We start from the raw sequence: 226310 nt of genomic DNA on the forward strand, positions 1-226310 counted from the left end.
GGTACCCGATGACCGCCTCGGCGAGGAAGTCGGCGCAGCGGTGCACCTGAAGCCCGGCACCGGCGTCGATGCCGATGCGCTGCGCGCCCACTGCCGGGAGCACATCGCGGCGTTCAAGGTGCCGCGCTACCTCTGGTTCCTCGACGAGCCGCTGCCGCGGAACGCGAACGGCAAGTTCCTGAAGCGCGAGCTGCGCGAGACCCTGAAGGTCGAGGACGCCGCCTGAGGCGACGCCGCCTCAGGTGTCGACGTCGAGGGTGACGCCGCGGGACACCGCGGCGTCGGCCTCTCCGCTGCTGATCGCGACTCGGTCCGCCCCGATACCCTTGCTCGTTACCAGGTAACGCTTCACGGCCGCCGCGCGGTCCGTCGCCAGCCTGTCGAGCGCCGACGGCGGCAATGCCATGGTCTCGACCACGGCCGCGTACTGCGAATCCGGCGGCGGTGCCGGCTGATCCTGGCCCTCGTCAGCGCCGGCCGGCGGCGCCAGCGGCGCGTAGCGCGCCGCCACCGCTTCCGCCCAGGCCTCGTCGCGGGCAGCCAGGCTTTCCGGCGCCAGGCCGTCTGCCAGCAGGGCTTCGTCCAGCGCCTTTGCCTTGAGCACCCGCGCGTCCTCGCTGTCGGTCACGCCGCGGGCGAGGAGTCGCAGCTGCGGCCGCTGCGTGAGGGCGTCGGCCAGGGCGTCCAGCTTGCCGGCCGCCGGCGCGTCGAGGGTGTCCCGGGCGGGCTCGAAAGCCAGCGCCTGCAGGTCCTCGTCGCTGCCGGCGAGGCCCGCCAGCAGCTTGAAAGGCGCCGTGACGATGTTGGTAATCACGTTGGCGATGGCGCGCCCGATCACCTTGCCGAGGCGGAACGAGGGGTCGTCGACGTTGCCCTTTACGGGTACGTCCAGGTCGATGACGCCGCGGGAATCCTCGAGGAGGGCAATCGCCAGCTTCAGGGGCAGGTCCATGGCCCGTTCACTCTCGAAGGGGGCGCCGAGCTCCATCTGCGAGATGATGAGGCGGTTTTCCCCGGCCAGCCGGTCGCCGGCGAGGCGATAGCGCAGGTCGAGGTTCAGCGTGCCGGCGTCGATGGTGTAGCCGGCGTAGGTGCCTGCATAGGGCGTGAGCCGGGCGATGTCGATGCCCTGGAAGCTGACCCCGATATCCACGTCCGGCTCGGGTGCGAACGGCGCAACGTCGCCCTCGATGCGCACCGGGGCATAGCCGTCCACGGAACCGGCGAGTTCCACGGCAACGGGCGCGGTGGAGTCGGTGGCCACGGCGCCGACCTCGCCCTCGAGCCCCTCGACCAGGGTGCGGAAATCCAGCGGCAGGGAGCGGTCCTCGAAATCCACAGCACCGTTGCTCACGACGAGCCCGCCGAAAGCGAGCGCCCAGGGTTCGCCCTCGGCCGCCGGCTCGGGACTTTCCGGTTCCTCGCGCTCGACCAGCGCCGTCTGCGCATTGATGCGGCCGTCCTCGCCGATGTGCAGGCTGCTGCGGTAGCCGTCCAGGGTAATGACGCCGGTCTCCAGCCTCTGCGCCGGCAGGTCCAGCGCGATGCCCGGTATCGCCAGCGAGTCCCAGCCCAGGGCTGTCTGCTCGGCGCCCGCGATCTGCAGGCCGAAGGCCGTGAGGCTCGCATCGGCATGCGCGGTCGCAGGCGCGAAGTCAGCCAGGCCGACCCTGCCGGCCACGGCCAGGCGCCCGCTCTCCAGCTCCGCGTTGATGAACGGCGCCAGCAGCGGGTTGGCCAGGGTGACGGGGAGGGCGTCCAGCTCTAGCTCCAGCTCGCCACTGCCGGCGCCGGCGTCGACGGCGCCGGCCACGGAAAGGGTCGCCTCCTCGTTCAGGGTCAGCGCCAGCGACACGCTGCTGTCACCGTCGGGCGGGTAGGCGAGCTTGCCCAGCTCCAGCGCGAGCGGGTCCACCGTGAGCACGGCTGGCGCCGTGAACTCGGAGCGCCAGCGCAGCCGGGCATCGGGCAGGGAGAAGCGCTCGAGGCGCACCTGCCAGGGCTCGGCCTCTTCCCCGGCCGGGCCGCCGTTCGCGGAATCCGCTGCGGCGGTGTCGCCGGCGGTCGCCTCGCCCGAACCGGGAACGAGCATGTCGAGCAGGCTGACCTGCTCGCCTTGCATAAACCCGCTCACCGCGAGCCCTTCGAGGATTGCCTCGTCGGCATTGACGCGCTGTGAAGCGCTGTCCAGGGCGATGCCGTCCAGCTCGAAACGGTCGAAGGCCAGGGAGGTATCGGGCAGTGCCCCCGGTTCCGCGGGTGCAAGGGCGAAGTCGCGCAGCTGTAGTGTGCCGTCCGTGACGCTGACGCGCGGTTCGCCCTGCCACTCGGCCTCGTAGTGGCCGCTGATCTCCGCAAGCGCGCTGTCCATGGCGAAGGGCAGCTCCGCGGCGAGGTAGCGATGCACGGGGCGTAGGTCGAGGTCGGCGATCTGCAGGTCGCCGCTGCTCCGGGCCCGTGGCAGGGAGAATTCGCCGCGCCAGCGCAGGATGCCGTTGTGCTCGGTGACCACGAGCAGCTCGTAGGGGCTGCCCTCCTCGATGACCGTGGACAGGCCCTTGACCGAGAACCCGAGGTCGCGCAGGAAGGTCTCGTAGCGCGGCGAGCGGGTGCTGTCCTCGAAGCGCAGCTCGCGGGCGTCGAAGTTCAGGTTGCGCACGGTGATGCCGGGCACCGCGGCGTCACCGTCGTCCGCCTCCTCGGGCGCTCCGTCACCCTCGATGAGATCGCTGATATTGAAGCGGCCGTCCTCGAAGCGCCGCAGTGCCAGCTCGAGGCCCTCCACCGCCACGTCGTCCAGCACGAACCCCGGCTGCGTGATGCTGCGCCAGGCGCCGAAGTCGATGTCGAGCCGGTCGAGGGCTGCGAAGGGACCGCCCCCGGGCTCGGCGAGGCGCGCCTTGCGGACCTCGAGCGCCAGGGTGAAGGGGTTGAAGAGGATGAGCTCGCTGTCCAGCCGGCGCCCCAGGTACTGCTCGGCAAGGCGCGGCGCCGCGATGTTCAACGCGGGCAGCAGCACCAGCAGGGCCAGGGCGAGGTAGGCCAGGTAGGCCACGAGGAGAAAGCGCAGCAGGCGTCTTGGCATGGCAGTATCAGCGGTGTCGGGGAATCGGGCGGTTTAGCTTGCAGGCCCCCCGCCGCCTTTACAAGCCCTTGCGGTAGGCGTACGGCGTAACCCCGGTCCAGCCCTTGAAGGCGCGGATGAAGGCGCTCGACTCGGAGAAGCCGGCGCGGTGGGCGATTTCCTCGATGGACAGCCCCTGGCGCCCGAGGTAGTGCAGGGCCACGTCGCGGCGTAGCTGGTTCTTGATGTCCTTGAAGGTCGTGCCCTCCCGCGCGAGGCGGCGGCGCAGGGTCTGCGGGTGCACCTCGAGGGCGGCTGCCACTTCACCGAGCTCGGGCATGGCGAGGAGGTTCTGGCGCACGAGGTCGCGTACCTGGGCGGTCCAGCTCGCCCGCGGGTACTGCTGCGTGAGCATGATCAGCACCGGGTGGCGGAGGAAGCGCTTGAGCGTCGCCTCGTTCTGTACCACGGGGCGCTCCATGAGGCCTGCCGGGAACTCCAGGGCGCAGTGCTCACACTCGAAGTCAACGGGGCTGGCCAGGAACATGCGCCGGTAGTCATCGGGCTGCGCCGCCGGCGGGTAATCGAGCGTGGCCCGGGTCAGCGGCAGGTGCTCCTGCACCAGCCAGCTGCCGAAGCGGTGCGTGTTGAACAGGAACAGCTCCTTGAGGTAGGGGTCGGCGGCGGTGCTTCCCTTTCGCCGGAGGCAGACGGTGGCCCGGTCCCCGTTCACGGCAAACTCTGCGAACAGGCTGTGATCGAAAAGGGCGTAAAAGCGGCAGACGCGGGACAGTGCCTGGCCCAGGGTCGCGCTGCCAATGACCGCGTAGCACATCATGGCCCAGGTCCCCAGCGGCATGGGTCTTTCTCCGTAGCCCAGGGACTCGTCGCCCAGCGCCTGCATGGTGGCGACCTGCAGGTCGGCGAAGCGTTCGATGGCGATGCGGGCGTGGGGTTCGCGGAGGAGCCGGGGGGTAATGCGGTTGCGGCGCAGGAGGGGCAGCGGGTCCACGCCGAGGCGTACCGTGTGGCGCAAAACGGCGCGGGCGAAATGCACCGAGATGGATTGCTTGCGCAAGGGCGGATCCTGTCAGTTTGGGTCAATAATTTTGTCCGTGGCGGTCATTGCCGCCCCCGGCGGCGCTGCACATACTGGCGCGCGCCCCCATCGCCCACCACGGAGATTCGCGATGTTGCCACGCAACTTCACCGAAGAACAAACCATGTTCCGCGATGCTTACCGCAAGTTCCTCGCCAGCGAGATTGTGCCACACATGGAGCGCTGGCGTGAGGCGGGCATCGTCGACCGGGAGGCCTTCCTGCGCGCCGGTGAGCAGGGTTTTCTCATGGTCTGGCCGGACGAGAAGTACGGCGGCATGGGCGACGAGGACTTCCGCTTCGAGCAGGTCATCATCGAGGAAACCGCCTATGCGCGCGTCGGCGACTGGTACGCCACGCTGCACAGCCGCCTGGTCGGACCCTACTTCACCCGCTTCGGCAGCGAGGAGCAGTGCGAACGCTTCCTGCCGAAGTGCGTGCGCGGCGAGTGCATCCTCGCCGTCGCCATGACCGAGCCGGACGCGGGCTCCGATCTCGCGGGGATGCGCTCGACGGCGCGGGAGGACGGCGATCACTGGGTGCTCAACGGCTCCAAGACCTACATCTCCAACGGCATCAACGCCGATGCGGTGATCGTCGCCGCGAAGACGGACCCGGACAACAATCCGCATCACATGACCCTGTTCATCGTCGAACGGGGCATGGAAGGCTTCGAACGCGGCCGCAACCTGAAGAAGATGGGCATGAAGGCGCAGGACACCGCCGAGCTGTTCTTCAACGATGTCCGCGTGCCCAGGGCGAACGTCCTCGGCGAGCCCGGCAAGGGGTTCATCTACCTGATGGAGGGGCTGGCCGAAGAGCGCCTCATCGGCGCCTGCGGTTACCTCGCCGCGGCCCAGCTGTCCTGGGACCTCACCTACGACTACGTGCGCGAGCGCAAGGCATTCGGCAAGCCCCTGGCCGCCTTTCAGAACACCCAGTTCAGGCTGGCGGAGCTGCGCACCGAGCTGGATATCGCCCAGAGCTACGTCGACCAGTGCGTCGCCGCCTTCAATGCCGGCCAGCTCACGGCGGTGGATGCCGCCAAGGCCAAGCTGGTCACCAGCGAGCTGCAGGTCAAGGCCGCCGACATCGGCGTGCAGCTGCACGGCGGTGCCGGTTATATGGACGAATACGCGATCAGCCGGCAGTATACCGACGCGCGGATCGCCACGATCTACGCCGGCAGCTCCGAGGTGATGAAGATCATCATCAGCCGCGACTGCCTGTCGGATGACTACAAGCCGTTCAACACCCGCAACTTCTGAAGCACGCGCTCGACCACACTGAAAAGAGCACACACGGAATCAAGGAGGAAGCACCATGGACCTGTCAGGGAAAGTCGCCATCGTTACCGGCGGGGCCTCCGGCCTCGGCCGTGCCACCGTCGAGGCCTACGTCGCCCGGGGCGTCAAGGTCGCCATCTTCGACCTCAACGAGCAGGCCGCGGACGAGATGATCCAGGCGCTGGGCAGCGACAAGGTCGCTTTCTGGAAGGTAAATGTCGCCGACGAGGATTCCGTGAGCACGGCCGTCGCCGGCGTGGTGGAGAAGTTCGGCGCGCTGCACATCTGCAACAATTTCGCGGGGATCGGCAGCGCCTGCAAGACCCTGAGCAAGAAGGGGGTGTTCCCCCTCGACATGTTCATGGGCGTGATCAACGTCAACCTCGTCGGCACCTTCAACGTCTCCCGCTACGCCGCCGAGCAGATGGCGAAGAACGATCCGGTGTTCGGTGAAGACGGCCGCGGCGTCATCATCAATACCGCGTCCATCGCGGCCTACGAGGGGCAGATCGGCCAGCTCGCCTACAGCGCCTCCAAGGGCGGCGTGGTCGGCATGACCCTGCCCATGGCCAGGGATCTCGCCAGCTACGGCATCCGCGTGAACACCATCGTGCCGGGCCTGATCCACACGCCGCTCTTCGAGTCGCTCCCGGAGCCGGCCTACAAGTCCCTGGAAGCCAGCGTGCTCTACCCGCACCGCCTCGGCAAGCCGGAGGAAATCGCGCACCTGTCGGTGTTCATCGCCGAGAACGACTACGTCAACGGCGAGTGCATCCGCCTCGACGGTGGTATCCGGATGCAGCCCAAGTGATGCGGTTCGAGTAAGGAGAGCACTATGGGGCCCCTCAACGGCTATACGGTCATCGAGCTCGCCGGCATCGGGCCGGCGCCCATGGGTGGCATGCTGCTCGCGGACATGGGAGCAGAGGTCATTCGCGTGGACCGCGCCGGCGGTGCAGACCCGAAGCTCTCGGAGCGCGTCAGCGGTCGTGGCAAGCAGTCCATCGTCATCAACCTGAAGGACCCGGCGGGGGTGGAGACGCTCCTGCGCATGGTCGAGAACGCCGATGTGCTCATCGACCCGTTCCGTCCCGGCGTCTGCGAGAAACTGGGCATCGGCCCCGACGAGTGCCTGGCGCGCAACCCGAAGCTGGTGTTCGCGCGCATGACCGGCTGGGGCCAGACGGGGCCGTTGGCCCTGGCCGCCGGCCACGACATCAACTACATCTCCCTGACCGGCGCCCTCTACGCCGTCGGGCCGAGGGAGGGGCGGCCGGTGCCGCCGCTGAATCTCATCGGCGACATGGGCGGCGGCGGCATGCTGCTGGTGCAGGGGGTGCTCGCCGCGCTGCTGGAGGCCAGCAATTCCGGCCAGGGGCAGGTCATTGACGTGGCCATGGTCGACGGCGCCGCGCAGCTCATGTGGATGTTCCACAACTTCCAGGCCATGGGGGCGTGGAACGCCGACGAGCGCGAGGCCAACCTGCTGGACGGGGGCGCCCACTTCTACGGCACCTACGAGTGCGCGGACGGCGAGTACGTCGCCATCGGCTCCATCGAACCGCAGTTCTACGCACTGCTGCTCGAGAAAGCCGGCCTGTCGGCCGAGGAGTTCGCCGACCAGAACAACCCGGCTCTCTGGCCGGAGCTGCGGGACAAGCTGGCCGACGTCTTCCGCCAGAAGAGCCGCGACGAGTGGTGTGCCCTGATGGAGGGGACCGACGTCTGTTTCGCCCCGGTGCTGCGTTTCACCGAGGCGCCGAAGCATCCGGCAAACGTCGCCCGGGACACCTACATCGAGGTCGAGGGGGTGGTGCAGCCCGCGCCGGCGCCGCGCTTTGCCCGCACGCCCTCTACGGTGCGCCACGGTGTCCACGGCGCCGGTGAGGACACGGACAGCATTCTCACGGCCATGGGCTTCGCCGAGCAGGAAATCCAGCAACTGAAGGCCGGCGGCAGCGTCGCCTGACCGGCCCGGGGGAAACGCCATGAACGATTTCAACACCGTGCGCATCGACCGCGACGGCCCCGTGGCCGTGGTCACGCTCAACCGCCCGGACAGCCTCAACAGCTTCAACGGCGAACTGCGGCGGGAGTTCCTCGCCGCCGCGCAGGCCGTGAACGCCGATCCGGCGATCCGCGTCGTCGTTCTCACCGGTGAGGGCCGCGCCTTCTGCGCCGGTGCCGACCTGTCCGAGGGCCTGTCGCCGGACGACGGCGGCGGCCACGCGACCGAGGCCATGCTCAACGATGAGTACAAGCCCGCGGTGCTGGCGATCACCCAGTCGCGCAAGCCCTGGATCGCCGCCGTGAACGGTGCCGCCGCCGGCATCGGCAGCGCCTATGCACTGGCCTGCGACCTGTCGGTGATGGGCGAGGGCGCCTACCTCTACCAGGCCTTCGTGGCCATCGGCCTCGTGCCCGACGGCGGTGCGACCTGGCACCTCGCCCGCACCCTGGGCCCGCTGCGCGCCTTCGACATGATGACGTCGGGGGAGAAGATTCCCGCGGCGCGCTGCGTCGAGCTGGGCCTCGCCAACCGGGTCGTGGCCGACGACGCTCTCGTCGACAGCGCCGTGACCTGGGCCCGTGAGCTGGCCGGCAAGGCGCCGCTCGCCCTCGAGTACATCAAGAAGTCGCTGGCCTTCGCCATGGAGAACGATCTGCCGTCGGTCATTGCCAACGAGGCGTCCCTGCAGCACAGCTGCGTGGACAGCGACGATGCGAAGGAAGGCGTCATGGCCTTCCTCGAGAAACGCCAGGCCAGCTGGTCCGGCCGCTAGCCGGGGGCCCCCGGGTGGTAGACGGGACTGTCGGCGACGGCGACGAAGGCGACACAGTGCGCCCGGAACTCGCCGCGCTCCGCGACAGGCTGGCACAGACCGGCGACGAGGCCCGCGCGGCCGACCGCGACAAGCGCCACGGCAAGGGCTACCGCACGGCGCGGGAGAACCTGGCGGACCTGGTCGACCCAGGCAGCTTCCAGGAGTACGGCCAGCTGGCGGTCGCCGCCCAGCGCAGCCGCCGCGACTACGGGGAACTGCAGACGCGCACCGCCGCCGACGGCATCATCACCGGCACGGCGCGCATCAACGGCGCCCTGTTCGGGGAGGCGGCCACGCGCGCCGCGGTCATCATCAACGACTACGCCGTGCTCGCCGGTACCCAGGGCTTCTTCCACCACCGCAAGCTGGACCGGCTCTGCGAACTCGCCGCGCGCCTTGCGCTGCCGGTGGTCATGTACACGGAAGGAGGCGGCGGGCGTCCCGGCGATACGGACGTGCTCACGCAGATCGCCGGCCTCAACGTTCCGTCCTTCGCCGCCTGGGCGCGCCTGGCCGGTCGGGTGCCGCGGATCGCCGTGAACAACGGCTACTGTTTCGCCGGCAACGCGGCGCTGTTCGGCTGCGCGGATTTTCGCATCGCCACGCGGCGCTCCTGGATCGGCATGGCGGGCCCGGCCATGATCGAGGGCGGGGGCCTCGGATGCTTCGAGCCGACGGAGATCGGGCCCATCGAGGTGCAGGAACGCAACGGCGTGGTCGACCTGGTGGTCGAAGACGAAGCCGCGGCCACCACCGCCGCGCGGCAGCTGCTGGGCTATTTCCAGGGTGACCTCTCCGAGTGGGACTGCGCCGACCAGGCCGTACTGCGGGACCTCGTTCCCGAGGACCGGCGCTGGGGCTACCCGGTGCGCCGGGTCATCGAGACCCTGGCGGATACGGGCTCCTTCCTTGAGCTCGGCCGCGTCCATGGCCGCAGCGTGATCACCGGCTTCCTGCGCATCGAGGGGCGGCCGATGGCGCTGCTGGCCAATGACTGCCAGCAACTCGGCGGTGCCGTGGATGCCGAGGCGGCGGAAAAGGCCGCGCGCTTCCTCACCACCTGCAACGGCCTCGGCCTGCCGGTGCTGTCGCTCACGGACACGCCCGGCTTCATGGTCGGCCCGGACAGCGAATCCCATGCTGCCGTGCGGCGCATGGCCGGCCTGTTCACCGCCGGCGCGGCGCTGACGGTGCCGGTGATCGCCATCTTCCTGCGCAAGGGCTACGGTCTCGGCGCCATGGCCATGGTCGGCGGTTCCTTCGCCGAGCCGGTCTACGCGGCCTCCTGGCCCACCGGCGAGTTCGGCGGCATGGGCCTGGAGGGCGCCGTGCGCCTCGGCTACAGCAAGGAACTCTCCGCCGAGCCCGACAAAGCCAGCCGTGCGGCGCTGTTCGAGAAACTGGTTGCGAAGCTCTACGAGGTGGGCAAGGCCACGGAGGCCGCCGCCCACCTGGAAATCGACGCGGTCATCGATCCGGCGGACACCCGCGCCGCTGTCCGCGAAGCACTCACCGGCGCCCTCGGCGCTCAACGCAGAAGGTAAGATCCATGGACAAGCTCTTCGACCTCTCCGGCAAGGTGGCCGTGGTGACCGGCGGTTCCCGCGGCATCGGCGCCATGATCGCCCGCGGCCTCGTCGGCGCCGGCGTGCGCACCTACATCACGGCCCGGCGCGAGGAGGAGCTCGCCGCAACGGCCGAGGAGCTCGGCGCGTTCGGCGAGTGCATAGCCATGCCCTCCAACCTCGGCAGCGTGGAGGGGGTGCAGGCCTTCGCCGATGCGCTGCGCGAGCGCGAACCGGCGCTGCATATCCTGTTCAACAACGCCGGTGCCAGCTGGGGCGCCCCGATCGACGAGTTCCCGGAAAACGGCTGGGACAAGGTCATGGACCTCAACGTGAAGTCGCTGTTCTTCCTGACCCAGAAGCTGCTGCCGGCGCTGCGCGCCGCGGGCACGGCGGAGGACCCGGCGCGGGTGGTGAACATCGGCTCCATCAACGGCCTCACCTACGCGCCGTTGCAGAACTACTCCTATACCGCCAGCAAGGCGGCGGTACACCACCTGACCCGGCAGATGGCGACGGACCTTGCCGGTGACTGCATCAACGTCAACGCGATCGCGCCGGGTTTCTTCCCGAGCAAGATGACCGCGCACATGCTCGAGCACGAGGCGGAGATGGTGAAGGCGATTCCCCGCGGCCGCCTGGGCGAGCCGGAGGACGCCGCCGGCACGGCGATCTATCTCTGCGCTCGCGCTTCGGCTTTTGTCACCGGGCACGTGCTGGTGCTTGACGGCGGCCAGGCGGTCAGCGCCTGAGCGGCAGCCGCGCGCACTCAGCCGGCTACGACGACCAGCCGCACGGCCTGCAGGTGCAGGTCGGCCCGGGCGATGGCCGCGAGGCTTTCCTCGCGCTGCCAGCGCAGGTGGTCGATCTCCTCATCGCGCACCTGCGGGTTCACCCGCTGCAGGGATTCCAGCCGCGTGATCTCCTCGCCCAGGTGGTTTTCGGCGCGGCGTGTCGCGTCCTCACGCAGCGTCGCCAGGTGCTTCTCGGCATAGGTCGCGGCCGCGGCCAAACGCTCGTCCACGGCGCCCTGGAGCTGGCGGATGATGCCCACGGCGGTGGCATGGTCGACGCGGCGGACGAGCTGGTTCAGGCGCTCGTGGGAGATGGCACTGGACAGGTCCCGGTCGCGGCTGTCCACGAGCACCCGCTGCGGTGACAGGGACAGGAACCGCTGCAGCTGCAGGCTTTTCGGCGCGCTCACATTGACGGTGTACAGGCACTCGAGAAGCAGGGTGCCCGCGGGCACGCCGCGCAGCTTGAGGGTGCCGAGGGCGGCGTTGCCGAGTTCCGTGGAGAGGATGGCCTCCATCGCCTCGGTGAGCATGGGGTGCTCCCAGGTCAGGAAGGCCATGTCCTCCCGGGCGAGGGCCGTGGCCCGGTCGAAGGTCACCGTGCGCCCGTCCTCCGGCAGCTCGGGGAAATGCGCGGTATCCATGTGCTCCCCGGGCCGCAGTACCAGGCAACCCTCGCTGTGGTACTCGTGCTCCACGCCCAGGTTGTCGCAGAGTGTCTCGAAGTAGGCCTGCAGTTCTCCGCTGCGCTCGCTGTCGCGAATCGCCTCGATGATGCGCTGGGCCTCCGCGGGGCGGCAGGCATTGCGCTCCAGCAGCCGGTCCCGCCCCTCGGCCAGGCGCCGGTTTGCGCTCGCGGTGGCCTCGCGCGTCTCCTCGATCAGTGCGTCGATGTCCGCGCTGCCGTCCAGGGCGTCCTCCAGCCGCTCCCGGCAGGCGTCGAACACCGCGCGGCCCGCGGGGCAGTTCTGCCGGAAGATATCGAGCCCCTCGTGCAGCCAGCGGAACAGCCGCTCCTGCGCTGTGCCCGCGAGGTAGGGTATGTGGATGTGCACGTCGCCGGCCTGACCGATGCGGTCGAGGCGACCGATGCGCTGCTCCAGGAGATCCGGGTTGCGGGGCAGGTCGAACAGCACGAGGTGCTGGGCGAACTGGAAATTGCGCCCCTCGCTGCCGATCTCCGAGCAGATCAGCGCCTGGGCGCCGCTTTCGGCGTCGGCGAACCACGCAGCCGCGCGGTCGCGCTCGATGATCGACAGGCCCTCGTGGAAGGCCGCGCAGCGGATGCCGGCGCGCAGGTGCAGGTAGTGCTCCAGCTGCTCGGCGGTGCCGGCCGTGCTGCAGATGACCAGCGCCTTGTGCGGCCGCAGGGTGCGCAGCGTATCGCGCAGCCAGGTGACCCGGGGCTCCTCGGCGAGCCAGCCCTCGTCCCTGGCGTGGCGCTCCGGGTAGAGGGCGCCGGCCGCCGCGGCCGGTCCGGCGGCGGGGAGGGCGGCCCGGTGCAGGTACCGGGCCGGGAACCCGCCGACGCTGGCCCGGGTATTGCGGTACAGGACCCGCCCGGTGCCGTGCCGGTCGAGGATGCGCTCGATGAGCACGGTGTCGCTGGCGCCCTCGTCGAGGCCCGCGGGCAGGGCGGCGGGCCGCCGGCCGTCCTCGATGGCCTCGAGCAGTTCGCTCCACTCCCGGTAGCGCGCCTCCTCGGCGCGAAAGGCGTCGAGGTCGTGGAAACGCGCCGGGTCGATAAGCGCCAGGCGCGCGAAGTGGCTCTCCACGCCGAGCTGCTCCGGCGTGGCGGTGAGCAGCAGGAGGCCCGGGCTCGCGCTCGCCAGGGCACTGACGAAGCGGTAATCCTGCCCGGGGGCGTCGGGCTGCCAGTGCAGGTGGTGCGCCTCGTCGACCACGACGATATCCCAGGGGGCCGCCAGCGCATCGGCCTGCGCCACCGGGTCCTCGTAGAGGAGGTCCCCCGCGCAGAGGACGAGCTGTTCCGTCTCGAAGGGGTTTTCCCCGTCGCTCGCGGCCAGGCGTTCGCTGTCGAAGAGGGCGAAGTGCAGGTTGAAGCGGCGCAGCATCTCCACCAGCCACTGGTGCAGGAGCGGCTCGGGGACCAGCACCAGCACCCGGCTGGCGCGGCCCGTGAGCAGCTGCTGGTGCAGGATCATGCCGGCCTCGATGGTCTTGCCGAGGCCGACCTCGTCCGCCAGCAGCACGCGCGGCGCGTGCCGGCGCCCGACGCTGGCGGCGATGTAGAGCTGGTGCGGCAGGAGCTGGGTGCGCGGGCCGAGGAGGCCGCGGGCCGGATCCCGCTGCAGGCGGTCCAGCTGCAGGCAGGTCGCGACGCGCAGTGCAAAGGCCTCGTGACGGTCGAAGTGGCCGTTGCGCAGCCGCTGCTGTGGCGTGGTGAGCTGGACGAAGGCGTCGAGCTCGATCTCGGGCACCCGATGTTCTTCGCCGGCGGCGTCCGTGGCGCGGTAGAACAGGAGACCTTCGCGCTCCGTGACCGCTGCCACCTCGAGCTCGCGCCCGTCGGCCGTACGCAGCTGGTCTCCGGCCTTGAAGCGCAGCCGGGTCAGCGGGGCGCGGCCCGCGGCGTAGGTACGCTCCTCGCCGACGGCCGGGAAGCTCAGGGTGACCCGCGGCCCCTCGCTGGCGACCACGATACCGAGGCCGAGCTGCGCATCCGCGTGACTGACCCAGCGCTGGCCGAGGGCGAACTCCATGGCGCCGGCCTCAGGCCGCGAGGGCCGGGGCATCGCCCGGGAAGAAGAGTTCATAGCTCGAGCGGCGCGCGATGGCGAGCAGCTTCTCCACCGGCAGGCCCTTGAGCTCTGCGATCTTCTCGGCGACGAAGGGCAGGTAACAGGGCGCGTTGGTCGTGCCGCGGTAGGGCACCGGCGTCAGGTAGGGGGCGTCGGTTTCCAGCAGCAGCTGCTCGACCGGGGTGAGCTCGACGATGGTGCGGACGTTGTCCGCGTTGCGGAAGGTAGTGATCCCGTTGAAGCCGAGGTAAAAGCCGGCCTCCAGCGCGAACTCCGCCAGGCCCTGACCGGAAGTGAAGCTGTGGATGACGCCCGGGCCAGGCAGGCCGCAGCGCCTGAAGCCCGGCAGGTGGTCGGAGAGGATCGCCTCCGTGTCCTCGTCCGCGTCGCGGCTGTGGATGACGACCGGCAGCGCCAGCTCCGCGGCGAGGGCCAGCTGGCGGGCAAAGGCATCGCGCTGCGCGCCGCGGTCCGCGCGATCGTAGTAGTAGTCCAGGCCGATCTCGCCGATGGCCACCACGCGCGGGTGCGCGGCGCCCTCGCGAATGGCGGCCTCGACGGCCTCGTCGTAGCTGCCGGCCTCGTGCGGGTGAATGCCCTGGGTACACCACACGCGCGCATCGCTCTCGGCGATGCGGCGTACCGTCGCCAGGTTGTCGGGCGCCACGGCGATGGTCACGACGCGCTCGATGCCCACCCCGGCGGCAGCGGCCAGCGTGTCGGCCAGGGCCTCTTCCCCGAGGTAGTCGAGGTGGCAATGAGTCTCTACGATCGGCGTGGCGAAGCGCGGGATCGCGCGCCGCTGTTTCTTGCTCATGACCGGGTTCTCCGCGTGGGTCGGCAGGGCACTGCCCGCGGCTTTCGCAGTGTCTTTTGCTGTGCCTTTCGCTGTGTCTTTCGAAGCGCTGTCTTTTTGCGCATTATAGCGAGTGATGAAGGTCCCGTATGCCCCCCGCTGCCGCCGGTCCCTGGGCGGAGCCCTGCTGCTCGTCCTCCTCCTGCCGGCCTTCGCCGTCCGGGCGGGCGGCGAGCCCTATGGCGAAGCCTTTGCCCGCGAGGGCGCGTCCTGGCCCGAGGGCCGCCCGCCCGCGGCCCTGCTGCCACCGCTCCCGGACGGGTCGGAGGCGCCGGCGGAAGGAGAGCTCGAAGCGCTGCGGGGGCGCCTGGCTGCGCTCGAGGCCGAGGGCGGCCCCTACGCCGGTGGCCTCGAGGAACCGCTGGCCGCTCTGGGTCGCGCGCTCGCCGCGCGCGGCCGTTACGGCGAGGCGGTGGCCCTCTATCGCCGGGCGCTACACGTGCTTCGCGTCAACGACGGCCTTTACGGCGAAGCGCAGAAACCGCTGCTCGCGGCGCTGCTCGGCATCTACCGCGCCGCCGGGGACTTCGCGGCGCTCGACGAGCAGTACCCCTGGTTCTACCGCGTCTACGGCAACGGCCAGCCGCCGCTAACGGGGCTGCGTCTCGACGCGGCGCTGGCCTACCAGCGCTGGCAGCGGGAGGCCCTGCGCCGGGATCTCGGCGACGGCACGCGGCGGCTGCTGGCGCTCCTCGACGACGGGGCGGAACTGCTGGACCGGGCCGCGGCTGACCCCGCGGCCGGCTGGGACGCGCGCCGGGCGCTGGCGCTGTCGCAGCTCAACAATCTCTACCTGCTGGAGGACCGCGTGGCGCCCCCGCCGGAAGACTACCCCGGGCTCCGTGCCCCGGATCCTTTCCAGCGCAACGAGCTGTTTACCGGCGACCCGCAGCAAGACCGGCTGCAGGCCCAGCGGCGAACGGCGCAGGCCGACGGCCGGCGCCTGCTCGAGGAGCTGGCAGCGGAAGCGCCGGACCCTCTGGCCCGGGCCGAGGTGCTCGTCGCGCTCGGCGACTGGCAGCAGTGGCACGGCCGGGAATCGGCGGCAGCGGAGGCCTGGCAGGCGGCGATCGACGGGCTGCTGCGCGCCGGCGAGGCGGTGCAGGTGGCGGCCCTGTTCAGTGAACCCCGGGAACTCCCGGCGAACGGGGTTTTCTGGCAGCCCCCGGCCGCGGGTGCCGAGGCGCCGGGGCCGGTCGTGGCGGCGCGCTTCACGGTGACGGAGCGAGGCCGGGCCCGGGAGGTGGCGGTGGAAACAGTGACCGGTCGCGACAGCGCCCGGATCGGCGTCGCACGGGCGCTCAGGCGCATGCGTTTCCGGCCGGCCTTCGTCGACGGGGCGCCCGTCGTGACCGAGGGGGTCGAGCGCTTTTACGAGGTGTACGACTAGCGGTTGTTGATGTGCAGCAGCGTGCCGCGCGCGGCGAGAGCACCGCGGGTGCGCCATTCCAGCAACTCGCCGCCGTGCCGGTCGATGCAGCGCTCGGCCATGGCGAGGAAGGGGGAGCGCTCCGGGTCGCCGATGAGGATCTCGCCGACACCGGCCTTGATCGCCCGGTTCACGAGGTTGGCGACGGGGCCGGTCAGCTCGTCCCAGAAGCAGATATCGGCCCCGATGAGTAGGTCGTACTCCGCGAGTTCCCGCGTGGTGATGCGCTCGAAGCGGCGCACCAGGTGCTCGGTGCGCACGCCGTTGAGCCCGGCGACCACATCCAGGTAGGGGAACACGTTCGGGTCCGCATCGACAGAGGTCACCGCGGCGCCGAAGCGCTTCGCACACCAGATACCGCCGATCCCCCAGCCGCAGCCTACGTCGAGGACGCGGCGGCAAGCGGCCGGCGGGTGGCGATGCAGGTAGTCGATGACCAGGCAGCTGGACTTCCACAGCTTGTTGCCGTGGATCGCCGGCGCATCGCTGCGCCGGCGTACGGCGCGGATCGCCGGGTGGGCGGCCGTGGGGAAGAGGGCGCCGCGGAAACGGCGCGCGTGGTTGACGGCCATGGGCAATCCTCGGTGCGGCTCAGTCCAGGGGCTCGACGTCTTCGGCCTGCGGGCCTTTTTCGGTGTCGGCGATCACAAAGGTGACGCGCTGGCCATCATTGAGGCTGCGGCGGCCCTCGCCGCGGATGGAGCGGAAGTGCACGAAGATTTCGCGCCCGTCGTCGAGGGTCAGGAAGCCGAAGCCCTTGGCCGCGTTGAACCACTTGACCGTGGCCTCTTCGCGCGGACCCTCGGGCACACTGGCCGCCGGCGCGGGCTTCTTCTTCGCCGCGGGTTTCTCGCGGCGCGGTGCATCCTTCGGTTTCTGCTGCCGCTCCGGGGCGCGGGAGGGGGCGCTGCCGGCGGGCGCGGTGCTCGCCGGTGCAGCGAGCGGGCGGTGCGTGGCGAGGGCCGTACCGGCCGTCGCTGCCACGAAGAGTACGGCGAGCACGGGGTCGAAGGCCCCGCTCCCGGTGAGCAGGGCGGCGATGACGGCCGCGACGAGGCCGATGGCAATGGCGATGACGAGTTTGCCGGGAATGGACATGGTACTTCTCATAGCTTGACACTCACTTGCTGTCGGTGTGTTGACACAAAAAAACGGGTGCCGGTCGACCCGCGACCGGCCGGGAGTGGGGCTGACCGGCGTCGGCGGCCGGCCGCCCCGGGCGGTGCCCCGGGAGGATGTTCCGGGGCGCCCAGGCGTCGCTAGAGCTTCGCGACGTCCTCGGCCTGGAGCCCCTTGGGCCCCTCCACCAGGGTGAATTCTACCGCCTGGCCCTCGTCGAGGGTGCGATAGCCGTCGCCCTGGATGGAGCGAAAGTGCACGAACACGTCACCCTCGCCTTCTTCCCTGGTAATGAATCCGAACCCCTTGGCGTTGTTGAACCACTTCACCGTGCCGCTGACACGCTCGCCCATACCGCTTCCCTCGGTGTTTCCCTTTTTATTGTCTGGCGGCACCCGGTGCCGCCGCCCATGTGCGCTGCGCGCTACATGTTCTTCAGGGTCTCGTGCTGCGCCTCGAGGCGGGCCTGCGCCTGCTCCTGCGCGGCCAGCTTCTCGCGTTCCCGCTCGACGACGTCGGCGGGCGCCTTGGCGACGAAGCCCGGGTTGTCGAGCTTGCCGCGCAGGCGCTTCACTTCGCCCTCAATTCTGCCGAGTTCGCGCGCCAGCCGGGCGAGCTCGGCGTCGCGATCGATGAGTCCGGCCAGCGGCACGAGGATTTCCAGGTCGCCGGCAAGCGCCGTGGCGGCGGCGGGCACGGCCTCGTCTGCTTCCAGGAAGCGGATGCTGCCGAGCTTCGCCAGTTGCATGAGGAATGTCCGATTGTCCTGCAGCCGCTTGTTATCGTTCTCGGTCCCGTTGCGCAGCAGTACGTCAACCGTTTTGCCGGGCGCGACGTTCATCTCTCCACGAATGTTGCGCACGCCGAGCACGATAGCCTTGATCCATTCTAGCTCCGCGCTCGCAGCCGTGTCCACGCGGGCCCGGTCCACCTGCGGGTAGGCCTGCAGCATGATGGTCCGCCCGGAAGCGCCCGCGAGCGGCGCCACGGCCTGCCAGACCTCCTCGGTAATGAAGGGCATGAACGGGTGCAGCAGGCGCAGCACGTTCTCGAGCACCTGCACCAGGGTCTGGCGAGTGCCGCGAAGAGCGGCCTCATCCTCCGCGCCGTCGCGCAGCGCGACCTTCGACAGCTCGAGATACCAGTCGCAATACTCGTTCCAGATGAAGTCGTAGAGCAGCTGCGCGGCGAGATCGAAGCGGTAGTTGCCGAGGGCGCGGTGAACCTCGCCGACGGTGTCCTGCAGGCGCGAGCGGATCCAGCGGTCCACGAGGTGGTAACTGACCGGTGCCGACGCGTCCTGGCCGCAGTCCTCGCCTTCGGTGTTCATCAGCACGTAGCGGGCCGCGTTCCAGATCTTGTTGCAGAAGTTGCGGTAGCCCTCGATCCGGCCGAGGTCGAACTTGATGTCGCGGCCGGTGGAGGCGAGGGAGCAGTAGGTGAAGCGCAGGGCATCGGTGCCGTAGGCACTGATACCCTCCGGGTACTGCTTGCGCGTGGCCTTCTCGATCTTCGCCGCAAGGCGCGGCTGCATCATGCCGGCGGTGCGCTTGCTGACGAGGTCTTCGAGGTCGATGCCGTCGATGAGGTCGACGGGGTCGAGGACGTTGCCCTTGGACTTCGACATCTTCTGCCCCTCGCTGTCGCGCACGAGGCCGGTCACGTAGACCGTGCGGAAGGGCACCTCGCCGCGAAAATGCAGCGTCATCATGATCATCCGGGCGACCCAGAAGAAGATGATGTCGAAACCGGTCACCAGTACCGACGTCGGGTGGTAGCGCGCGAGTTCCGGGGTATCTTCGGGCCAGCCGAGGGTGGAGAAGGTCCACAGGGCCGAGGAGAACCAGGTGTCGAGGACGTCCTCGTCGCGGTGCAGGGGCAGCGTGTCGTCCAGGCCGTGTTCGGCGCGCACGGCCGCTTCGTCGGCGCCGACATAGACGTTGCCCTGGGCGTCGTACCAGGCGGGTATGCGATGCCCCCACCAGAGCTGGCGGCTGATGCACCAGTCCTGGATGTCGCGCATCCAGGCAAAGTAGGTGTTCTCCCACTGCCGGGGCACGAAGCTTATATCGCCGTTTTCCACTGCCGCGATCGCGGGGCCGGCGAGCTTCTTTGCGTCCACGTACCACTGCGGCGTCAGCCAGGGCTCGATGATGACGCCGCTGCGGTCGCCGCGCGGCACCTTCAGCGTGTGGTCCTCGACTTTTTCGAGCAGGCCCAGCTGGTCGAGGTCCTCGACCACGCGCTCGCGGGCAGTGAAGCGGTCGAGACCGCGGTAGAACTCGGGGGCTTCGTCGGAAAGCGTGGCGTCGGCATTGAGGATGTTGATCAGCGGCAGGTCGTGGCGCTGGCCGAGCGCGTAGTCGTTGAAGTCGTGCGCCGGCGTGATCTTGACGCAGCCGGTGCCGAAGTCGCGGTCGACGTAGTCGTCGGCGACGATGGGGATCTGCCTGCCGACCAGGGGCAGCTCTATGGTCCTGCCGACGAGGTGCGCGTAGCGCTCGTCCTCCGGGTGCACGGCTACCGCCGCGTCGCCGAGCATCGTCTCCGGGCGCGTCGTGGCCACGGTGAGGTGGCCGCTGCCGTCGGAGAGCGGGTAGCGGAAATGCCAGAGGTGGCCTTGCTCCTCCTCGGCGATGACCTCGAGGTCGGAAATGGCGGTGTGCAGCTCCGGGTCCCAGTTCACCAGCCGCTGGCCGCGGTAGATGAGGCCTTCCCGGTAGAGGCGGATGAACACCTCCTGCACGGCCCGGGACAGACCGTCGTCCATGGTGAAGCGTTCCCGCGACCAGTCCGGGGAGGTGCCGAGGCGCCTGAGCTGCCGCGTGATGTTACCGCCGGATTCGCTTTTCCACTGCCAGATCCGCTCGATGAAGGCCTGGCGGCCGAGCTCGTGCCGGTCCCTGCCTTCCGCCTCGAGCTGCCGCTCGACCACCATCTGCGTGGCGATGCCGGCGTGGTCCGTACCCACCTGCCACAGCGTGTCGTTGCCCTGCATGCGGTGGTAGCGGATCAGTGCATCCATGAGGGTCTGCTGGAAGCCGTGACCCATGTGCAGGCTGCCGGTCACGTTCGGCGGGGGGATCATGATGCAGTAGGGGTCGCCGCTGCCGCTGGGCGCGAAATACCCGCTTTCCTCCCAGTGCGCGTACCAGCGCTTCTCGATCTCGGCGGGCTTGAAGGTCTTGTCCATCGGGGTGTGGGTTCGCTCAGGGCAGCTCGGGGAAGCCGGCGATTATACGCGTCACAGATCGTGCTTTTCCAACGCGTAGCCGCGCTCCTTGTAGAACTGCCAGGCCGCGCGCAGCGCCTGCAGGCTGGCCTCGTCGCGGGTGACCACCTCGGCAACGCGGTGAAAGCGGGGAAAGAAGGGGGGCGGGGTGAGGTCCAGGTTGATCAGCAGGTCGTCGTGGTTGCCCGGGTCCTGCCCCCAGCCGATGAGGACCGCCTCGCCCGCGGTCTCGCCGACCAGGGCGTGGGGCAGGAAGGCATCGGGGCGGAACTGCCAGAGCAGCTCATCGAGACTGCGCGCCTGGGCCTCGTCGGCGCAGTGCAGGAAAACCCGGTGGCCGCGTGCGGCGGCCTTGTTGGCGAGCCGGCAGGCGACCAGGGGCCGCCCGCCGGCATCGCCGTCGCTGACGACGTAGAAGCCGACCCGGGTCACCGCTTCCCGGCGCGGTCGCGCAGGTAGCGGGTGAGCAGCGCGACGGGGCGCCCCGTCGCGCCCTTCGGCGAGCTGTTCCAGGCCGCCCCGGCGATGTCGAGGTGCGCCCAGCGGTAGTCTTCGGCGTAGCGGGCGAGGAAGCAGGCCGCGGTCACGCTGCCGGCTTCCGGGCCGCCGATATTTGCCATGTCCGCGAAGTTGCTCGCCAGCTGCTTCTGGTAGTCGTCCCAGAGCGGCATGCGCCAGGCGCGGTCGTGTGCCGTGGTGCCCGCGGCCAGGAGCTCATCGGCCAGCTCGTCATTGTTCGCGTAGAGGCCCGCGGCGTGCGAACCCAGGGCCACCACGCAGGCGCCGGTGAGGGTGGCGATGTCGACGACGGCCGCGGGCTTGTAGCGGCCGGCATAGGTGAGCGCGTCGCAGAGCACCAGGCGGCCCTCCGCGTCGGTATTGAGGATCTCGATGGTCTTGCCGGCCATGGACGTGACCACGTCCCCGGGCTTGGTCGCGCTGCCGCTGGGCATGTTCTCGGCCGCGGCGACGATGGCGACCGCATTCACCGGGAGATCGAGCTCGCAGAGGGCATGCACGGTGCCGAACACGCTCGCGGCGCCGCCCATGTCGAACTTCATCTCGTCCATCTTGGCGCCGGGTTTCAGGGAAATGCCGCCGCTGTCGAAGGTGATGCCCTTGCCGACCAGCGCATAGGGCTTCGCGCCCTTGCTGCCGCCCTTGTACTCCATGACGATCAGCTGCGCCGGCTGCTCACTGCCGGCGGAAACGGAGAGCAGGGAGCCCATGCCGAGCTCCTTCATCTGCTTCTCGGAAAGCACCTTGACGGTGAGCTTCGGGTAGCGGCGGCCGAGCTTGCGGGCCTCCTTTGCGAGGTAGCTCGGCGTACAGATATTGCCGGGCAGGTTGGCGAGCTCCCGCGCCGTGTTGACTCCGAGCCCCGTGGCGAGGCCGGCCTCGAGCGCGGCCTTCGCGCGCGCGGTGGACAGGGCCTTGCCGGCGTTGACGGTGAGCCGCTTGAGTGCGGGCTGCGCAGCCGGCTTGCTCAGCGTCTGACGGTAGCGGTACAGGGCCGTGACCACGCTGCGGGCAAGGAACTCGCAGAGCCACTCGCTATCGGCCTCGCCGAGGCCGAGCTCGCCGGCGTAGACGAGTGCATCCGCTGCCTTGCAGTCGCGCAGGCTGCGACCGATGGCCTCGCAGAAGGCGATCTGCACGGGGCGGTCGAACTTGCGGGCTTCGCCGCAGCCGACCAGCAGCACGCGCTTGATGGCGCCGTTGCCGGGCAGGAGCAGCGTCTTGCCTTTCTCGGCGCTGAAGTCGCCGAGGTCCAGGGCGGCCTTGATGCTGCCGCCGAGCACCTTGTCGAGCTCGCGCGCCGTCGCGGTGGGTTGCTTGCCTGCAAAGACCGGCAGCACGGCACATTGCGTGCGCGCGCTGGCCGCGTCGCTGACCTGGCGGGCGGAAACACTCAGGGTGGCCATGACAGTTCCTTTTTCAATGGGGATCAGGGGCGCTAGTGTACGGCGAACGCCGGTGCAACTGAACCGGCGCTACTTCTTGCGTTTCGGTACCAGGACGAGAGCCGTGCCGGAAAGGTAGTCGTGCCAGTAGCGGCCGCGGCGGTCGATCAGGCACCAGAGGTAGCCGAGGCCGAGGCAGGCGGCGGAGAGGAGGGCGCCGAGGCAGCGCAGGGCGCAGCGCGCCAGCGTGAGGCGCTTTCCCGGCAGCGCCACCAGTTTCACGCGCCAGGCCTGCATGCCGAGGGTCTGCCCGCTCTTGGTCCAGAAGGCGGAGAAGAAGCCGACGAGGCAGAGGAGGATGAGTCCCTGGGCGAGCCAGGGGTTCAGCGGCTGTACCGGCTCGCCGCCCTCGACCAGTGCCGCGGTGCCCATGGCGAGCACGAAGGCGAGCATGATCACCGGCAGCACCAGGAACGTGTCGTAGACGAGCGCCATGAGCCGCCGCGGCAGGGCCGGGCTCGGGGCGTTCTCGCTGTCCGGGGTGTGGAGCGTCTCGCTCAGGGCTCGAGCTCCAGGTGGTGCGTGCTCGGCGGCGGCCGGTCATCCTTGCGGCGGTAGCGCTCCTCGAGCACGTCCGCGCCCGCCTCGGCGAGGTCCAGGTCCGGTGCGGCGACGGGCTCGGCGGCCGCACTTTCGGGCAGGGCCGCATCCTGTGCCGCCAGGCTGAACGCGGAAACATCAGGGGGCGGCGGCACGGCGTCCCGGGGGAGGCCGGGAATGTCTTCGCCGACGGGGGCTACGGAGAGGTCGTCGGTGGCCGGCGGCGCAGGGGGCGTCGCGGCCTCCGGCCCGAGGCGCTCGCCGACGGGGGCGATGGACAGGCCCTCGGTGTCGACGGCGACCGCCGTGACCTGCCGCCGCTCCTCCGGCCGGAGCACGTCGCTGCCGGGCGCGGCGAGGCTGAGCCCCGGCTCCTGCGCATCCTTGCTGTTGCGCGAGATGCGAGGACGGGCACCGGCGCGCTCCATGGCGGCCTTGTAGCGCAGGGTCTGCTCGCGGTCGAGGTCGCGGCGTATGAGGTGCGTGGCACCGGAGAAGAGCTTGTCGAGGGTGACGTCGCCGGCATTGAACAGTACCGCGAGGCCCTCGCGCACGCTGGCGGCGTCGTGGCCGTCGAGGAGCTCGCCGGCGTAGTAGATGTTGAAAGTTTCTTCGTCCATGGGGTCCACCTGCTGTGCCCTTCACCCGCTGGCCTCACCAGTATAGGGGGGGCGCCGGGGGCGGCCAAGGAAAACCCCTACGGGGAATGGTATTACTCCCGCGCCGATGCCAGAATTGCCTCCGCGAACCCACCGGGTGTCGCCCCATTAAAATTAGATCCCCAGGGGGAAACCATCATGACCCGCAACCTAGCCCCGGCCCTGACCCTGCCCGCGCTCATCGTCCTGTCCGCCCAGGCTGCCGCCCAGGCGAACATGCTCGAAGAGGTCGTCGTGACCGCGCAGAAGCGCACGGAGAGCCTCACCGACGTACCGATCTCCATCGGCGTGATGAGCGCGGAAGCGCTGCAGAAAACCGGCGTCCGCCAGCTGCGCGAAGTCGCCGAGTTCGTGCCCAACCTCACTATTTCCAACGGCAACGACAGCTCCACCGCCGTGCGCATCCGCGGCGTCGGCACCAACACGCGGAATATCGGCTTCGACACGCGGGTGGGCGTGTATGTCGACGGCGTTTACATGGGCCAGTCCCTGGCGCAGAACCTCGATATCCTCGACCTCGAGCGCGTGGAGGTGGTGCGCGGTCCGCAGGGAACGCAGTTCGGCCGCAACACGGTGGCCGGCGCCATCAACATGATTACCACCCGGCCCACGGACGAGTTCGAGCTCGAACTCCTCGGCGAGGTCGGCAATTACGACTCCTACCGCGTCGGCGCTATCGCCAACCTGCCGATTAGCGACAGCCTCGCCGCGCGCGTGTCGGTGATCGACCATGCCCGCGACGGTTTCGTCGACAACATTACCACCGGCACGGACCACAATGAGCGCGACGGCACGACGCTCCGGGGCCAGCTGGCCTGGCGCGGCGAGCGGGTGGACGTCATCCTGGCCGCGGACTACACGGAGTCGGATCGCGTGTCCTTCTTCGGCGAGGCGGTTTCCGACTGGTCCGGCAGCGTGCCGACGACCGAGGCCCCGGGTCGCTTCGATATCGCCAACAACGTCGACAACTACGAGGAGCGGGAGATCTGGGGTACGTCCCTCAACGTCGATGTCGCCCTGGGTGACTACTCGCTGACCTCGATCACGGCGTTCCGCGACAACAGCATCGACCGGGGCCAGGACACGGACCACAGCTCCCTGTCGCTGCTGCGCGTCGAGTACCCGGACGCCTACGAGCAGCTGACCCAGGAGTTCCAGCTGTTCTCGCCCGATACAGGGCGCCTCAAGTACGTGGCAGGTCTGTACCTGTATCGCGAGGAGGCCACGTCGTCCCGCCGCGCGATCGTCGGCGAGGATATCGGTATCGTCTTCGCCGGCCTGGCGCCGCCGCTGGCGCCCTTCGGGCCGGCCTTCACCGACACCTTCGCCGGCACCTTCGGCGATGTCGACACGGACAGCTGGGCGGTCTACCTGAACGGCACCTACGACCTGACCGATCACTGGACCCTCGGCTTCGGCGCCCGCTACACCGATGAGCAGCGCGAGGTCGACTACGACCTCGTCGGCAGCGTGGTCGACCTCGGTATCCTCACCGTGCCCACGGCAGCGGTCTTCGGCGTGGCCGTCGGCCCCGTGGTGGACGGCCTCACGGTGCTGAACTTCCAGGACAAGCAGAACTACGACGACTTCTCGCCGATGCTGAGCCTGAGCTATGCGCTCACGGAGAATAGCAACGTCTACCTGAAGTACTCGGAGGGCTTCAAGAGCGGCGGCTTCAACGTCGACTTCGTATCCGAGGCGCTGCTCGCCGACGGCATCGACTTCGATCCGGAGACCGTCGAGTCCTGGGAGCTTGGCTTCAAGGGCGAAAGCGACGATCGCTCCCTGCGCTACAGCTTCAGCGCGTTCTACATGGAGTTCCAGGACTACCAGCTCAACCAGTTCATCCAGCTCTCCAACAACACCTCGACGATCACCATCCAGAACGCGGCCGAGGTCGTGTCCGAGGGTATCGAGGCGGAGGTCACCTGGTATCCGACCGCGTCGCTGCTGGTCAACGCATCCATCGGCTACAACAATGCCGAGTTCGACAGCTTCCCGGGTGGCGGCAGCGCCCGCAACCCGGCCGGCGTGGGTGCCGATCTCGACGGCAACAAGCTGCCGCAGGCCCCGGAGTGGTCCTCGGCGCTGGCGGTGCAGTACAACCTGCCGCTCTCCGGCCTGGGTGGTGAACTGGTCACCCGCGTGGACTGGACCTACACGGACGAGTACTACACCACCGAGGACAACGTTGAGTTCGCCAACCCCGGCAGCCCGATCGTCTGGGGCAAGGTCGACAGCTATTCCCTGCTGAACGGCCGCATCGGCTACGAGGCGAGCGACAGCTGGAGCGTCTACCTGTGGGGCCGGAACCTGCTCGACGAGGATTACAGCTTCGCCTGGCCCTCGGACTTCCTCGGCACCGCCGCCAACTTCCCCGGCGACCCCCGCACCTACGGCGTTGAGGTGACCTGGCGCATGTAGCCCCGCGGGCCGACGCCGGGGTTGCCGCGTCGCGTGCGCGCTGCCCCGGCGTTATAATCGCGGCGGGAGGTTGACCTTATGTCTGTTCAGGATCGTATCCACGAGCGGCTTGCCGCTACCTTCGCACCGCTGCACCTCGAGCTCGAGAACGAGAGCCACAGCCACAGCGTGCCGCCGAATTCCGAGACCCACTTCCGGGTGGTGCTGGTGAGCGACGCCTTTTCCGGCAAGCGGCCCGTAGCCCGGCACCAGGCCGTATACGCCGCCCTCGCCGAGGAACTCGCCGGGCCGGTTCACGCCCTGGCACTGCACACCTACGACCCGGCCGAGTGGCGCGACCGCCAGGGCGAGAGCCCCGCGTCCCCGGCGTGCCTGGGTGGCAGCAAGGCGGAGGGGGGTGGCGTGTGAGCGTCGTCGTCGCCGCGCTTTACAAGTTCACGGCCCTGCCGGACTACCGCGAACTGCGCGAGCCGCTGCTCAGCTTCTGTCGCGAACAGGGGGTGCGCGGTACGCTGCTGCTGGCGGAAGAGGGCATCAACGGCACCATCGCCGGCACCCGCGCCGGCATCCACGCGGTGCTGGCACGGCTCAGGGCCGATCCCCGCCTGGCCGACCTCGAGCACAAGGAGAGCCTGCACGACGAGCCGCCGTTCCTGCGCATGAAGGTCAAGCTGAAGCGCGAGATCGTCACCATGGGCGTGCCGCAGATCGACCCGCGGCGCACGGTGGGTACCTATGTCGAACCGGGCGACTGGAACGCCCTGGTCGAGGACCCGGACGTGCTCCTGATCGACACCCGTAACGCCTACGAGATCAGCATCGGCACCTTCCGCGGTGCCGTGGACCCGGGCACGCGCTCTTTCCGCGAGTTCCCGGACTGGGTGAAGGAGAACCTCGATCCCGCAAAGCACCGCAAGGTGGCCATGTTCTGTACCGGCGGAATCCGCTGCGAGAAGGCCACCGGCTACCTGCTCCAGGAGGGCTTCGAGTCTGTCTACCACCTGCGCGGCGGCATCCTGCGCTACCTCGAGGAAGTGCCGGCCGGGGAGAGTACCTGGGAAGGCGAGTGCTTCGTCTTCGACGAACGGGTCGCCGTGAACCACGACCTCGAGCGCGGCAGCTACGAGCAGTGCTTTGCCTGCCGCCGGCCGCTCTCCGCCGAGGATCGCGCCGCGCCGGAGTACGAGCCCGCGGTGTCCTGCCCGCACTGCTTCGACAGCCTCGACGAGGCGCGCCGTGCCCGCTTCGAGGAGCGCCGCCGGCAGGCGTCCCTGGCCCGCGAGCGGGGTGAGCGCCACCTCGGCGCCGCGCCGCGGCGGCGCTCGGCCTGATCGATCGGCCCGGTCCCCGGGCCGGATCCGACAGTTTTTCCCGGGCCCTGCCCGTCTGCCTTTAACGTCAGCGCAGCCGGCGGCTCACCGCCGGCAGGAAGCGCGCCGCAGGCACGTAGATGCTGCGTCCACGGCTATCCCCCCGCGACAGCACCCCGACCAGGCGGCCACCGTGGAAGGCGCCGCCACCGGATGCCCCCTTGTAGGCAAGGCAGTCGGTCAGGCGGTCCGCGCCGCTGGTGCCGGTCACCCGGCAGGCCGGGTCGTAGGTGAGCTGCGCGCCGCCGGCTCCGAGGCCGGGGTCGCCGGAAAAGCCAGCCATGGCGAGGCGGGCTCCCGCTGCCACGGTCCGCCCGTCCAGCTCGGCAGTGCCCCCCAGCCCCGCGGGGATCGGCGGGTTCAGCTCCAGCAGGGCCCAGTCCGCCGCCATACCGCCGCCGCTGGCCACGGCCCGCGCCCGGCTCTCGAGGACCTCCCCGGCGAGACCGGTGAGCTCGAAACGGATGGCCCGGGAGAGGTCGGTGTAGTACTCGAGGCAGTGCCAGGCGCTGAGAACGAACTGCGCATCACCGCCGTCCGGCGGCGCCAGCAGGGTGCCGCTGCAGCGCTCGTCGTAGTGGCGCCGGCGACCGGCCTCGAGGCGGCTCGTGGGGATGGCAAGGCGACCGACGGCGAGCAGCCACGGCGGTGCGTCGTCCGCCACCGGCAGCCGCCGTTCCGCCGCGCCTGCTCCGTGGTCGGCGAGGGCCGGCACCATCGCGACGATGGAGACGAGGGCGAGCAGCAGCCTGCGTGCCAGCCGCTGCACCACTCAGTACTCGGTGAGGCGGTTGATGCCGTTGAGGGCCGCGATGCGGTAGGCCTCGGCCATGGTGGGGTAGTTGAAAGTGGTCGAAATGAAGTAGCGCAGCGTGTTGCCCTCGCCCGGCTGCTTCATGATGGCCTGGCCGATGTGGATGATCTCCGTGGCCTCTGCACCGAAGCAGTGAATGCCGAGGATGCGCAGCGTGGTCGGGTCGAAGAGAAGCTTCAGCATGCCGACGTCCTCGCCGGAGATCTGCCCGCGGGCGGTGTCCTTGAAAAAGGCCCGGCCCACCTCGAAGGGCACGCGCTGCTCCGTGAGCTCGCGCTCCGTCGGCCCCACCGAGCTGATCTCGGGGATCGTGTAGATGCCCGTGGGCACGTCGTCGACGTAGCGGGCGCCTGCCTTCCCGCGGGAGACCGCGGCGGCGGACCGGCCCTGGTCGTAGGCGGCGCTGGCGAGGCTCGGCCAGCCGATCACGTCGCCGACGGCGTAGATGTTCGGCACCTCGGTCTGGTACTGCCGGTTGACGCGCAGCTGGCCGCGGCTGTCGGCCTCCAGGCCGACCTTGTCGAGAGCCAGCCGATCCGTGTTGCCGGTGCGGCCGTTACACCACAGGAGGGCGTCGCCGCGCAGCTTCTTGCCGCTCTGCAGGTGCAGCACGACACCGCCGTCGGTCGCCTCCACGCGCTCGTAGGTCTCGCGGTGGCGGACCATGACGCCGAGGTCGCGCAGGTGATAGCTGAGCGCAATGGAGATCTCGTCGTCGAGGAAGGCGAGCAGGTTGTCGAAGCTGTTGACCAGCTCGACCTTGATGCCGAGGCCGGAAAAGATCGAGGCGTACTCGCAGCCGATCACCCCCGCGCCGTAGATGAGCAGCTTTCGCGGCGTGTGCTGGAGGTCGAGGATGCTGTCGCTGTCGTAGACCCGCGGATGGCTGAAGTCCACGTCCGGCGGATGGTAGGGGCGGGAGCCGGTGGCGATGACCACGTCGCGGGCCGTGAGCGAGTCCAGGCTGCCGTCGCTCTCTTCCACCACCACAGTGTTGGCGTCGCGGAACTGCGCGCGGCCCTTGTACACGGCGATGCCGTTGCGCGCGTAGAACTTGCTGCGCATTTCCACCTGCCGCTCGATCACGCCGGCGGCCACGGAGAGCGCGGTGGGATAGGGAATCTGCCGGCTGTGGCCGATGTCCCGGAACAGCTTGCCCGTATTGAAGCGCATGAGCTGCTTCACCGCGTGCCGCAGCGCCTTGGAGGGAATGGTGCCGCGGTGCGTGCAGCCGCCGCCGACCATGCTGTATTCCTCCACCACGGCAGCGCGCTTGTTGTGCTTGGCGGCGTTGAGGGCGGCGCTCTCGCCGGCCGGACCGCTGCCGATGACCAGGACGTCGTAATCGAATTCCATACGCTGCGTGCGCCCCCGCGGGCGCCTCGACTCCATGACGGGAACGGCCGCTATTGTAGTGCCCGCGGTGGCCCCGGCGAAACCGGGCCGTTGCTTGATCGGTGTCAATGCCCGGGATTCGACGGCTTCCTATGATGCACGGCAAATCGACGGCGCCTGTCGCGCCGGGTCCCGCAAGCAAGGAGTTAACTATGAAAACGAAACTGGCTGTGGCAGTCGCGGCCGCGATCGCGGCTGGCGGCGCACTGACGGCGCAGGCCCACGAGGCCGGCGACATCATCATCCGCGCCGGTATTGTCAACGTCGATCCGTCGGGCGACAGCGATTCCATCGTGCTGCCGACGGAGCCTGCTACAGTGCTGCCGGGCGGCGTCGACGTCGATGACGACACGCAGCTGAGCATCATCGGCACCTGGATGGTCACGGATGTCTGGGGCGTCGAACTGCTTGCGGCCACGCCCTTCGAGCACGACATCACCCAGCCCGACCTCGGCATCGATGCGGGCAGCACCAAGCACCTGCCGCCGACGCTGAGCCTGCAGTACTACCCCCGTGGCGGCAAGGCCGGCTGGCAGCCCTACGTCGGCATCGGCGTGAACTACACCTACTTCTTCGACGAGGAAGTCGACCCCGCGCTCGGCGAAGCTCTCGGTGCCGTCCTCGGCGCCACCAGTGCTCGGCTCGATCTCGATGACTCCATCGGCCTCGCCGGTCAGGCCGGCGTGGATATCCCGCTGAACGACAACTGGATGCTGAACGCCGGCGTCTGGTACATCGATATCGGCACCACCGCAGACGTTGTAACGGACGTCGGCACGGTCAGCTTCGACGTGGATATCGACCCGTGGGTCTACAACATCGGCATCGCCTACAAGTTCTGAGCGACCACTGAAACCGCGGTCCCCGGATCGCGGTCAGGTCCCCTTGCCCCCGCCTTCCCGGCGGTTTTTTTTTGCGCTTTTCACGATGTCGTCGGCGAGCGTGCGACGATTGTCCGCCTCCGCCGGTTGACCTGGATCAGGTCCTTGCAGTGGAGGCCTGCAACGGCCCGGTGCTCAACGGTGGTGCCTGTGGCCCTCCATCGGGCCGCTCTCCATCGGCATCGAGGCAGGTGTTTCGCCGGGGACAGGCAGGCTGCGCTGCAGCAGGTGGCTGCCGTGGCTGGCGACCAGGTAGAGCGTCCAGATCCCGGACGCGATGAGAAGCACGGCGATAAGCACCTTGAGCCCGCGGCGGCGGAGCAGGGTCTGGACGCCGCTGGCGCCGAAGCTGGCCGCCAGCATGGCCGGCAGCGTACCGGCCCCGAAGGCGAGCATCAGGCTGCCGGCGCCCCAGGCGCTCTGCGCGGTGGCCGCCCAGGCCAGGCCGCTGTAGATCAGCCCGCAGGGCATGAGGCCCCAGCCGAGGCCGAGGGCGAAGCCCTGTCCCGGGCTGGTGACCGGCAGGAAACGCGACGAGAAACGCTGCACGGGACGCCAGAGGACGGCACCGGCGCGCTCGATGACCGTGAGGCCGCGCCACCAGTCGGCGATGTACAGGCCCATGAGGATCAGCAGCACGCCCGCCAGGTAGCGCAGGCCCAGGGTCCATGCCGCGAGATTGATGCTGCCGGCAAGGAAGCCGAGCAGGGCACCGAGGGCGCCATAGCTGGTGATGCGGCCGCCGTGGTAGGCGAGGGTAAGCGACGGTCGGGTCTGGCCACCGAGGCTGAGGGCGGCGGCGATGCCGCCGCACATGCCGAGACAGTGCCCGGCGCCGGCCAGGCCGATGCCGAAGGCTGCGGCGTAGTCTGCAGGACTCACGGCCGGTGACCCCCGCCGATGTCGTCGTCGCCCGGGTTGCGGTCGTCGTTCTCGCGCTGCGTGCCGGCGCTGTCGTCCGGCTTGTCGTCGTCGGCGAGGATGCGCCAGCCCTCCTTGTCGAGGTCGTCGTACTGGCCGCTGTCGATGGCCCAGAGCAGCAGCTTCACGGCCACGGCCACGAAAACGAGGGCGACGGGGATGAGCAGGTACAGGCTGTCCATGAACGCTCCTTCAACAGCGCCTCAGGGGCGGCGGCAGCGGGCCAGGCGCAGGGAGTTGCCGACGACGAGCAGGGAGCTCAGGGACATGCCGATCGCCGCGGCCCAGGGCGGCACGTGGCCGAGGGCTGCCAGGGGAATGCCGACGCCATTGTAGCCCAGGGCCCAGGCCAGGTTCTGCCGGGTGACGCTGCGACATTTCGCCGCGTGCGCCAGCAGCAGGCTGACCCGGTCGAGGTCGCCCTCGGTGACCATGAAGTCCGCCTGGGTCCGCGCGAGATCCGTGGCGCCGGCCACGGCCAGGGAGGCATCCGCCGCCTTCAGCACCGGGGCGTCGTTGAGGCCGTCGCCGACCATGATCACCACCGCCCCGGCACGCTGCAGGGCGGCCACGGCGGCGCTCTTGTCCGCGGGTGCGAGGCCGGTGCGGACCTCGTCGAAGGCGAGTTCGGCGCCGAGCCGTGCGCCGTGCCCGGAGGCATCGCCGGTGAGCAGAGTCAGGCGCAGGCCGCGTGCCCGGGCATCCTGGAGAACACCCGCCGCCGCGCTCCGCAGCGGGTCCTCGAGGGCAATGAGGGCCGCGGCCCCGGTCTCGAAACACAGGCCGATCCAGTAGCGGCCGTCCTCCGGGGGCGCGGCCATGGCCGGACAGAGGCGGCGGCAGTGGGCGAGGGAGCCGAGGTGCCAGCGCCGTCCCTGCCAGTCTCCCTCTAGCCCCGCGCCGACGTGATAGCGGACGGCGCTGACCCCGGAAGCCGGCTCGATGCCGGCGAAGGCGTCGGCGAGCGGATGGGTGGACCAGGCCTGCAGCGCGGCGCAGAGGGCGAGCGCGTTCCGCTCGGAAAGGTCGCCCGGCAGGTGGACCTCGTCGATGGCGAGGCGACCCGCCGTGAGCGTGCCGGTCTTGTCGAAGACGAGATCGGTCGCCCGGGCCACCGCCTCCAGCGCGTTTTCCCCGCGCACGATGATCCCGGCGCGGCGCAGGGCGGCGGCGGCGTTCGCCAGCGCCGCGGGTGTGGCCAGCGCGAGGGCGCAGGGGCAGCTGATGACGAGCACCGACAGGGCGACCCAGAAGGCTTTTTCCGGCGCCAGGGTCCACCAGGCGAACGCCGTGGCGACGGTGGCGAGGAGCACGCCGCCGATGAACCAGGCGGCGATCCGGTCCGCGAGCTGCGCGATCCTCGGCTTCTCCGTCGCGGCCGCCTCGATGGAGCGCTGCAGGGCCGCCAGCCTGGAATCGCGGTAGCTCCCGCTGGCGACCAGCTCGATGCCGCTCTCGACGTTCACGGTGCCGGCGTAGACGGTGGCGCCAACGCCGACGCTGCGCGGCAGCGGTTCACCGTTGAAGGTGTCCTCGCGGACGGCGCTGGCGCCCTCGACGATTTCTCCGTCGATGGGAACGGTCTCTCCCGCGGGTACCAGGACCCGGTCGCCGGCGACGAGGCGTTGCCGCGGGCGCTGTTCGACCCGGTCGCCCACGCGCACCCGTACCGCCGCGGGGAGGGCGGCTTCGGCATCGTTCCAGAGAAAGGCGTCGCGGTGGCGCAGGCGCTTCTCCGCAAAGCGCGCGAGGAGCAGGAAGAAGGTGAACATGACCACCGAGTCAAAGTACACCTCGCCGCTGGCGGTAACCGTGGCGTAGACGCTGGCGCCGAAGGCGAGGCCGATGGCGAGGGCCACGGGCAGGTCCATTACCAGTGCGCCCTGGCGCAGGTGCCGCCAGGCGCTCTCGAAGAACGGGCGGGCCGAGAACAGCACGACGAAGCCGGCCACCAGCAGGCTGAACCAGCGCAGCAGGCCGCGGTACTCGGTGGCAATGCCCTGGAGGTCCCCCGCGTGCAGGGCGATGGCGAACATGCCCACCTGCATCATGCCGACCCCGGCCACCGCCAGCCTGCGCAGGTCCGCCCGGTGTTCCCGGCCCAGCTCGCGCTGCTGCGCATCGCTTCGGAACGGCGCCACGCGGTAGCCCATTGCGGCGACGCGGGCGAAAACCTCGGCGAGCGGCAGCTCGGCCGGGTCCAGGGTGACGTCGAGCCGCGCCTGGGCCAGGTTGACGTTGGCCGCCTTAAGGCCGGGCAGGCGGCGCAGCGTGCTCTCCACCAGCCAGGTGCAGGCGGCGCAGGTCATGCCGCCGAGGAGCAGCCTGGCGCGGAGGAGACCGTCCTCACCGCGCTCGCTGAAAGTCGCCGCGAGCTCCGGATCGTCGTAGATGCGCCAGGGGTCGAGATCGCTGGAGGGGACCTCCGCCGGTCGCTCGCTCCACGCCGTGCGCTGCTCGTAGAACCGGCCCAGGCCGCTCTCGGCGATGAGCGAGGCCACGGCGCGGCAGCCCGGGCAGCACATGGGCCGGGCCTCGCCGTTGATGGCAACGGAGAAGTCCTCCCCGGGGGGAACCGCCTCGCCGCAGTGGTAGCAGCGCTCGCCCTCGGCGGCGACTGCTTCAGCCGCCGTCGTCACCGCGGAAGTTTCCCGCCTGCAGGGAGCCGTCGAGGCGCCAGGCCCCGTCCTCTCCCGCGTCGAGGATCCAGTGCCAGTGGCTGGCGACCGGACCCGGCAGCTCCGCGGCGTACTGCGCCGGGCCGGTCCGGGTCAGCTGCACGGTGAAATCCCGGTCCGCCTCCAGCGGGTGGGACAGCTGCAGCCGGAGGTTGGCATGCCCCTCGATACCGTCTGTCTCGACCTCGATGCGTTCGCCGGCCACGGCGAGGCGCGCAGCATAGCCGCGCTGCCGGGCGGTTTCCTGCTTGGCGAGCTGGCGGTTGATGGCCAGGCCGTCCTTGTAGTACTCATCGACCACCAGGTCGTCGGCGTGACGGTTCGCGATGTACAGCGTCGCGAAGGCTGCGATGACCACCGAACCGGGCAGGACGATCAGGAACCAGGGCCAGAACTGCCGGTACCAGGGCGCGCTGTCCTCCCGCGCCGGGGAGCCGGGCCGGCGACTCACAGCGGGCGCATGAAGCGCGACTCGGCCACGGCGCGCAGCGAGGGCATGTCCTCGGCGACCGCGGTGAAGGTCATTTCCGTGCTCGGCGCCGAGAGCGTCTCGGGCCGTGCGCGGACGCGCAGGCTGATGGTCTGGACCTCACCGCCCTCGAGGTTGTAGCGCGAGCTGCCGAGCAGCTCGGCGCCGTCGATGCCGTCGACGCTCAGGGTAAAGGTGTGCGGGTTGCCGTCCATGTTCACCAGGTGCAGCTTGTAGATGTTCTCGACCGCGCCGTCCGCCGCCTCCACGAAGAGCTGGTTGCGATCGCGGATCACGGTCATCTCCAGCGGGATGCGGCTGGCCACGTTATAGCTGAACACCGCGACCATAACGATGAGCATGGTGACGTAACCGATGACCCGGGGCCGGAGCCAGTGCGTGCTGCCGCCCTCGAGTTCGTTCTCGCTGGTGTAGCGGATCAGGCCGCGGGGGTAGCCCATCTTGTCCATGATCGAGTCGCAGGCATCGATGCACAGGGCGCAGCCGATGCACTCGTACTGCAGGCCGTCGCGGATGTCGATGCCCGTGGGGCAGACCTGTACGCAGAGGTCGCAGTCGACGCAGTCGCCGAGGCCGAGGGCGCCGCGGTCCGCATCGCGCTTGCGCGAACCCCGGGGCTCGCCGCGGTTCGGGTCGTAGGAGACGATCAGCGTGTCGCGGTCGAACATCACCGACTGGAAACGGGCGTAGGGGCACATGAACTTGCACACCTGCTCGCGCATCCAGCCGGCGTTGACGTAGGTGGCCAGCGTGAAGAACACGGTCCACAGCGCCTGCCACTTGCCGGTGGAGAAGGTGGCGAGTTCCCAGACCAGCTCGCGGATCGGGTAGAAATAGCCGACGAAGGTCATGCCCGTCATGAAGGCCACGAAGAACCAGCCGGCGTGCTTGGCACCCTTGCGCGCGACCTTTTCCGCGGACCAGGGCGCCGTGTCGAGCTTGATACGCTGGTTGCGGCTGCCCTCGGTCTTCTGCTCGATCCACATGAAGATCGAGGTCCACACGGTCTGCGGGCAGGTGTAGCCGCACCACACGCGGCCCGCGGAGACGGTCACCGCGAACAGCGAGTAGGCGCTGATGATGAGCAGGAAGGCCAGCAGCGGGAAGTCCTGCGGCCAGAAGGTGAGGCCGAAGATGTGGAACTCGCGCTCCGGCAGGTCGAACCACACCGCCTGGCGGCCGTCGATGCTGACCCAGGGCAGCAGGTAGTAGCCGAGGAGCAGGGGCCAGCCGGTGAACAGGCGCAGGCGCTGGTAGAAGCCCTCGATCTTGCGCGTGTAGATCTTCTCGCGCTTCTGGTAGAGGTCCAGCTCGGCCACCTCGGCCGGCGCCGCCTCCTGTACGACTTCGATGACGTCAGGATCTTTCATGGGGGTACCACTGGTTGTGCCGGCGGGTGCCGGGGTTGCCGTGCGCGGGGTTGCCGCGCACGGCGGGGCCGGGACTACTGCTGCTGGCGGCTGGCGCCGTAGATGTAGGCCGTGACGATGTGGATCTTGTCCTCGCTGAGCGTGTTGCCGAAGGCGGGCATCTTGCCGTTGCGGCCGTTGCGCAGCGTCAGCTCGATCTGCTCTTCACTGCCGCCGTAGAGCCAGATGCCGTTGGTCAGGTTCGGCGCGCCCATGGCCGGGTTGCCCTTGCCCTCCGGGCCGTGACAGGCGGCGCAGTAGCTCTGGTAGTGCTGCTTGCCGCGCTCCGCTTTTTCGGCATCCGCGCTGCGGTTGTTCAGCGACAGCACGTACTCGGCGGCCTCGTCGATGCCGTCCTCGCCGAGGATATCCTTCCAGGCCGGCATGGCGGCCTGGCGGCCTTGCACGATCGAGTGCTTGATCGCCTCCGGCGCCTCGCCCCAGAGCCAGTCCCCGTCGATGAGGTTGGGGAACCCGTAGGCGCCGCGGGCGTCCAGGCCGTGGCACTGGGAGCAGTTGTTGCCGTAGATGCGCATGCCCATCTTCATGACCTTCGGGTCCTCGGCGATCTCGGCCACCGGCAGGGCGAGGTAGCGGTCGCGCATGGCGCGGTACTTGGCGTCGGCCTCGGCGACCTCGTCGGCGTGCTGCTCCTCCTGCGTCCAGCCGAGCAGACCTTCGAAGTTGCCCATGCCGGGATACATGGCGAGATAGCCGATGCCCCAGACGATGGTGATCACGAACATGGCGAACCACCAGGCGGGCAGGGGATTGTCGTACTCCTCGATGCCGTCGTACTCGTGGCCCGTGGTCTCGTTCTCGCCCGAGCGCTGGCGGTTGGCGAACAGGATCCAGGTAATACCCACGATGGTTATCACCGTGAGAATGATGACCCAGTTGCTCCAGAAGCTAGTCATTCCGTCCTTCCTCTTCCTTGGTCCGTTGATTCAGCTCCTCGTCCGCGAAGGGCAGGTTGGCAGCCTCGTCAAAGGTCTTCTTGCGTTTCTTGCTCCAGGCCCAGCCGACAACCCCGATGAAGGCGATCATCATGAACAGCGTCGACAGGCCGCGCAGATCGTTGATATCCATGGCTTAGCGGCGCGTCTGAATCAGCGTCCCGAGGCCCTGGAGGTAGGCCACGAGGGCGTCGATTTCCTTCTTGCCCGCGACCGCGGCCTGCGCGCCGGCGATGTCCTGGTCCGTATAGGGCACGCCGAGCCTGCGCAGCACGCTCATCTTCTTGCCCGTGTCCTCGCCGTCGAGGGTGCGCTCGAAGAGCCAGGGATAGCCGGGCATGTTCGACTCCGGCACCACGTCCCGGGGGTTGTACAGGTGCGCCCGGTGCCAGTCGTCGCTGTAGCGCTGGCCGACGCGCGCGAGGTCCGGCCCGGTGCGCTTGGAGCCCCAGAGGAAGGGGTGGTCGTAGACGAACTCCCCGGCGACGGAATAGTGGCCGTAGCGCTCCGTTTCGGCGCGCAGGGGACGGACCATCTGCGAGTGACAGTTGTTGCAGCCCTCGCGGATGTAGATATCGCGGCCCTCCAGCTCGAGCGCCGGGTAGGGCTCCAGGCCCGCAATCGGCTCGTTCGTCTCCTTGGCAAACATCAGCGGGACCAGTTCCACCAGCGTGCCGAAGCTGATCGCCACGATGATGAGGATGATCATCAGGCCGACGTTTTTCTCTACCTTCTCGTGTTTCATGGGTCAGGCTCCTCAGGCTGCACTGGCCGACGGCGCCGGCGCCTGCGCCGGGGCGTCCTTGCGGGTGGTCATGTAGACGTTGTAGGCCATGATCAGCATGCCGGCGAAGAAGACCGCGCCGCCGAGGACGCGAACCACGTAGCCCGGGTAGCTGGCGGCCACGGATTCCACGAAAGCGTAGGTGAGCGTGCCGTCCTGGTTGTAGGCGCGCCACATGAGACCCTGCATGATGCCGTTGACCCACATGGAGGCGATGTAGAGCACCGTGCCGATGGTGGACATCCAGAAGTGCACGTTGATGAGGTTCGTGCTGTACATGCGCTCCCTGTTGAACAGCGGCGGAATCAGGTGGTAGAGCGAGCCGATGGAAATCATGGCCACCCAGCCGAGGGCCCCGGAATGCACGTGGCCGATGGTCCAGTCCGTGTAGTGGGACAGGGAGTTCACGGTCTTGATGGACATCATGGGCCCTTCGAAGGTGGACATGCCGTAGAAGGACAGGCTCACCACCATGAAGCGCAGGATCGGGTCGTCGCGCAGCTTATGCCAGGCGCCGGACAGCGTCATGATACCGTTGATCATGCCGCCCCAGGAGGGGGCCAGGAGGATCAGGCTCATGACCATGCCGAGGCTCTGGGCCCAGTCGGGCAGGGCGGTGTAATGCAGGTGGTGCGGGCCGGCCCAGATGTACACGGCGACCAGGGCCCAGAAGTGCACGATGGACAGGCGGTAGGAGTAGACCGGGCGCTCGGCCTGCTTGGGCACGAAGTAGTACATCATGCCGAGGAAGCCGGCGGTCAGGAAGAAGCCCACGGCGTTGTGGCCGTACCACCACTGCACCATGGCGTCGACGGTACCCGAATAGGCCGAGTAGGACTTGGTCAGGGTGACTGGCAGCGCCGCGCTGTTGATGATGTGCAGGACGGCGACGGTCACGATGAAGGCGCCGAAGAACCAGTTGGCGACGTAGATGTGGCTGGTCCTGCGCTTGGCGATGGTGCCGAAGAACACGACGGCGTAAAGCACCCAGACGATGGTGATCAGGATATCGATGGGCCACTCGAGCTCGGCGTACTCCTTCGACGACGTGAGCCCGAGGGGCAGGGTGACCGCCGCGGCGACGATCACCAGCTGCCAGCCCCAGAAGGTCATCGCGGCGAGCTTGTCGGAGATGAGGCGGGTCTGGCAGGTGCGCTGGACCACGTAGTAGGAGGTCGCGAACAGGGCGCAGCCGCCGAAGGCGAAGATCACCGCATTGGTGTGCAGCGGCCGCAGGCGGCTGAAGGTGGTCCAGGGCAGGTCGAAGTTGAGGGCCGGCCAGGCCAGCTGGGCGGCGATGAGGACGCCGACCAGCATGCCCACGATCCCCCAGACCACGGTCATGATCGCGAATTGGCGCACCACCTTGTAGTTGTACACGGGGTGCTCCAGCGCAGGGTTGAGCTCAGTCATGATGTCTTACCGTCGTTCGCAGGATGAAAATCGTCAGTTGCTGAATTCTAGTGGCTTTGCCGGCTGCTTCCGCAGTCGCCGGGTCAGGCATCGGTGAAGGCCGGCGCGGCGCCGTACTCCCAGGCCAGCACGGACACGACCAGGATGCAGACCAGGATGACCAGCGCGATGGCGAGCACGGCGCTGGAGAACAGGAAACCCCGTTCCTCGGGAATGTTCATGACGATGGGGATGCCGAGGTACATGAGGTAGACGGACCAGCTGACGGCGATCACGCCGATGAGCAGGTCCAGCCACAGGGTCGGGTAGAAGCCCACCAGCCCGGTGACGAAGAGCGGTGTGGCGGTGAGGCCGGCGATCACGATGCCCTTGGCGACGGTGGACTCGGCGCCGTAGGTGTCGGACATCCAGTGGATGAAGTAGCCGATCGCGGCGACGCTGGCCACCATGGCCAGGTAGAAGAGGATGCTGATCTGGAAGGCGCTCGCCGTGGTCAGGCGTATCACCTCGTTGTAGCTGCCCACGGTCCAGCCCACGTGGCTGGTGCCGTAGTACCAGGCGATTGCCGGGAACACGGCCATGATGCAGGGGTAGAGCACGAGCGCGTTGCGCGACTTCTCGGGCATGGCGGCAACGGTCCGCCAGGTCGCGCTGGGCTTGCTGATCATGCCGAACAGGTGCTGGATCATGGGGTGGATTCTCCTCGTCGCTTATGGCGGGAAATTCTAACGGTATACCCACTGGGGGGGTTGATGCAGGTCAAGGTGCGACGCGAAGGCGCCGCTCGAAGACCGCATCGGGGATTGTAATCGGAGAGGCGGGGGCCGTGGCGGAGACGCCGCGCCCCGGCAGGGGTCAGGCGCCTTCGGCGAGTCGCTTGAGGGCGTCGAGATCGAGGACCTCAATCTCCTTGTTGTCGACGCGGAGCACGTCCATCTTCTGCATGCGGCTGAACACGCGGCTCACGGTCTCGACGGTGAGGCCGAGGTAGTTGCCGATATCCACCCGCGACATACTCAGGCGGAACTGCGTGGCGCTCAGCCTGCGCTTGGCGTTGCGCGCGGACACGCTTAGGATAAGGGCCGCGACGCGCTCATCGGCTGAACTCTTGCTGAGCAGGGTGATCAGCTGCTGGTCCTCGGTGATCTCCCGGCTCATGAGCTGGAAGAAATGCCGCTGCAGCTGCGGCATGGTGGCGCTGAGTTTCTCCAGCGAGGAGAAGGGAATCTCGCAGACCGCTGCCGTCTCCAGCGCCTTCGCGGAGGAGGCGTGGACGTTCTTGCTGATGCCGTCCATGCCGACGATCTCCCCGGGAAAGTAGAAGCCGGTGACCTGCTCGCGGCCGTCGTCGGTGGTCTGGTAGGCCTTGAGCGTGCCGGCGCGCACCGCGTAAACCGACTGGAAGGCGTCGCCTTCCCGGTAGAGGTGGTGGCCTTTCTGCAGCGGCTTGCTGCGCTGGATGATGCGGTCCAGCTCGTCGACATCCCGCGCCTCCAGGGAAAAGGGCAGGCAGATGCTGTTCAGGCGGCAGTTGCTGCAGCTGACCTGGAAGTCATGGGAACACGCTTTCTTGGTATCCAGATGCTGCTGCTGGGTGTTCATGGAGAGGTTCCTTCTTGCTTACGGGAAACATAAAACGCAGCCCGGAAGCTGTCAAGGAAACTTTACATTACCCCATGTGCGACAGGGTTATACGGTCGCGGAAAAGCGGCGTCCCTGCTCTCGCTGCTGCACCTCGAGGTACTCGTCAAAGGGCATGCAGATGTTGCGCAGGAAGGGCCGGCCCGCCTCGTGGATGCGGATTTCCTCGGCCCCGAGGGTGAGCAGGCCGTCGGCTTCCAGCGGCGCCAGGGTGGCCAGTTCGTTCGCAAAGTGCTCGCGGAAATCGATGCCGAAGCGGCGTTCGCAGTCAGCGATGTCCAGCGCCAGCTCGCAGATCAGGGTCATGATGACATGGCGGCGCAGCTTGTCCTCGCTGTTAACCATGCAGCCCCGGTTCAGCGGCAGTTCGCCGGCGTCGATGCGGCGGTAGTAATCCTCGAGGTCGCGGGCGTTCTGCAGGTAGAAGTCGCCGATCTGGCTGATGGCAGAGACTCCGAGGCCGAGCAGATCATCGGCGAGCTGCAGGGAATAGCCCTGGAAGTTGCGCTGCAGCCGGCCCTCGCCCTGGGCCAGGGCCAGGTCGTCGTCGGGCAGCACGTAGTGGTCCATGCCGATGTGCCGGTAGCCGGCATCCTGCAGGGTGGCGCTGATCATCTGCGCCAGCACGAGCTTTTCCTCCGGCTCTGGCAGCGTGAGCCGGTCGATGGAGCGCTGCGGCTTGAAGCGCTCGGGCAGGTGCGCATAGTTGTAGCAGGCAATGCGGTCCGGGCGCAGGCCGATGACTTTGCGCAGCGTCTCCGCCATGCTGATGTGGTCCTGGAAGGGCAGGCCGTAGATCAGGTCGAAGGACAGCGAGCGGAAGCCGTGGCTGCGCACGCTCTCCACCAGTCGGGCCACCTGCTCGTAGGGCTGAACCCGGTTCACCGCCTCCTGGACCCGCGGGTCGAAGTCCTGGATGCCGAGGCTCACGCGGTTGAAGCCCACGCCCTTGAGCAGCGCCATGGTGGCGATATCCACGGTGCGCGGGTCGATCTCGATGGAGTACTCGCGGTAGCCGCGGTCGAGGAGCTTGAAGCTGCTCGCCAGCAGGTGCATGAGCTCGGTGATCTCCGCCGGGTCGAGGTAGGTCGGCGTACCGCCGCCCCAGTGCATCTGCGTCACCGGTCGCTCGTGACCCACGAGCTCACCCTGCAGGCTGATTTCCTGGGCGAGGTGATCGAGATATTCCCGGGCGACACCGGCCTTGCGGGTCACGACCTTGTTGCAGGCGCAGTAGTAGCAGATGTCGTGGCAGAAGGGCAGGTGCACGTAGATCGACAGCGGCTCCGTGTGCAGGCCCTGCCGCGACTGCCAGTTCAGGTAGCGCTCGAGGCGGAACGCTTCGGTGAACTGCGGTGCCGTCGGGTAGGACGTGTAACGCGGCCCCTGGCAGGCGTATTTCCGGGCCATGGCGATACCCTCCTGCCAGGCGGCGGGGATATCGTAGGACAGGTCGATGGTCTGGATGTCGTTCATAGCGGGTCGCGCAGGCCTCCTTCAGCGTGAGTAGAGGCTAGCAAGCGGCGCGGCGGGGTGCGTTGATTTGCGTCAACGGCGCCGCGTTCGCTCAGGTTGCGAGGGAGCTGAGCTCCAGGGTGACTTCTTCCAGCGGACGCGGCATGCCCACGCCCCAACCCTGCAGGTAATCGACGCCGATCTCGTGCAGCGGCTCGATGAGTTCCACGGACTCGACGCTCTCGGCGATCGTCTTCTGTCCGAGGAAGTGCGCCAGGTCGTTGATCGAGCGCACCATGGCGAAGTCATTGGGATTGTTGACCATGTCGCGGATGAACATCCCGTCGATCTTGACGTTGTCCACCGGCAGCTCGCGCAGGTACTGATGGCTGGCCATGCCGGTACCGAAGTCATCGAGGGAGAAGGTACAGCCGATGTTGCGCAGCGTGCGGATGAAATCTGCGGCCTTGTTGAGGTTTTCGATCGCGCCGGTCTCGGTGATCTCGAAGCACAGCTTGCTGGTGCCGACACCGAACTCCGAGATCTGCTCGAGCACGTAGTCCATGAAGCGGTCGTCCGTGAGGCTGCTCCCGGACAGGTTGATGGAGACCTGCGGCACCACCTTCTGCTTGTCCATGAGACTGGAAATCCACTCGCAGACGCGGCGGACCACCCAGCGGTCGACGCCGTTGATGAAGCCGAAGCGCTCCGCCGATGCGATGAATTCCGTCGGTGAGAGCAGGCTGCCGTCCTCCTGGCGGATCGACAGCAGCACCTCGTAGTGGTGGGTAGGGGGCTGGGAGCCGTCCAGCGCGCTCTGCACGATCGGCTGGGCGCGGAGCACGAGGCTGTCCGTGGCGATGGCCTCGTCGAGCATTACCCGCGAGCGCTCGCGCTCGCGCCGGGCCGCGGCGATCTGCTCCTCGTCGCGGTCGTAGGCCACGCAGCAGTTGCGCCCCTGCTCCTTGGCCAGCTCCATGGCCCCTTCGGCCTGCTCCAGGACCGTATCGACGCTCGGCGTTTCGGCGGCGATCGGCGCGACACCGATGGAGACGGTGAAGCTCACCGCCTCGCCGCCGAGCGGCAGGTTGCTGCCGGCGATGTCTTCGCGCATGCGCTCGGCGAAGGCGAGCGCCTCGTCGCGATCGCGATAGGCGAGCACGATGCCGAAGCGGTCGTCCGCGAGCCGGGCGGTGGCGGAGCGCCGCTCATTCAGCTGCGCGAGCATCTGCGCAAAGGCATGGATGACCTCGTCGCCCTGTTCCTCGCCATAGAGTTCGTTGACGAGGTGGAAACGGTCGATGTCCAGGAGCAGGAACGCGTGCTGCACGTCGTTGCGCTGGGCATGCTCGACCGTGCGCTTCAACCGCTGGCGGAGGGTTTCGGCGTTGAGCAGCCGCGTCTGCGGGTCGTGGGTACGCTGGAACGACAGTCGCTCCTGGGCGCGCGCCAGCGTGCCGTAGATACCCTGGTCGAGCACGGACATGCGGTCCAGCGGGTCCGGCGGTGCCAGCCCGTGGCTGAGCTTGCGAGCCAGTTGCAGGCGGGTGAGTTCGCCGACCTTCTGGCCCAGGTCGTTGACGAAGGCGAAGCGCTCGCGGTCGTCGCTGATCCAGACCAGGCGCATGCGCTTGCGGTGGCCCTTGCGGTCGCGGTAGCTCATCACCGTGCCGGTACGAAGCTGGTCCACGCGCTTCAGCCAGCGGTGGAGCCGCGGCAGCTGTTCCAGGCGCTCGTCCTCGGGCTCCCCATCGGCATCCAGCGGCGCCTCGACCGGCAGCGTTTCCAGCGGCTCTTCGCCCGAGAGCACGGCCTTCAGGTCGCGCAGCGCCTTGCCGTGGGTCACGTTGTCCGGCTGGGCCTGCCTGATCTCTTCGCGCAGCTGGTCGAGCTGCCGGCGCAGGGCCTCAGGCAGGCGCGAGGGCGCATTGCCCGCCTCGGCGGCTTCGAGCGCCGCGCAGACCGCCTGCAGGGTGGCCACTTGCTCCCGCCAGGGCGCCGAGCCCTCTCCCTCGCGCACGACGGTCTGTCGCAGCAGGTCACGCCAGCCGGCGTCGAGGAGTTCGAGCAGCACCCGGGGTGCGGCCGGGGGCTTGATGTAGGCGGCGAGCAGTCGATCGACGGTGCGCCAGGCGCGGCGGAGCTGCTCCCGCCCCTCCATGCCGCTGACGACGCGATCGATGTTCTTGTTCAGCGTGCGCTCGTGCTGCCGCACCAGCGAGCCGAGGCGGCCGAGCGCGTCGTCGAACACGGCGCTGTCTTCGGCGTAGCCGGAGGCGACCAGGGCGACGATCTCCTCGAGCTTTCTCTCCAGGACCCGGTTGGGGAAATTCTCCGTGGTTGCGAGCCGCGACAGCTTGTCGAGGAACTTGTGCGCCGGGTGGCCCGGGTCGGCGAAGAAGCGCGGCTCGAGCAGGGACAGGCGAGCCAGGGGTATGCGCAGGCGCTCGAGGAGGGGCTTCACGCCCTCGCTGATGTCCAGGTTGCCGCGCATCGTGCTGAACACGTCATCGACGAACTCGAGCCGGTTGCCGGCTTCACCGCCGAGGGCGCTGCGCACCGAGGGGTCGACGCTCTCGCCGGCGAGGAGGTTGCGCAGGGGGCCGACCTCACCGTCGCCGGCGCCCGCGAGCGTCGCGTTCTGCAGGGCGAGGAGGGCGGCGGCCACCGTCTCGGCGGAGGCCGCGGGCGCGGCGGCCCCGACCTCGTCCGCCGGCGGCGCTTCCTGCTGCTCGGCTGCCTGCCGGGTCTTCAGGGCGTTGACGACGGCATCGTAGATGGCCTCGTGCTTCTGCCGCGGCGCGCGCGCGGGCTCGGGCGCCGTCTCCGCGGCTTCCGCTGGCGCCGGCGTCGTGTTTGCGGACGCGTTCGTGCGCTCTGCTGCGACGGCGTCGCCGCCCCGGTCCGGGGCTTCGCGCTCGCGCTCCCCGCGCGGCGACCGGCGTGCCGCGTCGCGCTCGTGCTCGATGATGGAACCGCCGCGGTACAGCTCGTCCTCGAGCCCGGGCCGGAGGCCGGCCTCGGCTAGGTTGCCGTTGACGCGCGCGTAGAAACCTGTGAGCTTGCGCACCCATTCGCGGTGGAAGAAGCGCAGGCTTTGCCGCAGCGCCTCGGGCGAGAAGCCGAGGGCGTGCAGCGCCTCTTCGAGGGCCCGGCACTGGTAGGCCGGGTGAAAGAGCGCCTTTGCCTGCGCCGCGCCGAGCCCGAACAGGTCGCTGATCCTGAGCGTGAGGCTTTCGAGGTCGATGCGGTAACGCGGCAGAGCATCGTTGAGGATGCGCTCGACCTCCAGCCGCTCTTCCATCTCGGAGAAATTGACGAGGTCGAGGTGGCTGGCGTCCGCGTCCTCGAGGGATGCGAAGCGCGTCTCCCGCTCTTTTTGCGGATCCTGAAGCTGCGCGCGCAGGCTGGCCGTGAACAGCTCGCGGAAGCGATCGTTATTGCGCTTCAGGTGGTTCAGGGCGTCGTAGTAGGACTGCCTGGCCTGCGTGTTCTGCCGGGTGGAGGTGGCGAGGTCGAAGAGAAAGTCGGCCAGGCTGTTGACGAAGCCGCGCAGACCCTCGTCGATTTCCGCAAGCCCCAGTTCGACCTGGTCGTGGTAGAGCGAGCGGGCGCTTTCCGGGGTCCAGGGTTCGCCCGCGATAAACATGCCCAGGGCTCGCGCCGCGGCGGCATCGATACCGTCGTGGATACTGAGATCCAGCCACTCGCCGGCATAGCCATTCAGGTAGACGCTCAGGGACAGGCGTCCGCCCGGCCCGGCCAGCTCGAGCCCGGCGGGCTTGTTGCCCGCCCAGGCCAGCGCCTCGCCGTGCTGGCCGGCGAAGAGGAGTGCACCGACACCGCGCACCGCGACGCGGCCGTCGGAGGCCACACCCTGTGGCAGGATCAACCGACCCCGGTAGAACTCCTGTTCCCGCTTGCCCCTGTCCATAGCCTGGCCGCGCTCCCTGATGCCGCTCACGATATATCGCGTGGGCGCACCGCACAAGCAGCGCGGCGCCGGCTCGACCCCCCGCTGCAGCCGGGTTAGCCTGTGCGCCCGCGGGGCGTCGGAGCGAGGGAGAAGGCGTGGACGGAAAGCGCGAAGTGCGGCTGGAGCCGGGGTGGCTGCGCCTGCTCGGGGACGAATTCGAGCAACCCTACATGCGGGCGCTCTCGTCCTTCCTGCGCGAACGCCGCTGCGCCGGCGCCACGGTCTTTCCTCCCGGTCCGGAACTGTTCAATGCCTTCTGGTACACGCCGCCGGAGCGCGTCTCGGTCGTGATCCTCGGCCAGGATCCGTACCACGGCCCGGGACAGGCCCACGGGCTCTGCTTCTCCGTGCGCCCGCAGGTACCGCTGCCGCCCTCGTTGCGCAACATCTACCAGGAGCTGGAGGCCGACCTCGGCATTGCCCCCGCGGTGCACGGCTCGCTGGTCGCCTGGGCCCGCCGCGGCGTACTCCTGCTGAACAGCGTGCTCAGCGTGGAGCAGGGCCGTGCCGGCGCGCACCAGGGGAAGGGCTGGGAGCGCTTCACGGACCGGGTGGTTTCGCTGCTGGACGCCGAGGAACGCGGCCTGGTGTTCATGCTCTGGGGCAGCTACGCCCAGAAGAAAGGGGCGCAGATCGACGGCCGGCGCCACTGCGTGCTGCGCGCACCGCACCCCTCGCCGCTGTCGGCACACCGGGGTTTCATCGGGTGCCGGCATTTCAGCCGGGCCAACGACTGGCTTGCCGCCCGCGGCGCTGCGCCGGTGGACTGGCAGCTGCCCTCGCTGGCGGAAGCCGAGCGCCTCGCCGCTCAACCCCCGTCGCTTCAATCCCCGTTCGAGGGGTAGGGCAGGACGCAGGGCTCCAGCGCCTCCCCGGCTGCGCCCGCGAGCGCGCGGTTGCTGTCCTCGACCCGGGCGAGAGCCGCGATCCAGCTCGTCCCGGTGCTGTCGACGACGCAGCGCAGGACCTCGGCGCAGGGTTTTCCATCCGTGTCGGCGAGCATCCCGCCGGGCGCTGCCGCCGCCGCGAGGCGGCCCTGCCACAGGCCCCAGCGTTTCTTCGCCCGGCCGCGATAGTGCAGCCGGGCCACCACTTCCTGCCCGGTGTAGCACCCCTTGCGGAAACTGACGAGACCGGCCCGGTCGTAGTTCAGGGCCTGCGGCAGCTGGGACTCCGCCTGCCCCTCACCCAGGCGGAGCAGACCGCGGCGCAGCTCGAGCGCGCGCCAGTCCGCCTCGGCAGCGGTGCCGGCCGCTTCGAGGCGCTCGCGAAGGGCGCTGCCGCCGTCACCCGACAGGTACAGTTCGAAGGCCGTGCCGGCCTCGTCGCAGCAGACCGCCAGCCAGCCATCGCCCGCGGCGCAGGCGTTTTCTCCGGCGGGAGCGGTACCGGCGGCGTCGCGCAGCGCAGCCGCCGCGGCGGTGCCCCAGAGGGCGCAGGGCTGCCAGCGGTCGCGGGCGGGCTGCACGGCGATACGCGAGAACATCGCATAGCGGCCGAGCACCGCGGCCGTATGCTCCGCGAGCGCACTGCCGACCCGCAGCAGGCCCTGGTCGGAAGCCGGCAACAGCAGTCGCAGGTCGGCGACGACCCGCCCCTGCGCGTTGCACAGGGCACCGGGCACACTGGTGCCCGGCCCCGCCGCCCGCGTATCGCAGGTGAGCTGCCCCTGCAGGAATGCGGCGATGCCGGCGCCCTCGAGGGCGAGCACGCTGTCTTCGCTGAGTTCCGAGAAATGGCTGTCGGTCATGCGCTGCCTCCGTGTACCGCGGCGGGGCCCGGCGGTGACGGACACGTTATACTGCGCCGCCCTGGCACCCCTGGAGTGATGGCGATGATACGGGAAAACGACCACCAGCGGATGCGCTGGGCGAGCCGCCGCGGCATGCTCGAGCTCGATCTCGTGCTGGCGCCGTTCGTCGAGGCCGTCTACCCGACCCTGGGGGACGCCGACCGGGCCTGCTACCAGCGCCTCATGGAGTGCGAGGACCAGGAGCTCTACGCCTGGTTCCTCGGCCGGGAGGCACCGGAAGACCCGGCCCTGGCCGGGCTCGTTCGCCGCATCGTTGCCCACAAGCGCGGCGAGGGCGCCTGAGCGGGTCAGGACGCTAGGATCGTGTCCCGGGCCTCGGGCAGCAGGTCCGGGTAATCGAGGGTGTAGTGGAGGCCGCGGCTCTCGCGGCGTGAAATCGCGCAACGGATCATGAGCTCGGCCACCATGGCGAGGTTGCGCAGCTCGAGCAGGTCGTTGCTGATCTTGTAATTGCTGTAGTACTCCGCGATCTCCGCCTGCAGCAGTTCCGCGCGGTGCAGCGCCCGCTCCAGGCGCTTGTTGGTGCGCACGATGCCCACGTAGTCCCACATGAAGCGCCTGAGCTCATCCCAGTTGTGCGAGATCACCACGTCCTCGTCGGAGTCCGTCACCTGGCTCTCGTCCCAGGGCGGCAGCGCCGGCGCCGCCGGGGCGAAGTCCCGGTTGGCGGCGATGTGCGCCGCCGCAGCGCGCGCGAAGACGATGCACTCCAGCAGCGAGTTACTGGCCATCCGGTTGGCACCGTGCAGCCCCGTGAAGGAGCATTCGCCGATCGCGTAGAGCCCGGCGAGGTCGCTGCAGCCGTCGCGATCGACCACGATGCCGCCGCAGGTGTAGTGGGCCGCGGGCACCACGGGGATGGGCTCGGAAGCGAGGTCAATGCCGAAGTCGCGGCAGCGCGCCATGATTGTCGGAAAATGGGCTTCCAGGAAATCCCGCGGTTTGTGGCTGATGTCGAGGTAGACACAGTCGACCCCCAGGCGCTTCATCTCGTGATCGATGGCCCGGGCGACCACGTCTCGCGGCGCCAGCTCGGCGCGCTCGTCGAAGCGCGGCATGAAGCGCTCCCCGTCCGGCAGCCGAAGCACGGCCCCCTCACCGCGCAGCGCCTCGGAAACCAGGAAGGATTTTGCCCGCGGGTGGTAGAGGCAGGTCGGGTGGAACTGGTTGAACTCCAGGTTGGCGACGCGGCAGCCGGCCCGCCAGGCCATGGCGATGCCGTCGCCGCTGGCCCCATCGGGGTTGCTCGTGTAAAGGTAGGCCTTGCTGGCACCGCCGGTGGCGAGCACCACCGCGGGCGCCTCGAAGAGATCCACGTGCTCGGTGCCGAGGTCGAGGATGTAGGCGCCGTGGCAGTGTCCGTCACGGACGACGAGGTCGACGGCGATGCGGTCCGTGAACACCTCGATATTGTCCGCTGCCCGGACGCGCTCGCCGAGCACATCGCCGATGGCGCGGCCGGTCTGGTCGGCGGCGTGGATGATGCGGCGGTGGGAGTGGCCGCCCTCCATGGTCAGGTGGAACTCGTGACCCTGCTCCGCCTCGCGGCGGTCGAAGTGCACGCCCTGGTCAACGAGCCAGTCGACACAGGCCCGGCTGTTGGCCACGGTGTACTCGACGATGTCGCGGTGGCAGAGGCCGCCGCCGGCGCGGAGCGTGTCCTCCACGTGGGAGGTCACGCTGTCGCGGTCGTGCAGCACGGCGGCCATACCGCCCTGCGCCCAGTAGGTCGAGCCCTGCTCCAGGTCTCCCTTGGTGAGCACGGCGACCCGCAGCGTCGCCGGCAGGCTGAGGGCGGTCGTCAGCCCCGCGGCGCCGCTGCCGATCACCAGCACGTCGTGCCGCCAGTGATGCCCCATCAGGCGCGGTCCCGGCCGGGCGGAGTGCGGTGCCCTGGCAGGCACGCCGGCTGCTGCCTGTGCTGAAGGTCGCGAAAGTGCAAAAGGGGACGCGCCGTGAGAAGCTTGGCGCGAGTATAAACGAGCACCTCGCGCATCGGTAAATGCATATCGTGGCAGGCATTTCGGGAATTGTTGGCAGCCGGGAATGCCGGTGGACGGAAACCGTTGAACTTCCCCACGGTCCCGTGGTCTATGGGGCCAGCCACAGGGAAGGGCCACGGAACGGCGTCGCCGGCGCCGGGTCGCGACGCAGCAGGGAGAGCCAGCGCCGGTGACGGCCGAAGCGACGGACAAGCAACTGGTGGACCGGGTGCAGCGCGGCGACAACCGCGCCTTCGACCTGCTGGTGCTGAAGTACCAGCACCGCATTCTCGGCCTGGTCAGTCGCTACGTGCAGGACGCGGACGAGGTGCAGGACGTCACCCAGGAGGCTTTCATCAAGGCCTATCGGGCGCTGCCGGGGTTCCGCGGTGACAGCGCGTTTTATACCTGGCTCTACCGCATCGCGATCAATACCGCGAAGAACCACCTGGTGTCGCGGTCGCGGCGGCCCCCGGGGGCGGATATCGAGGTGGAGGATGCCGAGCAGTTCGAGAGCGGCGGCGCCCTGCGCGACCTTGAAAACCCCGAGAATGCCCTGTTCGGCGAGGAATTGAAGGCGGTGGTGGAAGCCGCCATCGAGGAATTGCCGGAAGATTTACGGACCGCGGTAACGTTGCGGGAATTTGATGGTCTCAGTTACGAGGACATCGCCGATGTCATGGAGTGCCCGGTGGGCACCGTGCGATCGCGGATCTTCCGCGCCCGCGAAGCCATCGACATCCGGGTCCGGGCCCAGCTTGCCGGAGAGCCGGCAGCGGACCGGAGGAAACACCAGTGAACGGTTGGAGTGAGGCATGAACGAGGCACTGCGCGAATCCCTGTCGGCGGTCATGGACGGGGAGGGTGACGACCTCGCCCTGCGCCGGCTGCTGGCGCGTTCCGAGGACGCGGAGGTGCGGGCCACCTGGTCCCGCTACCATCTCGCCCGGGATGCGCTCCACGGCCATGCCGCGGCAGCCAGGGTGGATATCTCCGGCGCGGTCCGGCAGGCCATCGATGCCGAGGCCGTGCCGCGGCGCAAGGGCGCAGGGAGCTGGCGCTCCGTCGCCAGTTTCGCCATTGCCGCCTCGGTGACGGCGGTTGTCGTGCTCGGCGGCCGGGAACTCGCCGGCGTCGGCGACCGACCCGGCGCGGGGCCCGTGGCGGCGCCGGTCGGCCTGGTCAACACCATCGGTGCCGCGCCGGTACGCGCGAGCTATGGCGCGCGGGCCGTGCCGGCGCTCCAGCCCGCCGCCGCGGGCGCCTATGACGAGCTCGCCCGGCAGCGCCTGCGCCTCTACAGCCAGGACCACGCCGAGCAGGCCGCACTGAACACGCCCCAGGGGCTGATTCCCTTCGCGCGCGTGCCGGAGATCGATCGCTGATGACAGCCGCTGTCGTGCTGCGCTGGCTGCTCTGGCCGGTGCTCGCCGCGACCGGGAGCGCGGCGCTCGCCCAGGGCTGCCCGGAGACCGACCCGGAGGCGGTGGCGCTCCTCGAGGCACTGGCCGGGCGCGCCGGTGCCGTCAGCTACGAGGGCGTGCTCACGCTACAGCGGGGCAACAGCCTGCGCATGATGGCCTTGCGCCATCGCGTGGACGGCGATCTCGTCTCCGAGGACCTCACCCTGCTTACCGGGCAGGAAGCGCAGGTCGTGCGCGGCGACCACCCCCTCGACTGCGACAGCCCGGGGCAGCAGCTGCTGCGCGCCGCCGCGCTTGCACAGGGCGAATGCGGCCTCGCCGGGCACTACCGGATCAGCACCGGGCCCGGTGAGCGCGTCGCCGGGCGCCGCGCCGTGCGCCTGCTCCTGCAGCCGCGGGACATGTACCGCTACGGCTACGTGTTCGAGCTCGATCGCGAGTCCGCGGTGCTCCTCAAGGGCACGGTCCTCGGTGCCGGCGGCAGGCCCCTGGAGCAGTTCCAGTTCGCCAGCGTCAACATTGGCGGGGATGCGCCTGCGGCGTCCGAGCGGCCGACGGCCGCCGTCGTCCACCGTACCGCACACGCGCACCCGGCCGCGCCGCAGGCGGGCCCGGAAACGGGCCTGGGCTGGACGCCCGGCTGGCTGCCCGCCGGCTTTGTCCCTACCGATGAAACGGCCGCGCAGAGCGTGCGACGCTCCTATACTGACGGCATGGCGACTTTCTCTGTCTTTGTCGAGCGCCTCGGCGAACCGCTCCGTCCCGGTGAGGGCGTGGTCCGCGAGGGCAGCACCGTGTCCTACACCCGGGGCCTCACGCTGGGTCCGGACCCGGTGCTCATCACCGTCCTCGGGGAGATCCCCGTCAACACCGCCCGCATGGTCGCGGACGCGGTGCAGCGGGTGCGCTGAGCATGCTCCGGGAAACGGGCCGGGTCGTCGCGGTGGAGGACGGGAGCGTCTGGGTGGAGACCATCCGCAAGAGCACCTGCGGCGCCTGCGCGGCCAGCAAGGGTTGCGGCCACGGCCTGCTGGAGCGCTATGCCAGCGGTCGGCGCGGCCTCGTCCGCGTGCTGCCCGGGCCTCGCCTGGCGCCCGCCGATTGCCGCATCGACGACCAGGTCATGATCGAGCTGCCCGAGGCCGTCGTGCTGCGCGGTTCCCTCATCGTGTATGCACTGCCGCTCCTCACCCTGCTTGCCGGCGCCGCGCTGCCGGCGCTGGCCGGGCTGCCCGGCGACGGGCCCGCGGCGGTCGGCGCGGTGGCCGGCCTGGCCAGCGGTCTGCTGCTCGTGCGCTGGCACGGCTGGCGCCACCGCTACGACCGGCGCCTGCAGCCGGCGCTGTCAGAAATCGTCGAGCGTGCTGCGGAACCCCTCGCGCTTCGCTAGAGTTCCCCCTCTTTATTCGTCATCTCTGCCAAGGAGTTAGCCATGATTCCACAAGGCATCCTGCACCGGTCGCTGCTGCTGTTCGCCTTTCTTCTCCTGCCCGCGCTGGCCTCGGCCCGCGAGCTCCCGGATTTTCGCAAGATCGTGGCCGAGCAATCCCCCGCGGTTGTAAAGATCCTGGTGGAAAGCCGCAGCGGCGCCCACCCGGGCTTCGACACGGAGGAGATTCCGGAGTATCTGCGCCGCTTCTTCGAGTTCCGCGGCGAGCCGCCGGGCCCGCGCGAACGCATGTCCCTCGGCTCCGGCTTCGTCCTCTCCGAGGACGGCTACATCGTCACCAATAACCACGTGGTCGAAGGCGCCGACAGTGTCGTCGTGCGCTTGATCGATCGCCGCGAGTACGATGCGGAGGTCATCGGCACCGATCCGCGCTCGGACCTCGCGCTGCTGCGCATCGAGGCGGAGGACCTGCCCGTGCTGCGCCTCGACGAGGACGACGACCTCGCCGTGGGCGAATGGGTGCTGGCCATCGGTTCGCCGTTCGGGCTCGATTACTCGGTAACCGCCGGCATCGTCTCGGCCATGGGCCGCAGCCTGCCCACGGAGCGCAACGAGAACTACGTGCCTTTCATCCAGACCGATGTCGCCATCAACCCCGGCAACTCCGGTGGCCCGCTGTTCAACCTCGACGGCGAGGTGGTCGGCGTTAACTCGCAGATCTACACGCGCAGCGGCGGCTCCATCGGTCTGTCCTTCGCCATTCCCGTCAGCGTCGTGCGCAACGTCGTCGAGCAGCTCAAGGCCGAGGGCCGTGTCACCCGGGGCTGGCTCGGGGTTACCATCCAGGACGTGGATCGCAACCTGGCCGAGTCCTTCAACCTAGATCGGCCCATGGGCGCCCTCGTGGCCCAGGTGGCCCCCGGGAGCCCGGCAGAGGCCGCGGGCATCGAGCCCGGTGACGTGATCATCCGCTTCGACGGCGAGACGATCGACACGTCCGCCGACCTGCCGCACGTGGTCGGCCTGCTCCGGCCGGGGGCCGAGGTCGACGCCGTGGTCGTGCGCAACGGCCGGCGCCAGACGCTCGAGGTCGAGGTCGGCGGCCTCGATGCCGACGACGACCCGCGGGCCGCCTCGACCGGCGGCGACGGCGACAGCGCGCGCATCGGCATCACGGCGGAGACCGCGGCACCGGAAACCCTCGAGCGCTGGGGCATCAGTGGCGGCGTGGTCGTGCGCAGTGTCATCCCCGATTCCCCGGCGGACGAGGCGGGTATCCTCGCCGGCGACGTGCTCACGCTCGTGGGCTCTACCCCGGTCAAGGACCTCGACAGCCTGCGCGAGGCGCTGGAGTCGCAGAAGCCCGGCAGTTCCGTGCCCCTGCGGCTCATCCGCCGCGGCGCGCCGCTGTTCATCGGCCTGCGCCTGCCCGAGTAGTGCCCCTGCCGGGGCCTGCGCGCACCGGGCCCTGCCCCGGTGGCTGTGCATAGCAGGCGCCGGCGGGCTGGGGTACAATCCGCGCCCTTAGAACCGGCGGCGCCCTGCGCCGCCACCCATTGCCGGCACGGGGCCCAGGGGGTCGCGGGCCCTTTCATGCGCGTCGGCGCCGGACCCTGCTGAGTGAGCGACCTGGAACACATCCGCAACTTCTCGATCATTGCCCATATCGACCACGGCAAGTCGACGCTCGCGGACCGCTTTATCCAGCACTGTGGTGGCCTCACGGATCGTGAAATGGCCGAGCAGGTGCTCGACTCCATGGACCTCGAGCGCGAGCGCGGTATCACCATCAAGGCGCAGAGCGTCACCCTCGATTACACCGCCCGCGATGGGCAGGTATACCAGCTCAATTTCATCGATACGCCCGGGCACGTGGACTTCTCCTACGAGGTGTCCCGCTCCCTCTACGCCTGCGAGGGCGCGCTGCTGGTGGTGGATGCCGGGCAGGGGGTCGAGGCGCAGTCCGTCGCCAACTGCTACACCGCCATCGAGCAGGGTCTCGAGGTGCTGCCGGTACTCAACAAGATGGATCTGCCGCAGGCGGACCCGGACAAGGTGCGCAAGGAGATCGAGGAGATCATCGGCATCGATGCCAGCGAGGCCTGCCTGGTCAGCGCTAAGACCGGCCTCGGTATCGAGGACGTCCTCGAGTATCTCGTCGCCCACATTCCGCCGCCCGGCGGTGACCGGGAGGCGCCGCTGCAGGCGCTGATCATCGACTCCTGGTTCGACAATTACCTGGGCGTGGTATCGCTGGTGCGGGTGAAGCAGGGCGTGTTGCGCAAGCGCGACCGGATCGTCACCAAGTCCACGGGCAAGATCCACCAGGTGGACGGTGTCGGCATCTTCACCCCGAAGCGCCGGGAGACGGACAGGCTCCAGGCCGGGGAGGTGGGCTACGTCATCGCCGGCATCAAGGACATCGCCGGCGCCCCGGTGGGTGATACGCTGGTTGCCGCGCAGCACGCGGACGTGCCGGCGCTGCCGGGTTTCCAGAAGGTCAAGCCGCAGGTGTACGCGGGAATCTTTACCGTATCCACGGACGACTACGAGGATTTCCGCGACGCCCTCGCCAAGCTAACGCTGAACGACGCCTCGCTCTTCTACGAGCCGGAAACCTCCGACGCTCTCGGCTTCGGTTTCCGCTGCGGCTTCCTCGGTATGCTGCACATGGAGATCGTCCAGGAGCGGCTGGAGCGCGAGTACGACCTGGACCTGATCACCACGGCGCCGACGGTCATCTACGAGGTAGTAAAAAAGAGCGGAGAGGTCATTTACGTCGACAACCCCTCGGCGCTGCCGGACGTCGGCGACATCGAGGAGATGCGCGAGCCCATCGCCCGCTGCAGCATCCTGGTGCCGCAGGAGTACCTGGGCAACGTGATTACCCTGTGCGTCGAGAAGCGCGGTGAGCAGAAGGACATGCAGTTCCTGGGCAGCCAGGTCTCCCTCACCTACGACATCCCCATGGCGGAAGTGGTGCTCGACTTCTTCGACCGGCTGAAGAGCGTGAGCCGCGGCTACGCCTCCCTGGAATACGGCTTCGACCGCTTCGAGGCGGCGAGCCTCGCCCGCCTTGATGTACTCATCAACGGCGAGCGGGTCGACGCACTGGCGATCATCGTGCACCGGGACCAGGTGCAGCACCGCGGGCGGCAGCTCACCGAGAAGATGAAGGAACTGATCCCCCGGCAGATGTTCGACGTGGCGATCCAGGCTGCGGTCGGCAGCAAGATCGTGGCGCGGCAGACCGTGAAGGCCCTGCGCAAGAACGTGACCGCCAAGTGCTACGGGGGTGACGTGACCCGCAAGCGCAAGCTGCTGGAGAAACAGAAAGCCGGTAAGAAGCGCATGAAGCAGGTCGGCCGCGTGGAAATTCCCCAGTCCGCCTTCCTGGCGGTATTGCAGGTGGACAGCTGAGGCCGGCATGAGTATCGATTTCCCCCTGATCCTTCTCCTCGCCGTGGCCTTCACCGGGGGCGCCTGGCTGTTCGACGCTTTGGTGCTCGCGCCGGCGCGGCGCAGGCGGGGAGAGGAGGCCGGCTCCGAGCCGGTGGTGGTGGAGTACTCGAAATCCTTCTTCCCGGTGCTTTTCGTGGTCTTCGTGCTCCGCTCCTTCGTGGTGGAGCCGTTCCAGATACCCTCGTCGTCCATGGTCCCCACGCTGGAGGTGGGCGACTACATCCTGGTCAACAAGTTCACCTACGGCATCCGCCTGCCGGTGCTGCGCACGAAGGTGATCGACCTGGGCGAACCGGAGCGCGGCGACGTGATGGTGTTCTTCCCGCCGCACATGAACAAGACCTACTACATCAAGCGGGTCATCGGCGTCCCCGGCGACCAGGTGACCTACCGCAACAAGCGGCTCTACGTGAATGGGGAGCTCGTGCCCGAGGAGCCCCTGGCGGTCGTGCCCGGCGCCCGCTCCCGGCAGCGTGTCAGCCTCGCCGCCTTCGGCGGCCGCAACCACCTCGTGCAGGCGGATCTCGCGCGGCCGGCGCGGGACTTCTCGATTACCGTTCGCCCGGGGCACTATTTCATGATGGGCGACAACCGGGACAATTCCAGCGACAGCCGCGTTTGGGGGCAGGTGAGTGAACAGGATATAGTCGGCAAGGCGTTCGCGGTCTGGATGCACTGGGACTCGCTGTTCAGTATCCCGAGCTTCAGCCGCGTCGGTGTCATAGAATAACGTACCGGACTAGACGGGCGACGACAGCGGAGCACTGGCATGGCGGCGATCCACAGGCATTACCACAGGCGGTTCCAACGGCAGCGGGGGCTGTCACTCCCGGCCATTCTCATCATCGCGATGATGGTGGGGTTCTTCATCATGGTCGGCCTGCGCATGGCGCCCTCCTATATCGAATACCTGCAGGTCCGGGAGGTGGTGACCAAGGTCGCGGAGGAATACAACCGCGAGGAGGACACCATTGCCGATGTGCGCCGCAAGCTGGCCACGCTGCTCAACACGAACCAGATCTATGGCATCGACTACAAGGACATCGAGGTGTTCCGCGAGGAGGGCCGGACCTGGATCGATGCGCGCTACGAGGCGCGGGTTCCGGTGGCCTGGCGCATCGATGCGGTCATCAAGTTCGACGACCTCAAGTACGAAGCCGGCCGCAGCTACTCGGACTGAGTCCCCGGTGCAGCTTGACCGCCTCGAGGGCGCGATCGACTATCGCTTCGACGACCGCGAACTCCTCGAGCGCGCACTCGCTCACCGCAGCGTCGGGCGCCGGAACAACGAGCGCCTCGAGTTTCTCGGCGACTCGGCACTGAATCACTACGTCGCCGAGCGCCTCTTCCACCAGTTCCAGGATGCCGACGAGGGCGACCTCTCGCGCATGCGCGCCGCCCTGGTGCGCGGCGATACGCTCGCCGCCGTGGCCCGGCGCCTCGGCCTCGGTGACCACCTGCGCCTCGGCCCCGGGGAGCGCAAGAGCGGCGGACGCCGCCGCGGCTCCATCCTGGCCGATGCCCTCGAGGCCGTCGTCGGCGCCGTGCTCATCGACGGCGGCCCGGCGGCCTGCGCCGCGCTCGTCGATCGCCTCCTCGGCGAAGAGCTCGCGGCGCTCGCCGGCGCGGGGGCGAGCAAGGATCCGAAGACACGGCTGCAGGAACACCTGCAGGGCCGCGGCCTGCCCCTGCCGAGCTACGAGCTGGTGTCGGTGGAGGGCAGCGAGCACGCCCGCGAATTCGAGGTGGCCTGCCGCCTCGAAGCCCCGGCCTGCGAGGCGCGGGGCAGCGGCAGCAGCCGGCGGCGGGCTGAGCAGGCGGCGGCGCGGGCGGTGCTGGAGATCCTGGACCATGGCTGAGGAGGCCCGGGCCGGCTACGTCGCCCTGGTGGGACGCCCGAATACGGGCAAGTCCACGCTGCTCAACTACCTCGTCGGGCAGAAGCTCAGTATCACCTCGCGCAAGCCGCAGACGACGCGGCACCAGATCCTCGGTATCCGCAGCGAGGCCGGCTGGCAGGCCGTCTACGTCGATACGCCGGGGATGCACACGGGCGGCGAGCGGGCGATCAACCGGGTCATGAATCGCGCCGCCCGGTCCGTGCTCGCCGACGTGGACGTGGTCATCATGGTGGTGGATCGCACGGCCTGGACCGACGAAGACGAGCGCGTGCTGGAGCAGGTCCGCGCCAGCGGCGCGCCGGTGATCCTGGCCGTCAACAAGGTCGACCTGCTCGCGGACAAGCGCGTGCTGCTGCCCCACCTGGAGGCGCTGAGCCAGCGTGCGGACTTCGCCGCCATCGTGCCGCTCTCTGCGCTGCGCGAGCACAACCTGGACGAACTCGACGCCGAGGTGCTGAAGCTGCTGCCGGCCGGCGATTTCTTTTTCCCGGAAGACCAGGTCACGGACCGGACGGAGCGCTTTCTCGCCGCGGAGATCGTGCGCGAGAAGATCACCCGGCAGCTCGGCGACGAGCTGCCCTATGCCACCGCGGTGGAGATCGAGGAGTTTGCCGAGGACCGGGGCGTGCTGCACATCAGCGCGCTGGTGCTGGTGGAGCGCCGCGGGCAGAAGCGCATCGTCATCGGGGAGGGCGGCTCGCGGCTGCGCGCCATCGGCACGGAGGCACGCAAGGACATGGAGCGCCTCTTCGACCAGAAGGTCATGCTGCGCCTCTGGGTGAAGGTTCGCGCCGGCTGGGCCGACGACGAGCGCGCCCTGAAGAGCCTCGGCTACGACGAGCGGTAGCCCTTGCGGCAGACCCTGCAGCCGGCCTACCTCCTGCACCGGCGCCCGTACCGGGAGAGCAGCCAGCTGCTGGAGCTGCTCACCGCCGAGCACGGGCGCGTGGGTGCGGTGGCCCGCGGCCTGCGCCGGCGCAGCCGGGGCGGCAGCCCCGGGGCCTTGCTGCAGCCCTTCTCGCCGCTCCTCGTGGGCCTCGCGGGCCGCGGGGAACTGAAGACCCTGGCCGGCGTCGAAACGGGGGGCGGCCTTGCACCGCTGCGCGGCGATGCGCTGCTTTCCGGGCTCTACGTGAACGAGCTGCTCGTGCGCCTGCTGCACCGGGACGATCCGCAGCCCGCGGTCTTCGCGAGCTACGCGACGGTGCTCGCTTCGCTGGCCGACGGCGAGCCCATCGAACCGGCGCTGCGGCGCTTCGAGTGCGAACTGCTGGAGGCGCTGGGCTACGCCTTTGCCTTCGACCGCGACGCCCGCGCCGGCGTGGCGGTGGCGGCCTCCGGCCGCTACCTGTTCGAGCCGGGGGTGGGCGTCTGCGCGCAGCGCCCCGGGGCCGGCGGCACGACCTTCGCCGGTGCCGACCTGTTGCGCGCGGCATCCGGCGACTTTACCGGCAGTGCCGGGAAGGCCGCCAAGGGTGTCCTGCGCAGCGCCCTGGGCGAGCTGCTCGGGGAGCGCCCGCTGCGCAGCCGGCAGCTGTTTCTGCGCCGCCGGGAGCGGCAGGACGGCTGATCGCGGGACCCCGCGGCGCCCTCCACCGGTGGGTCGCGGCGGGGGCGTCGCTCCTACTATACTCTGCGGCCTGTCACGGGAAGGGAGTGCCATGCCCGACTACCCCACCATCGAGAGCTGCATCGGCAACACGCCGCTGGTCCGGCTGCAGCGCATGCCGGGCAGGACCAGCAATACGCTGCTGGCCAAGCTCGAGGGCAATAACCCCGCCGGCTCCGTGAAGGACCGGCCGGCGCTGTCCATGATCGTCGAGGCCGAGCGCCGCGGCGATATCCGGCCGGGCGATACGCTGGTAGAGGCGACCAGCGGCAACACGGGGATCGCGCTGGCCATGGCGGCGGCGATCCGCGGCTACCACATGGTGCTGATCATGCCCGAGAGCGCGAGCAGTGAACGCAAGCTCGCGATGCGGGCCTACGGCGCTGAACTGGTGGAGGTGAGTGGCGAGGCCGGCATGGAGGGCGCCCGCGATCTCGCCGAGGCGATGGAGCAGGAGGGCCGCGGCCGCCAGTTGAACCAGTTTTCCAACCCCGACAACCCGCTGGCCCACTACCGGGGCACCGGCCCGGAACTCTGGCAGCAGACGGGCGGCGGGATCACCCACCTGGTGAGCTCCATGGGCACGACCGGCACCATCATGGGCTGCTCGGCTTACCTGAAGGCGCAGAACCCGGATGTCCAGATTGTCGGCCTGCAGCCAACGGAGGGTGCCAGCATTCCCGGGATCCGCCGCTGGCCGGAGGCCTACCTGCCAAGGATCTTCGAGCCCGCCCGGGTCGACCGGGTGATGGACATCTCCCAGGAGGAGTCCGAGGAGACCATGCGCCGCCTCGCCGCCGAGGAGGGCATTTTCTGCGGCGTCTCCGCCGGCGGCTCGGTGGCCGGCGCGCTGCGCCTGTCGGCGGAAGTGGAGAACGCGACCATCGTCGCCATCATCTGCGACCGCGGCGACCGCTACCTGTCCACCGGCGTCTTCGGCGCGGGCGGCTGAGGCGCGGCAGTGGTTCGGGTTCGCGACCAGGCATGGATCGGCGAAGACGGGCATGCGGACGTGCGCGCCTGGCTCGCGCAGCTGCCGCTGGCGCTGGAGACGACCGACGCCGAGCGGGTGGCATCGGCGGCCCACTGCGCCGCCGATGCCGTCGCCCGGCCGGGCCTCGATCTCGGCGATTGGTGCGCCGATTCCGACTGTCTGCTCGCCGGCCTGGAAACGGCCCAGATCCTGGCCGAACTGCAGGTCAGCGCCGACTGCCTCATCGCCGGCCTGCTGTACCGCGCCGTACGCGAGGAGCGCCTGCCCGTGGCGCAGGTCGAGGAGCGTTTCGGCAGCGCCACGGCGCAGCTGCTCGAGGGTGTGCTGCGCATGGCCGCGGTATCGGACCTGCGCAAGACCGGCGACGAACGGGTGCTCGGGCAGGCCGATGCCCAGCGCGACAACCTGCGCAAGATGCTCGTCGCCATCGTCGATGACGTGCGCGTGGCGCTGATCAAGCTCGCCGAGCGCACCTGCGCGATCCGCGCCGTGAAGAACGACCGCGAGCGCCGCGAGCCAATCGCCCGCGAGGTTTTCGATGTCTACGCGCCGCTGGCGCACCGGCTGGGTATCGGTCACCTCAAGTGGGAGCTGGAAGACCTGTCCTTCCGCTACCTGCACCCGGACGCCTACGGCAAGATCGCCCGGCTGCTGGACGGCAAGCGCCGGGAGCGCGACCTGTTCATCCGCCGGGTCTCCGAGCAACTGCAGGTCGTCCTGCACAATGCCGATATCCAGTTCGAGATCTCCGGCCGGGCCAAGCACATCTACAGCATCTGGCGGAAGATGCAGCGCAAGGGCATCGGCTTTTCCCAGGTCTACGATATCCGCGCCGTGCGACTCCTGGTGCCGAGCGTCGCTGACTGCTACGCGACCCTGGGCCTGGTGCACGGGCTCTGGCGCAACATTCCCAACGAGTTCGACGACTACATCGCGAACCCCAAGGAGAACGGTTACCGCTCGCTGCACACGGCGGTGATCGGTCCCGAGGGCAAGATCCTCGAGGTGCAGATCCGCACCTTCCAGATGCACGAGGAGGCGGAGCTCGGCGTCTGCGCGCACTGGCGCTACAAGGGCTCGGACCCGGACGGGCGTCTCGGCAGCAGCTACGACGAGAAGATCGCCTGGCTCCGGCAGGTGCTCGACTGGCACGAGGAGGGGGACGCCGAGAGCATTGCCGAGGAACTGCGCGCCGACATCACCCAGGACCGCGTGTACGTGTTCACGCCCAAGGGCGACGTGGTCAGCCTCGCCGCCGGCGCCACCCCCCTCGACTTTGCCTACCACGTGCACACCGAGGTCGGGCACCGCTGCCGCGGCGCCAAGGTGAATGGCCAGATCGTACCGCTGACCTATGCCCTGCAGACCGGCGAGCGCGTGGAGATTCTCACCGGGCGCCAGGACCAGCCGCGCCGGGACTGGCTGCAGCCGGGGCTCGGATACCTGCGCACCAGCCGGGCGCGGGCGAAGGTGCAGCAGTGGTTCAAGAGCCAGGCGCGGGAGGAGAACATCGACGCCGGCCGCCAGCTGCTGGAGCGGGAGTTCCGCCGCATGGCCCTGACCAGTGTCGACTACAAGCGCATCGCCGCCAAGGTGCAGCAGCCGACCGTGGAGGACATGTACGCCGCCGTCGGTGCCGGCGACCTGTCCTCCTCGACGGTGGTCAACGCCGCGCAGGGCCTCGTCGGCGACCGTCCGCAGCCCAAGCTGCGCGTGGCGACACCACCGGGGCGCCGCCGCGGCCGCGGGGGGAAAGTCGAGGTGCAGGGTGTCGGCAACCTGCTCACGCACATGGCCGGCTGCTGCAAGCCGCTGCCCGGCGACCGTATCGTGGGCTACATCACCCAGGGGCGCGGGGTGAGCGTGCACCGGGCGGATTGCCAGCGGGTGATGCAGTTCCAGGAGGAGGCGCCGCAGCGCATCATCGATGTCGACTGGGGCGCGGCCGAGGGCGAGCGCTTCGAGGTCGACCTGGCGATCGAGGCCTATGACCGCCAGGGCCTGCTCCGCGACGTCACCGCGCTGTTCGCGAACGCGCGTATCAACGTGCTCGCCATCAACACGCTCTCGAACAAGAACACGCATACGGCGACGATGCAGCTGACGGTCGAGATCAGCGACCTCGGCTCCCTCGCCAAGCTGCTCGAGCGCCTGAACCGCCTGAAGAACGTCATTTCCGCCGCCCGCCTGGACCGCTGAAGGAGCGCCCCGTGCCCCAAGACCGCTACGGCCTCGACGACCTGTTGCGCATCATGGAACGGCTCCGGGACCCGGAAACGGGCTGTCCCTGGGACCTGAAACAGGATTTTGCCAGCATCGTCCCCTCCACCATCGAGGAGTGCTACGAGCTCGCCGAGGCCATCGAGCACGGGGACTTCGACCACGTTGCCGAGGAACTGGGCGACGTGCTGTTCCAGGTGGTGTTCTACGGCCAGCTCGGCCGCGAGGCCGGGCTGTTCGACTTTCCGGGCATCGTGCACACGCTGGCGGACAAGCTCGTGCGCCGACACCCGCACGTCTTCGCCGATGGCGACATCGAGGGGGTCGTCCGCGGCGACCTTGATGAACAGCAGGTCAAGGAGCAGTGGGAGGCGATCAAGGCCGTGGAGCGGCTGGCCCGGGACCAGGCTCACGCGCTGGCCGACGTGCCGACGGCGCTGCCGGCGCTGCCGCGGGCGCAGAAACTGCAGAAACGCGCCGCCCGTGTCGGCTTCGACTGGGACGGTCCGGCGGGGGTGTTCGAGAAACTCGACGAGGAGCTCGCCGAGCTGCGCGCGGCGGTCGCGGCCGGGGAGGGCGCCGCGATCAGCGAGGAACTCGGCGACCTGCTGTTCACCTGCGTGAACCTTGCCCGCCAGCTCAAGGTGGACGGCGAGACGGCGCTGCGCGGGGCGAACGCGAAGTTCGAGGCGCGCTTCGGCGCCATGGAGGACGCCGTGCAGGCCGAGGGCCGCCGTCTGGAGGAGCTCGATGCCGAGGCCCTGGAACAGCGCTGGGCGGCGGCCAAGGCCGCCCTCGCTTCGACCAAAGCCGGGTAGGCCCGCTCTTGTGCCTGTCTGAGCCGCTGTGTAAGGTTGTGCCCCTTCCGGGCGGGGTCGGTGTGCGCTGCAGCTACCGCCGCGTCTCCCCAGCGACTGCAACGACGAGGAATGCGTATGCGTTTGATACTTCTGGGTGCTCCCGGCGCCGGCAAGGGAACGCAAGCGAAGTTCATTACCGAGCGACTCGGGATTCCCCAGATCTCCACGGGCGACATGCTGCGCGCGGCGGTCAAGGCCGAGACCGAGCTCGGCCTCGCCGCGAAGGCGGTCATGGACGCCGGAGGCCTGGTATCGGACGACATCATCATCGGCCTGGTCAACGAGCGTATCGCGCAGCCCGACTGTGAGCGCGGTTTCCTCTTCGACGGGTTCCCGCGGACCATTCCCCAGGCGCAGGCCATGGTCGACGCCGGCGTGGACCTCGACCATGTTTTGGAGATCGCCGTGGACGACGAGGAGATCGTCGGCCGCCTGTCCGGGCGCCGTGTACACCCTGCCTCCGGGCGGGTCTACCACGTGGAGCACAACCCGCCGAAGGAGCCCGGCGTCGACGACGCCACCGGCGAGCCGCTGGTGCAGCGCGACGACGACAGGGAAGAAACGGTGCGCAAGCGCCTGGCGGTCTACCACGAGCAGACCAGCCCCCTGGTCGCCTTCTACCGCGAGATGAAGGGCGAGCGCGCCCCGGCCTGCCACCGCGTCGAGGGCGTCGGCTCCGTCGAGGCTATCCGTGACCGGGTCTTCGAGGCCCTGGGCATCAGCTGATCCCGCGTCCCGGGGGGCGGCCCGCGGTCCCCGTGTTGTAGTTCCCGAAGTCGCTGGCCGGGCCCGTGAAATCCACGGCCCCGCCCGCGAGCGTTGCGTACCATCCGCGCACGCTGCGCCCGCCGGCATCCAGGTAGGCGGTCACCCCCTGCGCCGCGCTGCCGGTGAGCAGCGCGCAGAGATAGTGGTCGCGGCCGTGCGCACGCGCCCAGGCGACGGCGCGCTCGCGGTCGGCCAGGGCGGCGCGAAGCCCGCTGACCAGGTCGGCGGGCAGCCGGGGTACGTCGCAGGGAGCCAGCGCGAGGAGCCAGCCCTCGGGCAGAGCCGGCAGGACCGCTTCGACACCGGCCAGCGGGCCCTGGTAGGGCGGCCGCCGGTCGCACACGATGCCGTCGGCGAGGGCGCTGTAGTCCGCATGGTTGCGGTTACAGGCCACCAGCAGCCGGTCTACCTGCGGACGCAGGCGCCCGGCCGCGGCCCCGGCGAGGGTCGTGGTTCCGAAAGGGAGCAGCCCCTTGTCGGCGCCACCGGCGCGACGACCGGCGCCGCCGGCGAGGAGCAGGCCGAGGACCGGTGCGGACGGCGGAGCGGCCGGCGTGCTGGACATGGGGTCTCCCTGGGTGAGCGCCGGCCAAGTATGGGATACTTGCGCCCCGATTCGCGACCCCGGAGCAAGCCATGAGCGACGGCACCGCCGTGCTCGCCGTGGAAACGGCGACCGATGCCTGCAGCGTATCCCTCGCCCTCGGCGGGGAAGTGCGCAGTCGGCACGAGGTGGTGCCGCGGCAGCATCAGCAGCGGCTGTTCGCCTTCCTGCGCGAGCTTGCCGGCGACACGCCCCTGGCGGCTCTCGGTCTCGACCTCATCGCCTACGGGCGGGGTCCCGGTTCCTTCACCGGCCTGCGCATCGCGGCCGCCGCCGCCCAGGGTCTCGCGTTCAGCCTCGGCCTGCCCGTGGCGGGTATACCGACCCTCGCCGCCCAGGCGAGCACGGCGCTGCGGCAGGGTGCAGCGGCGCCGGACGCTGTTGTCCTCAGCACCATCGACGCGCGTATCGGCGAGCTCTACTGGGCGCTCTACGACACCGGCGGCGGCCTGCCGCGGGCGCTCACCGCGCCCGCCGTCTGTCGCCCCGGGGCGCTGCCAGCGGGCGCCATCGCGGCCGCCACCGCCGGGCGTCCGCTCTACCTGGTTGGCTCCGGCGCCGCCCTTGCCGATGCGTTCCCGGCCGGCCTGCCCCCGTTCGCGGGTGCGTCGCCGGCACTGCTGCCCGAGGCCGAAGACCTCGTGCCCCTCGCCCGCGCCAGCTTTGCCGCGGGTGCTATCGGCAGCGCCGACGCCGTCTCGCCCCTCTACGTACAGGGCGGAGACCGCTGGAAGACCCTCGCCGAGCAGGGCCGGGCGCAGTGATCGAACCGTGGCAGGCGGCGTTCCTCGCCCTGGTGCAGGGGCTGACGGAGTTCCTGCCGATCTCCAGCTCGGCGCACCTGGTGATCCCGGGCCTGGTGCTCGGCTGGCCGGACCAGGGGCTGGCCTTCGATGTCGCCGTGCACGTTGGCACGCTGGCCGCGGTCCTTCTCTACTTTCGCCGCGACCTCGCCGCGCTCGCCGCCGGCACCGGCAGCGCGCTGCTGCAGCGCCGCCTGACGGCACCGGCGCGGGAGGTGCTCGCGCTGGCGGTGGCGACGCTGCCGGTGGTGGTCGCAGGGTTCCTGGCGGAGGACTGGATCGAGGCCGAGCTGCGCACCCTCCCGGTGATAGCCAGCACCACGCTGCTGTTCGGGCTGCTGCTGGTGGCCGCGCACCGCGCGAGCCGGCGCGGGGGGGCCGCTGCGGTCACCGTCGCGGTCGCCCTGGCCGTGGGGCTGGCGCAGGTGCTCGCCCTCGTCCCCGGGACCTCCCGCTCGGGGATCACCATGACTGCGGCCATGCTCCTCGGTGTCGAGCGCACGGCGGCGGCGCGCTTTTCTTTTCTCCTGTCCATCCCGGTGATCGCGGGGGCGGGGCTGCTCAAGGGGGCGGAGCTCGCGGCCGCACCGGAGGCGGCGCCGTGGCTGCCGCTGACGCTGGCGGCACTTCTCGCCGGCGCCTGCGCTTACAGCTGCATCGCCCTGTTCCTGCGCTGGGTGGCGCGCCTCGGGCTGTTGCCTTTCGCGGCCTACCGGGTCGGCCTGGCGCTGGTGCTGTACGCGCTGTGGTTGGCATAATGCCCGTCCTTTCCGCACTGGAGTCGCCATGAAACTCGCGTTTATCGGCCTCGGCGTCATGGGCTATCCCATGGCGGGACACCTGGCCGCGGCCGGCTACGGGGTGACCGTCTACAACCGCACGACTGCCCGCGCGGCGGCCTGGTGCGCGGAGCACGGCGGCGCACACGCCGCGACGCCGGCTGAGGCCGCGGCGGGCGCCGACATGGTGTTCGTCTGCGTCGGCAACGACGACGATGTGCGCGAGGTGGTCCTCGGCAAGCACGGCGCGCTCCCGGCCATGGCGGCCGGCGGCCTCCTCGTCGACCACACGACCGCCTCCGCGGCGCTCGCCCGAGAGCTGCAGGCGACCGCTGCGGCCCGGGGCATCGCGTTCCTCGATGCGCCCGTCTCCGGCGGCCAGGCCGGCGCCGAGAACGGCGCGCTCACGATCATGGTCGGTGGCGACGAGGATGCCTTCGCCCACGCCCAGCCCGTGCTCTCCGCCTACGCGCGCTGTGCCCGGCGTCTCGGGCCCGCCGGGAGCGGCCAGCTCGCCAAGATGGTCAACCAGGTCTGCATTGCCGGCGTCGTCCAGGGGCTCGCCGAGGGGCTCGCCTTCGCGGAGCGCGCCGGCCTCGACGCCGCGGCGGTGGTCGAGGTCATCTCCCAGGGCGCGGCGCAGTCGTGGCAGATGGAGAACCGCTACAAGACCATGCTCGCCGGCGAGTACGAGCACGGCTTTGCCGTGGACTGGATGCGCAAGGACCTCGGCCTGGTGCTGGAGGAGGCGGACCGCTACCGGCTCGGCCTGCCGCTGACCAGCCTGGTCGATGCCTTCTACGCCGATGTGCAGCACATGGGCGGCGGACGCTGGGATACGTCCAGCCTCTACGCCCGCATGCGTGCTATCGCCGCCCTCGGCGGGGACGGCGGGGACGGCGGGGACGGCGGAGAGGAGGACTGACATGGCCAGCGCCGCCTTCAACGAGGGTCTGCTCGCGTTTCTCCGCCTCGCCACCACGCCGTTTCATGCCGTGGCCGCGCTCGCCGGGGCGCTAGAGGAAGCGGGTTACAGCGCCCTGCCGGAGGATCGCAGCTGGTCCCTGGAGCCCGGGGGGCGCTACTACGTCACCCGTAACGGCTCGAGCCTGGTCGCCTTCCGCCTCGGCGATGAGCGCACCGCGGGCCTGCGCATGGTCGGGGCCCACACCGACAGCCCCTGCCTGATGGTGAAGCCCAACCCGGACCTGACCCGGCACGGCTGCTACCAGCTCGGCGTCGAGGTCTACGGCGGTGCGCTGCTGAATCCCTGGTTCGACCGGGACCTGTCCCTCGCCGGGCGGGTGAGCTACAGCCGCCGCGACGGCGCCCTGGCGACGGCCCTGGTGGATCTGCGCGAGCCGGTGGCGGTCATTCCGAGCCTGGCGATCCACCTCGACCGGGAGGCGAACAGCAATCGCAGCGTCAACCCGCAGACCGACATCCTGCCGCTCCTGTGCCTTCCCGGTGACGGTGAGGAGCCCGCGCTGCGCACCCTGCTCGCGGAGCACCTGCGCGGTCTCGGCCTCGACCCGGTGGAGGTGCTCGACTACGAGCTCAACCTCTACGATACGCAGCCGCCGGCGCAGGTCGGGCTGCAGGGCGAGTTCATCACCAGTGCGCGCCTGGACAACCTGCTCTCCTGCTACACGGGACTGCGCGCGCTGCTAAAGAGCGACGGCCGCCAGCCGGCGCTGCTCGTCTGCAACGACCACGAGGAAGTCGGCAGCGTTTCCGCCGCCGGCGCCCAGGGCCCGTTCCTGCGCTCCGTGCTTGCGCGCATCGCCGGTGATGCGGAAGCCTGTGCCTGCCTCGTCGACCGCTCGATGCTGATCTCGGCGGACAATGCGCACGCCGTGCACCCGAACTTCGCGGACCGGCACGACGGCAACCACGGCCCGCGGATCGGCGGCGGGCCGGTGATCAAGCTGAACGTGAACCAGCGCTACGCGAGCAACAGCGAGACCTCGGCGCTCTTCCGCCAGCTGGCGGGCCAGGTCGGCGTGCCGGTGCAGAGCTTCGTGACCCGCACGGACATGGCCTGCGGCAGCACCATCGGCCCGCTCACCGCGGCCGAGGTCGGGGTACGCACCCTCGACGTCGGTGTCCCCACCTTTGCCATGCACTCGATCCGAGAGACCGCGGGCAGCGAGGACGCGCTGGCGCTGTGCCGCGTCCTGCGCGCGTTCTACGAGGCCCCGGAACCGCTTTTCCCGCGTTGACGCGGCGCGTCCTGCTGCTGTCCGCCTATGCGGCGGACAGCCACGAGTACTGGCGCCGCCGCCTCGCGGTGCTGCTTCCGGAGCACCGGTTCACAGCGTTGACGCTGCCGCCGCGCCATTTCAGCTGGCGCCTGCGCGGTAACGCGCTGTACTGGGCCGGCGCCGAGCGGGCGACCCTGGAGGCCGGCTACGACGCTCTCCTGGCCACGTCCGTCGTCGACCTGGCGACGCTGCGCGGGCTGGTGCCGGCGCTGGCATCGCTGCCGACGCTGCTCTACTTCCACGAAAACCAGTTCGCCTACCCGCCCGGCGCTCGGCAGCAGGGCCGGCTAGAGGCCCAGGTGACCAGCCTGTACAGCGCGCTGGCGGCTGACCGGCTCGCCTTCAACTCCGCCTGGAACCGTGACAGCTTCCTGGCGGGCGCGGCCGATCTCCTCGGGCGCCTCCCGGACCGGGTGCCGCCGGGCATCGTCGACACCCTGGCGGTGCGGAGCGAGGTCCTTCCCGTTCCCCTCGCCGCCGACGTGGATGTCCCGGGGGCGGGTGCACACCCGTTCAGCGGTGACGGTCCTTACCGGGGCGCCGGCGGGCGTCCGCTGCGACTGGCCTGGCTCGGCCGCTTCGAGTACGACAAGGGACCCGAACGGCTCGCGCGGCTTGCCGGGCACCTCGCCGCCGGCGAGCGTCCGATCGAGCTCGCTCTCGTCGGCCGCCGCTTCCGCCGCGAACCGGGGGCCTTCGCGGCGCTGCCGGCGATCCTCGGCGAGCGCCTCGTGCACTGCGGCTACCTGTCGCAGCGATCGGACTACCTGGCCCTGCTCTCGGCCGCGGACATCGTGCTGTCGACGGCGCTGCACGAGTTCCAGGGTATCGCGGTGCTCGAGGCGGTGGCCCGCGGCTGCGTGCCCTGCGTGCCCGATGCGCTGGCCTACCGGGAGCTTTACCCGGCGCGCTTCCGCTACCCGGTGCAGGGGGAGACGGAAGCCGACAGCCGGGCCGCCGCGGCACGCATCGAAACCCTGTCCGAGGCGCTGGCCGCCGGCGCGGTGCCGGCGCCCCCCGTGGCGCCCTGGCAGGGCCCGGCGCTGGCGCCGCGTTACCTCCGCGCCCTGGCCTTCGAGCCCGCGCCCGCCACGCCCCGGCCCCCTGACCGCGCATAGCATTGACCGGCAAAACCGGTATCATTGGCGCCTTTTCCGAAGGGGCCAGGGGCATGGGCAAGCAGCGGTATCTCACCGGCATCACCACCACCGGGACGCCGCACCTCGGCAATTACGTCGGCGCCATCCGGCCGGCGATCGAGGCGGTCAACGCCGGCGGCGCGGAGTATTTCTTCTTCCTCGCGGACTATCACGCCCTGATCAAGTGCGCCGACCCGGCGCAGGTACGGCGCTCGTCCCGGGAGATCGCCGCGACCTGGCTGGCCCTCGGCCTCGACACCGACAGCGCCGTGTTCTACCGCCAGTCCGACGTGCCCGAGATCCCCGAGCTCACCTGGATCCTCGGCTGCAGTGCGGCCAAGGGCCTGATGAACCGCGCCCACGCCTACAAGGCGGCGGTGCAGGCCAACGAGGAGGCGGGGGAGGACCCGGACTACGGGGTGACCATGGGCCTGTTCAACTACCCGGTGCTCATGGCCGCCGATATTCTCATGTTCAACGCCACCCATGTGCCCGTGGGGCGGGACCAGCTCCAGCACCTGGAGATGGCGCGGGACATCGCCCAGCGCTTCAATCACAAGTTCGCCGAGCTGTTCACGCTCCCGGACGCCGTGGTGGACGACAGCGTCGCCGTGCTCCAGGGCCTGGACGGCCGCAAGATGAGCAAGAGCTACGGCAACACGATCCCGCTCTTCGAGGGGGAGAAGAAGCTGCGCAAGGCCATCAACAAGATCAAGACCAATCTCCTCGAACCGGGGGAGCCGAAGGATCCGGACAGCTCCACGGTGTTCCAGGTCTGGTCGGCGTTCGCGCCGCCGGCCGAGGTGGAGCGCATGCGCGCCGAGTTCGCCGCCGGCATCGCCTGGGGCGAGGCGAAGAAGCAGCTGTTCGAGCTGATCAACGACGAGCTGGCGCCGGCCCGCGAACGCTACGAGGCGCTCATGGCGGACCCGGGGCACATCGAGGCCGTGCTGAAGGCGGGCGCCGAGCGCGCCCGGGCCGAGGCGGTGCCCCTCATGCGGCGCGTGCGCGAGGCGGTGGGGATTGCGCCGATGGACGCCGACTAGCAGCGCCGACTGCTCGCGCCGGGTGGCAGTGCCGGCTGGACGCGCGGTCTAGAACCAGTAGCTGACGCCCACCCCGCCGTAGACGTTGCGCCCGGGTGCCGGCTCGAAGAACCGGTTGAAGTTCTGGTTGACGCGGATGTTGGCGAAGTAGCTCTCGTCGAAGAGGTTGTTGATGCCGAGGTAGGGGCTGACGGCCAGCGCCCCCAACCGGTATTGGCGGCCGAAGCGGAGGTTGCTGACGGTGTAGCCATCCACCCGCGCCGCCGGGCTGTTGGCATCGTTCGCGTAGAGTTCACCCACCCGCAGCAGGTCCCAGGTCGCGTACCAGCCCGCGCTGTGGGTCCAGGCCAGCTCGGCGAAGAGCTGCGATTCCGGCACCCCCGGCAGCGTGTTGCCGTCGAAGGTCTCGCCCCCCGCGCTGTAGCGGTCATAGCGGAAATCGTTGTAGCTCCAGGCGACGGTCAGGCGCAGCCCCTCGGCAAGGCGCGCTTCCGCGGCGACCTCCAGCCCGTCCCGGGTCGAGGAACCGGCATTGCGATAGAACACATCGCCGTTCGCCTCGAAGGGCACCAGCTCGTCCTCGAGGTCGATACGGAAAACGGCAGCCTCGTAGCGCAGCCGGTCGCCGTAAAGTCCCTTCACCCCGACCTCGTAATTGGTCGAGGTCTGCGCCTCCAGGGCTTCCAGGAAGCCCGGGCCCGCCGGGTTCTCGAGCTGGTTCAGGCTGGGTGTCTCGAAGGACGTCGACACGTTGGCATAGAGGTTCGCCCAGGACAGCGGCGACCAGAGCAGTCCCGCCATCGGCGTGAACTCGTCGAAGGTGATGGACCCGGAATCGTCGCCGTCTACCAGGAAGTCGTCGCGCAGCTTGAAGTCCAGCGACTCGTAGCGTCCGCTCAACCGCAGCGCCAGCGCATCGCCCAGCGCCAGCTCGTCCTGCAGGTAGAAAGCCCTACTGTCCACTGACTCCCGCTGCCGCTGGGTCAGCGCCCCCCGGTTGCCCTCGCTGTCGGCGTCGAAGCGCTCGCGGTCATCCTCCTGGGCCGTCAGCTCGAAGCCGGCGATGAAGCGGTTGTCGAGCCCGAACAGGGAGCCGGCCAGCTGGTACTCGGCGCCGCCGCCGAGGTAGCGCCGATCGAAGGTGGTGTGGTCCACGAAAGGGCAGGGCAGCCGGGCGTCGAACTCGCGATCGAGCAGGTAGCCGCGCAGGCGGAGCGACTGTCCCTCGCCCAGCGCCTTGCGCAGGACCACGCCGGTGCGGTACTGGTCCGCGGTCTCGCGCACGTTGCAGTCGATGCTGTTCTGCCGCGCGCGGTCGCGGGGCCCTTCGGCAAGTTCTGCCGGCGTGAGGGCGCCCGGGTCCTGCGCGGTCTTGTCGAGGGCGGCGAAGACCGCGGTCAGCTCCAGGGTCGGATCCAGCTCGTAGCGGACCGTGGAGTTCAGGGTGGTGGTCTCGGCCCGCGCGTGATCACGGAAGCCGTCGAGGTCCTGCCGTCGCACGCTGGCAAGATAGCTGAGCCTGCCGCTGCTGCCGCTGGCCTTCAGCTGCAGTTGCCGCTGGCCGTATTCCCCTACCGTGGCCCGGGTCTCCAGGGTTGGCCGGGCCGCGGGCTTCTCGCTGTAGATATTGATGGCGCCGCCGGCGGCCGTGCCGAAGAGGGCTGCGGAGGGTCCGCGCAGCACCTCGACCCGTCCCATGGAGCCCATGTCGAGATCGTCGACCTGGCTCGTCCCGTCCGGCGTGGTCAGGGGTATATCGTCGACCGCGATGCGGATGCCGCTCTGGCCGAACTGTGCCCGGGCGCCGAAGCCCCGGATGGCAATGCGCAGATCCTGGTTGAGGTTGTACCGGTTCTGGAAGAACACCCCGGGCACCCGGGTCAGGGCCTCGTCGATACCGATCTGCTGACGCCCGAGCTGGATATCCTCGAGGGTGACCGCGGTAATGGCGAAGGGCGAGCGCTCCACCGTGCTGTCGAGGCGCGGAGACACGACGACCACCTCCTCGATCGCCGCGGAGAGCGGTGCCGACAGGGCGGCCAGGGCAGGCAGGAGGAGCGTGGCGGCGCGGCGGCGGGGCATGGCGAATTCTTCAGCGGCAAAGGCCCGGCACTATAACAAAGCGGGGCCGATGCCACGAAAGCGGCGCGCAGGTCGCGTCTGCTATCATGCGCCTCCTTCCGCCGGAGGCGCACCATGGACAGCGCAGCGCAGGTACTTGCGGTCAACGACGACCTTCCCATTCGCACCGGTGCCCCGGTGCACAGCGGCAAGGTGCGGGCGGTCTACTGGCTGACCGAGGCCGATTCGCGGCGCCTCGCGGAGCGCCGCGGCTACCCGGTGCTTCCGGGTGCGGCGCTGGGCATCATGGTGATCTCGGACCGCCTCTCCGCCTTCGACTGCCTCTGGCGGGCCGAGGGAGGCTGGGACGGCGTGCCCGGCAAGGGCGCGGCGCTCAACGCGATCGCCGCACACTGGTTCCGTCGCTTCGCCGCGGAGGGGCTCGCGCCCGCGCACCTGCTGGAGGCGCCGCACCCGCTGCTCTGGGTCGTGCAGCGGGCCAGGCCGCTGGCGATCGAGGCCATCGCCCGGCAGTACATCACCGGCTCGCTCTGGCGTGCCTACGCGCGGGGGGAGCGGCGTTTCTGCGGCATCGACCTGCCGGAGGGCCTCGGCGAGCACAGCCGCCTGCCGGAGCTGCTGATGACGCCCTCCACCAAGGGGGTGCTGCGCGGTATCCCCGGCGTGCCGGAGGCGGACGACGTCAACGTCAGCCGCGAACAGCTGCTCGCCCACAGCGCCAGCTTCGGCTTCGCCCGACCCGCCGATGTCGATCACTACAGCACGCTGCTCGCGGCCGGATTCCGCCTTATCGAGCGAGAGCTGGCGGCGCTGGACCTGGTCTTCGTCGATACGAAGTTCGAGTTCGGCTATGTCCGGTGCCCCGGTGGCAGCGACACCCCGGACGGTGGCGAGCAGCTCATCTACCTCGACGAGGTCGGCACCCCCGATTCCTCGCGGATCTGGGATGGCGCCGCCCACCGCGCCGGCAAGGTGGTGGAGTTCTCCAAGGAGGCCTTCCGCCAGGCGCTGCTGGCCGGTGCGCCGGATCCGCAGGTGCTGCTGGACAAGGACCGCATGGACGCCCGGCGGGCGCTGGCCGGCGACTGGGTCCTGCCCCGGGCGCTCTTCGAGCAGGTGTCGGCCAGCTATCGCGACCTCGCCGAGCGGCTCACCGGCCAGCCTCTGCGGGTGCCCGAGCGGCCGCGGGAGGAACTCACGGGGGTGCTTGCCGACGAGCTCGGGCTGGTGGACTGAGCGGTGCTCGGCGACCCGGCCTTTTACGCGGTGTGCGTACCCGGCGTGCTGCTGTACGGTATCGCCAAGGGCGGCTTCGGCGGCGCCGTCGCCATTCTTGCCGTGCCCCTGATGGCGCTGGTCATGCCGCCGGCGCAGGCCGCGGCGATCCTGCTGCCGATTCTCTGCGTCATGGACGCGGTAGTCGTGCGCACCTACTGGGGGCATTTCGACGGGCGGGCCCTGCGCCTGCTCCTGCCGGGGGCCGTGGTGGGCATCGTGCTCGGCTACCTCACCCTGGACGTGATGAACGAGCACTGGCTGCGCCTGCTGGTCGGGTTCGTCGCCGGCAGCTTCGGTGTGCTGACCCTGCTCGGCCTGCAGGCCATGACCGGCCGCGACCACCACCCCGGTACCGCGGGCTTCTTCGGCGGCCTCGCCGGCTTCACCAGTTTCTCGATCCACGCCGGCGGTCCGCCGCTGACTATGTACCTGCTGCCGAAGGGCCTGCCGCCGCTGGTTTTCGCGGGCACGGCGGGCCTGTTCTTCGCCGTGGTCAATGCCCTGAAGCTCCTGCCCTATTACCTGCTCGGCCAGTTCTCCGCGGAAAACCTGCTGTACTCGCTGGTGCTGGTGCCGCTGGCGCCGGTGGGTGTGCGTATCGGCCACTGGCTGGTGCGCCTGTCCCGCCCCGCGGTGTATTACCGGATCATCTCCGTGTTCCTCGTGGTGGTCGGTATCAAGCTGTGCGTTGACGGGGCCCGCGGGCTCGGCGTCGGCGCGACGCTCGTTCCCTAGAGTCGCGTCCCGTCGCGGGCTATACTGCGGCCCCCGCAAGACGACAGGGCGGCGCCGCGGGCGCGGCCCTCGCCAGCAAGGAGTGCCCATGCAGATCGTCAAGCTCACCGACACGGTAGGCGTTTCCGGGCAGATCAGCCCGGCGGACCTGCCGGCCCTGGCCGAGGCCGGTTACCGGGTCATCATCAACAACCGCCCGGACGGTGAGGCCCTGGACCAACCGAGCTCCGCAGAGTTCGCCGCCGCGGCGGAGGCCGCGGGCCTCGAGTACCACTACTACCCGCTGAATGCCTTCAATTACCCCGGGGATGACCCCGGTGCCATGGCACAGCTCTTCGACGACGGCGAGCGGCCGGTCTTCGCCTTCTGCCGCAGCGGCACGCGCTCCACGAACCTGTGGATCAGCAGCCGAGAAGCCGGGGAGCAGGAGTCGGCGCGGGAGCGCGCCCGCGGTCTCGGCTTCGACGTCTCCATGTCCCAGCGCTGAGCGGGCACCCACGCAACTTCCGGGAGTTTTCATGCGCACGATCCTCCGTACCCTTTGCCTGCCCCTGAGCCTGGCCGTGGCGCCGGTGCTGGCGGATGAGCTTGCCGATGCCGTGCAGCGGGACTACGACACGCACCTCGCCCCGCTCTTCGAGCACTTTCATCGCAATCCCGAGCTCTCCTTCATGGAAACGGAAACCGCCGCGCGCCTCGCCGCCGAACTGCGCGACGCCGGTTTCGAGGTGACCGAGGGCGTCGGGCGCACCGGTATCGTCGCCATCCTGGAGAACGGCGACGGCCCCACGGTGATGATGCGGGCGGACATGGACGGGCTGCCGGTTCCTGAGAAAACGGGGCTGCCTTACGCCTCCGAGGCGACGCAGGTGGACCGCAACGGCAACGAGGTGCCGGTGATGCACGCCTGTGGGCACGACGTGCACATTACGGCGCTCGTGGGTACGGCGCGGCAGATGGCGGCGCGCCGAGACGAGTGGTCCGGCACGCTCATGCTCATCGGCCAGCCGGCCGAAGAGGTGATCGCCGGTGCTCGGGTCATGATGGAGGACGACCTCTGGGCGCGTTTCGGCAAGCCCGACCAGGCCCTGGCCTTTCACGTGGCCTCCAGTATCCCCACCGGCAGGCTCTCGGCGCCCCTCGCGCCGTACTCCGGCTCGGACACGGTGGACATCATCGTGCACGGGATCGGCGCCCACGGCGCCAGCCCGCATGCAGGCATCGACCCGGTACTGGTCGGTTCGCAGATCGTCCTCGGCCTGCAGACCGTGGTCAGCCGCAACCTGGCGCCGCGGGAGCCGGGGGTGATTACGGTCGGTGCCTTCCACGCCGGCACGAAGCACAACATCATTTCCGACCGCGCCCACCTCAAGCTGACGGTGCGCAGTGAAAGCACCGCCGCGCGCAAGCTGCTCCTCGACGGCATCCGCCGCGTCGCCGAGAACACGGGCCGCGCCGCGGGCCTGCCGGAAGACCTCCTGCCCGAGGTAATCGTCTCCGACGAGAGCACGCCGCCGACGCTGAACGACCCGGAGCTCACCGCGCGCCTCACCGCCCGCTGGGGCGAGCGTTTCGGCGAAGACGTGTTCAACACGGCGAAGCGCGAGGGCATGGGTGCGGAGGACTTTCCCTTCTTCGTGACCGACCCGTACATCCCGAGCACCTATTTCGCGGTCGGCGGTACCCCGCAGGCGGCCTTCGATGCCGCCAGCGCGGGTGGCCCGCCGGTGCCGTCGCACCACTCGCCGCTGTTCAAAGTGGCCCCGGAGCCCTCGATCACCCTGGGCGTCGAGGCGACGGTCACCGGGCTCCTGGAACTGCTCGGTCGCTGAGCGTGACCGACGCGGTACCGGTGCGGCCCGCGAGTACCGTCGTGCTCCTGCGCGAGCACGGCGGGCGGCTCGAAACGCTGCTGTTGAAACGCAACAAGGCGCTGATCTTCGCCGGCGGTTTCTGGGTCTTTCCCGGCGGCGCCATCGACGATGCGGACCGGGCAGCGGCCGGGGGTGATCTGGACCGTGCCGCGCGCCTGGCCGCCGCCCGCGAGGCGGCAGAAGAGGCCGGCGTGGTCGCCGACCCGGACGCCATGGTGCCGCTGAGCCACTGGACCACCCCCGCGGTGGAAAAGCGCCGCTTCGCCACCTGGTTCTTCGCTGCGCCGCTGGCGGCCGATGCGGAAGTCACTATCGACAACGGCGAGATCCACGCCGCGCGCTGGCTGGGGCTGGCGGAGGCGCTGGCGGAACACGCGGCCGGGGAACTCAACCTGATGCCGCCGACCTACGTGACCCTGCTCAACCTCGTCGCCTACCCGGACCTCGCGACCATGCTCGCCGTCGAGGCACGCTCGCCGGTCCCCCGGGTGGAGCCGGTGCTCGGCCGCGAAGGTGAGCAACTGGTCACCATCTACCCCGGCGATGCGGCGTACGATGGCGGCGATCCGGGGCTTGCCGGGCCGCGGCACCGCTGCGTCCTCGAGGGGCGGCAGTGGGTTTTCCAGTGCCGGGACCTGCCCACGGGCTGCCAGCCCCTGGTTCCCTCGGAGCGCGGGCGCGATGAGCGGCCCTGAAGTCCGCCACCCGCTGTGGGATCTCCCGGTGCGGATCACGCACTGGGTCATCACCCTGTGCCTGCCCGCCGCCTGGTGGACCGCGGAGGAGGGCATGCTGGAGCTTCACGCCTGGATCGGCTACACGGTGCTCAGCCTGGTGCTCGCGCGCCTCGCCTGGGGCGTCTGCGGCAGTCCCCAGGCGCGGTTCGCTGACTTCCTGCGCGGCCCCCGGGCGATCCTCGCCTACCTGCGCGAGGGCCACCGGGAGACACTGGGGCACAACCCCCTCGGCGGCTGGTCCGCGATGGCGCTCTGGGCCCTGCTGCTGGCGCAGGCCGTGAGCGGCCTCTACAACAGCGACGGCATCCTCTTCGACGGGCCGCTCTACGCGGCAGTGGACGGGGCAGTCGCCGACAAGCTCGGCGCCTTTCACGAAACCGCTTTCAACGTGCTCCTGGCCTTCGTCGGTCTGCACATCGCCACCGTCGCTTTCTACCAGTGGGGCAGGAAGCAGCAGCTGCTCGTGCCCATGTTCCGCGGTTCGGCGGCCGGGCGCGAGGGCACGGGCCCCGCGGTGCCCGTGGCGCGCTGGCTGTTCCTGCTCGACCTGGTTGCGCTGGCGCTGCTGGCCATCCTCGCCGCGGCACCGGAGCCCGTCTCTTCCTGGTGGTGACCCGGCGGGGCCGGGCTCAGAACAGGGCGTGGTCGCCGAGGTCCTGGCCGGCGAGGCCCTGCGTCAGCACCTGCCCGTAGAACCCCTCCAGCGTGTCCTCGCCGAAGGACGGTGTCGCGTCGGCATCGTAGGCGCCGCGCTCTTCATCCCAGAGCAGCATGGACTCGGTGGCGTAGTAGTGGCCGATGCGGGCGAACTCCGCCTTGTCGAGGAGCGGCGGGAACACCCGCCCCAGGGTACCGAGGGCGCCGCCGACGGCGGTGAACAGGCCCGGCGGGACGCTGCGAAAATGCGCCGGCCGGCCACTCAGGCGGAACAGGAGTTCACCCATGGCCCGCGGCGTCAGCGCCGGGCCCGGGCCGCCGATGGGCAGGACGGCGTTTTCCCTTGCCGGGTCGTCGAGGCAGTCGGCGAGGTAGCGGGCGAGGTCGCGCTCGCTGATGGGCTTGCAGGCGGTGAGTTCGCCGTCGCCGAAGAGCAGGTAGGGCTTGCCGGCGAGGACCCGGGGCACCTGCCCGGCAAGGGACTTGAAGAACGCCGTGGGGCGGACGATGGAATACGCGAGGCCGCTGCCAGCGAGGGACTCCTCGAAGGCCAGCTTGGCCTGCTGGAAGGCGAGTTTCGGCCGCTGCACGCAGATCGCTGAGAGCAGCACGAAGCGGGGTACCCCGGCCGCCAGGGCCGCATCCAGCAGCACCCGGTTGGCCTCGAACTCCACGTTCCAGGCATCGCGGATACCGCCGCCGCGGGTGGCGAGGCAGGAGAAGACCGCGTCGAAGGTCTCACCGGCGAAACCGTCCTCACGCAGCCTGCGCGGGTCGGAGACGTCGCCCACGCGCAGCTCCGCGCCGGGAAGGTCGCGGGCGAGGTCCGCCGGGCTTTCCCGGCCGCCGACACCGCTCCGCGGCCGCACCAGGCAGACCACGCGGTGCCCGCGCGCGCACAGCTCGCGGACCAGCGCGCGCCCGATGTAGCCGCTGGCGCCGGCGACGAAGACCGCGGCGCCGCGGCGGGGGGCTGCCTCGGCGCCGGGGATCAGTACAGGTAGTCCTTGGCCTTGTACTCGTCGTGGCAGGCCTTGCAGGCGCCGCCCGTGGCCTTCACGGCCTCGGCGATGGCCGCCCGGTCGCCGCCTTCCGCCGCCTCGTCGAGCGCCTCGGCGGCTTCCCTGAGGTCCGCAAGCTTGGCCTCGAAATCGTCCATGTTCTCCCAGATGGCCGGCTTGGCCCGGGTCATGCCCTTCTCGGAGCCGGGGGCGAAGCCGCGCAGGAGGTCGAGCTCGGTGACCGTCTCGAGGTCATCCGCCCAGCCCTGGAGCATTTCGAGATCCCAGGGGATGTCACCTTTGACCATGTCGGCGATCGGGCCGAAGTTCATCGCCACGATGGCGAAGTAGGACTGCCGGTAGGACTGCAGCGGCTCGTCCGAATCGAGGCGCGCGCTGACCAGCGGCGCGGCGGCGATGGAGGCCGCCACGGCGGCCGCGGCGAGGGTGCGTTTCAGGGGCATCGGCATGGGTGGATTTCTCCTCTGGCCTTTTGGGATATGGCGCGGGCACTGCGCCCGCGCTCCGCTCTATGCTAGCAGATGCCCCGGTGCGTGCCAGCAGCACCCGGGGGATGACGCTGCGGACGGGACTCTCGCCAGCCTCCCGGGTGGCGGGTAAACTGCGCCGCGGATCAACGGGGGGAAGGGGAGACCATGAGGGAGGGAACGCGGCCGCTGGAGGGCCTGCGCGTCGTCGAGCTGGGGCAATTGCTGGCGGGGCCGTTCACGGGAACGATCCTGGCCTATTTCGGCGCCGAGGTGATCAAGGTCGAGCCCCCCGGGGGCGACCCGATCCGCGGCTGGCGCGAGGTGAAAGGCGGCACGTCGCTGTGGTACCGGAGTCTCGGCCGCAACAAGAAGTCGGTGACCCTCGACCTCAAGAGCGAGCGCGGCCGGGCCCTGGCGCTGTCACTCCTCGACGGCGCCGACGTGCTGGTGGAGAACTTCCGGCCCGGCGCGATGGAGCAGTGGGGCCTTGGCCCGGAGGTGGTCAAGGCGCGCAACCCGAAGCTCATCTACGCGCGCATTTCCGGCTACGGGCAGACCGGTCCCTACGCCAACAAGCCCGGCTACGCCTCCGTGACCGAGGGCTTCGGCGGTTTCCGCTACCTGAACGGCGAGCCCGGCAAGGCGCCGGTGCGGCCGAACATCTCTCTCGGCGACACGCTGTCGGCGATCCATGCCGCCCTGGGTATTGCCCTGGCGATCATCCAGCGCCAGCGCAGCGGCGAGGGCCAGACCATCGACGTGGCCCTGTACGAGTCCGTCTTCAACCTGCTCGAGGCGGTCGTGCCCGAGTTCGACGGCGCCGGCCTGGTGCGCGAGCCCGCCGGGACGACGCTCACGGGTATCGTGCCCACCAACACCTACCGCTGCGCCGACGGCCGCTACGTGATCATCGGCGGCAACGGCGACTCGATTTTCAAGCGCCTGATGGTCGTCGCGGGACGGCCGGACATGGCCGAGGACCCGGCGCTCGCGGATAACGCCGGGCGCGTGCGCCAGGAGGCGGCCATCGACGCGGCGCTGGCGGCGTGGTGTGCAGGGCTCCCGGCGGCCGCGGTGATCGAGCAGCTCGAGGCGGCGCGCGTACCGGTGGGGCCAATCTACAGTGTCGCCGACATGGTCGCGGACCCGCACTTCCAGGCCCGGGGCCTGTTCGAGACCGTGGAGGTGGACGGGGAGCCGCTGAAGATTCCGGCGATCCTGCCGCGGCTGGAGACGACGCCGGGCCGCACGGACTGGCCCGGCGGCGCGGTCGGCAGCCACAACGAGGAAATCCTCGGCGGGCTGCTGGGCCTCTCCGGCGAGGAACTGGCGGCGCTGCGCGCCGACGGCGTGATCGCCTGAGGCGCTACCTGCCGAGCAGGGTGCGCGCGACCAGTTCGCGCATGATCTCCGAGGAGCCGCCGTAGATGCGCTGGATCCGCGCGTCGGTATAAAAGCGCGAGATCGGGTACTCGCTGGTGTAGCCATAGCCGCCGAAGAGCTGCAGGCATTCATCGACGGTGCTGCACTGCATCTCGCAGGAGGCGAGCTTGAGCATCGCCGCCTTGTCGGCGGTGAGTTCGCCGCGGGCGTACTCGTCGGCGCACTGCTCGTAGAGCGCCCGGTTGAGGCCGATCTCGGTTTTCACGTCGGCGAGCTTGAAGCGGGTGTTCTGGAAGGCGCCGATGGCCTGGCCGAAGGCCTTGCGCTCCTGCACGTAGTCCACGGTCAGGGCGAGCGCACCCTCGGCGGCAGCCACCGCCTGGGCGGCGATGCCGAGGCGCTCCCGGGGCAGTTCTTCCATCATGATGACGAAACCGCGATTTTCCTCGCCGAGCAGGGCATCTGCGGGCAGGCGCACGTCCTGGAAGAACAGCTGGGCCGTGTCGGAGCTGTGCTGGCCGATCTTCTCGATCTTCTTGCTCTTCTCGAAACCGGGCAGGTGCGCGTCCACCAGGAACAGGCTGGTGCCCTTGGCGCCCTTGCCCGGGTCCGTGATCGCGGCGACGATCACGAGGTCGGCGTGGATGCCGTTGGTGATGAAGATCTTGGAGCCGTTCAGGATCCACCCATCGCCGTCGCGGACCGCGCTGGTGCGGATCGCCTGCACGTCGGAGCCCGCGCCCGGCTCGGTCATGGCCAGGGCGCCCACGGCGTCGCCGGAGACCATGCGCGGCAGCCACTGCTGCTTCTGTGCCTCGGTGCCGTGATGGATGATGTACGGGGCGACGATGTTCGAGTGGATGCCGTAGCCGCTGGCGATCCCGCCGAAGCCCATGGCCGACAGCTCCTCGATGAGGGCGAGGGTCACGTGCGGGGAGGTGCCGGCCCCGCCATAGGCCTCGTCGACATCCGGGCAGAGCAGCCCGGCCTCACCGAGGGTGCGCCAGAGTTCCCGCGGTACGAGGTGCTCTTCCTCCCACTGTTCGAAATGGGGGCTGATCTCCTGCTCGAAGGCCCGCCGGGCCATGTCGCGGAAGAGGGTCATCTCGTCGCTGCCGATGTCCATGTTCATGGGCACACTCCTGCCTGGGCGGATGTTGACGGGGCACATATTGTCGGGGAAGGCGCCCACAGTGGCAACTCCGCCCCCACCGGCTGAAGGGGCCCGGGGGCGGTGCTACACTGGCCGGCGTCAAGCAAGCCAAGGAGCACGGAGACACCCATGCGCGACTACACCCGCTTCTACATCGACGGCCAATGGGTCGAACCGGCCGAGCCACGCCCGCACGACGTGATCAACCCGGCGACGGAGGAGGTCTGCGCCCGCATTTCGCTCGGCGGCGAGGCCGACGTGGACCGCGCCGTAGCCGCGGCCCGGCGCGCTTTCGACAGCTACTCGCAGACCAGCCGCGAAGAGCGCGTGGAGCTCCTCGAGGCGTGCGCGGCGGTCTACGAACGGCGCTTCGCCGATGTCGCCGCCGCCATCAGCGAGGAGATGGGCGCGCCGAAGCGTCTCGCCGGCGGCAGCCAGGCCTTCACCGGGCTCGGCCACCTCAAGGAGGCGGCGAAGATCCTGCGCGACTACCCGTTCGAGGAAGACATCGGTCCGCACCGCGTGGTCAAGGAGCCGATCGGCGTCTGCGGCCTGATCACGCCCTGGAACTGGCCGGTCAACCAGATCGCCTGCAAGGTGGCGCCGGCCCTGGCCGTGGGCTGCACGGTGATCCTGAAGCCCAGCGAGGTCGCGCCGCTGTCGGCCTGGATCTTCACGGAGATCCTCGACGAGGCCGGTGTGCCGGCCGGGGTCTACAACATGGTCAACGGCGACGGCCCGGGCGTCGGCACCTTCCTGTCGAAACACCCGGGCGTCGACATGATGTCCTTCACCGGGTCGACGCGTGCCGGCACGCTGGTGGCACAGAATGCGGCGCCCACGGTGAAGCGCGTCACCCAGGAGCTCGGCGGCAAGTCGCCGAAAATCATCCTCGAGGATGCCGACCTGGAGAAGGCGGTGGCGAGCGGCGTCGAGGGCATGTACGAGAATACCGGCCAATCCTGCAACGCCCCCTCGCGCATGCTGGTACCGCGGTCCCGGCTTGCCGAGGCGGAGGCCATCGCGCTGCGGGTCACCGGGGAAACCGTGGTCGGCGACCCGGCAGACGAGAAGACGCAGGTCGGGCCGGTGGTCTCCGAGGTGCAGTGGCAGAAAATCCAGGGCCTTATCGAGCGCGGCATCGCCGAGGGCGCAAAGCTCGTGTGCGGCGGCCCGGGCAAGCCCGAGGGGCTCGAGCGCGGTTACTACGTGCGCCCCACGGTGTTCTCCGAGGTCAGCAACGACATGACCATCGCCCGCGAGGAGATCTTCGGCCCGGTGCTGGTCATGATCCCCTACGACAGCGAAGAGGAGGCGCTGCGCATTGCCAACGATACGCCTTACGGTCTCGCGGCGTACGTCCAGAGCGAGGACATCGAGCATGCCCGCCGGGTGGCGGCGAAGATCCGCGCCGGCAACATCCACATCAACGACCAGTGGGGCGGTTTCGCGGTGCCCTTCGGCGGCTACAAGCAGTCCGGCAACGGCCGCGAGTGGGGCGCCCACGGTTTCACCGACTTCCTCGAGCTCAAGGCCATCGAAGGTTACGGGACCTAGACACGGGAAAGGACACTGAGCCATGGCTGATTACATCCTCGCCATTGACCAGGGCACCACCGGCACGACCGTCGCCCTCATGGATTCGACGGGGCGGCTTCGTGCCAGCGTGAACAACGAGTTCCCGCAGCACTACCCGAAGCCCGGCTGGGTGGACCACCGCGTCGATGACATCCGTGCGTCCGTCGACAAGGGCATCCGCGGCGTCTTGCGCAAGGGCGTGTGCAAGGCCAGCGAGATCGCGGCGATCGGTATCACCAACCAGCGCGAGACGGCGCTGCTCTGGGACCGGGAGACGGGCGAAGCGCTTAACAACGCCGTGGTCTGGCAGTGCCGCCGGACCACGGACTTCTGCGAGACGCTGAAGTCCCGGGGCTTTGAGAAGACCGTGCGCCGCAAGGCCGGCCTGGTACTGGACCCGTATTTCTCGGCCAGCAAGTTCCGCTGGCTGCTGCATAACACGCCGGGCATCCGGCGCAGGCTCGACGCCGGCCGGGTGGCCGCGGGGACCGTGGACAGCTACCTGGTCTGGCAGCTCACCGGCGGCGAGCGGCACGTGACCGACGTGTCCAACGCGGCCCGCACCAGCCTGATGAACCTGAAGCGGCTGGCCTGGGACAGTGAGCTGGCAGAGCTGTTCGAGGTACCGCTGGCGCTGCTGCCGGAGATCGTGCCCACGAGCGGCACCCTCGGGCACACGCGCGGCGTCCGCGGCCTGCCGGACGGCATTCCCATCGCCGGCATGGCCGGGGACCAGCAGGCGGCGCTGTTCGGCCAGGCCTGCTTCGGCGTCGGCGACGCCAAGTGCACCTTCGGCACCGGCTCCTTCATCGTCATGAACACCGGCGACGAACTGCTCCACTCCCATGCGGGCCTGCTGACCACGGTGGCGTGGCAGCTGGGGGAGGGCGGCAGGCCCGTCTACGCCCTGGAGGGCGGCGCCTTTATCTGCGGCGCCGCGGTGCAGTGGCTGCGCGACGGCCTCAAGCTGATCCGCCGCTCGGCGGACGTGGAGGCCCTGGCGGCGGAAGTCGAGGACCACGGCGGTGTCGAGTTCGTCCCCGCCCTCACCGGCCTCGGCGCCCCGCACTGGGTGCCGGAGGCGCGCGGTCTCATCACCGGCCTCACCCGCGGCAGCACCCGCGGCCACATCGCCCGCGCCACCCTCGATGCCATCGCCCTGCAGAACGCGGACATTCTCGGCGCCATGGAGAAGGACCTCGGCCGGCGCATGCGGCCCCTGCGCGTGGACGGCGGCGCATCGGCCAACAACCTGCTCATGCAGATCCAGGCGGATGTGCTCGGGCGCAAGCTGATCCGGCCACAGGTCATCGAGACCACGGTCGCCGGTGCGAGCTACCTCGCGGGTGTGGGTATCGGCCTGTGGCGGGGGACGTCGGATATCCGCCGCATCTGGCAGGCCGGGGAGGAGTTCCGGGTGCGCCTCTCGGCACCCGCGCGGCGGCGCCGCCGCGACTCCTGGGAAACGGCGCTGGAGCGCACGCTGCGCTGATCAGTCGGCCGGCCGGTCCCGCGGCTCCGCCGCGCCCTCGGGCCACTCGAGGATGCCCCGGGCCCGTGCCCGGGACTCCCAGTTCCGCCGGGCCAGCGCCTGCATGTCAGTGACGGCGTCCGACTCGTCGACGATCTCCAGCCCGAGCAGGGTCTCGATCACGTCCTCCATGGTGACGATGCCGGCCATGCCGCCGTAGTCGTCCATGACCAGGGCGATGTGCTCGCGCTTCTCGAGGAAGCTCGTGAACAGCGCCGGCAGCGGCGAGGCTTCCTGCACCACGGGAATGGGCCGCTGCAGCTCGCCCAGCGCCAGCTCCGCCTGGCCCGCAGCCTGCCTCTCCAGCGCTTCCGTGCGCAGGAAATAGCCGCTGATGTCCTCGCTGCGGCCCTCCCGGGACAGCGGGATACGCGAGAAACGCAGCCCCGGGTTGGCGCCGAGGAAGGCGCCGACGCTGGTGCCGGCGTCCGCCGTGCGCACTACCATGCGCGGGGTCATCACGTCGCGGGCGGTGACGTCCTTGAAGCGCAGCAGGTTGCGGATAATCGCGGTCTCGCCGCGGGCAAAGACGCCCTCCTGCGCACCGAGCTCGGCCAGGGCCAGGAACTCGGAGCGTGTCAGCACCGAGGCGGAGTGGCTGCGGTTGAGGCTGCGGGTGACCAGCTGGCAGGCCCAGACCAGCGGGTAGAGCGCGGCGATGATAAAGGCGAGGGAACGCGCCGTGAAGGGCGCCAGCCGCTGCCAGAAGCTCGCGCCCAGGGTCTTGGGAATGATCTCCGAGAGGATGAGGACGGCGAGGGTCATGGTCGCCGGCACCGCCAGCGAGGTGATAAGCGGGTTGGCGTCCGCCCAGATCAGCGCAGCCTGCTGGCCGACGCCGATGGCGCCGACGGTGTGAGCAATGGTATTCAGCGTAAGAATGGCCGCCAGGGGCCGGTCGATGTTGCGCTTGAAGCGCTCCAGCCGCGCCCCGGTCCGGCCGCCCTGCTCGAGCTGCAGGCGCGCGTAGGCCGGGGTGATGGACAGCAGCACGGCCTCCCAGAGGGAGCAGAGAAACGAGGTGATGATGGCGACGAGGAAGAACGCCACCAGCAGTGACAGCACGGCCGCGCCCCCTCAGCCGCCGAGACCGCCCATGAGCACGTACTTGATCTCCGTGTAGTCGTCGATGCCGTACTTGGAGCCCTCGCGGCCCGCCCCGGACTCCTTGACGCCGCCGAAGGGTGCCATCTCGTTGGAGATCAGCCCCTCGTTGACGCCGACGATGCCGTACTGCAGGCCTTCGGCGACGCGCCAGGCGCGGCCGAGGTCCCGCGTGTAGAAGTAGCTGGCGAGGCCGAAGGGCGTGTCGTTGGCCAGGCGGATGGCCTCGGCCTCGTCCTCGAAGCGGATCACCGGGGACACCGGGCCGAAGATCTCGTTGTCGAACACCGGCATGCCCGCGGTGACGCCGGTGAGCACGGTGGGCTGGTAGAAGCAGGGGCCGAGGTCGTGCGGCGCACCGCCGAGGGCCACGGCGGCGCCCGCGTCGACGCTGCCGCGCACGAGGGCGTCGACATCGTCCACGGCGCGGGTGTTCACCAGCGGTCCGATGGCGACACCGTCGTCGAGGCCGTTGCCGACGGCGAGGTCGGCGGTGGCCGCCACCAGCTTCTCCACGAAGGCATCGTGGATGCCCGCCTGCACGAGGAAGCGGTTCGTGCAGACGCAGGTCTGGCCGCTGTTGCGGTACTTGGAGGCCATGGCCCCGGCCACCGCCGCATCGAGATCGGCATCGTCGAAGACGATGAACGGCGCGTTGCCGCCGAGTTCCATGGAGGTGCGCTTCAGGGTCCTCGCGCACTGCTCGACCAGGGTCTTGCCGACCGGGGTCGAGCCGGTGAAGGTGAGCTTGCGCACGGTCGAGTTAGCGGTGAGTTCCCCGCCGATGGCCGAGGAACTGCCGGCGACCACGTTGATCGCGCCCGCCGGAATACCGGCGCGCAGTGCGAGTTCCGCCATGGCAAGGGCCGACAGCGGTGTCTCGCTGGCGGGCTTGATGACGACGGTGCAGCCGGCGGCGAGGGCCGGGGCCGCCTTGCGCGCGATCATCGCGTTGGGGAAATTCCAGGGCGTGATCGCCGCCACCACGCCGACGGGTTCGCGCAGGCAGAGGATACGCTTGTCCGGCGCGGGCCCGGGCAGGATGTCGCCGTCGATACGCTTGGCCTGCTCGCCGAACCACTCGATGTAGGACGCGCCGTAGGCGATTTCACCGCGGGACTCTGCCAGTACCTTGCCCTGCTCGGCGGTCATGATACGGGCGAGATCCTCCTGGTTCGCCATGAGCACGTCGTACCAGGCCCGGAGCAGCTTCGCGCGCTCCTTCGCGGGCCGCCGGCGCCAGTCGGCCATGGCGCGCTCCGCGGCCTCGATGGCGCGGCGGGTCTCGGCAGCGCCGGCCTTCGCGACCTCGGCGACCGTCTCACCGGTGGCCGGGTTGGCCACGGGCAAGCGCGACCCGTCATCCGCTTCGGTCCAGGTGCCGTCGATGAGCGCGCCGGTCTTGAGCAGGGAGGGGTCGCTGAGGGAAAGGTCCATGGTGGGGCTCCGGGTTCAGTGGCTGGTGGTCAACGGTCAGTGGCAGTGTCGCGCCGCCGGCGCCGGGAACGCAAGCCGTGGCGACGCAGCAGGCCGCGCAGCTGGTCGTAGGAAAGCCCCAGGGCCTCGGCGGTGTGCTTCTGGTGGTGCCCGTGGCGGGCCAGCGCGTCCTCGAGCAATCGGCGCTCGTAGGCGTCCACGCGCTCGCGCAGCGGGGCATCCCCGGCATCCGCCTGCGGCGCGACGGAGAGCGCCTCGGCCGGCGGTGCGGCGTCGGGCGCTATCGGACGGGCTTCGGCGAAAGGGTCGAGTACCACCTCGGCGACCGGCTCGGACGGGTCTCCCCAGCGGTACACGGAGCGCTCCACGGCATTCTTCAGTTCGCGCACGTTGCCGGGCCAGGGGTGCTCGCGGAGCCGCGCCAGCGCCCCGGCGCTGAAGCCGGGGAACAGGTCCCAGCCGAGTTCGGCGCTCATCTGGATGGCGAAATGCTCGGCGAGCTCCTCGATGTCCTCGCGGCGCTCGCGCAGCGGCGGCAGGTACACCACGTCGAAGCCGAGGCGGTCCAGCAGGTCGTGGCGGAATTCGCCGGCGGCCGCGAGGGCGGGGAGGTCGGCGTGGGTGGCGGCCACCACGCGCACGTCCACCTGCAGCGTGCGCTGCCCGCCCAGGCGCTCGAATTCGCCGTACTCGACCAGGCGCAGGAGCTTCTCCTGCAGCCGCGCGGACGTGGTGCCGAGCTCGTCGAGGAACAGGGTGCCGCCGTCGGCCCGCTCGAAGCGCCCGCGGTGCATGGCGGTTGCGCCGGTGAAGGCCCCGGGCTCATGGCCGAAGAGCTCCGACTCGAGCAGGGACTCGGCCATGGCCGCGCAATTCACCTTGATGAAGGGGGCATCCCAGCGCGCCGACAGGAAGTGCAGGCGCTCGGCGGCCAGCTCCTTGCCGGTGCCGCGCTCGCCGAGGACGATGACGGGCCGGTTCACCGGTGCCAGCCGGGACAGGTGGTCCAGGGCGGCGGCCAGGGCCTCGGAGTTGCCGATCATGCTGTCGGGGGCGCGCATGGTGGTTATTTAGACCTAATGCACTGGGATTTCCAGCGCAAAATTAGGTTAAATCCACCATCTTTTCTGATCAATAACTAATAATCTACGCGAAGTAAATAGTTTAATTCTATGTTTTAAATCAAATAAAGGGGATCTGGTCCGGTGCTTGTAACCGCTACTGCGACGCGACCGGATACCCCGGCCCGCACATGAAAAAGGACCCAGGACCTTGCAGGCACGCCCCGATCGACTGCTCATCTACCTGGCGCTGGCGCTCATCGCTGCCGCCATCGCCAGCATCACCGGCCCCTCCGCGGGCCTGCTGACGCTGCTGCAGGTAGTGGTCGTGATCGAGGCGATCAATCTCCTCGGCGCCCCCGGGGATGGCTGCGATGGTAACGGGTCCCGTTCAGGCACAGGAGACTGACCATGGGCATTTTTTCCCGCATGACCGATATCATCAACTCCAACATCAACTCGCTGCTGGACCGGGCGGAAGATCCGGAGAAGATGATCCGGCTCATCATCCAGGAAATGGAGGACACGCTCGTGGAGGTGCGCAGCTCCTCCGCGCGGGTCATCGCCGACCGCAAGCAGGCGGCCCGCCGGCTCGAGCAGCTGCGCGGCGAGGCCGGCGGCTGGGAAGAGAAAGCCAGGCTTGCGATCCGCAAGGGCCGGGAGGATCTCGCCCGGGCGGCGCTGCAGGAAAAGCGCGAGCTCGAAGAGGAGATCGGCGCCGTGGATGCGGAGCTCGCCGCCACGGACGAGCACGTCGCGCACCTCAACGAGGAAATCGGCCAGCTGCAGCAGAAGCTCTCGGACGCCAAGGCGAAGCAGAAAACGCTGGTCATGCGCAATGCGACCGTGGAGTCGCGCATCAAGGTCAAGCGGCAGGTGCATCGCGAGGCCCTGGACGACGCCTTCACCCGCTTCGAGCACTTCGAGCGTCGCATGGACAACCTCGAGAGCCAGCTCGACGTCATGGACATGGGCCGGGACGTCTCCCCCGGTCTCGCCGCGGAGATCGACGCCCTGCAGCAGGACGAGCGCCTGAACGAGGAGCTGGCGCGGCTGCGCCGCGAGGTCCGCGGCGAGGGCCGGGCCGGCGACGGCCAGGAGGGCGGACAGAGCGGGGAGACCGGGGGGAAGGCCTAGGCCGGCTGGTATACCCTTGAAGACACTCACGACCACAGGATCGATCAATGGACTACTGGGAATTCCTATTCGTCCCCACCGTGCTGTTCATGGTGGTGGTGGCGCCGATCTGGATCGTCATGCACTACCGCAGCGTCAACCGCTCCAGCCGCAGCCTCAATGAGGAGGACCGGCAGCGGATCGAGGATATGCTGGTGACCGTGGACCGGCTGACGGAGCGGATCGCTACCCTGGAATCGATCCTGGACGACGAACAACCCGACTGGCGGCAGCAGGACGGCCGCGGTCGCAGAAAGGAGGCCTCATCATGAGCCACAGGGACCCACGGAGCTTCGGCGCGCGCAAGCGTGCAGGCTGGGGCATGGACCTTTACCGCAACACCCGCCGCAGCCGCTTGGCCGGCGTCTGCGCAGGCATTGCCGACTACTGGGATGTCGCCCACTGGGTGGTACGCCTGCTGTTTATCGCCGCGTTCCTGTTCACCGGTACGCTGGCGCTGTGGGCCTACCTGGCCGGCTGGCTGCTGCTGGCGCCGCGGCCGCGCGGCTCGATCCCCGGCGAGGGCGTCGACGAGCCGTCGCCGCAGCGCCCCATGGAGTACGACGAGCGCCGCCACGATTACCGCCCGCAGCACCCGTTCCGCTACAGCGAGAGCGCCAGCGTGCGTCTCGAGCGGGCCCAGGAGCGGCTCGACGCGGCCCTGCGCCGGGTCGAGGACATGGAGCGTCATGTCACTTCGCGACGCTACCAGCTGAACAAGGCGTTTTCCCGCCTCTGAGGCCGCCCCGCGGTGCCGCTGCGGGTCCCCTGCACCGCGCGCGAGGCTACCTTTCCGGGGCAGCCCGCGTGCGCTATGCTCCCTGCTCATAACGATATTCCGCTTCCCGCAAGAAGCGCCCCGCACACCGTGCAGGAGGTCCAGGCTGAACCAGGCGCTTGCCCAGTCCATGCCGACCGGGGGCCGGCCCCGGCCACCGGTCGACAGCAATGTCCCGCCGCCGCATCCGCTGCTGGCGCTGACCGAGGCGCACCGCGTGGTGCTCGAGGTGCTCTCCCTGCGCCTCGCCCGCGGCCTGCTCGCCAGCGCGCCGGCCGGCGACGGACACCCGGTGATGATCCTGCCCGGATTTCTCGGTTCCGACGGCTACAACGCGGCCTTCCGCCGTTATCTCACGCGCCAGGGCTACGCCGTGCACGGCTGGGCGCAGGGCCGCAACCTCGGGCCCCGGGACGGCGTGCTCGAGGCGCTGGTCGAACGGGTCGCGTTCCTCGCCTCGCGCTACGGCGGACCGATCTCTCTCGTCGGCCACAGCCTGGGCGGCATTTTCGCCCGGGAGCTGGCGCGGGAGCTGTCGGCGAGCGTTCGCCAGGTGATCTCCCTCGGCAGCCCCTTCGGTGAGGGGCGCTGGACCGGCTCCTACCCGGCGCGGCTCTTCGCGAGCCTGAACCCGCGGGACGATCTGCCGATCCCGGAAACCGTGCTGCCGACGGCGCCACCGGTACCGACGACGGCGGTCTATTCCAAGGGGGACGGCATCTGCAACTGGCGCACGGCGCGACAGGTGGCGGAGGCGGCGCATGCGCAGACGCAGAGCATCCAGGTGCGCGGCAGTCACTGCGGCATGACCCTGAACCCCGCGATCTGGTTCCTCGTCGCCGAGCGTCTCGCCCAGCCCGCGGACGACTGGCGCCCGTTCCGGCCCCGCGAGTGGGCCTGGCTGCTCTATCCCGCCTGCCGCTAGCCCGGGCGAGCGACGCTCACGCCGCCCGGTCGCTCCCCGCTACACGCTTCGTGAGAGTAGTTTCCCGCGCTCGCCCGTCACGCCTCAGGCTCCGGCGAGCCGCTCCGCGTGGAAGGCGATGTGCTCGCCGACGAAGCTGGCTATGAAGTAGTAGCTGTGGTCGTAGCCCGGCTGGCGGCGCAGGGTCGCCTCGATGCCGGCATCGGCACAGGCCGCCTCGAGGCGCTCGGGCATCAGCTGCTCGGCGAGAAAGCCGTCGGCCTCGCCCTGGTCCACGAGCAGCGGGCGCGCCGTCGCGCCGTCCCGGAGCAGCGCCTCGGCATCCCAGCTGCGCCACAGCGCCGTGTCTTCACCGAGATAGTTGCCGAGGGCTTTCTGGCCCCAGGGGCAACGGGAGGGTGCGCAGATCGGCGCAAAGGCCGAGATGCTCGCGTAGCGCTCCGGGTTTCTCAGCCCCGCCACCAGCGCGCCGTGGCCGCCCATGGAGTGCCCCGCAATCGCTGCCGGGCCATCGCGCAGCGGAAACTCCGCGGCCACCAGCGCGGGGAGCTCGTGCACGACGTAGTCGTACATGTGGTAGTGGTCGCGCCAGGGCGCCTCGGTGGCATTCACGTAGAAGCCCGCGCCGAGGCCGAAGTCCCAGGCGCCCTCCGCGTCGTCGGGCACGCCGTCTCCGCGGGGGCTGGTATCCGGCGCGACCAGGGCGATGCCGGCCTCGGCGGCGTAGCGCTGGGCCCCGGCCTTGGTGACGAAGTTCTCGTCCGTGCAGGTGAGGCCCGATAGCCAGTACAGCACCGGTACCGGCCCCGCGTTTGCCTGCGGCGGCAGGTAGACGGAAAACGTCATGCTGCAGTCGAGGGCGGTGGAGGCGTGGCGCAGGCGCAGCTGCTCTCCGTCGAAACAGCGGCTGGCGGCTAGCGTTTCCAGGGCCATGGGGGTCTCCTTGCGATACGGGCGTGGGATGCGTGGCTGTCGCGGCAGTATACGCAGCCCGGGGTCGATTTCGAGGGCTGCCCGCCCGGCGCGCTTCGAGTACCCTTGCAGCGCACTGCGCGGAGGGGACATGGACGAACGCATCGAGGATTTCGGCGGGGAGGGCACACCGGTGCTCTTCGCCCACGCCAACGGCTATCCGCCCGCCAGCTACCGGCAGTTTCTCGAGCGGCTCACGGGCAGCTGCCGCGTGGTCGCCGTGCGCCACCGGCCGCTCTGGGGCGCGCCCGAGCCGCCGGCGGGGCGGCTGCGCTGGTCGGCGTTTGCCGAGGACCTGCTCGACACGGCCCGGGCGACGGGCCTCGAGCGTCCCTGGCTCCTCGGCCACAGCATGGGCGGGACCATCGGCCTGCTCGCCGCCGGCCGCGAGGCGGAGCGCTTCCGCGGCCTGCTGCTCATGGACCCGGTGTTCCTGCCCACGCGCCTCGTGCTGGCGACCCGCCTGACGCCGCGGCGGCGCCTCGAGCGCATGCCCATGATCCGCCGTACCCTGGGGCGGCCGCAGCACTTCGCCGACGAGGAAGCGGCTTTCGACTTCTACCGGGGCAAGCGGGCCTTTCGCGGCTTCGACGACGAGGCCCTGGCCGACTACGTGGCGGCGAGCTGCAAGCCCGCGGCGGGTGGCGGCGTCGAGCTGGCCTTTCCCGCGGCCTGGGAGGCGGCGATCTACGCCAGCGCGCCGCTGGTCTGGCCGCGGCTGGCACGCCTGCGCCTGCCGACGCTCGGCCTGCGCGGCGAGCACTCGGACACGCTCACGAAGTCGATGTTCCTGCGCTGGAGGCGGCTGCAGCCGACGGCGGCGCTGCACAGCTGCCCGGGCGGCCACCTGTTCCCCCTGGAGCACCCGGCGCAGGCGGCGCAGCGGGTGCTCGACTTTCTCGCCCGCGCCCACCGCTGAGGCTGGCCTCGGCGTTTGCGCCGTCTATAATGGGCGCAAATCCCCCGGACGAGGTCATCATGGGAAAGCTGCTGGTCATTGCCGATCTTGACGACAAGTGCGTCGCTACGCCACGGGGCCTGGAGCTGGCCCACAAGCTGGGCCACAGTGTCGACGTGGTCGCCTTCGCCTATGCCTCCCTGCGCCGGCTCACCGGCGACAAGGCGGAGCAGGAGAAGCTCAAGCGGCAACTCCTCGACCAGCGTGAGCTGGCCCTGCGCGAGCGCATCGACAGCCACGCGCGGCCCGGGCAGGACGTGTCCCTGCGCGTGGTCTGGATGAAGGATATCCACGAGTGGATCAGCAAGCGCTGCGCCGGCGGTAAGTACGACCTCGTGGTCAAGACCGGCAACCGCAGCGGCACCTTCACCTACACCTCGACGGACTGGCACCTGCTCCGGGAATGCCCGGCTCCCGTGCTCATTGCCGCCGAGAAGAAGTGGAGCCGCACCAAGCCGGTGCTGGCGACGCTGGATCTCGGTACCCGCTCGCGCACCAAGCAGGAGCTCAACGACGCGGTGCTCGCGCGGGCGAAGTCCTACGCCGATGCGCTCGGCGTGGAGCTGCGCATCATCGCCGCCATCGAGATCCCGACGCTGCTGGCGGATCTCGACATCGTCGACCCGGACAGCTACGCAAAGGAGCAGCGTGAAGCGATGCAGCCGCGCATCAGCAAGCTCGCCGAAGCCCACGGCATCCCGGAAAAAGCCTTCCGCACCAAGCGCGGCCCTGTGGCCAAGGTGATCACCTCCGAGGCGGCGCGCTCGCGCGCCCAGCTCGTGGTCATGGGCACGGTCGGTCGCACCGGCGTCAAGGCCAAGCTCCTCGGCAACACGGCGGAGGCGGTCCTGCAGACCCTCAACACGGACGTGGTGGCGCTGAAGCCTGGCACCTGAGGTTGGCGTCGGCGGGGCGCGGTGGAAGGGCCCCGCCGTTCCTGTCATATTGACGTGCGAAGCCGGGATTGGCCCGGTGGCAGCAGGACAGGAGCACCATGACCAGCCCCATCCAGCCGCGCCTAGCGGACCTCGACGAGAAACTCTTCATGCCCCGGGAGCTGTCCTGGCTCCGCTTCAATGACCGCGTGCTGCAGGAGGCCGCCGACCCGACGGTGCCCGAGATCCAGCGGCTGCGCTACCTCGGTATCTTCTCCAACAACCTGGACGAATTCTTCCGCGTGCGCGTGGCCGAGGTGCGCCGGCTCATCTCCGTCTCCCGCGGGTCCACGCGGCAGCAGGCCAAGGACCTGCTCGCGGCAATCCAGGACTCGGTGGTCGCGTCCCAGCGCGACTTCGAGCGTGTCTACAACGAGGTCATGAAGGCGCTGCAGCGCCGGCGCATCTACATGATCAACGAGCGCCAGCTGGAGCCCAACCAGGCCGAGTTCGTGCAGAACTACTTCACCATCAAGGTACTGCCGGAGCTGGACCCGATCCTCTTCTACGAGGGCCAGGCGATTCCCGTGCTCAACGACGAGTCGCTCTACCTCGCCATCGACCTCGTTGCCGCGGACCGGCACACCTATGCCGTGGTCGAGGTGCCGACGGACCGGCTCAACCGCTTCGTCGAGATTCCCCGGCGCAAGGGCAAGAGCGGGCGCGTTTTCATCGCTCTCGACAACGTGATTCGCGCCTGCCTGCCGCAGATGTTCCGCGGCATTCTGCCCATCGAGGAGGCCTCCGCCTACTGCTTCAAGTTTTCCCGGGACGCGGAGATCGAGCTCGATGCGGGCATTACCGAGAGCCTCATCGAGAAGATGGCCATGAGCCTCAAGCAGCGCCAGCGCGCCGACCCGGTACGCTTCGTGTACGACGGCGACATGCCCCGGCACCTGCTCGACTTCCTGGTCGCCCGCTTCGATCTCGGCAACTACGACAGCCTGATCCCCGGCGGCCGCTACCACAACTCCAAGGATTTCATGAGCTTTCCCCGGGTGGGGCCGAAGTACCTCGAGCTGAAGCCGCTGCCCGCGGTACGCGTGCCCGAGCTGGACGCCGCCAACAGCATCTTCGAGAACATCCGCGAGCAGGACATCCTGCTCTACTACCCGTATCACCCCTTCGACTACGTCATCGACCTGCTCAAGACGGCGGCCCTGGACCCCGCGGTGGAATCCATCAAGATCTGCCTCTACCGGGTGGCCAGCGAGTCCCGGGTGGTCGACGCGCTGCTCAATGCCGTGGCCAACGGCAAGCGCGTGCGCGCCGTGGTCGAGCTCGCCGCGCGCTTCGACGAGGCGGCGAACATCAACTGGGCCCAGCGCCTCACCGAGGGCGGCATCGAGGTCATCTTCGGCATCCCGGGCCTGAAGGTGCACAGCAAGCTGCTGCTCATCGAGCGCCGTGAGCCGGGCGGGCTGCGCTACTACAGCCACATCGGCACCGGCAATTTCAACGAGAAGACCGCGCGGCTGTACACGGACTTCACGCTGCTCACCTACGACCAGACCATCGGCGAGGATGTCGCCAACGTCTTCGAGTTTCTCAAGTACACCTACAAGCGCCCCGAGTACCGCCTGCTGCTCGTATCGCCGCACACCACCCGGCCGGCGATCATCGACATGATCGAAGCGGAGATCCGTAACGCCCGCAAGGGGCATCGCGCTGCGATCACCGTGAAGTGCAACAATCTCGTCGACAAGCAGCTGTCGCTGAAGCTCTATGAAGCGAGCGAGGCGGGCGTGGAGGTGCGCCTGATCATCCGGGGCATGTGTTCCCTGCTGCCGGGTGTGCCCGGCCGCTCGGACAATATCGAGGGCATCAGCATCGTCGACCGCTACCTCGAGCACCCGCGGGTCTACGTGTTCTACAACCGTGGCAAGCCGCGTTATTACATCGGGTCGGCGGACCTGATGACGCGCAACCTCGATTACCGCGTGGAAGTGCTGGTGCCCATCTTCGATGCCGATGCGCAGCGCGTGCTGCAGGATGTGCTGGACATGCAGTGGCACGACAACCAGAAGGCGCGGATTCTCGATCCGCTGCAGAAAAACCAGTTTGTCGCCCGGCGCAAGAAAGCGGTGGCCCTGCGCTCGCAGGAGGCGATCCAGCGCTACCTCGCGACGGGCAAGCGCCCGCGCTACCCGCGTTCGAACATGCTCCCGGCGCCGCGGCGCGGCTGAGGCGACGCCGTGGCGGGCAGCAGTCTCCTCGTTCTTCTCGACGACATCGCGACGATCCTCGACGACGTCTCGGTCATGTCCAAGGTGGCGGCGAAGAAGACCGCCGGGGTCCTCGGCGACGATCTCGCGGTCAACGCGGAGAAAGTCACCGGTGTGCGGGCGCACCGGGAGCTTCCCGTGGTCTGGGCGGTCGCCGTGGGGTCCCTGCGCAACAAGGTGATCCTGGTGCCCGCGGCGATGGTTCTCGCGACCTTTGCGCCCTGGACGATCGCGCCGCTCCTGGTCTGCGGGGGGCTGTTCCTCTGCTACGAGGGCGGTGAGAAGCTCTGGCACGCCGTCGCGGCCTCGCGGGAAAGCAAGGAGCAGGCGCACCGGGAACTGGTCGAGCGGCTGGCGGACCCGGCGGCGGACCCGCGGCAGGTGGAGCGCGACAAGATCCGCGGCGCCGTGCGCACCGATTTCATCCTCTCCGCGGAGATTATCGTCATCACCCTGGGTATCGTCGCCGACGAGGCCCTGGCGACGCAGGTCGGCGTGCTCTCCGCGATCGCGCTGATCATGACCGTGGGTGTCTACGGGCTGGTCGCGGCGATCGTCAAGCTGGACGATGCGGGCCTCTACCTGGCGGAACGCGGGTCCGCGCCCCTGCAGCTCCTCGGGCGAGGGTTGCTGGCGTTTGCGCCCTGGCTCATGAGGGCCCTGGGCGTCGTCGGTACGGCCGCGATGTTCATGGTCGGCGGGGGCATCCTGCTGCACAGCGCCCCTGCGCTCGAACACGCGGTGGTCGAGGCAGCCGCGCCTTTCGGCCCGGCGGGCGAACTGCTCGGTCCGCTGCTGGCCGGGGCCCTGCTGGGCGTCGTCGCGGGTTTCCTCGTGCTTGCCGTGGTGGCGGCCGGACAGCGGTTCATCGGCAAGAAATTACATTAAACTAATTCTTTAAGCTACTGATTTATTTAAGTAGGGAACCCAGGACGCCGCGGAGCAGCCGCTCGCCGAGGCGCCGGCCGGTCGCCGAACCCAGGCTCCGTGCCACGCTCTTCACGAAAGCCTCCCCGGCGCTCTCCCGGCTGCGCGGCTGGCGTTTGCGCGCCGGTGTCTGTGCCGGGCCCGCCTCGGCATCCCGGCGTGCCTTCTCCATGCGCTCGCGCAGGATCTCGTGGGCCGAACGCGGGTCGACCGCCTGCGCGTAGCGGCGCTGGTTCGGGTCCGCCGCCACCAGCGCCGCGCGTTCCGCGTCGCCGAGCGGGCCCATGCGGGAGTAGGGCGGCCGCAGCAGGACGCGCTCTACGGGCGTCGGTACCGCCTTCGGCCCCAGGGTGGAAACCAGTGCCTCGCCGACGCCGAGTTCGCCGATGACCGCCGCGGTGTCGAGGGCCGGGTTCGGCCGGAATGACTCGGCCGCCACCCGCACGGCGCGTCGCTCCTTCGGCGTGTAGGCACGCAGCGCGTGCTGGACGCGGTTGCCGAGCTGGGCGAGGACCGGGTCGGGAATGTCGGCGGGGCTTTGGGTGACGAACCAGACGCCGACGCCCTTCGAGCGGATCAGGCGCACGACCTGTTCCACTTTTTCCAGCAGCACCGATGGTGCGTCGCGGAAGAGCAGGTGCGCCTCGTCGAAGAAGAAGACCAGGACGGGCCTGTCCGGGTCCCCGACTTCCGGCAGCGTCTCGAACAGTTCGGCAAGGAGCCAGAGCAGGAACATCGCGTAGGCGCGCGGGTTGTCGATGAGTGTTTCCGCAGCAAGGATATTGACCACCCCGCGGCCGTCGCGCGCGCACTGCATGAGGTCATCGAGGGCCAGGGCCGGCTCGCCGAAAAAGCGGTCGCCGCCGGCCCGCTCCAGCACCAGCAGGCGGCGGAGAATCGCATCCACGGAACTGCGCGCGACGCGGACCGTGCCGGAGATTTCGCCGGCGTGCTCGGCGAGGTAGGCGAGACCGGTGCGCAGGTCTGCGAGGTCGACCAGGAGCAGCCCCTCGTCGTCGGCGACCTCGAACAGCAGTGTGAGCACGCCTTCCTGGGTATCGTTGAGTTCCAGCAGGCGCGCCAGGAGCTGCGGGCCCATCTCGGTGACGGTGGTGCGCACGGAAACGCCGCGCTCGCCGAACAGATCCCAGAAGGCGACCGGGTAGGGTCGCGGGTGAAAGCCGTCCATGCCGATGTGCGCCACGCGCTCTTCGACCGCGGTCGAGCTGCTGCCGGCGCTGGCCAGCCCGGAGAGGTCGCCCTTGACGTCCGCGAGGAACACCGGGACGCCGGCATCCGAGAAGCCCTCGGCGAGACACTGCAGCGTGACGGTTTTCCCGGTGCCCGTGGCGCCGGCCACCAGGCCGTGCCGGTTGGCGTAGCGCAGCGCGAGCTTGACCTGGCTGCCGGCCGCGCCGCCGAGCAGCAGGTGGTCGCTCACTGGGCGCTCCCGGCGCGGCGCTTGCCCGCCGCCTTCTTCGGAGTGACGTTCTTCGAGCCGGCCTTCTTCGGGGTGACTTTCTTCGGTGCCGCTTTTTTCTTCGCTGCTGTTTTCGGGGTGGCTTTCTTCGCAGCTGCCTTCTTCGGGGCCGCGCTCCCTGCAGCCGCTTTTTTCGCTGCGGCCTTTTTCGCCGGTGCCTTGCTCGCGGCGGCCCGCTTCGAGGGCGCCTTCTTCGGCGTTGCGCTCTTCTTCGCGGCGGCACGGGACTTCGCGGGGGCCTTGTCGCTGGCAGCGAGCTTCGGCCTGATGCCGGCGCCCTGGCGAGCCGGCCGCCTCGTACCGCGGCCCCGTGCCGGGCGGCTGCGCGCCGGGGCGGCTGCCGTGCCCGCCACCAGCTCGAGCTCGGCGAGCGCGTCCTCGAGGTGGTCGATCATGCGCTGCACCTGCGGCAGGGAGCGGCGGCAGGCCACGATGCCGAAGTCCAGCTTGTCGACGTAGCTGACCATGGTGATGTTCATGGCAAAGCCGTCGAAGACGATGGAGGCCGGGTAGAGGCCGTCCAGGCGGGCGCCGTTCCAGTACAGCCGCTCCCGCGGGCCCGGCACGTTGGATACCACCGTGCTGAAGGCCGGGTAGCGGGACGCCAGGCCGAGGACCGAGGTAAGCAGCGCCGGGACCTGGGTAAGCTGCATGAACAGGGCCGCCTCGCGGGAGGACAGGGAGCGCAGCAGGTCTTTCCCCGCGCGCATCGAATCCTGGATCGTGCGCAGCCGCTTCTCCGGGTCGTAGACGTTGGTCGCGAGGTCCGCGGTAATGAAGCCCACGGCGTTGGTGGAGTCGAGGTCCGTTTCCTCGCGCAGGGAGACCGGTGCCATCGCCTTCAGCGAGTGCCTGGGCAGCTCGTCGCGCGTCAGCAGGTAGCGGCGCAGCGCGCCGGAGCACATGGCCAGCACCACGTCGTTCACCGTTGCGTCCATAGCCTTGCCCACCGCCCGCACGCGCTGGAACTCGAAGGACTGGGCGACAAAGCGGCGGGCGCCGGAGACCCGGGTATTCAGCGTGGTCTTGGGCACGTTGTGCCAGGGTACGGCGAGGTTGCCGCCGCGGCCGACGAAGGCGGCGCCGAAGCGCCGCATCGCGGTGACCAGGTGCATGGAGGAGTCGTACTGGTGCTTGATCGCATCGACCACGTTGCGCAGCTCGTTCTGTCTTGGTGGCTGCGGCTTGCTGCGCGAGCCGAAGCGCAGTTCCTTGTAGATTTCGTAGGCCTCCAGGGAGAAGGGACCGTAGTCGATGCGTTCCGCCGGGTCCTCGGAGCACATGCTCCGTGTCAGGTGCATGGCGCCGACGCCATCGATGGCGGCGTGGTGGATCTTGTTGTACACGGCGAACTGCCGGTTCTGCAGGCCTTCGATGAGATGCAGTTCCCACAGAGGCCGGGTACGATCGAGAAGCGTGGTATGCAGCCGCGAGGCGAGGGCGAAGAGCTCCCGGTAGCGCCCGGGCGCGGGCAGGGCTGAATGGCGCACGTGATAATCGAGATCGATGTGCTCGTCCTTCTCCCAATAGAGACCGGTCTTGCCCGTGACAACGTACTCGCCGAAGGGCCTGCGGAACGCCGTGGTATCACGCAAGAGCTCCCGGAGGTCACCGAGAAACTCGTGCTCCGATGCGCCGTCGGGCAGCGTGAACAGGTTGATGCCGCCCACGTGCATGGGCGTCTCGCGCTTCTCCAGCAGGAGAAAACCGGCACTGGTCAGGTCAATGCGACGCATGGGGGCTCCTTGCCTCGTTACTGTTATGCTTGGCCGCAGTGTACCGGAATGGCCGTCCTGCGCCACAGCATCGCGCACTGCCCCGGCCGGTGGCAGCGGCGCCGGGCACCCCCCCATGGACCCGTCTGGAGACAACGACAATGAAGACCCTGCTCCTCGCGCTCGCGCTCTGCACGGCCGCCGCCGGCGCCGCGGCCGGCGCCGAGACGGTGCCCGGCGAACACGCCCGGCGCACCCTGGAGATCTACCGCCATATCGTCGAGGTGGACACCTCGAAGACAACGGGCAATACGCCCCGGGTGGCGCGCTACCTCGCGGACCTGTTTCTCGAGGCAGGCTTCCCGGCGGAGGATGTCCGCGTGGTGCCGAAGGACAGCTTCGCGAGCCTCATCGTGACCTACCGGGGCGACGGCTCTGCCGGGAAGAAACCGATCCTGTTCCTCGGGCACATGGATGTCGTGGAGGCCTACGCGAAGGACTGGGAGCGGCCGCCCTTCGAACTCACCCGGGACGAGACGAACTTCTATGCCCGCGGCACCATCGACAATAAGTTCGGCGTGGCGCAGCTGACGAGTACCTTCCTTCGCCTCCGCGAGGAAGGCTTCGTACCCGACCGCGATCTCATCCTGGCGTTTTCCGGGGACGAGGAGAGCGGCATGGTGACGACACGCATGATGGCCTACGAGATGCCCGAGCTCGTAGAGGCGGAATTCGCCCTCAACTCCGATGCCGGCGGCGGCGACCTCTCCGCCGACGGGCGCGCCATCAGCTACAACGTGCAGGCCGCGGAGAAGACCTACGCTACCTGGGAGGTCACCGTGCGCAACCCCGGCGGCCACAGCAGCCGGCCCCGGGACGACAACGCGATCTATGAACTGGCGAGCGCGGTGAAGGCGATCGAGGCGCATCGCTTCCCGGTACGCTGGACGGAGATGACCCTGGCCTACTTCCAGAAGGTGGGCGAGAAGCTGGGAGGAGAGCTGGGCGACGCCATGCTGCGCTTCGCCTACGATCCGGGGGACGCAGAAGCCGCCGAGCGGCTGCGCCGGGAGCCGTCCTACGTGGGCACCACGCGCACGACCTGCGTGGTCACGATGCTCGACGCCGGTCACGCCGAGAACGCGCTGCCGCAGTCTGCCACGGCCACGGTGAACTGCCGCATCTTTCCCGGTATCTCCGTCGCGGAGATCGAGGCGGAACTCAAGGCGGCGGTCGCCAACCCGGACGCCGAGTTCAGGCTTCTCGGCGAGCCGACGGAAAGCCCCATCTCGGAGATGCGCGCGGATGTGCTCGCCGCTGTCAGCAAGGCCGTGCACAGCCGCTACCCGGGCCTCGACATGGTCACCTACATGGAATCAGGCGGTACCGACGGCATGCATTTCCGCAACGCCGGCGTTCCCACCTGGGGCGTGAGCGGCATCTTCATGAACCCGGACGAGATGTACGCCCACGGCCTCAACGAGCGCGTGCCGGTCAAGGCGTTCTATGACGCCCTGGACCACTGGTCGATCATCATCCGGGAACTCACCGGGCCCTGAGGCCTCAGGGGCCGGCGTGTTCCGCCGGCGCTATCAGCGTGATGGCGCCGCGGATCTCGCCGAGTTGATAACCGGTGGCGCGGTCGTCCGGGTAGTACGCCCTGATCGCCTCGGCCACGGCCGGCTCGATGCTCTCGCCGTGGCAGACGAGGCAGACACCGCCCACCGGCTGCGCCTGCATGTAGCGGTAGCGGCCGTCGACGACCTCGCCGTGGTTCAGCATCGGCCCGGGCTCGCCGTCGGCGGCGCGGGCGGCAAAGCGTTCCAGCTGCTCCCGTTCCCAGGCGTCCGGCTGCGCGCGCTCCGCGTTGCGCGGCTTCAGGCTGACCCGGCCCACGGACCAGCCGGTCTCCTCACTCAGCTGGTCCGCCAGCGCGGGCGCCTGCTCGGCGCAGATCTCGATGGCCGCAACGGGGCCCCGTTCCTGGATCGTCGAGGCCAGCAGCGGCTTCACGGTGCCGACGAAGCGCTTGACCAGCGTCCTCGCCTCGGCCTGGCGCGGATCGGTGTCCCCGGCCAGGGACGGGGCGGTAGCCGCAAGGCAGGCCGCGAGAGCAGTGACAAGGTGACAGCGTTTCATGAGATGCCTCCATCAAGCATATTAGCTAAAGCTAATACAATGGACGGCAGCTGACCTTGATCCAGCGCAAGGGCGGAGCGCTGTGGCGTCTTCAGGCCTCGCCGGCGAACACGTAGCTGCGCGGCAGGAAGCAGTCGCTGTTCGCCTCCTCGATAAAGGGCGCGTAGGGCCCCTGGGCCGGGTGGCGCAGGAAGTCGCCGACACCGGGGTAGGGGTAGAGCGCGTCGTAGCGGGCAACCCGCTCCGGGTCGACGCGGCGGTAGATGTGCGAGCGATTCAGCTCGCCGGGGGCGCGCAGGCCGGCGGAGGAGACGATGTCGAGCAGGGCGTGTACCGTTTCGTGATGGTAGCGCGCCACGCGCTCGCCCTTGTCTTCCACGTCGAGGCCGCGGGTCAGCCGCGGGTCCTGCGTGGTCACGCCGGTGGGGCAGCGGTTGGTGTTGCACACCAGCGATTGCACGCAGCCGAGCGCCAGCATCATGCCGCGGGCACTGTTGCAGAGATCGGCACCCAGGGCGAGGACCTTGGCCAGGTGAAACGCGGTGATGAGCTTGCCGGAGGCGATGACGCGGATATCGTCGCGCAGGCCGAAGCCGATGAGACAGTCGACCACGAACGCCAGGCCGTCGCGAAGCGGCATGCCGACGGAGTTGCTGTACTCCAGGGGCGCGGCCCCGGTGCCCCCCTCGCCGCCGTCCACGGTGATGAAGTCCGGCTTGATGCCCGTCTCCACCATGGCCTTGCAGATGGCGATGAACTCGCTCTGCCGCCCCACGCACAGCTTGAAACCGACCGGCTTGCCGCCCGCCAGGGTGCGCAGGCGGGCGACGAACTCGAGTAGCCCGCGCGGCGAGTCGAAGGCCGTATGCGCCGAGGGCGATACCACCTCGGTGTGCGGCTCGACGCCGCGGATGCGCGCGATCACCTCGTCGTTCTTGCTCGCCGGCAGGATGCCGCCATGGCCGGGTTTGGCGCCCTGGGACAGCTTTACCTCGATCATGCGCACCGCATCGAGGGCCGCGGTGTCGGCGAACCGCTCCGGCGAGAAGGATCCGTCCGGGTTGCGGCAGCCGAAATAGCCGGTACCGATCTGCCAGGTAAGGTCGCCGCCGTAGGCACGGTGGTAGTCGGAAAGGCCGCCCTCGCCGGTGTTCTGGTAGAAACCACCGATGCTGGCCCCCTTGTTGAGGGCGCGCACCGCATTGGCCGAGAGGGCGCCGAAGCTCATTGCGGAGATGTTGAGGATGGACGCATCGTAGGGGCGGGCGCAGTCGGGCCCGCCGACGCGTACCCGCGGATTGCGATCGAGGTCGTTCATATTGAGCGCGGCGATGGAGTGGCCGATCCACTCGTAGCCCTCGCGGTCGGTATCGACCCGGGTGCCGAAGGGCACGGAGTCTAGGTCCCCCTTGGCGCGCTGGTAGACGATGGAGCGGAACATGCGGTTGAGCGGTGCGCCATCCATGTCGGATTCGAGCAGGTACTGGCGCACGAAGGGGCGCAGGTGTTCGGCGACCCAGCGGGCCCGGGCGAAGAGCGGAAAGTTGCGGCGCAGGCTGTGCTCGGTCTGGGCGAGGTCGGCAAGGCCCAGCGCGAAGGTCCCGAGCAGCGCGAGGAACAGCAGCCAGGTGAAAAGGCTGTCGAGGCCGGCGGCGTAGAGGCCCAGCAGGGCGAGGGCATGCAGCGCGAAGAACAGGGTGCGGGCCATGGGGCCTCCTCGGTGGGGGACGGGTCCGCGCCGTAGTGTACCGGATGGCGCGGCGCCCGCCAGTGGTCTCAGGCGCTTGCCGCGGCCTCTGCCCGGCGGGCGATGACCCGGGTCCAGCCGCGGAACAGGAACAGGTGCGCGGGCACCAGCGAGTACCAGTAGAGCAGGCCCCAGACGCCCCGCGGATGCCAGTAGGCGTTCACCGTGATCCGGGTACGGCCGGCGCCCTCCGGCTTGAGCTCGAATTCGAGCGCGCCTGCGCCCGGCGCTCTCATGCCGAAGTAGAGCGTCAGGTGGCGCGGCGGGTTGATGCCGATCACGGTCCAGTAGTCCACCACGTCGCCCAGGCGCAGGTCGTCCGGGTCGCGCCGGCCGCGGCTGAACCCGGCGCCGCCCACCAGCCAGTCCACCAGCTCGCGCAGGGTCCAGAGCCAGTTCATGTAGTAATAGCGATTGCGCCCGCCGATACGGATAAGCTGGTCCCAGAGTGCCTCCGGTGGCGCGGCGGCGAGCGCGGTGCCGCCGGCGCGCTTGGCGTAGAAAGCGGTGTCGTGGCGGTAGCCGCGCAGGGCGAAGGCGCCCTCGGTCCAGCGCGCCGCGACCGCATGGCGGCGCTCGGCCGCGAAGGCCGCCTCGATCGCCTCGCGCACGCCGAGGAGGCGCTGCGGAACGAGGCGCCGCAGCGCACTGTCGTCGGCGGGAAAGTCGTGCCTGAGCCCGCCGATGAGGGCCCGGGCGATATCCACGGGCACGGCGGTGGTCAGCCCGAGCCAGTAGGAGGAAAGCCCCGGCGTCAGCAGCGGCACGGGAATGATGCGCGGGCGCGGCTTGCCGGCCGCGTCAGCGACCAGGCGCATCATGTCGGTGTAGCTGAGATAGTCGGGACCGGCGGCATCGAGGATCGCCCCGGCGGTTTCCTCGAACTGCGGCACCTTGAGCAGGTACTCGAGGAGGTTGTCCAGTGCGATGGGCGGTGACTTCGCGCGCACCCAGCGGGGGGTGATCATGACCGGCAGGTTCAGGGTGAGGTCGCGCATCACCTCGAAGGCTGCAGAGCCCGGGCCGATGATGATCCCGGCGCGGAGCTCGGTGACCGGGACCGGGCCGCGGCGCAGGACCTCGCCGGTCTCGCGACGGGAGGCCAGGTGCGCGCCGCTCGCGTCCTCGGGCAGCAGCCCGCCGAGGTAGACGATGCGCCGCACGCCGGCGTCGGCCGCGGCTGCCGCGAAGTTGGCCGCCGCTTCGAGATCGAGGCGGGTGAAGGCGTTGCCGGCCGCCATGGAGTGGACGAGGTAGTAGGCGGTGTCGATGCCGGCGACCGCCGTGCGCAGGGTCTGCGGTTGCAGCGCATCCGCCTGCACCAGCTCCACCTTGTCCCAGCCGCGGGCGGCGAGCACTTCGAAGCTGCGCGCCGCCGCGCGCACGGGGACGCCGGCGCGGACGAGAAAAGGCACGAGGTTGCTGCCGATATAGCCGCTGGCGCCGAAGACCAGCGCCCGCGCCGGTGCAGCGGCGACTTCCATGGGTTTCCTCCGGGGTGGCGGGAGCGCGTGATGATAGCGTACTTTATCCGTGTCTCCCGCAAGGCCCGCCGGATCATGGAAGCCTCTGCTTTCTTCCTTCAGCTCGCCCTCATCTTGGTGGCCGCCCGCCTCGCGGCGGAGATCGCCACGCGTTTCGGTGCGCCCGGCGTCATCGGTGAACTGGTGGCCGGCATCGTGCTCGGGCCGAGCGTTCTGGGCTGGATCGAGGCGACGGAGGTCATCCGCCTGCTCGCGGAAATCGGCATCATTCTCCTGCTCTTCGAGGTCGGCCTGGAAACGGACATCAACCGCCTGGCGCGCTCTGGCCGCCAGTCCGTGGTCGCCGCCCTCGGCGGTTTCGTCATGCCCTTCGTCCTCGGCTACGCGCTCTGCCGCTTCCTGTTCGGGCTGGACGTGCTGCTTTCGCTGTTTGTCGGCGGTGCGCTCACCGCGACCAGTATCGGCGTCACGGTGCGCATCCTGCGCGACGTCGGCCGCCAGGACAGCCGCGAGGGGCAGGTTGTCCTCGGCGCCGCTGTCATCGACGACGTGCTCGGCGTGCTCCTGCTGGCGCTGCTCTACGAGTTCTCCCGCTCCGGGGACCTGTCCCTGGCCAACGTGTCCCGGCTCGCGCTGTTTGTGGGGCTGTTCTTCGTGCTCGCGCCCGTGGCGGCCAAGGCGATGTCCGCGGTGATCAGCCGCTACGGCCGCGTTACGGATATGCCGGGGCTCGTGGCCACGGTGATCGTTTCGCTCGTACTGCTCTTCGCCTGGATGGCGCACGCGGTCGGCGCGCCGGAGCTCCTCGGCGGTTTTGCCGCCGGCCTCGCCCTGTCCCGGCGCTTCTTTCTTCCCTTCGGCGCCGCCCTGGCCCGCGACGGCGACTTCGCGGACGAGGTGGAGCGGGACATGAAGCCGATCGTGCAGCTGTTCACGCCGATCTTCTTCGTGACCGTGGGTCTCTCCCTGGACCTGCGCCAGGTCGACTGGGGCTCGGCCTTCGTCTGGCTGTTTTCGCTCTCGCTCGCCGTCGTGGCCATCGCCGGCAAGATCGCCGGCGGCTACCTGCTCTTCCGGGAACACTGGCTGATGAAGAGCGCCATCGGCATGGCAATGGTTCCGAGGGGGGAGGTGGGGCTCATCTTCGCCGAGCTCGGCCGCAGCGCCGGTGTTTTCGACGATGCCAGCTATGCCGCGATGGTCCTCGTGATCGCCTACACCACCCTGTTCTCACCCTTCTGGATCAAGCTGTTCTACCGGCTCTACGGACACCGGGCCGAGCTGGCGGACGAGGCGGACGCGGGCAGTGGAGGCGCAGCAGTGCGCAGGGAATAGGTCCCGCGCGGAAACGAAAAAAGGCGCTACCCAAAGGTGGGTGGTAGCGCCGAGGGGAGGGACTGGTGCGGCCCGCGGGGCGGGCCGGATGCGTTTAGCGGTGCCGCTTGAAGGGCGGGCGACCGCGGAACAGGGGCTCTTCTTCCGCTACTGCGCTTTCCAGCGCGGCGATGTCCGTCACCGGCAGTTCTTCACGGCGGCGATCGTAGGGCGGCTTGCCGCTGCGGTCGACCGTCCACACCGTGACCGTTTCGACGGACTCCTCGGCAACTTCCAGCTGTGCCGTGTCGACGACCGGGATTTCCACGCGCTCGCGCTTGAAGGGCGGACGGCCGCTGTGATCCACGGCCCAGACCGTGACCGTTTCGCCTGTCGAAGGCGCTTCGGCGACGGCGCCGGTGGCGAGGGTGCCGCCGAGGGCGCCGGCGACCAGGGCTGCGAGAATCTTCGTTGTCTTCATCACACACCTCCTTGGCGGTGTTCGCTTGCTACGTTCGATGAAACTATGCCATAGCCGGGAACAATGCCTGACATAAATACTGAGTAATTAATATAGTAATTGGCTATCACCCAGGGCGTGGCTGAAACCCTCGGATGATCGCAAGTTGTGCAGGTTGCATCAGTATTGGGCGTATGCCCGTAAAGAGTGCGTGGCTTTCTCCCGCGGTATGGCCTAACCATATGATTTGATTGGTTATTTTGTGTTGGCTCGGCCCTTGCAAACGTCAGGAAGCAATGTCGACGCAGATTGGCCATGACCCCGTGAAGAAATGCCTGCACCAAGGGCTTGCCCTGATAGTGAGCGCCTTGCTCCCCGCGGCCGTTTTCGCGCAGTCGTCGGCCCCGGACGGGGTCACCGAGGGTACCGCCCGCGACGCCCCGGTACTCGAGAGCCCGCCGCTGGAAGCCGTCCCCCTGGAGCAGGCGCCGGGCGGCAGCCTCTACGTCGACGCCGAAGCCGGGGGCATCAGTGCTTCCTTCCTGGTCGACACCGGCGCCGGCCTGGTGACGGTCAGCGAGGCCTTCTTCGATCAGCTGCAAGCCCGTGGCGCCGTGCGCGAGGTGCGCCGGGTCGCGGCGCGGCTGGCAAACAACCGCCTGCAGCCGCTGACGGTCTACGAGGTGGCCGAGTTCCGTATCGGGGAGCACTGCGATATCGGCCCGGTCGAGGTCGCCGTGATGCCCGGGGGCGGGCGCAACCTCCTGGGCCTCTCGGCGCTCGGGCGGGCCGCACCCTTTACCGTGAGCATGGCGCCGCCGGCGTTGCACCTCTCCGGCTGCAGTCTTCCCGGGGCCATCGCCGCCTTGTAGGGCCCTCGCGCCAGGGCTTCTCCCGGGCGCTAATCCCCAGACAGTACCTGGACCACGTCGCCGACTTCCTCCTGGGTGAGCTCGCGGATATCCGCCGCCAGGCGCCGGTAGAAAGCGCGCGCCGGCGAACCCCCGCGCCAGGCGAGTACCAGGATCCGCGCGATGCCCTCGCCCTCGATGTCGCGCACGGCGAGGCCCGTGTCATCGTCGATCTCCGAGGCGATGTACAGCGCGGGCAGAAACGCCAGCCCCATGCCCATGACCACCATGACCCGGAGTGCATCGAGGCTCGTGCCCTGGTAGTCGCGCAGCAGTTCGGCGCCGAGACGGGCGCAGGCCTGCTCGACGAGCTGCGAGAAGAGGTGTCCCTGCTCGGTAGTCAGGATCTGCTGGCCGGCCAGGTCCGCCCCGGTGAGGCGTGGCTTGCGGGCGAGGGGGTGGTCCACGGGCATGACCAGGCGGATATCCTCCCGCAGCAGTGTCTCCGCGCGGATTTCCCGCGAGTTGATGGGCAGGGCGGTCACGATCATGTCGTACTCCCCGCGCTCCAGGCCCTCTTCCAGCCGGCGCACGGAGTCCTCGCGCACGTAGAGCTTGAGGTCCGTGTAGCGCTCGTGCAGCCGCGGCAGGATGCGCGGCAGCAGGTAGGGGCCCAGCGTGGACTTGACGCCCAGGCGGTAGGTGCCCGCGGCGCCGCCGCGGGAGGCATCGGCAGCGCTGGCAAGCTCCTCGACGGCTTCCAGCACGCGCCGCGCATGGGGCTCCAGGCGCCGGCCGGCGGGGGTCAGGCGGGCGCCGCTGCGCGTGCGCTCGAACAGGGTCACGCCCAGGGTTGCCTCCGCGCGGGCGATCTGTGCCGTCAGCGTCGGCTGGCTGATGGCGAGCTCGTCGGCGGCGCGGCGCAGGCTGCCGCAGCGTGCGACGGCCATGAAGTACTCGAGTTGGCGCAGCGTGGGGCGTTCACTCATGGCCGTCACCCGCGGAAGAGCCAGCGGCTCATCGCATCGGGATTCGCGATCACCACCTGCTGCGCGGCCGGGGCCGCCGGCTCCCGGGCCGGGTCGAGCTGCAGCCGCTGGAGCACGTAGGGCACGAGGCAGCCGCGGGTCTCGATGGCGAGCTCGCCGTCGCTCATGCCGTAGTCTGCCGCCACCACGGCCTGCTGCGCCGGGCTCAGCCGCGGGTCCGGCCGCAGGCGGAGCTGCACGCGCTGCTGCCAGGCCGCGTCGGCGCCGGCGCCGTGCGTGGAGCCGTCCATCATGTCCGGCTCGCCGCGGAAGCGGCTGAGCACGAAATCCCGGTAACCGGCGTTCTTTTCACACCAGGCGCGGACGTGCCAGCGAAGGCCCGTGTAGACGAGTGTGTGCGGCACGATGATGCGCCCCTCACGGTCCGGGTTGTTGACCGACACGTAGTCGACGTCGATGCGCCGCTGCTGGCGCGCGGCCTGCAGGATGGGGCGCAGGGTGGTGGCCTGCACGTCCCGCACCGGGAGCCCCAGCACTTCGATGTTGCCGAGGCCCAGCGCCAGCGACTCGAAGACGTTGGCGAGCTCGTTGTTGCGCGCGGCCAGCTGCAGGTACTCGTCGGCCAGGCCGGCCGTCACCCTGGGCGTAAAGGCGGGGGCGGGCACGTAGCCCTTCAGGTGCTTGTCGTACTCGAGGTTGCCGGGCCCCACCTCGCGGCGGTAGCTGTTGATGTCCTTGCTGGCCTGCTGGCGGCCGATACCGAAGGTCTCGCAGAGGTGGCGCGTGGTGAGCCGCCCCTCCCAGAGGGCGATGATCTCGATATAGCGGTAGCGCAGCAGCAGGTCCCAGCGGAAGGGCCAGGCGCCATCGCGGTGACCGGCCATCGGTGCCCCCAGGCGGTGGATTCCCCGCGAGCATACGGTGCCCGCGGGGGAATGCAAGGGCAGCGCCCGCCGCGCGGGGGGCGCTGCAGAAACCCCGGGCAGAAACCCGGGGCGGAAATCCATTGAAGAAACGCCGGGCAGAAACGCTAGGTGAGCTCGAAGCGGCAGCTCTCGGCCCCCATGGCGCAGCACCGGGTTTCGACGCATTTCATGTGCTTGTCCACGAGCACGTTGAACAGGCGCTGGAACACGGCCGCGTGCCAGTCGCAGAGCGGGCGGTCGGCGTGTTCCCCGCGCACCACGGGGTTGTCCACCAGTTCGAACACCAGCGGCTGGCGCGAGACCACGCGGAAGGTGCCGGAGCCGGCGAAGGTCCAGGCGTGCTTCTCGATGGCGCTGGCCAGCAGCGGCGCACCGAGCCAGGCCGGCATCTTGCGGATCACCCGGCGGGCGACGGTGGGGATGCGGTGGGCGATGATGTAGTCGCCGGTGCGCTCGCCGGCTTCCCGGGCGAGTTCAGCGGCCTCGGCAGGGTACTGGCGCCGGAGTTCCTGGTGCAGGAGCGCCGCCGGCGCCTCGGGCATCAGCCCGTCGTCCGGGGGCAGCTCCTTCAGGCCGGCGCTGGCGAGCAGGCGCTGCCGGGCAAGGGCCCCCAGCTGGGCGTCGAGCACCGGGACTAGCTGGAGGACGCTGTTCGGACCGATACGGGCGCCACCCGCGCCGGCATCGCCGGCGCTCCGGGGAGCGGCCACTTCAAGCGCGCCCTGCCGCATCCATCTCCGCCTCGCTCAGCTGCTGTTCGCCGCCGCCGCAGGCCTTGACGATAGTGTCCGCGGCCATGGCATCGGTCGCCAGCATGTCGTAGGCATCCGGCTGCTCGGCCTGCTTGCGGGCCCGGGCCTGGGCCGCGCGATCCTGCATGGACTGCCAGTCGTCGAGCTGTGCTTTGGCGATCTTCCGCGTCGTGTCGAAGTGGAAGTCCACCTTGTCCTTGGACTGGGGCCCCCAGTAGCCGGCCTTGCCGAGATCGTAGAAGGTGCGGGCGAAGCCGGCCTTGGCGAAGGCCTTGAGGCAGCCGAGAAGATAGCGCCGGCGGAACCCGGTACCGCGCCAGGGATAGTGGAACAGCGCTTTCTTGATGTAGAAGCGTCGGTAGTTGTTCATGACCCGGTCGAGGAGCTCGCCCCGGTCCATGGCTTCTGGCTTCATGATCGGCGTCACGAAGTTGTACTTCGAGAAGTCGAAGACCTCGACCTTGTCGCCGAGGTCCTGGAACAGCGGCGTGAAGGGCCAGGGGGTGTACATGGCCCAGTTGGCGAGGTCCGGCTGCCAGTCCCAGGCCATGCGGTAGGTTTCCTCGAGGGTTTCGGCGGTCTCGTTGTCGAGGCCGACGATGAACTGCGCCTCGATGAAGATGTCGGCGTCGCGCAGGAGCTCGATGGCGCGCCGGTTGTCCTCCACCTTCGTTTCCTTGTTGAACTGGTCGAGCTTCATCTGCGCGGCGGCCTCCGTGCCGAGGCTGACGTGCACCAGCCCGGCCCGGCGGTAGAGCGGCAGGAGCTCCTCGTCGCGGAGGATGTCCGTCACCCGCGTATTGATGCCCCACTTGACCTTGTCCGGGAGGCCCCGGGCAATCAGCTCCTCGCAGAACTGGATGAACTTCTTGCGGTTGATGGTGGGCTCCTCGTCCGCGAGGATGAAGAAGCCGACGCCCTGTTCGTTGACCAGCTTCTCGATCTCGTCCACCACCTTGATCGGATCGCGGACCCGGTAGTCGCGCCAGAACTTCCACTGCGAGCAGAAAGAGCAGGTGAACGGGCAGCCGCGGGCCATGTTCGGAATGGCGACCTTGGTGTTGAGCGGGATGTACTTGTATTCGTCCCACTCGAGGAGGGTCCAGTCGGGGTCGAGGGCGTCGAGGTCCTTGATGGTCGGTGCCGCCGGGGTGGCGACGATCTCTTCGCCGTCGCGATAGGCGATACCGCGGATCTGGTCGCGGGTCTGCAGGTATTCGCCGCGGTTCACCGCTTCCATGAGCTGGGTGAAGATTTCTTCGCCCTCGCCGCGGACGATCACGTCGACCCAGGGCGCCTCGGAGAGCACCTGCTTGAACATGAAGGTCGCGTGGATGCCGCCCAGCACCCGCAGTGCCTGGGGTACGTGTTCCCGCGCAAGCTCGAGGAGGCGCTCGGCCATGTAGATCGATGGCGTGATGGCGGTGGTGCCGATGACGTCGGGCTGCAGCTCCACCAGCCGCCGCACGACCTCCTCTTCCTCGAGGTTATGGGTCATCGCGTCGATGAAGTGGATATCGTTGAAGCCGGCCTTGCGCAGGTGGCCGGCGAGGTAGGCGACCCAGGCTGGGGGCCAGCTACCGGCGATTTCCGCACCGCCGGAGCGGTAGTTGGGATGGACAAAGACGATTCGCATGGGCCCGTACCTCCCTCTGACTGTCAATTAAAGTTAACACATGAAAATGGTAACTTGAATTGACACGGATCAAGGGGAGGGTTGGGGCGGGCGCTCCGGCCCGATGGTCAGATGCAGCATTTCGCCACGGGATCCTGCGAACGGGCAAAAAAAACCGCCGCGGAGCAGGAGCCCGGCGGCGGTTCCGGCGGAGCCGGCGCTCAGTCCATGGCGTCTTCCATGGCACGCTTGGCATCGTTGGCGGCCTCTTCGGCGCCTTCTTCCGCATCCTCGGCCATTTTCTTCATGGCGTCGCCGGCCTCTTCCGCGCCTTCCTCGGCGTCGTTCATCATGTCGCCGGCCATGTCCTCGGCCTTGGCCATGGTTTCCTTGGCGCTCTCGCCGGCCTTGTCCATGGCTTCCTTGGTCTTGTCACCGGCCTCCTTGGCCATGTCGCCGGCCTTGTCCATCGCGTTCTTGGTGGAATCGCCGACCTTGTCCGCGGTTTCCTTGACGCTGTTGGTGGCGCTGTCGACGTCTTCCTTGCTGCACCCGGCCAGGACCAGGGTGGAAACCAGTAGTGCACCCAGTACCGTTTTCGCGTTCATCTCGCTATCCCCTTGCTTGAATATCCGTTTTCATCTGGCTCGTCGACGCTGCTGTCGACGGCGCTGTCGCTTGCGGGCACCGGTCACTACACGCGCCACGCCGGGGCGGTGAACCCGCCGACCGTCACAGGAGGCTATACCGAAAGGCAGGGCGGGTAAAGCGCCCGTGCTCGGCGCAAGAACTGCCTGTGATCCGAACGAGGCCCCGCGCGTAGCTTAAGCATCATCTCACGCGAGGAATCGCCCATGACCGCACGAACCCTGCCCGTCATCGCCTGCCTGCTCCTCCTGGCCCTGCTCAGGCCCGCCGTCGCGAACGCGGAGCTCGCTGTCGGCGACCCGGCGCCGGACTTCGAACTACAGGCCTCGGACGGCAAGACCTATCGCCTGGCGGACTTCCGCGGTGAGCAGCCGGTCGTGCTCGCGTGGTTCCCCCGGGCCTTCACCTCCGGCTGCACCGTGGAGTGCAAGTCGCTGGCGCGCAGCGGCGAGGAACTGCGCCGCTTCGACGTCAGCTACTTCATGGCGAGCACGGACCCGGTAGACAAGAACATGGCCTTTGCCGAGGAAACGGAAGCGGACTTCCCGCTCCTGTCGGATCCCGAGGGAAAAGTCGCCCGTGCCTACGGGGTCTACACCATGGGCTTTGCGAAGCGTCACACCTTCTACATCGACCGCGAGGGCAGAATCGCCTACATCGATCGCTCCGTGCGGCCGAGCACCTCGGCCGAGGACATGATCGCCCGTCTCGAGACGCTCGGCGTCCCCAGACAGTAATTTTCCCGCCGGCGCCGCGGTGGCGCCGGCGCCCAAGCGGCGTAGAATACGCGGCCCCCTCGATCCCGGGAGAGCCCCGTGTACTCGTTCGCCACCCTCAGGGAACTGTTCCGCCTGGCACTGCCGATGGTCGTGTCCCAGGGGGCCTTTGCCCTGATGATGTTCGCGGACCGCTTCTTCCTGTCGCGCATCGATGCGACCCACGTCGCCGCATCCCTCGGCGGCGGGGTGAGCTTCTTCCTGACGGTCTGCTTCTTCAACGGGATCCTCTCCTACGGCAACGCCATCGTGGCCCAGTACTACGGGCAGCGGCGTCTCGAGCGCTGCCCGCAGGTCGTGACCCAAGGCGCGCTGATCGCGCTGGGCAGCCAGCCCCTCATCCTGCTCGCGGCATTCCTGCTCGGTGACATGTTCCTGTGGATGGGCCACGAACCGGCGCTCGCGGCGCTCGAGCGCACCTATTTCCTGACCCTGCTGGGCGGGGCGTTCCTGTTCCTGCTCAAGAATACGCTGGCTTCCTATTTTTCCGGGATCGGGCGCACGCGGGTGGTCATGATCTGCGACGTGATCGGCGTGTGCCTGAACGTCCCCCTGTCCTACGTATTGATCTTCGGCAAGCTGGGGCTGCCGGCCCTGGGCATCGCCGGCGCGGCCCTGGGCACGGTGATTGCCGCCGCGTTCACCATCGGGCTTTATGCGCTGTTCTATTTCAACGCGGTGCACGCGGCGCAGTTCAAGGTGCGCGAGTCCTTCCAGCTCGACCGGGGCATCCTCCGGCGTTTCCTCCGCCTGGGGTTCCCGTCGGGGCTGGAGGTGTTCATCGGCGTCGGCACCTTCAACCTTTTCCTGCTGCTCTACCAGGCCTACGGCGTGGCCGAGGGCACGGCGATGGCCATCGTGTTCAACTGGGACATGCTGTCCTACGTGCCGCTCATGGGACTGAACATCTCCGTCATGAGCCTGATCGGCCGCTACGTGGGCGCCGGTGACCTGTCCCGGGCGACCCAGGTCATCAGCGCCGGTCTGCTCATCGGTCTCGGTTACTCGGGGGTACTGGCGCTGTGCTTCCTTATGTTCCGCGTGCCGCTGCTCGAGGTCTTCGCCACGCCGGGGGCGGATTTCGCACCGATCCTGGCTGTCGGCCAGCCGATGATGGTCGGCATGGCCTGCTACATGATGGCCGACGCGGTGATCCTGGTCTGCGGCGGCACCCTCCGGGGCGCCGGCGACACCCGCTGGATGATGGGCACGTCCATCGCCGTGCACGTCGCCATGCTGCTGCTGCAGGTCTGGCTGATCCTCGGGCTCGCGGTGGGTCCGCTGGTGAGCTGGTGGGGCTTCGTGGCAACGCTCATCGCCAACGCGGTGCTCTACGGCTGGCGGGTGCTCGGCGGCTACTGGCGGCACCCGGACCGGCTGGCCCGGGCCCTGGCGGACTAGACGGTCGTCCGCTAGAGGCTGAGTACGCGCCGCAGCAGGCCTTCCCGGCCGCGGTCCTGTTCCCGGGCCGCGAGGAGGCCTTCCAGCTGCACCTCGATACGGGCGGCGACCTCGTCGCGCAGGGCGGCGAGGCGTTGCCTGCCGACCCGCCGGCCCTTGAACGACGCGAGGTCGACCGCCTCGCCGAAGCCGAGATAGCAGCGCTGCGGCCGGGGCAGCAGGGTGCCGAGGCTGCCCCGGGCAAGCGGCGGCACGAGGTCGCGCCGCAGGTCCTTCGGCAGCAGCCCCCGGGCCATGAGCCAGCGCGCCGGGGGGCTGCCGGCGAGGTCTTCGCCCTCCACGAGGTGCTCGTAGAAGTCGTCCGGGCCGACCAGGCCGAAGGGTACGATGCGATAGCCGTGCTTCGCCGCGAGGCGCACGAAGCCCAGCCGGTCCTTCCACTGCAGCCGGTATTTCTCGGCCTTGCTCTTCACCGCCTCGTGCGCACCGCCCGGGAAGACGAGGATGTCCTGCCGTGCCTCCATCAGGGCACTGCAGACCTCCGGGTGGCCCATGGTCGCGCCGCGGCTGACCAGGAAGTCGGCGAGGCGCGGGTCCGTGAACAGGAACTTGTCGCCCATCGGCCGCAGGAAGCGTCCGTAATCGTGCAGCATCACCGGCAGCATGACGAGGCCGTCCACGGCGAAGAGCCCGTGGTTGCCGACGAACAGGCACGGTTCGTCCGGCAGGCGCTCGGCGCCGACGACAATGGGGCTGAACCACTGCTGCACCAGGCGGTAGCCTAGGGCGAGCTCCCAGCCCCCGGCGGGGCGGACGGCGAGGGCCCGCTCGATGTGCCGGCGGAGGGCGTCGGCGTCGGCGAGGGGGTCGTTGTCGGCGGCCAGTACCTGGTGGGGCAGCATCGGGTGCGCTCCTTGCGTTCTCGCGGCGGAGTATAACGGGGCGTCACGCCGGACGCAGGGGCGGGTTCACGGGCGGAGCCAAGTCCGCTACAGTCCGGCGACCTTCCCCAGCCCGAGAGACGAGACCATGAGTGATACGGCCCTGCAGATCCAGTCCCTGTTGCGCGAGGACCGGGTCCTCGAAGTGCGCCTGGCCGAAGTGCCGGTGCCCGCGCCGGCGGCGGACGAGGTGCTGGTGCGCGTCGAGGCGGCACCGATCAACCCCTCGGACCTGGGCCTGCTCTTCGGCACGGCCGACATGACCACGGCCCGCGCCACGGGCACGCCGGAGCGTCCGGTGATCGAGGCCGACGTTCCCGAGAATGCCATGCGCATGATGACAGGGCGGATCGGCCAGGCGCTGCCCGTGGGCAACGAGGGCGCCGGCACCGTGGTCGCCGCCGGTGACGACCCGTCTGCTCAGGCGCTCATGGGACGCACCGTCGGCGTCTTCGGCGGCGAGCTCTACAGCCAGTACCGCTGCGTCAAGGCGCCCCAGTGCCTGCCCCTGCACGAGGGCACGACGGCGGAGCAGGGGGCTTCCTGCTTCGTGAATCCCATGACCGCGCTGGGCATGGTGGAGACCATGGTCATGGAGGGGCACAAGGCACTGGTGCACACGGCGGCAGCATCGAACCTCGGCCAGATGCTCAACCGCATCTGCATCGCCGACGGCGTGCCACTCGTGAACATCGTGCGCAAGCCGGAGCAGGAAGCGCTGCTGCGCGACCTGGGTGCTGCGCACGTGGTCAACTCCGCGGCCGACAGCTTCGGCGATGACCTCACCGCCGCGCTGCGGGAGACCGGCGCGACCCTGGCCTTCGACGCCATCGGCGGTGGCCGCCTCGCCGGCACGATCCTCGGCTGCATGGAAGCCGTTGCCGTGGAGCAGATGGATGCCTACAGCCGCTACGGTTCCGACGTGTTCAAGCAGGTCTACATCTACGGCGCCCTCGATTACACGCCGACCACCATCAACCGCAACTTCGGCTTCAGCTGGGCCGTGGGGGGCTGGCTGCTGCCGAACTTCCTGCAGCGGGCCGGGGGCGAGCGCATGCAACGCATGCAGCGCCGGGTTGCCGACGAGCTGACCAGCACCTTCGCCAGCCACTACACGGCCAGGGTCTCCCTGGCCGAGGCGCTGACCCTCGAGGCCCTGTCCGTCTACGGCCGCCAGGCCACGGGCCAGAAGTTCCTGGTCACGCCGCAGGCCTGATGCGCCTCGCGGCTGCCCTGGCGCTCGTGCTCGCCCTGGCCGGCGGGCTCGCGGCTGCCGGCTCCTGGCAGGGGGCCACCGTCTTCGGCCTGCCGGTCTTCGCGCTCTGCGCGTCAGCTGCGCTCGCCATCCAGTGGCTGGTGTTCCTGCCCTCCTTCCTGGCCCGCACGGAACACTTCTACGACCTGACCGGGAGCGGCACCTACGTCGTCCTGACCGTCGCCGGCTACCTCGCGGGGCCCGGCGGGCCGGCGCGCCTGCTGCTCGCGGGCATGGTGCTGTTCTGGGCGCTGCGCCTCGGCGCGTTCCTGTTCCGGCGCGTGCGCCAGGACGGTGGTGACGGTCGCTTCGATCCCATCAAGCACGACGGCCCGCGTTTCTTCTTCACCTGGACGCTGCAGGGTCTCTGGGTGCTGGTGACCGCCGGGGCCGCCTGGGCGGCCCTGGGCAGTGCCGCGCCGGGCGGCCTCGGCCCGCTGGGCCTGCTCGGCGCCGCACTCTGGGTGGCGGGGTTCGCGGTGGAAACCGCGGCCGATGCCCAGAAGCGCGCCTTCCGTCGCCGGGCGGGTGCCGGGGCCTTCATCGACGAGGGCCTGTGGCGCTACTCGCGCCACCCCAATTACGCCGGGGAGATTCTGCTGTGGCTGGGGGTGGCGCTGGCGTCCCTGCCGCTCCTGTCCGGCTGGCAGCTGGTCACGCTGGTTTCGCCGCTGTTCGTCTACCTGCTGCTGACCCGGGTGAGCGGGATTCCGCTGCTCGAGCGCCGCGGAAGCGAGCGCTGGGGCGACGACCCGGCCTACCGCGACTACCTCGAGCGCACGCCCGTGCTCTTTCCCTGGTCGCGCCGCGGCCCGTTGTCCGGGACCACCGGCGGCGGTCATTAACGCTTGCGGTAGGGGATGTCGCAGTAGGTGATGCCGCGGCGCGGCCGGGCATCCTGGCCGTCGAGATACAGGCGCAGGGAGTTCATGGACAGGTCGATATTGCCGGTGGGGCCGAGGTAGCAGTGCTCCAGCGGCAGCCGGCCGTGTGCGTCGCTCAGGTCGAAGGGGTAGTAGGGGATGAGCATGGAGCTGCCCTCGCGGAAGGCGACCCGGCCCGACGCAACGTCCGTGATTACCGGTGACACGATGCGCCACTCCTGCTCCTCCTCGAAGGCCGGGTGCTTGAGGACCGCCGCGATACGCAGGAGATCGCCCTCGATGCGCTGGAACAGCGGCAGCCAGCGGTTTTCGCCGCGTTCCCCGCCCTCCACCTCGAATGCGGCGCCCAGCGCTTCCACGGCGTCGATGATGTGCCCGATGAGCCGCTCCTGCTCGCTCGGCGCGTAGATGCAGCGTCCCACCTGGAAGTCCCGGGCCTCGGCACAGGCGAGGATGTGCGCGGGCGCCATACCCAGGCTGACCCCCTTGCCGTGGACGCTGTAGCCGCGCCACTGGCTCAGCAGGTTGCCGTTCGCCCGGAAGGAGGCGCCGAACAGCATCGGGCCACTGACCACCCGGTGTGAGAGCCACTCGAGGAAGGCATTGAGCAGGGCGGGGTTGTCCACGCCGGCGAGTATCCGCCGCGTGACCTGCCGGCCGAGCAGGTCGAGGGTGTGACGCAGCTCCGTGGAGTCGTTCATGTAGCGGATGTCGCTGGCGCGCAGCTCGGCGCTGCCGACGATGCCGAGAACGCCGGTGAGGGAGGTGTAGTGGTAGAGGGTCTCGCGGGGCGGCGTGGCGAACAGCTGGCGGGTCAGGACGTCGAACATGGCCCCATTATCGGTGTCCCGGTACGGCGACGGCAATGCAGCCGCCGGCTCAGCTGCCCAGCTGTTCCCGCTGCCGGGCGGCTTCCGCCTCGCTGTAGATCCATGCCAGCCATTGGGCCGCGTAGCGGGCGGCGTCGCTGTGCTGCGCGGCCTCGGTAAAGTAGTCGCGGGCCGTGCCAAACTGCTCGCGCCGCGCGGCGGCCATGCCGCGCACCAGCCACGCATGGCCCTCTTCGCGCAGTCCGCCGCGCTCGATGGCGAGCCCGGCAGCTTCCTGCGCAGCGGCCCAGGCATTCGCGTCCATGTGCAGCCGCGCCAGGCGGAGATAGAGCTCGCCGTCCTCCGCCAGCGCCGCGGCGGCAGCCAGCGGCTCGATGGCGCGCTCCGTTTCGGCGGCGAGATACCAGGCCTGGGAGAGCGTCTCGAGGTTGCGCCGGTCGGCCGCCACGCGGCCGTCGTCCATGGCCGCCTCGAGCAGTCGCGCCGCCTCCCAGGGCAGGCCCTCGGCGAGGAACAGGTTGGCCAGCATCACCAGGCGCGTTTCCTGGGACAGGCGGCCGTCGTCGCGCAGCGCCTCCACCAGTGCCAGCTGCCGGCCGCTGTCGCCCAGCTGGCCGTGGAGCGCGGCGAGGTTGAGGAGATACTGCTCCCGCGGGTAGAGCGTCGCCAGGCGCGCCATGGTCTCGCGCATGGCGGGATAGTCCTCGCGTTCGTAGTACACGGAAGCCAGCATGGACAGCCACTGCTCCGGCGGGGCGGAGCCGTCCGCGCCGGCTTCGGCGATGGCACTCTTTAGCGGCTCGAGGGCATCGGCGAAGCGCGCCTGCCCGATCAGGGCGGCGGCAAGGAGCACCCGGTGCCGCGGCAGGTCCTGTTCCGGCAGCGCCAGCAGGCGGCGCAGGTAGCCCTCGGCGCCGCGGTGGTCTTCCTGTACCAGGCTCACCTGGCCCAGGGTCACCAGCAGCATCGCCTGCATGGACCCGGGCAGCTCTTCCAGGGCCAGGGCGCGCTCGTAGGTTGCCTGCGCGCCGGGGAGGTCGTTCGCCTCGTAGAGGCAGTAGCCGAGCAGGTTCAGCGTGTGCGCGGTCTCATAGGCGGAAAGCTTGCGCCGCTCGAGGAGCGCTTCGAGGATGCCGCGCGCCGCCGCGCTGTCTTCCGCATCCAGGGCGGCCTGCGCCTCGTTCAGCGCCTCGAAGACCTTCTCGCTCATGCCGACCACCGCCTCGCCGGCGGCCTGCGCCGCGCCGGCCAGCCCCAGCAGCAGCGCCAGCAGCAGTCCGGGCATTGCCGACCACCGTTTCATCGTCCGCCTCCTTCCTGGCCAGGCTGTTTCTCGTAATGGAACATGTTGTAGACATCCGTGACCTCGACCGGTGTGCCGTCGATCACCCGCGGTTTGTACTTGAAGCGCAGCGCCGCCTCGATGGAAGGCCGCCGGAACAGCGGGTCGTCGCAGTACTCCTCGATCACCGAGACGTCCCGCACCGTGCCGCTGGTAGTGACCGTGTAGCTGACCAGGCACTGCCCGGTGATGCCGCGCTCCAGCGCCCGCCGCGGGTAAACGGGTGCGACCTTGACGATCGGCAGGTATTCGCCGTCGCCGCCGAGGCCGAGCCCGCCCCGGCCGATGTCGAGGCCGTCGAGCGGTGCGCTGGGGGCGGAGACCGCGAGGACTTCGCCCCCGGCGTTGCTGCTGGCCTCCATGGGGGGCACCTCCGGCGCTTCCTGCGGCTCCGGCCGGTCCGGGCGCCGGTCCTTGCGCGCGGTCGTCTCGTTACGCTTGAGGCGGACGAAATCCAGCATCTGCACCCGGTCGGAATCGTTCAGGCGCAGCTCGCTCGAGTGGGTGAGAAAATACATGAACCAGGCCAGGAGCAGGGCGACTCCGGCGGCCGCGAGAAGCGCGAGCCCCGGCAAAAGGGGTCGCAGCGCGGCGGAGCGGCGGGGGGCCTCGCCGACGGGGGGTTCAGCCCGCATCGGCGGCGAGGGCGATGTTGTAGACGCCGGCCCGGCGGGAGGCGTCCATGACCCGTACCAGCGTGTCGTTGCGCGATTCCCGGTCCGCCTGGATGACCACCGTTCCCTTGGGATTCTCAGCATGGAGCCGCTCGATGATCGAGCGCACCGAGCGCAGGTCGACGGGGCGGCGGTTGATCCAGACCTGGTCCGTGGCGTCGATGGCGACCAGGATGCTCGCCTTCTCCTGGACGACAGCGGTGGCGGCCTCCGGCTTGTCGACATCGATCCCTGCCTCCTTGATGAAGGTGGCAGTGACGATGAAGAAAATGAGCATGATGAAGACCACGTCGAGCATGGGCGTGATATCGACGCCGCTTTCGTCGCTGTCATCGGTGATGGCTGAGAAGTAGTCACGCATGGTCGCGATCCTCGAACTGGGTGAAGCGGGCCTCGAGGCCCTGGCGCACCGCGGCCGCACGGCGCTCGGAGAGGCTGTGGGCGAGGAGGCCGACGATGGCCACGACCATGCCCGCCAGCGTCGACACCGTGGCCTTGGAGACACCGGCCGCCATGGAGCGGGGGTTGTTCGAGCCGGTAGCGGCGAGCGCGTCGAACACCTCGAGCATGCCGATCACGGTGCCGAGGAGGCCGAGCAGCGGACAGACCTTGATCAGCGTCGCGATCAGCGAGAAGTTCTTACCCAGCCGCGACCCAAGGTAGCCGGTGACCGCCTTGCGGTCCTGCGCGGCGAACCAGCTGGTACGCTCCCGGCGGCTGCGCCAGTGCCGTTCGGCGCGCTCGAGCTCGCGGGGGAACTCCGCGAAAAGGTAGAAAAGGCGCTCGAACAGCAGCACCCACATGGTGAAGGCGATGACCAGGATCAGCCCGAGCACGGGTCCACCGAGCTGGAGCAGGTCGGCGAGCCAGGGCAGCCAGCGCTCGAGGAGCAGGCTCATGCCGGCGCTGTCTCCCGCCGGGCCTCGGCCCGCGCCGCCACCAGGGCGATCGCCCGCTGCTTGAGCAGTTCCGTGAGCCCCTGGGCGCGACCCTGCACGAGGTTGTGCAGCAGCAGCATGGGGATGGCGACGCAAAGGCCCAGCACCGTGGTGATCAGGGCCTGCGAGATACCGCCGGCCATGAGCCGCGGGTCGCCGGCGCCGAACAGCGTGATCGCTTGGAAGGTCACGATCATGCCGGTCACGGTCCCGAGGAGGCCCATGAGCGGTGCCACCGCGGCGATGATCTTGAGCAGCGGCAGGAAGCGGTTCAGACGCGGGACTTCCGCCAGCACCGCCTCACCGAGGCGGAGCTCCAGCGTTTCCACGTCCGGCGCGTCCTCCTCCCGGGCGGCGAGGATGATGCGGCCGACCGGGTTGTCCGGCCGCGGTGTGGCCGTGTCGCGAAGCTGCCGGTGCACGACCCGGGTCTCGTTCCAGAGCAGCAGCAGGCGGACGAGAGCCAGCAACACGCCGGCGCAGCCGAGGGCGATGATCGCGTAACCGATGTAGCCGCCCTGGGCGATGCGCTCGACGAGGTCCGGCGCCTGGGTGAGGATGGCGAGGAGCTGGCCCCGGGTCGGGTCGATTGCCACGGCGACGGGCTCTTCGCCGCCTTTGTCCAGCGCCTTGAGGCCCGCCGTATAACGCTCGGCGGGCTGCCGCGAGAAGGCCACCAGGCGGCCCGTCTCCGGGATGAACTGCAGGTAGTCGCCGCCGGCGACCGCGTTGAACAGCCCGATGCGGGTGACCGGCAGGGTGCGCTCGGCGCCCTCGGCCGTGATCACCGGGTGCTCTGCGGTCAGGACCTTGCCGGAGGCGGTCATCTCGCGCTGCAGCTCGAACCAGAGCCGCTCGATCTCGGCGATGGCGGGCAGGCGGTTCGCCTGGCCCATGCGGCCCGCGAAATCGATCAGGAAGTCGCCCCGGGCCGGGTGTTCGAGGCGGGTCAGGGACACGTGGAACTGTCCCTGCGCGTCGGACGCCACCTGCTGCAGGACGCCGAACAGCTCCTTCAGCGAGCCCATGCGCTCGCGCAGCCGCTCCTCGAGTTCGCCGATCGCCTGGTCGTTTTCCTCGTAACGCGTCTCCATGGCGGCGCTTCGTGCCTCGAGTTCCGCGCGGCGGTCACGGACCTCGGCGAGGAGCCGTTCGCGCTCGGCCTGCTCGGCGCGGAAGCGCGCGATCCGTTCCCGGTCCTCGGCGCGGTCGCCGACACGGCCCTCGCGGACCGCCTCGAGCAGGGACTCGAGCGTGAGGGCGGTGTCGTTCTCCGTGACCTCCGCGCGGACGGCGCCGGCGAGGAGCAGGGTCGGCAGCAGCAGGGCCGCCAGCAGGTACTTCAGGGTGTTCATGGGCGCTCGACCTCGCTCGGTACCAGGGGAATGCTCACCAGCTCGGGGGCGATCTCCTGCCGCGCCACCCGCAGCCCCTGCTCCACGAGGCGCCGGTAGGGCGAGCTCGGCAGCGGCGACCACTGCCCCTGCTCAGCGTTCCAGTAGCCGAGGCGGCCGTCGCCGATGGTGCGGTAGTAGAGGCCCACGCGGCCGACGCGGAGCATGTCCGCGTCGACGCTGCCGCCGCCGGGATCGATCTTCGCCTTGTACGCCTCGATGGTGCGGCCGAAGTCGCTCTCGACCTGGTAGGCCTCGAAGACCCGCCGCGCCTTCTCCGCCGTGGTCACGTCCGAGCGCGCGAGCATGGCCCGCAGGCGCGCCACGCGGGCTTCCCGCTCCGGCAGCAGGAAGGGCACGTCGAGGCGGATGAAACTTTCCAGGCTGTCGAGCATCCTGGCGAGCAGCGGCAGGATCTGCCGCTCGATCACCGCCACGTCGCCGATGGACTGCTCCAGGGCCGTGATTTCCTCGTCCTGGGCCGTCAGCTGCTGGCCGAGCATGGCCACGTAGTCCTCGAGGCCGCGCACGATGCGCAGCTCGCCGCGGTAGTCCTCGAGGAGCCGGCGGTTCTCGGTGTTCAGCGCATCCACGGTCGCCTGGCGCTCGCGGCGCTCCTCGCTGCGGGCGAGCCCTTCACTCTCGATCTGCTCGAGATCCCCCTGGGCCAGCAGGGGCGGCGCGGCGCTGGTGCCCAGGGCGATAAGGAATGGCAGGGCCAGTCGGGTCTTGCGAGTCATGGGTTCTCCCGGTGTAGACGTCGTCTTTCTGGCAGGTGCTTCAAGGAAAAAGCAGTTGTGTGACGGCACCGTGTCAGAAATAAGACAGATGCCGTTCCGGCGCATCGAAGCGGCCCCATCGTTGACCTGCGTCAAGCGCCGCCGGCCACTGTCACGGGCCTGTCACCGCGTTGTCATTAACGACAGCGACACTGCCGGGAATGCTCGTGCCGGGACACTCCCATGCCTGTTGAACCCGTCGCCGCCGTCGCCGAAGAGGCCGGGGTGGTCAAGCATCCCTCTCCTCTCGCGCTCTGGTCCGGCGTGGCTTTCTTCATCTACCTGCTGCTGGTCGGCGTCAGCACGATCGGCACCGGCTTCAAGTGGGCCTCCGGCGGCGCCGACGGCGCCGCCGCCATCTTTGCCTTCGCCAGCAACCCGGTGGTGGGTGTCATTCTCGGCACCCTGGCCACGGCCCTGGTGCAGTCCTCGAGCACGGTCACCTCGGTGATCGTCGGGCTGGTCGCCGGCGGCGTGCCCGTGTCCATCGCCGTGCCCATGATCATGGGCGCGAACATGGGCACGACGATCACCAATACCATCGTCAGCCTCGGCAACCTCCGCCAGCGCGGCGCCTTCCGCGCCTCCTTCGAGGCGGCGACGGTGCACGACTTCTTCAACCTGTACAGCATCGTCGTGTTTCTACCGGTCGAGATCCTGTTCCACCCGCTGGAGCGCATGGGCAAGGTGCTGGCCGCCGCGCTGAGCGGCGGGCCGGAGGCGGCCGTCGGCGGCTTCAACCTCGTCGGCGCGGCCACGGACCCGCTGGGGCACGGCCTGCGCGACCTGCTCGGCGGCCTGCTGCCGCAGACACCGGCGGCCCTGCTGACCATTACCGTTGGCATCGGCTGCATCATCACCGCGGTGCTCTGCCTGGGCGGCCTGCTGCGGGCCGCCATGACCGGGCGGGCGAAGGGGATCATCGACACGGCGATCGGCCGCGGGCCCCTGACCGGGATCGCGTCCGGGACCCTGGTCACGGTCCTGGTGCAGTCGTCGTCCACGACCACGAGCCTGGTGGTGCCGCTGGCGGGCGCGGGGGTGCTCTCGACCCGGCAGATCTACCCGTTCACCCTCGGCGCGAACATCGGTACCTGTGTCACCGCGCTGCTGGCGGCAACGGCGATAACGGGGCCGAACCAGGAGCTGGCGCTGCAGATTGCGCTCGTGCACCTGCTTTACAACGTGTTCGGCGTGCTCGCGTTCACCCTGGTGCCGGTACTGCGCGATTTGCCGATCCATTCCAGCCAGTGGCTCGGCCGCCGCGTCGAGGGGCACCGGGGCTGGGCTCTCGGCTATATCGGCGGCCTGTTCTTCGTGCTCCCCGGCGTGGTGTTCGGGGCGGAATACCTGCTCGAGCGGCGGCAGCCGAACCTGCCGGTCGAGGTCTGTGCGCGGGAGGATATCGCCTGCCTGCAGGCAGAGGTGGAGGCCGTGGACCTGCGCCTCGAGTAGCTGCCCTCAGCGCTTCACGCGGGGCACGGCGGCCAGCAGCTCCCGCGTGTAGGGATGCTCCGGCGCGGTGAATACCCGTTCCGCGCTGCCCGTCTCCAGGAGCAGGCCGGAGCGCATGACGCCGACGCGGTGGGCGAGCCCCGGCACAATCGACAGGTCGTGGGTAATGAACAGCATCGCCACCCCGTCCTCCCGCTGCAGCTCCGCAAGGAGCGTGAGCACGTCGGCGCGGATGGATACGTCGAGGGCGCTGGTCGGTTCGTCGCAGATGATGAGCTCCGGGTCCACGGCGAGGGCGCGGGCGATGGCGACGCGCTGCAGCTGTCCGCCGGAGAGCTCATGCGGGTAGCGACGCGCGCACTCCGCGGGCAGCCGGACCCGCTCGAGCAGGCCCGCCACCCGCGCCTCGCGGCGGTTTTCCGAGGCCTCCACGCCGAGGCTCAGCATGCCCTCGGCGATGATCGCGCCGATCGCCATGCGCGGATTCATGGAGCTGTAGGGGTTCTGGAAGATCACCTGGATGCGGCGGCGGAAGGCCTGCCGTGCGCCGCGGTCCAGGCCGTCGATGCGGGTGCCGTAGAAGTGGATCTCGCCACCGCTCGTGGCCTCGAGGCCGAGGATGGCGCGGCCCAGGGTCGACTTCCCGCTGCCCGACTCGCCGACCAGGGCGAAGGTCTCGCCGCGGGCAAGGGTGAGGGAGACGCCGTCCACCGCGCGGGTGACGTCCTGCACCCGGCGCAGGAGACCGCCGCGCACCGGGAAGTGTACCTTCAGGTCGCGCACCTCGAGGAGCGGCGGTGCCTGCACCGGTGGCAGGAAGGCATCCTGCCCCGGCAGCGCATCGATGAGGCGCTGGCTGTAGGCCTCCTTCGGCGCGTCAAAGAAGCTGGCTACGCTGGCCTCCTCGATGATGCGTCCGCGGTACATGACACCGACCCGGTCGGCGGTCTGCCGCACGACACCCATGTCGTGGGTGATCAGCAGCACCGCGAGGCGCCGCGAGCGGGCGAGCTCGCGGATGAGTTCGAGCACCTGTTTCTGGATGGTCACGTCGAGCGCCGTGGTCGGCTCGTCGGCGATCAGGACTTCCGGTTCGCAGGCCAGCGCCATGGCGATCATGATCCGCTGCTGCTGGCCCCCGGAGAGCTGGTGCGGGTAGAAGCCCATGCGCTGGCGCGGGTCGGGTATGCCCACCTCCTCGAGCAGCGAGGCCACGCGGTCGCGCAGGGCGGCACCGCGCAGGGCCGTGTGCAGGCACAGCGTCTCCGCCACCTGCCGGAACACGGTCTGCACCGGGTTGAGGGCGCTCATGGGGTTCTGGAAGATCATCGCCATGCGCCGGCCGCGGACGGTCTGCATGCGCGCCTCGGGCAGGGCGAAGAGGTCCGTGTCGCCCATGAGCGCGCGGCCGCTGCCGACGCGCAGCGCGTCGGGCAGCAGGCGCATCGCGGCGAGCGACGTGATGGACTTGCCGCTGCCGGATTCCCCCACGAGGGCGAAGATCTCCCCGGCGCGAAGGTGAATGGCGACATCCTTGACCAGCGCCTGGGCCGTCTCCGCCAGTTCGACGGAAAGGCCCTCGAGGGTCAGCGTATCAGCCTGCTGATTCATGCGGCCTCCGGTCCGAGCCGCGTGCGCGGATCGAAGGCGTCGCGCACGAGGTCGGCGAACAGGTTGGCGGACAGCACCAGCAGGAACATGAACAGGAAGGCCCCGCTCAGGGTCCACCAGATCGCCGGCTCCCGGGACAGCTCGGAGCGGGCGCCGTTGATCATGTTGCCCCAGCTGCCCATGCTCGGGTCCACGCCGACACCAATGTAGGACAGCACCGCTTCCGCCAGTACCAGGGCGCTGAAATCGAGCACGAAGGTGATGAGGATGATGTGCATCGTGTTCGGCAGGATGTGCCGGGCGAGGATGCGCCCGTGGCTCACCCCGAAGGCGTGGGCGGCCTGCACGTAGCCGAGCTGGCTGATCTTCAGCGTCTCGGCACGGATCAGCCGGCACAGGGTGGACCAGCTCGTCACCCCGAGGATGAAACACAGGGCGATGAACTTGGCATCGGCCTTCTCGAGCCCGGTGGGAAAGGCGTCGGGATTCAGGTCGATGTAGACCTGGAACAAGAGCACCGCCGCGGCGATGAGCAGGATCCCCGGGATGGAGCTCAGGGTGGTGTAGAGGTACTGCACGACATCGTCCACCCAGCCCTTGAAGTAACCGGCGCTGACGCCCAGGGTCACCGCGATCGGCAGCATCACCAGCGTGGAGAGGGCACCGATGAGCACGCCGGTGCGGATGCCCTTGAGGGACTGGTAGAGCACGTCCGTGCCGCCGAGGTCGGTGCCGAGCACGTGGTAGTGACGGCTGATGCTCACCACCCAGACCGCAAGGCAGGCCAGCACCCCCTGCACCCACCAGGAACTCTCCCAGGGCAGGGCGCTGCGCCGCAGCAGCCACCATTGCGGCAGGATCAGCAGGGCAGCGAGGGCGAGGCCCCAGGCCAGGGCGACGGCACTGCGCCGGGCCACATCGCCCCACTTGTCCGCGGGATCGTCAAGGTTCGCTCCGGCGTGGCGCAGCGGTGGAAAGTCGCGCACGGTGTTGCCGGCGTCGTCCTTCAAGGTCTGCTTCTCGAAAGAGCGCAGAGCGAAAGGCGCCGAGTAGGTCCGCTCGAAGCGCTCGCCCATGCCCGCGGTCAGCGTATCCAGCACGCTGCTGACCTGGTTGTCGTAGAAGACCTCATCGGTGGTGACGCCCTCCGGGGGCGGCAGCGCCCGGCGGAAGTGCAGGGAATCGAGGAGGGCGATGCCGACGTAGGCGACGATCACCGTGAAGGCGGCCATGCCCAGGCGGGAGGCGAAGACCTGGCGCCAGCGCTCCCGGGCCTGCGGGTCGCGGCGCAGCCGCCAGAAGAACAGCACGAGAGCGGCCACCAGCAGGAAGATGAGGGCGTCGGACCAGAGGATGACGGGTTTCATGGGCTTCGCCGGCTCCTAGGACAGGCGGACCCGGGGGTCGGCCCAGGTGTAGGAGATGTCGGTGAGGATCAGGCCGACGATATAGAGAATGGAACCGATGAACACCATGCTGCGGACGATGGCGAAGTCCTGGGAGTTGATGGCGTCGAGCATGTAGGAACCGAGCCCCGGAATGCCGAAGAAGGACTCGATGAGCAGGCTGCCCATGAACAGCATCGGCACCAGCACGACCACCCCGGTGAGGATCGGGATCAGGGCGTTCGGGAGGATGTGCCGGAAGAGTACCGCCAGCTCGCTGCAGCCCTTGGCGCGGGCCGTGCGCACGTAGTCCTGGTTGGCCTCCTCGAGGAACAGCGTGCGGTACCAGCGTGCCCCGGCGCCGATGCCGGCGACCACGCCCACGAGCACGGGCAGCAACAGGAACTTCCACACCTGGCCGTCCACGTGAAAGCCGCTGATGGGCACGAGGCGCCAGGTCTTCGCCACCAGGTACTGCCCGCCGATGATGTAGAAGAGATAGGAGATGGACATCAGCGCCACGAACACGATCACCGCCGCGCGGTCGAGGCGGGTGGCGTGGAACATGACCACCATGAGCGCTACGCAGATGTTCACGCCGATGCCGACGATGAAGGTGGGCAGCGCGACCGCGAGGCTCGGCCCCATGCGCCGGCGCACGTCCGTGCTGATGTCGCGGCCGCTTTCCGAGCGGCCGAAGTCGAAGGCGAAAAGGCGCACGGACTTGGCGAAGAAGATCGTTTCCGTTACCGCGCCGAGGCCCTCGGCCGCCTGGTTGTAGAAAAGGGGCTTGTCGTAGCCGTTCTTCGCCTTCCAGTTCTCGATTGCCTCCGGCGTAACGTACTTGGCGCCGAGCTGGGAGACGGCCATGTCGTCCGGGGAGTTGACCACGAAGAACAGCACGAAGGTGAGCAGGTTGACGCCGATGAGAATGGGGATGGCGTAGAGCAGGCGGCGGACGATGTAGGCAAACACGGGAGGTCCTCTTCTGGCTTCTAGCGCGCCGTTGCCCGCTGCCGCCGCCGGTAGGCGACGACCCCGGGCAGGAGCAGAGCGATGACCGCCGCGGTGCCGGCATAGAGCGGCCAGGTCACGGGCTGGTTCCATTCCCGTCGCTTCGCAGCGCGCAGCCCGGGGTCGATGCGCAGGTACTTCAGGGTGTTCTTGGAAATGCCGTGGCGCTTCGTGTTGTGCACCCAGGCATTGTTCAGGTAGACGTCCTTGGGGTAATACGCATAGAGCCAGACCGCGTCCTCGCGGTACATGTCGACCATCCGTGCCACCATGGCGTCACGGGCCGGGCCCGGCGGTTCCACGCGCATGGCCTCGAACAGTGCGTCGTACTCGGGCCGCTCGTAGCTGGCGTTGTTGGTGCCGTCGCAGTTGCACACCAGCGGGCTCTCCGGGCCGTAGAGCAGGAACAGGAAGTTCTCCGGGTCAGGGTAATCGGCCAGCCAGCCGTGGGAGAAGATCTGCGTGTTGCCCGTGAGCAGCTTCTCCCGGGTGCGGTTCCAGTCCGCGGGGCGGAACTCCACCTGCACGCCGATGCGCGAGAAGGCGCGGTCGATCCAGTTCATGCTCGTCGTGGAGATGGCCTGGCTCTGCACGTCGATGAAGATCTTCAGCGGCTCGCCGGTGCGCGCATCGCGCCCGTTCGGGTAGCCGGCCTCGACCATTAGCCGGCGGGCTTCCTCGATCGGCTTGCGCCGGGCTTCGCCGTCCACCCAGTCGTGGGTGTAAGGGTTGATGCCCTCGGGGCCTTCCCTGTGCCCGGGGATTCCGGGCGGTATCGGCGAGTGGGCGACGATGCCGTTGCCCTTGTAGAAGATGTTCAGGTACTCCTCGACGTCGAAGGCGATCTGCAGGGCCCGGCGCAGCTTGCGCCGTTCCTCCGTGTAGCCGCCGAGCACCGGGTCGCGCATGTTGAAGCCATAGTAGTAGAGCCCGGGCTTCACGTCCGGCGACAGGGTGATACCGTGGTCGGCGAGGTCGTCGGCGAGTTCCAGGCCCTCGGGGCCGACCACGAAGGCGCGGTCGAAGACGCTGTTGGTGTTGCCGTGGACCTCGCCGGAGCGGTCGTAGTAGCCCTGGAGGAACTTGGTCCACAGCGGCAGAACCGCCTTCTCCAGGCGGAACTCGGCGCGGTCGATGAAGGGAATGGCCTTGCCGGCATCCTCGAGGAGGCCCTTTTCCCGATCGCCGGGCGCGCCCTCGCTCGGGTAGACGTCGCCGTGGTAGTTCGGGTTGCGCTCGAGGACGATCTCGCTGTTCGGATCGTTCTTCACCATCATGAAGGGGCCGGAGCCCACGGGCCACCAGTCCAGGGTGAGGTTGCTCTCGCTGAAGCCCGGGTTGTGGAAGAAGGCGTCCACTTCCGCCGGTACCGGCGAGAAGAAATGCATGGCGAGCCAGTAGACGAACTGCGGGTAGCGGCCGTTGATGGTGATCGTATAGTTGCGCTCGTCGAGGACCTCCACGCCCGCAAGGTCGAAGTCGCGCAGGTCCAGCCAGCCGTCTCGCGGCGCGTCCCCGAGCTCGGCCGTCAGCGCCTCCATGCCGACGATGTAGCGCCCCATGAAGCCGATCATCGGCGAACCGGCCTTCGGGTCGGCGAGACGCTTGATGGCGTAGGCGTAGTCCTCGGCCCGCACCGGCCGCGAGCCGGTGTGCGCAAAGTCGCTGATCTGCCGGTAGCGGCGGCCCTCGGCCGGGTCGTCGAAGCGGTAGCGCGGCGCGCCGTCATCCGTGAGCGCAAAGGCGGGGTGCGGCTGGTAACGGGCGTCGGCGCGCACGGTGAGGTGATAGCGGGTGTAGGTGGCTTCATCGGCCCGCTCCCCGGGCAGTGGGTCGCCGCTCGCGTCGAGATAGGTGACCGTCGGCATGGCCGCTACGCCCAGCGGTTCGAGTTCGTAGGGGCGCTTGAGGAAATGGTAGCCCAGCGGCGGCTCGTAGACCTGCATGAGGAAAAGCGCTTCGTCCGTCGCGTAGGAGATCGCCGGGTCGAGGTGCTTGGGCGGTGCCGGCGACATGACCGAGTAATAGGTGAGCTTGTCTTCCTCGGGGGGCGGGTGCGGGTTGTTCCAGGGGCCGTCGCCGCAGCCGGCGAGCAGCAAGCAGGCACAGAGGAAGAGGGTGCGCCGGCCTGGAGCAGGGCGCTGGTCGGGGTTGTCGGGCGCTGGCACGGCGTCCCACTCGCTTCGGAAAGGGCGGAGCATAGCAAAATCCGGGCGCCAGGCTACCCCGCTCGCGCGGGACACTGGCGGCCGTGCGCCGCTATCATGCGGGCCCGGAGCGAAGGAAAGGACCATGCAACGCACCGCCGCGGACGGGCACGAGTCGCTGCCCGTGGACGCGATTCTCGATGAGCTGGCCCGGGCACTTGCCAACGGTGGCGAGGCTCTCCTGCAGGCCGAGCCGGGGGCGGGCAAGACGACCCGTGTTCCCCTGCACCTCCTCGACGCGCCGTGGCTCGAAGGCCGCCGCATCCTCCTGGTCGAGCCGCGGCGCCTGGCGGCGCGCAGCGCGGCGGCGTTTATCGCCGCTAGCCTCGGCGAAGCGCCCGGCGAGCGGGTGGGCTACCGGGTCCGCGGTGACAGTCGCTCCCGGCCGCGGACGCGTCTCGAGGTCGTGACCGACGGCGTTCTCCTGCGCCTCCTGCAGGCGGACCCGGCGCTGGAGGGTGTGGGCCTCGTCATCCTCGACGAATTCCACGAGCGCAGCGTCGGTGCGGATCTCGCGCTGGCGCTGCTTCTGCAGGCGCGCTCGCTGCTGCGTGACGAGGACCCGCTGCGTCTGCTCCTCATGTCCGCCACGCTCGACGGCCTGGACGTTTCCAGGCTGCTGCCCGATGCCCCGCGCCTGTACAGCGCAGGCCGGACCCACCCCGTGGACATCCGCTACGGTGCGTCCGCCGCCGCGGGTGAGCTGCCCCTCAAGGCACTCCTGGAAGCGGTGGGCCAGGCGCAGGCGGACAGCCGCGGGGACACGCTCGTCTTCCTGCCGGGGCAGGCGGAGATCCGCCGGGCCGCGGCGGCACTCGCTCCCGGGACGGGCCCAGTGCTGTCGCTCCACGGCGGCCTCTCGCTGCCCCGGCAGCAGGCGGTGCTGGCACCGCCTGCTGCCGGGGAGCGGCGCATCATCCTCGCCACGGACATCGCCGAGACCAGCCTGACTCTGCCCGCCGTGGACGCGGTGGTCGACAGCGGGCTCTGCCGGGAGCCGCGCTATGACCGCGCCAGCGGCATGGGGCGTTTGCTCACCCGCCGCATCTCCCGGGCCAGTGCGGAGCAGCGCGCCGGCCGTGCCGGACGCGTCCGGCCGGGACGCTGCTACCGGCTCTGGAGCCGGGAGCAGCACGACCGGCTGGAGGCACAGCGGCCGCCGCCGATACGCCACGCCGACCTCGCGACGCTCGCGCTCGAGCTGTTCGGCTGGGGTGCCGGGGGTCCCGGCGAGCTGGACTGGCTCGAGGCACCACCCGAGGCAGCCTTTGCGTCGGCCTGTGACCTCCTCGAACGCTGCGGTGCCCTCGAGGTCGATGCCGGGCGCCGCCGCCTGACCCGCCAGGGCCGGCGCATGCTCGACTTGCCGGTGCATCCGCGCCTGGCTCACATGCTGCTGACGGCGGCGCCGGGGGGCGAGCAGGCACTGGCCTGCGAGCTTGCGGCACTGCTCGAGGAGCGGCCGCCGTCCGATGCTGACGAGGATCTCGGCGCGCTGCTCGAGGCTCTAGCGACGGAGCGCGTCGGTTCGGCGGACCGGGCCTGGCACCACGCCGTGCGCCGCGAGGTGCGACGCCTGAGAGGCATGCTCGGAGTCGACGTTGCCGCCGGCGGCGATCCGGCACCGCTGCTCGCCCGGGCCTATCCCGAGCGCGTGGGCCGCCGCGTCGCGCGCGACCGCCAGGCTGTCTACCAGCTTGCCAACGGACGCCGGGCGGCACTGCCCGGCGCCTCACCCCTGGCCGCAGCGCCCTGGCTGGCGATCGCCGCCGCCAGCGGTGGCGACCGGGAAGCGCCGGATCGTATCCGCCTCGCCGCGCCCCTCGATCCCGCCGCCTTCGACGGCGCGCTCGCCGGCCTGGTCACGGAGCGCGAGGTCGTGCGCTGGGAGCCGGCGCAGGAGCGCGCCGTAGCCCGCCGTGAGCGCCAGCTCGGTGCGCTGCTGCTGGCGAGCGAGACACTGCCGGCGCCGGACCCGGCGCGGGCGCAGCCGCTGCTGCTGGCGCGGCTGCGGGAGCTCGGCATCGAGGCGCTTGGTCTCGACGCCCCCGGCGAGCAGTGGCGGGCGCGCGTTGCCTTCCTGCGCAGCCTGGCGCCCGACGCCTGGCCGGACCTTTCTGATGCGTGGCTGCTGGCGTCCCTGGAGGAATGGCTGGCCCCCTGGCTGGGGACGGCGCGCGGCCTCGACGATCTTCGCAGCCTTGATGTCCGCGCCTGCCTCGCCGGCCTGCTGCCTGGCGACGGAGCGGTGCGGCTGGAACGCGACGCGCCGGCGGCGCTCACCGTGCCCTCCGGGCGGGCCGTGCGGCTCGATTACACGCAGGGGCCGGCACCGGTGCTCGCGGTGAAGCTGCAGGAGCTGTTCGGCTGTGCCGAGACGCCGACCGTGGCCGGGGGGCGTGTTTCGGTGCTCGTTCACCTGCTGTCGCCGGCGGGGCGGCCGCTGCAGGTCACGGCGGACCTCGCATCGTTCTGGCGCGAGGGTTACCCGGCGGTGCGCCGCGAGCAGCGCGGCCGCTACCCGAAGCATCCCTGGCCGGAAGACCCGCTGGCCGCCGAGGCCACGGCCGCCACGCGCCGGCGGCGCTAGCGTCGCGGGCCGGGCGCGGCGGCCAGGGAAGGGCGACGCCAGCCGGGCTCAGCCAAGGGCGAAGCGCTCGCGCAGGAAGCGTGCGATGCCGTCTTCGTCGTGGTGGCCGATGACGGCGCTGGCTGCCGCCAGCACCTCGGGCTTGGCGTTGGCGGGGGCGTAGGCCTCGTCCGCGGTGGCGAACATGCTGAGGTCGTTGTCGCTGTCGCCGAAGCAGATCACCCGCTCGAGACCGAGTTCCTGCTTCAGGCAGCTGACCGCATCGCCCTTGGTACCGGCGTGGTGGTGGATGTCTACCCAGCACAGGTCGCGGTCCTCGATGGCCGTGCCCATGTAGGCCACCAGCCCCGGTTCGTCGGCGACCGCATCGACCACCGCGCGGATACCGCGCTCCGGCCCGAGCGCGCTGACGTTGGCAATATCCGCGTCGGCGGGCAGTTCGCTGAGGGGCAGCACCGGCAGGTCCCGGTCGCCGCGGAACATGTCGGCGAGCCGCTCCTCGGCGCGCGTCTGCAGCGGCGCGTGATACACCGCGTGCCGCTCACCGGGCTCGATGGTGAACAGGAAAGGTGTGATCGACTGGCCGATGAACGCCTCCAGGACCTGCCGGATCTCGTCCTGGGTGAGCAGGTGGCTGTGGCTGTAGCGCCCCAGGTCCGGGTTGTAGATCACCACCCCGTTCTTGAAGGCCTGCGGCAGGAGAAAACCGTGTCCCTCGAGGAGGTCGCGGGCGCCGTGCAGCGTGCGCCCGGTGGCCACCGTATAGGCGATGCCGGCGCGGGACAGCAGCTGCAGCGTCTCCCGCGTGTAGGTGGAGATCGCCGATTCCCGGTTGAGAAGCGTGCCGTCGAGGTCGAAGACAACCAGTTCCATCGCCGGCAGCGCCCTCAGTGGACCTGGGTGTCGGCGAGGTCGTTCACTAGGGAGGCGCGCACCGCGTCGTCGACCGGGCCGCCCTCGATCGCGTAGGCCGGGTGGTCGACGCCGGCGCTGATCGGCTCGCCGCTCTGCGCGGCGGCGATCATGGCCGGCGTCAGTTCGAAGCGCAGGAAGTGCACGGACGAGGTCTTGTCGGCGGTGTCCCGCTCGAGGTCCTCGTCGGCGATGGGGTAGACGCGCTCGCTGTCGCCGACCTGCAGCCAGACCTTGTCCTCGATGCCGATCATCTCACCGAGGCGCAGCGCGCGCTCTGCCGGGTCCTCGTACTCGATCATGAAGGTGGCTTTCCAGTTGTGCCCGTCCGGGATCAGCGGGTTGTAGGCCTCGAGTTCCTCGAGAATGCCCTCGGCCTCGAAGACCTTCTCGATGCGCAGCATTTCCTGGATCTGGTACTTGATGGTCAGCGCGTCCTCGAAGTAGAGCCGCGCGTGCTCGCCGAGGGCGACCTGGCGGGTCTTCTTGTGCGCCATGACCCTGGCGCGAAAGGCCGGGCGTTCCTCCGAGTACTGTTCGAGGGACCAGAGGTCGTCGCGGGTCAGGTGCGTGGTCATTGCAGCCTCCTGCTTTTCATGTGTGCTGAAGCTCATGGGTGCAGCATCCTGGCGTCGGGATCAGAGTCCGTAGGCCATGCGCAGCAGCGTCATGGGATGGGTGGCGCGGTCGACCTTCTCGGACAGGTGAGCCAACTGGGTGCCCGCCATGGGGCAGTCGCTGGTCACGTGGTCCGGCTCCTGCTGGTCGATCTTGCGCACCAGCGGCCTGGCGATCTTCAGGGATTTCGCGCGCGTCTCGCTTTTCACCGCGTAGGTGCCGTCGTGGCCCGAGCAGCGCTCATGGGCGGTGATTTCCGTGCCCGGCACCAGGGCGAGCACGTCGCGGGTCTTGAGCCCGATGTTCTGCACCCGCTGGTGACAGGCCACCTGGTAGGCGACCTGGCCGATGGCGTTGGGAAAGTCCGTTGTCAGGGCGCCGCCCTTGTGGCGCAGCCAGAGATACTCGAAGGGGTCGTAGAACGCGCCCTTCACCTTCTGCACCAGCGGGTCGTCCGGGTACATGAGCGGCAATTCCTGCTTGTACATGAGGACGCAGGAGGGTATCGGGGCCGTGAGGTCATAGCCCTGGTCAACGAGCGCCGCGAGCACGGGGATGTTCGCCTCCTTGAGCTTGTCCACGGCGTCGAGGTCGCCGAGCTCGAGCTTGGGCATGCCGCAGCACTTTTCCCTGGGCACCACGTCGATGGCAATACCGTTGTGCTGGAAAACCTTGATGAAGTCCTCGCCGACCTCCGGCGTATTGGCGTTGCCGTAGCAGGTTGCGTAGAGCGCGACCCTGCCCCGGGTCTCGCCCACCGGCGCCGGGTCGATGTCCCGGTGCAGACCCCTCGCGCGCCTGCGCAGCGTGTCGCGGTGAAAGGGCGGCAGCGGCGCTTCGTGGTGAATGCCCAGGGTAGCGTCGAGGGCCTTGCGGAAGCCGCTGCTGCCATTCAGCGCGTTGACGGTGACATCCACCAGCGGGATCGTGCCGGCGGCAAAAACCCGGTCTGTGCTGGTAAGAACGCGGTCCCGAAGGCGCGCTCCTTCCTCGCGGAATTTCACGGCCTTGGCGCGCAGCATGAGATGCGGGAAATCCACGTTCCACTCGTGCGGCGGCACGTAGGGGCATTTGGTCATGTAGCAGAGGTCGCAGAGGTAGCACTGGTCCACGACCTGGTTGTAATCGGCCTTGTCGACGCCATCGACTTCCATCGTGTCCGACTCGTCGACGAGATCGAAAAGCGTGGGAAAGGCGTCGCAGAGGCTCACGCAGCGACGGCACCCGTGGCAGATGTCGTAGACCCGCTCCAACTCCGCGTTGAGCTGCTCACGGTCCCAGAACGCTTCGGTCTTCCAGGCGACCGGGTGCCGGGTCGGTGCTTCCAGGCTGCCTTCACGCATGGGGCGTTTCCTCCCTTGTGTTCCGTTCCGGGGCGGGCCCAACGACACGGGGCCGCAAAGCGCGGCCCCGCGGGGGTCGGGCCCGCCGGGCGGGCCGCGCTTCGATCAGGCGTCGAGGTTGTCGAGGGCCTTCTGGAAGCGGTTCGCGTGGCTGCGCTCGGCCTTGGCCAGCGTCTCCATCCAGTCGGCGATCTCGTCGAAGCCCTCGTCGCGGGCCGTCTTCGCCATGCCCGGGTACATGTCGGTGTACTCGTGGGTCTCGCCGGCGATGGCAGCTTTCAGGTTCTCGGCCGTGCCGCCGATGGGCAGGCCGGTGGCCGGGTCGCCGACTTCCTCCAGGTATTCGAGGTGGCCGTGGGCATGGCCGGTCTCGCCTTCAGCGGTGGAGCGGAAGACGGCTGCCACGTCGTTGTAGCCCTCGACGTCCGCCTTGGCGGCGAAGTAGAGGTAGCGGCGGTTGGCCTGGGACTCGCCGGCAAAGGCGTCCTTCAGGTTCTGTTCCGTTTTGCTTCCCTTGAGTGACATAGGGCTTCTCCTTGGGTTGACCGGTTCTCGGTTTGTGCGCGGGTGTTGATGCCACCCTCCGGCGGCAGCCTGTCCAAGCTAATGGAGGGCGTGGCTTCTGGCAATTAAAAAAAATTGCTGGGAATATTCGGTGGAATCGATTGCATTTGCGAGTGTTTCCATGAGCCGCCAGCCGACCCTGAAACAGCTCCGCTATCTCTCTGCCGTCGCCGAGCACGGCCACTTCGGCCACGCTGCCCGCGCCTGCCATGTCTCCCAGTCCACGCTGAGTGCCGGCATTGCCGAGCTCGAGGACACGCTGGGTGCGCCGCTGGTGGAGCGCAGCAACCGCCAGGTGCTGCTCACGGTGCTCGGCGAGGACGTGGTCGCGCGGGCCAACAACGTGCTGCTCGCGGTGGAGGACATCGTCGCCTCCTGCCGCGCCGCGGCCGAGCCCTTCGCCGGCGCCATGCGCCTCGGCGTCATCCCGACAATCGCGCCTTTCATCCTGCCCGCGCTGCTCCGGGAACTGCGCGAGACCTACCCGGAATTCCGCCTGTTCATCCGCGAGGACCTGTCCGAGCACCTGGTGGAGGCCCTGAACCGCGGCGAGCTCGACGTGCTGCTCCTGGCGCTGCCGTTCCCGGCGCAGGGGGTCGAGGAACGGGCCCTGCTCGCCGACGAGTTCCTGCTCGCCTGCCCGGCATCGCACCCGCTCGCCCGGGCCAGGCCGCTGAAGACGGCGGCGCTGCGCGGTGCTGACCTGCTACTGCTCGAGGACGGTCACTGCCTCCGCGAGCACGCCCTCGAGGCCTGCAAGCTGCGCGACGCCGAGGTGAGCGTTCCCTACCAGGCGACGAGCCTGAACACGATCGTGCAGATGGTGGCGAACGGTATCGGCGTGACGCTCCTGCCACGCATGGCCCTCGAGGCCAACCTGCTGGCGAGCACGGACATCGTCGTGCGCGCCTTCGACGAAGCGGGCGTGGAGCGGCAGATCGGCCTTCTCTGGCGGCGCAAGTCGCCCCGGCAGGCGGAGTTCCGCCTGCTCGGTGACTTCATCGCCGCAACGCAGGCGCGCTGATCTGAAAGCACCGGAAGGGATCGCTGCCTCAGACCTGCCGCTTCGAAAGCGCAGGCTCAGAATCGATAGCCCAGGGTCATGCCCCAGGTGCGCGGCTCGAGGAGGAACTGGTTGGTCGCCAGGCCGACGTTCTGATCGCCCAGGTACTGGCCGGTGACGAAGTCGTCGTCCTGGAGGTTCCGCCCCCAGAGTTCGGCGAACCAGCTCCCGTCCGCGCCGTGCAGGGTCACCGTCGCGTTCCAGACGTCCCAGGCATCGACGATGTCGTTACCGGTATTGAACACCCGCGTGTAGAACTCGTCCTGCCAGTAGTAGTTCGTTGCCGCGACGAGGTCCATGCCGCCCTTCAGCTGCCAGCTGTAGGCAATACCGAGGTTGACGGAGAACTCGGGCGCGTTCGGCAGGGTGTTGCCGTCGAGGCTCTGCTCGATGCCGGCGCACGGCACCACGCCCCCCGGACAGCCCGGGCCGACGTAGACGTTGGCGTTGGGGGTGGAGACGATGTTCTCCGTGGTGCCCAGGCCGTTGATATCGGCCGGGTCGAGGCTGCTGCCGCCGTCCAGTTCACTGTCGAGCCAGGCCAGGTTCGCGCTGACCTGCCAGTGCTGGTCCGGCACCCAGATGAATTCGCCCTCGAAGCCCTGGATCGTCGCATCGAAGTTCTCGTTCAGGGAGGTCTGGTTGGTGATCTTGGAGATCTGCAGCCCCTCGTAGTCGTAGTAGAACCAGGTCACGTTGGCCTGAAGCGTGTTGTCGAAGAGCCGGGTCTTGGCGCCGAGCTCCAGACTGTTGATGTACTCCGGGTCGAAGGTGGCGAGGGAGGGGTCCAGCGCGAGCAGGGGGGATTCGGCGGCGATGGGGTTGAAGCCGCCGCTTTTGTAACTGCGCGAGAGCGTCGCATAGGTCATCACGTCGTCGCTCAGGTCCCAGGTCACGTTGAGCTTGCCCGTCGGCTCTTCCCAGCTGCCGCCGAAAGCGTCGTAGTCGCCGTCGGGCTGGGTCGGGTCGCTGAGGAAATTGAGGTAGATGGTACGCTGCCGAGAGGATTTCTCTTCCTCCGTGTAGCGCAGCCCCAGAGTCACGAGCAGGTCGTCCCGCGCCTGCCAGTAGAGTTCGCTGAAGGCAGCCCAGGTTTCGAGGCGGTAGTCCTGCGTGTCGTTGTCGAACAGCCGCTGCTGCGGCGCTATGCCGGCGATACTGCCGAACAGTTCGAGGGCCGCCGAGTAGACGTAGTAGTGCACGTCGGACTCGTAATCGAGGTAGAAGCCGCCGACCATGAAGTTCCAGGGGCCGTCGCTGCTGGAAGCGAGGCGCAGCTCCTGGCTCCACTGCGTGGGCTCAGTGGTGGAGCGGTCAGTCGAGTAGGCCCGGTCCACGGTGATCGGGCCATCCGGGCCGCGGTCTACGGTCACCGGCAGCGGCCAGGGTTCCGAGGCGACAGTGAAGTCATAGTCGTTGCGGGCGCTGAAGTCCGACCGGTGGTAGCCGGTCACGGAGCTCAGCGTCAGGCTGCCGATATCGTGGTCGATCTCCAGCGAGATCACCGTGTCCTCGACCTGGTAGACCGGGGTGAAGTCGAGGTACTGCTCCCGCGGGTCCTCCGAGAAGGGTGAATTGACGAAGTCGTCCTCGGGGAAGGGCAGCCCGGTGATCGGCGCCACGAGGCCGTTGATGAGAAAACCCGTGATCGTGGCGCCGCTGTGCGGCCGCTCCTTGGCGAGGCCGGTGGGCAGGCAGCCGAGCACACCCTCCGGGTCCCGGCGGCAGCGCTGGGCGCTGCCGCGCATGCGGTCCGAGTCCTCCTCGAAATACTGGATAGTCAGCGTGGCGTCCGTGCGCTCGCTCTGCCAGCGCGTGGCCGAGCGCAGCGAGTACATGTCGCGGCCATCGATGTCCCCGCCGGTGAAGAGGTTGTCCACGAAGCCGTCGCGCTCCAGGTAGAAGACCGCGAAGCGCTGCGAAAGGTGGTCCGTGAGCGGGATGTTCAGCGCACCCTTCAACTTGCGGTGCGCGTAGTTGCCGGCCTCGACATTGACGAAGCCGCCGAACTCGTCGCCGGGCTTGCGGGTGATCAGGTTCACCACGCCGGCGGTCGTGTTGCGACCGTAAAGCGTTCCCTGCGGGCCGCGCAGCACCTCCACGCGTTTCGCGTCGTAGAACTCGCTCTCGAAGATGCGGCCGTTGTTCAGGTACACGCCGTTGAAGTGCATGCCCGTGCCGCTGTCCGCCGCGGCCCCGATGGCGAGGTTGCCGATGCCGCGGATCGATATCTGGGCGGTGGTGAAGTTGTCCTTGCTCATCAGCATGTTCGGCACGTTGAACTGCATGTCGAGGGGCTTGTTGATGAGCGCCCGGTCGAGCTCCTCTCCGCTGAAGGCGGTGACCGCGATGGGCGTATCCTGCACGGTGGTGGCCCGCTTCTCCGCGGTGACGATCACCTCCTCGAGGCGACGGTCCTGGGCGAGGGCGGGGTGCTGGGCAAGCAGCGCGCTGCCGGCGGCGACGCAAAGGGGCAGGGTGCGGTTTCGCATGGCGATGCTCCTTGTGCCTTATCGTTATGTGAAGCTGCGTTCGAAGCTACCAAAAAGCGCGCGAGGGGGCGAGCCGGCGACGAGGCGCCGGTGGGGCATGATCGGGGCGGCGGTAGCCGGGAGCACTGTCCCGGGGAGGGTCACTCCTTGTCGTCGAAAAGGCCGGCGCCGCAGTACTTGCAGTGGCGCGCATCGGGCTCGTGGCCGGCGCGGGCGCACTGGGGGCAGTTGACAGTCAGCTTGCGGGCCGCGCCGCTCATGAGCTTTGAGGTGAAGATGCCCGTGGGCACGGCGATGATCGCGTAGCCGACGAGCATACCCATGGCCGAGACGAGGCGGCCCAGGGGAGTGACCGGCACCACATCCCCGTAGCCGACGGTGGTGATGGTCACGATAGCCCAGTAGATGCTCACGGGGATGTTGTCGAAACCGTTGTCGGGCCCCTCGATCACGTAGAGCAGGCAGCCGAAGATCACCATGGTGGTGACGACCATGGCGAAGAACACGAAAATCTGCCGCGCCGACTGGCGCAGGGCGCCGGCGACCTGGTTGGCCTCGTTGAGGTAGGCGAACAGGCGCAGGACCCGGAACACACGCAGGACGCGCAGCAGGCGGATGATGAGCAGCGGGGCCGTCTGCGGCATCAGCAGGGCGAGGTAGGTGGGCAGGATCGACAGCAGGTCGATGATGCCGTAGACGCTGAACAGGTAGGCCCGGCGGTTCTGCGCGATCCAGATGCGCAGCAGGTACTCGGCGGTGAACAGCAGCGTGAAGCCCCACTCGATATCGTGGAACAGGTCTCCGTAGCGGGCGTGGTAGTCCGGCATGGAGTCGAGAATGATCACCGTGACGCTGACCAGGATCACCGTGATCAGCGCGATGTCGAACCACTTTCCCCCCGGGGTCTCGGTGCCGAAGATGATCGTGTACAGCCGCTTCTGCAGCGGGCTCTGCTCGCGCGCGCTCACGGGCGCAGCACCGCTTCGAGGGCCGGGAGCAATGTCTCGACGATGCGCGGCTGCGCGGCCGCGGTCGGGTGGATGCCGTCCGGCTGCATCAGGGCCGGGTCCGTCGCTACCGCCTCGAGGGGGAAGGGGCCCAGCCCGGCACCGGTCGCTTCGGCGACCCGTGGAAAGCTGTCGCGGAAGGCGCCCGTGTAGCGCGGCCCGTAGTTCGGGGGAATCTCCATGGGCAGCAGGAGGACGCGGGCGCCGCTCGCCTGTGCGGCCTCGGCCATTGCCGCCAGGTTCTCCCGCAGCTGCGCCACCGGGTAGCCGCGCAGGCCGTCGTTGCCGCCGAGCTCGATGACCACCGCGTCCGGCTCGTGGGTCTCGAGCAGGGCCGGCAGGCGCCGGCGGCCGCCTGCGCTGGTCTCGCCGCTGATGCTCGCGTTGATCACCTTGACGGCCAGGCCCCGGTCCGCGAGCGCGGCCTCGGCGAGGGCGACCCAGCCCTCCTCGAGGGACAGCCCGTAGGCAGCGCTGATACTATCGCCGAGCACGAGCAGTCGCCGCCCGTCGCCACTGCCTGCAGCGCCGTCGACGGCGGCGGCGCCCGACGCACCCGCCAGCAGCAGCAACAATCCGACGGCGGCCAGCCGGCGTAAACGGCGGAACAAGGAGAGATAGATGATCACGGCGCGTGCGCTTCGCAAGCGGGTCCCTGTGGCGGGCGGGGAACTCGAGATACTGAAAGGCATCGACCTCGAAATCAAGTCGGGAGAGACGGTGGCCATCATCGGCGCCTCGGGCTCCGGCAAGTCCACGCTGCTGGGTCTCCTCGCGGGCCTCGACCTGGCCAGCGAGGGCACTATCGAGATCGGCGACGTTTCCCTCGGGCACCTCGACGAAGACGGGCGCGCGCTGCTGCGTGCGCGCGAGATCGGCTTCGTCTTTCAGTCCTTCCAGCTGCTGCCCGCCCTCACGGCGCTGGAAAACGTGATGCTGCCGCTCGAACTGCGCGGCGACGGCGAGGCGGCGGAACGGGCCGGCCGCTACCTGGAGCGCGTGGGTCTCGGCGAACGGGCGGGGCACTATCCCCGGCAGCTGTCCGGTGGCGAACAGCAGCGGGTGGCCATCGCCCGCGCCTTTGCGGCCGAGCCGCGCATCCTTTTCGCCGACGAGCCGACCGGCAACCTGGATACGGTCACCGGCGAGCGGATCGTCGAGTTGCTGTTTGCCCTCAACCGCGAGGAGGGCACGACCCTGGTCCTGGTCACCCACGACGAGGGGTTGGCCGCGCGCTGCGAGCGGCGGCTGCGCATGACCGCCGGGGAGCTGGAGGAGGCGTGAAGCATTCCTTGCTCCCCGGGGGCAGTGCACTGCGGCTCCTCGCTCGCGACTGGCGGGGCGGCGAACTCGGCGTGCTGGTAGCGGCACTGGTGATCGCGGTCGCGGTGGTCACCGGGATCAGCGCGTTCACCGCGCGCCTGCAGGGCGCGCTGGCGCAGGAGAGCCACCGCTTTCTCGCCGCGGACCTCGTGGTGGAGGCCAGCCAGCCGCTGCCCGCGGCCTGGCTCGAGCGCGCGGCGGAGCGCGGCCTGCGCACGGCCCGGGTGCTGACCTTCACCAGCATGGTGAGTACCGGCGACGAGGCGATGGCCCTCGGTGCGGTGAAGGCTGTTTCCGGGGCCTACCCGCTGCGCGGTGAACTCACGGCGAGTAGCGAGCCCTTCGGCACGGCCACCGGACGTGCGGGCGGGCCCGGGCCGGGGACCCTGTGGCTGGATTCGCGACTCTTCGCCCTGCTCGGCATCGAGCCCGGCGCCAGCGTCGAGGTCGGTGAGGCGCGCTTCAGGGTTACCGCGGCGGTGCGCACGGAGCCGGACCGCGGCGCGAGCTTCCTCGGCCTGGGCCCGCGAGTGCTGCTGCACGTCGACGACATTCCTGCCACCGGGGTCGTGCAGCCCGGCAGCCGGGTCCGCTACCGGCAGCTCTACGCCGGTGATCCCGCCGCCGTGGCCGCTTTCCGCGACTGGCTCGACGGGGAGCTGGCGCCCGGGCAGCGCCTGCTCTCGGTGGAGGAGGGGCAGCCCGGGGTCGCTTCCGCCCTGGACCGGGCCGAGCGCTTCCTGCTGCTGGCCGGCAGCCTCGGTGTGCTCCTGGCAGCCGTGGCCATTGCCCTCGCGGCGCGTCGCTTCTGCGCCCGGCACGCGGATTACGTGGCGATCATGAAGAGCCTGGGGGCGACCAGCGGCTACGTGGGTCGGCTCTACGGCGGCAGTTTTGCGCTCCTCGGCCTCGGCGCGACCGCTGCCGGCTGCCTCGCCGGCCTGCTGCTGCAGGGTGCCGCCTTCGACCTGCTGTCGGCACGGCTGCCCTTCGACCCGGGCCCCGCCGGCTGGCGCCCCTGGTTCGTCGGCGGCATCACGGCGCTTGTCTGCCTCGGCTGCTTCGCCTGGCCGCCGCTGTGGCGCCTCGCCGGGGCGAGCCCCCTGCGGGTGCTGCGCCGGGACCTGCCGCTAGACTCGGGGCGCGGCCTGCTCGACTACGGTCTCGGTCTGGCCGCCGTGAGCGGCCTCATGGCCTGGTACTCGCGCGACCTGGCGCTGACCGGCGCCGTCCTCGCGGGGCTTGCGCTTACCGTGGCCGCGGGCGGCGGCGCAGCCGTGCTGCTGCTGCGCGGCGGCCGCCTGGCGGGCATGCGCGCAGGCAGCATCTGGCGGCTGGCGCTCGCCAGCCTGCAGCGCCGGGGGGCCGGCAATGCCCTGCAGGTGGTGATGTTCGCGATAGCCATCATGCTCCTGCTCCTCCTGACCCTGGTGCGCAGCTCGCTCATCGACAGCTGGCGGGCACAGCTTCCACCCGAGGCCCCGGATCACTTCATCCTCAACATCGCCCCGGAAGAGGTGGCCGCCGTGGAGCAGCGGCTGCGCGCCGACGGCATTGCCGCCGAGGGTCTCTACCCGATGATCCGCGGCCGGGTCATGGCGGTGAACGGTGAAGCGCTGCCGACGGACGACGGCGAGGACGGCCCGCGGCAGCGCGAGGCCAATTTCACCTGGTCCGCAACGCCGCCGCCGGGGAACGAACTGCTTGCGGGCAGCTGGTGGGACGCCGACAGCGATGCGGGCGTGGTGTCGCTGGAGGAGGAGTTCGCCGAGCGGCTCGGCGCCGGGACCGGCGACCGCCTAGAGCTGCGCATCGGCGCCCGTGCCCTCACGGTCACCGTCACCAGCCTGCGCGCCGTGGACTGGGAGAGCATGCGGCCGAACTTCTTCATGATCTTCCCGCCGCGGCTGCTGGCCGACTACCCGGCGACGTTCATGACCAGCTTCCACCTCGGCAGCGACAAGGGCTTCCTCAACCGGCTCCTGCGCGAGTTTCCCACGGTCAGCGTGATCGAGATGGACATGGTGCTGTCCCAGCTGCGCAGCATTGTCGGCCAGGTCAGCGCCGCCATCGAGCTGGTGCTCGCCATCATCCTCCTCGCCGGCGCGCTGGTCCTCGTCGCCGGCGTTCAGGCGAGCGTCGACAGCCGCCTGCAGGAGAGCGCGCTGCTGCGCTCCCTTGGCGCACGGCGGGGCCTGGTGCTCGGCGGCCTTGCCATCGAGTTCGCGGCCCTCGGTCTCTTTGCCGGGGTTCTCGCCACGCTCGGTGCGGAACTGTCCGCCTGGGTGCTGCAGACGCGGGTGCTGGAAATGACCTACCGGCCCACCCCCTGGCTCTGGCCCATCGGCCTCGTCGGCTCGGCCGCGCTGATCGCCGCGCTCGGCGTCTGGGGCTGCCGGCGGGTCGTGAATACCCCGCCGCTTGCGGTGCTGCGTGAGGAGGCCGGCTGAAGCGGCTGCACCGGCAGTGTGCGATGAGCCCGCCGGAAAGGGTATTGAGCTAGCGCGCGATGATGCCGTTCAGGAAGCTGTCGACACCGAGGTCGACCTGGCGGTGCAGGTCCACGTGGCGCTCGAAGAGAGCGGGCGCGTCGACGCGGAGCGTGGCCATGCCGTGGATGCTGGCCCAGGCGACATTGGCGAGGTAGCGGACCTCGTCGCTGCCGCGGAAGCGGCCGAGCTCGATGCCGCGCTGCAGGATCTGCTGGACCACGGCGAAGGTTTCCCGGCTGATATCGCGCAGCGCGGGGAACTTTTCCGGCGGCTGCAGCAGCGGGCCGAACATGAGCTTGAACAGCGCCGGGTTGTCGGCCGCGTAGTTGACATAGGCATGGGCGAAGGCCGCGAGCTGCTCCGAGGGTTCCGCGCCGGCGGCTTCGCCGGCCCGGCGCAGCGTGTCGAGGAGATCGCGGTAGCCGCGGACCGCCATGGCGGCGAGCAGCGCCTCCTTGTCGGCAAAGTGGCGGTAGGGCGCGGTCTGGGAGACACCGATGCGGCGGGCGAGGGCGCGCAGGCTCAGGGACTCCGCGTCACCCTCCGCCAGCTCGGCGATGGCCGTGTCGAGCAGTTCGGCGCGCAGGTTACCGTGGTGGTAGCTGCGTGCGCGTGCAGGGTCCCGGTCCCTGGCCATGGCGCTCGTGTCCTCAGGGCAGCAGGTGCTTGACCGCGTCGCGCTCCTCGGTGAGTTCCCGTTCCGTTGCCGCCATCCGGCCCTTGCTGAACTCGCCGATGTCGAGACCCTGGACGATTTCCCACTGGCCGTCCTTGCAGCGGCACGGGAAGGAATAGATCAGGCCCTCGCTGATGCCGTAGGAGCCATCGCTGTGGATGCCCATGGAAACCCAGTCGTCGGCGGGCGTGCCCAGGGCCCAGTCGCGCATGTGGTCGATGGCCGCGTTCGCCGCGGAGGCGGCGGAGGACGCGCCGCGGGCCTTGATGATGGCCGCGCCGCGCTGCTGCACCGTCGGGATGAAGGTCTCCTCGTACCAGCTCTGGTCGACGAGCTCCATGGCCGCTGTGCCGGCAACCTCGGTGTTGAAGAGATCCGGGTACTGGGTGGCGGAGTGGTTGCCCCACACGGTCATGTGGCGCACGTCGGTCACCGCCTTGCCGGTCTTCTGGGCGAGCTGCGTCTTGGCGCGGTTGTGGTCGAGGCGCATCATCGCCGTGAAGTTGCGCGGGTCTAGGTCCGGCGCATTGCGCTGGGCGATGAGCGCGTTGGTGTTCGCCGGGTTGCCCACCACCAGCACCTTCACGTCGCGGCTCGCGTGGTCATTCAGCGCCTTGCCCTGGGTGGAGAAGATCGCGGCGTTGGCCTCGAGGAGGTCCTTGCGCTCCATGCCGGGGCCGCGCGGGCGCGCTCCGACGAGCAGTGCGTAGTCGCAGTCCTTGAAGCCCGTGTCCGGGTCGTCCGTGCAGACGATGCCCGCGAGGAGCGGAAAGGCACAGTCATCGAGTTCCATGCGCACGCCTTCGAGAGCGTCGAGGGCCGGCGTGATATCCAGCAGCTGCAGGATCACGGGCTGGTCGTCGCCGAGCATGGCGCCGGAGGCGATGCGGAACAGCAGGGCGTAGCCGATCTGGCCGGCGGCGCCGGTCACGGTGACTCGAACAGGTGCTTTCATGAGGCTTCCTTTTTTGGCTGCGTGCGTTGACTGCGTGGCGATGGGTGTCCAGCGGGGCCGATATTGTCTGCGCAGCGCCGGGAAAAAAGCAAGTTGCCGGCGCCCGGTCCGGTGGACGCTGCGCCGGCCCCTGCGCTAGCATTGCGCCCCGGCCGCCACCCGACGGACGCCTCCCGTGCCCGAACTGTCCCGCAAGGAAAAAACCGAGTTCAACAAGCTGCAGAAGCGCCTGCGGCGCAACGTTGCCAATGCCATCGTGGACTACAACATGATCGGCGAGGGCGACCGGGTCATGGTGTGCCTGTCCGGTGGCAAGGACTCCTACGGCATGCTGGACATGCTGCTGTCGCTCAAGCAGAGCGCGCCGATCGACTTCGAGCTTGTCGCCGTCAACCTCGACCAGAAACAGCCGGGGTTCCCGGAGCACGTCCTGCCGGCCTATCTCGAGGGTCTCGGTGTCCCCTACCACATCGTCGAGAAGGACACCTACAGCATCGTCAAGGACGTGATCCCGGAGGGCAGGACGACCTGCGGCCTCTGTTCGCGGCTGCGCCGGGGTACGCTCTACGGTTTTGCGGAGGAAATCGGCGCGACCCGCATCGCCCTCGGGCACCATCGCGACGACATCGTCGAAACCCTGTTCCTCAACATGTTCTTCGGCGGCACGCTGAAGGCCATGCCGCCGAAGTTGCTGAGTGACGACGGCCGCCACGTGGTCATCCGGCCGCTGGCCTACTGCAGGGAAAAGGATCTCGCGGCCTACGCGACGGTCAAGGGGTTCCCGATCATCCCCTGTAATCTCTGCGGCTCCCAGGAGAACCTGCAGCGTGTCCAGGTCAAGGCGATGCTCGCCGACTGGGAGAAGCGCTACCCCGGTCGCACGGAAACGATCTTCCGCAGTATCGCGAACGTCGCCCCGTCACAGCTCGCGGACCGCGCGCTGTTCGATTTCGCGGGGCTGAAGCAACAGGCGCCGGAGGCCGGGGGCGAACTGCGCATCCGCGCGGTCAACCTGTAAGTGGCCGACGTGGCGCCGCTCCTGAGTGCGAGCGGGCTGGCCCTGGAGCGGGGCGGCAGGCAGCTTTTCAGCGGCCTCTCGGTCACCGTCAGCCCGGGCCAGCTGGTGCAGGTCGAGGGCGCCAACGGCGCCGGCAAGACCAGTCTCCTGCGCATCCTCGCCGGACTCTCCCGGCACGGTTTCGAGGGGCGCGTCACGCGATCCGCGCCGCTCCTGTTCCTCGGCCATCATCCCGCGGTCAAAGGGCTGCTCACGGCGCGCGAAAACCTGCGCTGGCATCCCGCCGGCGAGGGCAGCCATGACGACGCGGCCATCGAGGCCGCGCTCGCCGCGGTCGGGCTTTACGGCTACGAGGACGTTCCCGCGCACAGCCTCTCCGCCGGCCAGCACCGGCGGGTGAACCTGGCGCGCCTGCACCTGTCCACCAGCCCGCTGTGGCTGCTCGACGAGCCCTTTACCGCCATCGACCGGGATGGCGTGGCCGCGCTGCAGGCGCTCTTCGTCAGTCACGCCGAGCGGGGCGGGGCGGTGCTGTTCACGTCGCACCAGCCGCTCGCCGTCAGCTACCGCGTGGACGCGGTCGTGCTTGGCGCGGGGCTCGCGGCGTGAGCGGTGCGCCCGGCGCCCTGGCCTTCGCGGGGCGGCTGCTGCGGCGGCAGCTCACGCTGGCGCTGCGCCGCCCGGTGGCGGTGTTCAACCCGCTGCTGTTTTTCGCCATGGTCGTCGCGCTGTTTCCCCTCGGCCTCGGGCCGGCGCCGGACCGGCTCGCGGACTTCGCCCCGGGAATCCTCTGGATCATCGCGCTGCTGGCCAACCTGCTCAGCGCCGAGGGCCTGTTCCGCTCGGACTTCGAGGACGGCAGCCTGGAACAGCTGCTTCTGTCGCCGCAGCCGCTTTACCTCTCCGTGCTCGCCTACGTGCTCGCCCACTGGCTGCTCACGGGGGTGCTGCTGGCGGCCATCGCGCCGCTGTTCGCGGTGATGCTGAACCTGCCGGCAGCGGCGCTGCCGGTGCTGGTGGCGAGCCTGCTCCTCGGCAGCGGCGTGTTGAGCTTTGTCGGCAGCATCGGCGCGGCACTCACCGTGGGGCTGCGCCGCGGCGGCATGCTCATCGCGCTGCTGGTGCTGCCGTTCTACATGCCGGTGCTGATCTTCGGCGCCGGTGCGGTGGAGGCCGGTCTCGCGGGGCTGCCCGTGGGGCCGTTCCTGGCCATCCTCGGCGCGCTGTTCAGCCTCGCCGCGGCCCTCGGCCCCTTCGCCATCGGCGCGGGGTTGCGTATCAGCGTCGATGCCTGAGTCTGCGGGCGCGAGGCCCGCGAATTGCTTTGTTGTTGGTAAGTGCACCGCTGTATAATGCGCGCCGCCATGTGGTCCTTCTTCCATAAACTCGGGTCCCCCCCCTGGCTTTACCGCATTGCGGGGAACCTGCTGAACTGGCTCCTGCCCCTGTCCGTGCTGGCCCTCGTCACCGGCCTCGCGTGGGGGCTGCTGTTCACGGCGCCCGATTTCCGCCAGGGCAACAGCTACCGCATCATCTACATTCACGTGCCCGCGGCCGTGGTGGCCCTCGCCGGTTACTACGTCATGGCCCTGGCCGGGGCCATCAGCCTGATCTGGAAGATGAAGATGGCGGACATTGCCATGAAGGCCACGGCCCCCGTGGGGGCGGCGCTCACGTTCATTGCGCTGGTCACCGGTGCAATCTGGGGCAAGCCGACCTGGGGCACCTGGTGGGTGTGGGACGCGCGCATCACTTCCATGCTCATCCTGCTGTTCCTCTACCTGGGTGTCATCGCCCTCTACGAAGCCTACGACAACAAGGCGGCTGCCAGCCGCGCCTGCGCTGTCCTCAGCCTCGTGGGAACGGTGAACATTCCGATCATCTACAAGTCCGTGGACTGGTGGTACAGCCTGCACCAGCCGGCATCGATCAAGTTCACCGGCGACTCCAGCATCGATCCGAGCATGCTCTACCCGCTGCTGCTGTCCATCGTCGCCTTCTACGGGCTCTTTACCTGCGCGCTGCTCGGCAACATGCGCGCCGAGATCCTCGCCCGGGAGACGCGCACGGGCTGGGTGCGTCGGCTCGCCGGCGGTGAGGCCTGATGTACTTCGACAGCCTCGAGGCGCTGCTGGCGATGGAGGGCCACGGCCCCTATGTCTGGGCTGCCTACGGCATCACGCTGCTGGTCCTGGCGCTCCTGCTCAGCGCGCCCGGCCGGCGGCGCCGGCGCCTGCTCCGGGAGGTGCGCGGCGAGCTGCGGCGCGAGGCCGCCCACGGTTCCAAGGAGGCAGTACATGCACCCGGTTCGTAAACAGCGCCTGATCATCGTCCTCTGCGTGGTGGCCTTTTCCTCGCTGGCCATCGGTCTTGCGGTGTACGCTCTCCGCGGCAACATCAACCTGTTCTATCCGCCGGCGGAGGTCGCCGCCGGGCTGGCCCCGCAGGGCACGCCGATCCGCGTTGGCGGCATGGTGGTCGAGGGTTCGGTGCAGCGCAGCGAGGACAGCCTGGCCGTGCGCTTCGCGGTGACCGATTACCAGGCCACGGTCCCCGTCGTCTACGAGGGGATCCTCCCGGACCTGTTCGACGAGGGGCAGGGCGCTGTCGCCGCCGGCGTACTCGGCGCCGACGGGGTGCTGGTCGCCAGCGAGGTCCTCGCCAAGCACGATGAGAACTACATGCCGCCGGAGGTGGCCGATGCCCTCGAGAAAGCCGGCCGCAGCGCAGAGGGGCAGTTGTTATGATCCCTGAGCTCGGACATTTTGCCCTGATCCTGGCGCTGTGCCTCGCGGTGACGCTCGCCGTGGTGCCGCTCTGGGGCGCCTGGCGCCGAAACCTCGGTGCCATGGCCCTCGCGCCCTCCCTGGCGGTCGGGGTACTGGTATTCTGCGCAATCGCCTTCGGCTGCCTGGCGACGGCGTTCCTCCAGGACGACTTCTCCGTGCGCGTGGTGGCGGCCAACAGCAACAGCCTGCTGCCGCGGGTATACAAGTTCTCCGCCCTCTGGGGCAACCACGAGGGCTCGCTGCTGCTCTGGGTGACGATCCTCGCCGGCTGGATGGCCGCCGTGGCTGCCTTCAGCCGGCAGCTGCCCACCGTGGTGCTGGCGCGGGTGCTCGCCGTCATGGGCATCATCGCCGTGGGCTTCCTGTCCTTTTCCCTGTTCACGTCGAACCCCTTTGAGCGGCTGCTGCCGAGCACGCCGGCGGACGGCAATGACCTGAACCCGCTGCTGCAGGACCCGGGCCTGATCATCCATCCGCCGCTCCTGTACATGGGCTACGTCGGCTTCAGTGTCGCCTTCGCCTTCGCCATCGCGGCGCTGCTCGGCGGGCGTCTCGACGCGGCCTGGGCGCGCTGGTCCCGGCCCTGGACGAATGTCGCCTGGGCGTTCCTCTCCGCCGGCATCATGCTCGGCAGCTGGTGGGCCTACTACGAGCTGGGCTGGGGCGGCTGGTGGTTCTGGGACCCGGTGGAGAATGCCTCCTTCATGCCCTGGCTTGCCGGTACGGCGCTGCTGCACTCGCTCGCGGTGACCGAGAAGCGGGGCCTGTTCAAGAGCTGGACCGTGCTGCTCGCCATCTTCGCGTTCTCCCTGAGCCTGCTCGGCACTTTTCTCGTCCGCTCCGGTGTGCTCACCTCCGTGCACGCGTTCGCCACGGATCCCGCACGCGGGCTGTTCATCCTCGCCTTCCTCGCCATCGTGGTCGGCGGCTCTCTCGGCCTCTACGCCATGCGCGCGCCCACGGTGACCAGCCGCATCCGCTTTGCCTGGCTGTCCCGGGAGACGCTGCTCCTGGTCAATAACCTCGTGTTCACGGTGTCCACGCTCACCGTGCTCTTCGGCACCCTGTTCCCGCTGGTGATGGATGCCTTCGAGCTGGGCAAGTACTCCGTGGGCCCGCCGTACTTCAATGCCGTCTTCGTGCCGCTCATGGCCCTGGTCATGCCCGTCATGGGCATCGGCCCGCTGTCGCGCTGGAAGCAGGACAGCGCCGCGCGCTGGAAGCGAGAGCTGCTCCTGCCCGGCCTGGCGGCCGTCGCCTGCGGTCTCCTGCTGCCCCTGTTCGGCGAGGGCTACAACCTCTGGGTCGCGCTGGCCGTGACGCTCGCGGCGTGGCTCGCCCTCGGCCTCGCCCGGGACCTCTCCAACCGGGTGCGCGCTGCGCCGAGCCTGGGCCGCGGGCTGCGCCGCCTGCCGGCGAGCTACTGGGGCATGCAGCTGGCTCACCTCGGCTTCGCCGCTTGCGTCATCGGTGCCGTCGCCGTCAGCCAGTACAGCATCGAGCACGATCTCAAGATGGCCCCGGGGGACAGCGAGACCCTCGCCGGCTATCGCTTCACCTTCACCGAGCTCGCTCGCGTCGAGGGGCCCAACTACCTGGCCGACGAGGCGCGTTTTGCCGTGAGCCGGGACGGCCGTCCGGTTGCCCGGCTGGCGGCGCAGAAGCGCCGCTACCTCGCCAGTGGCTCGGTCATGACCGAGGCCGCCATCGACGCCGGCCTGTTCCGCGATCTCTACGTGGCCATGGGTGAACCGGTGGGCACCAGCGGGGCCTGGGCCATCCGCCTGCACTACAAGCCGATGGTGCGCTGGCTCTGGCTCGGCGCGCTGCTGATGGCCATCGGCGGCCTGACCACCGTCGCCGATCGCCGCTACCGCCGGCACCGCGCCGCGGAGCGCGCGCCGGCAGGCGAGGAGGCGGCCCGTGGCGCCCCGGCTTAAGCTCTTCATACCGCTGGCGCTCTTCGGCGTCCTCGCACTGCTGCTCGCCCGGGGGCTGCAGCTGGACCCGAAAGAGCTGCCCTCGGCACTGATCGACCGGCCCCTGCCGAGCTTTTCCCTGCCTGCCCTCGACGGCGGTGAGACCCTGACCAACGCGGCGGTCACCGGTGAGGTTTCCCTGTTCAACGTCTGGGCGACCTGGTGCATCACCTGCCGGGCGGAGCACGCCTACCTCGAGAAGCTCGCCGATGCCGGCGTGCCGATCTACGGCATCAACTACAAGGACGACAGCGCCGCCGCGCGGCGCTGGCTCGCGGAGCTCGGCAATCCCTACCGAGCGAACATCGTCGACGCGGAAGGGACCCTCGGGCTCGACCTCGGCGTCTATGGCGCGCCGGAGACCTACCTCGTGGACGCCGACGGCGTGGTCCGCTACCGGCACGTGGGCGAAGTCAATGACCGCATCTGGGAAAACACCCTGGGGCCGCTCTTCCGCGAGCTCCGCGGCGCGGGGAGCGGCTCCTGATGCGCCTGGCCGTGGCTTTCCTGCTTGCGCTGTTCACCCTGCCGGCGGCAGCGGTGATCGAGACCTATGACTTCAGCTCGCCGGAGTTGGAAGTGCGCTACCGGCAGCTCAGCCAGGAGCTGCGCTGCCCGAAGTGCCAGAACCAGAACATCGCCGACTCCAACGCGCCGATCTCCGAGGACCTGCGCCTGCTGCTGTACCGGCAGCTCGAAGCAGGGGCCACGGACGAGGAAATCCTCGAGGACATGGTGCGTCGCTACGGCGAGTTCGTGCGCTACCGGCCCGACTTCGACCGCAATACCGCGCTGCTCTGGCTGGCGCCGGTGCTCTTCCTCGCCCTCGGAGCCGGGCTCGCGGCCCTCGTCCTGCGCCGGGCGCGCGGGGACGGGGCGCCGGCACTCGACAGCGAGGAGCAGGCGCGCCTCGAGGCGCTTCTGGCTGCGAGGGACCGCGAAGAATGATCTTCTTTCTCCTCGGCTGCGCGGCGCTGGTCGCGCTGGCGGCCCTGTTCATCCTGCGCCCCGGTGCCCGCGCCCGGGCCCGGGCGGAGGATGCCGCCAACCTCGACTGGTTCCGGCTGCGCCGCGAGGAGCTCGCCGAGAGTGGTGAGGCCGACCTGCTCGACGACGCGCGGCTACGGGTCCTCGAAGACGGCGTCGAGGACCCGGCGCCGGCCTCGGCCATCGCCGAACGGCGTTTCCGGGCAGCCTGGCTGCTGCCGCCGCTGATGCTGGTGGCGGCCGGCTGGTTGTACTGGCAGCTTGGGGCCATGCCCGACGTCACCCTGGCTCAGCGTCTCGACGCGCTGGGGGAGGACACGCCGGCGGCGGACATCGACGCCCTCATGAGCGATATCGGCGCCCGGGTGGGGCAGCGTCCGGGCAATCTCGGCTACCGCGCACTGCTCGGCCGCTACCACATGGCACGCGGCAACTATGCGCTGGCCGCAGACGCCTACACGGATCTTGCCAGCCGCGCACCGGGCGATGCGCAGGCCCTCGCCCTGGCGGCGCAGGCGCGCTTCCTCGCTGCCGGGCGCGAGCTTTCCCCCGAGGCCCAGCGCCTGGCAGAGCAGGCGCTCGCCACGGACCCGCGGCAGCGCACCGCGCTGGGGCTCCTCGGCATGGCGTCCTTCGAGAACGGCCGCTACCGCGCCGCCATCGATTACTGGGAGCGCCTCGCCGCCCAGGAGCCGCCGGGATCGCCCAGCGCGCAGATGCTCGCGGACGTGATCGCCAGCGCCCGCGCCCGCCTCGGCGGTGCCGGCGGTGATGCAGCCGGAGCGGCCCCCGGCGAGACCGAAGCGGCGGGCCCGGGCATCGTGGTCACGGTCAACGCGCCGGCCGAGGGCGCCCTCGACGGCAGCGAGACGGTGTTCGTCCTCGCGCGTCGGGAAGACGCGTCCAGCCGCATGCCGATCGCGGTGCAGCGCTTCCCCGCCGCCCAGTTGCCGCGTACGCTGCGCCTGGATGACCGCAACAGCATGGCCGGCCAGAAGCTGTCCACAGCCGGTGCCGTGCGGGTCTTCGTGCAGGTATCCCCGGGCGGCCAGCCCGGCCTCGCCAATGCGGTCCTCGCGGGCAGCGCCGGCCCGGTCACGGCGGCGGCCGACGACAGTGCCTCGGTGGAGGTATCCCTGGCCCCGACGGCCGGCTGAAGGGCCTTTCGCGCCCCGGCGAGACCGGGCATAATGTTGTCCGCAGAAGGTGGATACACTACATCTTGTGGGGCGCCGGGAGCGCGTGCTGTCCTTTTTTCGCAAAAAATCAAGGGAAATCCTAAGAAAATCATAATGATGCAGAAGAAAGCTCCAGTTGATACTGCCACCAGCCCGTCCCGCGAAGCCGCCATTCCATGCGCCTGAAGTCCATCAAGCTGGCGGGCTTCAAGTCCTTCGTCGACCCGACCACGGTGACCTTTCCCTCCAACATGGCCGCCGTGGTGGGCCCGAACGGCTGCGGCAAGTCGAATATCATCGATGCCGTGCGCTGGGTGATGGGCGAGAGCTCCGCGAAGAACCTGCGCGGCGAGTCCATGGCAGACGTCATCTTCAACGGCTCGGTGAATCGCCAGCCGGTCGGCCAGGCCTCCATCGAGCTCATCTTCGACAACAGTGACGGCAGCGTCGGCGGCGAGTACGCGAGCTACGCCGAGGTCTCCACCCGCCGGCAGGTCACCCGCGAGGGCCAGTCCGAGTATTTCCTGAACGGCACCCGTTGCCGCCGCCGCGACATCACCGACATCTTCCTGGGCACGGGCCTCGGGCCGCGCAGCTACGCCATCATCGAGCAGGGCATGATCTCCCGCCTCATCGAGTCCCGCCCCGAGGAACTGCGCATCTTCATCGAGGAGGCGGCGGGGATCTCCAAATACAAGGAGCGGCGCAAGGAAACGGAATCGCGCATGCGCCGCACCCTCGAGAACCTCGAGCGCCTGACCGACCTGCGCGACGAACTCGAGCGGCAGCTGCAGCACCTGCAGCGACAGGCGCAGGCGGCCGAGAAATACAGCGCCCTCAAGGAAGAGGAACGCACGCTCAAGGCGCAGCTTCTCGCCCTGGAGTGGAAGGAACTCGACAGCGAGACCGCGGCCAGCGCTCACCGGGTGGGCGAACTCGAGGTCTCCCTGGAGGCCGTTCTCGCCGAGCACCAGCAGGTGGACACCCGCATCGAACAGCAGCGCGTCGAGCAGACCGAGCGCAGCGACGTGTTCAACGAGGTGCAGGGCCGCTACTACACGCTCGGCGCCGAGGTCGCGCGCATCGAGCAGAGCATCCAGCACCAGAAGGAGCGCTCGCGGCAACTGCGCGACGACCTCGCGCAGACGCGCAGCAATCTCGAGGAGGCGGAGCGTCACCTGCAGGAGGACCGCGAGCGTCTCGTCGCCTGGGAGGAGGAACTCGCGGGCCTCGCGCCGGAGAGCGAGGTGCTCGACGCCGCCGCCGAGGAGGCCGCGACCGCGCTCGCCGCCGCCGAGGAGGCGATGCAGGGCTGGCAGCAGCGCTGGGACGATTTCAATCACCGCGCCGCCGAGCCGCGCCAGCAGGCCGAGGTGCAGCAGTCGCGGATCCAGCACCTCGAGCACGCGCTGAAGCGCCTGCAGGCGCGCATGGAACAGCTCGCCGGCGAGCAGCGGGAGCTGGCGCCCGCCGAGGGTGAAGAGGACCCGGCCCCCCTGCGCGAGGAACTCGCCGAGGCGGAGCTGGCGATTGCCGGGTACGAAGAGCAGGGCGAGGCCCTGGCAGGCGATCTCGCCGCGAGCCGGGAGCAGGGCACGCGGATCGCGAGTGAGCTCGACGCCGCGCGCTCGGAGCTCGCCCAGCTGCGCGGCCGGCAGGCCTCCCTGGAGGCCCTGCAGCAGGCGGCGGCCGAGGACGCCTCGGGCGGTGCCGATGCCTGGCTGGACGGCAACGGCCTGGCGGCGGCGCCGCGGCTGCTTTCCCAGCTCGACGTCGCCGCGCCCTGGCAGCGCGCGGTGGAAACGGTGCTCGGCGACTACCTGCACGCGGTCTGCGTCGACGATCTTGACAGCCTCGGCCAGCGCCTGGACGGGCTCGCCGCGGGGCACCTGACGCTCGTGGGCCGGGCCTCGATGCCCCCGGCGCGGGCCGGCACCCTGGCGGCCGAGGTGAACTGCGGCGGCCGGGTCGCCGGGCTGCTCTCGGCGGTGCGCACGGCCGCCGACGAAGCCGAGGCGCTGGCGCTGCGCGGCCAGCTCGCCGGCCACGAATCCGTTATCACGCCCGACGGCCTGTGGCTCGGCCCGAACTGGCTGTCACTGCGCCGGGGGGAGGCGGAAGGCGACGGTGTCATCCGGCGCCAGCAGGAGCTCGAGGCCCTGTCTGCGTCGGTGGTCTCGACCGCGGAACGCGTGCGCGAGCTCGAGGCCGCGCAGGCGGCGGAGTCCGGGCGCCTGCGGGACCTGGAGCAAGCGCGCCAGGCGCTGCAGCGCGAGCAGCAGGCGGCCAGCCGCCGCCAGGCCGATGCGGCCGCGCAGCTGAAGGCCCAGGAAGCCCGGGTCGAGCAGCTCGAGGCCCGCCGCGCGGCACTGGCGCGGGACGCGGAGGACGCGCGGGCGCAGTTCGAGGGTGAGCAGGCGTCGATCGCCGAGGCCCGGCAGGTACTGGCGGAGGCGATCGAGCGCATGGAATCCGACGCCGGCGAGCGCGAGACGCTGCTCTCGGAGCGTGACCGGCTGCGGGGCGAGCTGGACGGCTGCCGGCAGGCGGCGCGCCAGGCCCGCGACTCCGCTCACCAGGCGGCCATGCGCCTGCGCTCGCTGCAGACCCAGGTCGAGACGATCCGCAGCTCCATCGCCCGCACCGAGGCGCAGGTCGCCCAGCTCAGCGAGCGCCGGGCGGGCCTGGCCAGTGGCCTCGAGGAGTCGAGCACGCCGGTGGCCGGGCTCGAGACGGAGCTCGAGACCCAGCTCCAGCTGCGCTCCGCGGCGGAGGCCGAGCTGACCGAGGCGCGCCAGCGCGTGGCGGAGGTCGAGCATGCCCTGCGCAGCGATGAGCAGGCCCGCGCCGCCATCGAGCAGCGGGTGGCCACGGCGCGGGCCGAGCTCGAACAGTGCCGCCTGGGGCGGCAGACGCTGCAAGTGCAGCGGGAGAACGTCGGCCGGCAGCTGAAAGAACTGGCGCAGGACCCCGCTGCAGTGCTCGAGGGCCTGCCGGAAGAGGCCACGCGGGAGGGCTGGCAGCAGCAGCTCGAGCGCGTCGCGACCCGCGTCGCCCGGCTGGGCCCGATCAACCTCGCGGCCATCGACGAGTACAGCCAGCAGTCGGAGCGCAAGCAGTACCTCGACGCGCAGAACGAGGATCTCGAGAGTGCCCTGGGCACCCTCGAGTCAGCCATCCGCAAGATCGACCGGGAGACGCGGAGCCGCTTCCAGGCGACCTTCGACAAGGTCAACAGCGGCCTGCAGGAGCTCTTCCCGCGGGTCTTCGGCGGTGGCAATGCCTACCTCGAGATGACCGGCGACGACCTGCTCGACACCGGGATCTCGATCATGGCGCGTCCCCCGGGCAAGAAGAACAGCACGATTCACCTGCTTTCGGGCGGGGAGAAGGCGCTGACGGCGATCGCCCTCGTGTTCTCGATCTTCCAGCTCAACCCGGCACCTTTCTGTATGCTCGACGAGGTGGACGCGCCGCTGGATGATGCCAACGTGGGGCGCTATGCTCGCATGGTGAAGGAGATGTCCGAGAAAGTGCAGTTCATCTTCATCACCCACAACAAGATCACCATGGAATTGGCCGACCAGTTGCTCGGGGTCACCATGCACGAGCCCGGGGTGTCTCGCCTTGTGGCCGTGGATGTGGAGGAAGCGGCGGAACTGGCGGCAAGCTGACGGCGAACTGGGCGCTGGAGCATGGAGCTGACGATACGCGACTGGATGGTCATCATCGGCGTGCTGCTGATCGCGGCGGTGCTGGTCGACGCCTGGCGGCGGGTGCGCGCGGAGCGGCAGGCCGAGGTGCGGGTCAAGCTGCGCCGGGTCGGCGAGGGCGACGATGACGAGCTGCAGGAACACCCGAGCGTGATCCAGGAGCTGCCCAACGGCGGCGCGCGGGTCATTCGTCGCGAGGATCTCGTGCGCGCCGCCCGGGAGCACGACGAGGCCGTGCAGGCTGCGGCCGCCGCCGACGGCGCGGACGGCAGCGGCGCGCGGCGCGGTGGCGCGCAAGACAGCGCTGCGCAGGGCAGCGGGCCGGCTTCCGGCGCAGGCCGTGCAGCCGCGGGCCCGCCGCCGCGGCCCGCGCGCAAGGCCGCCCGCCGCGCGCCGGCCGACGACGGGCTCGTCAACGGGGTGAGCACCAGCGACCGGGAAGAGCCCGGCAACCTCGACTGGCTGGAGGACCTGCCGGCGGATGACGAGCCCGAGCCGAGGCCGGAGGGTAGCGCCGGGCGCCTGCCGCGCGGCGAGGACCCGGAGGTCTTCATCCTGCACGTCATCGCGCAGGACCCGGCCGGCTTTCGCGGCGACGATATCCTGCAGATACTCCTCGCCTGCGACCTGCGCTTCGGCGACATGGACTTCTTCCACCGCCACGAGCAGGCAGCCGGGCGCGGGGCAATCCAGTTCAGCGTTGCCAACATGATGCAGCCCGGCGTGTTCGACATCGATCGCATGAGCGAGCTGGCGACGCCCGGGCTTCTCTTCTTCGTCACGCTCCCGGGCCCGGACGACATGATGAAGGCCTTCGACTACATGCTCGAAACCGCCCAGGCCGTGGCCCGCAACCTCCGCGGTGACGTGCTCGACGAGTCGCGCAGCGCGCTCACCCGCCAGTCCCTCGAGCACAGCCGCCAGAAAATCCGCGATCTCGAGAGGCGTCTCCTCGCCGGAAGCCGCTGATCACCGTGACGGAAGCTGGTCCCGAGGCACGCGCCGCCGAGCTGCGCGACAGGCTGGAGCGCTGGAACTACGAGTACCACGTGCTCGACCAGCCGACCGTTCCCGACGCCGAATACGACCGCGCCCTGCGCGAGCTGCAGGCCCTCGAGGCGGCCCACCCGTTCCTGGCGCGCCCCGACTCACCCACCCGCCGTGTCGGTGGGGCGCCCCTCGATGCCTTCGAAAGCGTCCGCCACGAGCAGCCGATGCTGTCCCTGGACAACGCCTTCAGCGACGAGGAATTCGAGCAGTTCCACCGACGCGTGCTGGACCGTCTCGGGGATCCGGACGCCGCGCTCGAGTTTGCCTGTGAACCGAAACTCGACGGCGTGGCCGTGAGCCTGCTCTACCGCGACGGCGCCCTCGAGCGTGCCGCCACCCGCGGTGACGGCACCACCGGCGAGGACATCACCGAGAACGTGGCCACCATACGCTCCGTGCCCCTGCGCCTGCGCGGCGAGGGCTACCCGGCGACGCTCGAGGTGCGCGGCGAGGTCTACCTGCTGCACGAGGGCTTCGCGCAGCTGAACCGGGAGGCGGCCGAGCGTGGCGAGAAGGGCTTCGTGAATCCGCGCAACGCGGCGGCGGGCAGCCTGCGCCAGCTCGACTCCCGCGTTACCGCCCGCCGGCCGCTGCAGCTCTGCTGCTACGGGGTGGGACAGGTGAGCGGTGGTCCGCTGCCGGCTACGCACTGGGCGATCATGGAGTGCCTGCACGGCTGGGGCCTGCGCATCAACCGCGAGTCGGCGCTGGTGACCGGCATCGACGGCTGCTTCGGCTACTATCGCCGCCTCGAGGCGCGGCGCGCCGAGCTTCCCTACGACATCGATGGCATCGTCTACAAGATCAACGATCTCGCCCTGCGCGAGCGTCTCGGTTTCGTCTCCCGGGCCCCGCGCTGGGCCATCGCCCGCAAGTTTCCCGCCCAGGAGGAGCTCACGCTGCTGCACGCGGTCGAATTCCAGGTCGGCCGCACAGGAGCCATCACGCCGGTGGCGCGGCTCGAACCGGTCTTTGTCGGCGGGGTCACCGTCAGCAACGCCACCCTGCACAACCTCGATGAGATCGAACGCCTCGGAGTCATGGTCGGTGACACGGTGATCGTCCGCCGCGCCGGCGACGTGATTCCCCAGGTGGTCTCGGTGGTGGCGGACCGGCGCCCGAAGGACGCGGCGCCGGTGGTGCCGCCCACTGCCTGCCCGGTTTGCGGTTCCGCGGTGGAGCGGGAGGAGGGCGGCGCCGTGTTGCGCTGCCTCGGTGGCCTCGTCTGCGCCGCCCAGCGCATGGCGGCCCTGCGCCACTTCGCGTCGCGCCGGGCCATGGATATCGACGGGCTCGGCGACAAGCTCGTGGAGCAGCTCGTGGAGCAGGGCCTCGTGGAGACCGTCGCCGATCTCTACGCCCTTCGCCGGGAGGATCTGCTGGGGCTCGAGCGCATGGGCGAGAAGAGCGCGGACAACCTGCTCGCTGCGCTGGAGACGAGCAAGGTGACGACGCTGCCGCGCTTTCTCTTCGCGCTCGGCATCCGCGAGGTGGGTGAGGCCACGGCGCGGTCCCTGGCCAGCCATTTCGGGAGCTACGAGGCGCTGGCGGCGGCCTCCGAGGAAAGCCTGCTCGCCGTCGACGACGTCGGGCCGGTGGTCGCCGATCACCTGCGCCAGTTCTTCGACGACCCGGCGACCCAGGCCGTGGTCGAGGCCCTGCGCAAGGCCGGGGTGCACTGGCCCGAGGCGGAGGCGGCCGTTGCCGACGCACCGCTGGCCGGGCAGACCTGGGTCGTCACCGGCAAGCTCGAGAGCATGACCCGGGACGAGGCGAGCGCGGCGCTGCAGGCGCTCGGGGCCCGCGTGGCCGGCAGTGTTTCCGCTAAGACCCATACGCTGGTCGCCGGCCCGGGGGCGGGCGGCAAGCTGGCGAAGGCGGAAACGCTGGCCGTGCCGGTGATCGACGAGGCGGCGTTCCTCGCCTTTCTCGAAGAGCACGGGGGGCGGCCGTGAGGACCGTCCTGCTGACAGCGCTCTGCCTGCTGTTCGCCGGCTGCGCCACCACGCCGCCGCGGGACCTCGACAACCTGTGCGAGATCTTCCGCGACAAGGACGGCTGGTACGACGATGCCCGCGACGCGAGCAAGCGCTGGGACAGCCCGGTGCCGGTGCTGATGGCGATCATGCACCAGGAGTCGCGCTTCGTCGCCAAAGCCAAGCCGCCGCGGAAGAAGATCTTCGGCTTCATCCCCGGGCCGCGGCCCTCCGATTCCTATGGCTACAGCCAGGCGCTGAAGTCCACCTGGCGAGCCTACGAGCGCAGCGCCGGCAACTACGGCGCCGACCGCGACGATTTCGGCGATGCCATCGATTTCATCGGCTGGTACAACCACCAGTCGAATCGTCGCAACGGGATCCGCCCGAACGACGCCTACCGGCTCTACCTCGCCTATCACGAGGGCCACGGCGGCTTCGCCCGGGGCAGCTTCCGCAACAAGGACTGGCTGCTCTCGGTGGCGCGCAAGGTCGAACGCCGGTCCTCGCTGTACACCGGGCAGCTCGCGGCGTGCCAGGAGGAGCTGGAAGACGACGGCTGGTTCTTCGGCTGGTTTTGACGGGGTCGCCCAGACCGGTGTCGCGTTCGACGGGGTCGCCTCAGACAGGGTCGCTCAGACCGGGGTCGCGCTCGACGGGCGTCGCCTGCGACCGGTGTCGCGTTCGACAGCGGAGCCCCCCGACTGTGACGGCTCTGTTGCAAAAAGGGCCCGATCTGTCATGTTATTGTCACAGTGCGGCGGCAGACTTCGCGGACAAATCCCCATGCAGGCTACCGTGCCATGAGTGAACGCACCGTCCTGGTGGTCGACGACGAGTTCGCAATCCGCGACATGCTGCGCATGGCGCTGGAAATCGTCGATTACCGCTGTCTGGAGGCCGATAACATCCAGGACGCCCATGCCACCATCGTCGACCAGCGGCCGGACATCGTCCTGCTCGACTGGATGCTTCCCGGGGGCAGCGGCATCGAGCTTCTCCGTCGCCTCAAGCGCGACGAGGCGACCCGGGAGATACCGGTGATCATGCTGACCGCGAAGACCGCGGAGGACAACGTCATCCAGGGCCTCGACGTCGGTGCCGACGACTACATCACCAAGCCCTTCGCGCCGCGGGAACTCATCGCCCGCATCAAGGCGCTGCTGCGCCGCGCCGGCGGGGCGGAAGCGAACGACCGCATGCAGGTCTCCGAGCTGGTGCTCGACAGCAAGAGCCGGCGGGTTTTCCTCGCCGACGAGCCGCTCGACATGGGTCCGACGGAATTCAACCTGCTGCAGTTCTTCATGGCCCACCCGGAACGTGCCTACACGCGCAACCAGCTCCTAGACCAGGTCTGGGGCGCCAACGTGTATGTCGAGGAGCGCACCGTCGACGTCCACATCCGCCGCCTGCGCAAGGCTCTCTCGGCCGGTGCCAGCGACTACAGCGGGCTGATCCAGACGGTGCGCGGCACGGGCTACCGCTTCTCCGCGCGGGGAGCTCCTACCGGGTGAACCTGGCGGGTAGCTGGCGTGGGGAATTGCGCAAGCTGCTGCTGGTGCTGGCCGCTTCGGCGCTGGCCGGCTGGCTGTTCGGCTATCCCCTTGCCATGCTCACGCTGGGCCTTGCGACGATCAGCGGCGTCTGGCTCTACCAGATCTGGCGCATGCGCCGCTGGCTCGAGAACCCGGAGCAGACGCCGCCGGAGAGTTTCGGCATCTGGGGCGTGGTCTACGACACCATCTACCGCCTGCAGCGGGAGAACCGCGAGGCGCGCAGCCGGCTGCAGTCCACCGTGGACTACCTGCAGAGCTCCTTCGCGTCCATGCGCGACGGCGTGGTCATCCTCACCCAGGCCGGGGCCATCGAGTGGTGCAACGAGGCCGCCCGCAGGCTGCTGGGCCTCGAGTATCCCCGGGATCGGGGGCAGCCGATCCTCAACCTCGTCCGCCTGCCCGAATTCCACGAGTACTTCATTGGCGGCGACTTCTCCCAGCCGCTGCAGGTAGGCCTCAAGGGCGGCGCACAGCGCTTCCTGCAGATGGAGATTACCACCTTTGCCGACGGCGACTTCCTGCTCTTCGTGCGCGACGTCACCCGCATGCTCCAGCTGGAACAGCAGCGCCGGGATTTCGTCGGCAACGTCTCGCACGAGCTGCGCACGCCGCTCACGGTCTTCAAGGGCTACCTCGAGACGCTCATGGCCGCCGGGGATCGCCTCGACCCCCGGTTCCACAAGCCGCTGGAGCAGATGGAGCTGCAGGCCCGGCGCATGGAAAACCTCCTCGACGACCTGCTCTGGCTCTCGCGCATCGAGAGCGTGCGCAGCGAGAAGAAGACCGAGCGCGTCGACATCGCGAGCCTGGTCGAGGAACTGCGCGACGAACTCGCGCACTCGCACCCGGACCGCGTCGTGGCGCTGCGCCTGGATACGCGCGACGGAGTCGCGGGCGACTACCGCGAGCTGCACAGCGCCATCTCGAACCTCGTGCTCAACGCCATCAAGTACAGCCCGGAGGACCGGCCGGTGCTCGTGCACTGGCGGCGGCAGGGCGACGAGCTGCTGCTATCGGTGGTGGATCAGGGGCCGGGCATCGAGGAGCAGCACCTGCCGCGGCTGACGGAGCGCTTTTACCGCGTCGACGAGAGCCGCTCGAGCGCCACGGGCGGTACCGGTCTTGGCCTCGCCATCGTCAAGCACGTGGCCGCCTCGCACCGCGCGGAGCTGCGCATCGACAGCGAGCCGGGAGAGGGCAGTACCTTTACCCTGGCGTTCAGCGCCTGAACATGCGGGCGCGCAGAGCCTGGCGCCTAACCTGCCTGCTGCTGGCCCTGGTCGCCGTGCCGGCGCTGGGTGACCGCACCCTGCCGCCCTACGAGCCCGCCTCGGGCCTGGTCGGGAGCCTGGGAAGCGCCGGTTCCGATACGCTCGCCAATCTCATGTCGCTGTGGGCGCGGGCCTTCGGTGCCTATCACCCTGCGGTCACCGTGGAGGTGCAGGCAGCGGGCTCGGCGACGGCACCGCCGGCGCTGGCCGAGGGCACGGCGGAACTCGGACCCATGAGCCGCGCCATGAGCGGCCGTGAGGTGGATGCCTTCCGCGAGCGCTTCGGCTATCCGCCTACCGCCGTGCCGGTTGCCGTGGACGCGGTGGCGGTCTTCGTGCACCAGGACAACCCGCTCAGGGCGCTCTCCCTCGCGGAACTCGATGCGGTCTTCTCCATCACCCGGCGCTGCGGCACCCCCCGGCGCTTCACCCACTGGGGAGACCTCGGTCTCGGCGGCAGCTGGCGCCGGCGCCCCGTCGTGGCCTACGGGCGCAACACCGCCTCGGGCACCCACAGCTACTTCCGCAGCGAGGTGCTTTGCGAGGGGGATTTCCATCCCCTGGTCAACGAGCTGCCCGGCTCTGCTTCCGTGGTGCAGGCCGTCGGGGCCTCCCCCGGCGCTATCGGCTACTCCAGCCTCGGTTACCAGTCCGCCGGCGTGCGTCCCCTCGCGATCAGCGACGGCGCCGGGCCTGCCGTCGCGCCGACGGCGGAAAACGCCGGCAGCGGCCGCTACCCGCTCGCCCGCTACCTCTACACCTACGTGAATCGACCGCCCGGTCGTCCCCTGGCAGTGCTGGAACGGGAGTTCTTCCGCTTCATCTATTCCCGGGAGGGCCAGCGCCTGGTGCTCCAGGACGGCTACGTACCGCTGCCGGCCGCGCTGATCGCCGAGCAGCGCGAGGCCCTGGGCCTGTGAGCCGCCTGGCCGGCATCCGCGTCGATCGGCGTCGCCGCTGGGTCGACCGCGCGACCAGTGCTCTCGTCGGCGCCGCCGGCGTGGGGGTGCTGGGCACGATCCTGCTGATGCTGCTCTACCTGTTCTGGGAGGTCACGCCCCTGCTGCAGCCGGCTGCCATCAGTTACAGCCACAGCGAAGCCGCCGGGGACGGGGCGCTGCTGCCGGGGGGGCGGGGCCCGGACCCGGCGTCCCCGGCGCTCCTGGCCGGGCTCGAGACGGCCGGGCTGCTGGCCAGACCGGCCGGCCCCAGTGTACGGCTCGCCGGCGGGCGTGCGGTGCTGGTTGCCACCGGCGATGGCGAGCTGCTCGAGTTCGGCCGCACCAGTGCCGCGCCCGACAGGCCCTGGGCGCTCTTCCGACGCCTCGACAGCGGCGGACTGCCGGTGCGCTGGCTGGTCGCGGAGCCGCAGCGGGCGGTGGTCTTCGCGCTGGCGGCTGACGGCCGGCTGCAGGCCTGGCATACCGCGGCGGAGCGACGCCTGTTCGCGACCCGGCTGCCGCGGGCCGCCGGTGCCGAGGCCGTGGCGGTCGCCGCTGACGGAACGGCGTTCGCGGTCCGCGTCGGCGAAACGGTACACCACTACCGCGTGCGCAACCCGCACCCGGAAGTCTCTTTCACTTCCCTCTGGGCCTCGGCCTGGCACCCGGACTACCCGGCGCCGGCGCGGGTCTGGCAGTCCTCGCCGGCGGGCGCGGGCGACGAGCCAAAGCTGAACCTCGCCCCCCTGGCGCTCGGTACTTTCAAGGCGGCCCTCTACAGCATGTTGTTTGCGGCGCCGCTCGGGGTTCTCGCCGCCGTCTACACCGCCTACTTCATGGCGCGGCCGCTGCGACGCGTGGTCAAGCCGGGGATCGAGCTCATGGAAGCCGTGCCCACGGTCGTGCTCGGCTTCATCGCCGGACTCTGGCTGGCGCCGCGCGTCGAGCATGCGCTCGCGGGCGTGCTCGCGGCGCCCCTCGTGCTGGTCGCAGGCGTGGTCGCGGTGGGCGCGCTGTGGTCGTCGCTGCCGGGACGCTGGCGTCGCCGCGTGCCCCTCGGCTACCGGCCGCTGCTCATGCTGCCGGTGGTGGCGCTGCTGGCCTGGGCCAGTGTTGCCGCGAGCCCGCTGATCGAGACCGCCTGCTTCGGCGGCGATGTCAGCGGCTGGCTCGAGCGGGAGTTCGGTATCGCCTACCAGCAGCGCAACGCGCTTGTGGTCGGCATGGCCATGGGCTTTGCCGTCCTGCCCACGGTGTTCTCCATCACCGAGGACGCCATTTTCTCCGTGCCGCGGGGTCTCTCGGACGGCAGTCTGGCCCTGGGGGCGACACGCTGGCAGACGCTCACCGGGGTGGTCCTGCCCACGGCGAGCCCGGGTATCTTTTCGGCGCTGATGATCGGCCTCGGCCGGGCCATCGGCGAGACCATGATCGTGCTCATGGCAACCGGCAACACGCCGATCCTCGACGTCGATCCCTTCACCGGGTTGCGCAGCCTGAGCGCGAACATCGCGATGGAGGCGCCCGAGTCGATCGTCGGCAGCACGCACTTCCGCGTGTTGTTCCTGGCGGCACTGCTGCTGTTCGCGTTCACCTTCGTCATCAATACGCTGGCGGAGCTGGTGCGGCAGCGGCTGCGCTACCGCTATGCGGCGGGCTGAGCCGTGACCACCCGCCGCCGCTCCGTCCGTGAACGCTTCGGCGCCGGCCTGCGCCGCCAGGGTGGCGATGCGCTGGAGTGGCTGGCCGCCGCCGCTGCGGCCCTGGCGCTGGTTGCCGTGCTCGCCCTGGTGGCCTTGCTCACCGTGAGGGGTCTGGGTCACTTCTGGCCGGGATCGCTGAAGGCGCTGGAGGTGCGTGAGGGTGGCGGGGCGACCGAGTCGCTCCTCGGTCACGTGCTCGCCCGGCGGAATGTTCCGGCGCTGCAGCTGCGGGAGGCCGGTCTCGCCCCGGGGCCGGGACCCGAACAGCGCGAGCGGCTGCTGCTGCGCCTGGGCAATCGTGACCTCGGCGCGCCGGAGTTCCGCTGGCTGCTGGCCTCGGACATCGTCGAGGAGCGCACGCCGCCGGCGGCGACGGTCCTCGAGCGCAGCGAGTGGGGGCCGCTCTTCGCTTACCCGCTGGCGCTGCGCGACGACGGTACGACCCTCGTAGCGGGGGACGGCCCGGCGCTGCGGACGGCGCTGGCGGAAGCGCTTGCGGCCACCGTGCAGGCGCGGGAAGCGCTGCGGGCGCTCGAGCAGGGACCGCTCGCGGCCGCCAGCGCGGCCCTGGCCCGGCTGCGTTCCAGCGCGGATCCGCGAGTTACGGCGGCGCGGGAAAGGCTGGCGGCCGTCGAGACCGAGCGGCGCTCCTTGCGCCGCGCGGTCGAGCGCTACACCCTTCAGGTTGCGCTCGCCGACGGCCAGCGCGTCGAGCAGCCGCTGGCAACGGTACTGCGCGCCTACCAGCCGAATGCGCTGTCGCTGCCGGCCCGCCTCGGGCTCTATTTCAGCCAGCTCTGGGATTTCGTGAGTGGCGCCCCGCGGGAGGGCAATACGGACGGGGGGGTATTCCCGGCGATTTTCGGCACCGTGGCCCTGGTCCTGCTCACGGCGGTCCTCGTGACACCCCTGGGGGTGCTCGCCGCCGTCTACCTCCACGAGTACGCCCGGCAGGGACCGCTGACGCGCCTGGTGCGTATTGCCGTGAATAACCTCGCCGGCGTGCCGTCCCTGGTGTTCGGGGTGTTCGGCCTCGGCTTTTTCGTCTACGTGCTGGGGGGCGAGATCGACGCGCTGTTCTTCGCCGACCGGCTGCCGAGTCCGACCTTCGGCAGCCCCGGGCTGCTCTGGGCGTCGCTGACGCTCGCCCTGCTGACCCTGCCGGTGGTCATCGTGGCCACGGAGGAGGGGCTCGCACGCATTCCGCGCTCGGTGCGCGAGGGCAGCCTCGCCCTCGGCGCTACCCGGGCGGAAACGCTCTGGCGCGTGGTCCTGCCCATGGCGACGCCGGCCATGATGACCGGCCTCGTCCTCGCCGTGGCCAGGGCGGCGGGCGAGGTCGCGCCGCTGATGCTGGTCGGGGTCGTGAAGCTCGCGCCGAAGCTGCCGGTAAGTGACGAGTTTCCCTACCTGCATCTCGAACAGAAATTCATGAACCTCGGCTTCCATATCTATGATATCGGCTTCCACAGCCCGGACCCGGATGCCACCCGCTCGCTCGTCTACGCTACCGCGTTCCTGCTGGTGGCCCTGATCCTCGTGCTCAACCTCGCGGCGGTGATCTTGCGCAACCGGCTGCGGGAGCGATACAAGTCCCTGGACACCTGATAGGCTCCCGGCCATGACAGAACACTCGATCAACGTCCAGGCCCTGCGCCGGGCACCAGCACCCCGCGTGTCCGCAGAGGGTGCGGCGCTGGTTGCGGACAGCCTGTCCCTGCACTACGACGGCAGCGCGGCGCCGGCCCTGGACCGCATCGACCTCGCCATTCCCCGGCAGCGGGTGACCGCCTTCATCGGGCCGAGCGGTTGCGGCAAGTCCAGCCTGCTGCGCTGCTTCAACCGCATGAATGATCTCATCGAGGGCTGCCGCATCAGCGGCAGGATCCGCCTCGACGGCGAGGATATCCACGACCCGGCAGTGGACGTGGCCAGCCTGCGCCGGCGGGTGGGCATGGTCTTCCAGGCGCCGAACCCGTTCCCGAAAACCGTGTTCGAGAACGTGGCCTACGGGCTTCGCATCCAGGGCATCAACCGCAAGCGGGTCCTCGATGAGACCGTGGAAAAGGCGCTCCGCGCGGCGGCGCTCTGGGACGAGGTAAAGGACCGGCTCGACGACAGCGCCCTTGCCCTCTCCGGCGGCCAGCAGCAGCGCCTGGTGATCGCCCGCACCATCGCGGTAGAGCCGGAGGTGCTGCTCCTCGACGAGCCGGCTTCATCCCTCGACCCGATCTCCACCCTGCGGATCGAGGAGCTCATCTACGAGCTGAAGACCCGCTACACCATCGTCATCGTGACCCACAACATGCAGCAGGCGGCCCGCGTATCCGACATGACCGCCTTCATGTACATGGGGCGATTGGTGGAGTTCGGGGAAACCGATACACTCTTCACGAACCCCGAGCAGCGCCAGACGGAAGACTACATTACCGGCCGCTACGGTTGACCGGCCAGCGGGAGACCCCCTTGCAGAGCGATAGCCACAGGCAACACATTTCCGGCCAGTTCAACGCCGAACTCGAAGCCGTCCGCAACCACCTGCTGGAGATGGGCGGGCGGGTCGAGGCGGCCGTGGCCCGTGCGGTGGAGACACTGCTGACGCGCGACAGCGGTGAGGCCGAGGCGGTGATCGCCGCGGACCAGGAGGTGAACGCCATGGAGGTGCGCATCGACGAGGAATGTTCGCGCATCCTCGCGCGGCGCCAGCCGGCAGCCAGCGACCTGCGCCTGGTGATCGCGGTGGCCAAGGTGACCACGGACCTGGAGCGGGTCGGCGACGAGGCGACCAAGATCGCACGCCAGGCGATCACGCTCTCCGAGCAGGCCCCGGCGCGCAGCGGCTCGCCGGAGGTCCGGCGCATCGGCAAGCACGTCGGCGCCATGCTGCGCAGTGCCCTCGACGCCTTCGCCCGCCAGGACGTGGCCATGGCCGTCAACGTCGTCGTCGACGACGAGGGCGTGGATTCCGAGTACCACTCGGCCATGCGCAGCCTGGTGACCTTCATGATGGAGGACCCGCGCAACATCGGCCCGATCCTCAACGAGCTCTGGGCGCTGCGGGCGCTGGAGCGCATCGGCGATCACGCCGCCAACATCGCCGAGCAAGTGATCTACCTCGCCCGCGGCCTGGACGTCAGGCACATGGAGCCGGCCGAGCTGCGTGCGTACATGCAGGAGGAGCCGGGACAGCCGTCGCCGGGGGACGCCGCGCCGTGAGCCGGTTCTGGAGCGAGGCCGTGCGCGGTCTCAGCCCCTACGTGCCCGGTGAGCAGCCGCGGCACCCGCGGCTGCTCAAGCTGAACACCAACGAGAGCCCCTACGGCCCGTCGCCGCGCGCCCTCGAGGCCATCGCAGCCATCGACGGCGACAGCCTCCGCCGCTACCCGGACCCGGACGCCGTGGCCCTGCGGTACTGCATCGCCGGGCATTTCGGCCTCGCCGCAGAGCAGGTCTTCGTGGGCAACGGGTCCGACGAGGTCCTGGCCCACGCCTTCCTCGGGCTCCTCAAGCAGCCGCGGCCCCTCGCGTTCCCCGAGATCAGCTACAGCTTCTACCCGGTCTGGTGCGGCCTCTACGGCATCGAGGCGGTGCGCGTACCGCTGGACGCGGCACTCGCCGTCGAGGTCGACGCGTTCCCGGCGGACTGCGGCGGAATCATCCTGCCCAACCCGAACGCGCCCACCGGGCGGCTGCTCGGGCTCCCGGAGATCGAGCGGCTCGTGGCTCGCCATGGCGACTGCGTGGTGGTCGTCGACGAGGCCTATATCGACTTCGGCGGCCGCAGCGCGGCGGCCCTGGTCGGGCGCTATCCGAACCTCCTCGTGGTGCAGACCCTGTCGAAGTCCCGTGCCCTCGCGGGGCTGCGCGTCGGCTTTGCCCTCGGTGACCCGGCGCTTATCGAGGGCCTGGTCCGGGTCAAGGATTCCTTCAACTCCTACCCGCTGGACGTCATCGCCCAGCGCGCGGCGATCGCCGCCTTCGAGGACCGGGCGTGGTTCGAGGACAGCTGCCGGCGCGTGGTGGCAACCCGGGAGCGGGTGACGGGCGCCCTGGAGGCCCTGGGTTTCTCGGTGCTCCCCTCGGCGGCCAACTTCGTCTTCGCGCGTCCGCCGGCAGGTGGGGCGGCCCCGCTGTTTGCGGCGCTGCGCGAGGAGGGCATCATCGTGCGCTACTTCGACCGGCCGCGGATCAGCGAGTACCTGCGAATCAGCATCGGTACCGACGAGGAGATGGATCGCCTGCTTGCGGCCGTCGAGGCCTGGTGCGCGGCCGCCGGGGCGGCGGCCGGGTGAACGCCTAGCGGCGGCGCAGGACTATGCTGCCGATGCTGTAGCCCGCGCCGAAGGAGCACAGCACGCCGGTGTCGCCGGCGGTGAAGTCGTCCCGGTGCTTGTGGAAGGCAATCACGGAGCCCGCGGAGCTCGTGTTCGCATACTCGTCGAGGATCGTCGGCGCCTCGATGGGAGATGGGTCACGGCCGAGGACACGCCGGGCGATCAGCTGGTTCATGCTCAGGTTGGCCTGGTGCAGCCACAGCCGCTTCAGGGCCGAGGCGGGCAGCGCCAGAGCCTCCAGCTGTTCCGAGATCTGCGTCGCCACGGCAGGGCAGACCTCCTTGAACACCTTGCGGCCTTCCTGCACGAACAGCTTGTCCGGCTGCCCGATGCCGTCCGGGGCGGCCCGGTTCAGGAAGCCGAAGTTGTTGCGGATGTTGTTCGAATAGAGCGTCTGCAGACGGCTGTCTACCACCTCGTACTGCTCGGCAGGCGTGGCGAGGTCTGCCCGCTGCAGCACCACGGCAGTGCACACGTCGCCGAAGATGAAGTGGGAGTCGCGGTCGCGGAAGTTCAGGTGCCCGGTGCAGATTTCCGGGTTGACCATGAGGACCGCCCGGGCGCTGCCCATGGCCACGGCGTCCCGCGCCTGCTGGATACCGAAGGTCGCCGAGGAGCAGGCGACGTTCATGTCGAAGCCCCAGCCGCGGATGCCCAGTGCGTCCTGCACCTCGACGGCGATGGCCGGGTAGGGACGCTGCATGTTCGAGGCCGCGACGAGCACGGCGTCGATGTCGCCCGGGCCGATGCCGGCGGCAGCCATCGCTTCCCGGGCCGCGGCGACGGCCATCTCGCACATCACCGAAGGCTGGTCGTCGGAACGCTCCGGGATGTCCGGGACCATGCGCCCGGGGTCGAGAATGCCCGACTTGTTCACGACGTAGCGAGAGCGGATGCCCGACGCCTTGACGATGAACTCAACCGAACTGTGGGCCTGGGCGGGCAGCTCGCCGCGGCCGATGGCCTCGGCGTGCTCGCGGTTGTAGCTGTCGGCCCACGCATTGAAGGAGGCGACCAGCTCTTCGTTGCTGATGGCCTCTGGCGGGGTATAGAGCCCCGTGCCGCTGATGACTACCCTGTGCATGGACGCGCGCCTTTCAGCGCTGGTCCAGGGGCAGGTAGTCCCGTTGCGCGTAACCGGTGTAGAGCTGGCGCGGGCGGCCGATGCGGTAGCTGCCGGAGATCATCTCGTTCCAGTGGGCGATCCAGCCGACGGTACGGCCCACGGCAAAGATCACCGTGAACATGCTGGTGGGGATACCCAGGGCCTTGAGGATGATGCCGGAGTAGAAGTCGACGTTGGGGTAGAGCTTCTTCTCGATGAAGTACTCGTCGGAGAGGGCGATCTCCTCCAGACGCTTGGCGATCGCCAGGAGCGGGTCATTTTCCATGCCGAGCTCGGCCAGGACCTCGTCGGCGGCCTGTTTCATGACCTTTGCCCGCGGGTCGAAGTTCTTGTACACCCGGTGGCCGAAGCCCATGAGGCGGAAGGGGTCGTTCTTGTCCTTGGCCCGGGCGACAAACTCGTCGATCCGCGAGACATCGCCGATTTCCTCGAGCATGTTCAGCACGGCCTCGTTGGCGCCGCCGTGCGACGGGCCCCAGAGCGCCGCGATGCCGGAGGCGATGCAGGCAAAGGGGTTGGCGCCGGAGGAACCCGCCAGGCGCACCGTCGACGTGGAGGCATTCTGCTCGTGGTCGGCGTGCAGCAGGAAGATACGGTCCATGGCCTTGGCCAGCACCGGAGAGATCCGGCTCGGTTCACAGGGCGTGCCGAACATCATGTGCAGGAAGTTCTCGGCGTAGCCCATGCTGTTGTCGGGATACATGAAGGGCTGGCCGATCGAGAACTTGTAGCTCATGGCGGCGAGTGTCGGCATCTTCGCGATCAACCGGAAAGCGGCCACCTGGCGATGATGCTCGTCGGAGATGTCCAGGGAATCGTGGTAGAAGGCAGAGAGGGCACCGACCACGCCGCACATGATCGCCATCGGGTGGGCGTCACGGCGGAAGCCGTTGTAGAAGGTGCGGATCTGCTCGTGGACCATGGTGTGGTTGTGCACGGTGCGCACGAACTGATCTTTCTGCGTCTTGTCCGGCAGTTCGCCGTAGAGAAGGAGGTAGCAGGTTTCGAGGTAGTCGGAGTGTTCCGCGAGCTGGTCGATGGGATAGCCGCGGTGCAGGAGAATACCCTTGGCGCCGTCGATGTAGGTGATCTGGGACTCGCAGGCGGCGGTGGAAACGAACCCCGGGTCGTAGGTGAACATCCCGTTGGCGGTGAGGGCGCCCACGTCGACCACGCGCGGACCGATGGTCCCCTCGTGCACCGGCAGCTCGATCGCTCCGTCAATGCCGTCTACCGTCAGGGTTGCTTTCAAGTCGCTCATAGAGGGTCCCGATGCGCTGGTCAGTGGGGGCCCAACTATAGAGAGTAAGCCGATTTTGTCAACGCAGGGCGGGGGGTTGCGGCGCCCCGTGGGAAGGCGCGAAAGCCCTGCTTTCAGGGCTTCGGGGCGATTACCGGAGCTCGGTCGAAGGCCGGGCTGCCGCCGGCGCCAATTGTTTTTCCCGGGCCCACCCAATATACTTCGCCCGCATTTTTCAAGCCCCGGCGGTCCGCCCGCCGGGCGCCCACCCAGCCCGGAAAAGAACGGAAAAGCACTGTGAAGGATACCCGTCCCGTCAATCTAGACATCGGCACCATGCGCCTGCCCATTACGGCCTGGGCCTCCATCAGCCACCGCATTTCCGGCGTGGTTCTCTTCGTCGCCAGCATCGGCATGCTCTGGGCGCTCGACACGAGCCTGTCGAGCGCCGAAGGCTTTGCGCGTCTCGGCGAGCTGCTTGGCAGCCTGCCGGCGAAGGCGGCGCTCTGGATTGTGGGCACGGCGCTCATCTACCACAGCCTGGCCGGTATCAAGCACCTGATCATGGACTTTGGTATCGGCGAGAGCATGGAGGGCGGCATTCTCGGCTCGCGCCTGGTCATCGCCACCGCCGTCGTGCTTTCCATTCTCCTGGGGGTGTCGCTATGGTAACCGCGGTCACGAGTCTCGGCCGGTCGGGCCTTTCCGACTGGTTACTGCAGCGGGTGAGTGCCGTGGTGCTTCTCGCCTGGTTCCTCGTCATCGGCTGGGTCGTCGCCACGGGTGTCGACTATGCCGGCTGGCAGGCGCTTTTCGCCACCGCCTGGATGCGGATCTTCACGCTCCTCGCGGTGCTTTCCCTCGCCGCCCATGCCTGGATCGGCATGTGGTCCGTCCTGACGGACTACCTCACGGAGCGGCTCATGGGCTCCAAGGGCAACGTGCTCCGCATCGGCCTCCAGCTGTGCATCAGCCTGTTGCTGTTCATCTACGTGATCTGGGGCATCCAGATCCTCTGGGGTAATTAGGAATGCGTACCATCTCCTTCGACGGCGTTATCGTCGGTGGCGGCGGCGCCGGCATGCGTGCGGCGCTGCAGCTGGCCCAGTCGGGCTACAAGACGGCCGTCATCTCCAAGGTCTTTCCGACGCGCTCGCACACGGTCTCGGCCCAGGGCGGGATCACCTGTGCCATCGCCAGCGCCGACCCGAACGACGACTGGCGCTGGCACATGTATGACACGGTCAAGGGTTCCGATTACATCGGTGACCAGGACGCCATCGAGTACATGACCAGCGTGGGCCCCGAGGCCATTTTCGAGCTGGAACACATGGGCCTGCCGTTCTCGCGCACGGAAGAGGGCCGGATCTACCAGCGCCCCTTCGGCGGCCAGTCCAAGAACTTCGGTGAGGGCGGCCAGGCCGCGCGCACCTGCGCCGCGGCGGACCGAACCGGCCACGCGCTGCTGCACACCCTCTACCAGGGGAACATGAAGAACCAGACGACGTTCCTCAACGAGTGGTTCGCTGTCGATCTCGTCAAGAACCAGGACGGCGCCGTGGTCGGCGTCATCGCCATCTGCATCGAGACCGGCGAGACGGTCTTCGTGAAGTCCAAGGCCACCGTCTTCGCCACGGGCGGGGCAGGGCGCATCTACGCCTCCACGACCAACGCGCACATCAACACCGGCGATGGCGTGGGCATGGCCCTCCGCGCCGGCTTCCCCATGCAGGACATGGAGATGTGGCAGTTCCACCCCACGGGAATCTACGGTGCCGGCACGCTGGTGACCGAGGGCTGCCGCGGCGAGGGCGGCTACCTGATCAACAAGGACGGCGAGCGCTTCATGGAGCGCTACGCGCCGAACGCCAAGGACCTGGCCGGCCGCGACGTGGTCGCGCGTTCCATGGTGCTTGAGATCCTCGAGGGGCGTGGCTGCGGCCCCGAGGGAGACCACGTCTACCTGAAGCTCGACCACCTCGGTGAGGAAGTGCTTGAGAGCCGCCTCCCCGGCATCTGCGAGCTGTCGCGCACCTTCGCCCACGCGGATCCGGTGAAGGAGCCGATCCCGGTGGTGCCCACCTGCCATTACATGATGGGCGGCATCCCCACCAACGTTCACGGCCAGGCGCTGACCATCGACGCCGACGGCAACGATCAGATCGTCCCCGGGCTCTACGCCTGCGGCGAGGTGGCTTGCGTGTCCGTCCACGGCGCCAACCGCCTCGGCGGCAATTCGTTGCTCGACCTCGTCGTCTTCGGCCGCGCCTCCGGCCTGTTCATCGAGAGTGCGCTGCGCGAGGGCATCGACCTGCGCGATCCCTCCAGCGACGATATCGACGAGGCCGCCCGCGGCCTGCGACGGATCAACGAGTCCAGCGGTGGCGAAAAGGCGGCGGACCTGCGCAAGGAACTGCAGAACGTCATGCAGAACCACTTCGGTGTGTTCCGCAAGGGCGACTTCATGCGCGAGGGCATCGAGAAGCTCGACGACCTGCGCGAGCGGATCGCCGGCGTCCACCTCGAGGACAAGACCCAGGCCTTCAACACCGCGCGCCTGGAAGCGCTCGAGCTGCAGAACCTCTTCGAGGTCGCGGAGGCCACGGCCGTCGCCGCGGAACAGCGCACGGAGAGCCGCGGTGCCCACGCCCGCGAGGACTTCCAGGAGCGTGATGACGAGAATTGGCTGTGCCACTCCCTCTACTTCCCCGGGGAGCGGCGGGTCGGCAAGCGGGCGGTGAACTTCACCCCGCGCACCGTCGACACCTTCCAGCCGAAAGTGCGGACCTACTGAGAGGCAGACCGATGTTGCAAGTCAGTATCTATCGCTACAACCCGGAGACGGACGCCGAGCCGCGCATGGAGGAGTTCCAGGTGGACACCGGCGGCAAGGATGTCATGGTCCTGGACGTGCTGGAGCAGATCAAGGCAGAGCAGGACAGTTCAGTGACCTACCGTCGCTCCTGCCGCGAAGGGGTCTGCGGCTCCGATGGCCTCAACATGAACGGCAAGAACGGCCTCGCCTGCATCACACCGCTGTCCGAGGCGGTAAAGGGCAACAAGCTGGTCATCCGGCCGCTGCCGGGTCTGCCGGTCATCCGCGACCTGGTGGTCGACATGAGCCTGTTCTACCAGCAGTACGAGAAAGTCCAGCCCTACCTGCAGAACAACACGCCGGCGCCTGCCATCGAGCGGCTGCAGTCGCCGGAGGACCGGGCAAAGCTGGACGGCCTTTACGAGTGCATCCTCTGCGCCTGCTGCTCCACGAGCTGCCCGTCCTTCTGGTGGAACCCGGACCGCTTCATCGGCCCAGCGGGCCTGCTCCAGGCCTACCGCTTCCTGGCGGACAGCCGTGACACGGCCACGGAGGAGCGCCTGGCGAAGCTGGACGACCCCTTCAGCGTGTTCCGCTGCCACGGGATCCAGAACTGCGTCAACGTCTGCCCCAAGGGCCTGAACCCCACCCGGGCCATCGGACACATCCGCAACATGCTGCTGTCGCGCGCCGCCTGAGGCGCGCCTTCTCTTCTAACCTTCCGGTTAAACTGGCATAATACGCGCGCTATTGCGGGCGCGCCGGCACCCGCCCCCACAACTGTCGGCGGTGACCGTTCGGAAGGACATCATGCAGCAGCCCACAATGGAGCTCCTCTGGCGCAGCTCCCACATCGCTGGCGGCAACGCTACCTACGTCGAAGACCTGTACGAATCCTATCTCCGCGACCCGAACTCGGTTCCCGAGCAGTGGCGCGACTACTTCGACAAGCTCCCCCTGGTCGAGAGCCAGGTGGCGCACCTGAAGGACATACCCCACTCCACGGTCCGCGACCGTTTCGCCCGCATCAGCAAGATGCGCGTGCGTACGGAGGCAACGGTCGCTCACGACGCCCAGGCCACGGAGTACGAGCGCAAGCAGGTACGGGTGGTCCAGCTCATCTCGGCCTACCGGCAGCGCGGCCACCAGAAGGCCCGGCTCGACCCGCTGGGCCTCGCCGAGCGCGAGCACGTGGCCGACCTCGAGCTGTCCTTCCACGAGCTGTCCGAGGCCGACCTCGACACGGCCTTCCAGGTGGGCAGCCTGCATATCGGTCGCGAGAACGCCACCCTCGGTGAGATTGTCGACGCCCTCGAGCGCACCTACTGCCATCATATCGGCGCCGAGTTCATGCACATCGTGGACACGGAGCAGCGCCACTGGATCATGACCCGGATGGAATCGGTCCGCTCCGCGCCGGACTACGGCCCTGATGTGCGACGCCAGCTCCTGCGCCGGCTGATCAAGGCCGACGGCCTCGAGCGCTCCCTCGCTTCCAAGTACCCCGGTACCAAGCGCTTCGGTCTCGAGGGCGGTGAGAGCCTCATCCCCATGCTCGCCGAGATGGTCCAGCGCATCGGCTCCTACGGCGCCAAGGAAATCGTCATTGGCATGGCCCACCGCGGCCGGCTGAACGTCCTCGTCAACATCCTCGGCAAGAAAACCTCGGAGCTGTTCGCCGAGTTCGAGGGCCGCGCCCAGTACGACAGCTCCGGCGACGTGAAGTACCACCAGGGCTTCTCTTCCAACGTAATGACCCCGGGCGGGGAACTCCACCTCGCGCTCGCCTTCAACCCCTCGCACCTCGAGATCGTTGCACCGGTAGTCGAGGGCTCCGTGCGCGCCCGCCAGGACCGGCGCAGTGACCCGGTCGGTGACACCGTCGCCCCGATCGTCGTGCATGGCGATGCGGCCTTTGCCGGCCAGGGCGTGGTCATGGAGACCTTCCAGATGTCCCAGACCCGCGGCTTCCGCACCGGGGGCACGGTACACATCGTCCTCAACAACCAGGTCGGGTTCACCACCAGCAAGCGCGAGGACGCGCGTTCGACGGAGTACTGCACCGACGTCGCCAAGATGGTCCAGGCGCCGATCTTCCACGTCAACGCCGACGACCCGGAGGCGGTACTCTTCGTCACCCAGATGGCCGTGGACTTCCGCAACGAGTTCAAGCGCGACGTGGTCATCGACCTCATCTGTTACCGCCGCCGCGGCCACAACGAGGCCGATGAGCCGTCGGTGACGCAGCCGCTCATGTACCAGGCCATCCGCAAGCACAAGACCACGCGAGACCTCTACGCCGAGCGGCTCATCGGCGAGGGCGTTATTACCGAGGACGAGGACCGCACGCTGGTCGAGGGTTACCGTGAGTCCCTAGACCGCGGCGAGCCCCTGGTGAGCTCTCTCGTTTCCGAGCCGAACAAGGAACTGTTCGTCGACTGGACCCCCTACCTCGGCCACGAGTGGACCCTGACCTGCGAGACGTCCATGGACCTGCACAAGCTGCAGAAACTGGCGCACGAGGTGAACGTGCCGCCGGAGGGTTTCCCGCTGCAGCGCCAGGTCAGCAAGATCCTTGAGGACCGGCGCAAGATGGCCGCGGGCGCCATGCCCGTGAACTGGGGCTTTGCCGAGACCCTTGCCTACGCCACGATCCTCGAGGCCGGCTACCCCGTGCGCCTTACCGGGCAGGACGTGGGCCGCGGCACCTTCTCGCACCGTCACGCGGTGCTGCACAACCAGAAGGACGAGAGTGCCTGGGTTCCGCTGCAGCACGTGTCGGAGGGCCAGGCGCCCTTCGACATCTACGACTCGCTGCTCTCGGAGGAGGGCGTGCTCGCCTTCGAGTACGGCTACGCCACCACCTCGCCGAAAGGCCTGGTCATCTGGGAGGCCCAGTTCGGCGACTTCGCCAACGGCGCCCAGGTGGTCATCGACCAGTTCATTACCAGCGGGGAGCACAAGTGGAGCCGTCTCTGCGGGCTGACCATGCTCCTGCCGCACGGCTACGAGGGGCAGGGCCCGGAGCACTCCTCGGCGAGGCTAGAGCGCTTCATGCAGCTCTGTGCCGAGCACAACATCCAGGTCTGCGTGCCCAGCACGCCGGCGCAGGTCTACCACATGCTGCGGCGCCAGGCGATCCGGCCGCTGCGCAAGCCGCTGGTGGTCATGTCACCGAAGAGCCTGCTGCGCCATAAGGAGGCCGTGTCCAGCGTCGAGGAACTCGCCGGCGGCCGCTTCCACTGCGTGCTCGATGACCCGGATCTCGAGGCCAAGCGCAACGTCAAGCGCGTGATCCTCTGCGCCGGCAAGGTCTTCTACGACCTGCGCGCCGAGCGCCGGGAGCGCGGCATCGAGGACATCGCGATCATCCGCCTGGAACAGCTCTATCCTTTCCCCGAGGCGGAGCTGTTGCAGGTGCTCAGCCAGTACCCCAACCTCCTGGACGCGGTCTGGTGCCAGGAAGAACCGATGAACCAGGGTGCCTGGTACTCGAGCCAGCACCACATGCGCCGGGTGATGTACTCGCACCTGGAGCACATCTACCTCGGCTACGTCGGCAGGGATGCTTCTGCCGCGCCGGCGGCCGGTTACATGGCGCTGCACCTCGAACAGCAGCAGCGCTTTATCAACGAGGCCCTCACGCTGCCCGCCTCGGCAGCGTGACAGGGCAGCAGTAAGGAAGCTTCATGGCAATCGAAATCAAGGCACCGGCGTTTCCCGAGTCCGTCGCCGACGGCGAGATCGCGACCTGGCACAAGCAGGAAGGTGACAGCGTCGCCCGTGACGAGCTGATCGTCGAGATAGAGACTGACAAGGTCGTGATGGAAGTGGTGGCCCCGGAAGACGGCGTGATCAGCAAGATTCACGCGGCCGAGGGCGACACCATCGAGAGCCAGGCGCTGCTGGCAACGCTGGAGACCGGCGCAGCCGCGCCCGCCCCGAAGGCATCGGAGCCGGAGAAGTCCGCCGGGAAAGCGGGCGGCACCGCGAAGCCTGCCCCGGCGCCGGAGCGCGCGGCCGCCGCGGAGGCGCCGGCCCTCGGCCCGGCTGCCCGGCAGCTGGTCGAGGAGCACAAGCTCGACCCGGCGGCGATCGAGGGTACCGGCAAGGGCGGCCGCATTACCAAGGAAGACGTGCTCAGGCACCTGGCCGATACGCCGGCGGCCGCGACACCGGCACCGGCGCCCGAGGCAGCAGACCCCGACGCCGTCGTCGAGGTTCCGCGCGGCCCGAGCAGCGAGCGCGTCGAGAAGCGCGTGCCGATGACCCGCATGCGGGCACGCATCGCCGAGCGCCTCCTCGACGCCACCCAGCAGACCGCCATGCTGACCACCTTCAACGAGGTCAACATGGCGCCGGTGATGGCGCTGCGCAAGAAGTACAAGGAGCAGTTCGAGAAGACGCACAACGGAACCCGGCTGGGATTCATGGGCTTCTTCGTCAAGGCCGCCTGTGAAGCACTGAAGCGTTTCCCCGAGGTCAACGCCTCCATCGACGGCAACGACGTGGTCTACCACGGCTACCAGGATATCGGCGTGGCCGTGTCCACGACGAACGGCCTCGTGGTGCCGGTGTTGCGCGACGCCGACTTCATGAGCCTCGCCGACGTCGAAGCGGCCATCGCCGACATGGGCAAGCGGGCCCAGCAGAACAAGCTGACCATCGACGACATGACCGGCGGTACCTTCACCGTGACCAACGGCGGGGTGTTCGGTTCGCTCATGTCGACGCCGATCCTCAATCCGCCGCAGACGGGCATCCTCGGGATGCACAAGATCCAGGAGCGCCCCATGGCGGTTGACGGCGAAGTGGTCGTCCTGCCCATGATGTACCTGGCGCTGTCTTACGATCACCGTCTCATCGACGGCAAGACCGCCGTGCAGTTCCTGGTCGCGGTCAAGGACCTCATCGAGGACCCGGCGCGGATCCTGCTCCAGCTGTAACCGCTGCAACGCTTTGAATCACGGGAGAGAGCATGGCTGAGAAATTCGACATCGTAGTGATCGGCTCCGGCCCCGCCGGTTACGTGGCGGCGATCAAGGCCGCGCAGCTCGGCATGTCCGTGGCCTGCGTGGAGCAGTGGGTCGACGACAAGGACGGCGCCGTCCTCGGCGGGACCTGCCTCAACGTCGGCTGCATCCCGTCGAAGGCTCTCCTCGACAGCAGCCAGAAGTTCGCCGAGGCGCGTGACAGCTTTGCGCTGCACGGGATCGGTATCGGCAAGCCGAAGATCGACGTCGCGGCCATGCAGGAGAGAAAGAAGAAAATCGTCGGCCAGCTCACCGGCGGCATCGCCGGCCTGTTCAAGCACAACGGCGTGACCGTGATCCAGGGCCGCGGCAAGGTGGTCAGCGGCGCGAACGTCGAGGTGACCGACAAGGACGGCAACAGCCGGGTCGTGGAAGCGGGCGACGTCATTATCGCCGCCGGCTCCGAACCGGTGCGCATCCCGCCGGCCCCAGTGGACGGTGACAGCATCGTCGACTCTACCGGCGCTCTCGAATTCACCGAGGTGCCGAAGCGTCTCGGCGTCATCGGCGCCGGCGTCATCGGGCTCGAGCTCGGCAGCGTCTGGGGCCGCCTCGGCGCCGAGGTGGTGCTGCTGGAGGCGCTCGACGACTTCCTGCCGATGATGGACGTTCAGATCGCGAAGGAAACGCACAAGATCTTCAAGAAGCAGGGGCTGGACATCCGCCTCGGCGCCCGCGTCACCGGTACCGAGCTGAAGAAAGGCAAGGTCGAGGTCACCTACGATACAGCGGAGGGTTCGCACACGGAGACCTTCGACAAGCTGATCGTCTCCGTGGGCCGGCGGCCCCGCTCGGAAGAGCTCCTCGCCTCGGACAGCGGTGTCACCCTGGACGAGCGCGGTTTCATCTACGTCAATGATTTCTGCGCCACGGAAGCGCCGCACGTCTACGCCGTCGGTGACGTCGTCCGCGGCCCGATGCTGGCGCACAAGGGCTCGGAAGAGGGCGTCATGGTCGTCGAGCGCATCGCCGGCAAGCCCGCGCAGCTCAACTACGACTGCATACCCTCGGTGATCTACACGCACCCGGAAGTGGCCGCCGTGGGCAAGACGGAGCAGGAGCTGAAGGCAGACGGCGTGGATTACAAGGCCGGCGTCTTTCCCTTCGCAGCCAGCGGCCGCGCCCTTGCGGCCAACGACACAGAAGGCATGGTGAAGATCCTCGCCGATGCCGAGACGGACCGCATCCTCGGCTGCCACATCGTTGGCCCGTCGGCGGCGGACCTCACCCAGCAAGTGGTCATCGCGATGGAGTTCGGTTCCAGCGCGGAAGACCTGGCGCTCATGGTTTTCGGCCACCCGACCCTGTCGGAGGCTGTGCACGAGGCGGCACTGGCCGTCGATGGTCACGCCATCCACGTCGCGAACCGCAAGCGCAAATAGCGCCGCCCGGGGGGCACGACAACGCATAACAAGAACCGCTGAGCCCAATACCCCGAGCGGCTTTCTCGCAACACAGAACGGGACACAACATGAATTTGCACGAGTACCAGGGCAAGCAGCTGTTTGCCGACTACGGCCTGCCGGTCTCCAAGGGCTACGCGGTGGATTCACCCCGTGAAGCCGTGGAGGCGGCAGATCTCATCGGGGGTGATAGCTGGGTCGTCAAGGCGCAGGTCCATGCCGGCGGCCGCGGCAAGGCCGGCGGCGTGAAGCTGGTCAAGACCAAGGACGAGATCCGCGAGTTCGCGTCCAGGTGGCTGGGCAACAACCTCGTCACGTACCAGACCGACGAGAACGGCCAGCCGGTCTCGAAGATCCTGGTCGAGGCCTGTACCGACATCGCCGACGAACTGTACCTCGGCGCCGTGGTCGACCGCTCGACGCGGCGCATCGTCTTCATGGCATCCACCGAGGGTGGCGTAGAGATCGAGAAGGTGGCCGAGGAAAGACCGGAGAAGATCCTCAAGGTCGCCATCGATCCACTGGTCGGCGCCCAGCCCTACCAGGGCCGCGAGCTCGCCTTCAAGCTCGGCCTCTCGGGCGACCAGGTCAAGCAGTTCGTGAAGATCTTTCTCGGCCTCGCCCGGCTGTTCGAAGAGAAGGATCTCGCGCTCATCGAGATCAACCCGCTGGTGATCACGGAGCAGGGCAACCTGCACTGCCTCGACGCCAAGATCGGCGTCGACAGCAATGCCCTTTACCGCCAGCACGCGCTCCGCGAGATGCACGACCCCTCCCAGGAAGACGCGCGGGAATCGCATGCGGCGCAGTGGGAACTCAATTACGTGGCCCTCGACGGGAACATCGGCTGCATGGTCAACGGCGCCGGCCTCGCCATGGGCACCATGGATATCGTCAAGCTCCACGGCGGTGCGCCCGCGAACTTTCTCGACGTGGGCGGCGGTGCCACCAAGGAGCGTGTCTCCGAGGCTTTCAAGATCATCCTGAGTGATGACAAGGTAAAGGCCGTCCTCATCAACATCTTCGGCGGCATCGTCCGCTGCGACCTCATCGCCGAGGGGGTCATCGGCGCCGTCGAGGAAATCGGTGTGGAAGTCCCCGTGGTCGTGCGCCTCGAGGGCAACAACGCCGAGCTCGGCCGCAAGGTCCTGGCGGAAAGCGGGCTCAACATCATTGCCGCGACCAGCCTGACGGACGCGGCACAGCAGGCGGTGAAAGCAGCGGGAGGTGAAGCCTGATGAGTATCCTGATCGACAAGAACACCAAGGTCATCTGCCAGGGCTTCACCGGTTCCCAGGGTACCTTCCACTCCGAGCAGGCCATCGAGTACGGCACACAGATGGTCGGCGGCGTCACCCCGGGCAAGGGCGGCCAGGAGCACCTGGGCCTCCCGGTGTTCAACACCGTGGCCGAGGCCGTGGAGGCAACCGGCGCCGACGCGTCCGTGATCTACGTCCCCGCACCGTTCTGCAAGGACTCGATCCTCGAGGCGGCGAACGCGGGTATCCGCCTGGTGGTGTGCATTACCGAGGGTATCCCGACCCTCGACATGCTCGAGGCCAAGGTGAAGTGTGACGAACTGGGTGTGCGGCTGGTCGGGCCCAACTGCCCGGGCGTCATCACCCCGGGCGAATGCAAGATCGGCATCATGCCCGGCCACATTCACCAGCCCGGCAAGGTCGGCATCGTGTCGCGTTCCGGGACCCTCACCTACGAGGCCGTGAAGCAGACCACGGACGCCGGCTTCGGCCAGTCCACCTGTGTCGGCATCGGCGGCGACCCCATCCCGGGCTCGAACTTTATCGACATCCTCGCGCTCTTCGAACAGGACCCGGCAACGGAAGCCATCGTCATGATCGGTGAGATCGGCGGTACGGCCGAGGAAGAGGCGGCGGCCTACATCAAGGCCAACGTCAGCAAGCCGGTCGTGTCCTACATCGCCGGCGTCACGGCGCCGAAGGGCAAGCGCATGGGCCATGCCGGCGCGATCATCTCCGGCGGCAAGGGCACGGCCGACGAGAAGTTCGCGGCCCTGGAAGACGCGGGCGTCAAGACCGTGCGCTCTCTCGCCGATATCGGCAAGGCCCTGGGCGAGATCACCGGCTGGTAAGCCGGCACACCCGGTACCGAGGGGCCTGAGGGCCCCTTTTTTGTTGATCGCGAATTTCCGAAGTTACTCCACCGGGGCGTTGTCCCACTGCAGTCCGGCCGCACCGATGATGCGGTTCGCGTCCTCCTGCAGCAGGAAGCCGGCCGCAACGGCGTCCTCGGCGGCATCGTTGACGGCGCTGATGAAGCCCTCCCGGTCCGTGTACAGTGATGCCATGGTCGCGGCGTCGAACAGCTCGGTGGTGCCGAACAGGAAGCAGAGCGCGGCGCCGTCGTTGCCCTCGCCGCTGAGCGAGGCAGCCGGAGCGTCGACGTAGGGCGTGCGGATGCCGCCGACGGCATTGCCGAACTCGTCGCGCTCGATGGCACCGTCGTCCGTGAGCGACAGCCGGGGCGCTTCCGGTGGTGCGGCGCCGCCGCCCACCCACTCATCGAGGGTGCGTAGCGCGGCCTTGAAGACCCAGGGCATGCTGCCGGCGTTCATCGGCCTGTCGCACTGCAGGAAGCCAAGGATGGTGTCCTCCTCAACGACAACCGGGGCCAGGGCTTCTGCGCCGGTGTCGGAGCGCCCGCCGACGAAGGTGTAGTAGTCGCCATGGGCCGAGCCCGCGACCTCCCAGAGACGAAAGCCCGCGCTGTCGGGCTGCCGGTCCGCCGCGGCGCCGAGGAGTACCACGTCGGTTTCGGTCTGGAAGTTCATCACCGGCACGTTGAGGTCATCGCGGATGCGCACCGTCTCCGGCGTGGGCACCTCCACCTCCGGTGCCTGAGCCAGCGGCGGGCTGCCGTCGCCGCGGCTGTGGATCATGTAGCCGTCCCAGGGGTTGTAGAGCAGGTGCACCGCGTTGGCGTAGGTCAGCAGGCGCCCGGCGGACTGGGACTCGCCCATGGCGATGAGCCGCGTCGGCGCCAGGGCCTCGAGCAGGTCGACCTCGCCGGGTTCCCGCAGCGCCTGCGCGACCTGGGAGAACATGTCGTAGGAGTAGGAATCGCCCGGATGTTCCAGGCTGCCGTAGCGATCCGCGTTGGCGGCCTTTAGGTGCAGCGGCGCTATGCCGTTCTCCGAACCCTCGATGCCCACGCGCTGGGCGGTGACCCCGACCCAGGCGTGGCCCCGACGCAGCAGCTCGACGTGGCCCGTGCCCCAGCTGGGCGCGATGTCGAACCCGCTGGTGACGTTGAGCCACTCGACGAAGACCGTGCCGCTGAAGTCCGCCGGGTCCTCCGGGCGGTAGACGATCAGCCGGCTCTTGTAGGCAGCCGTGCCCGCGGGTTCCGCCTCCCAGCGTCCGTCCGGCTGGAATTCATTCACGTTGCGGAAGCGGTTTGCTTCCCCTTCGAAAAAGAACTCGCGCTGCCGGTAGCCGACCCCGGCCAGGTCAAAGGTCGTGGTCAGCAGCACGGGCGATCCCGCGTCCGGCGGATCGCTCACGGTCGGGCTGGCAATCGGCAGGAACTCCGGTGCCGGCGGAGGCGTGATGATGAGCGTGTCGCCGTTGCCTCCGTCGCAGCCGGCGAGGACGAGCAGGCCGAGGAAGAGTGCCGCGAGCGTCGCGGGGCGGGGTGACGGCATGGGGGGTACCTCTGTTGGTGTCGTTATCGCCCTAATATGGCTTCGAACCCCTTGAAAATCCAGTGATGCGACCCCACGCATGGGGTTTCACGGGACGCACAGTGAGGAATCCATGACCGCGGACGTCAAGAAAGAAACCCTGGGCTTCCAGACCGAGGCGCGGCAGCTGCTGCACCTGATGATCCACTCCCTTTACAGCAACCGGGAAATCTTCCTGCGCGAGCTGATCTCCAACGCCTCGGACGCCATCGACAAGCTGCGCTTCGCGTCGCTGGAGGACGATGCCATCCTCGAGGGCGATGCCGACTATGCCATCCGCGTGGTCCTGGACAAGGACGCGCGTACCATCACGATCAGTGATAACGGCGTGGGCATGACGCGGCAGGAAGTCATCGACAACCTTGGCACCATCGCCCGGTCGGGGACCGCAGCCTTCCTCGACAACCTCACGGGTGACCAGAAGAAGGATTCACAGCTTATCGGCCAGTTCGGTGTGGGCTTCTACTCGGCCTTCATCGTCGCCGAGCGCGTGGAAGTGCACACCCGCAAGGCCGGTGAGCCCGCGACCGCGGGCGTGCTCTGGGAGTCCCACGGCGAGGCCGAGTTCTCCATCGAGGACCGCCCCCGGGAGGCGCGCGGTACGGCCATCACCCTGTACCTGAAGGAGGACTGCAGCGAGTTCGCCGACGCGTGGCGCGTGCGCAGTGTCATCAAGAAGTACTCCGACCACATCTCGGTGCCCGTGATGATGGCGAAGGCCGAGGAGCCCGGTGACGGGGAGACCGAGAACGGCGCCGAGGGCTCAGAGCCTGCCTGGGAGACCGTGAACGAGGCCACGGCGCTGTGGACCCGCTCGCGCAGCGACATCAGCGACGACGAGTACAAGGCCTTCTACAAGCACGTGTCCCACGATTTCGAGGACCCGCTCACCTGGAGCCACAACCGGGTGGAAGGCAAGCTGGAGTACACGAGCCTGCTCTACGTGCCGCGGCGCGCGCCCTTCGACCTCTGGAACCGGGAAGGGGCGAGGGGGCTCAAGCTTTACGTACAGCGCACCTTCATCATGGACGACGCGGAGCAGTTCCTGCCGCTCTACCTGCGCTTCGTGAAGGGCGTCATCGACAGCAACGACCTGCCCCTGAACGTGTCGCGGGAAATCCTGCAGCAGGATCCGGCGGTGGACAGCATGCGCGGCGCGCTGACCAAGCGCGTGCTGGACATGCTCGGCAAGTTGGCGAAGTCGTCGCCGGATGATTACGCCGTGTTCTGGAAGGAATTCGGCCAGGTACTCAAGGAAGGCCCCGGCGAGGATTTCAGCAACAAGGAGAAGGTCGCCAGCCTGCTGCGCTTTGCTACCACGCACACGGACAGCGAGGTGCAGGACCAGGGCCTCGACGACTACCTGGCACGCATGCAGGATGGCCAGGACAAGATCTACTACGTGGTGGCGGAGAACTTCAACACGGCGCGGCGCAGCCCGCACCTCGAGGTGTTCCGCAAGCGCGGCATCGAGGTATTGCTGCTCAGCGACCGCATCGACGAGTGGCTCATGAGCCATCTCCAGGAGTACGCGGGTAAACCGGTGCAGGACGTGGCCCGCGGCGAGCTGGATCTCGGCGAGGACGAGAAGGCGGAGAGTGAAAAGCTGGCAGAGGAAAGCAAGGGTCTCCTCGAGCGGATCAAGGGCGCGCTCGAAGGCGACGTGGCCGACGTGCGCGCCAGTGCGCGCCTCACGGACTCCGCGGCCTGCCTCGTGGTCGGCGAGCACGAGCTGGGCGCGCAGATGCGCCGGATCATGGAGGCCGCCGGGCAGCCGGTGCCGGACAGCAAGCCGACCCTGGAGATCAACCCGGCGCATCCGCTGATCGCGCTGCTCGACCGGGAGAGTGACGAGGATCGCTTCGGCGACCTGGCCCGGGTGGTCTTCGACCAGGCGACGCTCGCGGAAGGGGGGCAGCTCGACGATCCGGCCAGCTACGTCGATCGCCTCAACAGGCTGCTGCTCGAGCTCGCAGGGCGCTAGCGATGCTGGTGACGATCTGGCGCCACGGCGAGGCAGCCCCCGGGCGGCCGGACCGGGAGCGCCGGCTGACTGACCGCGGCCACGCGGACCTGCGCCGGGGCGCCGCCGCCTTCGCGCCAGCCCTGCAAGAGCGGGGACTGGCACTGCCCGACGGCCTCCACGCGAGCCGCTGGGTGAGGACCCGGCAGACTGCGGCCTATCTCGCCGAGGCGCTGGGCCTGCCGGTGCTGGATGAGGAGGCGCTGATTCCCGGGGCGGAACCGGAAGATGTCGAGGCCTGCCTTGCCCGCCTGCCCGCTGCTGCGCACCGCGTACTGGTCTCGCACCAGCCGCTGGTGTCCGGGCTGGTCGATCGCTGGCTGGGCGATCCGGGCCGCGTACCGGCGCTCTCGCCCGGGTCCTACGCGGTGCTGGACGCCGAGGTCTTTGCACCGGGCTGCGCAAGCCTCTGTTTCTTCGCCGCTCCGCCGGACTACGGGCTTTGACGCCCCGGGAAAATCCGTCACCATACGCGTTCGCCCATGCTTGCCGACAGGAGCAGGATCTTGCCCCATTGCCCCGCCGACCGCCGGCACCGTCATCCCGCTCGCTACACCTGCCTCGCGGCCCTGCTGGGGGCGTGCCTGGCGGTTCCCGCCGGTGCGGAGAAGGGATCGGCTGAGGCGCTGTTGGCGCGCTATGACCGCTTCCCGCACGCGGAGGTCGTCGACGAGGCCAGCGAGCCGGTGCTCGATCACGTGGTGGGGCTCGGCCCGATGCAGAAGGTGCGCGGGGACTGGCGCCTGGAGGACAGCGAGCGCCTGACCGGGCACCTGTCGCGCTATACCTGGCGTATCGTGGACGGCTTCAGCGCCCGGGCCCTGTTCGAGGACGCGACCATGGAGGTCGAGGCCATGCCGGGCAGTGAACTGCTCTACGCCTGCGAGGCCCGCTCCTGCGGCGGCAGCGTCCAGTGGGCGAACCGGGTTTTTCACCAGCGCGTGCTCTACGGTACCGAGAGCTCGCAGCGCTACCGGGTCTATGCCCTCCGCGGGGGAGAAGGCGAGCAGCGGCTCGTAATGTATGCGAGCGCAAGGACCTCGGACCGGCAGTACCTGCACATGGAGCTGCTCACGGTGCGGGGGGAGGGCAGCGCGGTGCCCTGAGCTCGGCTGAACCGGCTCCGGTAAAGGCGCTCCCGCTACTGGCGCAGTCTCAGCAGCCCGAGGAACTCGTCCCGGGTTTTCAGGTCTTCGCGGAAGGAGCCGAGCATGGACGAAGTTTTCATGACCGAGTTCTGCTTCTCGACGCCGCGCATCATCATGCACATGTGCTTCGCCTCGATGATGACCCCGACGCCCGCCGCATCGGTGACGGCCATGATGGTCTCGGCGATCTCCGTGGTCAGCGATTCCTGGATCTGCAGCCGGCGCGCGAAAACATCCACGATGCGCGCGATCTTGGACAGCCCGAGCACCTTGCCGGTGGGGATATAGCCGACGTGGCACTTGCCGATAAAGGGGAGGATATGGTGTTCGCACAGCGAATAGAGCTCGATGTCCTGCACCACGACCATTTCGCTCGAGTCGGAGGGGAACAGGGCCTCGTTGACCACCTCGTCCACGGACTGGTGATAACCGCGGGTCAGGAACTGGTAGGCCTTTGCCGCCCGCTCCGGGGTGTCCTTGAGCCCGGGACGGGCAAGGTCTTCGCCCATTCCCTCGATGATCGCTGCCCAGTGTTCTTTCATCTGCCTGTTTCCCCTGACTGTCTGCGACCGACGGCCGCGGCGCGATGTTAACATGCGCTCCATGAACGATCACGCGCCCTGGCAACTGCCCCCGGACACGCTCGCCGGCGCCGTCGCCCGCTGCGCGACGCGCCTGGACGACGCGGGTGTCGCCTTCGGCCACGGCACGGACAATCCCTGGGACGAGGCCGTGCAGCTCGTCCTCGGCGTGCTCGGCCTCGAGGACGGGCCGGAGGTCGCCGGCCGGCCGCTGGCTGCCGCAGACTGGGATAGAGTTGTCGCCGTGCTGGAACGGCGCATCGGGGAGCGCTGCCCGTTGCCCTACCTCCTCGGCGAGGCGCACTTCGCCGGCCTGCGCTTCCGCTGCGACCCGCGCGCCCTGGTGCCCCGCTCGCCGCTGGCCGAGCTTATCGTAGGCGGCTACCAGCCCTGGTATGCCGGCCCGCCGCCGCAACGCCTGCTCGACCTCTGCTGTGGCGGCGGCTGCCTCGGCATCGCCGCCGCCGTGCACGCGCCGGGGCTCCTGGCCGTACTCGCGGACCTGGACAGCGACGCCCTCGCGCTGGCGGCAGAGAACGTCGCCCGCCACCGTGTCGAAGAGCGGGTGAGCCTGCGCCGCTCCGACGGCTTCGAAGGGCTCGCCGGTGAGCGCTTCGATATCATTCTCTGCAACCCGCCCTACGTGGACCGCGAAGACCTCGCCGCCATGCCTGCGGAATTCCGGCACGAGCCCGCCGCGGGCCTCGGCGCCGGGCACGATGGCCTGGACCTGGTACAGCGCCTGTTGCCCGTGGCGGCAGCGCACCTCGAGGACCACGGCCTGCTGCTGCTCGAGGTGGGCAACAGCTGGCCGGCCCTGGAGGCCCGCTACCCGCGCTTTCCCTTCACCTGGGTCGAGCTGGAGCGTGGCGGGCACGGGGTCGCGGCGATCACCGCGCGGGAGCTCCGCGACCACGCCGGGGACCTCACGTATAATTCCGGCGCGGTGACAGGGCAGGACTGAGACATGGCTGGCAACACCTTCGGCAAGCTGTTCACGGTGACGACCTTCGGCGAGAGCCACGGGCCGGCACTGGGCTGTATCGTGGACGGCTGCCCGCCCGGCCTGGCGCTCAGCAGCGCCGACATGCAGCCGGACCTGGATCGCCGCAAGCCGGGCACGTCGCGCTTTACCACGCAGCGCCGCGAGGCCGACGAGGTGCGGATTCTCTCCGGCGTCTTCGAGGGCGTTACCACCGGGACTCCCATCGGGCTCCTGATCGAGAATACGGACCAGCGCTCCAAGGACTACAGCAAGATCAAGGACGTGTTCCGGCCGGCGCACGCCGACTACACCTATCAGCAGAAGTACGGGCGCCGTGACTATCGCGGTGGCGGGCGCTCTTCCGCGCGGGAGACAGCCATGCGCGTCGCCGCCGGGGCCATCGCGAAGAAGTACCTCGCGGAGTATGCGGGGGTCACCGTGCGCGGCTACCTGAAGCAGCTCGGTCCTGTTGTTGCCGAGCAGCTGGACTGGAACGTGGTCGAGAGCAACCCGTTTTTCTGCCCGGATCCGGAGAAGGTGCCGGCGATGGAAGCCTACATGGCCGACCTCAACAAGCGCGGTGATTCCGTCGGTGCGCGCATCAACGTGGTCGCCACCGGTGTTCCCCCGGGGCTGGGCGAGCCGGTCTTCGACCGCCTGGATGCGGACATCGCCAGTGCCATGATGGGGATCAACGCGGTCAAGGGCGTGGAGCTCGGCGCCGGCTTCGCCTGCGTGGCGCAGCAGGGGAGCGAACACCGGGACGCGCTGACACCGGAGGGTTTCGTGGGCAACAACGCAGGCGGCGTGCTCGGCGGCATCTCCAGCGGCCAGGACATCACCGTCAGCCTGGCGCTGAAGCCGACCTCGTCGATCCGCCAGCCGGGAGCCAGCGTCAATACCGCCGGGGAGGCCGTCGAGGTAGTGACCACGGGCCGGCACGACCCCTGCGTCGGCATCCGCGCGACGCCGATTGCGGAGGCGATGCTGGCGCTGGTGCTCATGGATCACCTGCTGCGACAGCGGGCCCAGAACGCCGGCATCGTCAGTCCGACCCCGGTCATCCCGGCGACGGCCGGTTCCTGAGCCATGCGCCGCTGGCGCCGCAATACCCGGACGATCCTGCTCGCCGTCTGCGCCATGGCCGCGCTGCCCTGGGCGGCGGTCACCCAGTTCGACATGCCGAAGGCGCAGTTCCTCGAACTGCTGCTGGGCGCGCTCGGCGCCCTGTTCCTGGTAATCCTCGCTGCCGCCGCGGCGGCGGGTTTGCTGCTCTCGCTGCGCCGTCTCTGGCGCCGGCGCCGCGGGTCTTCCTGACGCACGCCTTGCTTCGTGCCGGTCCTGCCGGCGTCAGTCCTGCTGCAGCAGGTCGATCTCCAGGCTCATGGCCTCTGCGATACGGTCCAGTTCCTGCTCCAGGGTCGCGCGGTCGAGGCTTGCCGGGGCCTGCGCTTCCAGGGTCGCGTGGAACAGCGGCTCCGCGCTCATCGGCGCGCTGCGCACCGCGCTCTCGAGGCGGCGCAGGTTCAGCCCGGCGCCGTGCAGGGCGCGGGTGACCTCGTGGATGATGCCCGGGCGGTCCGGGCCGACCAGGGCGAGGGTAATGACCGCGCCCTCCTGCGCAGCGGTGTCACCGGCATCGGCAACGCTGCAGTCGATGGCTTCGCCCGCCAGGCCGTCGAGCGCCTCGCGCAGTGCGCCCTCCGCCGCGGCGGGCAGGTTGACCAGGGCGAGGCCGGCGAATTTGCCGCCGAGCTGGGACAGGCGGGCGTCTTCCCAGTTGCCGCCGTGCTCGGCAACGATGGCGGCGAGGCGCTTCACGATGCCCGGCCGGTCGTCGGCGATAAAACTGACCACGATGGCTTTCTGCACGACGTGTCTCCACATTGGCGGGGGAACTTCGTATAGTACCGCGACATCCTCCTCACGCTAAGGACGAACCATGAAAATCCTGATCCCGCTGCTGGTCGCCCTGTTTCTCCTTCCCGCCCGGGCCGCCCTGGCCGCCCCGGATTTCGCCGCGGCCCTTGCTGGCGAGCATCGCAGTGAAGAGAACCGCGCCCGGGACGACTGGCGCCATCCGGCCGAGACTCTCGCCTTCTTCGGCCTCGAGCCAGGGATGACCGTGGTCGAGCTGTCCCCCGGCGGTGGCTGGTACACCGAGGTGCTGGCTCCGCTCCTCAAGGGCGAGGGCAAGCTCTACGCCGCGCATTTCGACGTCAACAGCGGTGCCTACGCCCGGCGTTCCCTCGGTGGCTTCCTGCGCAAGCTGGGCGCCGACAACGAAATGTACGGCGGCGTGGTCGTCTCGACGCTGGCGCCGCCGGCGACGATCGACATCGCCCCGGCGGGCTCCGCCGACCTGGTCCTCGCCTTCCGCAACGTTCACAGCTGGCTGCGCGGCGGTACCCTTGACCCGGTGTTCGCCGCGGTCTTCGAGGCGCTCAAGCCCGGCGGTGTATTCGGCGTCGTGCAGCACCGCGCGCCGGAGGGCCGCTCCATCGAGGACATGAAGAACACCGGCTATGTCACCGAGGCTCACGTCATCGCCGCCGCGGAGGCCGCCGGCTTCGAACTCGCCGACAGCGCGGAGATCAACGCCAACCCGAAAGACACGGCGGACCACCCGGAAGGGGTCTGGACCCTGCCGCCGACCTTTGCGCTCGGGGACAAGGACCGCGACCGCTACCTCGCTATCGGTGAAAGCGACCGCATGACGCTGAAGTTCGTCAAGCCCGCCTCCTGAGGCGCCGTGGCGAGTTTCCTGCGCATTCCGCCGGAGCGGGTCCCCCCGGAAACGCTGGCTGCGCTGCTCGAGGAGTATGCCAGCCGGGACGGTACCGACTACGGCGAGCGTGAAGTGCCGCTCGCCGAGAAGCGGGAGGCGCTCTCCCGGCAGCTCGCGGCAGGCGATCTCCAGCTGCTGTTCGACGTCGACAGCGAAAGCTGGGACCTGGTGCCCCGCGATCGCGCGCGGGACCTGCTCGGTGACGCGTCGTGACGGCTCCGACCACCCACGAACTCGATGCCCGGGGGCTCTACTGCCCCGAGCCGGTCATGCTGCTGCACAACGCGATCCGCGACGCGGCGGCCGGTGACCTCGTCGCCGTGCGCGCCACGGACCCTACGACGCGCCGCGACATTCCCCAGTTCTGCCACTTCCTGGGCCACGAGCTGGTGGAGGAAAGCGAGGAGGGCGGCGAGCTCCGCTTCCTCGTCCGCAAGGCACCGTGAGCGTCACGGCCGCCGCCCTGGAGCAGGTCTTCGTCGACTGCTTCGGGGGCAAGGAGCGCACGCGGCTGGTCGGCGGGGCCGAGGAGCCCTTGTACCAGCCGGCCGTTGCGCCGGATGACTGGCACACGATCCACTACCGCGCCGACTACCCGGCCAGCGCCCTGCACGAGGTCGCGCACTGGTGTATCGCCGGCCCGGCGCGGCGCCGGCTACCGGACTACGGCTACTGGTACGCGCCGGACGGTCGCAACGCGGCGGCGCAGCGTGACTTCGAGGCGGTCGAGGCCAGGCCCCAGGGCCTCGAGTGGCTGTTCGCGCAGGGCTGTGGCCTGCCGTTCCGCCTGAGCCTCGACAATCTCGACGGGGAGCTGACGACGACAGACCGCGAGCGCTTCGCCGCCGCCGTCGCGGCCGAGGCCAGTGCCTGGCAGGTCCGCGGGCCCGGGGGACGGGCGGGGCGGTTCCTGGCGGCCCTGGTGGTGCGTTTTCCTGAGGGTCGCGCGGTTAACGCGATGCAGTTTTCCCCGGCGGCGCTTCGCTGAGCCATGCTCATTGTCTGCGACGAGAACATGCCCGGCCTCGAGGCGCTGGCGGCAGCGGGGGCCACCCTTCGCCCCCTGCCGGGGAGGGCCATCGGCCGGGCCGAGCTGCGCGACGCCGACGCACTGCTCGTGCGTTCCGTTACCCGCGTGGACGAGGCGCTGCTCGCGGAGACGCCGGTGCGTTTCGTCGGCACGGCAACCAGCGGGACCGATCACGTCGACCGCGACGCCCTCGGCCGCCTCGATGTGGCCTTTGCCGACGCGGCCGGAGCGAACGCCAATGCGGTGGTCGAGTACGTACTGGCAGTGCTGGCGTCGCTCGAGCAGCCGCTGGCGCGGCTGCTCGAGGGTGGCCGGGTCGGTATCGTCGGCTACGGGCATGTCGGGCGCAGCCTCGGCGCTCGGCTGAATGCGCTCGGCGTGAGCTGGTGTGCTACCGACCCCTGGCTCGCCGACGGCACCATCCCGCGGCCCGCTGCGCTGGCCGAGGTGCTCGCCTGCGAAGTGGTGACGCTTCACTGTTCCCTGACCGAGCAGGCTCCCTGGCCGAGCCGGCACCTCATCGATGAACGGGCCATTCAACAACTGGCGCAGGGTGCGCTGGTCATCAACGCAAGCCGCGGCCCGGTCGTGGACAACACCGCCCTGGCGGCCTGGCTGGCGAGCGGACGGGGGAGGGCGGTGCTCGACGTCTGGGAAACGGAGCCGGAGGTGCCGGCGCCGCTGCTCGAGCGGGTCAGCCTCGGTACACCGCATATCGCCGGCTATTCGCTGGAGGCGCGGCTGGCCGGCACACAGCGCGTGGTCGCCGCGATGGACGCAGCGCTCGGCACGGCGTTTGCCGGCGCGTTGGTGCCGCAGCCGGCCGCTGCGCTCACGCTGCCGGAAGGTGAGGAGCGCGGAGAGCTCCTTCGGGCGCTGCTGCTCGGCCGCTACCAGCCGCAGGACGATGACCGGCGCCTGCGCGAGGCGCTCGCCGTTGCGGGGATCGATCGCTCCACCGCCTTCGACCGGCTGCGCCGTGACTACCCCCTGCGCCGGGAACTCGCCGGAAATCCGGTGAAGGGCGGCAGTGCGCAGGCACGCGAGATCGCTGAAGCGATGGATTGCGTGGTGGTTGGGTGAGGTCGAAGAGCTGTGTTCTGGGATTGGAGCGGGAAACCGGGTTCGAACCGGCGACCTCAACCTTGGCAAGGTTGCGCTCTACCAACTGAGCTATTCCCGCACTCCGTGCTTCGTACCGACCGTTAGTTGGTCGCCGGTACCGGCGAGGCTGGGCGCCCCCGGCTGCCCGCCCGGCTGCAACCTTGGCAAGGTTGCGCTCTACCAACTGAGCTATTCCCGCAGGAAAAATGGCGTCCCCTAGGGGGTTCGAACCCCTGTTCCCGCCGTGAAAGGGCGGTGTCCTAGGCCACTAGACGAAGGGGACGCTGTGACCTCTCTTCGAGAGCGGCGCATTGTAAAAAGGGTGCCTGTAAGCGTCAAGCACTATCTTCCCGGCGCCGCTCGAACTCGGCGATTTCCTCGTCCGGCATGTAGTGAAGGCATTCGCCGCCCAGGAACCAGAGCAGTTCGCGGGGGAAAGTGGGGGCAAACTCCGGGTAGGACGTGAACAGGCGGGAAACCAGTTCCCGGCCCCGGTCGTAGTAATCAACACCGCCGGCCGACACCTCGCCAAAGGCGAGGGCCAGTTCGCGCAGGCCGTCCTGGGGACCGAGCTCGCGGGTGCGCTCGAGGAACTCGCGGGCGAAGTTCTCCAGCAGGCTCCGGCAGTACTCCGCGTATTCGACATCGTCCATGGTGGCTCCGGTTCTAGGCCCCCGGCCTTTACGGGTAGAATGGGGGGCTTTCCTGGTCGTTTTCCCGACGGCCTTACAGACTTACTAAGGGTAGTTCATGGTCCCGGCTCTGAAAATCGATGCGCTCAAGAAGACCTACCCCGGGGGCTTCGAGGCCCTTAAGGGTATCAGCCTCCAGGTACAGCAGGGGGATTTCTTTGCGCTTCTCGGCCCCAACGGCGCGGGCAAATCCACAACCATCGGCATCATCTGCTCCCTGGTGGCCAAGACCGGGGGCAGCATCGAGGTCTACGGCGTGGATATCGACGTCGACTTCCCGGGCGCCAAGAGGTACATCGGCATCGTTCCGCAGGAATTCAACTTCAACATGTTCGAGAAGGTGGGCGACATCGTCGTCAACCAGGGCGGCTACTACGGCCTGCCGCTGCCGCTCGCCCGGGAGCGCGCCGAGAAATACCTGCGCGCCCTGGGCCTGTGGGAGAAGCGCGACAACGCCTCGCGCATGCTGTCCGGGGGCATGAAGCGCCGGCTGATGATCGCCCGGGCGCTGGTGCACGAACCCAGCCTGCTCATCCTCGACGAGCCGACCGCCGGCGTCGATATCGAGATGCGCCGGTCCATGTGGGACTTCCTGAAGCAGATCAATGCGGGCGGCACCACGATCATTCTCACCACCCACTACCTGGAAGAGGCCGAGGCGCTCTGCCGCAACATCGCCATCATCAACCACGGCGAGATCGTCGAGCACAGCTCGATCCGCGACCTGCTGCGGCGGCTGCACCGGGAGGTCTTCATTCTAGACAGCGCGGGCACGTTGCCCGAGCCGCTCGAGCTTCCCGGTTTCGTGGTGCGCCGCCTGGACGACCACAGCTTCGAAGTCGAGGTGGAGAAGGGCCAGCACGTGAACGAGGTGTTCGAGGGGCTGAGCGCCATCGGCGTCAGGGTCACCAGCATGCGCAACCGCGCCAACCGCCTCGAGGAAATGTTCGTCAACCTGGTGGAGAGCGCCGCATGAGCCTCTCGGAACAGTACATCGCTCTCATGACCCTGCTGCGCAAAGAGATCCGCCGTTTTCTGCGCATCTGGCCGCAGACGCTGCTGCCGTCGGCTATCACCATGTCGCTGTACTTCGTGATCTTCGGCTCCCTGATCGGTTCGCGCATCGGCGACATGGGCGGCTTCCGTTACATGGAGTTCGTCGTGCCGGGCCTGATCATGATGGCCATCGTGACCAACAGCTACTCGAACGTGGTGTCCTCCTTCTTCGGCTCGAAGTTCAATCACAGTGTCGAGGAACTGCTGGTCTCGCCGACGCCGAACTACGTGATCCTCCTCGGCTTCCTGCTCGGCGGCATCGCCCGGGGACTGCTGGTGGCCCTGATCGTCACGGCCGTGTCGCTGTTCTTCACGCGCCTGCCGATCTACAGCATCGGCATCGTTGCGCTCGTCGTGCTGTTCACCTCGACGCTCTTTGCGCTGGCGGGCTTCATCAACGGCGTCTACGCGAACAACTTCGACGACATCAGCATCATCCCGACCTTCGTCCTTACCCCGCTCACCTACCTCGGTGGCGTCTTCTACTCCCTGGACCTGCTTCCGGAGTTCTGGGCCGGCGTGTCGAAGCTGAACCCGCTGGTCTACGTGGTCAACGCGTTCCGTTACGGCGTTCTCGGGGTATCCGATGTGAACGTGACCTTTGCCTTCGCAATGATCGCCGGCTTTACGGTGCTGCTCTTCTTCTACGCCATGCACCTGTTGTCCAGCGGCAAGCGGCTGAGGCAGTAGCTGGCCGTGAACCGGGAGAGCCCGCTAGGCCGCCGGGTCGCCGGCAGCACCCGCTACGACCCCGGGCTGCTGTTTCCCATCGAGCGCAGCGAGGGCAGGGCGCGCCTCGGGCTGGGGGAGGGCAGCCTGCCGTTCGCCGGCACCGATGTGTGGCACGCCTACGAGCTGTCCTGGCTGGAGGCCGGCGGCCGGCCGCGGGTCGCCGTCGGGCGCATCGAGGTGCCGGCCGCCTCGCCGCGGATGGTCGAGTCCAAGTCGCTCAAGCTCTACCTGAACGCCCTGAACGGCAGTACCTTCGACGATGCGGCCGCCGTGCGCGACACGATCGCGCGGGACCTGGGAGAGGCTACCGGCGGCACGGTCTCGGTGACGCTCGCGGGGCTCGAAGACCCGGCCTTTCACGGCATCGCCGCGCCGGGAGCCTGTATCGACGAGGCTCCCCTTGCCGGCCCGGCCGCGGCACCCGACCGGGAGCTGCTGCGTGCAGACGCCGGTGAGCCGGTAGAGGAAACGTTGCACTCCCACCTGCTGCGCTCTCTCTGCCCCGTGACGGCGCAGCCGGACTGGGCGACGGTGGTCATCAGCTACCGGGGGCCGCGACTGGACCGCGGCGCACTGCTGGCCTACCTGGTCGCCTTTCGCGAACACCAGGACTTCCACGAGCAATGCGTCGAGCGCATCTTCCTCGACCTGGCCGCGGTCCTGTCGCCGCAGACCCTGGCCGTGCAGGCCCTGTATACGCGCCGCGGCGGCCTCGACATCAGCCCCTGGCGCAGCAGCACGCCGGGCAGGGCCCCACAGTATCGACTCCATCGTCAGTAAGCTGCTATGATGCGCGCCCTTCGGTGGGGTGGCCGAGTGGTCGAAGGCGCACGCCTGGAAAGTGTGTAACGGGAAACCGTTCGAGGGTTCGAATCCCTCCCCCACCGCCATCCCGCAGTGCCCCCTGCTTGATTCAGAGCCGGAAAAAGGCTTTTTTGACCTGCGTTCACGCAGCGGTCTATGCTGGCTTTCATCCTTTCGCTGCCGATGAGCTGACGTGCCCGCTGTTTCGAGTGCTGTCTTCCTTCGCGCCGGCGCTTTCCGCGCCGTTCTCTACGCGCTGCTCTGGGGCGTGCTTGCCGGCTTCGAGCCGGGGAGCTGGTCCCTCGGGGTGCCGGCCGTGCTGCTGGCGACGTGGCTGAGCCTGCGCCTGCTGCCGCCCGTGGGGTTCCGGCTGCTGCCCGTCCTGTCATTCCTGGGCTACTTTGCCTGGCATTCGCTGCTCGGCGCGGTCGACGTCGCCCGACGGGCGCTGGCGCCGCGCCTGCGCCTCGCGCCGGCGCTGGTTCCTTTCGACACGGCGCTGCCGCCCGGGCTGCCCCGCGTCCTGCTCCTGAACAGTATCTCGCTGACGCCCGGGACGCTGAGTGCGGATATCCGCGACGACACGGTCTGGGTTCATGTCCTGGACAAGGCCGGCGGGCACGAGGCCGCTCTCGCCGGCCTGGAGGCACGGCTGGCACGGGTTTTCTCCCCGTGAACCTCGATGCGGTGCATACGGGGCTGGCGCTGTTCCTTCTCGCCAACCTTCTCGCCGGCCTCTGGCGCGTGCTCGCCGGGCCGACGCCGGCGGATCGCATGCTGAGCACGCAGCTGTTCGGCACGACGGCCGTCGCGCTCCTTGCCATGGAAGCCGATACCCGCGGCATGCCGGCCCTCCGGGATGTCGCCCTGGTGTTTGCGCTGCTCGCTGCGATTACCGCGGTCGCCTTCGTGCGCCGCGTCTGGCAGCCGCGCGGAGAAAGCGAATGAACGGGTTGGCGCTGGCCTGCATGGTCCTCGGCGCGCTGTTTTTTCTCGCCGGTACCGTCGGTCTCCTGCGTTTCCCCGACGTGCATTCGCGGCTGCACGCGCTGACCAAGGCAGACAACGTGGGCCTCGGCTTCCTGCTCCTGGGCCTCGCCCTCGAGGCGGGCTCGGCAGCGGTGGCGGCGAAGCTCTTCGTAACCTGGTGCCTGGTCCTCCTGGCCAGCGCGTCCGTCTCCCACGTCATCGCCCGGGCGGCGCTGCGCCGCGGCGTCGAGCCATGGCAGCGATGACCGGGTTGCCCCTGGCACCGGACCTCCTGCTCGGCGTCGCGCTGCTGTTCACGGCGTGGCGGGCGCTCTACACGCGGGCGCTGTTCCCGGCGGTGGTTTTCTTCGTGGCCTTCGGCATGCTCCTCGCCCTGGCCTGGATGCGCCTGGAGGCCCCAGACGTCGCGCTCGCCGAGGCGGCGATCGGCGCGGGGCTCACCGGGGCGCTGCTCATGGCGGCCGTGGCGCGGCTGCGCGGGCGGGACGAGGACCGGCCTTGAAAAGGCTCGCCAGCGCGGCGCTCGCGGTCATGCTCGCAGGGCTGGCGGTGGTGCTCGCCTGGACCGTGACCCGTCCCGTCGCGCCCGGCCGCGACGTGCCCGCGCTCATCGCCGGGTCCCTCGACGCCAGCGGCGTGAGCCACCCGGTAACGGCCGTGCTGCTCAACTTCCGCGGCTACGATACGCTGCTGGAGCTGGTGGTCCTGCTCATTGCCCTCGCGGGGGTGCGCTGCCTGGCGCCGCTGCCGCCGCCCCGCGGCAGCGCGCCGGTCGGCGGTGTGCTGCGCGAACTCGCCTCGCTGCTCCTGCCCGTGCTCGTTCTCGTCGCCGTTTACCTCCTCTGGGCCGGCGCGACACGGCCCGGGGGGGCTTTCCAGGGCGGTGCGCTTCTCGCCGCCGCGGGTATCCTCGCGCTCCTAGCCGGGCGCGACCGCTTTCTCTGGCGCCTCGAGCACCTGCTATGGCCCCTCGCCGGCCTGGGCGTCGCCGTTTTCCTCGCGGTCGCTGCCGGCACGCTCTCGGCCGGCGGGGTGCTGCTCGGTCTGCCGCCCGCTCACGCGGGGACGCTGATCCTCGTCATCGAGGGCTTCGCGCTGCTTTCCATCGCCGTGACGCTGGTCGCCCTGTTCCTGGGCACCGGGGAACTCGAGGACCGGGAGCCGTGACCGGGCAGGCCCTCTACGCGGTGCTCGGCTGTGCGCTGTTCTGCCTCGCCTTTCACGCCCTCGTGGTCGCGGCACACCCGCTGCGCCGCCTGCTGGCGGTCAATGTCATGGGCAGCAGCGTGTTTCTCGTTCTCGTCGCCGGGGCGGCGCCGGGCGATCCGCTGCCGCAGGCCCTGGTCATCACCGGCATCGTGGTCGCCGTCGCGGCGACGGCGCTCGGGCTCAACCTGCTGCTGCGCCTGGCGGTACCCGCCGACGACGACCCGGCGGACGGGCAGGGCGGTTCGTGAGCGGTTCTCAGCTGCTGCCGCTGCTGGTGCTCTGGCCCCTGGCCGGCGGCCTGCTCGCGCTGCTTGCGCCACGGGCCGTGGGGCTTCTCCTCGCCGCCGGCACGGCGGGCAACCTGGCACTCGGACTGTTCCTTGCCGCGACGCTCCCGGGCGCCGGTGCCCTGGCGCACGATGTCGGCGGCTGGGGCGCCCCGCTCGGCATCGCGCTGCGTGCCGACGGGCTCTCGGCGGTCCTCGTACTGGTCACGGCGTTCGCCGCCCCGTGGCTCGCGCTGCATGCCAGTGCGGCCTACGCGGAACCGGAGCGGCGTTACTTCGCGGGCCTCTTCCTCCTGTTTCTCGCGGCCCTCAACGGGCTTTTCGTGGCTGGCGACCTGTTCAATCTCTACGTGACCCTCGAGCTGCTCGGGCTGTCCGCGGTCGCCCTTGCCGCGCTCGGTGGCGGACCGGCGGCACTGGCCGCATCGCTGCGCTACCTGCTGGCAACGCTGACCGGGTCCCTGGCCTACCTGCTCGGCGTGGCCCTGCTTTATCGGGCGGCCGGCACGCTCGACCTCGCGCAGCTGGCGGGGCAGGGCACGGACCTGCCGGGGGGCGCGGTCGCATTTGCATTGATGGTTGCCGGCCTGCTGCTCAAGGCCGCCGTCTTCCCGCTGCACTTCTGGCTGCCGCCGGCGCACGCCAACGCGACCCCGCCGGTGAGTGCCGCGCTGTCGGCGCTCGCCGTCAAGGCGCCGCTCTACCTGGTGTTGCGCCTCTGGCTGTCCCTGTACGACGGGGCCTGGCCCCTGGTCGCCGAGCTGCTTGCGGCCCTGGGGGCCGCGGGCGTGCTCTGGTGCTCGCTGCAGGCGGTGCTGCAGGCGCGGGCGAAGCTGCTGGTCGCCTATTCCACCGTGGCGCAGCTCGGCTACCTGCTGGTCGCGCTGGCCCTGGTGCCGGCGGCGGGGCTCAACGCTTACGGGGCCTTCGTCCTCCTGCTCGTATCCCACGTGCTGGCGAAGGCCGGGCTGTTCCTCGCGGTGGGCAACCTGGCCCGGCGCGCCCGGCACGACCGCATGGACGGGTTCGAGCGGGTAGTGCACCACATGCCGCTGTCGGCCGGCGCAATCGCGCTCGCAGGGGTGAGCCTCATGGGTCTGCCGCCGAGCGGTGGCTTCAGCGGCAAATGGCTCCTGCTGCAGGCCGGCATTGCCGCGGGCAAGTGGTGGCTCGTCGCTGTCGTGCTTCTCGGCGGCCTGCTGGCGGCCGTGTACATCTTCAAGCTCATCGAGCATACCTTCGGCGGCAGTGACCGGCCCGATGCCACGGCGCTGCCGCGGCGGATGGAGTGGGCGGCGCTCGCTCTCGCCGGCAGCGCCGTGGCGCTGGGCTTTCTCGGGCAGCCGCTGCTGGGGCTCCTGGGGGGGCTGCCGTGAACGAGCACGCGCTGCTGCCGCTCGCCGTGCTGGCCAGCTCGCTGCTGCCCGGGCTGGTGATCTTCTTCCTGCCGGAGCGGGCCGTGCGTCTCCGCAGCGCGCTCAACCTGGCGGGGGCGACCGCGAAGCTTCTGCTCGTGGGGGTGATGCTCTGGGGGGTGTCCCGGGGCGTCAGCTATGCCGTTTCCTTTCCCCTGCTGCCCGGGATCGCGTTCTCGCTGCGCGCCGATTCGCTCGCGCTGCTCTTCGTGACGCTGTCGGCACAGCTCTGGTTCCTGACCACGATCTACGCCATCGGCTACCTGGAGAACTCGCCGAACCGGGCGCGTTTCTTCGGCTTTTTCAGTCTCTGCGTCACCGCGACGGTCGGCGTCGCCATGGCCGGCAACCTGCTCACTTTCCTGCTCTTCTACGAGCTGCTGACGCTCTCGACCTACCCCCTCGTCGCGCACCGGGAAACGCCCGTGGCCCGCGCGGCCGGCAACCGGTACCTCGCCTACACCATCGGCGGCGGCGCGGCGCTGCTGCTCGGCACGGCCTGGCTCTATGCGGTAGCGGGTACGCTCACCTTCACCCCCCGCGGCTTTCTCGACGGCTCCGATGCGCCGGCGGCGGTGCTTGCCGCGATCTTTTTCCTCCTGGTGGCGGGTGTGGGTGTCAAGGCGGCGCTCGTGCCGCTGCACGGCTGGCTGCCCCGCGCCATGGTGGCGCCCGCGCCGGTAAGTGCGCTCCTGCACGCGGTCGCCGTGGTCAAGGCCGGCGCCTTCGGGATCATCCGCATCGTCTACGACGTGTTCGGCGTGGAGTACGCGGCCGAGCTCGGCGTGATCGATGCGCTGGCGGCGGTGGCGGCCTTCACGATCATTTACGGCTCGCTCCGCGCGCTCGCGCAGGATGACCTCAAGCGCCGCCTGGCTTTCTCCACCGTATCGCAGGTGTCGTACATCGCCCTCGGGGTGGCGATCGTCGGGCCCCTTGCCAGCATCGGCGGTATCGTCCACCTGGTGCACCAGGGGCTGATGAAGATCACGCTGTTCTTCTGCGCAGGCAACTACGCCGAAACGCTGGGACTGCACAAGGTCAGCGAGCTGGACGGAGTGGGACGGCGCATGCCGTTGACCACCGCGGCGTTTACCGTCGCCGCCCTGGGGATGATCGGGCTGCCACCGATGGCCGGCTTCATCAGCAAGTGGTACCTGGGCCTCGGTGCGCTGGAGGCCGGGGATACCTGGGCGGTCGTCGTCCTCGCCGGCAGCAGTGCCCTGAACGCCGCCTACTTCCTGCCCGTCCTGCACCGGGCCTGGTTCCGTGCGCCCGCCGGTCCGTGGCCGCCGCCTGCCGTAGGCGCCCGGGCCGAGACGGCGCTAGCGCTGCTCGTACCGCCGGTGATCACCGCGCTGCTCGTGATCCTCGCCGGCCTGTTCGCGGCCGTACCCTACAGCCCCCAGGAGTGGGCGACCCTGGTGGTGCGCCGGGAGTTCTACGCGCCATGAAGCTGGCCATGCTGTTCGCCTTCGTGCCGCTGCTGGTCGCGCCCCTGCTGCCCCTCGTGCCGGCCGGTGGGCGCCGCTGGCTGCCGCCCCTCGCGGCGCTGCTGCCCGTTGCGGCCCTGGTCCCGGCCGGGGCGCTCGACCTGTCGTGGGTCATGCTCGGGGCCGGCACGATCCCCGGCATGCCGGGCGCGGTCGCAGTGGCGCTGCTGGCGCCCTGCTTTGCGCTGGCGCTCTGGCGACGCGGTGATGGGAAGGGCCCGGGCGGCAGCGCCTGCCTGCTCCTGGCGCAGGGCGCGCTCGGTGCCGCCCTGGTGGCGTCGGACCTGCTCCTGCTCCTCGCCGGTTTCACGCTCGCGACCTACAGCCTGCTCGCCGCGCGGCTCGGCGACGGCGCCGGTGCCCCGGGGCGACTGCCCGCCGTCATCGCCGTCCTGGTGCTCGGAGACCTCGCGGCGTTCGAGCTGGCCCTGCTCCTCGCCAAGGCTACCGGCAACGCCGTCGTGCCCACGGTGGCCGGAGCGGCCGGCGCGCTGTCGGCGTCGCCGGTCGTAGCGGCCTTTGCCGCACTGTCCGCGGGGAGTCGCGGCGCCCTGCTGCTCCTCGCCGGCTACCGCAGTGCCGCGGCCCTGCTGCTCGCAGCGCTGCCGCTGCTGGCTGTACCGCTGCTCGGCTGGCGCCTGGGTGGTGCGCATGCCGCCGTCGCAGCCGTGGTCGCGGTGGCGGCCTTCGCCCTGCTGGCGGCGGGGCTGGCACCGCTGCTTTCCCGGCTGCTTCCGCCGCTCGTTGCGAAGCTCACGGCCTGGGAGGCGTCCGCTTTCGGGCTGCCCGCACGGCGAGCGGGCGGGGAGCCCTCTGCAGAACATCCCCGACGCGGGCTGGCGTCAGGACTCGGTGCGCTGGAACTCGCCGTCGGCAGCTGGCGTACCGCGCTGGCGGCGACCGTCCTGCTGGCCCTGCTGCTCCTCGCGGCAACGCTGCGCTGACCATGTGCGGTCGCTTCAACATCGTCCACACCCCGGGGCTCGACGCGCTGCTAGACAGCCTGGGCATCTCCGTGCAGCTGCCGCCGGCGCGCTGCAACATCGCGCCGACAGAGTCGGTGCCGCTGCTGCGCCGCGAAGGCGTCGGTGAGGCCCGCTGGTGGCTGACACCCTCCTGGGCGCCCGCGGTGGACCAGCGCTACGCGATGTTTAACGCACGCTGCGAGACGCTCGCCGACAGCCGCGCCTTCCGCCGCCCGTTCCGGCGCCAGCGGGGCATCGTGCCCATGAGCAGTTTCCTCGAGTGGCGCAGGGAGGAAGCCGGAAAGGTCCCCTGGCTGATCACCAACGCGGAGGAGGGCCTCGCCGTCGCCGCGCTGTGGGATGTCTGGGAGGGCGGGGAGAGGCCCCTGCTGTCCTGCACGCTGGTGACCACGGATGCCGCGCCGGCGTTTCGCGACTGGCACCGGCGCATGCCGGTGTTGCTGACCACCGCCGAGGCCCAGCGCTGGCTCGACAATGGCAGCGCGATTGCGAGCGACGATCCCCTGTTTGCCCCCGAGCTCAAATTTCCCCTGCGCCTCGCGCCGCTTGCCCGGGCCGTCGGCAACGCGAGCCGGAAAGACCCCGAGTTGATGGCGCCCGCAGGCGACTGGATCACCCTGGCCCACGATCGCTGAGCGGCATTTTTTCACAGGGAGGCGCTTGACCCGGCGTTCCGGTCGGATACACTTGCTAGACACAAACAAGCAATTCGTCTTACCGAGCCTGAGATAAGCCCGCAGGGACCATAACAGGGCAGGGGAGCAAGACATGAGTGCAGATGCCGCGACCATCGAGGCATTGCTGGCCCGCATAGACCAGCTGGAGAGCCGCCAGTCCATCGTGGACCTGGCCTCCGAGTACTGCCACGGTTTCGACAAGCGCGACTTCGACCGCTTTCTTGCTATCTGGTGGGAGGACTGCACCTGGAACATCGGGCCGCCCTTCGGCGCCTTCGAAGGCCATGCCGGCATACGGGAAGCGGTGAAGGATGTTCTCTGGCCGGCCTGGGACGAGAGCCATCACCTCACCACCAACAACGTCATCCATTTCGAGAGCGCGGACCGCGCTCGCTCGGTCTGCGACGTCGACTGTGTCGGCCGGCTCGCGGGCGAGAGCGTCTGCCAGATCGTCGGTGCGACCTACGAAGACCTGGTCGAGCGCCGCGACGGCACCTGGCGTATCAAGCAGCGCGACGTGACCATCCATTACTTCAACCCGGTGAACGGCACGCCGCTCGTGGCGCCGGGCTGACAGCGGGGACGCCCGCAGGCGTCCCGCCTGTAAACAACAGCAGAAAACCGTAACCCAGAGTAATAACAGCAATGATGTACCGCCGAGGAGGCAAGCCCCATGAAGAACGGTAAGAAGCAACTGGTTATCGCGCTGGCCGCGGCCGGTGTCGGCATCACGTCCGTACCGGTCGTGCACGCCCAGCAGGGTATGCTCGAGGAAATCACCGTTACCGCGCGGAAACGCGAGGAGAGCATGCAGGATGTGGGCATCTCGGTGAGTGCCCTCAGCGAGACGGAAATCCAGCGGCAGTTCGCCCGGGACATCCAGGACCTTGCCAACATTGCCCCGAACCTGATCGTCGATGACACGGGCCAGGGCCCAGGCGGCACCGCCGCCATCTTCATCCGCGGTGTCGGCGTTGCCGACCTCGAAAAGAACTTTGACCCCGCGGTCGGCGTCAGCGTGGACGGTGTGTTCATCGGTTCCACGGCCGGTGCGCTGCTGCGCAGCATTGACCTCGCCCGCGTCGAGGTGCTGCGCGGCCCGCAGGGCACGCTGTTCGGCCGCAACACCGTCGGCGGCATGATCAACCTCGAGCGTACCCGGCCCACCGGCGAGCTCGGCGGCCGCTTCCGCGCCGGCGTCGAGAACTACGATACCTGGTACGCCGATGGCATCTTCAACTTCGCGCTCACCGATGACCTCGCCGTCAAGCTGACCGCGTCAATCCGCGACCAGGGCGAGGGTTACTACGACAACAAGACCTTCAATCGCGACCAGGGCCGGCAGGAGTACACCAACCTCGGCGCGAACTTCCTCTGGAACGCCACGGAAACCCTTGAGCTGGAGTACACCTACAACCGGGAAGAGCTCGACCAGGACACGCCGGCGCTCGTCAACCTCACCCGCCCGGACCAGCTGTTCTGCACGGCGTATGGCTATTGCGCACCGAGCATCGGCGAAACAATCACCGGCGATCCGCTCGGCGTGGCCGGCGGTGGCGGTCGCCCGCCGGCGCCACCTTCCTTCGAAACCAACATAACGCCCACCGAGGCCATCGTTCCGGCCTTCATGGACGCATTCTTCGATACGGAGACGCACATCCTCGAGGCGCGTTGGGACATCACTGAGGCGCTTCGACTGGACTACATCTACGGCCGCTGGGAGTCCGACGAGGATAGCCTGCAGGACTGGGATGGCGTGCCGGAACTGCTGTACCACACCCAGCGCCCCGGCGAATGGGAGCAGGACAGCCACGAACTGCGCTTCACCTGGGATGATGGCGGCGCACTGTCCGCTCAGGCCGGTGTGTTCCTCTGGGACTCTGAGTACGAGAGCCGCATGCGCAGCTACATCGGCTTTGCGGTGCCGGGCCTCGTCCTCGACATCCCGCAGACCACCAACCAGACCACCGAGTCCATCGCCGCCTTCTTCGAGGCCGACTGGCGCCTGAGCGACAAGTTCACCTTCACCTTCGGCGGCCGCTACACCGAGGACGAGAAGGAGTCCCGGCAGTTCGGTGAGGTCAATACCCTCGACCAGGGCCGTACGTCGCACCCGAGCGAGAAGTGGGACGAGTTCACCCCGCGCATTGGCCTCAAGTACTTCCACAATGAAGACGTGATGCTGTTTGCCACCTACTCCGTGGGCTACCGCTCCGGTGGCTTCAATGGCCGGGTGGCAAGCCTCGAGGAGGCGATCCAGCCTTATGAGCCGGAGACCGTGGACAACTACGAGCTGGGGATCAAGTCAGAGCTTTTCGATAACCGGCTGCGCCTGAACGCGACGATCTTCACCATGGAGTACAACGACAAGCAGGAGGAGCTGCAGCTGCCCTCGGACCAGACCGATACGGGTCAGAAGACCGTGGTCATCAACCCGTCCTCGGCGACGATCAGCGGCTTCGAGCTGGACATGCAGGCCTACGTGACGGACGGTCTCAGTCTGCGCGCCAATCTCGGCTACCTGGACTCCGAGTACGACGACTTCGTGTACACGGACGTCGAGGGTGCGGTCGTGGATCTCAGCAACCTCGAGTTCCGCCGCGCGCCGGAGTGGACCGGCACCATCGACGCCACCTACGAGTGGGAAGTCGGCGGCGGCAACGCCTGGGTGCGGGGCTCCTACCGCTACATCGACGACCACTACACCTCGATCACCAACAACATCGAGTCGGAGAATGGCTCCCAGGGCCTGGTGGATGCGTCGGTCAACTACGCGATCGGTGACCTGCAGTTCAGTCTCTTCGGCCGCAACCTGACCGATGAGGATACCTTCACCCACGGCTACGAGGTCGCCGGTCTCTGGTCCTACGCATCCGTGCGCCGGCCGCGGACCTACGGCCTGGAAGTGGTCTACAACTTCAACAACTGATGCAGTAACCAGGACCCGGGAGCCGGGGAGGAACGGTGATGATGACAACGGAAGAACTCGCGGCCAGGGAGGCCATCAGGGACGTCATCCACCGCTATGCACGCGCCATCGACCGCATGGACGAGGCGCTTCTGCGCAGCGTGTTCCACCCCGGCTCCCGGCACAATCACTTCTACGAAGGCCCGTCCTCCGATCCGTCTGCGCCCTCGTCGCCGGAGGAGCCCGGGGACTTCATAGCCTTCGCGTTCGGCTTTCTCTCGACCTGTGCCCGCACCCATCACCAGCTCGGCAATACGCTGATCGAGTTTGACGGCAGCGATGCGGCCCGGGTCGAATCCTATTTCACCGCCTACCATCTCATGCGCCCGAAGGGCGATCCGCTCGCCGGCCCCATGGCCTACGACAGCGAGATGGACTACCTGGTGGGCGGCCGCTACGTGGATCGCTTCGAGCGCCGCGACGGCGAGTGGAAGATCGTGCAGCGCACCGGTCTGACCGACTGGATGCGCCTGGAGCCGTCCTGCAGCCAGGGCATGGGTGACCTGCCCGCGGCGACGGTCGGGCAGCGGGCACCGCACGACTTCATCAACCAGGCGGGCTGAGCGCCGTCGCGCGCTGCCCGTCAACCGGAAAGCTACAGCAAAGTCACCGCAAAGCGACAACAACCTGGCAAGGGAGAACGACATGCGCCTGGAAGGCAAGAGCGCGCTGATTACCGGCGGCGCTAGCGGTATCGGCGCCGCGGCCGCCGAACTGTTCGTCCGCGAGGGGGCGAAGGTCGCCATCGTGGACATCCAGCGGGAGGCCGGAGAGGCCCTGGCACAGCGCCTGGGGGAGGGGACCTTCTACCGTGACTGTGATGTCACCGAGGAGAGCGACCTGGTCGCCGCCGTCGACGCGACCGTCGAGCGCTTTGGCCGCCTCGATGCCCTGTTTCACTGCGCCGGCATCGTCGGTTCTGTTGGACCGCTTGCGACCACGCCCGGTGAGGAGTGGCGCTTCAGCATCGACGTGCTGCTGAACGGCACCTTCTACGCGATGAAGCACGCCGCGCGGATCATGGCGGGCCAGCGGAGCGGTTCGATCATCACGATGGCCAGCACCGCAGGTATCCTCGGCGGGCTCGGCCCCCATGCCTACACGGCTGCCAAGCACGGCGTGGTCGGCCTCACCAAGAGTGTTGCCACGGAGCTCGCCCGCAGCGGCGTGCGGGTCAATACCATTGCCGCCGCCAGCATGGCGACGCCGATGGTCGCCAACGTGCTCACCGGGGACCCGACCGATATCGCCGGTGCCGAGCGCGCCCTCGCAGAGATGTCACCGCTGCACGGCCGCGCCGGCCTCGCCATGGACGTGGCCCAGGCCGCCCTGTGGCTGGCGAGCGACGAATCGGGCTACACCACGGGGCACACGCTCACCACCGACGCCGGCATCACCATCGGCGCGACCGTCGAGGGTCCGGCCTTTGCCGAATACCAGCCGATCATCCGCGAGGCGGGCCGCACCGGGCTGGACGCCGACTAGCGCCAGGCTGCCGCTGTCGCAGGGACCCCGGCCGGTGACGGTCGGGGTTTTTTTGTGTTCGCTGCCCGGGTGAGGCCGGGCTTTCGCGCGTGCGCCAACGGTTTTCGCCGTGTTGCGGCGCAAGGGCGGGAAACCGTTGGCGGCGCGGTTGCGCGAGCCCTAGTCGGGCAGTTCGAACACGTAGAGCGCCTGCCCGTTCGTCGGCTGGTAGATCTCCGGCGAGAGCACGGCGGTGAGAGCGCGGAAGACGCCGATGCCGGTGGGTACGGCGATGTACTGCTTGCCGCCGGCGCTGTAGGTGATCGGGTAGCCGTGGAGCGGAGCACCGAGGCGCGTCTGCCAGAGCACCTCGCCGGACTCCGCGTCGAAGGCCTTGAAGTAGCGGTCCAGGTCACCGATGAAGACCAGGCCGCCGGCGGTGCTGAGGGCGCCGGTGAGGAACAGCGCGCGCTGCTCGTGGGACCAGCGCTCTTCCAGCGTGCGCACGTCGTAAGCGGCGAGCTTGCCGAGCTTGCCGCCGGCACCGGGCATTTCGTAAGTGCGTGAATCCCCGCCGTAGCCGCCGCCGCCTTCCTCCAGCGGCACCTCGCGGCCGATCATGTCCGAGCAGAGGCGGTGCAGCGGGACCACCAGGCTGCCTGTCTCGGGGCTGTAGGCGGACGCCTGCCAGTTGTGGCCGCCGTAGATCCCGGGACAGGCCTGGATCGTGTCGCCGATCTTCGCTTCGAGGATATCGTCGCGGTAGCGCACGCGGCCTTCCTCGCGGTCGATGTCCGCAAAGATGTTCTGGGGCAGCGTCTCCTTGACGGCAATGAATGCCCCGGTCTCGCGGTCCAGCTTCCACAGGAGGCCGTCCTTGCCGATGGTCAGCAGGACAGCCCTGCCGTCGATGTCCACGAGCACCCGTTCGAAGCCGATATCCATGTCGATGGTTTCGCCGGGGATATGCTGGAAATACCAGGCGATCTCGCCGGTCTTCGGGTCGAGGGCCAGGGTGCTGTTGGTGTACAGGGCCTGGTCCCGCGCGCTCATGCCGCGGCTTGCCGCGACCCAGGGCTTGGCCTGGGAGGTGCCGATGAAGAACAGGTCCAGCTCGGCGTCGTAGGAGCCCGCAATCCAGGCGTCGCCGCCGGCGCGCAGCGCCTGCGGCTGGCCGCCCCAGGTCTCGCCCTCGGGCGTACCCGGCAGCGCGATGGTCGACGTGCGCCAGAGCTCCTCGCCGGTGTCCGGGTCGTGGCCGGTAATGAAACAGCCGGCCTTCGTATACAGCTCGCAGCCGTTGATGCCGGACAGCACTACGCCGCCGCCGACGATGGGACCGGCCGTGTGCGTGTAGGCTTCCCGGTAATCCGCTTTCGGCGTCCGCCAAAGCTGCTCGCCGGTGCGCGCGTCGATGGCGACGATGGCCGCGTCGTAGGTGCTGAGGAACAGCTTGTCTTCGTAGATGGCGATGTTGCGCACCGGTCCGCCCAGGGTCTTCGCCGCGGGGGGGAAGCTGTAGGCGTATTCCCAGAGCACCTCGCCGCTGGCGCCGTCCACGGCCTGGATGATGTTGCCGGGATGGGTGACGTAGAGGATGCCGTCGTGGGCCAGCGGTGTGACCTGGTTGCTGCCGTCGCGCATCGCCAGCACCCAGGCCAGCTTGAGGTCGCCGACGGTGTCGCGGTTGACCTGCGCCAGGGGGCTGTAACCGTGGCCGTCGCGGGTCCGGCGCCAGCTGAGCCAGTCCCCCGGCGGCGGGTTCTCGAGCATCGCCTCGGTGACCGGCGAGTAGCTGTCGAGGCCGCGCCCGCGGAAGCCGCCGCGGCTGCGCGCGGCCTGGTCGATGGTCCCCGCCTCGGTGAAGTTGAACCAGCCTTCCTCGCCTGCGTCCTCGCCATCGCCTTCACCGGCCGGGGCGAGACCGGCGGGATCGAGCAGCGGGAACTCGCCCGCCGCTGCCTCGCGGTTGCGCTCGAGGACGAAAGCAACGGCCGCCGCGAGGTCCCGGTTACGCAGCACCGAGGTGCCGCCGGGGGGCATGTTGGCGGCGGTGTAGCGAAGCAGGTCGACGGGGGCGGCCTGTCCCCACTTGTCGAGGAAGACCGGCCCGAGGAGCGCGTTGCCATGCGGCGAGCCGCGCAGGGACATGCCGTGGCAGTTGGAACAGTGGCGCAGGTAGACGGCCTCGCCGCGGCTCGCAAGGGCGGCGGGGGTCGGCGCGCTGTCGTCGGCGCCGATGGCAGCGGCGGCGGTTGCGAGGAGGAGCGTGGCGAGGAGAGCGTGGGGCAGGGCCTTGGGCATGGAGTCTTGTCCTCTGCTGCTTGGCGGCGTCAGGCGCTGTAGCCGCCGTCGACGCCGATGATCTGTCCGTTGATGTAGCCGGCCTCGGGGCTCAGCAGGAAGCTGACGGTCGCAGCCACCTCGTCGGGCTGGCCGAGGCGCGGGGCCGGCGTGCGGTCGAGGCAAAGGCGGATCACTTCCTGGGCCGTCTCGTCGGCGGTGAAGGAGGAGTGCACGATGCCCACGTCGATGACGCCGGGGGCGACGGCGTTGATGCGCTTGCCCGCGCTGGCGATTTCCCGCGCCAGCTGGCGCACGATGCCGGCGATGGCGGTCTTGGGGATGCCGGACATGCCGTCGTTCTCCAGGGTACGCAGCACGGCCGTGGTCAGCAGCTGCACCAGCGCACCACCGGCCGGCAGGCGCCGTGCCGCGGCCGTGAGCAGGTGAAAGGCACCGAACACGTCGGTCTCCATGATCGTGCGGAACTGCTCCGGCGAGACATCGACCAGGGGGCAGAGCGGGATTGCCGGCCCCGTGGCATTGACGACGGCCTGCAGCGGCCAGTCATCGCTGCCGGCCTGCGCCAGGAATGCGTCGACGGCAGCCGGATCGCGCAGGTCCACCGCGGCAGTGTGCACCGGTACATCCGCCGCGACGAGTTCTTCACAGAGGTCGCGGGCCGCGTCGCCGTTGCGGTGGTAGCCGATACAGAGGCCGTTGCCTTCCGACGCCAGGCGGCGACAGATGGCGGCACCGAGGCCACCGCTGCCGCCGACTACTGCAACCGTGCGCTTCTCCATTGCCTCTGCCTCCCCCTCGACGCGCGCTGGCACCGGCCCGCGGAGGCGCCGCTGCCCTTACCCCTGCTATCCCGGCTCCCGCCTAGTCTTCCAGGTAGTGGCCGTACTTCTTCAGGGCGGCCTCGCGCTGCGTGGGTGTGTGGTAGGTGGGGAACAGGCCCGGGGAGGGCTCGTAATCGCGCAGGACCGTGCGCGCCACCGTGATCTTGTGCACCTCCGAGGGGCCGTCGACCACGCCGAGCTCCGGGATGTTGGCCCACATGGTCATCAGGGGCGTTTCGTCGGACATGCCCCAGCTGCCGTGCAGGTGCATGACGCGGTAGATCACGTCCTGCAGCACCTTCGGGGTGGCGGCCTTGATCGCGGCGATCTCCTTGCGCACCTCCCGGTTGTATTCCTTGTACTTGTCGATCAGCCAGGCCGTGTAGAGCACGTGCAGCCGGTACTGCAGGATCTGCGTGTAGCTGTCGGCGATCTTCTCCTGCACCGTCTGCTTGTCGGCGAGCAGCTCGCCCTTGGTGCGCCGGCTCTTCACCCGCTCGCACATCATGTCCATGGCTTTCTTCAGCACGCCGACGCTGCGCATGGCGTGGTGCACGCGGCCGCCGCCGAGGCGGGTCTGGGCGACGAGAAAGCCGCCGCCTTCCTCGCCGAGGAGGTTCTCGGCCGGCACACGGCAGTTGCTGAAACGCAGGTAGCCGTGCACACCGTCCCCCTGCTCGACGTAGGGGCCGACCGCGCAGTTGCGGATGATCTCCATGCCCGGCGTGCCTTTCTCCACGAGCAGCATGGAGGCGCCCTTGTGGATCGGGACGTCCTTGTTGGTGACGACCATCACCAGCAGGAACTCGGAGAAACGCGCGTGGGAGGCGAACCACTTCTCGCCGTTGATCACCCACTCGTCACCGTCTCGCTCGGCGGTGCAGGTAAACTCCGCCGGGTCGGCGCCGGCGTGCGGCTCGGTCATCGAGTAGCAGGAGGCGATCTTGCCGTCGAGGAGCGGCTGAAGGTACTTCGCCTTCTGCTCCGGCGTGCCGAAATGGGCCAGGATCTCGGCATTGCCCGAATCCGGCGCCTGGCAGCCGAAGACACTGGGGCCGAAGCGGCTGCGGCCGAGGATCTCGTTCATGAGGCCGAGCTTGACCTGGCCGTAGCCCTCGCCGCCGAGCTCGGGACCGAGGTGGCAGGCCCAGAGCTTCTCCTTCTTGACGATCTCGCGCAGCGGCGCCATGGCCCGGGCGGCCGGGGAGTCCGGGTCCCAGGGGTCCCCGGGGCCGCGGAAGACGAGGTCGAGGGGCTCGATCTCCTCCCGGGTAAAGGTGTCGATCCAATCCAGCTTCTGCTGAAACTCAGGGTCAGTCTCGAAACTCCAGCTCACGCGGCCTCCCGTTTATTGTCTGGCTTCTTGCGTCGATCGCGGCGCGCCTTGCGGGGCTGTTCCTGGGTCGTGCGCCTTGACTTGGTAAGCCGCAAGTTTAAACTTGCTAGTCGCAAACAAGCAAATACTAATAACCGCCCAGCGCAGGATGCCATGGACAAATACCCGACTACCTGGATTGTAACCGGTGCCTCCCGAGGGATCGGGCTGGCCGCCGCCGACCGTATTCTCGCGCAGGGCGGTCGCGTCGCCCTCGTTGCCCGGGGCGACGGCCTCGACGAACTCGCTGCGGAGCGCGGCGAAAACTGCATCGCCTGCCGCGCAGACGTTTCCCGCCCCGAGGAGCTCGAGGCGGTGGCAGAGCGTGTGCTCGCCGAGTGGGGGCGCATCGACGTCCTGGTCAACAACGCCGGCCTGCACCGCGGCGGCCGCGTCGGGCGCCTAAAGCCGGAGGACTGGCAGGCGGTACTGGATGTCAATCTCACCGGAGCGCTGAACGCCATCCGGGCGGTCGAGCCCCACCTCGCCGAGGGTGGGGCAATCGTCAATGTCGGCGCCGTCGTCGGCTTCCGCGGTTTCCCCGGCGACTCCGCCTACGCCGCGTCCAAGGCCGGGCTGGCGGGGCTGACCCGGGCACTGGCGATAGAACTGGCGCCCCGCGGCATCCGCGTCAACCTCGTGATCCCCGGGCTCGTTCTCACGGAGATGACCGGTGGTGTGTCCGAAAAGGCGCTTGAAGCCATGCGCAAGACGATTCCTCTCGGCCGCTACGGTGAGGCCACCGATATCGGCCGCGTCATCCACTGGGTGGGATCCAGCGACTACATGACCGGTGCCTTCGTGCCCGTGGATGGCGGCCTGCTGTCGAGTTTCGGGGTCCCGGGACAATGAGTCCGGAGCGGGAAGCGGCGCTGCGGGACTGGCTGGCGGCGGTAACCGGTGTCTCCGGCGCTCGCGTCGCCGGAGAGCTGGGTGGTGGTAACGCCAACGTCACCCTGCGCCTTTCCAGCGACGACGGCCCGCTCGTCCTGCGCACGCCGCCGGAAAACGCCGTATCGGCGAAGGCGCACCGCGGAATCGAGCGCGAGGGGAAGGTCCTGCGCGCGCTTTCCGGACGGGCCCGGGTGCCGGGCTTCGTCGCCTGGTGCGAGGATCCGGCGATCCTCGGCCGGCCGTTCCTGGTCGTGCGCCACGTCGACGGCGTGTCGATCACGGACACGCTCCCGGCCGCCTACCCCGATAGCGTCGAGACAGTGAACCGGCTCGGCGAGGAACTGGTGGACGAGCTCGCCCTCGTGCACAAGCTGCCCTGGGCCTCGCTGGGGCTCGACGGCTTCGGGCGCCCCGAGGGCTTCCTGGAGCGCCAGGTCACGCGCTGGCGGGAGGTGCGCCGCGGCGACCAGGTGCGCGAGCTGCCCCAGCTCGAGGCCCTGGCGGACTGGCTCCTGGCCGAAAAGCCCGCCGACCACCCGGGCGCGCTCACCCACGGCGACTATCACCTGGACAACACGCTGTCGCTGCCGGACCGGCCCGGCCTCGCCGCGATCATCGACTGGGAGCTGGCGACGATCGGCGATCCGCTGTCGGACCTGGCGCTGCTGCTCATGTTCTGGGGCGACCAGCGCCGGGCGGACCCGCCCGGGTTCCCGCAGATCCAGCAGGTCAGCCGGCGTTCGGGGGTCCACAGCCGCCGGGCGCTCGCGGAGCGCTGGTCCCGGCAGACCGGAATCGGCCTCGAGCGTCTCGACTACTACCTGTGTTTTGCCTTCTGGCGTCTCGCCGCCATCGTCGAGGGCGCCTACGTCCTGTTCCGCCGGGGCAAGGTCGACACCACCTACGCCCGGGGCATCGAGCGGGATGTGCCCGCGCTCCTGGCCGAGGCCGCCGCCGCAGCGAAAGGAGACTGGTAAATGGCCGATTACGCGCCCATGCCCGCCACCATGATGCACATGCCCATGACCGTACAGATGATCCTGCGTCATGGCGCGACGGTGTTTCCCGATAGCGTGGTCGCCGACTTCGATGGCGAACAGGTCACCCACACGCGTTATGCAGACATCGCGGCGAACGCGGTGCGCCTCGCCAACCTGCTGCGCGACCTGGGCGTCCGTCCCGGTGACCGCGTCGGCACCTTCAGCTGGAACAATCGCGAGCACCAGGAGGCGTACCTGGCGATCCCGTCCATGGGCGCGATCATGCACACGATCAACGTGCGCCTGTCCACGGAGCAGATCGCCTACGTGATCAACCACGCCGAGGACCGGGTGCTGATCGTCGATGCGCAGCTGCTCGACGTCCTCACGCCGGCGCTGCCGCTCCTGGAGACCGTGCAGCACCTGCTCGTCGTCGGCGAGGCCAAGGATCCCGGCAACGGCACGATTCACAGCCACGACTACCGCGCCGCGGTCAGCCAGCAGGCGGACGACTATCCCTGGCCGGCGCTGGACGAGAATGCCGCCGCGGCCGTGTGCTACACGAGCGGCACCACGGGCAATCCCAAGGGCGTCGTCTACAGCCACAAGACGACCTACCTGCACGCGCTCGCCTCCCGGGCGACGGATACCTTCGGCATCTGCGAGGCCGACCGGCTCCTGCTGCTGCCGCCCATGTTTCACGCCAACTCCTGGGGCATGCCCTACAGCGGCTGGTTCTCGGGCAGCGACCTCGTGATGCCGGGGCCCCACGTGCAGCCGGACAAGCTGGTACGCCTGATCGGCAGCGAGCGACCGACCTTCAGTGCCATGGTGCCCACGGTGCTAGGCGACCTGCTCCGGGTGCCGGAGGAGGAATTCGACATGCGCTGCTTCCGCCTGCTGGTCTCCGGCGGCTCCGCGGTGCCGCCGGCGATGATCGAGGCCGTGCGCGAGCGCTGGGGCGTCCCGCTGCTCCAGGGCTGGGGCATGACCGAGACCAGCCCGATGTGCGTGCTCTCGCACCCGCCGAGGGCGCTCGATGGCGTGCCCGAGTCGCGCTGGCGCGCCAAGAGCGGGCGCCCGGTCCCCGGTATCGAGGTGCGCGCGGTGGATGACAACGGCGAGGCCGTGCCCCGCGACGGGGAGACGGTCGGCGAGCTGCAGCTGCGCGGGCCCTGGGTGACCGGCGCGTACCACGGGATCGACGCCGCGGACAGTGTTACCGACGATGGCTGGCTGCGTACCGGCGACGTCGGCCATATCGATTGCAAGCACTTCGTCCAGCTGACTGACCGGACCAAGGACGTGATAAAGTCCGGCGGCGAGTGGATCTCGTCCGTGGACCTGGAGAATGCCCTGGCGGCCCACCCGGACGTGACCGAGGCCGCTGTCATCGCCGTGCCCGACGAGCGCTGGCAGGAGCGCCCGCTGGCCATCGTGGCGAGTGAGCGCAAGGGCCTGGACGCCGAGGAGCTGCGCGGCTTTCTTCGCGATCGCGTTGCCCGCTTCTGGATTCCCGAGCGCTGGGTCTTTGTCGACGCCATCGAGAAGACCAGCGTGGGCAAGATCGACAAGAAGCGCCTGCGGGAACGCCGCGATGCCGGTGAGTTCGAGATCCTGCGCGTGTCCTGACGCCGCAGCCTGACGAGGAGAGGCACCGATGCCACAGCCACAGCCATCCCGGGCCGAGGAAGGGCCGCTGACCCAGGCCGAGCGGACGGCCCTGTCCGACCGGCGCATGTTCGAGGCGGCCATCGAGCTCATCAACGAGTTCGGCACGCGCAAGATGACCCTGAAGGAGATCGGTGAGCGCGCGGGCTACAGCCGCGGCCTCGCGAGCTATCGTTTCGGTTCCAAGGACGGTCTTTTACGCGAGCTCTTCGGGCGCTTTGACAAGCGCTGGAAAGAGCACCTCGGCGAGCGCCTGCAGGGCAAGCGCGGCATCGAGGCCATACGCGCCGGTATTCACGCCCAGCGGGATTTCTTCCGCAGCGAGCCGAGCTACCTGCGCGCCATGTACCTGCTCTGGTACGAATCGCTCGGCCACGAGTCGGACATCCGCGGCACCCTCGCCGATCACCACGCGATCTACCGCAAGGACGCTCGCCAGTGGATCGAGGCCGGCATCGCCGACGGGGATATCTCCCCGACCATCGACGCGGAACAGTTCGCGGTGCGCTACTGCGCCTTCATGTTCGGGACCATCTACCAGTGGCTGGTGGACGCGGAGTCGCTGGACATCGACAGGCTCTTCGCAGATTACGAGAAGCACATCATGACCATCTTGAGATCAGGAGTGTGACGCCCATGGCTTACCTGCAACGCGACGACGGCAACGTTTACTTCGAGGATCACGGCAGCGGCGAGCGCACCGTGCTGCTGCTGCACGGCTGGGGCATGAGCCTGCGCGTCTGGGACGCCGTACTGCTCGCGCTCCTCGACAAGGGCTACCGGGTGGTGCTCGTGGACCACCGCGGCTGCGGCGGCTCCGACAAGGACTTCGCCGACATGGGCATCGAGGCCATCGCCGCTGATGTCGTGGCCCTGGTGGAGCAGCTCGGTCTCGAGCGGGTGGTGCTGAACGGCTGGTCCCTCGGCGGCGCGGTCGCCGTCGCGGCGGCGGGCCGGCTCGGCGAGCGCTGCGAAGGCCTGGTGCTGACCTGCGCGGCCTCCCCGATCTACGTTCAGAAGCCGGATCTCGCCCTCGGTGGGACACCGGAGGACATGGCGGCCACCGTGCAGGGTCTCAGCGAAGACCGCATCACCTTCCTTCACGCACTCTCGAAGGCAGTCTGCGCCAGGCCCGTGGGCGAGGCGCTGGAGCACTGGATGTGGCGGGTGTTCACCGAGGCGTCGCCGCGGGCGATCGCAACGCTGGCCGAGCTCGGCCCGCTCGACCAGCGCGAGCTGCTGGCCGGGCTGGCGCTGCCCATCCTCAGCTATGTCGGTGGTCAGGACGGCTTTGTGGCACCGCCGATCTGCCGCTGGGTCGCGGAGAACAACAGCCACGCCCGCGCGGTGGAGCTCCCCGAGTGCGGCCACGCACCCTTCCTCGAGGAGCGCGAGCGCTACCTCGAGGAACTGTTCGGCTTCCTCGCCGAAACCGCCTGAGCGGAAAGCCCGCCTGCGCCCGCTCAGAAGGCGGCGCAGGCAGTGCCGACGCCGTCGCGTCGTGTCTCCAGCAGCGCCTGGTAGGTAAGTACCCGGAACGTGTCCGCCAGCGTGGTCTGGTGGGGCACGCTCTGGGTCATGAAGATGCCGACGATATCGTCTACCGGGTCGACCCAGAACAGGGTACCCGCGGCACCCCCCCAGCCGTAGCTGCCGTCGGCGCCGAGTTCGCCGGTGACGCCGGGGTCCATGCTCACGCCGACACCCAGGCCGAAGCCGTCGATCGCGTAGAGGTCGTCCGTGGCGAGCCCCGCGACATGGTTGCGGCGCAGGTGGCGCACGGTAAGCGGCGCCAGCAGGCGGACGCCGTCCACCGCACCGTCACCGGCCAGCATGCGTGCGAAGCGCAGGTAGTCCTCTCCGGTGCTGACCAGGCCACCGCCGCCGCTCTCGAACACGTTCCCCTCCAGGTAGCCGCGGGTGAGTTCCGGGTCGGCGACCTCCAGCGCCTGCTCGTCACTGAACTGCCAGGGCGCATCCCAGGCCATGGTCGCGCCCCGGGGTGAGTAGAGCTGCGCGAGACGACTGCGCTTGCCCTCCGGGACCACGAAGTGGGTATCGATCATGCCGAGGGGCTCGAAAATGTGCTCGCGCAGGAACGCTCCCAGCCCCATGCCGCTGACCGCCTCGACCAGGCGCCCCTGCACGTCCACGGCCACGCTGTAGTGCCAGCGGGTACCGGGCTCGTACTGCAGCGGCAGGCGGCCGAGCGCCGCCGTGAACGCGCCGAGGTCTTCCTGCTGGAACAGGGCGGCGTCGCGGTAGGCGCGGTCCACGCTGGTGTCGCCGAAAAGTCCGTAGCTGAAACCGGCGCTGTGGCGCAGGAGGTCGCGGATCGTCGGCTGCCGCGCCGCCGGCCGGGTAGCGAGCGGGGTGTTCGGGTCGAGGCTCTCGGCAACCGTGAGGTCCGCCAGTTCCGGCAGGTACTTTGCCACCGGGTCACCGAGGAGGAAGCGTCCCTCCTCGTAGAGCATCAGGACGGCGACCGTGGTGATGGGCTTGGTCATGGAGTAGATGCGGTAGAGCGTGTCCCGGGTGGCCGGCAGCCCCGCCTCGCGGTCCCGCTCGCCCCAGGTCGCGTGGTAGACGATCTTCCCGCCCCGGGCGATGAGTCCCTCGCCGCCGACCATGGTCCCGGCCTCTACGGCGGCGGCCATGTGCCGATCGATGCGCGCGAGGCGCTCCGCGAAAAAACCGGCGCCGGCCGGGTCCGGCTCTGCCGGCGCGGCGAGGCCTATGCTGGCGCTACCCATGCAGGCGAAGGCGGCAGCGAGCAGGGCGCAGGCCAGCGCCGGAAAACGGTCGAGGCGGGGGCGGGCAGGTCGACGCATTACGGCGCTCCAGTCAGGTGGGAGGCCTTACGCTAGCCAGCTTTGCCGGCGCTGGCAAATCTCCGGCAGCAGCGGCGGTCCCCGGGGCGGCTCAGGCGCTGAGGGGCGCGCCGGCCAGGAGCGCGAGGGCGGCGTAACGCAGTCCCTTGCCGATGGCGAGGAGCGGCGCGACCTTCCACAGCGGCGCGCGCAGGGTGCCGGCCACCAGCGGCAGCGCGTCGCCGCCGAGGGGCAGCCAGGCAAAGAGCAGGCTCCAGTAGCCGTAGCGCCCGAACCAGGCGGTCGCCCGGCCGAGCTGCCGGTCGCTGACGGGCCACCAGCGCCGGTCCCGGAAGGTGAGCAGGGCGCGACCGAGGACCCAGTTCACCAGGCCGCCGAGGGTGTTGCCGACGGTGGCCACGACCACGAGCAGCAGCGGTGTGCTGCCGTCGGCGAGGAGCGCGAGGAACACCACCTCGGAATAGAATGGCAGGAACGTGGCGGCGAGAAACGCGCTGGCGAAGAGGACCGCGAGTTCAGTCACGGCGCCTCGCAGCGCGCACCAGCCAGCGGAACAGGGCGAGCTGGGCGGGCAGGTAGAGGAGGTACTCGGGGTGCCACTGCACGCCGAGCACCGGCCGCTCGCGGTGCTCGACGCCCTGCACCAGGCCGTCGAGGTCCCGGCCCGTGATGGCCAGGCCTTCGCCGGGCCGGTCGATGGCCTGGTGGTGCAGGCTGTTCACCCGCAGCCGCTGGCGACGCGTCAGCTCTGCCAGGCGGGAGTCGCCCACAAGGTCCACGCGCTTGGTGGGCAGGAGGCCGGGGCGGTTGCGCGTGCGCCTGCGCAGGGCGCGGATATCGGCGTGCAGGTTGCCGCCGAGGACAACGTTGATGAGCTGGGCCCCGCGGCAGATACCGAGCAGCGGCAGCCCGCGCTCCAGCGCCCCGCGGACCCAGTGGATCTCCAGCGCGTCCCGCGCCGTGTCGGTGCGCACCGGCCCCTCGAGCACGCCGCCGTAGTGCTCCGGCGCGATGTCGTTCCCGCCGCCGATCACCAGCGCGTCGATGTCCTCCGGGTCCTGCTCGTGGCGCAGGCTGATGCGGGCCGCGCGGGCCCCGCACAGGGCGACGGCCAGCCGCGTGCACCACCAGGCGGGCGCGAAGCGCCGCGCGGTCCCGGTCACACCAATCCGCGGTCGCGCAGCCATGGGGAAAGATCCGTGCACCAGGCGGCCCGGTCCACGCCCAGGAGCGGGCGCCACCGGTCGAGAAAGGCCGCGGCGAGGGCCTCGAGGTCCGCCGGACGCTGGGCGAGGTCGTCGACGACGCGCCAGCCCTCCCAGGCATCGCCGAGAGACCACGCCGGGTCGTCGATGAGGCAGTTGGGCAGCCGGTAGTGGAAGGCCGGTCGTGCCTTCACGCGGTCGTCGTCGACCGCGGCCTGCACCGTCCCGGCATCGAGCTCACTGAACAGGGGCAGCATGTCGAGAGCGCGGTTGCGGGTCGGGTTCTGCCGCAGGTAGGCCGCGAGGAGCGCGCCGGTGCTTTCCGGCGGACCCGCCTCGCACAGTTCGCGCGTGTAGGCCTCGGGGTAGAGATCCACGTAGGGGCTGACCCGCCGCGCGAGGTCGACGGCATGCGCGTCCACCAGCCACCACTGCAGCAGGGCGAAGCTCGCGACATAGCGCCACAGCGTGGTCGCCTCGAGGTCGGGTGCTTCCGTGTTGATGTGGACGCCGTAGGCGGCGATTACCGTGTCGCGGGTACCGGCAGCGCCGGCCTCGCGCAGGGCGTCGACCAGCGGGTCGAGCAGTGCCTCAAGCCGGTCCAGGGGCAGGGGCGGGCCGACGACCTCCAGCGGTACGACGCGCTCCGCGGCGAGGCTGAGCAGTTCAATCCAGCCCTCGCCGCTGCCGCCGTCCTGCTCGGCGGCCTGGCGCTTGAGGAAGGCCCAGTCGATCTCGATGGCGAAGTCACCGGCGTCCGGGACCGCCAGGATGCAGTGGGCGGCGTCCTGCTCGCGCCGCTCGCCACCGATGGCAGCGGCCACGACCTCGACCGCGCGCGCAAGCGGGAGGCCGGTAAACTCGATCTCGATACCGACCCGGCGCCAGTCGCCACTGGCCGTGTGTGTTACCGCTGGGAGCGTGAACATGGCCCCAGCTTAACAGAGTCAGGAGCGGCTGCCGCTGCCGGGGCTGCCGGCCCGTGCGAGGTCCGCCGGGAGGTGCCGCGCCGCGAGGAAAAAGCTGGCGAGGGCGAGGAGGCCCACGCAGGCGGTAAGGACCAT

The 226310-nt window shown here is 69.2% G+C and carries 213 protein-coding genes and 3 tRNA genes (2 of these 216 cut by a window edge); 130 read left to right on the top strand and 86 right to left on the bottom strand.

Features of this window, described 5'->3' with window-relative positions; all coding sequences use genetic code 11:
* On the top strand, positions 1–226 hold the end of the coding sequence (locus tag RKE50_RS05500) for a class I adenylate-forming enzyme family protein (RefSeq protein WP_350035023.1). It extends 1472 nt beyond the left edge of the window; the window shows 226 of its 1698 coding nt (coding positions 1473–1698); the start codon falls outside the window, past its left edge; its stop codon occupies positions 224–226.
* Positions 227–238: 12 nt separating this feature from the next.
* On the opposite strand, the gene RKE50_RS05505 is transcribed toward RKE50_RS05500, so the two are convergent.
* Entirely contained in the window at positions 239–3085 is a 2847-nt protein-coding gene (locus RKE50_RS05505; protein ID WP_350035024.1) for a DUF748 domain-containing protein, read from the bottom strand.
* A gap of 58 nt (positions 3086–3143) precedes the next feature.
* Positions 3144–4142 (bottom strand): AraC family transcriptional regulator, encoded by a 999-nt coding sequence (locus RKE50_RS05510; RefSeq protein ID WP_350035025.1) that lies wholly within the window; start codon positions 4140–4142, stop codon positions 3144–3146.
* 112 nt (positions 4143–4254) lie between these two features.
* Between RKE50_RS05510 and RKE50_RS05515 the strand changes: the two genes are divergently transcribed.
* From RKE50_RS05515 to RKE50_RS05540, 6 genes are read left to right on the top strand one after another with little or no spacing between them, the layout of a single operon-like run.
* Complete coding sequence (locus tag RKE50_RS05515; RefSeq protein WP_350035027.1) at positions 4255–5430, top strand: acyl-CoA dehydrogenase family protein; 1176 nt, start codon at positions 4255–4257, stop codon at positions 5428–5430.
* A gap of 55 nt (positions 5431–5485) precedes the next feature.
* Positions 5486–6259, top strand: a complete 774-nt coding sequence (locus RKE50_RS05520; RefSeq protein ID WP_350035029.1) for an SDR family NAD(P)-dependent oxidoreductase — start codon at positions 5486–5488, stop codon at positions 6257–6259.
* A gap of 24 nt (positions 6260–6283) precedes the next feature.
* Positions 6284–7417: a CaiB/BaiF CoA transferase family protein gene (locus tag RKE50_RS05525; protein ID WP_350035031.1), complete on the top strand. Its 1134-nt coding sequence runs from the start codon at positions 6284–6286 to the stop codon at positions 7415–7417.
* A gap of 19 nt (positions 7418–7436) precedes the next feature.
* Positions 7437–8231: an enoyl-CoA hydratase/isomerase family protein gene (locus RKE50_RS05530; RefSeq protein WP_350035032.1), complete on the top strand. Its 795-nt coding sequence runs from the start codon at positions 7437–7439 to the stop codon at positions 8229–8231.
* A gap of 14 nt (positions 8232–8245) precedes the next feature.
* A complete protein-coding gene (locus tag RKE50_RS05535) occupies positions 8246–9817 on the top strand; it encodes an acyl-CoA carboxylase subunit beta (RefSeq protein ID WP_350035033.1) in 1572 nt (523 codons plus the stop codon).
* Positions 9818–9822: 5 nt separating this feature from the next.
* Entirely contained in the window at positions 9823–10590 is a 768-nt protein-coding gene (locus RKE50_RS05540) for an SDR family oxidoreductase (RefSeq protein WP_350035035.1), read from the top strand.
* A 17-nt stretch (positions 10591–10607) separates the two neighbouring features.
* Here the strand turns inward: RKE50_RS05540 and rapA are convergent, their stop codons facing one another.
* Together rapA and RKE50_RS05550 are read right to left on the bottom strand one after the other, a co-directional pair.
* Positions 10608–13355, bottom strand: a complete 2748-nt coding sequence (rapA, locus tag RKE50_RS05545) for an RNA polymerase-associated protein RapA (protein ID WP_350035036.1) — start codon at positions 13353–13355, stop codon at positions 10608–10610.
* Positions 13356–13365: 10 nt separating this feature from the next.
* A complete protein-coding gene (locus tag RKE50_RS05550) occupies positions 13366–14211 on the bottom strand; it encodes a TatD family hydrolase (protein WP_350035037.1) in 846 nt (281 codons plus the stop codon).
* 112 nt (positions 14212–14323) lie between these two features.
* Here RKE50_RS05550 and RKE50_RS05555 point away from each other — a divergent pair, with 112 nt between their 5' ends.
* Positions 14324–15640, top strand: a complete 1317-nt coding sequence (locus RKE50_RS05555; protein ID WP_350035038.1) for a hypothetical protein — start codon at positions 14324–14326, stop codon at positions 15638–15640.
* Here RKE50_RS05555 and RKE50_RS05560 read toward each other — a convergent pair.
* The 8 genes from RKE50_RS05560 to RKE50_RS05595 all read right to left on the bottom strand — a co-directional run bounded on the left by RKE50_RS05560 (position 15637) and on the right by RKE50_RS05595 (position 23154).
* Positions 15637–16251, bottom strand: a complete 615-nt coding sequence (locus tag RKE50_RS05560) for a class I SAM-dependent methyltransferase (protein WP_350035039.1) — start codon at positions 16249–16251, stop codon at positions 15637–15639. The two genes, RKE50_RS05555 and RKE50_RS05560, sit on opposite strands and share 4 nt — an antisense overlap.
* A gap of 19 nt (positions 16252–16270) precedes the next feature.
* Entirely contained in the window at positions 16271–16777 is a 507-nt protein-coding gene (locus tag RKE50_RS18570; protein WP_502937871.1) for a cold-shock protein, read from the bottom strand.
* 161 nt (positions 16778–16938) lie between these two features.
* Positions 16939–17151, bottom strand: a complete 213-nt coding sequence (locus tag RKE50_RS05570; RefSeq protein ID WP_350035040.1) for a cold-shock protein — start codon at positions 17149–17151, stop codon at positions 16939–16941.
* Positions 17152–17222: 71 nt separating this feature from the next.
* Complete coding sequence (locus RKE50_RS05575; protein WP_350035042.1) at positions 17223–19991, bottom strand: valine--tRNA ligase; 2769 nt, start codon at positions 19989–19991, stop codon at positions 17223–17225.
* Positions 19992–20042: 51 nt separating this feature from the next.
* The gene (locus tag RKE50_RS05580) at positions 20043–20462 is read right to left on the bottom strand and encodes a DNA polymerase III subunit chi (RefSeq protein WP_350035044.1); all 420 of its coding nucleotides are present in this window, start codon (positions 20460–20462) and stop codon (positions 20043–20045) included.
* Positions 20459–21955, bottom strand: coding sequence for a leucyl aminopeptidase (locus RKE50_RS05585; RefSeq protein WP_350035045.1), 1497 nt, complete (start codon positions 21953–21955; stop codon positions 20459–20461). The genes RKE50_RS05580 and RKE50_RS05585 overlap by 4 nt, the downstream gene beginning before the upstream one ends.
* Before the next feature lie 69 nt (positions 21956–22024).
* Complete coding sequence (locus RKE50_RS05590) at positions 22025–22495, bottom strand: RDD family protein (protein ID WP_350036482.1); 471 nt, start codon at positions 22493–22495, stop codon at positions 22025–22027.
* Complete coding sequence (locus tag RKE50_RS05595) at positions 22492–23154, bottom strand: hypothetical protein (RefSeq protein ID WP_350035046.1); 663 nt, start codon at positions 23152–23154, stop codon at positions 22492–22494. The genes RKE50_RS05590 and RKE50_RS05595 overlap by 4 nt, the downstream gene beginning before the upstream one ends.
* 177 nt (positions 23155–23331) lie before the next feature.
* Between RKE50_RS05595 and RKE50_RS05600 the strand changes: the two genes are divergently transcribed.
* The 3 genes from RKE50_RS05600 (at position 23332) to trhO (ending at position 26948) form a co-directional block, all read left to right on the top strand.
* Positions 23332–25617 (top strand): TonB-dependent receptor, encoded by a 2286-nt coding sequence (locus RKE50_RS05600; protein WP_350035048.1) that lies wholly within the window; start codon positions 23332–23334, stop codon positions 25615–25617.
* Positions 25618–25695: 78 nt separating this feature from the next.
* Positions 25696–26025: a BolA family protein gene (locus tag RKE50_RS05605; RefSeq protein ID WP_350035049.1), complete on the top strand. Its 330-nt coding sequence runs from the start codon at positions 25696–25698 to the stop codon at positions 26023–26025.
* Entirely contained in the window at positions 26022–26948 is a 927-nt protein-coding gene (gene trhO, locus RKE50_RS05610; protein WP_350035051.1) for an oxygen-dependent tRNA uridine(34) hydroxylase TrhO, read from the top strand. The genes RKE50_RS05605 and trhO overlap by 4 nt, the downstream gene beginning before the upstream one ends.
* Before the next feature lie 67 nt (positions 26949–27015).
* On the opposite strand, the gene RKE50_RS05615 is transcribed toward trhO, so the two are convergent.
* The gene (locus tag RKE50_RS05615) at positions 27016–27759 is read right to left on the bottom strand and encodes a trypsin-like serine peptidase (protein ID WP_350035053.1); all 744 of its coding nucleotides are present in this window, start codon (positions 27757–27759) and stop codon (positions 27016–27018) included.
* Positions 27760–29157: a Si-specific NAD(P)(+) transhydrogenase gene (sthA, locus tag RKE50_RS05620; protein ID WP_350035055.1), complete on the bottom strand. Its 1398-nt coding sequence runs from the start codon at positions 29155–29157 to the stop codon at positions 27760–27762.
* A gap of 191 nt (positions 29158–29348) precedes the next feature.
* Here sthA and RKE50_RS05625 point away from each other — a divergent pair, with 191 nt between their 5' ends.
* Positions 29349–30038: an OmpW/AlkL family protein gene (locus RKE50_RS05625; protein WP_350035056.1), complete on the top strand. Its 690-nt coding sequence runs from the start codon at positions 29349–29351 to the stop codon at positions 30036–30038.
* A gap of 174 nt (positions 30039–30212) precedes the next feature.
* Here RKE50_RS05625 and RKE50_RS05630 read toward each other — a convergent pair whose 3' ends face one another.
* From RKE50_RS05630 to RKE50_RS05690, 13 genes are all read right to left on the bottom strand, one after another.
* Complete coding sequence (locus RKE50_RS05630; RefSeq protein WP_350035057.1) at positions 30213–30959, bottom strand: sulfite exporter TauE/SafE family protein; 747 nt, start codon at positions 30957–30959, stop codon at positions 30213–30215.
* On the bottom strand, positions 30956–31180 hold the full coding sequence (gene ccoS, locus RKE50_RS05635) for a cbb3-type cytochrome oxidase assembly protein CcoS (protein ID WP_350035059.1): 225 nt from the start codon (positions 31178–31180) through the stop codon (positions 30956–30958). Before ccoS ends, RKE50_RS05630 begins: the two co-directional genes overlap by 4 nt.
* A 21-nt stretch (positions 31181–31201) precedes the next feature.
* Positions 31202–33637: a heavy metal translocating P-type ATPase gene (locus RKE50_RS05640; protein ID WP_350035061.1), complete on the bottom strand. Its 2436-nt coding sequence runs from the start codon at positions 33635–33637 to the stop codon at positions 31202–31204.
* Entirely contained in the window at positions 33621–34127 is a 507-nt protein-coding gene (locus tag RKE50_RS05645) for a FixH family protein (RefSeq protein ID WP_350035063.1), read from the bottom strand. Before RKE50_RS05645 ends, RKE50_RS05640 begins: the two co-directional genes overlap by 17 nt.
* Positions 34124–35536, bottom strand: a complete 1413-nt coding sequence (ccoG, locus tag RKE50_RS05650) for a cytochrome c oxidase accessory protein CcoG (protein ID WP_350035064.1) — start codon at positions 35534–35536, stop codon at positions 34124–34126. The genes RKE50_RS05645 and ccoG overlap by 4 nt, the downstream gene beginning before the upstream one ends.
* Before the next feature lie 74 nt (positions 35537–35610).
* Positions 35611–36492 (bottom strand): cytochrome-c oxidase, cbb3-type subunit III, encoded by an 882-nt coding sequence (gene ccoP, locus RKE50_RS05655; protein WP_350035065.1) that lies wholly within the window; start codon positions 36490–36492, stop codon positions 35611–35613.
* On the bottom strand, positions 36485–36664 hold the full coding sequence (locus RKE50_RS05660) for a cbb3-type cytochrome oxidase subunit 3 (protein ID WP_350035066.1): 180 nt from the start codon (positions 36662–36664) through the stop codon (positions 36485–36487). Before RKE50_RS05660 ends, ccoP begins: the two co-directional genes overlap by 8 nt.
* Positions 36665–36667: 3 nt before the next feature.
* Positions 36668–37276 carry a cytochrome-c oxidase, cbb3-type subunit II gene (ccoO, locus tag RKE50_RS05665; protein WP_350035068.1) on the bottom strand — a complete coding sequence of 203 codons (609 nt, stop codon included), beginning with the start codon at positions 37274–37276 and terminating at the stop codon, positions 36668–36670.
* 12 nt (positions 37277–37288) lie between these two features.
* Complete coding sequence (gene ccoN, locus RKE50_RS05670; RefSeq protein ID WP_350035069.1) at positions 37289–38728, bottom strand: cytochrome-c oxidase, cbb3-type subunit I; 1440 nt, start codon at positions 38726–38728, stop codon at positions 37289–37291.
* A gap of 83 nt (positions 38729–38811) precedes the next feature.
* Positions 38812–39417 carry a Yip1 family protein gene (locus RKE50_RS05675; protein WP_350035070.1) on the bottom strand — a complete coding sequence of 202 codons (606 nt, stop codon included), beginning with the start codon at positions 39415–39417 and terminating at the stop codon, positions 38812–38814.
* 166 nt (positions 39418–39583) lie between these two features.
* Positions 39584–40330 carry a fumarate/nitrate reduction transcriptional regulator Fnr gene (fnr, locus tag RKE50_RS05680; protein ID WP_350035071.1) on the bottom strand — a complete coding sequence of 249 codons (747 nt, stop codon included), beginning with the start codon at positions 40328–40330 and terminating at the stop codon, positions 39584–39586.
* Positions 40331–40417: 87 nt separating this feature from the next.
* Positions 40418–41845, bottom strand: coding sequence for an oxygen-independent coproporphyrinogen III oxidase (gene hemN, locus RKE50_RS05685; RefSeq protein WP_350035072.1), 1428 nt, complete (start codon positions 41843–41845; stop codon positions 40418–40420).
* A 91-nt stretch (positions 41846–41936) separates the two neighbouring features.
* Positions 41937–45758: a DUF1631 family protein gene (locus tag RKE50_RS05690; RefSeq protein ID WP_350035073.1), complete on the bottom strand. Its 3822-nt coding sequence runs from the start codon at positions 45756–45758 to the stop codon at positions 41937–41939.
* 137 nt (positions 45759–45895) lie between these two features.
* On the opposite strand from RKE50_RS05690, the gene ung reads away from it, so the two are divergent.
* Positions 45896–46645 (top strand): uracil-DNA glycosylase, encoded by a 750-nt coding sequence (gene ung / locus RKE50_RS05695; RefSeq protein WP_350035074.1) that lies wholly within the window; start codon positions 45896–45898, stop codon positions 46643–46645.
* Here ung and ygfZ read toward each other — a convergent pair.
* Positions 46624–47550 carry a CAF17-like 4Fe-4S cluster assembly/insertion protein YgfZ gene (gene ygfZ, locus RKE50_RS05700; protein ID WP_350035075.1) on the bottom strand — a complete coding sequence of 309 codons (927 nt, stop codon included), beginning with the start codon at positions 47548–47550 and terminating at the stop codon, positions 46624–46626. The genes ung and ygfZ overlap by 22 nt on opposite strands.
* Before the next feature lie 84 nt (positions 47551–47634).
* Between ygfZ and RKE50_RS05705 the strand changes: the two genes are divergently transcribed.
* Complete coding sequence (locus RKE50_RS05705; protein ID WP_350035077.1) at positions 47635–47895, top strand: FAD assembly factor SdhE; 261 nt, start codon at positions 47635–47637, stop codon at positions 47893–47895.
* Between the two features lie 5 nt (positions 47896–47900).
* Here RKE50_RS05705 and nadB read toward each other — a convergent pair whose 3' ends face one another.
* Entirely contained in the window at positions 47901–49472 is a 1572-nt protein-coding gene (nadB, locus tag RKE50_RS05710) for an L-aspartate oxidase (protein ID WP_350035079.1), read from the bottom strand.
* 313 nt (positions 49473–49785) lie between these two features.
* Here nadB and rpoE point away from each other — a divergent pair, with 313 nt between their 5' ends.
* From rpoE to adk, 15 genes are all read left to right on the top strand, one after another.
* The gene (gene rpoE, locus RKE50_RS05715) at positions 49786–50394 is read left to right on the top strand and encodes an RNA polymerase sigma factor RpoE (RefSeq protein ID WP_350035081.1); all 609 of its coding nucleotides are present in this window, start codon (positions 49786–49788) and stop codon (positions 50392–50394) included.
* 16 nt (positions 50395–50410) lie between these two features.
* Positions 50411–50980: a sigma-E factor negative regulatory protein gene (locus RKE50_RS05720; protein ID WP_350035082.1), complete on the top strand. Its 570-nt coding sequence runs from the start codon at positions 50411–50413 to the stop codon at positions 50978–50980.
* Positions 50980–51930, top strand: coding sequence for a MucB/RseB C-terminal domain-containing protein (locus RKE50_RS05725; RefSeq protein ID WP_350035084.1), 951 nt, complete (start codon positions 50980–50982; stop codon positions 51928–51930). The genes RKE50_RS05720 and RKE50_RS05725 overlap by 1 nt, the downstream gene beginning before the upstream one ends.
* Before the next feature lie 2 nt (positions 51931–51932).
* Complete coding sequence (locus tag RKE50_RS05730) at positions 51933–52409, top strand: SoxR reducing system RseC family protein (protein WP_350035085.1); 477 nt, start codon at positions 51933–51935, stop codon at positions 52407–52409.
* Positions 52410–52451: 42 nt separating this feature from the next.
* Positions 52452–53846, top strand: a complete 1395-nt coding sequence (locus RKE50_RS05735) for a Do family serine endopeptidase (protein WP_350035087.1) — start codon at positions 52452–52454, stop codon at positions 53844–53846.
* Positions 53847–54029: 183 nt separating this feature from the next.
* The gene (lepA, locus tag RKE50_RS05740) at positions 54030–55829 is read left to right on the top strand and encodes a translation elongation factor 4 (RefSeq protein WP_350035089.1); all 1800 of its coding nucleotides are present in this window, start codon (positions 54030–54032) and stop codon (positions 55827–55829) included.
* Positions 55830–55836: 7 nt separating this feature from the next.
* Entirely contained in the window at positions 55837–56601 is a 765-nt protein-coding gene (gene lepB, locus RKE50_RS05745) for a signal peptidase I (protein WP_350035090.1), read from the top strand.
* Between the two features lie 39 nt (positions 56602–56640).
* Entirely contained in the window at positions 56641–57051 is a 411-nt protein-coding gene (locus tag RKE50_RS05750; RefSeq protein ID WP_350035091.1) for a DUF4845 domain-containing protein, read from the top strand.
* A gap of 7 nt (positions 57052–57058) precedes the next feature.
* Positions 57059–57730, top strand: coding sequence for a ribonuclease III (gene rnc / locus RKE50_RS05755; RefSeq protein WP_350035092.1), 672 nt, complete (start codon positions 57059–57061; stop codon positions 57728–57730).
* The gene (era, locus tag RKE50_RS05760; RefSeq protein ID WP_350035093.1) at positions 57723–58619 is read left to right on the top strand and encodes a GTPase Era; all 897 of its coding nucleotides are present in this window, start codon (positions 57723–57725) and stop codon (positions 58617–58619) included. The genes rnc and era overlap by 8 nt, the downstream gene beginning before the upstream one ends.
* 3 nt (positions 58620–58622) lie before the next feature.
* The gene (gene recO / locus RKE50_RS05765) at positions 58623–59342 is read left to right on the top strand and encodes a DNA repair protein RecO (RefSeq protein WP_350035095.1); all 720 of its coding nucleotides are present in this window, start codon (positions 58623–58625) and stop codon (positions 59340–59342) included.
* A gap of 91 nt (positions 59343–59433) precedes the next feature.
* The gene (cysM, locus tag RKE50_RS05770) at positions 59434–60333 is read left to right on the top strand and encodes a cysteine synthase CysM (RefSeq protein WP_350035096.1); all 900 of its coding nucleotides are present in this window, start codon (positions 59434–59436) and stop codon (positions 60331–60333) included.
* A gap of 9 nt (positions 60334–60342) precedes the next feature.
* Positions 60343–62574, top strand: a complete 2232-nt coding sequence (gene relA, locus RKE50_RS05775; RefSeq protein WP_350035097.1) for a GTP diphosphokinase — start codon at positions 60343–60345, stop codon at positions 62572–62574.
* Between the two features lie 11 nt (positions 62575–62585).
* Entirely contained in the window at positions 62586–63413 is an 828-nt protein-coding gene (mazG, locus tag RKE50_RS05780; protein WP_350035098.1) for a nucleoside triphosphate pyrophosphohydrolase, read from the top strand.
* Positions 63414–63530: 117 nt separating this feature from the next.
* Positions 63531–64181, top strand: a complete 651-nt coding sequence (adk, locus tag RKE50_RS05785; RefSeq protein ID WP_350035099.1) for an adenylate kinase — start codon at positions 63531–63533, stop codon at positions 64179–64181.
* Here the strand turns inward: adk and mobA are convergent.
* Complete coding sequence (mobA, locus tag RKE50_RS05790) at positions 64174–64788, bottom strand: molybdenum cofactor guanylyltransferase MobA (protein WP_350035100.1); 615 nt, start codon at positions 64786–64788, stop codon at positions 64174–64176. The genes adk and mobA overlap by 8 nt on opposite strands.
* A 71-nt stretch (positions 64789–64859) precedes the next feature.
* Between mobA and tsaB the strand changes: the two genes are divergently transcribed.
* Genes tsaB through RKE50_RS05820 form a run of 6 tightly spaced genes read left to right on the top strand, consistent with a single transcriptional unit; the run spans position 64860 to position 70858 of the window.
* The gene (gene tsaB / locus RKE50_RS05795) at positions 64860–65591 is read left to right on the top strand and encodes a tRNA (adenosine(37)-N6)-threonylcarbamoyltransferase complex dimerization subunit type 1 TsaB (protein ID WP_350035101.1); all 732 of its coding nucleotides are present in this window, start codon (positions 64860–64862) and stop codon (positions 65589–65591) included.
* Entirely contained in the window at positions 65591–66388 is a 798-nt protein-coding gene (locus RKE50_RS05800) for an undecaprenyl-diphosphate phosphatase (protein ID WP_350036483.1), read from the top strand. Before tsaB ends, RKE50_RS05800 begins: the two co-directional genes overlap by 1 nt.
* 28 nt (positions 66389–66416) lie before the next feature.
* Positions 66417–67334 (top strand): NAD(P)-dependent oxidoreductase, encoded by a 918-nt coding sequence (locus RKE50_RS05805; RefSeq protein ID WP_350035102.1) that lies wholly within the window; start codon positions 66417–66419, stop codon positions 67332–67334.
* A gap of 1 nt (position 67335) precedes the next feature.
* Positions 67336–68631, top strand: coding sequence for a M18 family aminopeptidase (locus RKE50_RS05810; protein WP_350035103.1), 1296 nt, complete (start codon positions 67336–67338; stop codon positions 68629–68631).
* Positions 68628–69791 carry a tRNA-queuosine alpha-mannosyltransferase domain-containing protein gene (locus tag RKE50_RS05815; RefSeq protein WP_350035104.1) on the top strand — a complete coding sequence of 388 codons (1164 nt, stop codon included), beginning with the start codon at positions 68628–68630 and terminating at the stop codon, positions 69789–69791. Before RKE50_RS05810 ends, RKE50_RS05815 begins: the two co-directional genes overlap by 4 nt.
* Before the next feature lie 53 nt (positions 69792–69844).
* A complete protein-coding gene (locus RKE50_RS05820; RefSeq protein ID WP_350035105.1) occupies positions 69845–70858 on the top strand; it encodes a tryptophan--tRNA ligase in 1014 nt (337 codons plus the stop codon).
* 48 nt (positions 70859–70906) lie between these two features.
* On the opposite strand, the gene RKE50_RS05825 is transcribed toward RKE50_RS05820, so the two are convergent.
* On the bottom strand, positions 70907–72940 hold the full coding sequence (locus RKE50_RS05825; protein WP_350035106.1) for a TonB-dependent receptor family protein: 2034 nt from the start codon (positions 72938–72940) through the stop codon (positions 70907–70909).
* Positions 72941–73054: 114 nt separating this feature from the next.
* On the opposite strand from RKE50_RS05825, the gene purC reads away from it, so the two are divergent.
* From purC to RKE50_RS05855, 6 genes are all read left to right on the top strand, one after another.
* Complete coding sequence (purC, locus tag RKE50_RS05830; protein WP_350035107.1) at positions 73055–74176, top strand: phosphoribosylaminoimidazolesuccinocarboxamide synthase; 1122 nt, start codon at positions 73055–73057, stop codon at positions 74174–74176.
* A gap of 3 nt (positions 74177–74179) precedes the next feature.
* A complete protein-coding gene (locus tag RKE50_RS05835) occupies positions 74180–74953 on the top strand; it encodes a sulfite exporter TauE/SafE family protein (protein ID WP_350035108.1) in 774 nt (257 codons plus the stop codon).
* 88 nt (positions 74954–75041) lie between these two features.
* Positions 75042–75440 carry a protein tyrosine phosphatase family protein gene (locus RKE50_RS05840; protein ID WP_350035109.1) on the top strand — a complete coding sequence of 133 codons (399 nt, stop codon included), beginning with the start codon at positions 75042–75044 and terminating at the stop codon, positions 75438–75440.
* A 31-nt stretch (positions 75441–75471) separates the two neighbouring features.
* On the top strand, positions 75472–76785 hold the full coding sequence (locus RKE50_RS05845) for an amidohydrolase (RefSeq protein WP_350035110.1): 1314 nt from the start codon (positions 75472–75474) through the stop codon (positions 76783–76785).
* A 2-nt stretch (positions 76786–76787) separates the two neighbouring features.
* A complete protein-coding gene (locus tag RKE50_RS05850; protein ID WP_350035111.1) occupies positions 76788–77522 on the top strand; it encodes an NUDIX domain-containing protein in 735 nt (244 codons plus the stop codon).
* Positions 77509–78177, top strand: a complete 669-nt coding sequence (locus RKE50_RS05855) for a cytochrome b/b6 domain-containing protein (protein WP_350035112.1) — start codon at positions 77509–77511, stop codon at positions 78175–78177. The genes RKE50_RS05850 and RKE50_RS05855 overlap by 14 nt, the downstream gene beginning before the upstream one ends.
* A 16-nt stretch (positions 78178–78193) precedes the next feature.
* Here the strand turns inward: RKE50_RS05855 and RKE50_RS05860 are convergent, their stop codons facing one another.
* Both RKE50_RS05860 and RKE50_RS05865 read right to left on the bottom strand, forming a co-directional pair.
* On the bottom strand, positions 78194–79261 hold the full coding sequence (locus RKE50_RS05860) for an NAD(P)H-binding protein (RefSeq protein ID WP_350036484.1): 1068 nt from the start codon (positions 79259–79261) through the stop codon (positions 78194–78196).
* The gene (locus RKE50_RS05865; protein WP_350035113.1) at positions 79213–79692 is read right to left on the bottom strand and encodes a c-type cytochrome; all 480 of its coding nucleotides are present in this window, start codon (positions 79690–79692) and stop codon (positions 79213–79215) included. Before RKE50_RS05865 ends, RKE50_RS05860 begins: the two co-directional genes overlap by 49 nt.
* Positions 79693–79878: 186 nt before the next feature.
* Here RKE50_RS05865 and RKE50_RS05870 point away from each other — a divergent pair, with 186 nt between their 5' ends.
* A complete protein-coding gene (locus RKE50_RS05870; protein WP_350035114.1) occupies positions 79879–81075 on the top strand; it encodes a CaiB/BaiF CoA transferase family protein in 1197 nt (398 codons plus the stop codon).
* A gap of 4 nt (positions 81076–81079) precedes the next feature.
* On the opposite strand, the gene RKE50_RS05875 is transcribed toward RKE50_RS05870, so the two are convergent.
* Positions 81080–82228, bottom strand: a complete 1149-nt coding sequence (locus RKE50_RS05875; protein WP_350035115.1) for an acyl-CoA dehydrogenase family protein — start codon at positions 82226–82228, stop codon at positions 81080–81082.
* A 150-nt stretch (positions 82229–82378) separates the two neighbouring features.
* Between RKE50_RS05875 and RKE50_RS05880 the strand changes: the two genes are divergently transcribed.
* Both RKE50_RS05880 and glpK read left to right on the top strand, forming a co-directional pair.
* Positions 82379–83806, top strand: a complete 1428-nt coding sequence (locus tag RKE50_RS05880; RefSeq protein ID WP_350035116.1) for an aldehyde dehydrogenase family protein — start codon at positions 82379–82381, stop codon at positions 83804–83806.
* Between the two features lie 22 nt (positions 83807–83828).
* Positions 83829–85319 (top strand): glycerol kinase GlpK, encoded by a 1491-nt coding sequence (glpK, locus tag RKE50_RS05885; RefSeq protein ID WP_350035117.1) that lies wholly within the window; start codon positions 83829–83831, stop codon positions 85317–85319.
* On the opposite strand, the gene RKE50_RS05890 is transcribed toward glpK, so the two are convergent.
* The 3 genes from RKE50_RS05890 to pspF are packed head-to-tail and all read right to left on the bottom strand — an operon-like array spanning position 85320 to position 88960.
* Positions 85320–86423: a CNNM domain-containing protein gene (locus RKE50_RS05890; protein WP_350035119.1), complete on the bottom strand. Its 1104-nt coding sequence runs from the start codon at positions 86421–86423 to the stop codon at positions 85320–85322.
* A 12-nt stretch (positions 86424–86435) separates the two neighbouring features.
* On the bottom strand, positions 86436–87899 hold the full coding sequence (locus RKE50_RS05895; protein WP_350035120.1) for an NAD-dependent succinate-semialdehyde dehydrogenase: 1464 nt from the start codon (positions 87897–87899) through the stop codon (positions 86436–86438).
* 29 nt (positions 87900–87928) lie between these two features.
* Positions 87929–88960 carry a phage shock protein operon transcriptional activator gene (gene pspF / locus RKE50_RS05900; RefSeq protein WP_350035121.1) on the bottom strand — a complete coding sequence of 344 codons (1032 nt, stop codon included), beginning with the start codon at positions 88958–88960 and terminating at the stop codon, positions 87929–87931.
* Positions 88961–89171: 211 nt separating this feature from the next.
* Here pspF and RKE50_RS05905 point away from each other — a divergent pair, with 211 nt between their 5' ends.
* From RKE50_RS05905 to RKE50_RS05925, 5 genes are all read left to right on the top strand, one after another.
* Positions 89172–89369, top strand: a complete 198-nt coding sequence (locus RKE50_RS05905; protein WP_350035122.1) for a hypothetical protein — start codon at positions 89172–89174, stop codon at positions 89367–89369.
* A gap of 2 nt (positions 89370–89371) precedes the next feature.
* On the top strand, positions 89372–90097 hold the full coding sequence (gene pspA, locus RKE50_RS05910; RefSeq protein WP_350035124.1) for a phage shock protein PspA: 726 nt from the start codon (positions 89372–89374) through the stop codon (positions 90095–90097).
* Positions 90098–90144: 47 nt separating this feature from the next.
* Positions 90145–90408 (top strand): envelope stress response membrane protein PspB, encoded by a 264-nt coding sequence (pspB, locus tag RKE50_RS05915; protein ID WP_350035125.1) that lies wholly within the window; start codon positions 90145–90147, stop codon positions 90406–90408.
* The gene (locus tag RKE50_RS05920; protein WP_350035126.1) at positions 90405–90875 is read left to right on the top strand and encodes a PspC domain-containing protein; all 471 of its coding nucleotides are present in this window, start codon (positions 90405–90407) and stop codon (positions 90873–90875) included. The genes pspB and RKE50_RS05920 overlap by 4 nt, the downstream gene beginning before the upstream one ends.
* A gap of 169 nt (positions 90876–91044) precedes the next feature.
* Positions 91045–91839 carry an alpha/beta hydrolase gene (locus tag RKE50_RS05925; protein ID WP_350035127.1) on the top strand — a complete coding sequence of 265 codons (795 nt, stop codon included), beginning with the start codon at positions 91045–91047 and terminating at the stop codon, positions 91837–91839.
* A gap of 84 nt (positions 91840–91923) precedes the next feature.
* On the opposite strand, the gene fghA is transcribed toward RKE50_RS05925, so the two are convergent.
* The gene (gene fghA / locus RKE50_RS05930; protein ID WP_350036485.1) at positions 91924–92766 is read right to left on the bottom strand and encodes an S-formylglutathione hydrolase; all 843 of its coding nucleotides are present in this window, start codon (positions 92764–92766) and stop codon (positions 91924–91926) included.
* 136 nt (positions 92767–92902) lie between these two features.
* Between fghA and RKE50_RS05935 the strand changes: the two genes are divergently transcribed.
* The 4 genes from RKE50_RS05935 (at position 92903) to RKE50_RS05950 (ending at position 97817) form a co-directional block, all read left to right on the top strand.
* On the top strand, positions 92903–93730 hold the full coding sequence (locus RKE50_RS05935; protein WP_350035128.1) for an alpha/beta fold hydrolase: 828 nt from the start codon (positions 92903–92905) through the stop codon (positions 93728–93730).
* Between the two features lie 59 nt (positions 93731–93789).
* Positions 93790–94665: a universal stress protein gene (locus RKE50_RS05940; protein WP_350035130.1), complete on the top strand. Its 876-nt coding sequence runs from the start codon at positions 93790–93792 to the stop codon at positions 94663–94665.
* A gap of 98 nt (positions 94666–94763) precedes the next feature.
* On the top strand, positions 94764–96890 hold the full coding sequence (ppk1, locus tag RKE50_RS05945) for a polyphosphate kinase 1 (RefSeq protein ID WP_350035132.1): 2127 nt from the start codon (positions 94764–94766) through the stop codon (positions 96888–96890).
* A 9-nt stretch (positions 96891–96899) separates the two neighbouring features.
* Positions 96900–97817, top strand: coding sequence for a DUF808 domain-containing protein (locus tag RKE50_RS05950; protein WP_350035134.1), 918 nt, complete (start codon positions 96900–96902; stop codon positions 97815–97817).
* A gap of 22 nt (positions 97818–97839) precedes the next feature.
* Here the strand turns inward: RKE50_RS05950 and RKE50_RS05955 are convergent, their stop codons facing one another.
* Both RKE50_RS05955 and RKE50_RS05960 read right to left on the bottom strand, forming a co-directional pair.
* Positions 97840–99297 carry a helicase HerA-like domain-containing protein gene (locus RKE50_RS05955; RefSeq protein WP_350035136.1) on the bottom strand — a complete coding sequence of 486 codons (1458 nt, stop codon included), beginning with the start codon at positions 99295–99297 and terminating at the stop codon, positions 97840–97842.
* A complete protein-coding gene (locus tag RKE50_RS05960; protein WP_350035137.1) occupies positions 99294–101072 on the bottom strand; it encodes a WS/DGAT/MGAT family O-acyltransferase in 1779 nt (592 codons plus the stop codon). Before RKE50_RS05960 ends, RKE50_RS05955 begins: the two co-directional genes overlap by 4 nt.
* Before the next feature lie 140 nt (positions 101073–101212).
* On the opposite strand from RKE50_RS05960, the gene RKE50_RS05965 reads away from it, so the two are divergent.
* Positions 101213–102610 carry a M20/M25/M40 family metallo-hydrolase gene (locus RKE50_RS05965; RefSeq protein WP_350035139.1) on the top strand — a complete coding sequence of 466 codons (1398 nt, stop codon included), beginning with the start codon at positions 101213–101215 and terminating at the stop codon, positions 102608–102610.
* Positions 102611–102614: 4 nt separating this feature from the next.
* Here RKE50_RS05965 and RKE50_RS05970 read toward each other — a convergent pair whose 3' ends face one another.
* The 3 genes from RKE50_RS05970 to RKE50_RS05980 all read right to left on the bottom strand — a co-directional run bounded on the left by RKE50_RS05970 (position 102615) and on the right by RKE50_RS05980 (position 106421).
* Positions 102615–103190, bottom strand: a complete 576-nt coding sequence (locus RKE50_RS05970; RefSeq protein WP_350035140.1) for a Tll0287-like domain-containing protein — start codon at positions 103188–103190, stop codon at positions 102615–102617.
* Positions 103191–103281: 91 nt separating this feature from the next.
* Positions 103282–104898, bottom strand: coding sequence for an FMN-binding glutamate synthase family protein (locus RKE50_RS05975; protein ID WP_350035141.1), 1617 nt, complete (start codon positions 104896–104898; stop codon positions 103282–103284).
* Positions 104899–104966: 68 nt separating this feature from the next.
* Entirely contained in the window at positions 104967–106421 is a 1455-nt protein-coding gene (locus tag RKE50_RS05980) for a DUF2867 domain-containing protein (protein WP_350035142.1), read from the bottom strand.
* 30 nt (positions 106422–106451) lie between these two features.
* On the opposite strand from RKE50_RS05980, the gene RKE50_RS05985 reads away from it, so the two are divergent.
* Positions 106452–107756, top strand: coding sequence for a cation:proton antiporter (locus tag RKE50_RS05985; protein WP_350035143.1), 1305 nt, complete (start codon positions 106452–106454; stop codon positions 107754–107756).
* Between the two features lie 94 nt (positions 107757–107850).
* On the opposite strand, the gene RKE50_RS05990 is transcribed toward RKE50_RS05985, so the two are convergent.
* Positions 107851–108216, bottom strand: a complete 366-nt coding sequence (locus tag RKE50_RS05990; protein WP_350035144.1) for a hypothetical protein — start codon at positions 108214–108216, stop codon at positions 107851–107853.
* 338 nt (positions 108217–108554) lie between these two features.
* Here RKE50_RS05990 and RKE50_RS05995 point away from each other — a divergent pair, with 338 nt between their 5' ends.
* On the top strand, positions 108555–109067 hold the full coding sequence (locus RKE50_RS05995) for a retroviral-like aspartic protease family protein (RefSeq protein WP_350035145.1): 513 nt from the start codon (positions 108555–108557) through the stop codon (positions 109065–109067).
* 29 nt (positions 109068–109096) lie between these two features.
* Here RKE50_RS05995 and RKE50_RS06000 read toward each other — a convergent pair whose 3' ends face one another.
* The 5 genes from RKE50_RS06000 to RKE50_RS06020 all read right to left on the bottom strand — a co-directional run bounded on the left by RKE50_RS06000 (position 109097) and on the right by RKE50_RS06020 (position 113936).
* On the bottom strand, positions 109097–110035 hold the full coding sequence (locus tag RKE50_RS06000) for a hydrogen peroxide-inducible genes activator (RefSeq protein WP_350035146.1): 939 nt from the start codon (positions 110033–110035) through the stop codon (positions 109097–109099).
* Between the two features lie 5 nt (positions 110036–110040).
* Positions 110041–110919 carry a WYL domain-containing transcriptional regulator gene (locus tag RKE50_RS06005; RefSeq protein ID WP_350035147.1) on the bottom strand — a complete coding sequence of 293 codons (879 nt, stop codon included), beginning with the start codon at positions 110917–110919 and terminating at the stop codon, positions 110041–110043.
* 146 nt (positions 110920–111065) lie between these two features.
* Entirely contained in the window at positions 111066–111671 is a 606-nt protein-coding gene (gene bchJ, locus RKE50_RS06010; protein ID WP_350035149.1) for a bacteriochlorophyll 4-vinyl reductase, read from the bottom strand.
* 1 nt (position 111672) lies between these two features.
* Positions 111673–113349: a magnesium-protoporphyrin IX monomethyl ester anaerobic oxidative cyclase gene (gene bchE / locus RKE50_RS06015; protein WP_350035150.1), complete on the bottom strand. Its 1677-nt coding sequence runs from the start codon at positions 113347–113349 to the stop codon at positions 111673–111675.
* A 200-nt stretch (positions 113350–113549) separates the two neighbouring features.
* On the bottom strand, positions 113550–113936 hold the full coding sequence (locus tag RKE50_RS06020; RefSeq protein ID WP_350035151.1) for a hypothetical protein: 387 nt from the start codon (positions 113934–113936) through the stop codon (positions 113550–113552).
* A gap of 246 nt (positions 113937–114182) precedes the next feature.
* On the opposite strand from RKE50_RS06020, the gene RKE50_RS06025 reads away from it, so the two are divergent.
* A complete protein-coding gene (locus tag RKE50_RS06025) occupies positions 114183–114713 on the top strand; it encodes a peroxiredoxin (RefSeq protein WP_350035152.1) in 531 nt (176 codons plus the stop codon).
* A gap of 78 nt (positions 114714–114791) precedes the next feature.
* A complete protein-coding gene (locus RKE50_RS06030; protein WP_350035153.1) occupies positions 114792–116153 on the top strand; it encodes an MATE family efflux transporter in 1362 nt (453 codons plus the stop codon).
* An 11-nt stretch (positions 116154–116164) separates the two neighbouring features.
* Here the strand turns inward: RKE50_RS06030 and RKE50_RS06035 are convergent, their stop codons facing one another.
* On the bottom strand, positions 116165–117055 hold the full coding sequence (locus tag RKE50_RS06035; protein ID WP_350035154.1) for a lysophospholipid acyltransferase family protein: 891 nt from the start codon (positions 117053–117055) through the stop codon (positions 116165–116167).
* 127 nt (positions 117056–117182) lie between these two features.
* On the opposite strand from RKE50_RS06035, the gene RKE50_RS06040 reads away from it, so the two are divergent.
* Positions 117183–118310: a zinc-binding dehydrogenase gene (locus tag RKE50_RS06040; RefSeq protein WP_350035155.1), complete on the top strand. Its 1128-nt coding sequence runs from the start codon at positions 117183–117185 to the stop codon at positions 118308–118310.
* Positions 118310–119194, top strand: coding sequence for a DUF1295 domain-containing protein (locus tag RKE50_RS06045; RefSeq protein WP_350035156.1), 885 nt, complete (start codon positions 118310–118312; stop codon positions 119192–119194). The genes RKE50_RS06040 and RKE50_RS06045 overlap by 1 nt, the downstream gene beginning before the upstream one ends.
* On the opposite strand, the gene RKE50_RS06050 is transcribed toward RKE50_RS06045, so the two are convergent.
* The 7 genes from RKE50_RS06050 to RKE50_RS06080 are packed head-to-tail and all read right to left on the bottom strand — an operon-like array spanning position 119191 to position 125151.
* Complete coding sequence (locus RKE50_RS06050) at positions 119191–120063, bottom strand: DUF2971 domain-containing protein (protein ID WP_350035157.1); 873 nt, start codon at positions 120061–120063, stop codon at positions 119191–119193. The two genes, RKE50_RS06045 and RKE50_RS06050, sit on opposite strands and share 4 nt — an antisense overlap.
* Positions 120064–120112: 49 nt before the next feature.
* Complete coding sequence (locus RKE50_RS06055; protein ID WP_350035159.1) at positions 120113–121366, bottom strand: tetratricopeptide repeat protein; 1254 nt, start codon at positions 121364–121366, stop codon at positions 120113–120115.
* Entirely contained in the window at positions 121363–121980 is a 618-nt protein-coding gene (locus RKE50_RS06060; RefSeq protein ID WP_350035160.1) for an energy transducer TonB, read from the bottom strand. The genes RKE50_RS06055 and RKE50_RS06060 overlap by 4 nt, the downstream gene beginning before the upstream one ends.
* Positions 121981–122029: 49 nt before the next feature.
* On the bottom strand, positions 122030–122440 hold the full coding sequence (locus RKE50_RS06065) for an ExbD/TolR family protein (RefSeq protein WP_350035161.1): 411 nt from the start codon (positions 122438–122440) through the stop codon (positions 122030–122032).
* On the bottom strand, positions 122433–122978 hold the full coding sequence (locus RKE50_RS06070; protein WP_350035162.1) for a MotA/TolQ/ExbB proton channel family protein: 546 nt from the start codon (positions 122976–122978) through the stop codon (positions 122433–122435). The genes RKE50_RS06065 and RKE50_RS06070 overlap by 8 nt, the downstream gene beginning before the upstream one ends.
* A complete protein-coding gene (locus RKE50_RS06075; RefSeq protein WP_350035163.1) occupies positions 122975–124372 on the bottom strand; it encodes a MotA/TolQ/ExbB proton channel family protein in 1398 nt (465 codons plus the stop codon). The genes RKE50_RS06070 and RKE50_RS06075 overlap by 4 nt, the downstream gene beginning before the upstream one ends.
* On the bottom strand, positions 124369–125151 hold the full coding sequence (locus tag RKE50_RS06080) for a DUF3450 domain-containing protein (protein WP_350035165.1): 783 nt from the start codon (positions 125149–125151) through the stop codon (positions 124369–124371). Before RKE50_RS06080 ends, RKE50_RS06075 begins: the two co-directional genes overlap by 4 nt.
* A 222-nt stretch (positions 125152–125373) precedes the next feature.
* Here RKE50_RS06080 and RKE50_RS06085 point away from each other — a divergent pair, with 222 nt between their 5' ends.
* Positions 125374–126645: a Na/Pi symporter gene (locus tag RKE50_RS06085; RefSeq protein WP_350035167.1), complete on the top strand. Its 1272-nt coding sequence runs from the start codon at positions 125374–125376 to the stop codon at positions 126643–126645.
* Positions 126646–126651: 6 nt separating this feature from the next.
* On the opposite strand, the gene RKE50_RS06090 is transcribed toward RKE50_RS06085, so the two are convergent.
* The 4 genes from RKE50_RS06090 to RKE50_RS06105 are packed head-to-tail and all read right to left on the bottom strand — an operon-like array spanning position 126652 to position 132856.
* A complete protein-coding gene (locus tag RKE50_RS06090; protein ID WP_350035168.1) occupies positions 126652–128256 on the bottom strand; it encodes an ABC transporter ATP-binding protein in 1605 nt (534 codons plus the stop codon).
* Positions 128253–129623, bottom strand: coding sequence for an ABC transporter permease (locus RKE50_RS06095; protein ID WP_350035170.1), 1371 nt, complete (start codon positions 129621–129623; stop codon positions 128253–128255). Before RKE50_RS06095 ends, RKE50_RS06090 begins: the two co-directional genes overlap by 4 nt.
* A gap of 15 nt (positions 129624–129638) precedes the next feature.
* Complete coding sequence (locus RKE50_RS06100) at positions 129639–130616, bottom strand: ABC transporter permease (RefSeq protein WP_350035171.1); 978 nt, start codon at positions 130614–130616, stop codon at positions 129639–129641.
* Between the two features lie 20 nt (positions 130617–130636).
* Positions 130637–132856 (bottom strand): ABC transporter substrate-binding protein, encoded by a 2220-nt coding sequence (locus RKE50_RS06105; RefSeq protein ID WP_350035172.1) that lies wholly within the window; start codon positions 132854–132856, stop codon positions 130637–130639.
* A gap of 91 nt (positions 132857–132947) precedes the next feature.
* On the opposite strand from RKE50_RS06105, the gene hrpB reads away from it, so the two are divergent.
* Positions 132948–135452 (top strand): ATP-dependent helicase HrpB, encoded by a 2505-nt coding sequence (gene hrpB, locus RKE50_RS06110; RefSeq protein WP_350035173.1) that lies wholly within the window; start codon positions 132948–132950, stop codon positions 135450–135452.
* A 48-nt stretch (positions 135453–135500) separates the two neighbouring features.
* On the opposite strand, the gene RKE50_RS06115 is transcribed toward hrpB, so the two are convergent.
* The 4 genes from RKE50_RS06115 to RKE50_RS06130 form a co-directional block, all read right to left on the bottom strand.
* Positions 135501–136325, bottom strand: a complete 825-nt coding sequence (locus tag RKE50_RS06115) for an HAD family hydrolase (protein ID WP_350035175.1) — start codon at positions 136323–136325, stop codon at positions 135501–135503.
* Between the two features lie 14 nt (positions 136326–136339).
* Entirely contained in the window at positions 136340–136978 is a 639-nt protein-coding gene (locus tag RKE50_RS06120) for a DUF3501 family protein (RefSeq protein WP_350035177.1), read from the bottom strand.
* A 24-nt stretch (positions 136979–137002) separates the two neighbouring features.
* Positions 137003–138325: a heterodisulfide reductase-related iron-sulfur binding cluster gene (locus RKE50_RS06125; RefSeq protein ID WP_350035179.1), complete on the bottom strand. Its 1323-nt coding sequence runs from the start codon at positions 138323–138325 to the stop codon at positions 137003–137005.
* A gap of 105 nt (positions 138326–138430) precedes the next feature.
* A complete protein-coding gene (locus tag RKE50_RS06130; RefSeq protein ID WP_350035180.1) occupies positions 138431–138850 on the bottom strand; it encodes a rubrerythrin family protein in 420 nt (139 codons plus the stop codon).
* A 160-nt stretch (positions 138851–139010) separates the two neighbouring features.
* On the opposite strand from RKE50_RS06130, the gene RKE50_RS06135 reads away from it, so the two are divergent.
* On the top strand, positions 139011–139913 hold the full coding sequence (locus tag RKE50_RS06135) for a hydrogen peroxide-inducible genes activator (RefSeq protein WP_350035182.1): 903 nt from the start codon (positions 139011–139013) through the stop codon (positions 139911–139913).
* Between the two features lie 56 nt (positions 139914–139969).
* Here the strand turns inward: RKE50_RS06135 and RKE50_RS06140 are convergent, their stop codons facing one another.
* From RKE50_RS06140 to RKE50_RS06150, 3 genes are all read right to left on the bottom strand, one after another.
* Positions 139970–142444, bottom strand: a complete 2475-nt coding sequence (locus tag RKE50_RS06140) for a TonB-dependent receptor (RefSeq protein WP_350035184.1) — start codon at positions 142442–142444, stop codon at positions 139970–139972.
* Between the two features lie 140 nt (positions 142445–142584).
* A complete protein-coding gene (locus RKE50_RS06145; protein WP_350035185.1) occupies positions 142585–143412 on the bottom strand; it encodes an ion transporter in 828 nt (275 codons plus the stop codon).
* On the bottom strand, positions 143409–144080 hold the full coding sequence (locus tag RKE50_RS06150) for an arylesterase (RefSeq protein WP_350035187.1): 672 nt from the start codon (positions 144078–144080) through the stop codon (positions 143409–143411). The genes RKE50_RS06145 and RKE50_RS06150 overlap by 4 nt, the downstream gene beginning before the upstream one ends.
* Here RKE50_RS06150 and RKE50_RS06155 point away from each other — a divergent pair.
* The gene (locus RKE50_RS06155; protein ID WP_350035189.1) at positions 144073–144735 is read left to right on the top strand and encodes an ABC transporter ATP-binding protein; all 663 of its coding nucleotides are present in this window, start codon (positions 144073–144075) and stop codon (positions 144733–144735) included. The two genes, RKE50_RS06150 and RKE50_RS06155, sit on opposite strands and share 8 nt — an antisense overlap.
* Positions 144732–147224 carry an ABC transporter permease gene (locus RKE50_RS06160; protein ID WP_350035191.1) on the top strand — a complete coding sequence of 831 codons (2493 nt, stop codon included), beginning with the start codon at positions 144732–144734 and terminating at the stop codon, positions 147222–147224. The genes RKE50_RS06155 and RKE50_RS06160 overlap by 4 nt, the downstream gene beginning before the upstream one ends.
* A gap of 49 nt (positions 147225–147273) precedes the next feature.
* On the opposite strand, the gene RKE50_RS06165 is transcribed toward RKE50_RS06160, so the two are convergent.
* Positions 147274–147903, bottom strand: coding sequence for a TetR/AcrR family transcriptional regulator (locus RKE50_RS06165; protein ID WP_350035192.1), 630 nt, complete (start codon positions 147901–147903; stop codon positions 147274–147276).
* Positions 147904–147916: 13 nt separating this feature from the next.
* Positions 147917–148897, bottom strand: a complete 981-nt coding sequence (locus RKE50_RS06170) for a malate dehydrogenase (protein ID WP_350035194.1) — start codon at positions 148895–148897, stop codon at positions 147917–147919.
* Between the two features lie 175 nt (positions 148898–149072).
* On the opposite strand from RKE50_RS06170, the gene ttcA reads away from it, so the two are divergent.
* The 22 genes from ttcA (at position 149073) to hisC (ending at position 173350) form a co-directional block, all read left to right on the top strand.
* The gene (ttcA, locus tag RKE50_RS06175; protein WP_350035195.1) at positions 149073–149915 is read left to right on the top strand and encodes a tRNA 2-thiocytidine(32) synthetase TtcA; all 843 of its coding nucleotides are present in this window, start codon (positions 149073–149075) and stop codon (positions 149913–149915) included.
* 9 nt (positions 149916–149924) lie between these two features.
* Complete coding sequence (ccmA, locus tag RKE50_RS06180) at positions 149925–150524, top strand: cytochrome c biogenesis heme-transporting ATPase CcmA (protein WP_350035197.1); 600 nt, start codon at positions 149925–149927, stop codon at positions 150522–150524.
* Entirely contained in the window at positions 150521–151210 is a 690-nt protein-coding gene (gene ccmB / locus RKE50_RS06185) for a heme exporter protein CcmB (protein ID WP_350035198.1), read from the top strand. Before ccmA ends, ccmB begins: the two co-directional genes overlap by 4 nt.
* 69 nt (positions 151211–151279) lie before the next feature.
* Complete coding sequence (locus tag RKE50_RS06190) at positions 151280–152020, top strand: heme ABC transporter permease (RefSeq protein WP_350036486.1); 741 nt, start codon at positions 151280–151282, stop codon at positions 152018–152020.
* On the top strand, positions 152020–152229 hold the full coding sequence (ccmD, locus tag RKE50_RS06195) for a heme exporter protein CcmD (RefSeq protein WP_350035199.1): 210 nt from the start codon (positions 152020–152022) through the stop codon (positions 152227–152229). The genes RKE50_RS06190 and ccmD overlap by 1 nt, the downstream gene beginning before the upstream one ends.
* Positions 152213–152662 (top strand): cytochrome c maturation protein CcmE, encoded by a 450-nt coding sequence (gene ccmE / locus RKE50_RS06200; RefSeq protein WP_350035200.1) that lies wholly within the window; start codon positions 152213–152215, stop codon positions 152660–152662. Before ccmD ends, ccmE begins: the two co-directional genes overlap by 17 nt.
* Positions 152659–154644, top strand: a complete 1986-nt coding sequence (locus RKE50_RS06205; protein ID WP_350035201.1) for a heme lyase CcmF/NrfE family subunit — start codon at positions 152659–152661, stop codon at positions 154642–154644. Before ccmE ends, RKE50_RS06205 begins: the two co-directional genes overlap by 4 nt.
* Positions 154628–155170: a DsbE family thiol:disulfide interchange protein gene (locus tag RKE50_RS06210; protein WP_350035202.1), complete on the top strand. Its 543-nt coding sequence runs from the start codon at positions 154628–154630 to the stop codon at positions 155168–155170. Before RKE50_RS06205 ends, RKE50_RS06210 begins: the two co-directional genes overlap by 17 nt.
* Positions 155170–155631 carry a cytochrome c-type biogenesis protein gene (locus tag RKE50_RS06215; protein ID WP_350035203.1) on the top strand — a complete coding sequence of 154 codons (462 nt, stop codon included), beginning with the start codon at positions 155170–155172 and terminating at the stop codon, positions 155629–155631. Before RKE50_RS06210 ends, RKE50_RS06215 begins: the two co-directional genes overlap by 1 nt.
* Positions 155628–156827 carry a c-type cytochrome biogenesis protein CcmI gene (gene ccmI / locus RKE50_RS06220; protein WP_350035205.1) on the top strand — a complete coding sequence of 400 codons (1200 nt, stop codon included), beginning with the start codon at positions 155628–155630 and terminating at the stop codon, positions 156825–156827. Before RKE50_RS06215 ends, ccmI begins: the two co-directional genes overlap by 4 nt.
* Positions 156828–157024: 197 nt before the next feature.
* Entirely contained in the window at positions 157025–160522 is a 3498-nt protein-coding gene (smc, locus tag RKE50_RS06225) for a chromosome segregation protein SMC (RefSeq protein ID WP_350035207.1), read from the top strand.
* Positions 160523–160543: 21 nt separating this feature from the next.
* Complete coding sequence (gene zipA / locus RKE50_RS06230; protein ID WP_350035208.1) at positions 160544–161530, top strand: cell division protein ZipA; 987 nt, start codon at positions 160544–160546, stop codon at positions 161528–161530.
* A gap of 5 nt (positions 161531–161535) precedes the next feature.
* A complete protein-coding gene (gene ligA / locus RKE50_RS06235) occupies positions 161536–163566 on the top strand; it encodes an NAD-dependent DNA ligase LigA (RefSeq protein WP_350035209.1) in 2031 nt (676 codons plus the stop codon).
* Positions 163563–164168, top strand: a complete 606-nt coding sequence (locus tag RKE50_RS06240; RefSeq protein WP_350035210.1) for a transglycosylase SLT domain-containing protein — start codon at positions 163563–163565, stop codon at positions 164166–164168. Before ligA ends, RKE50_RS06240 begins: the two co-directional genes overlap by 4 nt.
* A gap of 222 nt (positions 164169–164390) precedes the next feature.
* The gene (gene phoB / locus RKE50_RS06245) at positions 164391–165101 is read left to right on the top strand and encodes a phosphate regulon transcriptional regulator PhoB (protein WP_350035211.1); all 711 of its coding nucleotides are present in this window, start codon (positions 164391–164393) and stop codon (positions 165099–165101) included.
* Positions 165098–166372: a phosphate regulon sensor histidine kinase PhoR gene (gene phoR / locus RKE50_RS06250; RefSeq protein ID WP_350035213.1), complete on the top strand. Its 1275-nt coding sequence runs from the start codon at positions 165098–165100 to the stop codon at positions 166370–166372. The genes phoB and phoR overlap by 4 nt, the downstream gene beginning before the upstream one ends.
* Before the next feature lie 2 nt (positions 166373–166374).
* Positions 166375–167334, top strand: a complete 960-nt coding sequence (locus RKE50_RS06255; protein ID WP_350035215.1) for a PstS family phosphate ABC transporter substrate-binding protein — start codon at positions 166375–166377, stop codon at positions 167332–167334.
* Positions 167331–169016, top strand: a complete 1686-nt coding sequence (locus RKE50_RS06260; protein WP_350035217.1) for an ABC transporter permease subunit — start codon at positions 167331–167333, stop codon at positions 169014–169016. Before RKE50_RS06255 ends, RKE50_RS06260 begins: the two co-directional genes overlap by 4 nt.
* A 3-nt stretch (positions 169017–169019) precedes the next feature.
* Entirely contained in the window at positions 169020–170666 is a 1647-nt protein-coding gene (gene pstA / locus RKE50_RS06265) for a phosphate ABC transporter permease PstA (RefSeq protein WP_350035219.1), read from the top strand.
* Between the two features lie 13 nt (positions 170667–170679).
* Complete coding sequence (pstB, locus tag RKE50_RS06270; RefSeq protein WP_350035220.1) at positions 170680–171504, top strand: phosphate ABC transporter ATP-binding protein PstB; 825 nt, start codon at positions 170680–170682, stop codon at positions 171502–171504.
* 20 nt (positions 171505–171524) lie between these two features.
* Complete coding sequence (phoU, locus tag RKE50_RS06275; RefSeq protein WP_350035221.1) at positions 171525–172274, top strand: phosphate signaling complex protein PhoU; 750 nt, start codon at positions 171525–171527, stop codon at positions 172272–172274.
* Positions 172271–173350 (top strand): histidinol-phosphate transaminase, encoded by a 1080-nt coding sequence (gene hisC / locus RKE50_RS06280; protein WP_350035222.1) that lies wholly within the window; start codon positions 172271–172273, stop codon positions 173348–173350. The genes phoU and hisC overlap by 4 nt, the downstream gene beginning before the upstream one ends.
* 4 nt (positions 173351–173354) lie before the next feature.
* On the opposite strand, the gene RKE50_RS06285 is transcribed toward hisC, so the two are convergent.
* Both RKE50_RS06285 and gltA read right to left on the bottom strand, forming a co-directional pair.
* Entirely contained in the window at positions 173355–174476 is a 1122-nt protein-coding gene (locus RKE50_RS06285; RefSeq protein ID WP_350035223.1) for a beta-ketoacyl-ACP synthase III, read from the bottom strand.
* A gap of 13 nt (positions 174477–174489) precedes the next feature.
* Positions 174490–175779: a citrate synthase gene (gene gltA, locus RKE50_RS06290; protein ID WP_350035224.1), complete on the bottom strand. Its 1290-nt coding sequence runs from the start codon at positions 175777–175779 to the stop codon at positions 174490–174492.
* Positions 175780–176055: 276 nt separating this feature from the next.
* Between gltA and sdhC the strand changes: the two genes are divergently transcribed.
* From sdhC to sucD, 9 genes are all read left to right on the top strand, one after another.
* Complete coding sequence (gene sdhC / locus RKE50_RS06295) at positions 176056–176430, top strand: succinate dehydrogenase, cytochrome b556 subunit (protein WP_350035225.1); 375 nt, start codon at positions 176056–176058, stop codon at positions 176428–176430.
* Positions 176424–176786 carry a succinate dehydrogenase, hydrophobic membrane anchor protein gene (sdhD, locus tag RKE50_RS06300; RefSeq protein ID WP_350035227.1) on the top strand — a complete coding sequence of 121 codons (363 nt, stop codon included), beginning with the start codon at positions 176424–176426 and terminating at the stop codon, positions 176784–176786. The genes sdhC and sdhD overlap by 7 nt, the downstream gene beginning before the upstream one ends.
* A gap of 2 nt (positions 176787–176788) precedes the next feature.
* Positions 176789–178552, top strand: a complete 1764-nt coding sequence (gene sdhA / locus RKE50_RS06305; protein ID WP_350035228.1) for a succinate dehydrogenase flavoprotein subunit — start codon at positions 176789–176791, stop codon at positions 178550–178552.
* 11 nt (positions 178553–178563) lie between these two features.
* Positions 178564–179271, top strand: a complete 708-nt coding sequence (locus RKE50_RS06310) for a succinate dehydrogenase iron-sulfur subunit (protein ID WP_350035229.1) — start codon at positions 178564–178566, stop codon at positions 179269–179271.
* A 112-nt stretch (positions 179272–179383) separates the two neighbouring features.
* The gene (locus tag RKE50_RS06315) at positions 179384–182239 is read left to right on the top strand and encodes a 2-oxoglutarate dehydrogenase E1 component (protein WP_350035231.1); all 2856 of its coding nucleotides are present in this window, start codon (positions 179384–179386) and stop codon (positions 182237–182239) included.
* Between the two features lie 23 nt (positions 182240–182262).
* Positions 182263–183519, top strand: coding sequence for a 2-oxoglutarate dehydrogenase complex dihydrolipoyllysine-residue succinyltransferase (gene odhB, locus RKE50_RS06320; protein ID WP_350035232.1), 1257 nt, complete (start codon positions 182263–182265; stop codon positions 183517–183519).
* A 32-nt stretch (positions 183520–183551) separates the two neighbouring features.
* A complete protein-coding gene (gene lpdA / locus RKE50_RS06325) occupies positions 183552–184988 on the top strand; it encodes a dihydrolipoyl dehydrogenase (protein WP_350035234.1) in 1437 nt (478 codons plus the stop codon).
* Between the two features lie 89 nt (positions 184989–185077).
* Positions 185078–186247: an ADP-forming succinate--CoA ligase subunit beta gene (gene sucC, locus RKE50_RS06330; RefSeq protein ID WP_350035235.1), complete on the top strand. Its 1170-nt coding sequence runs from the start codon at positions 185078–185080 to the stop codon at positions 186245–186247.
* The gene (gene sucD, locus RKE50_RS06335) at positions 186247–187119 is read left to right on the top strand and encodes a succinate--CoA ligase subunit alpha (protein ID WP_350035237.1); all 873 of its coding nucleotides are present in this window, start codon (positions 186247–186249) and stop codon (positions 187117–187119) included. The genes sucC and sucD overlap by 1 nt, the downstream gene beginning before the upstream one ends.
* A 63-nt stretch (positions 187120–187182) precedes the next feature.
* On the opposite strand, the gene RKE50_RS06340 is transcribed toward sucD, so the two are convergent.
* Positions 187183–188691 carry an alpha/beta hydrolase domain-containing protein gene (locus tag RKE50_RS06340; RefSeq protein ID WP_350035239.1) on the bottom strand — a complete coding sequence of 503 codons (1509 nt, stop codon included), beginning with the start codon at positions 188689–188691 and terminating at the stop codon, positions 187183–187185.
* A gap of 112 nt (positions 188692–188803) precedes the next feature.
* Between RKE50_RS06340 and htpG the strand changes: the two genes are divergently transcribed.
* From htpG to RKE50_RS06355, 3 genes are read left to right on the top strand one after another with little or no spacing between them, the layout of a single operon-like run.
* Positions 188804–190714, top strand: coding sequence for a molecular chaperone HtpG (gene htpG / locus RKE50_RS06345; protein WP_350035240.1), 1911 nt, complete (start codon positions 188804–188806; stop codon positions 190712–190714).
* A gap of 2 nt (positions 190715–190716) precedes the next feature.
* Positions 190717–191199 (top strand): SixA phosphatase family protein, encoded by a 483-nt coding sequence (locus RKE50_RS06350; protein ID WP_350035242.1) that lies wholly within the window; start codon positions 190717–190719, stop codon positions 191197–191199.
* A gap of 60 nt (positions 191200–191259) precedes the next feature.
* Positions 191260–191859, top strand: a complete 600-nt coding sequence (locus tag RKE50_RS06355) for a DUF4892 domain-containing protein (RefSeq protein ID WP_350035244.1) — start codon at positions 191260–191262, stop codon at positions 191857–191859.
* 35 nt (positions 191860–191894) lie between these two features.
* On the opposite strand, the gene folE is transcribed toward RKE50_RS06355, so the two are convergent.
* Complete coding sequence (folE, locus tag RKE50_RS06360) at positions 191895–192443, bottom strand: GTP cyclohydrolase I FolE (RefSeq protein ID WP_350035246.1); 549 nt, start codon at positions 192441–192443, stop codon at positions 191895–191897.
* A 52-nt stretch (positions 192444–192495) separates the two neighbouring features.
* Between folE and prmB the strand changes: the two genes are divergently transcribed.
* Genes prmB through RKE50_RS06375 form a run of 3 tightly spaced genes read left to right on the top strand, consistent with a single transcriptional unit; the run spans position 192496 to position 194784 of the window.
* Positions 192496–193446 (top strand): 50S ribosomal protein L3 N(5)-glutamine methyltransferase, encoded by a 951-nt coding sequence (prmB, locus tag RKE50_RS06365; protein WP_350035248.1) that lies wholly within the window; start codon positions 192496–192498, stop codon positions 193444–193446.
* Between the two features lie 3 nt (positions 193447–193449).
* Positions 193450–194553, top strand: a complete 1104-nt coding sequence (aroC, locus tag RKE50_RS06370; RefSeq protein ID WP_350035250.1) for a chorismate synthase — start codon at positions 193450–193452, stop codon at positions 194551–194553.
* Positions 194554–194556: 3 nt separating this feature from the next.
* A complete protein-coding gene (locus RKE50_RS06375; RefSeq protein ID WP_350035252.1) occupies positions 194557–194784 on the top strand; it encodes a hypothetical protein in 228 nt (75 codons plus the stop codon).
* Between the two features lie 33 nt (positions 194785–194817).
* Here RKE50_RS06375 and RKE50_RS06380 read toward each other — a convergent pair whose 3' ends face one another.
* Complete coding sequence (locus RKE50_RS06380) at positions 194818–195339, bottom strand: glycine cleavage system transcriptional repressor (protein ID WP_350035254.1); 522 nt, start codon at positions 195337–195339, stop codon at positions 194818–194820.
* A gap of 70 nt (positions 195340–195409) precedes the next feature.
* Between RKE50_RS06380 and RKE50_RS06385 the strand changes: the two genes are divergently transcribed.
* The 5 genes from RKE50_RS06385 to RKE50_RS06405 are packed head-to-tail and all read left to right on the top strand — an operon-like array spanning position 195410 to position 198368.
* A complete protein-coding gene (locus tag RKE50_RS06385; RefSeq protein WP_350035256.1) occupies positions 195410–196213 on the top strand; it encodes a class I SAM-dependent methyltransferase in 804 nt (267 codons plus the stop codon).
* A 6-nt stretch (positions 196214–196219) separates the two neighbouring features.
* Entirely contained in the window at positions 196220–196468 is a 249-nt protein-coding gene (locus tag RKE50_RS06390) for a YheU family protein (protein WP_350035258.1), read from the top strand.
* On the top strand, positions 196465–196701 hold the full coding sequence (tusA, locus tag RKE50_RS06395) for a sulfurtransferase TusA (protein WP_350035260.1): 237 nt from the start codon (positions 196465–196467) through the stop codon (positions 196699–196701). The genes RKE50_RS06390 and tusA overlap by 4 nt, the downstream gene beginning before the upstream one ends.
* A complete protein-coding gene (locus RKE50_RS06400) occupies positions 196698–197243 on the top strand; it encodes an elongation factor P hydroxylase (RefSeq protein WP_350035262.1) in 546 nt (181 codons plus the stop codon). Before tusA ends, RKE50_RS06400 begins: the two co-directional genes overlap by 4 nt.
* Before the next feature lie 3 nt (positions 197244–197246).
* Positions 197247–198368, top strand: a complete 1122-nt coding sequence (locus RKE50_RS06405; RefSeq protein WP_350035264.1) for a 4-phosphoerythronate dehydrogenase — start codon at positions 197247–197249, stop codon at positions 198366–198368.
* Positions 198369–198392: 24 nt separating this feature from the next.
* On the opposite strand, the gene RKE50_RS06410 is transcribed toward RKE50_RS06405, so the two are convergent.
* From RKE50_RS06410 to RKE50_RS06420, 3 genes are all read right to left on the bottom strand, one after another.
* Positions 198393–198468, bottom strand: a tRNA-Gly gene (locus tag RKE50_RS06410).
* 128 nt (positions 198469–198596) lie between these two features.
* Positions 198597–198672: transfer RNA gene (locus RKE50_RS06415), tRNA-Glu, on the bottom strand.
* A gap of 52 nt (positions 198673–198724) precedes the next feature.
* Entirely contained in the window at positions 198725–199042 is a 318-nt protein-coding gene (locus RKE50_RS06420) for a PA2817 family protein (RefSeq protein ID WP_350035266.1), read from the bottom strand.
* Between the two features lie 97 nt (positions 199043–199139).
* Between RKE50_RS06420 and RKE50_RS06425 the strand changes: the two genes are divergently transcribed.
* The 18 genes from RKE50_RS06425 to RKE50_RS06510 all read left to right on the top strand — a co-directional run bounded on the left by RKE50_RS06425 (position 199140) and on the right by RKE50_RS06510 (position 213183).
* Positions 199140–200057, top strand: a complete 918-nt coding sequence (locus RKE50_RS06425; RefSeq protein ID WP_350035268.1) for an ABC transporter ATP-binding protein — start codon at positions 199140–199142, stop codon at positions 200055–200057.
* Complete coding sequence (locus RKE50_RS06430) at positions 200054–200827, top strand: ABC transporter permease (protein ID WP_350035270.1); 774 nt, start codon at positions 200054–200056, stop codon at positions 200825–200827. Before RKE50_RS06425 ends, RKE50_RS06430 begins: the two co-directional genes overlap by 4 nt.
* 6 nt (positions 200828–200833) lie before the next feature.
* Positions 200834–201649: an NADPH-dependent 7-cyano-7-deazaguanine reductase QueF gene (gene queF / locus RKE50_RS06435; RefSeq protein WP_350035272.1), complete on the top strand. Its 816-nt coding sequence runs from the start codon at positions 200834–200836 to the stop codon at positions 201647–201649.
* A 22-nt stretch (positions 201650–201671) separates the two neighbouring features.
* A tRNA-Ser gene (locus RKE50_RS06440) sits at positions 201672–201759 on the top strand.
* A gap of 107 nt (positions 201760–201866) precedes the next feature.
* Complete coding sequence (locus RKE50_RS06445; RefSeq protein ID WP_350035274.1) at positions 201867–202349, top strand: Na+/H+ antiporter subunit E; 483 nt, start codon at positions 201867–201869, stop codon at positions 202347–202349.
* Complete coding sequence (locus RKE50_RS06450) at positions 202346–202621, top strand: MrpF/PhaF family protein (protein WP_350035276.1); 276 nt, start codon at positions 202346–202348, stop codon at positions 202619–202621. The genes RKE50_RS06445 and RKE50_RS06450 overlap by 4 nt, the downstream gene beginning before the upstream one ends.
* Complete coding sequence (gene mnhG, locus RKE50_RS06455) at positions 202618–202908, top strand: monovalent cation/H(+) antiporter subunit G (protein WP_350035278.1); 291 nt, start codon at positions 202618–202620, stop codon at positions 202906–202908. The genes RKE50_RS06450 and mnhG overlap by 4 nt, the downstream gene beginning before the upstream one ends.
* Complete coding sequence (locus RKE50_RS06460) at positions 202896–203165, top strand: Na(+)/H(+) antiporter subunit B (protein ID WP_350035280.1); 270 nt, start codon at positions 202896–202898, stop codon at positions 203163–203165. The genes mnhG and RKE50_RS06460 overlap by 13 nt, the downstream gene beginning before the upstream one ends.
* Positions 203162–203830, top strand: coding sequence for an MnhB domain-containing protein (locus RKE50_RS06465; RefSeq protein ID WP_350035282.1), 669 nt, complete (start codon positions 203162–203164; stop codon positions 203828–203830). The genes RKE50_RS06460 and RKE50_RS06465 overlap by 4 nt, the downstream gene beginning before the upstream one ends.
* Positions 203827–204120: an NADH-quinone oxidoreductase subunit K gene (locus RKE50_RS06470; RefSeq protein ID WP_350035284.1), complete on the top strand. Its 294-nt coding sequence runs from the start codon at positions 203827–203829 to the stop codon at positions 204118–204120. The genes RKE50_RS06465 and RKE50_RS06470 overlap by 4 nt, the downstream gene beginning before the upstream one ends.
* Positions 204117–205535, top strand: coding sequence for a complex I subunit 5 family protein (locus RKE50_RS06475; RefSeq protein ID WP_350035285.1), 1419 nt, complete (start codon positions 204117–204119; stop codon positions 205533–205535). The genes RKE50_RS06470 and RKE50_RS06475 overlap by 4 nt, the downstream gene beginning before the upstream one ends.
* Entirely contained in the window at positions 205532–207028 is a 1497-nt protein-coding gene (locus tag RKE50_RS06480) for a complex I subunit 5 family protein (RefSeq protein WP_350035286.1), read from the top strand. Before RKE50_RS06475 ends, RKE50_RS06480 begins: the two co-directional genes overlap by 4 nt.
* Positions 207025–208011 carry a hypothetical protein gene (locus RKE50_RS06485; protein ID WP_350035287.1) on the top strand — a complete coding sequence of 329 codons (987 nt, stop codon included), beginning with the start codon at positions 207025–207027 and terminating at the stop codon, positions 208009–208011. Before RKE50_RS06480 ends, RKE50_RS06485 begins: the two co-directional genes overlap by 4 nt.
* A 2-nt stretch (positions 208012–208013) precedes the next feature.
* Positions 208014–208688 carry an SOS response-associated peptidase gene (locus tag RKE50_RS06490; RefSeq protein WP_350035289.1) on the top strand — a complete coding sequence of 225 codons (675 nt, stop codon included), beginning with the start codon at positions 208014–208016 and terminating at the stop codon, positions 208686–208688.
* A 133-nt stretch (positions 208689–208821) separates the two neighbouring features.
* Positions 208822–209304: a nuclear transport factor 2 family protein gene (locus tag RKE50_RS06495; RefSeq protein WP_350035290.1), complete on the top strand. Its 483-nt coding sequence runs from the start codon at positions 208822–208824 to the stop codon at positions 209302–209304.
* A gap of 99 nt (positions 209305–209403) precedes the next feature.
* Positions 209404–211659: a TonB-dependent receptor gene (locus tag RKE50_RS06500; protein ID WP_350035292.1), complete on the top strand. Its 2256-nt coding sequence runs from the start codon at positions 209404–209406 to the stop codon at positions 211657–211659.
* Positions 211660–211697: 38 nt separating this feature from the next.
* Complete coding sequence (locus RKE50_RS06505; RefSeq protein WP_350035293.1) at positions 211698–212261, top strand: nuclear transport factor 2 family protein; 564 nt, start codon at positions 211698–211700, stop codon at positions 212259–212261.
* Positions 212262–212343: 82 nt separating this feature from the next.
* Positions 212344–213183, top strand: a complete 840-nt coding sequence (locus RKE50_RS06510) for an SDR family oxidoreductase (protein WP_350035295.1) — start codon at positions 212344–212346, stop codon at positions 213181–213183.
* Positions 213184–213342: 159 nt separating this feature from the next.
* Here the strand turns inward: RKE50_RS06510 and RKE50_RS06515 are convergent, their stop codons facing one another.
* From RKE50_RS06515 to RKE50_RS06525, 3 genes are all read right to left on the bottom strand, one after another.
* Positions 213343–215466, bottom strand: a complete 2124-nt coding sequence (locus RKE50_RS06515; protein ID WP_350035296.1) for an outer membrane protein assembly factor BamB family protein — start codon at positions 215464–215466, stop codon at positions 213343–213345.
* A gap of 29 nt (positions 215467–215495) precedes the next feature.
* A complete protein-coding gene (locus tag RKE50_RS06520) occupies positions 215496–216248 on the bottom strand; it encodes an SDR family NAD(P)-dependent oxidoreductase (RefSeq protein ID WP_350035297.1) in 753 nt (250 codons plus the stop codon).
* An 82-nt stretch (positions 216249–216330) separates the two neighbouring features.
* A complete protein-coding gene (locus tag RKE50_RS06525; RefSeq protein ID WP_350035299.1) occupies positions 216331–217626 on the bottom strand; it encodes an acyl-CoA dehydrogenase family protein in 1296 nt (431 codons plus the stop codon).
* Between the two features lie 153 nt (positions 217627–217779).
* On the opposite strand from RKE50_RS06525, the gene RKE50_RS06530 reads away from it, so the two are divergent.
* From RKE50_RS06530 to RKE50_RS06550, 5 genes are read left to right on the top strand one after another with little or no spacing between them, the layout of a single operon-like run.
* Complete coding sequence (locus RKE50_RS06530; RefSeq protein ID WP_350035301.1) at positions 217780–218517, top strand: SDR family NAD(P)-dependent oxidoreductase; 738 nt, start codon at positions 217780–217782, stop codon at positions 218515–218517.
* Positions 218514–219536: a phosphotransferase family protein gene (locus RKE50_RS06535; RefSeq protein ID WP_350035303.1), complete on the top strand. Its 1023-nt coding sequence runs from the start codon at positions 218514–218516 to the stop codon at positions 219534–219536. The genes RKE50_RS06530 and RKE50_RS06535 overlap by 4 nt, the downstream gene beginning before the upstream one ends.
* Entirely contained in the window at positions 219537–221171 is a 1635-nt protein-coding gene (locus RKE50_RS06540) for a long-chain fatty acid--CoA ligase (RefSeq protein ID WP_350035305.1), read from the top strand.
* A 28-nt stretch (positions 221172–221199) separates the two neighbouring features.
* Positions 221200–221841 (top strand): TetR/AcrR family transcriptional regulator, encoded by a 642-nt coding sequence (locus RKE50_RS06545; RefSeq protein WP_350035307.1) that lies wholly within the window; start codon positions 221200–221202, stop codon positions 221839–221841.
* A 5-nt stretch (positions 221842–221846) separates the two neighbouring features.
* Positions 221847–222650 carry an alpha/beta fold hydrolase gene (locus RKE50_RS06550; RefSeq protein WP_350035309.1) on the top strand — a complete coding sequence of 268 codons (804 nt, stop codon included), beginning with the start codon at positions 221847–221849 and terminating at the stop codon, positions 222648–222650.
* 23 nt (positions 222651–222673) lie between these two features.
* Here the strand turns inward: RKE50_RS06550 and RKE50_RS06555 are convergent, their stop codons facing one another.
* From RKE50_RS06555 to RKE50_RS06575, 5 genes are all read right to left on the bottom strand, one after another.
* Complete coding sequence (locus RKE50_RS06555; RefSeq protein WP_350035311.1) at positions 222674–224041, bottom strand: serine hydrolase domain-containing protein; 1368 nt, start codon at positions 224039–224041, stop codon at positions 222674–222676.
* A 91-nt stretch (positions 224042–224132) separates the two neighbouring features.
* Complete coding sequence (locus RKE50_RS06560) at positions 224133–224564, bottom strand: YqaA family protein (RefSeq protein WP_350035313.1); 432 nt, start codon at positions 224562–224564, stop codon at positions 224133–224135.
* On the bottom strand, positions 224557–225228 hold the full coding sequence (locus tag RKE50_RS06565) for a gamma-glutamyl-gamma-aminobutyrate hydrolase family protein (protein ID WP_350035315.1): 672 nt from the start codon (positions 225226–225228) through the stop codon (positions 224557–224559). Before RKE50_RS06565 ends, RKE50_RS06560 begins: the two co-directional genes overlap by 8 nt.
* Entirely contained in the window at positions 225201–226175 is a 975-nt protein-coding gene (locus tag RKE50_RS06570) for an amidoligase family protein (protein ID WP_350035317.1), read from the bottom strand. The genes RKE50_RS06565 and RKE50_RS06570 overlap by 28 nt, the downstream gene beginning before the upstream one ends.
* 18 nt (positions 226176–226193) lie before the next feature.
* Positions 226194–226310, bottom strand: the 3' end of a protein-coding gene (locus RKE50_RS06575; RefSeq protein ID WP_350035319.1) for a spinster family MFS transporter. It continues 1197 nt past the right edge of the window; 117 of the gene's 1314 nt are visible here — the last part of the coding sequence; the start codon falls outside the window, past its right edge; it ends in the stop codon at positions 226194–226196.

The sequence above is a fragment of the Pseudohaliea sp. genome, assembly GCF_040217025.1.
Classification (GTDB): Bacteria; Pseudomonadota; Gammaproteobacteria; order Pseudomonadales; family Halieaceae; genus Pseudohaliea.

Bases quoted from the DNA above. Each gene is read 5' to 3' on its own strand.
- RKE50_RS05505 (WP_350035024.1), bottom strand. From the start codon at position 3,085: ATGCCAAGACGCCTGCTGCGCTTTCTCCTCGTGGCCTACCTGGCCTAC.
- RKE50_RS05515 (WP_350035027.1), top strand. From the start codon at position 4,255: ATGTTGCCACGCAACTTCACCGAAGAACAAACCATGTTCCGCGATGCT.
- RKE50_RS05520 (WP_350035029.1), top strand. From the start codon at position 5,486: ATGGACCTGTCAGGGAAAGTCGCCATCGTTACCGGCGGGGCCTCCGGC.
- RKE50_RS05525 (WP_350035031.1), top strand. From the start codon at position 6,284: ATGGGGCCCCTCAACGGCTATACGGTCATCGAGCTCGCCGGCATCGGG.
- RKE50_RS05530 (WP_350035032.1), top strand. From the start codon at position 7,437: ATGAACGATTTCAACACCGTGCGCATCGACCGCGACGGCCCCGTGGCC.
- RKE50_RS05540 (WP_350035035.1), top strand. From the start codon at position 9,823: ATGGACAAGCTCTTCGACCTCTCCGGCAAGGTGGCCGTGGTGACCGGC.
- rapA (WP_350035036.1), bottom strand. From the start codon at position 13,355: ATGGAGTTCGCCCTCGGCCAGCGCTGGGTCAGTCACGCGGATGCGCAG.
- RKE50_RS05550 (WP_350035037.1), bottom strand. From the start codon at position 14,211: ATGAGCAAGAAACAGCGGCGCGCGATCCCGCGCTTCGCCACGCCGATC.
- RKE50_RS05560 (WP_350035039.1), bottom strand. From the start codon at position 16,251: ATGGCCGTCAACCACGCGCGCCGTTTCCGCGGCGCCCTCTTCCCCACG.
- RKE50_RS18570 (WP_502937871.1), bottom strand. From the start codon at position 16,777: ATGTCCATTCCCGGCAAACTCGTCATCGCCATTGCCATCGGCCTCGTC.
- RKE50_RS05570 (WP_350035040.1), bottom strand. From the start codon at position 17,151: ATGGGCGAGCGTGTCAGCGGCACGGTGAAGTGGTTCAACAACGCCAAG.
- RKE50_RS05575 (WP_350035042.1), bottom strand. From the start codon at position 19,991: ATGGACAAGACCTTCAAGCCCGCCGAGATCGAGAAGCGCTGGTACGCG.
- RKE50_RS05585 (WP_350035045.1), bottom strand. From the start codon at position 21,955: ATGGCCACCCTGAGTGTTTCCGCCCGCCAGGTCAGCGACGCGGCCAGC.
- RKE50_RS05595 (WP_350035046.1), bottom strand. From the start codon at position 23,154: ATGGACGAAGAAACTTTCAACATCTACTACGCCGGCGAGCTCCTCGAC.
- RKE50_RS05600 (WP_350035048.1), top strand. From the start codon at position 23,332: ATGACCCGCAACCTAGCCCCGGCCCTGACCCTGCCCGCGCTCATCGTC.
- RKE50_RS05605 (WP_350035049.1), top strand. From the start codon at position 25,696: ATGTCTGTTCAGGATCGTATCCACGAGCGGCTTGCCGCTACCTTCGCA.
- sthA (WP_350035055.1), bottom strand. From the start codon at position 29,157: ATGGAATTCGATTACGACGTCCTGGTCATCGGCAGCGGTCCGGCCGGC.
- RKE50_RS05625 (WP_350035056.1), top strand. From the start codon at position 29,349: ATGAAAACGAAACTGGCTGTGGCAGTCGCGGCCGCGATCGCGGCTGGC.
- ccoS (WP_350035059.1), bottom strand. From the start codon at position 31,180: ATGGACAGCCTGTACCTGCTCATCCCCGTCGCCCTCGTTTTCGTGGCC.
- ccoG (WP_350035064.1), bottom strand. From the start codon at position 35,536: ATGAAAGATCCTGACGTCATCGAAGTCGTACAGGAGGCGGCGCCGGCC.
- ccoP (WP_350035065.1), bottom strand. From the start codon at position 36,492: ATGACTAGCTTCTGGAGCAACTGGGTCATCATTCTCACGGTGATAACC.
- RKE50_RS05660 (WP_350035066.1), bottom strand. From the start codon at position 36,664: ATGGATATCAACGATCTGCGCGGCCTGTCGACGCTGTTCATGATGATC.
- ccoO (WP_350035068.1), bottom strand. From the start codon at position 37,276: ATGAAACACGAGAAGGTAGAGAAAAACGTCGGCCTGATGATCATCCTC.
- ccoN (WP_350035069.1), bottom strand. From the start codon at position 38,728: ATGACTGAGCTCAACCCTGCGCTGGAGCACCCCGTGTACAACTACAAG.
- RKE50_RS05675 (WP_350035070.1), bottom strand. From the start codon at position 39,417: ATGATCCAGCACCTGTTCGGCATGATCAGCAAGCCCAGCGCGACCTGG.
- fnr (WP_350035071.1), bottom strand. From the start codon at position 40,330: ATGAACACCCAGCAGCAGCATCTGGATACCAAGAAAGCGTGTTCCCAT.
- hemN (WP_350035072.1), bottom strand. From the start codon at position 41,845: ATGAACGACATCCAGACCATCGACCTGTCCTACGATATCCCCGCCGCC.
- RKE50_RS05690 (WP_350035073.1), bottom strand. From the start codon at position 45,758: ATGGACAGGGGCAAGCGGGAACAGGAGTTCTACCGGGGTCGGTTGATC.
- ygfZ (WP_350035075.1), bottom strand. From the start codon at position 47,550: ATGACCGACAGCCATTTCTCGGAACTCAGCGAAGACAGCGTGCTCGCC.
- RKE50_RS05705 (WP_350035077.1), top strand. From the start codon at position 47,635: ATGATACGGGAAAACGACCACCAGCGGATGCGCTGGGCGAGCCGCCGC.
- nadB (WP_350035079.1), bottom strand. From the start codon at position 49,472: ATGGGGCATCACTGGCGGCACGACGTGCTGGTGATCGGCAGCGGCGCC.
- RKE50_RS05720 (WP_350035082.1), top strand. From the start codon at position 50,411: ATGAACGAGGCACTGCGCGAATCCCTGTCGGCGGTCATGGACGGGGAG.
- RKE50_RS05725 (WP_350035084.1), top strand. From the start codon at position 50,980: ATGACAGCCGCTGTCGTGCTGCGCTGGCTGCTCTGGCCGGTGCTCGCC.
- RKE50_RS05730 (WP_350035085.1), top strand. From the start codon at position 51,933: ATGCTCCGGGAAACGGGCCGGGTCGTCGCGGTGGAGGACGGGAGCGTC.
- RKE50_RS05735 (WP_350035087.1), top strand. From the start codon at position 52,452: ATGATTCCACAAGGCATCCTGCACCGGTCGCTGCTGCTGTTCGCCTTT.
- lepB (WP_350035090.1), top strand. From the start codon at position 55,837: ATGAGTATCGATTTCCCCCTGATCCTTCTCCTCGCCGTGGCCTTCACC.
- RKE50_RS05750 (WP_350035091.1), top strand. From the start codon at position 56,641: ATGGCGGCGATCCACAGGCATTACCACAGGCGGTTCCAACGGCAGCGG.
- era (WP_350035093.1), top strand. From the start codon at position 57,723: ATGGCTGAGGAGGCCCGGGCCGGCTACGTCGCCCTGGTGGGACGCCCG.
- cysM (WP_350035096.1), top strand. From the start codon at position 59,434: ATGCCCGACTACCCCACCATCGAGAGCTGCATCGGCAACACGCCGCTG.
- adk (WP_350035099.1), top strand. From the start codon at position 63,531: ATGCGTTTGATACTTCTGGGTGCTCCCGGCGCCGGCAAGGGAACGCAA.
- mobA (WP_350035100.1), bottom strand. From the start codon at position 64,788: ATGTCCAGCACGCCGGCCGCTCCGCCGTCCGCACCGGTCCTCGGCCTG.
- tsaB (WP_350035101.1), top strand. From the start codon at position 64,860: ATGAGCGACGGCACCGCCGTGCTCGCCGTGGAAACGGCGACCGATGCC.
- RKE50_RS05805 (WP_350035102.1), top strand. From the start codon at position 66,417: ATGAAACTCGCGTTTATCGGCCTCGGCGTCATGGGCTATCCCATGGCG.
- RKE50_RS05810 (WP_350035103.1), top strand. From the start codon at position 67,336: ATGGCCAGCGCCGCCTTCAACGAGGGTCTGCTCGCGTTTCTCCGCCTC.
- RKE50_RS05820 (WP_350035105.1), top strand. From the start codon at position 69,845: ATGGGCAAGCAGCGGTATCTCACCGGCATCACCACCACCGGGACGCCG.
- RKE50_RS05825 (WP_350035106.1), bottom strand. From the start codon at position 72,940: ATGCCCCGCCGCCGCGCCGCCACGCTCCTCCTGCCTGCCCTGGCCGCC.
- purC (WP_350035107.1), top strand. From the start codon at position 73,055: ATGGACAGCGCAGCGCAGGTACTTGCGGTCAACGACGACCTTCCCATT.
- RKE50_RS05840 (WP_350035109.1), top strand. From the start codon at position 75,042: ATGCAGATCGTCAAGCTCACCGACACGGTAGGCGTTTCCGGGCAGATC.
- RKE50_RS05845 (WP_350035110.1), top strand. From the start codon at position 75,472: ATGCGCACGATCCTCCGTACCCTTTGCCTGCCCCTGAGCCTGGCCGTG.
- RKE50_RS05855 (WP_350035112.1), top strand. From the start codon at position 77,509: ATGAGCGGCCCTGAAGTCCGCCACCCGCTGTGGGATCTCCCGGTGCGG.
- RKE50_RS05865 (WP_350035113.1), bottom strand. From the start codon at position 79,692: ATGCCGATGCCCCTGAAACGCACCCTCGCCGCGGCCGCCGTGGCGGCC.
- RKE50_RS05870 (WP_350035114.1), top strand. From the start codon at position 79,879: ATGAGGGAGGGAACGCGGCCGCTGGAGGGCCTGCGCGTCGTCGAGCTG.
- RKE50_RS05875 (WP_350035115.1), bottom strand. From the start codon at position 82,228: ATGAACATGGACATCGGCAGCGACGAGATGACCCTCTTCCGCGACATG.
- RKE50_RS05880 (WP_350035116.1), top strand. From the start codon at position 82,379: ATGCGCGACTACACCCGCTTCTACATCGACGGCCAATGGGTCGAACCG.
- glpK (WP_350035117.1), top strand. From the start codon at position 83,829: ATGGCTGATTACATCCTCGCCATTGACCAGGGCACCACCGGCACGACC.
- RKE50_RS05895 (WP_350035120.1), bottom strand. From the start codon at position 87,899: ATGGACCTTTCCCTCAGCGACCCCTCCCTGCTCAAGACCGGCGCGCTC.
- pspF (WP_350035121.1), bottom strand. From the start codon at position 88,960: ATGCGCGCCCCCGACAGCATGATCGGCAACTCCGAGGCCCTGGCCGCC.
- pspA (WP_350035124.1), top strand. From the start codon at position 89,372: ATGGGCATTTTTTCCCGCATGACCGATATCATCAACTCCAACATCAAC.
- pspB (WP_350035125.1), top strand. From the start codon at position 90,145: ATGGACTACTGGGAATTCCTATTCGTCCCCACCGTGCTGTTCATGGTG.
- RKE50_RS05920 (WP_350035126.1), top strand. From the start codon at position 90,405: ATGAGCCACAGGGACCCACGGAGCTTCGGCGCGCGCAAGCGTGCAGGC.
- RKE50_RS05925 (WP_350035127.1), top strand. From the start codon at position 91,045: ATGCCGACCGGGGGCCGGCCCCGGCCACCGGTCGACAGCAATGTCCCG.
- RKE50_RS05935 (WP_350035128.1), top strand. From the start codon at position 92,903: ATGGACGAACGCATCGAGGATTTCGGCGGGGAGGGCACACCGGTGCTC.
- RKE50_RS05940 (WP_350035130.1), top strand. From the start codon at position 93,790: ATGGGAAAGCTGCTGGTCATTGCCGATCTTGACGACAAGTGCGTCGCT.
- ppk1 (WP_350035132.1), top strand. From the start codon at position 94,764: ATGACCAGCCCCATCCAGCCGCGCCTAGCGGACCTCGACGAGAAACTC.
- RKE50_RS05960 (WP_350035137.1), bottom strand. From the start codon at position 101,072: ATGCGTCGCATTGACCTGACCAGTGCCGGTTTTCTCCTGCTGGAGAAG.
- RKE50_RS05965 (WP_350035139.1), top strand. From the start codon at position 101,213: ATGAAGACCCTGCTCCTCGCGCTCGCGCTCTGCACGGCCGCCGCCGGC.
- RKE50_RS05970 (WP_350035140.1), bottom strand. From the start codon at position 103,190: ATGAAACGCTGTCACCTTGTCACTGCTCTCGCGGCCTGCCTTGCGGCT.
- RKE50_RS05975 (WP_350035141.1), bottom strand. From the start codon at position 104,898: ATGGCCCGCACCCTGTTCTTCGCGCTGCATGCCCTCGCCCTGCTGGGC.
- RKE50_RS05980 (WP_350035142.1), bottom strand. From the start codon at position 106,421: ATGGAAGTCGCCGCTGCACCGGCGCGGGCGCTGGTCTTCGGCGCCAGC.
- RKE50_RS05985 (WP_350035143.1), top strand. From the start codon at position 106,452: ATGATAGCGTACTTTATCCGTGTCTCCCGCAAGGCCCGCCGGATCATG.
- RKE50_RS05990 (WP_350035144.1), bottom strand. From the start codon at position 108,216: ATGAAGACAACGAAGATTCTCGCAGCCCTGGTCGCCGGCGCCCTCGGC.
- RKE50_RS06000 (WP_350035146.1), bottom strand. From the start codon at position 110,035: ATGAGTGAACGCCCCACGCTGCGCCAACTCGAGTACTTCATGGCCGTC.
- RKE50_RS06005 (WP_350035147.1), bottom strand. From the start codon at position 110,919: ATGGCCGGTCACCGCGATGGCGCCTGGCCCTTCCGCTGGGACCTGCTG.
- bchE (WP_350035150.1), bottom strand. From the start codon at position 113,349: ATGCGAATCGTCTTTGTCCATCCCAACTACCGCTCCGGCGGTGCGGAA.
- RKE50_RS06020 (WP_350035151.1), bottom strand. From the start codon at position 113,936: ATGAACGCGAAAACGGTACTGGGTGCACTACTGGTTTCCACCCTGGTC.
- RKE50_RS06025 (WP_350035152.1), top strand. From the start codon at position 114,183: ATGACCGCACGAACCCTGCCCGTCATCGCCTGCCTGCTCCTCCTGGCC.
- RKE50_RS06035 (WP_350035154.1), bottom strand. From the start codon at position 117,055: ATGCTGCCCCACCAGGTACTGGCCGCCGACAACGACCCCCTCGCCGAC.
- RKE50_RS06040 (WP_350035155.1), top strand. From the start codon at position 117,183: ATGAGTGATACGGCCCTGCAGATCCAGTCCCTGTTGCGCGAGGACCGG.
- RKE50_RS06045 (WP_350035156.1), top strand. From the start codon at position 118,310: ATGCGCCTCGCGGCTGCCCTGGCGCTCGTGCTCGCCCTGGCCGGCGGG.
- RKE50_RS06050 (WP_350035157.1), bottom strand. From the start codon at position 120,063: ATGTTCGACGTCCTGACCCGCCAGCTGTTCGCCACGCCGCCCCGCGAG.
- RKE50_RS06055 (WP_350035159.1), bottom strand. From the start codon at position 121,366: ATGAAACGGTGGTCGGCAATGCCCGGACTGCTGCTGGCGCTGCTGCTG.
- RKE50_RS06065 (WP_350035161.1), bottom strand. From the start codon at position 122,440: ATGCGTGACTACTTCTCAGCCATCACCGATGACAGCGACGAAAGCGGC.
- RKE50_RS06070 (WP_350035162.1), bottom strand. From the start codon at position 122,978: ATGAGCCTGCTCCTCGAGCGCTGGCTGCCCTGGCTCGCCGACCTGCTC.
- RKE50_RS06075 (WP_350035163.1), bottom strand. From the start codon at position 124,372: ATGAACACCCTGAAGTACCTGCTGGCGGCCCTGCTGCTGCCGACCCTG.
- RKE50_RS06080 (WP_350035165.1), bottom strand. From the start codon at position 125,151: ATGACTCGCAAGACCCGACTGGCCCTGCCATTCCTTATCGCCCTGGGC.
- RKE50_RS06085 (WP_350035167.1), top strand. From the start codon at position 125,374: ATGCCTGTTGAACCCGTCGCCGCCGTCGCCGAAGAGGCCGGGGTGGTC.
- RKE50_RS06090 (WP_350035168.1), bottom strand. From the start codon at position 128,256: ATGAATCAGCAGGCTGATACGCTGACCCTCGAGGGCCTTTCCGTCGAA.
- RKE50_RS06095 (WP_350035170.1), bottom strand. From the start codon at position 129,623: ATGAAACCCGTCATCCTCTGGTCCGACGCCCTCATCTTCCTGCTGGTG.
- RKE50_RS06105 (WP_350035172.1), bottom strand. From the start codon at position 132,856: ATGCTCCGCCCTTTCCGAAGCGAGTGGGACGCCGTGCCAGCGCCCGAC.
- hrpB (WP_350035173.1), top strand. From the start codon at position 132,948: ATGCAACGCACCGCCGCGGACGGGCACGAGTCGCTGCCCGTGGACGCG.
- RKE50_RS06115 (WP_350035175.1), bottom strand. From the start codon at position 136,325: ATGGAACTGGTTGTCTTCGACCTCGACGGCACGCTTCTCAACCGGGAA.
- RKE50_RS06120 (WP_350035177.1), bottom strand. From the start codon at position 136,978: ATGAGCTTCAGCACACATGAAAAGCAGGAGGCTGCAATGACCACGCAC.
- RKE50_RS06125 (WP_350035179.1), bottom strand. From the start codon at position 138,325: ATGCGTGAAGGCAGCCTGGAAGCACCGACCCGGCACCCGGTCGCCTGG.
- RKE50_RS06130 (WP_350035180.1), bottom strand. From the start codon at position 138,850: ATGTCACTCAAGGGAAGCAAAACGGAACAGAACCTGAAGGACGCCTTT.
- RKE50_RS06135 (WP_350035182.1), top strand. From the start codon at position 139,011: ATGAGCCGCCAGCCGACCCTGAAACAGCTCCGCTATCTCTCTGCCGTC.
- RKE50_RS06140 (WP_350035184.1), bottom strand. From the start codon at position 142,444: ATGCGAAACCGCACCCTGCCCCTTTGCGTCGCCGCCGGCAGCGCGCTG.
- RKE50_RS06155 (WP_350035189.1), top strand. From the start codon at position 144,073: ATGATCACGGCGCGTGCGCTTCGCAAGCGGGTCCCTGTGGCGGGCGGG.
- RKE50_RS06165 (WP_350035192.1), bottom strand. From the start codon at position 147,903: ATGGCCAGGGACCGGGACCCTGCACGCGCACGCAGCTACCACCACGGT.
- RKE50_RS06170 (WP_350035194.1), bottom strand. From the start codon at position 148,897: ATGAAAGCACCTGTTCGAGTCACCGTGACCGGCGCCGCCGGCCAGATC.
- RKE50_RS06190 (WP_350036486.1), top strand. From the start codon at position 151,280: ATGTGGTCCTTCTTCCATAAACTCGGGTCCCCCCCCTGGCTTTACCGC.
- ccmD (WP_350035199.1), top strand. From the start codon at position 152,020: ATGTACTTCGACAGCCTCGAGGCGCTGCTGGCGATGGAGGGCCACGGC.
- ccmE (WP_350035200.1), top strand. From the start codon at position 152,213: ATGCACCCGGTTCGTAAACAGCGCCTGATCATCGTCCTCTGCGTGGTG.
- RKE50_RS06205 (WP_350035201.1), top strand. From the start codon at position 152,659: ATGATCCCTGAGCTCGGACATTTTGCCCTGATCCTGGCGCTGTGCCTC.
- RKE50_RS06215 (WP_350035203.1), top strand. From the start codon at position 155,170: ATGCGCCTGGCCGTGGCTTTCCTGCTTGCGCTGTTCACCCTGCCGGCG.
- ccmI (WP_350035205.1), top strand. From the start codon at position 155,628: ATGATCTTCTTTCTCCTCGGCTGCGCGGCGCTGGTCGCGCTGGCGGCC.
- smc (WP_350035207.1), top strand. From the start codon at position 157,025: ATGCGCCTGAAGTCCATCAAGCTGGCGGGCTTCAAGTCCTTCGTCGAC.
- zipA (WP_350035208.1), top strand. From the start codon at position 160,544: ATGGAGCTGACGATACGCGACTGGATGGTCATCATCGGCGTGCTGCTG.
- phoB (WP_350035211.1), top strand. From the start codon at position 164,391: ATGAGTGAACGCACCGTCCTGGTGGTCGACGACGAGTTCGCAATCCGC.
- RKE50_RS06255 (WP_350035215.1), top strand. From the start codon at position 166,375: ATGCGGGCGCGCAGAGCCTGGCGCCTAACCTGCCTGCTGCTGGCCCTG.
- pstB (WP_350035220.1), top strand. From the start codon at position 170,680: ATGACAGAACACTCGATCAACGTCCAGGCCCTGCGCCGGGCACCAGCA.
- RKE50_RS06285 (WP_350035223.1), bottom strand. From the start codon at position 174,476: ATGCACAGGGTAGTCATCAGCGGCACGGGGCTCTATACCCCGCCAGAG.
- gltA (WP_350035224.1), bottom strand. From the start codon at position 175,779: ATGAGCGACTTGAAAGCAACCCTGACGGTAGACGGCATTGACGGAGCG.
- sdhD (WP_350035227.1), top strand. From the start codon at position 176,424: ATGGTAACCGCGGTCACGAGTCTCGGCCGGTCGGGCCTTTCCGACTGG.
- sdhA (WP_350035228.1), top strand. From the start codon at position 176,789: ATGCGTACCATCTCCTTCGACGGCGTTATCGTCGGTGGCGGCGGCGCC.
- RKE50_RS06310 (WP_350035229.1), top strand. From the start codon at position 178,564: ATGTTGCAAGTCAGTATCTATCGCTACAACCCGGAGACGGACGCCGAG.
- RKE50_RS06315 (WP_350035231.1), top strand. From the start codon at position 179,384: ATGCAGCAGCCCACAATGGAGCTCCTCTGGCGCAGCTCCCACATCGCT.
- odhB (WP_350035232.1), top strand. From the start codon at position 182,263: ATGGCAATCGAAATCAAGGCACCGGCGTTTCCCGAGTCCGTCGCCGAC.
- lpdA (WP_350035234.1), top strand. From the start codon at position 183,552: ATGGCTGAGAAATTCGACATCGTAGTGATCGGCTCCGGCCCCGCCGGT.
- sucC (WP_350035235.1), top strand. From the start codon at position 185,078: ATGAATTTGCACGAGTACCAGGGCAAGCAGCTGTTTGCCGACTACGGC.
- sucD (WP_350035237.1), top strand. From the start codon at position 186,247: ATGAGTATCCTGATCGACAAGAACACCAAGGTCATCTGCCAGGGCTTC.
- RKE50_RS06340 (WP_350035239.1), bottom strand. From the start codon at position 188,691: ATGCCGTCACCCCGCCCCGCGACGCTCGCGGCACTCTTCCTCGGCCTG.
- htpG (WP_350035240.1), top strand. From the start codon at position 188,804: ATGACCGCGGACGTCAAGAAAGAAACCCTGGGCTTCCAGACCGAGGCG.
- RKE50_RS06350 (WP_350035242.1), top strand. From the start codon at position 190,717: ATGCTGGTGACGATCTGGCGCCACGGCGAGGCAGCCCCCGGGCGGCCG.
- folE (WP_350035246.1), bottom strand. From the start codon at position 192,443: ATGAAAGAACACTGGGCAGCGATCATCGAGGGAATGGGCGAAGACCTT.
- prmB (WP_350035248.1), top strand. From the start codon at position 192,496: ATGCGCTCCATGAACGATCACGCGCCCTGGCAACTGCCCCCGGACACG.
- aroC (WP_350035250.1), top strand. From the start codon at position 193,450: ATGGCTGGCAACACCTTCGGCAAGCTGTTCACGGTGACGACCTTCGGC.
- RKE50_RS06375 (WP_350035252.1), top strand. From the start codon at position 194,557: ATGCGCCGCTGGCGCCGCAATACCCGGACGATCCTGCTCGCCGTCTGC.
- RKE50_RS06385 (WP_350035256.1), top strand. From the start codon at position 195,410: ATGAAAATCCTGATCCCGCTGCTGGTCGCCCTGTTTCTCCTTCCCGCC.
- RKE50_RS06405 (WP_350035264.1), top strand. From the start codon at position 197,247: ATGCTCATTGTCTGCGACGAGAACATGCCCGGCCTCGAGGCGCTGGCG.
- RKE50_RS06420 (WP_350035266.1), bottom strand. From the start codon at position 199,042: ATGGACGATGTCGAATACGCGGAGTACTGCCGGAGCCTGCTGGAGAAC.
- RKE50_RS06425 (WP_350035268.1), top strand. From the start codon at position 199,140: ATGGTCCCGGCTCTGAAAATCGATGCGCTCAAGAAGACCTACCCCGGG.
- RKE50_RS06430 (WP_350035270.1), top strand. From the start codon at position 200,054: ATGAGCCTCTCGGAACAGTACATCGCTCTCATGACCCTGCTGCGCAAA.
- mnhG (WP_350035278.1), top strand. From the start codon at position 202,618: ATGAACGGGTTGGCGCTGGCCTGCATGGTCCTCGGCGCGCTGTTTTTT.
- RKE50_RS06460 (WP_350035280.1), top strand. From the start codon at position 202,896: ATGGCAGCGATGACCGGGTTGCCCCTGGCACCGGACCTCCTGCTCGGC.
- RKE50_RS06485 (WP_350035287.1), top strand. From the start codon at position 207,025: ATGAAGCTGGCCATGCTGTTCGCCTTCGTGCCGCTGCTGGTCGCGCCC.
- RKE50_RS06490 (WP_350035289.1), top strand. From the start codon at position 208,014: ATGTGCGGTCGCTTCAACATCGTCCACACCCCGGGGCTCGACGCGCTG.
- RKE50_RS06495 (WP_350035290.1), top strand. From the start codon at position 208,822: ATGAGTGCAGATGCCGCGACCATCGAGGCATTGCTGGCCCGCATAGAC.
- RKE50_RS06500 (WP_350035292.1), top strand. From the start codon at position 209,404: ATGAAGAACGGTAAGAAGCAACTGGTTATCGCGCTGGCCGCGGCCGGT.
- RKE50_RS06505 (WP_350035293.1), top strand. From the start codon at position 211,698: ATGATGACAACGGAAGAACTCGCGGCCAGGGAGGCCATCAGGGACGTC.
- RKE50_RS06510 (WP_350035295.1), top strand. From the start codon at position 212,344: ATGCGCCTGGAAGGCAAGAGCGCGCTGATTACCGGCGGCGCTAGCGGT.
- RKE50_RS06515 (WP_350035296.1), bottom strand. From the start codon at position 215,466: ATGCCCAAGGCCCTGCCCCACGCTCTCCTCGCCACGCTCCTCCTCGCA.
- RKE50_RS06520 (WP_350035297.1), bottom strand. From the start codon at position 216,248: ATGGAGAAGCGCACGGTTGCAGTAGTCGGCGGCAGCGGTGGCCTCGGT.
- RKE50_RS06530 (WP_350035301.1), top strand. From the start codon at position 217,780: ATGGACAAATACCCGACTACCTGGATTGTAACCGGTGCCTCCCGAGGG.
- RKE50_RS06535 (WP_350035303.1), top strand. From the start codon at position 218,514: ATGAGTCCGGAGCGGGAAGCGGCGCTGCGGGACTGGCTGGCGGCGGTA.
- RKE50_RS06540 (WP_350035305.1), top strand. From the start codon at position 219,537: ATGGCCGATTACGCGCCCATGCCCGCCACCATGATGCACATGCCCATG.
- RKE50_RS06545 (WP_350035307.1), top strand. From the start codon at position 221,200: ATGCCACAGCCACAGCCATCCCGGGCCGAGGAAGGGCCGCTGACCCAG.
- RKE50_RS06550 (WP_350035309.1), top strand. From the start codon at position 221,847: ATGGCTTACCTGCAACGCGACGACGGCAACGTTTACTTCGAGGATCAC.
- RKE50_RS06555 (WP_350035311.1), bottom strand. From the start codon at position 224,041: ATGCGTCGACCTGCCCGCCCCCGCCTCGACCGTTTTCCGGCGCTGGCC.
- RKE50_RS06565 (WP_350035315.1), bottom strand. From the start codon at position 225,228: ATGGCTGCGCGACCGCGGATTGGTGTGACCGGGACCGCGCGGCGCTTC.
- RKE50_RS06570 (WP_350035317.1), bottom strand. From the start codon at position 226,175: ATGTTCACGCTCCCAGCGGTAACACACACGGCCAGTGGCGACTGGCGC.